201 protein-coding genes, 8 tRNA genes, 1 other RNA gene and 2 pseudogenes (2 of these 212 only partly in view) are annotated in these 230,686 nt (G+C 69.5%); 133 read left to right on the plus strand and 79 right to left on the minus strand.

Going from position 1 to position 230,686, the window contains the following annotated elements; genetic code table 11:
* The 3 genes in view from glgX (B0B14_RS05800) to treZ are tightly spaced (at most 2 nt apart) and all read left to right on the plus strand, a layout consistent with a single transcriptional unit that may run on beyond the window.
* Positions 1 to 1,166 carry the 3' portion of a glycogen debranching protein GlgX gene (glgX, locus tag B0B14_RS05800; RefSeq protein ID WP_076681300.1) on the plus strand. It extends 1,039 nt beyond the left edge of the window, so only the last 1,166 of its 2,205 coding nucleotides appear in the window; its start codon lies beyond the left edge, outside the window; it ends in the stop codon at positions 1,164 to 1,166.
* 2 nt (positions 1,167 to 1,168) lie between these two features.
* Complete coding sequence (treY, locus tag B0B14_RS05805; protein ID WP_076680513.1) at positions 1,169 to 3,505, plus strand: malto-oligosyltrehalose synthase; 2,337 nt, start codon at positions 1,169 to 1,171, stop codon at positions 3,503 to 3,505.
* The gene (gene treZ, locus B0B14_RS05810; RefSeq protein WP_076680514.1) at positions 3,502 to 5,229 is read left to right on the plus strand and encodes a malto-oligosyltrehalose trehalohydrolase; all 1,728 of its coding nucleotides are present in this window, start codon (positions 3,502 to 3,504) and stop codon (positions 5,227 to 5,229) included. Before treY ends, treZ begins: the two co-directional genes overlap by 4 nt.
* Here treZ and map read toward each other — a convergent pair.
* Positions 5,226 to 6,008, minus strand: a complete 783-nt coding sequence (map, locus tag B0B14_RS05815) for a type I methionyl aminopeptidase (protein ID WP_076680515.1) — start codon at positions 6,006 to 6,008, stop codon at positions 5,226 to 5,228. The genes treZ and map overlap by 4 nt on opposite strands.
* A gap of 113 nt (positions 6,009 to 6,121) precedes the next feature.
* Here map and B0B14_RS05820 point away from each other — a divergent pair, with 113 nt between their 5' ends.
* The 4 genes from B0B14_RS05820 to B0B14_RS05835 all read left to right on the plus strand — a co-directional run bounded on the left by B0B14_RS05820 (position 6,122) and on the right by B0B14_RS05835 (position 8,759).
* On the plus strand, positions 6,122 to 6,616 hold the full coding sequence (locus tag B0B14_RS05820; RefSeq protein ID WP_076680516.1) for an MFS transporter permease: 495 nt from the start codon (positions 6,122 to 6,124) through the stop codon (positions 6,614 to 6,616).
* Between the two features lie 165 nt (positions 6,617 to 6,781).
* Positions 6,782 to 7,132, plus strand: coding sequence for a 50S ribosomal protein L19 (gene rplS / locus B0B14_RS05825; RefSeq protein ID WP_076680517.1), 351 nt, complete (start codon positions 6,782 to 6,784; stop codon positions 7,130 to 7,132).
* Between the two features lie 170 nt (positions 7,133 to 7,302).
* Positions 7,303 to 8,103: a signal peptidase I gene (lepB, locus tag B0B14_RS05830; protein WP_076681301.1), complete on the plus strand. Its 801-nt coding sequence runs from the start codon at positions 7,303 to 7,305 to the stop codon at positions 8,101 to 8,103.
* The gene (locus B0B14_RS05835) at positions 8,100 to 8,759 is read left to right on the plus strand and encodes a ribonuclease HII (RefSeq protein ID WP_076680518.1); all 660 of its coding nucleotides are present in this window, start codon (positions 8,100 to 8,102) and stop codon (positions 8,757 to 8,759) included. The genes lepB and B0B14_RS05835 overlap by 4 nt, the downstream gene beginning before the upstream one ends.
* An 11-nt stretch (positions 8,760 to 8,770) precedes the next feature.
* On the opposite strand, the gene B0B14_RS05840 is transcribed toward B0B14_RS05835, so the two are convergent.
* Complete coding sequence (locus tag B0B14_RS05840) at positions 8,771 to 9,094, minus strand: DUF2469 family protein (protein ID WP_076680519.1); 324 nt, start codon at positions 9,092 to 9,094, stop codon at positions 8,771 to 8,773.
* Between the two features lie 118 nt (positions 9,095 to 9,212).
* Between B0B14_RS05840 and B0B14_RS05845 the strand changes: the two genes are divergently transcribed.
* The 4 genes from B0B14_RS05845 to B0B14_RS05860 all read left to right on the plus strand — a co-directional run bounded on the left by B0B14_RS05845 (position 9,213) and on the right by B0B14_RS05860 (position 13,350).
* Complete coding sequence (locus tag B0B14_RS05845) at positions 9,213 to 9,575, plus strand: YraN family protein (protein WP_076680520.1); 363 nt, start codon at positions 9,213 to 9,215, stop codon at positions 9,573 to 9,575.
* Entirely contained in the window at positions 9,572 to 11,101 is a 1,530-nt protein-coding gene (locus B0B14_RS05850; protein ID WP_076680521.1) for a YifB family Mg chelatase-like AAA ATPase, read from the plus strand. Before B0B14_RS05845 ends, B0B14_RS05850 begins: the two co-directional genes overlap by 4 nt.
* Positions 11,098 to 12,294 carry a DNA-processing protein DprA gene (gene dprA, locus B0B14_RS05855; protein WP_083710361.1) on the plus strand — a complete coding sequence of 399 codons (1,197 nt, stop codon included), beginning with the start codon at positions 11,098 to 11,100 and terminating at the stop codon, positions 12,292 to 12,294. Before B0B14_RS05850 ends, dprA begins: the two co-directional genes overlap by 4 nt.
* Before the next feature lie 78 nt (positions 12,295 to 12,372).
* Entirely contained in the window at positions 12,373 to 13,350 is a 978-nt protein-coding gene (locus B0B14_RS05860; protein ID WP_076680522.1) for a tyrosine recombinase XerC, read from the plus strand.
* Here B0B14_RS05860 and B0B14_RS05865 read toward each other — a convergent pair.
* The gene (locus B0B14_RS05865; protein WP_076680523.1) at positions 13,347 to 13,910 is read right to left on the minus strand and encodes a murein hydrolase activator EnvC family protein; all 564 of its coding nucleotides are present in this window, start codon (positions 13,908 to 13,910) and stop codon (positions 13,347 to 13,349) included. The genes B0B14_RS05860 and B0B14_RS05865 overlap by 4 nt on opposite strands.
* A 309-nt stretch (positions 13,911 to 14,219) precedes the next feature.
* Between B0B14_RS05865 and rpsB the strand changes: the two genes are divergently transcribed.
* The 9 genes from rpsB (at position 14,220) to B0B14_RS05910 (ending at position 21,059) form a co-directional block, all read left to right on the plus strand.
* Positions 14,220 to 15,191 carry a 30S ribosomal protein S2 gene (rpsB, locus tag B0B14_RS05870; protein WP_076680524.1) on the plus strand — a complete coding sequence of 324 codons (972 nt, stop codon included), beginning with the start codon at positions 14,220 to 14,222 and terminating at the stop codon, positions 15,189 to 15,191.
* A gap of 103 nt (positions 15,192 to 15,294) precedes the next feature.
* The gene (tsf, locus tag B0B14_RS05875) at positions 15,295 to 16,122 is read left to right on the plus strand and encodes a translation elongation factor Ts (protein ID WP_076680525.1); all 828 of its coding nucleotides are present in this window, start codon (positions 15,295 to 15,297) and stop codon (positions 16,120 to 16,122) included.
* Positions 16,123 to 16,259: 137 nt separating this feature from the next.
* A complete protein-coding gene (gene pyrH / locus B0B14_RS05880; RefSeq protein WP_076680526.1) occupies positions 16,260 to 16,979 on the plus strand; it encodes a UMP kinase in 720 nt (239 codons plus the stop codon).
* 67 nt (positions 16,980 to 17,046) lie between these two features.
* Entirely contained in the window at positions 17,047 to 17,601 is a 555-nt protein-coding gene (gene frr, locus B0B14_RS05885; RefSeq protein WP_076680527.1) for a ribosome recycling factor, read from the plus strand.
* Positions 17,602 to 17,609: 8 nt separating this feature from the next.
* The gene (locus B0B14_RS05890; protein WP_076680528.1) at positions 17,610 to 18,644 is read left to right on the plus strand and encodes a phosphatidate cytidylyltransferase; all 1,035 of its coding nucleotides are present in this window, start codon (positions 17,610 to 17,612) and stop codon (positions 18,642 to 18,644) included.
* Complete coding sequence (locus B0B14_RS05895) at positions 18,641 to 19,222, plus strand: DivIVA domain-containing protein (RefSeq protein WP_256714275.1); 582 nt, start codon at positions 18,641 to 18,643, stop codon at positions 19,220 to 19,222. Before B0B14_RS05890 ends, B0B14_RS05895 begins: the two co-directional genes overlap by 4 nt.
* Positions 19,223 to 19,312: 90 nt before the next feature.
* A complete protein-coding gene (locus tag B0B14_RS16750; protein ID WP_256714276.1) occupies positions 19,313 to 20,029 on the plus strand; it encodes an aggregation-promoting factor C-terminal-like domain-containing protein in 717 nt (238 codons plus the stop codon).
* 9 nt (positions 20,030 to 20,038) lie between these two features.
* Positions 20,039 to 20,323 carry a hypothetical protein gene (locus B0B14_RS05905; RefSeq protein ID WP_076680530.1) on the plus strand — a complete coding sequence of 95 codons (285 nt, stop codon included), beginning with the start codon at positions 20,039 to 20,041 and terminating at the stop codon, positions 20,321 to 20,323.
* A gap of 1 nt (position 20,324) precedes the next feature.
* Positions 20,325 to 21,059, plus strand: coding sequence for an alpha/beta hydrolase (locus tag B0B14_RS05910; protein ID WP_076680531.1), 735 nt, complete (start codon positions 20,325 to 20,327; stop codon positions 21,057 to 21,059).
* A gap of 3 nt (positions 21,060 to 21,062) precedes the next feature.
* Here the strand turns inward: B0B14_RS05910 and B0B14_RS05915 are convergent, their stop codons facing one another.
* Entirely contained in the window at positions 21,063 to 22,121 is a 1,059-nt protein-coding gene (locus B0B14_RS05915) for an AI-2E family transporter (RefSeq protein WP_076680532.1), read from the minus strand.
* Between the two features lie 172 nt (positions 22,122 to 22,293).
* On the opposite strand from B0B14_RS05915, the gene B0B14_RS05920 reads away from it, so the two are divergent.
* On the plus strand, positions 22,294 to 24,153 hold the full coding sequence (locus B0B14_RS05920) for a DUF8094 domain-containing protein (protein WP_076680533.1): 1,860 nt from the start codon (positions 22,294 to 22,296) through the stop codon (positions 24,151 to 24,153).
* A complete protein-coding gene (locus B0B14_RS05925) occupies positions 24,150 to 25,088 on the plus strand; it encodes a tetratricopeptide repeat protein (RefSeq protein WP_076680534.1) in 939 nt (312 codons plus the stop codon). The genes B0B14_RS05920 and B0B14_RS05925 overlap by 4 nt, the downstream gene beginning before the upstream one ends.
* Before the next feature lie 37 nt (positions 25,089 to 25,125).
* Here B0B14_RS05925 and glgB read toward each other — a convergent pair whose 3' ends face one another.
* The 3 genes from glgB to glgX (B0B14_RS05940) all read right to left on the minus strand — a co-directional run bounded on the left by glgB (position 25,126) and on the right by glgX (B0B14_RS05940) (position 31,519).
* On the minus strand, positions 25,126 to 27,306 hold the full coding sequence (gene glgB / locus B0B14_RS05930) for a 1,4-alpha-glucan branching protein GlgB (protein WP_076680535.1): 2,181 nt from the start codon (positions 27,304 to 27,306) through the stop codon (positions 25,126 to 25,128).
* Positions 27,303 to 29,285, minus strand: coding sequence for an alpha-1,4-glucan--maltose-1-phosphate maltosyltransferase (locus tag B0B14_RS05935; RefSeq protein ID WP_083710495.1), 1,983 nt, complete (start codon positions 29,283 to 29,285; stop codon positions 27,303 to 27,305). The genes glgB and B0B14_RS05935 overlap by 4 nt, the downstream gene beginning before the upstream one ends.
* A gap of 146 nt (positions 29,286 to 29,431) precedes the next feature.
* Positions 29,432 to 31,519 carry a glycogen debranching protein GlgX gene (gene glgX, locus B0B14_RS05940; protein WP_076680537.1) on the minus strand — a complete coding sequence of 696 codons (2,088 nt, stop codon included), beginning with the start codon at positions 31,517 to 31,519 and terminating at the stop codon, positions 29,432 to 29,434.
* Between the two features lie 56 nt (positions 31,520 to 31,575).
* Here glgX (B0B14_RS05940) and B0B14_RS05945 point away from each other — a divergent pair, with 56 nt between their 5' ends.
* The 4 genes from B0B14_RS05945 to B0B14_RS05960 are packed head-to-tail and all read left to right on the plus strand — an operon-like array spanning position 31,576 to position 36,565.
* On the plus strand, positions 31,576 to 32,763 hold the full coding sequence (locus B0B14_RS05945; protein WP_076680538.1) for a cysteine desulfurase family protein: 1,188 nt from the start codon (positions 31,576 to 31,578) through the stop codon (positions 32,761 to 32,763).
* Between the two features lie 9 nt (positions 32,764 to 32,772).
* Positions 32,773 to 33,870 (plus strand): tRNA 2-thiouridine(34) synthase MnmA, encoded by a 1,098-nt coding sequence (gene mnmA, locus B0B14_RS05950; protein WP_076680539.1) that lies wholly within the window; start codon positions 32,773 to 32,775, stop codon positions 33,868 to 33,870.
* A 39-nt stretch (positions 33,871 to 33,909) separates the two neighbouring features.
* Complete coding sequence (ligA, locus tag B0B14_RS05955) at positions 33,910 to 36,249, plus strand: NAD-dependent DNA ligase LigA (RefSeq protein ID WP_076680540.1); 2,340 nt, start codon at positions 33,910 to 33,912, stop codon at positions 36,247 to 36,249.
* Positions 36,250 to 36,256: 7 nt separating this feature from the next.
* The gene (locus tag B0B14_RS05960; protein ID WP_076680541.1) at positions 36,257 to 36,565 is read left to right on the plus strand and encodes a YciI family protein; all 309 of its coding nucleotides are present in this window, start codon (positions 36,257 to 36,259) and stop codon (positions 36,563 to 36,565) included.
* Positions 36,566 to 36,568: 3 nt separating this feature from the next.
* Here B0B14_RS05960 and B0B14_RS05965 read toward each other — a convergent pair whose 3' ends face one another.
* Entirely contained in the window at positions 36,569 to 38,272 is a 1,704-nt protein-coding gene (locus B0B14_RS05965; RefSeq protein ID WP_076680542.1) for a long-chain-fatty-acid--CoA ligase, read from the minus strand.
* 58 nt (positions 38,273 to 38,330) lie between these two features.
* Between B0B14_RS05965 and gatC the strand changes: the two genes are divergently transcribed.
* Genes gatC through B0B14_RS05995 form a run of 6 tightly spaced genes read left to right on the plus strand, consistent with a single transcriptional unit; the run spans position 38,331 to position 43,918 of the window.
* Positions 38,331 to 38,630: an Asp-tRNA(Asn)/Glu-tRNA(Gln) amidotransferase subunit GatC gene (gene gatC, locus B0B14_RS05970; protein WP_076680543.1), complete on the plus strand. Its 300-nt coding sequence runs from the start codon at positions 38,331 to 38,333 to the stop codon at positions 38,628 to 38,630.
* Positions 38,627 to 40,150 (plus strand): Asp-tRNA(Asn)/Glu-tRNA(Gln) amidotransferase subunit GatA, encoded by a 1,524-nt coding sequence (gene gatA / locus B0B14_RS05975; protein WP_076680544.1) that lies wholly within the window; start codon positions 38,627 to 38,629, stop codon positions 40,148 to 40,150. The genes gatC and gatA overlap by 4 nt, the downstream gene beginning before the upstream one ends.
* Positions 40,150 to 41,682 carry an Asp-tRNA(Asn)/Glu-tRNA(Gln) amidotransferase subunit GatB gene (gatB, locus tag B0B14_RS05980; RefSeq protein ID WP_076680545.1) on the plus strand — a complete coding sequence of 511 codons (1,533 nt, stop codon included), beginning with the start codon at positions 40,150 to 40,152 and terminating at the stop codon, positions 41,680 to 41,682. The genes gatA and gatB overlap by 1 nt, the downstream gene beginning before the upstream one ends.
* A 48-nt stretch (positions 41,683 to 41,730) precedes the next feature.
* Positions 41,731 to 42,993, plus strand: coding sequence for a DNA polymerase IV (gene dinB, locus B0B14_RS05985; protein ID WP_076680546.1), 1,263 nt, complete (start codon positions 41,731 to 41,733; stop codon positions 42,991 to 42,993).
* 39 nt (positions 42,994 to 43,032) lie between these two features.
* Complete coding sequence (locus B0B14_RS16755) at positions 43,033 to 43,353, plus strand: hypothetical protein (RefSeq protein WP_076680547.1); 321 nt, start codon at positions 43,033 to 43,035, stop codon at positions 43,351 to 43,353.
* The gene (locus B0B14_RS05995; RefSeq protein ID WP_076680548.1) at positions 43,328 to 43,918 is read left to right on the plus strand and encodes a nucleoside/nucleotide kinase family protein; all 591 of its coding nucleotides are present in this window, start codon (positions 43,328 to 43,330) and stop codon (positions 43,916 to 43,918) included. The genes B0B14_RS16755 and B0B14_RS05995 overlap by 26 nt, the downstream gene beginning before the upstream one ends.
* 6 nt (positions 43,919 to 43,924) lie before the next feature.
* Here the strand turns inward: B0B14_RS05995 and B0B14_RS06000 are convergent, their stop codons facing one another.
* The 6 genes from B0B14_RS06000 to B0B14_RS06025 all read right to left on the minus strand — a co-directional run bounded on the left by B0B14_RS06000 (position 43,925) and on the right by B0B14_RS06025 (position 45,966).
* Positions 43,925 to 44,413, minus strand: coding sequence for a DUF2017 family protein (locus B0B14_RS06000; protein ID WP_076680549.1), 489 nt, complete (start codon positions 44,411 to 44,413; stop codon positions 43,925 to 43,927).
* Positions 44,410 to 44,712 (minus strand): ATP-dependent Clp protease adapter ClpS, encoded by a 303-nt coding sequence (gene clpS, locus B0B14_RS06005; RefSeq protein WP_179085273.1) that lies wholly within the window; start codon positions 44,710 to 44,712, stop codon positions 44,410 to 44,412. The genes B0B14_RS06000 and clpS overlap by 4 nt, the downstream gene beginning before the upstream one ends.
* Entirely contained in the window at positions 44,709 to 45,059 is a 351-nt protein-coding gene (locus B0B14_RS06010; RefSeq protein ID WP_076680551.1) for a metallopeptidase family protein, read from the minus strand. Before B0B14_RS06010 ends, clpS begins: the two co-directional genes overlap by 4 nt.
* 31 nt (positions 45,060 to 45,090) lie before the next feature.
* A tRNA-His gene (locus tag B0B14_RS06015) sits at positions 45,091 to 45,166 on the minus strand.
* Between the two features lie 37 nt (positions 45,167 to 45,203).
* Entirely contained in the window at positions 45,204 to 45,830 is a 627-nt protein-coding gene (gene orn / locus B0B14_RS06020) for an oligoribonuclease (RefSeq protein ID WP_076680552.1), read from the minus strand.
* Between the two features lie 63 nt (positions 45,831 to 45,893).
* A tRNA-Arg gene (locus B0B14_RS06025) sits at positions 45,894 to 45,966 on the minus strand.
* 214 nt (positions 45,967 to 46,180) lie between these two features.
* Here B0B14_RS06025 and B0B14_RS06030 point away from each other — a divergent pair.
* The gene (locus tag B0B14_RS06030) at positions 46,181 to 46,390 is read left to right on the plus strand and encodes a methyltransferase (protein ID WP_076680553.1); all 210 of its coding nucleotides are present in this window, start codon (positions 46,181 to 46,183) and stop codon (positions 46,388 to 46,390) included.
* 256 nt (positions 46,391 to 46,646) lie between these two features.
* On the opposite strand, the pseudogene B0B14_RS06035 reads toward B0B14_RS06030, so the two are convergent.
* Positions 46,647 to 47,220, minus strand: a pseudogene (locus tag B0B14_RS06035) (YitT family protein); the annotation flags it as partial.
* A 61-nt stretch (positions 47,221 to 47,281) separates the two neighbouring features.
* Between B0B14_RS06035 and B0B14_RS06040 the strand changes: the two are divergent.
* Positions 47,282 to 48,706 carry a MocR-like transcription factor YczR gene (locus B0B14_RS06040; RefSeq protein ID WP_076680554.1) on the plus strand — a complete coding sequence of 475 codons (1,425 nt, stop codon included), beginning with the start codon at positions 47,282 to 47,284 and terminating at the stop codon, positions 48,704 to 48,706.
* 12 nt (positions 48,707 to 48,718) lie between these two features.
* On the opposite strand, the gene B0B14_RS06045 is transcribed toward B0B14_RS06040, so the two are convergent.
* Positions 48,719 to 48,979, minus strand: coding sequence for a hypothetical protein (locus tag B0B14_RS06045; protein ID WP_076680555.1), 261 nt, complete (start codon positions 48,977 to 48,979; stop codon positions 48,719 to 48,721).
* Between the two features lie 245 nt (positions 48,980 to 49,224).
* Here B0B14_RS06045 and B0B14_RS06050 point away from each other — a divergent pair, with 245 nt between their 5' ends.
* The 4 genes from B0B14_RS06050 to B0B14_RS06065 all read left to right on the plus strand — a co-directional run bounded on the left by B0B14_RS06050 (position 49,225) and on the right by B0B14_RS06065 (position 52,636).
* Positions 49,225 to 49,773: a single-stranded DNA-binding protein gene (locus tag B0B14_RS06050; RefSeq protein ID WP_076680556.1), complete on the plus strand. Its 549-nt coding sequence runs from the start codon at positions 49,225 to 49,227 to the stop codon at positions 49,771 to 49,773.
* 50 nt (positions 49,774 to 49,823) lie between these two features.
* Positions 49,824 to 50,330, plus strand: coding sequence for a DUF6993 domain-containing protein (locus B0B14_RS16335; protein ID WP_076680557.1), 507 nt, complete (start codon positions 49,824 to 49,826; stop codon positions 50,328 to 50,330).
* 127 nt (positions 50,331 to 50,457) lie between these two features.
* Positions 50,458 to 52,137 (plus strand): energy-dependent translational throttle protein EttA, encoded by a 1,680-nt coding sequence (gene ettA / locus B0B14_RS06060; RefSeq protein ID WP_076680558.1) that lies wholly within the window; start codon positions 50,458 to 50,460, stop codon positions 52,135 to 52,137.
* A complete protein-coding gene (locus B0B14_RS06065) occupies positions 52,130 to 52,636 on the plus strand; it encodes an acyl-CoA thioesterase (RefSeq protein ID WP_076680559.1) in 507 nt (168 codons plus the stop codon). Before ettA ends, B0B14_RS06065 begins: the two co-directional genes overlap by 8 nt.
* A 12-nt stretch (positions 52,637 to 52,648) precedes the next feature.
* On the opposite strand, the gene B0B14_RS06070 is transcribed toward B0B14_RS06065, so the two are convergent.
* Positions 52,649 to 53,569: an acyl-CoA thioesterase gene (locus B0B14_RS06070; protein ID WP_256714279.1), complete on the minus strand. Its 921-nt coding sequence runs from the start codon at positions 53,567 to 53,569 to the stop codon at positions 52,649 to 52,651.
* 60 nt (positions 53,570 to 53,629) lie between these two features.
* On the opposite strand from B0B14_RS06070, the gene B0B14_RS06075 reads away from it, so the two are divergent.
* Positions 53,630 to 54,307 (plus strand): DUF8185 domain-containing protein, encoded by a 678-nt coding sequence (locus tag B0B14_RS06075; protein ID WP_076680560.1) that lies wholly within the window; start codon positions 53,630 to 53,632, stop codon positions 54,305 to 54,307.
* Between the two features lie 6 nt (positions 54,308 to 54,313).
* Here the strand turns inward: B0B14_RS06075 and B0B14_RS06080 are convergent, their stop codons facing one another.
* From B0B14_RS06080 to pepN, 4 genes and pseudogenes are all read right to left on the minus strand, one after another.
* Positions 54,314 to 55,984, minus strand: coding sequence for an FAD-binding dehydrogenase (locus B0B14_RS06080; protein ID WP_076681305.1), 1,671 nt, complete (start codon positions 55,982 to 55,984; stop codon positions 54,314 to 54,316).
* 153 nt (positions 55,985 to 56,137) lie between these two features.
* Positions 56,138 to 56,503, minus strand: a pseudogene (locus B0B14_RS16495) (globin); the annotation flags it as partial.
* Complete coding sequence (locus tag B0B14_RS06090; protein ID WP_076680561.1) at positions 56,500 to 57,609, minus strand: mechanosensitive ion channel family protein; 1,110 nt, start codon at positions 57,607 to 57,609, stop codon at positions 56,500 to 56,502. The gene B0B14_RS06090 and the pseudogene B0B14_RS16495, both read right to left, overlap by 4 nt.
* 122 nt (positions 57,610 to 57,731) lie before the next feature.
* On the minus strand, positions 57,732 to 60,278 hold the full coding sequence (pepN, locus tag B0B14_RS06095) for an aminopeptidase N (RefSeq protein ID WP_076680562.1): 2,547 nt from the start codon (positions 60,276 to 60,278) through the stop codon (positions 57,732 to 57,734).
* A gap of 119 nt (positions 60,279 to 60,397) precedes the next feature.
* Here pepN and B0B14_RS06100 point away from each other — a divergent pair, with 119 nt between their 5' ends.
* The 5 genes from B0B14_RS06100 to B0B14_RS06120 are packed head-to-tail and all read left to right on the plus strand — an operon-like array spanning position 60,398 to position 65,342.
* Positions 60,398 to 61,600, plus strand: a complete 1,203-nt coding sequence (locus B0B14_RS06100; protein WP_256714280.1) for a ferrochelatase — start codon at positions 60,398 to 60,400, stop codon at positions 61,598 to 61,600.
* A gap of 38 nt (positions 61,601 to 61,638) precedes the next feature.
* Complete coding sequence (locus B0B14_RS06105; RefSeq protein ID WP_076680563.1) at positions 61,639 to 62,193, plus strand: ribose-5-phosphate isomerase; 555 nt, start codon at positions 61,639 to 61,641, stop codon at positions 62,191 to 62,193.
* On the plus strand, positions 62,193 to 63,194 hold the full coding sequence (locus B0B14_RS06110) for an Fpg/Nei family DNA glycosylase (protein WP_076680564.1): 1,002 nt from the start codon (positions 62,193 to 62,195) through the stop codon (positions 63,192 to 63,194). Before B0B14_RS06105 ends, B0B14_RS06110 begins: the two co-directional genes overlap by 1 nt.
* 22 nt (positions 63,195 to 63,216) lie before the next feature.
* Positions 63,217 to 63,852 (plus strand): FMN-binding negative transcriptional regulator, encoded by a 636-nt coding sequence (locus tag B0B14_RS06115; RefSeq protein WP_076680565.1) that lies wholly within the window; start codon positions 63,217 to 63,219, stop codon positions 63,850 to 63,852.
* Entirely contained in the window at positions 63,849 to 65,342 is a 1,494-nt protein-coding gene (locus B0B14_RS06120) for an amidohydrolase (protein WP_218642062.1), read from the plus strand. Before B0B14_RS06115 ends, B0B14_RS06120 begins: the two co-directional genes overlap by 4 nt.
* 72 nt (positions 65,343 to 65,414) lie before the next feature.
* Here the strand turns inward: B0B14_RS06120 and B0B14_RS06125 are convergent, their stop codons facing one another.
* The gene (locus tag B0B14_RS06125; protein ID WP_076680566.1) at positions 65,415 to 65,897 is read right to left on the minus strand and encodes a Dps family protein; all 483 of its coding nucleotides are present in this window, start codon (positions 65,895 to 65,897) and stop codon (positions 65,415 to 65,417) included.
* Positions 65,898 to 66,019: 122 nt separating this feature from the next.
* Here B0B14_RS06125 and B0B14_RS06130 point away from each other — a divergent pair, with 122 nt between their 5' ends.
* Positions 66,020 to 66,556 (plus strand): gamma carbonic anhydrase family protein, encoded by a 537-nt coding sequence (locus tag B0B14_RS06130; RefSeq protein WP_076680567.1) that lies wholly within the window; start codon positions 66,020 to 66,022, stop codon positions 66,554 to 66,556.
* Between the two features lie 33 nt (positions 66,557 to 66,589).
* Here the strand turns inward: B0B14_RS06130 and B0B14_RS06135 are convergent, their stop codons facing one another.
* Complete coding sequence (locus tag B0B14_RS06135; RefSeq protein WP_076680568.1) at positions 66,590 to 67,771, minus strand: hypothetical protein; 1,182 nt, start codon at positions 67,769 to 67,771, stop codon at positions 66,590 to 66,592.
* Positions 67,772 to 68,214: 443 nt separating this feature from the next.
* Between B0B14_RS06135 and B0B14_RS06145 the strand changes: the two genes are divergently transcribed.
* Positions 68,215 to 69,411 (plus strand): tyrosine-type recombinase/integrase, encoded by a 1,197-nt coding sequence (locus B0B14_RS06145; protein WP_083710369.1) that lies wholly within the window; start codon positions 68,215 to 68,217, stop codon positions 69,409 to 69,411.
* Positions 69,412 to 70,233: 822 nt separating this feature from the next.
* On the opposite strand, the gene B0B14_RS06150 is transcribed toward B0B14_RS06145, so the two are convergent.
* The 8 genes from B0B14_RS06150 to B0B14_RS06185 form a co-directional block, all read right to left on the minus strand.
* Positions 70,234 to 71,286, minus strand: a complete 1,053-nt coding sequence (locus B0B14_RS06150; RefSeq protein ID WP_076680569.1) for a hypothetical protein — start codon at positions 71,284 to 71,286, stop codon at positions 70,234 to 70,236.
* Positions 71,280 to 71,888, minus strand: a complete 609-nt coding sequence (locus tag B0B14_RS06155; RefSeq protein ID WP_076680570.1) for a hypothetical protein — start codon at positions 71,886 to 71,888, stop codon at positions 71,280 to 71,282. Before B0B14_RS06155 ends, B0B14_RS06150 begins: the two co-directional genes overlap by 7 nt.
* Before the next feature lie 72 nt (positions 71,889 to 71,960).
* Positions 71,961 to 73,124 carry a hypothetical protein gene (locus B0B14_RS06160; protein WP_076680571.1) on the minus strand — a complete coding sequence of 388 codons (1,164 nt, stop codon included), beginning with the start codon at positions 73,122 to 73,124 and terminating at the stop codon, positions 71,961 to 71,963.
* A complete protein-coding gene (locus tag B0B14_RS06165; protein WP_076680572.1) occupies positions 73,121 to 73,876 on the minus strand; it encodes a bifunctional DNA primase/polymerase in 756 nt (251 codons plus the stop codon). The genes B0B14_RS06160 and B0B14_RS06165 overlap by 4 nt, the downstream gene beginning before the upstream one ends.
* Complete coding sequence (locus B0B14_RS06170) at positions 73,863 to 74,147, minus strand: hypothetical protein (RefSeq protein WP_076680573.1); 285 nt, start codon at positions 74,145 to 74,147, stop codon at positions 73,863 to 73,865. The genes B0B14_RS06165 and B0B14_RS06170 overlap by 14 nt, the downstream gene beginning before the upstream one ends.
* Positions 74,144 to 74,353, minus strand: a complete 210-nt coding sequence (locus tag B0B14_RS16935; protein ID WP_076680574.1) for a helix-turn-helix domain-containing protein — start codon at positions 74,351 to 74,353, stop codon at positions 74,144 to 74,146. The genes B0B14_RS06170 and B0B14_RS16935 overlap by 4 nt, the downstream gene beginning before the upstream one ends.
* A gap of 342 nt (positions 74,354 to 74,695) precedes the next feature.
* A complete protein-coding gene (locus tag B0B14_RS06180; protein WP_083710370.1) occupies positions 74,696 to 76,024 on the minus strand; it encodes a tyrosine-type recombinase/integrase in 1,329 nt (442 codons plus the stop codon).
* Positions 76,025 to 76,155: 131 nt separating this feature from the next.
* Positions 76,156 to 76,229: transfer RNA gene (locus B0B14_RS06185), tRNA-Gly, on the minus strand.
* 152 nt (positions 76,230 to 76,381) lie between these two features.
* On the opposite strand from B0B14_RS06185, the gene B0B14_RS06190 reads away from it, so the two are divergent.
* The 5 genes from B0B14_RS06190 to clpX all read left to right on the plus strand — a co-directional run bounded on the left by B0B14_RS06190 (position 76,382) and on the right by clpX (position 80,874).
* Positions 76,382 to 76,455: transfer RNA gene (locus tag B0B14_RS06190), tRNA-Pro, on the plus strand.
* 69 nt (positions 76,456 to 76,524) lie between these two features.
* Positions 76,525 to 77,946, plus strand: coding sequence for a trigger factor (gene tig, locus B0B14_RS06195; protein ID WP_076680575.1), 1,422 nt, complete (start codon positions 76,525 to 76,527; stop codon positions 77,944 to 77,946).
* A 175-nt stretch (positions 77,947 to 78,121) separates the two neighbouring features.
* Entirely contained in the window at positions 78,122 to 78,706 is a 585-nt protein-coding gene (locus B0B14_RS06200) for an ATP-dependent Clp protease proteolytic subunit (RefSeq protein WP_076680576.1), read from the plus strand.
* 31 nt (positions 78,707 to 78,737) lie between these two features.
* The gene (locus B0B14_RS06205) at positions 78,738 to 79,409 is read left to right on the plus strand and encodes an ATP-dependent Clp protease proteolytic subunit (protein ID WP_076680577.1); all 672 of its coding nucleotides are present in this window, start codon (positions 78,738 to 78,740) and stop codon (positions 79,407 to 79,409) included.
* Positions 79,410 to 79,605: 196 nt separating this feature from the next.
* A complete protein-coding gene (clpX, locus tag B0B14_RS06210) occupies positions 79,606 to 80,874 on the plus strand; it encodes an ATP-dependent Clp protease ATP-binding subunit ClpX (protein WP_076680578.1) in 1,269 nt (422 codons plus the stop codon).
* 67 nt (positions 80,875 to 80,941) lie between these two features.
* Here the strand turns inward: clpX and B0B14_RS06215 are convergent, their stop codons facing one another.
* Positions 80,942 to 82,996 (minus strand): M3 family metallopeptidase, encoded by a 2,055-nt coding sequence (locus B0B14_RS06215; RefSeq protein WP_076680579.1) that lies wholly within the window; start codon positions 82,994 to 82,996, stop codon positions 80,942 to 80,944.
* 92 nt (positions 82,997 to 83,088) lie between these two features.
* On the opposite strand from B0B14_RS06215, the gene B0B14_RS06220 reads away from it, so the two are divergent.
* The 3 genes from B0B14_RS06220 to B0B14_RS06230 are packed head-to-tail and all read left to right on the plus strand — an operon-like array spanning position 83,089 to position 85,243.
* Entirely contained in the window at positions 83,089 to 83,700 is a 612-nt protein-coding gene (locus tag B0B14_RS06220) for an ArsR/SmtB family transcription factor (RefSeq protein ID WP_076680580.1), read from the plus strand.
* On the plus strand, positions 83,697 to 83,906 hold the full coding sequence (locus B0B14_RS06225) for a hypothetical protein (protein WP_076680581.1): 210 nt from the start codon (positions 83,697 to 83,699) through the stop codon (positions 83,904 to 83,906). The genes B0B14_RS06220 and B0B14_RS06225 overlap by 4 nt, the downstream gene beginning before the upstream one ends.
* Positions 83,903 to 85,243: an MFS transporter gene (locus tag B0B14_RS06230; RefSeq protein ID WP_076680582.1), complete on the plus strand. Its 1,341-nt coding sequence runs from the start codon at positions 83,903 to 83,905 to the stop codon at positions 85,241 to 85,243. The genes B0B14_RS06225 and B0B14_RS06230 overlap by 4 nt, the downstream gene beginning before the upstream one ends.
* Positions 85,244 to 85,259: 16 nt before the next feature.
* Here B0B14_RS06230 and B0B14_RS06235 read toward each other — a convergent pair whose 3' ends face one another.
* Together B0B14_RS06235 and valS are read right to left on the minus strand one after the other, a co-directional pair.
* The gene (locus B0B14_RS06235; RefSeq protein ID WP_076680583.1) at positions 85,260 to 85,526 is read right to left on the minus strand and encodes a hypothetical protein; all 267 of its coding nucleotides are present in this window, start codon (positions 85,524 to 85,526) and stop codon (positions 85,260 to 85,262) included.
* Complete coding sequence (gene valS / locus B0B14_RS06240; protein ID WP_076680584.1) at positions 85,526 to 88,108, minus strand: valine--tRNA ligase; 2,583 nt, start codon at positions 88,106 to 88,108, stop codon at positions 85,526 to 85,528. Before valS ends, B0B14_RS06235 begins: the two co-directional genes overlap by 1 nt.
* Positions 88,109 to 88,440: 332 nt before the next feature.
* Here valS and B0B14_RS06245 point away from each other — a divergent pair, with 332 nt between their 5' ends.
* The gene (locus B0B14_RS06245) at positions 88,441 to 89,289 is read left to right on the plus strand and encodes a DUF559 domain-containing protein (RefSeq protein WP_083710372.1); all 849 of its coding nucleotides are present in this window, start codon (positions 88,441 to 88,443) and stop codon (positions 89,287 to 89,289) included.
* Positions 89,290 to 89,413: 124 nt separating this feature from the next.
* Here B0B14_RS06245 and B0B14_RS06250 read toward each other — a convergent pair whose 3' ends face one another.
* Positions 89,414 to 90,091, minus strand: coding sequence for a pentapeptide repeat-containing protein (locus B0B14_RS06250; RefSeq protein ID WP_076681311.1), 678 nt, complete (start codon positions 90,089 to 90,091; stop codon positions 89,414 to 89,416).
* A 42-nt stretch (positions 90,092 to 90,133) separates the two neighbouring features.
* On the opposite strand from B0B14_RS06250, the gene B0B14_RS16500 reads away from it, so the two are divergent.
* From B0B14_RS16500 to ndk, 5 genes are all read left to right on the plus strand, one after another.
* A complete protein-coding gene (locus B0B14_RS16500) occupies positions 90,134 to 91,354 on the plus strand; it encodes a folylpolyglutamate synthase/dihydrofolate synthase family protein (RefSeq protein WP_083710374.1) in 1,221 nt (406 codons plus the stop codon).
* 238 nt (positions 91,355 to 91,592) lie between these two features.
* Positions 91,593 to 95,012 (plus strand): isoleucine--tRNA ligase, encoded by a 3,420-nt coding sequence (gene ileS, locus B0B14_RS06260; RefSeq protein ID WP_076680585.1) that lies wholly within the window; start codon positions 91,593 to 91,595, stop codon positions 95,010 to 95,012.
* Entirely contained in the window at positions 95,009 to 96,358 is a 1,350-nt protein-coding gene (locus tag B0B14_RS06265; protein WP_076680586.1) for a bifunctional folylpolyglutamate synthase/dihydrofolate synthase, read from the plus strand. The genes ileS and B0B14_RS06265 overlap by 4 nt, the downstream gene beginning before the upstream one ends.
* On the plus strand, positions 96,355 to 96,768 hold the full coding sequence (locus tag B0B14_RS06270; protein WP_076681313.1) for a DUF4233 domain-containing protein: 414 nt from the start codon (positions 96,355 to 96,357) through the stop codon (positions 96,766 to 96,768). Before B0B14_RS06265 ends, B0B14_RS06270 begins: the two co-directional genes overlap by 4 nt.
* Position 96,769: 1 nt before the next feature.
* Entirely contained in the window at positions 96,770 to 97,183 is a 414-nt protein-coding gene (ndk, locus tag B0B14_RS06275; RefSeq protein ID WP_076680587.1) for a nucleoside-diphosphate kinase, read from the plus strand.
* Position 97,184: 1 nt separating this feature from the next.
* On the opposite strand, the gene B0B14_RS06280 is transcribed toward ndk, so the two are convergent.
* Positions 97,185 to 97,787, minus strand: a complete 603-nt coding sequence (locus B0B14_RS06280) for a vitamin K epoxide reductase family protein (protein ID WP_076680588.1) — start codon at positions 97,785 to 97,787, stop codon at positions 97,185 to 97,187.
* Between the two features lie 305 nt (positions 97,788 to 98,092).
* Here B0B14_RS06280 and B0B14_RS06285 point away from each other — a divergent pair, with 305 nt between their 5' ends.
* A complete protein-coding gene (locus B0B14_RS06285) occupies positions 98,093 to 100,498 on the plus strand; it encodes an Rne/Rng family ribonuclease (RefSeq protein ID WP_076680589.1) in 2,406 nt (801 codons plus the stop codon).
* 6 nt (positions 100,499 to 100,504) lie between these two features.
* On the opposite strand, the gene B0B14_RS06290 is transcribed toward B0B14_RS06285, so the two are convergent.
* Positions 100,505 to 100,771 (minus strand): DUF4031 domain-containing protein, encoded by a 267-nt coding sequence (locus tag B0B14_RS06290; protein ID WP_076680590.1) that lies wholly within the window; start codon positions 100,769 to 100,771, stop codon positions 100,505 to 100,507.
* A 207-nt stretch (positions 100,772 to 100,978) separates the two neighbouring features.
* On the opposite strand from B0B14_RS06290, the gene rplU reads away from it, so the two are divergent.
* The 15 genes from rplU (at position 100,979) to B0B14_RS06365 (ending at position 114,391) form a co-directional block, all read left to right on the plus strand.
* On the plus strand, positions 100,979 to 101,287 hold the full coding sequence (gene rplU / locus B0B14_RS06295; RefSeq protein ID WP_076680591.1) for a 50S ribosomal protein L21: 309 nt from the start codon (positions 100,979 to 100,981) through the stop codon (positions 101,285 to 101,287).
* An 18-nt stretch (positions 101,288 to 101,305) separates the two neighbouring features.
* On the plus strand, positions 101,306 to 101,563 hold the full coding sequence (gene rpmA, locus B0B14_RS06300; protein WP_076680592.1) for a 50S ribosomal protein L27: 258 nt from the start codon (positions 101,306 to 101,308) through the stop codon (positions 101,561 to 101,563).
* 102 nt (positions 101,564 to 101,665) lie between these two features.
* Positions 101,666 to 103,174 carry a GTPase ObgE gene (gene obgE, locus B0B14_RS06305; RefSeq protein WP_076680593.1) on the plus strand — a complete coding sequence of 503 codons (1,509 nt, stop codon included), beginning with the start codon at positions 101,666 to 101,668 and terminating at the stop codon, positions 103,172 to 103,174.
* On the plus strand, positions 103,171 to 103,998 hold the full coding sequence (gene proB / locus B0B14_RS06310; protein WP_076680594.1) for a glutamate 5-kinase: 828 nt from the start codon (positions 103,171 to 103,173) through the stop codon (positions 103,996 to 103,998). Before obgE ends, proB begins: the two co-directional genes overlap by 4 nt.
* Positions 103,999 to 104,021: 23 nt before the next feature.
* On the plus strand, positions 104,022 to 105,281 hold the full coding sequence (locus B0B14_RS06315) for a glutamate-5-semialdehyde dehydrogenase (RefSeq protein WP_076680595.1): 1,260 nt from the start codon (positions 104,022 to 104,024) through the stop codon (positions 105,279 to 105,281).
* 50 nt (positions 105,282 to 105,331) lie between these two features.
* Positions 105,332 to 105,562: a hypothetical protein gene (locus B0B14_RS06320; RefSeq protein WP_076680596.1), complete on the plus strand. Its 231-nt coding sequence runs from the start codon at positions 105,332 to 105,334 to the stop codon at positions 105,560 to 105,562.
* Between the two features lie 9 nt (positions 105,563 to 105,571).
* Positions 105,572 to 106,168: a nicotinate-nucleotide adenylyltransferase gene (gene nadD / locus B0B14_RS06325; RefSeq protein WP_076680597.1), complete on the plus strand. Its 597-nt coding sequence runs from the start codon at positions 105,572 to 105,574 to the stop codon at positions 106,166 to 106,168.
* Positions 106,165 to 107,268: a hypothetical protein gene (locus tag B0B14_RS06330; RefSeq protein WP_076680598.1), complete on the plus strand. Its 1,104-nt coding sequence runs from the start codon at positions 106,165 to 106,167 to the stop codon at positions 107,266 to 107,268. Before nadD ends, B0B14_RS06330 begins: the two co-directional genes overlap by 4 nt.
* Positions 107,268 to 107,651 (plus strand): ribosome silencing factor, encoded by a 384-nt coding sequence (gene rsfS / locus B0B14_RS06335; protein WP_076680599.1) that lies wholly within the window; start codon positions 107,268 to 107,270, stop codon positions 107,649 to 107,651. Before B0B14_RS06330 ends, rsfS begins: the two co-directional genes overlap by 1 nt.
* Before the next feature lie 88 nt (positions 107,652 to 107,739).
* A tRNA-Ala gene (locus B0B14_RS06340) sits at positions 107,740 to 107,812 on the plus strand.
* 156 nt (positions 107,813 to 107,968) lie between these two features.
* Positions 107,969 to 109,903, plus strand: a complete 1,935-nt coding sequence (gene nagE / locus B0B14_RS06345; protein ID WP_076680600.1) for an N-acetylglucosamine-specific PTS transporter subunit IIBC — start codon at positions 107,969 to 107,971, stop codon at positions 109,901 to 109,903.
* Between the two features lie 64 nt (positions 109,904 to 109,967).
* Positions 109,968 to 110,444: a VOC family protein gene (locus tag B0B14_RS06350; RefSeq protein ID WP_076680601.1), complete on the plus strand. Its 477-nt coding sequence runs from the start codon at positions 109,968 to 109,970 to the stop codon at positions 110,442 to 110,444.
* Positions 110,441 to 111,586: a PQQ-dependent sugar dehydrogenase gene (locus B0B14_RS06355; protein ID WP_076680602.1), complete on the plus strand. Its 1,146-nt coding sequence runs from the start codon at positions 110,441 to 110,443 to the stop codon at positions 111,584 to 111,586. The genes B0B14_RS06350 and B0B14_RS06355 overlap by 4 nt, the downstream gene beginning before the upstream one ends.
* A 43-nt stretch (positions 111,587 to 111,629) precedes the next feature.
* Positions 111,630 to 112,715 carry a zinc-binding metallopeptidase family protein gene (locus B0B14_RS06360; RefSeq protein ID WP_076680603.1) on the plus strand — a complete coding sequence of 362 codons (1,086 nt, stop codon included), beginning with the start codon at positions 111,630 to 111,632 and terminating at the stop codon, positions 112,713 to 112,715.
* The gene (locus B0B14_RS06365) at positions 112,712 to 114,391 is read left to right on the plus strand and encodes an acyl-CoA dehydrogenase family protein (protein WP_076680604.1); all 1,680 of its coding nucleotides are present in this window, start codon (positions 112,712 to 112,714) and stop codon (positions 114,389 to 114,391) included. The genes B0B14_RS06360 and B0B14_RS06365 overlap by 4 nt, the downstream gene beginning before the upstream one ends.
* An 18-nt stretch (positions 114,392 to 114,409) precedes the next feature.
* On the opposite strand, the gene B0B14_RS16180 is transcribed toward B0B14_RS06365, so the two are convergent.
* On the minus strand, positions 114,410 to 115,036 hold the full coding sequence (locus B0B14_RS16180; protein WP_083710376.1) for a DUF805 domain-containing protein: 627 nt from the start codon (positions 115,034 to 115,036) through the stop codon (positions 114,410 to 114,412).
* A gap of 78 nt (positions 115,037 to 115,114) precedes the next feature.
* Between B0B14_RS16180 and B0B14_RS06380 the strand changes: the two genes are divergently transcribed.
* A complete protein-coding gene (locus tag B0B14_RS06380) occupies positions 115,115 to 116,323 on the plus strand; it encodes a glycoside hydrolase family 3 N-terminal domain-containing protein (protein ID WP_076680605.1) in 1,209 nt (402 codons plus the stop codon).
* Between the two features lie 9 nt (positions 116,324 to 116,332).
* Here B0B14_RS06380 and B0B14_RS06385 read toward each other — a convergent pair whose 3' ends face one another.
* From B0B14_RS06385 to B0B14_RS06400, 4 genes are read right to left on the minus strand one after another with little or no spacing between them, the layout of a single operon-like run.
* Complete coding sequence (locus B0B14_RS06385; RefSeq protein ID WP_076680606.1) at positions 116,333 to 117,208, minus strand: 3-methyladenine DNA glycosylase; 876 nt, start codon at positions 117,206 to 117,208, stop codon at positions 116,333 to 116,335.
* A 28-nt stretch (positions 117,209 to 117,236) separates the two neighbouring features.
* Positions 117,237 to 117,965 (minus strand): SOS response-associated peptidase, encoded by a 729-nt coding sequence (locus B0B14_RS06390; RefSeq protein WP_076680607.1) that lies wholly within the window; start codon positions 117,963 to 117,965, stop codon positions 117,237 to 117,239.
* A 29-nt stretch (positions 117,966 to 117,994) separates the two neighbouring features.
* Positions 117,995 to 119,029, minus strand: a complete 1,035-nt coding sequence (locus B0B14_RS06395; protein WP_076680608.1) for an App1 family protein phosphatidate phosphatase — start codon at positions 119,027 to 119,029, stop codon at positions 117,995 to 117,997.
* A gap of 4 nt (positions 119,030 to 119,033) precedes the next feature.
* Positions 119,034 to 119,720 carry a DedA family protein gene (locus tag B0B14_RS06400; RefSeq protein ID WP_076681315.1) on the minus strand — a complete coding sequence of 229 codons (687 nt, stop codon included), beginning with the start codon at positions 119,718 to 119,720 and terminating at the stop codon, positions 119,034 to 119,036.
* 42 nt (positions 119,721 to 119,762) lie between these two features.
* On the opposite strand from B0B14_RS06400, the gene pabB reads away from it, so the two are divergent.
* The 5 genes from pabB (at position 119,763) to holA (ending at position 127,809) form a co-directional block, all read left to right on the plus strand.
* A complete protein-coding gene (gene pabB / locus B0B14_RS06405; protein WP_076680609.1) occupies positions 119,763 to 121,070 on the plus strand; it encodes an aminodeoxychorismate synthase component I in 1,308 nt (435 codons plus the stop codon).
* A 69-nt stretch (positions 121,071 to 121,139) separates the two neighbouring features.
* Positions 121,140 to 123,719 carry a leucine--tRNA ligase gene (gene leuS / locus B0B14_RS06410; protein WP_076680610.1) on the plus strand — a complete coding sequence of 860 codons (2,580 nt, stop codon included), beginning with the start codon at positions 121,140 to 121,142 and terminating at the stop codon, positions 123,717 to 123,719.
* Between the two features lie 113 nt (positions 123,720 to 123,832).
* Positions 123,833 to 124,447, plus strand: a complete 615-nt coding sequence (locus B0B14_RS06415; protein WP_076680611.1) for a ComEA family DNA-binding protein — start codon at positions 123,833 to 123,835, stop codon at positions 124,445 to 124,447.
* A complete protein-coding gene (locus tag B0B14_RS06420) occupies positions 124,444 to 126,750 on the plus strand; it encodes a ComEC/Rec2 family competence protein (RefSeq protein ID WP_256714283.1) in 2,307 nt (768 codons plus the stop codon). Before B0B14_RS06415 ends, B0B14_RS06420 begins: the two co-directional genes overlap by 4 nt.
* Before the next feature lie 9 nt (positions 126,751 to 126,759).
* Positions 126,760 to 127,809 (plus strand): DNA polymerase III subunit delta, encoded by a 1,050-nt coding sequence (gene holA / locus B0B14_RS06425; protein ID WP_076680612.1) that lies wholly within the window; start codon positions 126,760 to 126,762, stop codon positions 127,807 to 127,809.
* A gap of 149 nt (positions 127,810 to 127,958) precedes the next feature.
* Here the strand turns inward: holA and rpsT are convergent, their stop codons facing one another.
* The 3 genes from rpsT to B0B14_RS06440 all read right to left on the minus strand — a co-directional run bounded on the left by rpsT (position 127,959) and on the right by B0B14_RS06440 (position 131,908).
* Complete coding sequence (gene rpsT, locus B0B14_RS06430) at positions 127,959 to 128,219, minus strand: 30S ribosomal protein S20 (protein ID WP_076681317.1); 261 nt, start codon at positions 128,217 to 128,219, stop codon at positions 127,959 to 127,961.
* Positions 128,220 to 128,332: 113 nt separating this feature from the next.
* Complete coding sequence (locus tag B0B14_RS06435) at positions 128,333 to 129,052, minus strand: alpha/beta hydrolase (protein ID WP_076680613.1); 720 nt, start codon at positions 129,050 to 129,052, stop codon at positions 128,333 to 128,335.
* Between the two features lie 45 nt (positions 129,053 to 129,097).
* Positions 129,098 to 131,908, minus strand: coding sequence for an ExeM/NucH family extracellular endonuclease (locus B0B14_RS06440; protein ID WP_076680614.1), 2,811 nt, complete (start codon positions 131,906 to 131,908; stop codon positions 129,098 to 129,100).
* A gap of 182 nt (positions 131,909 to 132,090) precedes the next feature.
* Between B0B14_RS06440 and lepA the strand changes: the two genes are divergently transcribed.
* From lepA to B0B14_RS06505, 13 genes are all read left to right on the plus strand, one after another.
* A complete protein-coding gene (gene lepA, locus B0B14_RS06445) occupies positions 132,091 to 133,944 on the plus strand; it encodes a translation elongation factor 4 (RefSeq protein WP_076680615.1) in 1,854 nt (617 codons plus the stop codon).
* A gap of 10 nt (positions 133,945 to 133,954) precedes the next feature.
* Complete coding sequence (locus B0B14_RS06450; protein WP_076680616.1) at positions 133,955 to 134,605, plus strand: DUF1990 domain-containing protein; 651 nt, start codon at positions 133,955 to 133,957, stop codon at positions 134,603 to 134,605.
* Positions 134,605 to 135,816: a radical SAM family heme chaperone HemW gene (gene hemW / locus B0B14_RS06455; protein ID WP_076680617.1), complete on the plus strand. Its 1,212-nt coding sequence runs from the start codon at positions 134,605 to 134,607 to the stop codon at positions 135,814 to 135,816. The genes B0B14_RS06450 and hemW overlap by 1 nt, the downstream gene beginning before the upstream one ends.
* Before the next feature lie 88 nt (positions 135,817 to 135,904).
* Positions 135,905 to 136,942, plus strand: coding sequence for a heat-inducible transcriptional repressor HrcA (gene hrcA / locus B0B14_RS06460; RefSeq protein ID WP_076680618.1), 1,038 nt, complete (start codon positions 135,905 to 135,907; stop codon positions 136,940 to 136,942).
* A gap of 45 nt (positions 136,943 to 136,987) precedes the next feature.
* Entirely contained in the window at positions 136,988 to 138,106 is a 1,119-nt protein-coding gene (gene dnaJ / locus B0B14_RS06465; RefSeq protein WP_076680619.1) for a molecular chaperone DnaJ, read from the plus strand.
* Between the two features lie 2 nt (positions 138,107 to 138,108).
* The gene (locus B0B14_RS06470) at positions 138,109 to 138,840 is read left to right on the plus strand and encodes a 16S rRNA (uracil(1498)-N(3))-methyltransferase (protein ID WP_076680620.1); all 732 of its coding nucleotides are present in this window, start codon (positions 138,109 to 138,111) and stop codon (positions 138,838 to 138,840) included.
* 58 nt (positions 138,841 to 138,898) lie between these two features.
* The gene (locus B0B14_RS06475) at positions 138,899 to 139,240 is read left to right on the plus strand and encodes an HIT domain-containing protein (RefSeq protein WP_076680621.1); all 342 of its coding nucleotides are present in this window, start codon (positions 138,899 to 138,901) and stop codon (positions 139,238 to 139,240) included.
* A gap of 53 nt (positions 139,241 to 139,293) precedes the next feature.
* Complete coding sequence (locus tag B0B14_RS06480; RefSeq protein WP_143733683.1) at positions 139,294 to 140,325, plus strand: PhoH family protein; 1,032 nt, start codon at positions 139,294 to 139,296, stop codon at positions 140,323 to 140,325.
* The gene (gene ybeY / locus B0B14_RS06485) at positions 140,322 to 140,792 is read left to right on the plus strand and encodes an rRNA maturation RNase YbeY (protein ID WP_076680623.1); all 471 of its coding nucleotides are present in this window, start codon (positions 140,322 to 140,324) and stop codon (positions 140,790 to 140,792) included. Before B0B14_RS06480 ends, ybeY begins: the two co-directional genes overlap by 4 nt.
* Entirely contained in the window at positions 140,789 to 142,162 is a 1,374-nt protein-coding gene (locus tag B0B14_RS06490) for a hemolysin family protein (protein ID WP_076680624.1), read from the plus strand. The genes ybeY and B0B14_RS06490 overlap by 4 nt, the downstream gene beginning before the upstream one ends.
* Positions 142,155 to 143,057 (plus strand): GTPase Era, encoded by a 903-nt coding sequence (gene era, locus B0B14_RS06495; RefSeq protein ID WP_076680625.1) that lies wholly within the window; start codon positions 142,155 to 142,157, stop codon positions 143,055 to 143,057. Before B0B14_RS06490 ends, era begins: the two co-directional genes overlap by 8 nt.
* Positions 143,058 to 143,136: 79 nt before the next feature.
* On the plus strand, positions 143,137 to 144,675 hold the full coding sequence (locus tag B0B14_RS06500; protein ID WP_076680626.1) for a type I restriction-modification system subunit M: 1,539 nt from the start codon (positions 143,137 to 143,139) through the stop codon (positions 144,673 to 144,675).
* Positions 144,672 to 145,850, plus strand: a complete 1,179-nt coding sequence (locus B0B14_RS06505; RefSeq protein ID WP_076680627.1) for a restriction endonuclease subunit S — start codon at positions 144,672 to 144,674, stop codon at positions 145,848 to 145,850. Before B0B14_RS06500 ends, B0B14_RS06505 begins: the two co-directional genes overlap by 4 nt.
* A 66-nt stretch (positions 145,851 to 145,916) precedes the next feature.
* On the opposite strand, the gene B0B14_RS06510 is transcribed toward B0B14_RS06505, so the two are convergent.
* The 3 genes from B0B14_RS06510 to B0B14_RS06520 form a co-directional block, all read right to left on the minus strand.
* Positions 145,917 to 146,495 carry a hypothetical protein gene (locus B0B14_RS06510; RefSeq protein WP_076680628.1) on the minus strand — a complete coding sequence of 193 codons (579 nt, stop codon included), beginning with the start codon at positions 146,493 to 146,495 and terminating at the stop codon, positions 145,917 to 145,919.
* A 14-nt stretch (positions 146,496 to 146,509) separates the two neighbouring features.
* Positions 146,510 to 147,373, minus strand: coding sequence for an Ltp family lipoprotein (locus B0B14_RS06515; RefSeq protein WP_076680629.1), 864 nt, complete (start codon positions 147,371 to 147,373; stop codon positions 146,510 to 146,512).
* 102 nt (positions 147,374 to 147,475) lie between these two features.
* Positions 147,476 to 148,924 carry an HNH endonuclease signature motif containing protein gene (locus B0B14_RS06520; RefSeq protein WP_143733644.1) on the minus strand — a complete coding sequence of 483 codons (1,449 nt, stop codon included), beginning with the start codon at positions 148,922 to 148,924 and terminating at the stop codon, positions 147,476 to 147,478.
* A gap of 129 nt (positions 148,925 to 149,053) precedes the next feature.
* Here B0B14_RS06520 and B0B14_RS06525 point away from each other — a divergent pair, with 129 nt between their 5' ends.
* Positions 149,054 to 152,428 (plus strand): DEAD/DEAH box helicase family protein, encoded by a 3,375-nt coding sequence (locus tag B0B14_RS06525; protein WP_076680630.1) that lies wholly within the window; start codon positions 149,054 to 149,056, stop codon positions 152,426 to 152,428.
* A gap of 34 nt (positions 152,429 to 152,462) precedes the next feature.
* Here the strand turns inward: B0B14_RS06525 and B0B14_RS06530 are convergent, their stop codons facing one another.
* From B0B14_RS06530 to B0B14_RS06540, 3 genes are all read right to left on the minus strand, one after another.
* A complete protein-coding gene (locus tag B0B14_RS06530; RefSeq protein WP_076680631.1) occupies positions 152,463 to 153,824 on the minus strand; it encodes a hypothetical protein in 1,362 nt (453 codons plus the stop codon).
* A 39-nt stretch (positions 153,825 to 153,863) separates the two neighbouring features.
* Positions 153,864 to 155,849 (minus strand): CHAT domain-containing protein, encoded by a 1,986-nt coding sequence (locus B0B14_RS06535; RefSeq protein ID WP_076680632.1) that lies wholly within the window; start codon positions 155,847 to 155,849, stop codon positions 153,864 to 153,866.
* Between the two features lie 166 nt (positions 155,850 to 156,015).
* The gene (locus B0B14_RS06540; protein ID WP_076680633.1) at positions 156,016 to 156,669 is read right to left on the minus strand and encodes a hypothetical protein; all 654 of its coding nucleotides are present in this window, start codon (positions 156,667 to 156,669) and stop codon (positions 156,016 to 156,018) included.
* A 223-nt stretch (positions 156,670 to 156,892) separates the two neighbouring features.
* On the opposite strand from B0B14_RS06540, the gene leuA reads away from it, so the two are divergent.
* Positions 156,893 to 158,647, plus strand: coding sequence for a 2-isopropylmalate synthase (gene leuA, locus B0B14_RS06545; RefSeq protein WP_076680634.1), 1,755 nt, complete (start codon positions 156,893 to 156,895; stop codon positions 158,645 to 158,647).
* Between the two features lie 9 nt (positions 158,648 to 158,656).
* On the opposite strand, the gene B0B14_RS06550 is transcribed toward leuA, so the two are convergent.
* A complete protein-coding gene (locus tag B0B14_RS06550) occupies positions 158,657 to 159,346 on the minus strand; it encodes a trimeric intracellular cation channel family protein (RefSeq protein ID WP_076680635.1) in 690 nt (229 codons plus the stop codon).
* Between the two features lie 35 nt (positions 159,347 to 159,381).
* Between B0B14_RS06550 and recO the strand changes: the two genes are divergently transcribed.
* Genes recO through B0B14_RS06570 form a run of 4 tightly spaced genes read left to right on the plus strand, consistent with a single transcriptional unit; the run spans position 159,382 to position 164,974 of the window.
* A complete protein-coding gene (gene recO, locus B0B14_RS06555; RefSeq protein WP_076680636.1) occupies positions 159,382 to 160,107 on the plus strand; it encodes a DNA repair protein RecO in 726 nt (241 codons plus the stop codon).
* Entirely contained in the window at positions 160,104 to 160,907 is an 804-nt protein-coding gene (locus B0B14_RS06560; RefSeq protein WP_076680637.1) for an isoprenyl transferase, read from the plus strand. Before recO ends, B0B14_RS06560 begins: the two co-directional genes overlap by 4 nt.
* A gap of 51 nt (positions 160,908 to 160,958) precedes the next feature.
* Positions 160,959 to 164,255 carry a DUF7507 domain-containing protein gene (locus B0B14_RS06565; RefSeq protein ID WP_083710380.1) on the plus strand — a complete coding sequence of 1,099 codons (3,297 nt, stop codon included), beginning with the start codon at positions 160,959 to 160,961 and terminating at the stop codon, positions 164,253 to 164,255.
* A gap of 29 nt (positions 164,256 to 164,284) precedes the next feature.
* Entirely contained in the window at positions 164,285 to 164,974 is a 690-nt protein-coding gene (locus B0B14_RS06570; RefSeq protein WP_076680639.1) for a DsbA family oxidoreductase, read from the plus strand.
* On the opposite strand, the gene B0B14_RS06575 is transcribed toward B0B14_RS06570, so the two are convergent.
* Positions 164,971 to 165,477, minus strand: a complete 507-nt coding sequence (locus tag B0B14_RS06575; protein WP_076680640.1) for a glutathione peroxidase — start codon at positions 165,475 to 165,477, stop codon at positions 164,971 to 164,973. The two genes, B0B14_RS06570 and B0B14_RS06575, sit on opposite strands and share 4 nt — an antisense overlap.
* Positions 165,478 to 165,537: 60 nt before the next feature.
* Between B0B14_RS06575 and dusB the strand changes: the two genes are divergently transcribed.
* From dusB to B0B14_RS06600, 5 genes are all read left to right on the plus strand, one after another.
* Positions 165,538 to 166,704: a tRNA dihydrouridine synthase DusB gene (gene dusB / locus B0B14_RS06580; protein WP_076680641.1), complete on the plus strand. Its 1,167-nt coding sequence runs from the start codon at positions 165,538 to 165,540 to the stop codon at positions 166,702 to 166,704.
* Entirely contained in the window at positions 166,697 to 168,067 is a 1,371-nt protein-coding gene (locus B0B14_RS06585; protein WP_076680642.1) for a deoxyguanosinetriphosphate triphosphohydrolase, read from the plus strand. The genes dusB and B0B14_RS06585 overlap by 8 nt, the downstream gene beginning before the upstream one ends.
* Entirely contained in the window at positions 168,067 to 169,914 is a 1,848-nt protein-coding gene (dnaG, locus tag B0B14_RS06590) for a DNA primase (RefSeq protein WP_076680643.1), read from the plus strand. Before B0B14_RS06585 ends, dnaG begins: the two co-directional genes overlap by 1 nt.
* A gap of 48 nt (positions 169,915 to 169,962) precedes the next feature.
* Positions 169,963 to 170,751, plus strand: a complete 789-nt coding sequence (locus tag B0B14_RS06595) for an ATP-binding cassette domain-containing protein (RefSeq protein WP_076680644.1) — start codon at positions 169,963 to 169,965, stop codon at positions 170,749 to 170,751.
* Between the two features lie 66 nt (positions 170,752 to 170,817).
* Positions 170,818 to 170,890: transfer RNA gene (locus B0B14_RS06600), tRNA-Asn, on the plus strand.
* Positions 170,891 to 170,956: 66 nt separating this feature from the next.
* Here B0B14_RS06600 and def read toward each other — a convergent pair.
* The gene (gene def, locus B0B14_RS06605; RefSeq protein WP_076680645.1) at positions 170,957 to 171,523 is read right to left on the minus strand and encodes a peptide deformylase; all 567 of its coding nucleotides are present in this window, start codon (positions 171,521 to 171,523) and stop codon (positions 170,957 to 170,959) included.
* A 42-nt stretch (positions 171,524 to 171,565) separates the two neighbouring features.
* Here def and B0B14_RS06610 point away from each other — a divergent pair, with 42 nt between their 5' ends.
* Entirely contained in the window at positions 171,566 to 172,669 is a 1,104-nt protein-coding gene (locus tag B0B14_RS06610) for a DMT family transporter (protein WP_076680646.1), read from the plus strand.
* Here the strand turns inward: B0B14_RS06610 and B0B14_RS06615 are convergent.
* The gene (locus B0B14_RS06615; protein ID WP_076680647.1) at positions 172,660 to 172,950 is read right to left on the minus strand and encodes a YtxH domain-containing protein; all 291 of its coding nucleotides are present in this window, start codon (positions 172,948 to 172,950) and stop codon (positions 172,660 to 172,662) included. The two genes, B0B14_RS06610 and B0B14_RS06615, sit on opposite strands and share 10 nt — an antisense overlap.
* Before the next feature lie 46 nt (positions 172,951 to 172,996).
* Here B0B14_RS06615 and B0B14_RS06620 point away from each other — a divergent pair.
* The 3 genes from B0B14_RS06620 (at position 172,997) to B0B14_RS06630 (ending at position 174,635) form a co-directional block, all read left to right on the plus strand.
* Positions 172,997 to 173,070 (plus strand) — tRNA-Ile (locus tag B0B14_RS06620).
* A 19-nt stretch (positions 173,071 to 173,089) separates the two neighbouring features.
* Entirely contained in the window at positions 173,090 to 173,995 is a 906-nt protein-coding gene (locus B0B14_RS06625) for a hypothetical protein (protein ID WP_076680648.1), read from the plus strand.
* 136 nt (positions 173,996 to 174,131) lie between these two features.
* Positions 174,132 to 174,635, plus strand: a complete 504-nt coding sequence (locus tag B0B14_RS06630; protein WP_076680649.1) for a DUF3145 domain-containing protein — start codon at positions 174,132 to 174,134, stop codon at positions 174,633 to 174,635.
* Between the two features lie 199 nt (positions 174,636 to 174,834).
* Here the strand turns inward: B0B14_RS06630 and B0B14_RS06635 are convergent, their stop codons facing one another.
* From B0B14_RS06635 to B0B14_RS06665, 7 genes are all read right to left on the minus strand, one after another.
* Positions 174,835 to 176,073 (minus strand): beta-ketoacyl-[acyl-carrier-protein] synthase family protein, encoded by a 1,239-nt coding sequence (locus B0B14_RS06635; RefSeq protein ID WP_076680650.1) that lies wholly within the window; start codon positions 176,071 to 176,073, stop codon positions 174,835 to 174,837.
* 63 nt (positions 176,074 to 176,136) lie between these two features.
* Positions 176,137 to 176,385 (minus strand): acyl carrier protein, encoded by a 249-nt coding sequence (locus tag B0B14_RS06640; RefSeq protein WP_076680651.1) that lies wholly within the window; start codon positions 176,383 to 176,385, stop codon positions 176,137 to 176,139.
* A gap of 74 nt (positions 176,386 to 176,459) precedes the next feature.
* Positions 176,460 to 177,461: a beta-ketoacyl-ACP synthase III gene (locus B0B14_RS06645; RefSeq protein WP_076680652.1), complete on the minus strand. Its 1,002-nt coding sequence runs from the start codon at positions 177,459 to 177,461 to the stop codon at positions 176,460 to 176,462.
* The gene (locus B0B14_RS06650) at positions 177,458 to 178,369 is read right to left on the minus strand and encodes an ACP S-malonyltransferase (RefSeq protein WP_076680653.1); all 912 of its coding nucleotides are present in this window, start codon (positions 178,367 to 178,369) and stop codon (positions 177,458 to 177,460) included. The genes B0B14_RS06645 and B0B14_RS06650 overlap by 4 nt, the downstream gene beginning before the upstream one ends.
* An 85-nt stretch (positions 178,370 to 178,454) precedes the next feature.
* Entirely contained in the window at positions 178,455 to 179,678 is a 1,224-nt protein-coding gene (locus B0B14_RS06655; RefSeq protein WP_076680654.1) for a PucR family transcriptional regulator, read from the minus strand.
* An 8-nt stretch (positions 179,679 to 179,686) separates the two neighbouring features.
* Positions 179,687 to 182,416, minus strand: a complete 2,730-nt coding sequence (aceE, locus tag B0B14_RS06660) for a pyruvate dehydrogenase (acetyl-transferring), homodimeric type (RefSeq protein ID WP_076680655.1) — start codon at positions 182,414 to 182,416, stop codon at positions 179,687 to 179,689.
* 130 nt (positions 182,417 to 182,546) lie between these two features.
* Positions 182,547 to 182,619, minus strand: a tRNA-Val gene (locus B0B14_RS06665).
* Between the two features lie 71 nt (positions 182,620 to 182,690).
* Here B0B14_RS06665 and mgtE point away from each other — a divergent pair.
* Genes mgtE through B0B14_RS06680 form a run of 3 tightly spaced genes read left to right on the plus strand, consistent with a single transcriptional unit; the run spans position 182,691 to position 186,552 of the window.
* Entirely contained in the window at positions 182,691 to 184,037 is a 1,347-nt protein-coding gene (mgtE, locus tag B0B14_RS06670) for a magnesium transporter (RefSeq protein ID WP_076680656.1), read from the plus strand.
* Between the two features lie 28 nt (positions 184,038 to 184,065).
* Complete coding sequence (locus B0B14_RS06675; protein ID WP_076680657.1) at positions 184,066 to 184,797, plus strand: zinc ribbon domain-containing protein; 732 nt, start codon at positions 184,066 to 184,068, stop codon at positions 184,795 to 184,797.
* 15 nt (positions 184,798 to 184,812) lie between these two features.
* A complete protein-coding gene (locus B0B14_RS06680) occupies positions 184,813 to 186,552 on the plus strand; it encodes a bifunctional 3'-5' exonuclease/DNA polymerase (protein ID WP_143733645.1) in 1,740 nt (579 codons plus the stop codon).
* Between the two features lie 2 nt (positions 186,553 to 186,554).
* On the opposite strand, the gene B0B14_RS06685 is transcribed toward B0B14_RS06680, so the two are convergent.
* Positions 186,555 to 188,327, minus strand: a complete 1,773-nt coding sequence (locus B0B14_RS06685) for a DUF4012 domain-containing protein (RefSeq protein WP_179085274.1) — start codon at positions 188,325 to 188,327, stop codon at positions 186,555 to 186,557.
* A gap of 16 nt (positions 188,328 to 188,343) precedes the next feature.
* Positions 188,344 to 189,024, minus strand: a complete 681-nt coding sequence (locus tag B0B14_RS06690; RefSeq protein WP_076680659.1) for an LPXTG cell wall anchor domain-containing protein — start codon at positions 189,022 to 189,024, stop codon at positions 188,344 to 188,346.
* 152 nt (positions 189,025 to 189,176) lie between these two features.
* On the opposite strand from B0B14_RS06690, the gene rnpB reads away from it, so the two are divergent.
* Positions 189,177 to 189,552, plus strand: an RNA gene (gene rnpB / locus B0B14_RS06695) — RNase P RNA component class A.
* A 40-nt stretch (positions 189,553 to 189,592) separates the two neighbouring features.
* Here the strand turns inward: rnpB and ppgK are convergent.
* Positions 189,593 to 190,369 (minus strand): polyphosphate--glucose phosphotransferase, encoded by a 777-nt coding sequence (ppgK, locus tag B0B14_RS06700; RefSeq protein WP_076680660.1) that lies wholly within the window; start codon positions 190,367 to 190,369, stop codon positions 189,593 to 189,595.
* A gap of 83 nt (positions 190,370 to 190,452) precedes the next feature.
* Between ppgK and B0B14_RS06705 the strand changes: the two genes are divergently transcribed.
* Genes B0B14_RS06705 through B0B14_RS06720 form a run of 4 tightly spaced genes read left to right on the plus strand, consistent with a single transcriptional unit; the run spans position 190,453 to position 195,434 of the window.
* Entirely contained in the window at positions 190,453 to 190,674 is a 222-nt protein-coding gene (locus B0B14_RS06705) for a hypothetical protein (protein ID WP_076680661.1), read from the plus strand.
* Between the two features lie 35 nt (positions 190,675 to 190,709).
* Positions 190,710 to 192,047: a type I glutamate--ammonia ligase gene (gene glnA / locus B0B14_RS06710; protein ID WP_076680662.1), complete on the plus strand. Its 1,338-nt coding sequence runs from the start codon at positions 190,710 to 190,712 to the stop codon at positions 192,045 to 192,047.
* An 18-nt stretch (positions 192,048 to 192,065) separates the two neighbouring features.
* A complete protein-coding gene (locus tag B0B14_RS06715; RefSeq protein WP_076680663.1) occupies positions 192,066 to 195,071 on the plus strand; it encodes a bifunctional [glutamine synthetase] adenylyltransferase/[glutamine synthetase]-adenylyl-L-tyrosine phosphorylase in 3,006 nt (1,001 codons plus the stop codon).
* A gap of 57 nt (positions 195,072 to 195,128) precedes the next feature.
* The gene (locus B0B14_RS06720) at positions 195,129 to 195,434 is read left to right on the plus strand and encodes a hypothetical protein (protein WP_076680664.1); all 306 of its coding nucleotides are present in this window, start codon (positions 195,129 to 195,131) and stop codon (positions 195,432 to 195,434) included.
* A gap of 87 nt (positions 195,435 to 195,521) precedes the next feature.
* Here the strand turns inward: B0B14_RS06720 and glnA (B0B14_RS06725) are convergent, their stop codons facing one another.
* Positions 195,522 to 196,946, minus strand: a complete 1,425-nt coding sequence (glnA, locus tag B0B14_RS06725) for a type I glutamate--ammonia ligase (RefSeq protein ID WP_076680665.1) — start codon at positions 196,944 to 196,946, stop codon at positions 195,522 to 195,524.
* Positions 196,947 to 197,079: 133 nt separating this feature from the next.
* Here glnA (B0B14_RS06725) and B0B14_RS06730 point away from each other — a divergent pair, with 133 nt between their 5' ends.
* On the plus strand, positions 197,080 to 197,511 hold the full coding sequence (locus B0B14_RS06730; protein ID WP_076680666.1) for an RDD family protein: 432 nt from the start codon (positions 197,080 to 197,082) through the stop codon (positions 197,509 to 197,511).
* A 34-nt stretch (positions 197,512 to 197,545) separates the two neighbouring features.
* Here B0B14_RS06730 and B0B14_RS06735 read toward each other — a convergent pair whose 3' ends face one another.
* Positions 197,546 to 198,256 carry a DUF4191 family protein gene (locus B0B14_RS06735; protein ID WP_076680667.1) on the minus strand — a complete coding sequence of 237 codons (711 nt, stop codon included), beginning with the start codon at positions 198,254 to 198,256 and terminating at the stop codon, positions 197,546 to 197,548.
* Between the two features lie 122 nt (positions 198,257 to 198,378).
* On the opposite strand from B0B14_RS06735, the gene B0B14_RS06740 reads away from it, so the two are divergent.
* A complete protein-coding gene (locus B0B14_RS06740) occupies positions 198,379 to 199,665 on the plus strand; it encodes a hypothetical protein (protein WP_143733646.1) in 1,287 nt (428 codons plus the stop codon).
* 10 nt (positions 199,666 to 199,675) lie between these two features.
* Here B0B14_RS06740 and sucB read toward each other — a convergent pair whose 3' ends face one another.
* From sucB to B0B14_RS06755, 3 genes are all read right to left on the minus strand, one after another.
* Positions 199,676 to 201,445: a 2-oxoglutarate dehydrogenase, E2 component, dihydrolipoamide succinyltransferase gene (gene sucB, locus B0B14_RS06745; protein WP_076680669.1), complete on the minus strand. Its 1,770-nt coding sequence runs from the start codon at positions 201,443 to 201,445 to the stop codon at positions 199,676 to 199,678.
* Positions 201,446 to 201,509: 64 nt separating this feature from the next.
* Positions 201,510 to 202,883 (minus strand): dihydrolipoyl dehydrogenase, encoded by a 1,374-nt coding sequence (gene lpdA / locus B0B14_RS06750; protein ID WP_076680670.1) that lies wholly within the window; start codon positions 202,881 to 202,883, stop codon positions 201,510 to 201,512.
* Positions 202,883 to 204,358: a leucyl aminopeptidase gene (locus B0B14_RS06755; protein ID WP_076680671.1), complete on the minus strand. Its 1,476-nt coding sequence runs from the start codon at positions 204,356 to 204,358 to the stop codon at positions 202,883 to 202,885. Before B0B14_RS06755 ends, lpdA begins: the two co-directional genes overlap by 1 nt.
* A gap of 113 nt (positions 204,359 to 204,471) precedes the next feature.
* Between B0B14_RS06755 and B0B14_RS06760 the strand changes: the two genes are divergently transcribed.
* The 5 genes from B0B14_RS06760 to B0B14_RS06780 all read left to right on the plus strand — a co-directional run bounded on the left by B0B14_RS06760 (position 204,472) and on the right by B0B14_RS06780 (position 210,407).
* Positions 204,472 to 205,395, plus strand: a complete 924-nt coding sequence (locus B0B14_RS06760; protein WP_076680672.1) for a proteasome assembly chaperone family protein — start codon at positions 204,472 to 204,474, stop codon at positions 205,393 to 205,395.
* A gap of 225 nt (positions 205,396 to 205,620) precedes the next feature.
* Complete coding sequence (locus B0B14_RS06765) at positions 205,621 to 207,015, plus strand: RNA polymerase sigma factor (protein WP_076680673.1); 1,395 nt, start codon at positions 205,621 to 205,623, stop codon at positions 207,013 to 207,015.
* 101 nt (positions 207,016 to 207,116) lie between these two features.
* Entirely contained in the window at positions 207,117 to 208,376 is a 1,260-nt protein-coding gene (gene ectB / locus B0B14_RS06770) for a diaminobutyrate--2-oxoglutarate transaminase (RefSeq protein WP_076680674.1), read from the plus strand.
* A 7-nt stretch (positions 208,377 to 208,383) separates the two neighbouring features.
* On the plus strand, positions 208,384 to 209,664 hold the full coding sequence (locus B0B14_RS06775) for a Mur ligase family protein (protein ID WP_076680675.1): 1,281 nt from the start codon (positions 208,384 to 208,386) through the stop codon (positions 209,662 to 209,664).
* Positions 209,661 to 210,407, plus strand: a complete 747-nt coding sequence (locus tag B0B14_RS06780; protein ID WP_076680676.1) for a type 1 glutamine amidotransferase — start codon at positions 209,661 to 209,663, stop codon at positions 210,405 to 210,407. Before B0B14_RS06775 ends, B0B14_RS06780 begins: the two co-directional genes overlap by 4 nt.
* On the opposite strand, the gene B0B14_RS06785 is transcribed toward B0B14_RS06780, so the two are convergent.
* From B0B14_RS06785 to B0B14_RS06795, 3 genes are read right to left on the minus strand one after another with little or no spacing between them, the layout of a single operon-like run.
* On the minus strand, positions 210,395 to 211,447 hold the full coding sequence (locus B0B14_RS06785; protein ID WP_076680677.1) for an alanine racemase: 1,053 nt from the start codon (positions 211,445 to 211,447) through the stop codon (positions 210,395 to 210,397). The two genes, B0B14_RS06780 and B0B14_RS06785, sit on opposite strands and share 13 nt — an antisense overlap.
* Positions 211,444 to 212,121 carry an alanine racemase C-terminal domain-containing protein gene (locus B0B14_RS16645; RefSeq protein WP_076680678.1) on the minus strand — a complete coding sequence of 226 codons (678 nt, stop codon included), beginning with the start codon at positions 212,119 to 212,121 and terminating at the stop codon, positions 211,444 to 211,446. The genes B0B14_RS06785 and B0B14_RS16645 overlap by 4 nt, the downstream gene beginning before the upstream one ends.
* A gap of 39 nt (positions 212,122 to 212,160) precedes the next feature.
* Entirely contained in the window at positions 212,161 to 212,379 is a 219-nt protein-coding gene (locus tag B0B14_RS06795) for a DUF7455 domain-containing protein (protein ID WP_076680679.1), read from the minus strand.
* A gap of 171 nt (positions 212,380 to 212,550) precedes the next feature.
* Here B0B14_RS06795 and B0B14_RS06800 point away from each other — a divergent pair, with 171 nt between their 5' ends.
* The gene (locus B0B14_RS06800) at positions 212,551 to 214,638 is read left to right on the plus strand and encodes a DNA gyrase/topoisomerase IV subunit B (protein ID WP_076680680.1); all 2,088 of its coding nucleotides are present in this window, start codon (positions 212,551 to 212,553) and stop codon (positions 214,636 to 214,638) included.
* Positions 214,639 to 214,674: 36 nt separating this feature from the next.
* Here the strand turns inward: B0B14_RS06800 and B0B14_RS06805 are convergent, their stop codons facing one another.
* Complete coding sequence (locus B0B14_RS06805; protein WP_076680681.1) at positions 214,675 to 217,128, minus strand: DNA gyrase/topoisomerase IV subunit A; 2,454 nt, start codon at positions 217,126 to 217,128, stop codon at positions 214,675 to 214,677.
* 74 nt (positions 217,129 to 217,202) lie between these two features.
* Here B0B14_RS06805 and B0B14_RS06810 point away from each other — a divergent pair, with 74 nt between their 5' ends.
* Positions 217,203 to 218,330: an alkaline phosphatase family protein gene (locus tag B0B14_RS06810; RefSeq protein ID WP_076680682.1), complete on the plus strand. Its 1,128-nt coding sequence runs from the start codon at positions 217,203 to 217,205 to the stop codon at positions 218,328 to 218,330.
* A gap of 7 nt (positions 218,331 to 218,337) precedes the next feature.
* Here B0B14_RS06810 and sepH read toward each other — a convergent pair whose 3' ends face one another.
* Positions 218,338 to 219,378 (minus strand): septation protein SepH, encoded by a 1,041-nt coding sequence (gene sepH / locus B0B14_RS06815; RefSeq protein ID WP_076681319.1) that lies wholly within the window; start codon positions 219,376 to 219,378, stop codon positions 218,338 to 218,340.
* 228 nt (positions 219,379 to 219,606) lie between these two features.
* Here sepH and B0B14_RS06820 point away from each other — a divergent pair, with 228 nt between their 5' ends.
* The gene (locus B0B14_RS06820) at positions 219,607 to 219,900 is read left to right on the plus strand and encodes a DUF4193 domain-containing protein (RefSeq protein ID WP_076680683.1); all 294 of its coding nucleotides are present in this window, start codon (positions 219,607 to 219,609) and stop codon (positions 219,898 to 219,900) included.
* 8 nt (positions 219,901 to 219,908) lie between these two features.
* On the opposite strand, the gene B0B14_RS06825 is transcribed toward B0B14_RS06820, so the two are convergent.
* Positions 219,909 to 220,409 carry a DUF3093 domain-containing protein gene (locus tag B0B14_RS06825; protein WP_076680684.1) on the minus strand — a complete coding sequence of 167 codons (501 nt, stop codon included), beginning with the start codon at positions 220,407 to 220,409 and terminating at the stop codon, positions 219,909 to 219,911.
* A gap of 12 nt (positions 220,410 to 220,421) precedes the next feature.
* Between B0B14_RS06825 and dut the strand changes: the two genes are divergently transcribed.
* The 5 genes from dut (at position 220,422) to dxs (ending at position 227,349) form a co-directional block, all read left to right on the plus strand.
* Positions 220,422 to 220,868 carry a dUTP diphosphatase gene (dut, locus tag B0B14_RS06830; RefSeq protein ID WP_076680685.1) on the plus strand — a complete coding sequence of 149 codons (447 nt, stop codon included), beginning with the start codon at positions 220,422 to 220,424 and terminating at the stop codon, positions 220,866 to 220,868.
* Positions 220,869 to 220,941: 73 nt separating this feature from the next.
* Complete coding sequence (locus B0B14_RS06835; protein ID WP_076680686.1) at positions 220,942 to 221,541, plus strand: DUF3710 domain-containing protein; 600 nt, start codon at positions 220,942 to 220,944, stop codon at positions 221,539 to 221,541.
* Positions 221,538 to 222,296 (plus strand): DUF3159 domain-containing protein, encoded by a 759-nt coding sequence (locus B0B14_RS06840; protein ID WP_076680687.1) that lies wholly within the window; start codon positions 221,538 to 221,540, stop codon positions 222,294 to 222,296. The genes B0B14_RS06835 and B0B14_RS06840 overlap by 4 nt, the downstream gene beginning before the upstream one ends.
* A 151-nt stretch (positions 222,297 to 222,447) precedes the next feature.
* Positions 222,448 to 225,282 carry an aconitate hydratase gene (locus B0B14_RS06845; RefSeq protein WP_076680688.1) on the plus strand — a complete coding sequence of 945 codons (2,835 nt, stop codon included), beginning with the start codon at positions 222,448 to 222,450 and terminating at the stop codon, positions 225,280 to 225,282.
* Positions 225,283 to 225,399: 117 nt separating this feature from the next.
* Positions 225,400 to 227,349: a 1-deoxy-D-xylulose-5-phosphate synthase gene (dxs, locus tag B0B14_RS06850; protein WP_076680689.1), complete on the plus strand. Its 1,950-nt coding sequence runs from the start codon at positions 225,400 to 225,402 to the stop codon at positions 227,347 to 227,349.
* A gap of 4 nt (positions 227,350 to 227,353) precedes the next feature.
* Here the strand turns inward: dxs and B0B14_RS06855 are convergent, their stop codons facing one another.
* From B0B14_RS06855 to B0B14_RS06865, 3 genes are all read right to left on the minus strand, one after another.
* The gene (locus B0B14_RS06855) at positions 227,354 to 228,037 is read right to left on the minus strand and encodes a TetR/AcrR family transcriptional regulator (RefSeq protein WP_076681320.1); all 684 of its coding nucleotides are present in this window, start codon (positions 228,035 to 228,037) and stop codon (positions 227,354 to 227,356) included.
* 29 nt (positions 228,038 to 228,066) lie between these two features.
* Entirely contained in the window at positions 228,067 to 228,780 is a 714-nt protein-coding gene (locus B0B14_RS06860; RefSeq protein ID WP_076680690.1) for an SPFH domain-containing protein, read from the minus strand.
* A 199-nt stretch (positions 228,781 to 228,979) separates the two neighbouring features.
* Positions 228,980 to 230,686 carry the 3' portion of a 3-hydroxyacyl-CoA dehydrogenase NAD-binding domain-containing protein gene (locus tag B0B14_RS06865; protein WP_076680691.1) on the minus strand. It continues 441 nt past the right edge of the window, so 1,707 of the gene's 2,148 nt are visible here — the last part of the coding sequence; its start codon lies off the right edge, out of view — the gene reads right to left on this strand; it ends in the stop codon at positions 228,980 to 228,982.

A 230,686-nucleotide genomic window follows, 5' to 3' on the forward strand; every position in this document is an offset into this window, starting at 1 on the left:
CGCTCGCGCGCGAGTTCTACGACGTCGACCGGCTGTCGACGTTCTTCGAGCTCGTGCAGCAGGATCCGGTGGTCTCGCAGGTCAAGCTCATCGCCGAGCCGTGGGACATCGGGCCCGGCGGCTACCAGGTCGGCAACTTCCCGCCGCAGTGGACGGAGTGGAACGGCAAGTACCGCGACACCGTCCGCGACTTCTGGCGGGGCGAGCCGCAGGCACTGGCCGAGTTCGCGTCGCGTCTCACCGGCTCGGCCGATCTGTACGAGCACTCCGGCCGCCGTCCGGTGGCATCCATCAACTTCGTGACGGCCCACGACGGCTTCACGCTGCGCGATCTCGTGTCGTACAACGAGAAGCACAACGCGGCCAACGGCGAGGACAACAACGACGGGGAGTCCCACAACCGCTCCTCGAACTACGGTGTCGAAGGGCCGACCGACGACCCCGCGGTGAACGCGCTGCGTTCGCGCCAGCAGCGCAACTTCCTCGCGACGCTGCTGCTCAGCCAGGGCGTGCCGATGATCGCGCACGGCGACGAGCTGGGCCGCACGCAGGGCGGCAACAACAACGGCTACGCGCAGGACAATGAGATCACCTGGGTGGCGTGGGACTCCGTGGACCAGTCGCTCGTGGAGTTCACGGCCGCACTGACCCGTCTGCGCCACTCCCACCCGTCGTTCCGTCGGAGCCGGTTCTTCAACGGCCGCCCGGTGCGTCGAGAAGAGGGCCAGCCGATCCCCGACATCGTCTGGCTGCGTCCCGACGGCAGTCAGATGCAGCCGGAGGACTGGGACTCCGGCTTCGGACGTGCCGTCGGCGTGTTCCTCAACGGCGACGGCATCCGCGAACGCGACCGTCGCGGCCAGCCGATCAGCGATCTGCACTTCATCCTGCTGTTCAACGCCGGCGACGAACCCGTCGACTTCTCGCTTCCCGACAACGAGTTCAGCCCGCACTGGGATGTGCTCGTCGACACGGGGAGCGGCCAGATCAGCACCGGAATCGCCGAGCCCGGGGCGATCGTGCCCGTTGACGCGAAGGCGATGGTCGTGCTCGGCGAGCACCGCGACGCCGTCAGCGAGCCCGACCATTCGGTCGCCGCGTCGCTGACCGTGATGACCGGAGCGATCGAGGTCTCACCGGCGCCGAAGCCCGAGCTCGGGAGCTGAGGATGCGTCCGAGTTCGACGTACCGCCTGCAGATCCGGTCGTCGTTCGACCTGAACGCCGCCGCCGACGTCACCGGCTACCTTCGCGACCTCGGGGTCGGGTGGGCCTACCTCTCGCCGCTGCTGGAGGCGACGGAAGGCTCCGACCACGGCTACGACGTCGTCGACCCGACGCGGATCGACCCCGCCCGAGGCGGTCCGGAAGGGCTCGCCGCCTTCGCTGCGGCCGCTCATGCGGCGGGGCTCGGCATCCTGGTCGACACCGTGCCGAACCACATGGGCATCTCCCTGCCGGCGCAGAACCGCCTGTGGTGGGACGTGCTCACCCACGGCAGCGCGTCCCGCTATGCCGAGGCGTTCGACATCGACTGGGCGCACGGCGGCGGGCGCGTCCGCGTCCCGATCCTCGGCGCGGAGCTCGACGAGGTGATCGGCGACTTCGCGGTGGATGCCGAGGCGGGCGTCGTGCGGTACTTCGACCATGAGCTGCCGCTCGCTCCCGGATCGCTGGACGGCGATCCCGACATCCGCGCTCTGCTCGACCGTCAGAACTGGGAGCCGATCTTCTGGCGGCGCGAGGCCGACGATCTCACGCATCGGCGGTTCTTCGCGGTGTCGACGCTCGCCGGAGTGCGCGTCGAGGTGCCGTGGGTGTTCGACGAGACGCACGCCGAGATCCTCCGCTGGATCGAGTCGGGACTCATCGACGGCCTGCGCATCGACCACCCCGACGGGCTCCTCGATCCCGGTGCGTACCTCGATCGACTCGCCGACGCCGTCGGCGACCGCTACGTGCTCGTCGAGAAGATCCTCGAGCACAGCGCGACCGACCACGCCGAGCCCCTGCCCTCGTGGTGGAGGACCGACGGCACGACGGGGTACGACGCGATGGCGGAGATCGACCGCATCCTGATCGATCCCGCAGGGGAGGCGCCGCTGGACGCACTCGATGCTTCGCTGCGCGCCGACACCGGGCTCGCTCCCGCGCAGTCCTGGCCCGACCTCATCCACGACACGAAGCGCATGATCGCCGACACGATCCAGGGCTCCGAGGTGGCGCGGCTGGTCCGCACCCTGCCGTCCGGCGTACGCGAGGCGGTTCCGACGGCGTCCGACGCCCTCGCCGAACTGCTCGCGTGCTTCCCGACGTACCGCTCGTACCTTCCGGCGGGTCGCGAATGGCTCGACGACGCGGCCGCCGAGGCATCCGTCCGGCGTCCCGACCTGGCCGAGGCGATCGCGATCCTCGTGCCCGTCCTCGCCGATCCGCAGCGCGAGGTCGCACAGCGCTTCCAGCAGACGACCGGCCCGGTGATGGCCAAGGGCGTCGAGGACACCGCGTTCTATCGCGCGACCCGGCTCGGCACGCTCACCGAGGTGGGCGGCGATCCGAGCGTCTTCTCGCTGTCGGTCGACGGCTTCCATCGCGCGCAAGAGCGCCGACAGGCCGCGTGGCCGCACGCGATGACCTCGCTGTCCACGCACGACACGAAGCGCGGCGAAGACGTCCGCGCTCGGCTCTCGGTCCTGGCTGAGGTCCCCGGCCGGTGGAGCGAGGTGCTCGGCGAGCTCCGTGCGATCGCGTCGACCGGTCACGGACCGTTCGACTCCCTTCTGTGGCAGGCGATCATCGGCTCCTGGCCGGCGAGCCCGGAGCGCCTCCACGCGTACGCGGAGAAGGCCGCGCGCGAAGCGGCGGAGGCCACCGGCTGGTGGGATCCGGATGCCGCGTTCGAGGAGCGCATGCACGCGGTGGTGGATGCCGCGCACGGCGCCGCGCGCCCGATCGTCGAGTCGTTCGTCGCGGAGATCTCCGCCGCGGGATGGTCGAACTCGCTGTCGGCGAAGCTGCTGCAGATCGCAGGTCCCGGCGTCCCCGACGTCTATCAGGGCTCCGAGCTCTGGGAGACCTCCCTCGTCGATCCCGACAACCGCCGAGCGGTCGACTTCGGCGTCCGGCGGCGGCTCCTGGCCGACCTCGACGCCGGATCGCTTCCACCCGTCGACGCAGAGGGCGCTGCGAAACTCCTCGTGACCTCCCGCGCGCTGCGACTCCGCCGCGACCGACCGGAGCTGTTCACGAGGTACACGCCACTCACGACCACCGGATCCGCGGCGGCGCACGCCGTGGCGTTCGATCGCGGAGGAGCGGTCGCGATCGCGACGCGACTTCCCGTCGCGCTCGCGCGGCACGGCTGGGGCGACACCGAGGTGCTCGTGCGGAGCGGCTCGTGGACGGATGCGGTCACCGGCCGGCGCTTCGCGGGCGGGCGGATCCCGCTCGCCGAACTGCTGGACACCTACCCCGCCGCACTGCTGGTCGAGGAGGAGGACGCATGATCGGGGTCTGGGCACCACGGGCCGCGAAGATCGCCCTGCGGCGGCCGGGTCACGACGATCTGCCCCTCACGGCGGGCGCCGGCGGGCACTGGTCCGCCGACATCGACCTGGCCGCCGGCGAGGAGTACGGGTTCGTGATCGGCGATGCCGACGTCGCGCGCCCCGATCCCCGCTCGCGCCGCCAGCCGTCGGGCGTGCACGGCCTGTCGGCGGCATTCGACGCCTCGGCGTTCGCGTGGACCGATTCGCTGTGGACCGGACGCCAGCTCGCCGGCGGCCTGATCTACGAGCTGCACATCGGCACCTTCTCGCCCGAGGGCACCCTCGACGGCGCGATCGCTCGCCTCGATCACCTCGTGGCCCTCGGCGTCACGCACGTCGAGCTGCTGCCCGTGAACGGGTTCAACGGAGAGTGGAACTGGGGCTACGACGGCGTGCTGTGGTACACCGTCCACGAGGCGTACGGAGGGCCTGCGGCCTACCAGCGGTTCGTCGACGCCGCGCACGGGCGTGGCCTCGCCGTCATCCAGGACGTCGTGCACAACCACCTCGGGCCGAGCGGCAACTACCTGCCCGAGTTCGGTCCGTACCTGCGGGATGCCGAGAGGAACACCTGGGGATCGTCGATCGATCTCGATCAGGCGGAGGTGCGTCGCTACATCGTCGACAACGCCGTGATGTGGCTCGAGGAGTACCACGTCGACGGTCTGCGGCTCGATGCCGTGCATGCGCTGCGCGACGAGTCGTCGCTGCACATCCTGCGCGAACTGGCCGAGACGGTCGACGCACTGTCGGCCCACGTCGGGCGCCCGCTCACCCTCATCGCCGAGTCCGACCTCAACGACCCGCGGCTCATCCTGCCGCGGGAGGCCGCCGGATACGGCCTCGCCGCCCAGTGGAGCGATGACTGGCACCACTGCGTCCACGTCGCCCTCACCGGCGAGACCGAAGGCTACTACGCCGACTTCGCCGACCCGGGGGCGCTTCCCAAGACCTGGACGGGCGGCTTCTTCCACGACGGCACGCTGTCGACGTTCCGCGGCCGCGAGCACGGATTCCCCGTGCCCGCGGAGGTGCCGACCTGGCGCCTCGTCACGTTCGCCCAGGATCACGACCAGATCGGCAATCGCGCCGCAGGAGACCGTCTCTCGCAGAGTCTCAGCCCCCGCCGTCTCGCGGTGGCCGCTGTGCTGACCCTGACCGCACCGGGAACCCCGATGCTGTTCCAGGGCGAGGAATGGGGCGCCTCGACGCCGTGGCAGTTCTTCACGTCGCATCCGGAGCCCGAGCTCGGAGAAGCGACCGCGAAGGGCCGTCTCGCCGAGTTCGTGAAGATGGGATGGGACGAGTCCGTCGTCCCCGATCCGCAGGATCCGGAGACGTTCCGGCGGTCGCACCTGGACTGGAGCGAGCTGCTCGAGGAGCCGCACGCCGACCTCCTCGCGCTCTATCGGCGCCTCGCACGTCTGCGCCGCACCCATCCCGAGCTCACCGACCCCGCCGCGGCGACGCTGGCGGGGGTCTGTCTGACACCGGATGCCGCGCCCGGCGCGCGCGCGTTCCGCCTCGCGCGGGGCCGCCTCGACGTCCTCGTGAACCTCACCGGCGACCCGGTCGAGTTCGCGGACGTCGCCGAGGTGCTGCTGTCCACCGACACGTCGGAGCCCACCGGCGGGACGCTCGTGCTGGCCGCGGAGACGGCGGCCGTCGTCGTGCGCTCCTAAGCGACGCCGAGCCAGGAACGATCGGTCAGAACGATCGGACCGTCGTCGGTGATGGCGACGGTGTGCTCGGCGTGCGCACCGCGTGATCCGTCGACGCTGCGCAGCGTCCACCCGTCGGGATCGGTGACCAGTCGATCCGTCGTGCCCAGGAACCAGGGCTCGAGTGCGATCACGAGGCCGGCCCGCAGCGGGAAGCCGCGGTTCGGCTTGCCGTCGTTGGGGACGTGCGGGTCGCCGTGCATGACGCGGCCGACGCCGTGACCGCCGAAGTCCGTGTTGATCGAATAGCCCTCGCTCCGCGCCACCTCGGCGATCGCGTGGGAGATGTCGCCGATGCGGTTTCCCACGGTGGCGGCGGCGATCGCGGCATCCAGGGCTCGCTCCGCGGTGTCGATGAGCCAGAGGTCCTCATCGCGCGGTGTGCCGACGACGAACGACACCGCCGAGTCGGCCACCCAGCCGTCGATCGAGACGGCGAAGTCGAGCGACACGAGGTCGCCGTCCTTGACGGCGTAGTCATGGGGGAGTCCGTGCAGCACGGCATCGTTCACCGAGGTGCAGATGACCTTCCCGAAGGGGCTCGCGCCGAACGAGGGGTGGTAGTCGATGTAGCACGACTCGGCTCCGGCGCGGCGGATCATCTCGTGCGCCCGCCGGTCGATCGCGAGGAGGTTCGTGCCCACCTTCGTCTCGTCGCGCAGCGTCGCCAGGGTCTCGGCGACGAACCGGCCCGCGGGGCGCATGGCCTCGATCTCGGCGGGAGTGCGCAGTTCGATCATGGACTTCCTCTCGTCGTCTCCATTCTGCCGGATACTTCCGTGCGGACTGTGAGGATGCCGCGTCCTGCGCCGAAGGGAGTGCCGCGTCGACGCCACCGGCGTAGCATCGAGGGATGACGCTGCGACGCGGGTTCTTCCGATGGCTTCTTCCGGCCGCGTTCCTCCTGCCCCTGTGGCTGTTCGTGGGCTGGATCATCTTCGGCCAGAGCCCGTGGGGATTCCTCTGGGTGCTCGTCTCGGTGCCGATAGTCTTCGTCGGTCAGCTCATCCTTTCGCTCCTCGTGCGTGCCCGCGGGACCGTGCGGGCCACCCGCGCGGTGTCGTGGTGGGATGTCGCCGGGTTCACGAGCTGGCACCTGCTGATCATCGCGCTCGGCACCTTCAACGCCGACTGGTGGTGGCCGGTCTTCGCCGCCACCGTGGTGGTGGGGATCGCCCTGCTGTGGCTCGAGCTCTGGCAGCTCTGGCGCGAGGCGCGACCGTCCAACTTCGTGCTGCGCACGACCGACGGTGTCGCGTACATCCCGCCCACCGCCCAGAGCACTCCGGATGCGGTGACCCCCGAGGTCATCGTGGTCACGGAGAAGGATCGGCCCTTCGCCTCCTGACGTTTTGGCCGGGTCGCGCATCCGTGGCAGAATGGACAGCTGTGCCCTGACAAGGCTCTGCCTCAGGGGAGCTCGTCGATCGGCGTCCTGCCGTCGGCCTCGGGCACAGCATCCATTCCCTTCATATTCGCGGTCGACCTGTGGCGGCCGCAGAGAGACACGATCATGCAGATCCTCGACGCTGTCGATGCGGCTTCGCTCCGCTCCGACATCCCCGCCTTCGCCCCCGGCGACAACGTGAAGGTGCACGTCAACATCACGGAGGGCAACCGCTCCCGTATCCAGGTCTTCCAGGGCATCGTCATCGGCCGCTCGGGCGACGGCGTGCGCGAGACCTTCACGGTCCGCAAGATCAGCTTCCAGGTCGGCGTCGAGCGCACCTTCCCGGTGCACAGCCCGGTCATCGACCACATCGAGGTCGTGACCCGCGGTGACGTCCGTCGCGCGAAGCTCTACTACCTCCGTGCCCTCCGCGGCAAGAAGGCCAAGATCAAGGAGAAGCGCGACCACTCCTGATCGCGCAGTTCTCCGAACGACGCCCCGCCGGCTCCGCCGCGGGGCGTCGTTCTTTTCCGTGCCGCGATTCCGCCGTGAAACAGAGCGCCGACAGCGCGGCCCGCCGCAGGAATGTGCGACCCTTGATCTACCGGCCGACCGATTCGCGGCGAGCCTGACGAAAGTGCATGATGACGACCGAGCAGACCGCGCCCGCCGACCCGGCGCCCACGGGCGGATCGCTCACACCGGCCACCCCCGTCGAGGCACCTCCTGTCGCTCCTCGGCGCCGCAACCGCACGCTGCTCTTCCTCCGCGACGTCGTCGTGATCGTCCTCGTCGCCGTCCTCGTCTCCCTCGTCATCAAGACGTTCTTCGTGCGCTCGTTCTACATCCCGTCGGCGTCGATGGAGGACACGCTCGTGGTGAACGACCGCATCCTCGTCGACGAGATCACGCCGCGTTTCGGCGACTACAGCCGCGGCGACATCGTCGTGTTCCGAGACCCGGGCGGATGGCTCCCCCCGACGATCGCCGAGCCGCGCCCGCCGATCGTCGAGGCGTGGGATTGGGTGCTGTCGCTCGTCGGCCTCGCCGCACCCGACAGCGAAGACCATCTCATCAAGCGCATCATCGGCCTCCCCGGTGACCACGTCGTATGCTGCGATGCGATCGGGCAGGTCGAGGTCAACGGCGTGCCGATCGACGAGTCGCCCTACGTCAAGCTCCAGCCCGGCAAGCCGGCGCCCGAGGTCAAGGAGTACGACGTCACCGTCCCCGAGGGATCCCTGTGGGTGCTCGGCGACAATCGCGACCGCTCGCAGGACTCCCGGTTCCACCCCGACCAACCCGGGAAGGGCTTCGTGCCGATCGACAATGTGGTCGGGCGCGCCTTCCTCATCACCTGGCCGATGTCGCATCTGGGCACGCTCGACTTCCACCACGAGGTCTTCTCCGGAGTCCCCGACCCCGTCGGCACCCCCGCTCCATGACGGTCGCCGAGCCTCGTCTGACGCTCGAGAGGAGGCTCCTGCGGGAGCATCCGATCCTGATCGCATGCGACGAGGTGGGCAGAGGCGCGCTCGCTGGCCCGGTCGCCGTCGGCGCGGTCGTCGTCGATGCTCCGCGTGCGCGCAAGCGCGTCCCTCAGGGCCTCCGCGACTCGAAGCTCGTCCCCGAGATGCGACGGGCCGAGGTCGCCGCCCGCGCGGCCTCCTGGGTCTCGGGCAGCTCGGTGGGGTGGGCGAGCGCGGCGGAGATCGACGAGATCGGCATCATGCGCGCGCTCGGTCTGGCGACGATCCGCGCGCTGGGCGAGCTGCGGATGCAGGGCTTCGTCCCCGAGGAGGGCATCGTCATCCTCGACGGGAACTACGACTACATCACAGCGGCGGGTGCGCGCGATCTGCAGGTGAGGCCGGTCATCAAGGCCGATCGCGACTGCGCGAGCGCCGCCGCGGCATCCGTCATCGCGAAGGTCGCGCGGGATGCGCACATGACGGCGCTCCACGACGAGCTTCCGGCCTACAACTGGGCCCGGAACAAGGGCTACGCGAGCCCCGATCACCGTGAGGCGATCCGTACGCACGGCATCAGCGCCCACCACCGCGCGTCGTGGTCGATCGCCGACGCGCCGACGCTGTTCTGAGCAGGAGCCGCTCAGGTGTCGAGCGACAGCTCCTCGGGCAGGTGGAAGTCGCGGCGCTGCAGCTCCTCCACGTTGACGTCCTTGAACGTGAGGACGCGCACCGACTTCACGAATCGGTCCGCGCGGTAGATGTCCCAGACCCACACATCGGTCATCGAGATCTCGAAGTAGAAGTCGTGCTCCGTGTCGCGGCGCACGACGTTCACCTCGTTGGCGAGGTAGAACCGGCGCTCGGTCTCGATCACGTACTGGAACTGCGATACGACGTCGCGGTACTCCTTGTAGAGCGCCAGCTCCAGCTCGCGGTCGTAGTCCTCGAAGACGTCGTCATCCATGGTGAGTCCATTCTAGGCGTGCCGCAGAGGCTCCTCCCCAAGCGGCGATCGTGAGGCGGAGTGCACCGTGCGCGCCGGACCGGGTCGCGCCGCGATCCGGGGGTCCGAACATGTCTGAATGGCCGACAAAGACACGCTCGGACGCGCGGGAGAAGACCGTGCGGCTCGTCATCTGCAGCGACTCGGATACCGGGTGCTCGATCGCAACTGGCGCACGCGCACGGGTGAGATAGACCTCGTGGTCGCCGCCGGCGACGTCGTGGTCGTCGTCGAGGTGAAGACACGCCGGAGCGACGGCTTCGGCGACCCGTTCGAAGCCGTCGACGCCCGCAAGCAGGCCCGGCTCTGGCGTCTCGCGATGGAGTGGATCGCGGCGCATCCCGATCACGTGCAGGGCAGGCGTCTGCGCATCGACGCGATCGGCATCGTCGGAGCGGATCCCGCCACCGGTCGCCTCGAGCACTGGGAGGACGTCGCGTGACCGTCGCCCGGACGTGGTCGGTCGCGCTGTCGGGAGTGGCCGGACGCCTCGTCGAGATCGAAGCCGATCTGACGAACCAGCTGCCCGATTTCAAGATCATCGGCCTGCCCGACAAAGCCCTCGGCGAGGCATCCCAGCGGGTGCGCAACGCCTGCGCCAACAGTGGCCTGCCCTTTCCGCGCCGGCGCCTCACCGTGAACCTGTCACCCGCGAGTCTGCCCAAGCACGGGTCGGGATTCGATGTGGCGATCGCCGTCGCGGCCCTCGCGACCGAAGTGCCGATGGATGCCGCTTCGGTCGCATCGTCGGTGCATCTGGGCGAGCTCGGGCTCGACGGGAGGCTGCGGCCGGTGCCCGGCGTGCTCCCCGCCGTCGTCGCGGCTGCGGCTGCGGGAGTCCGGCGGGTCGTCGTGCCGCAGGCCAACCGTGCGGAGGCGGAGCTCGTGTCCGGGGTCGAGGTGTTCGGAGCCGTCGATCTGGCAGACGTGGCGCGGTGGCACGGAGCCGCGATCGAGACCGCGGATCGCGACCCGGTCGTCGCGCCGGACGCCCCTGCCCTCGTCGATGACGCGCTCGATCTCGTCGATGTCATCGGACAGCGCGAAGCCGTGGATGCCCTGATCGTGGCCGCCGCGGGCGGCCATCACCTGCTCATGTGCGGGCCTCCCGGAGCAGGCAAGACCATGCTCGCGCGCCGCCTGCCGGGGATCCTCCCCGAGCTCGACGACCGAGCAGCCCTCTCCGTGGCGTCGATCCGCTCGCTGTCGGGTGAGAGCGTGACCTCCCTCACGCGCGTGCCCCCTTTCGAGGCGCCGCACCACAGCGCCAGCATCGCCGCCCTGGTCGGCGGCGGATCACGCGCGATCCGCCCCGGCGCCATCGCCCGAGCCACCGAGGGTGTGCTCTTCCTCGATGAGGCAGGTGAGTTCGCCGCGTCGGCTCTCGATGCCCTGCGTCAGCCCCTCGAGAGCGGCACGATAGAGATCCACCGCGCGGGAGCGACGGCCGCCTACCCGGCGAGGTTCCAGCTCGTGCTCGCGACGAACCCGTGTCCGTGCGGCGACTACGCGGTCGCGGGGGGATCGTGCACGTGTCCGCCCGCGGCGATCCGGCGATACCTCGCGAAGCTCTCCGGACCGCTGCTCGACCGGATCGACATCGAGCTGTCCCTCGCGCGCGTCTCGGTCGCCCAGCATGCGAACTCGCCGGGCCGAGGCACCTCGTCTGCCGACGCGAAGGCACAGGTGGCCGACGCACGGTCGCGTTCGGCCGCGCGCCTGCGCGACACCCCCTGGCACCGCAACGCCGATGTGCCCGGCACCTGGCTGCGCCAGGGTCCGCTCAGTCCTCCGCCGGTCGTCCGCCGGCCGCTGGATGCCGCGCTCGCCCGCGGCGCCATCACTCTTCGCGGCTACGACCGCGTCCTGCGGGTCGCATGGTCGGTCGCAGATCTCGAGGGATCCGCGCAGCTCACCGTGGGACACATCGGCCGGGCACTGTTCTTGAAGAAGGGAATCACCGCATGAGCGGGTTCGATCTGTCTCCGCGGGCCGCACGCCGCGCGCTGTCCGCCGTCTCCGACACGGTCGATGTGGCGGACGCGGTCGTCGCCGAACGCTACGCGCGCGTCGTGTGGAACTCCCTCGCCGAGCCGGGCGACGGCGTCGCAGGACGTGTCATCGCCGAACTCGGTGCGACCGCGGCTCTGCGGCTCCTGATGGACGGCGATCTGACGTCGACGTCGGTGACGTCGGAGCGCGAGCTGACAGACGGTCGGAAGCGATGGATGCCGCGCCTCAGCGCCGCGCCGATCGCGCACGCACTCGAGATCGCCTCAGTGCGCCGCGTGCGACTCCTCGTCCCCGGCGACGTCGAGTGGCCCGCGCAGGTCGACGATCTCGGTGAGAACGCGCCCCTTGCCCTGTGGGCACGCGGCGACGCCTCGCTCCCGGCGCGTGCGGGCGCGTCGGTCGCGATCGTGGGAGCCCGCGCGGCGACGTCGTACGGCGAGCACGTGGCGATGGAGCTGTCTGCCGACCTCGCCGCGAGCGGAGTCCCGATCGTCTCCGGCGCCGCGTACGGCATCGACGGCGCAGCGCACCGCGCCGCCCTCGCCGTCGGGGGTGCGACGATCGCGTTGCTCGCCGGGGGAGTGGACCGCCCCTATCCCGCCGGTCACTCATCGCTCATCGACAGGATCGCCACCGCGGGAGCGGTCGTGAGCGAGGTCCCCTGCGGAGCGAGCCCCACGAAGTGGCGGTTTCTCGCGCGGAACCGGCTGATCGCGGCCGTCAGCGCCGCGACCGTTGTGGTCGAGGCGGGTTGGCGGAGCGGGTCGCTGAACACCGCGGGGCACGCCGCAGCGCTCGGACGCTCCATCGGTGCCGTTCCCGGTCCGGTCACGAGCGGGGCGTCGGCGGGATGTCACCGTCTGCTGCGGGAGTTCGGCGCCCAGTGCATCACGTCGGCCGCTGACGTGCGGGAGCTGCTCGGTTTCGTCGAGCATCCGGCCGCTCCGCCGCCCGACGGACGCCCACCGACCGATGAGCGGATGCGCGTGCGCGATGCCCTCAGCGGCCGGTCGTGGCGCGACGTCGACGATCTGGCAGCGCGCAGCGGCATGTCACCTTCCGATGTCGAGATGCACCTCGGTCTCCTGCTCATCGAGGGGCGGGTGGAGCGGGAAGGTCGGAGATGGCGTCACCTCGCCGAGCGCTGATCGCAGGCGAGCGGCCCGGATGTCGGTGGGCGCGGAGCGCCGCAGCACGCGGGCGCCGAGGCGCGGCATCCTGGGAGTATGCGCCTGGAGGAAGCCGTCGAGTTATACGCGACGCACCTGCGCGACGTGCGGCGGCTGTCGCCTGCCACCGTACGGGCGTATCGATCCGATCTCGCCGACCTCGCGGCATGCGTCTCTCCTCCTGCAGCCGACGAGATCGACCTGACCGGCATCGATCTCGAGCACCTCCGAGAGTGGACCTGGCGGGCGACGCAGCGGGGCGATGCCCGTTCGACGATCGCACGACGCACCGCCGCCGTCCGCGGGTTCTTCGCGTGGGCGCTCGACGAAGGACTCGTCGACGCAGATCCCAGTGCGCGCCTGGTCGCCCCCAAGCGCGGGCGCTCGCTCCCGAGGGTCGCCACGGCCGAGGCGCTCTCTCGCGCGTTCGACGAACTCGCCGCCGCCGGAGGTGCCGGCGATCCCCTCGCTCTGCGCGATCTCGCGGTCCTCGAGCTCCTCTACGGCTCCGGCATGCGCGTCTCGGAGCTCTGCGGCCTCGATCTCGACGACCTCGACCGCGAACGCCGGACGGCGCGCGTCCTCGGCAAGGGGGCCAAGGAGCGCGTGGTGCCGTACGGGGCCCCCGCAGGCCGTGCCCTGGATGCGTATCTCGTGCGCGGGCGACCGGTGCTGCGCTCTCGGGCGGATGCCGCGCGGGCGGACGCGTCGCAACCCTCGCGCGAGCAGGGTGCGGGCGAAATGGCGATCATCGACCAGGTCCGCGCCGTGTTCCTCGGAGCGCGCGGACGCCGGCTCGGCGCCCGCACCGTGTACGACCTGGTCGCCCGCACCCTCGGGCCGATCGTCGGAGGCGCGGTCGGCCCCCACGCGCTGCGCCATTCGGCTGCCACCCATCTGCTCGACGGCGGAGCCGATCTGCGCACGGTCCAGGAGATCCTCGGCCACGCGAGTCTCGGCACCACGCAGATCTACACGCACGTCTCGAGCGAGCGCCTCGCCGCGAGCTACCGGCTCGCTCACCCTCGCGCCTAGCCGACCGCCCCGCAGCACGGGAGGAGCACGGCGCGGGGGACGCCGCCCAGGAGCAGGAGCGGGTTGATGTACTCGCCGTCGCGCCGCACACCGAAGTGCAGCTCGCCTGGTCGGGAATGGCCGCCCACGGTGATCGTGGCGACGACATCGCCGCGCTCGACGGGATCGCCGGGCCCGAGCTCGCTCGTCACCGGCTCGAGGGTCGTCACGAGACCGTCGCCGTGATCGATGGTCAGGATGCCGCGTCCCGCAACCTGACCGGAGAAGGCGACGACGCCCGAGGCCGGAGTCATCACCGTGGCAGCTCCCACGGGCGACAGATCGATTCCGCGGTGGCCCGTGCCGTAGGGATGCGCGGGCTGCACGTAGTGCTCGGTGATGCGGAACCCGTCGAGCGGCCACCGCCAGTCGCGCTGACCCGCTTCGATGCCCTGCGCATCCGGTTTCGGAGGCACGGCACCCGTTGCCGCGCCTGGAAGCCCGACCACGAGCACGGCGATCGACAGGAGCGCCGTGGGCGAGCGCCACCGGCTGACGGGGGCGCGGCGAGGTGACGGCATCCGCCCACTCTCGCGTCCCACGTGTCAACCCGGTCGACCGTGCCCGACGACGTGGACCCTTCCCGCGCCAGGACGGCATGGGGAGGAGGCGCGGCTGATACACTGGTGGCGCACCTCGCTTGTCGGGGTGACTCCGCGTGCCCATTGCGCGGTGGTGATCTCCGGATCGCCCCGCGTGGCATCCCACACCCAACGGTCCCCGTGACACCTGTCCCGGGGTGGGCGTGTGCCGGGCACCAGGCTCGCCGGCCATATCGGTCAGGCGCGAACAACCGCAGGGCGCGCACGCGCCAGAACAGGAGAACGGCCATGGCCGTCGTCACCATCCGCCAGCTGCTCGACAGCGGCGTCCACTTCGGACACCGCACCCAGCGCTGGAACCCGAAGATGAAGCGCTTCATCCTCACGGAGCGCTCGGGCAACCACATCATCGACCTGCAGCAGTCGCTGGTCTACATCGACCAGGCGTACGAGTTCGTCAAGGAGACCGTCGCCCACGGTGGCACGATCCTCTTCGTCGGAACGAAGAAGCAGGCTCAGGAGATCCTCGCCGAGCAGGCGACCCGCGTGGGCCAGCCCTACGTCAACCAGCGGTGGCTGGGTGGACTCCTCACCAACTTCCAGACGATCTCCAAGCGCCTCGCGCGCATGAAGGAGCTCGAGGAGCTCGACTACGAGGTCCCCGCGAACTCCGGCTTCACCAAGAAGGAGCTCCTCCTCAAGAAGCGCGAGCTCGACAAGCTCCACAAGTCGCTCGGCGGAATCCGCAACATGACCAAGACGCCCTCGGCGATCTGGGTCGTGGACGCGAAGCGCGAGCACCTCGCGGTCAACGAGGCGACCAAGCTCGGCATCCCCGTGATCGGCATCCTCGACACGAACGCCGACCCGGATGAGTTCCAGTACCCGATCCCCGGCAACGACGACGCGATCCGCTCGGTGGGCCTGCTCACTCGCATCATCGCCGACGCCGCGGCCGAGGGTCTCATCCAGCGCCACAACCCGACCGACGAGACGGCTGAGGCCGCCGAGCCGCTCGCGGACTGGGAGCGCGAACTGCTCGAGACGCCCGTCGTGACCGACGTCGCCGAGGTCGAGACGATCGCGACCGAGTCCGACGCCGATCGCGCGGGTGCTGCAGCCCGTGAGGTCGCGCCCGCGACTGCCGAGGCCGAGGCCGCGGACGACGCCGCCGAGGCCGTCGAGTCGCCGGTCGAGGACGAGGCCGCCGACAAGGACGCGGCCGACGAGGCCGAGGCCGTCAAGGAAGCCGCGGAGTAACTCTCCGCCCATCGACACCGTCCCGGTCGGATCGCGCGCTCGCACGCCGCGTTCCGGCCGGGACATCCACGACTACCCACCACAATCTAGGAGCCGCCACATCATGGCAAACTTCACGATCGCCGACATCAAGACCCTTCGCGATCAGCTCGGCACCGGCATGGTCGACACCAAGAAGGCACTCGAGGAGGCCGACGGCGACCTCGAGAAGGCCGTCGAGATCCTGCGCCTCAAGGGTGCCAAGGGCAACGCCAAGCGCGCCGACCGTTCGACGAGCGAGGGCCTGGTCACCGCGAAGGAGCACGACGGTCAGGTCACGATCCTCGAGCTGAACACCGAGACCGACTTCGTCGCGAAGAACGATCGCTTCATCGCGCTGGCCGACAAGGTCCTCGAGGCGGCATCCGCCGTCTCCGCCGACTCGGTCGAGGCGGCTCTCGCAGCCCCCGCCGGTTCGCAGACCGTCGCGGAGCTCATCTCCGACGAGGCCGCCATCATCGGCGAGAAGGTCGAGCTGCGTCGCGTGCGCACGCTCTCGGGCGACTCGTTCGAGGTCTACCTGCACCGCACCAGCAAGGACCTGCCTCCGCAGGTCGGCGTCGTGCTGGCGTACACGGGCGACGACGCGGAGACGGCTCGCAGCATCGCGCAGCACATCTCCTTCGCGAACCCGACGTACCTTTCGCGCGACGAGGTCCCCGAGGCCGACGTCGACAAGGAGCGCGAGATCGTCACGGAGATCTCGCGCAACGAGGGCAAGCCCGAGGCGGCGCTCCCGAAGATCGTCGAGGGACGCGTCAACGCGTTCTTCAAGCAGGTCTCGCTGCTCGACCAGGACTACGCGAAGGACAACAAGCAGTCCGTCGCGCAGATCGCGAAGGATGCCGGTCTCACGCTGACCGACTTCGCGCGTTACAAGGTCGGCGCGTAACACGTCGAGAAGGCCCGCATCGGATTCGATGCGGGCCTTCTTCACGCCCCCGGCCCGGCACGTGACATCCGTGCACCCGCACCCGTGCCCTCGGGCACCAGCTTCGATAGTCTGCAGACGCGACGAGAGGATCCCCTGTGATCGATGAGAACACCGGACGCCGGCGCGTCCTCCTGAAGCTGTCCGGCGAGGCGTTCGGCGCCGGCCAGCTCGGCGTGAACCCCGACGTCGTCAGCCAGATCGCCCAGGAGATCGCCGCGGCGGTCGACCGGGTCGAGATCGCGATCGTCGTCGGCGGCGGCAACTTCTTCCGCGGCGCGGAGCTCAGCCAGCGCGGGATGGACCGCGGCCGCGCGGACTACATGGGCATGCTCGGCACGGTGATGAACGCGCTGGCCCTTCAGGACTTCCTCGAGCAGGCCGGCGCGGCGACGCGGGTGCAGTCGGCCATCGCCATGACCCAGGTCGCCGAGCCCTACATCCCGCGCCGCGCGGAGCGGCACCTCGAGAAGGGCCGCGTCGTGATCTTCGGCGCGGGCGCCGGTCTCCCGTACTTCTCCACCGACACCGTCGCCGCGCAGCGCGCGCTGGAGATCGGTGCCATCGAGGTCCTCGTCGCCAAGAACGGCGTCGACGGCGTCTACACCGCCGACCCCAAGGTCGATCCCTCGGCGACGCGGATCGACCGCCTCACCTACGCCGATGCGCTCCAGCGCGGACTGAAGGTCGTGGACTCCACGGCGTTCAGCCTCTGCATGGACAACAAGATGGACATGCGCGTCTTCGGCATGGAGCCCGCGGGCAATGTCACGAAGGCCCTGCTCGGGGAGCAGATGGGCACTCTCGTCACCGCCTGAGTGGGCACCGGTCGGTCGTGCCCGGCACGACTAGACTGAGAGGCCGGATCTACCGAATGGAGACACTGTGATCGCCGACGTCATGGCAGATGCCGGAACCCGCATGACGCGGGCCGTCGAAGCCGCCAAGGAGGACTTCGCGACCGTGCGCACGGGGCGCGCGAACCCGCAGCTCTTCCAGAAGGTGCTCGTCGACTACTACGGCTCGCCGACGCCGCTCGCGCAGCTCGCGTCGATCAACAGCCCCGAGGCTCGCACCCTGATCGTCACGCCGTACGACAAGTCGGCGCTCAAGTCGATCGAGCAGGCGATCCGCGACATCCCGAACCTGGGCGTCAACCCCACCAACGACGGCAACATCGTGCGCATCACCCTGCCGGAGCTCACGGAGGAGCGTCGCAAGGAGTACGTCAAGCTCGTGCGCGGCAAGGGCGAAGACCACAAGGTGCATCTGCGCGGCATCCGCCGCAAGGCGAAGGACGACCTCGACGCGCTCAAGAGCGACGTGGGGGAGGACGACCTCGTCCGCGCGGAGAAGGAGCTGGATGCGCTCACGCGTTCACACGTCGACGCGATCGACGATGCGCTGAAGCGCAAAGAGGCCGAACTGCTCGAGGTCTGAGACCGCATATGACCGATGCATCCGGAGGAGCGCCGGGCGGCGACATCCCGGTCGATCCGGATGCCCCGTCCCTCGCCCCGAGGCGCGCGAACGCCGATCCCGCACGGCAGGATCCGCTCGCTCACGTCCGCGCCGCGCGGTCGGAGTTCGAGCACCAGGTGGCGCACGCGCGCGCGGAGTTCGAAGAGGCCAACGAGCGCATCAAGCAGCGCACGGGCCGCGACCTGATCCTCGCGATCCTCATCTCGCTGGCGATCGGCGCGATCCTGCTCGCCTCGCTGCTGTTCTTCAAGGAGGCGTTCATCGTCTTCGCCCTGGCAGCGAGCACGCTCGGGGTGGTCGAACTGCACCGCGCGCTGACCGGCGCCGGGCGCCGGGTCGACCTGGTGCCGCAGCTCATCGCCGGGTCGGCGCTCGTGCTGTCGGGCTTCTTCCTGGAGCCGTGGCTGCTGTGGGTCACGATCTTCGTGTCGGTCGCCTTCGTCGCGATCTGGCGGATGATCGGCCAGATGGCCGCGGACGACGGACGCACGTACGGCGATGTCCTCGGCGATGTGCTCGTCGCGGGTCTGGTGCAGCTGTACGTCCCCTTCTTCGCCGCCGTGTGCCTCGTGCTGCTGCGCCAAGAGGGCGGACAATGGTGGGTCCTCGGCTTCATCATCGTCGCCGTCGCGTCCGACACCGGCGCCTACGTGGCGGGTCTGTCGTTCGGCAAGCATCCGATGGCGCCGCGCATCAGCCCGAAGAAGACGTGGGAGGGCTTCGCGGGCGCCGTGGTGGCGGCCGTCGTGGCCGGAATCCTGCTCGCGATGTTCATGCTCGACGTGCCCATCTGGGCCGGCGTGCTGTTCGGGCTGCTGATCCTCACGACCGCGACTCTCGGCGACCTGGGCGAGTCGATGATCAAGCGCGACATCGGCATCAAGGACATGAGCTCCTGGCTGCCCGGACACGGGGGAGTCCTCGATCGCCTGGACTCCATCCTCCCCTCCACGACCGCCGCTCTCGCGCTGTACTACCTGCTCACCCCCCTGGCTGGATGATGACCACCGACACCCCCGCAGAGACCGATTCCGCGCCGCGCCCGGCCGCCTTCCCCCTCACCTCGGGTCGCACGAAGGGCTACGAGCGTCGAGCCGTCGACGCGTTCCTCGAGCACGCCCGGGTGGCGTTCGAGGAGGGCGGACCGATGGCCTCGGTCGACGTCCGTCGCGCCGCGTTCCCGCTCGTGCGCCGCGGCTACGCCATCGCGGCGGTCGACACTGCCCTCGGGCGGATCGAGGATGCGTTCGCCGCGCGTGAGCGACAGCTCGCCGTGCGTGCCGCCGGCGCGCACAGCTGGGTCGGGCAGACGCGCGAGACGGCGCAGGTCGTGCTCGATCGGCTCTCCCGCCCGCGCGGCAAGCGCTTCTCCCGCGTCGGGGCGCTGCGGTACGGCTACCGGATCGATGAGGTCGACCTCGTCGCCGACAAGATCGCCCGCTACCTCGAGACCGGCCAGTCGGTCACGGTGGAGCAGGTGCGCTCGGTGGCGTTCCGGATGCAGCGGGGCGGCTATCGGGAGACGCAGGTCGACGCCGTGCTGGACGCCGTCGTCGAGGTCATGCTCGCCGTCACCTGACTCTCTGCGCGTTCCGTGGCAAGTGAGAGATCGCTCATCCGCGTCGCTCAAATGGCATGCTCAGGAACGGGCGGCTAGACTCGGCTCACTGTGACTTCCGGCAACGAGTTGATTCCCGCAGCATCCTCCCGGGTGCGCCGCCGCGAGACCGCGAACACAGCGACCCCCGATGTCGCCCCTGTCGCGTCGCGTACGGCCGCTTCGGCGACGCCGCGCTGGTCGCGCCGCCGGGGAGTCCTGGGCGTGTTCGCCGCCTTCTGCGCCCTCGGTTTCGTCGCCGCGTACGTCGGCCCGACCGGTGCCGCCCTCGCCGAAGCCGGCGACGACGCGGCCGTCGCGTCGGTGTCGATCTACGGCTCCTCGATCGACGAGGCGCAGTCCTTCGTCGCCGCCTCCGACGAGCCCGATGCGGCCGCCGACACGCTCGACCGCGGCGGCTACACCGTCTACGTGACACCCAAGCCCAAGCCCGTCGTCGTCGCGCCCAAGGCCGCAGCGGCGTCCGCATCGCGTCCGATGTACACCGGCGGCGGATCGAAGACCGAGTGGCTCCTCGCCTCGGGCATCGCCGAGAGCGACTGGGCCTACGTCGACTACATCGTGAGCAAGGAATCCGGCTGGAACCCCAACGCCACGAACAAGAGTTCGGGCGCGTGCGGTCTGGTGCAGGCGCTGCCGTGCAGCAAGGTCCCGGGGAACGGCTACGACCCGGTCGACAACCTGCGCTGGGCGAACGGCTACGCCGTGGGCCGGTACGGAAGCTGGGCCGGAGCGTACGCGTTCTGGACCGCGAAGCACTGGTGGTAGGACGGGCGGATGCCTCGTTCCCGACGACCGCGGCGTGAGCCTGCCCGCGACGACTCGATCGAACGGCTCATCGCCGGCTGGAAGCGCACCGAGACGCGCCGTGGTGCGGAGTGGACCGTGCAGCCCGTGTCGGCGGCACAGGCGCAGAAATCGTACAGATGCCCCGGATGCGGGCGCGACGTCGAACCCGGCGTCGCGCACGTCGTCGCGTGGCGCGCGGACGGCGTGCTCGGCGATCAAGCCGACCTCGCCGCGCGCAGACACTGGCACCAGGCGTGCTGGAAGATCGGCTGACATGGAGATCCGCGGCCCCCTGCTGCTGCCCGCACGACGCGAGGACATCGAACTCGAGACCCTCGACGGTCTCACGCTGGTCGGCGAACTGGCCCTGCCCGCCGACCGCGACCCCGTCGCGACGCTCGTGACCCTGCATCCGCTGCCCACGGCCGGCGGATTCATGGACTCGCACATCTTCCGAAAGGCCGCGGGACGACTCCCCGCTCTCGCCGACCTCGCCGTGCTGCGCTTCAACACGCGCGGCACCACGTCGCCACGCGGAACCAGCGACGGCGCGTTCGACGGCGGACTCGCGGAGTCGTTCGACGTCGCGGCGGCCGTGGACTTCGTGCGCGAACGCGGACTTCCCCGTCCGTGGCTCGTGGGATGGTCGTTCGGCACCGAGCTGGCGCTCAAGTACGGTCGCGACCACGACATCGAAGGCATCATCCTCCTGTCGCCGCCGCTGCACCGTGCCACCGCAGACGAGGTCGCGGCCTGGGCGCAGCATCCCGATCGACGCGTCGTCGTCCTGGTGCCCGAGCTCGACGACTATCTGCGACCGGCGGAGGCCGCCCAGCGGTTCGCGTCGATCCCGCACGCCGTGCTGATCCCCGTCGACGGCGGCAAGCACCTCTGGGTCGGCGAGACGCAGACGCGGCGCGTGCTGACCGAGATCGTCGCCGCGGTCAACCCCGATGCCCTCCCGCTCGCCACGGAGTGGCACGGCGAGACCGAGGCATCCGGGGCCTGAGCGTCAGCGCTCGTTCTGCCGCGGGATGATCACCTGGCGGTAGATGATCAGGATGCTCGCCGCCACCGGGATCGCGATGAGCGCGCCCAGGAGGCCGAGCAGCGAGCCGCCCGCGAGAGCGGCGATCACGACGACGGCGCCCGGCACCGAGACCGCACGGTTCATGACGCGCGGCGAGATCACGTACGCCTCGATCTGCATGTAGATCAGGTAGTAGATCGCCGCGATGAGCGCAGTCGTGGGGGAGCCGATCACGAGGCAGGTCAGCACGATGAGCGTCGAGCCCGTGAGCGTTCCGACGAGGGGGATCAGGGAGAAGAAGAACGCGATGACCGCGAGCACGGCGGGGAACGGGGCGCCGATGATCGAGAGGAAGATCGCGCTCAGGATGCCGTTGATGACGCCCATCGTGACCTGGCCCATGACGTAATAGCCGACGGACCTTGTGATCTGCTCGGCGATGTCGATGAACCGGGGGCGCTTCGAGGCTGGCACCAGCTGGTAGACGGCGGCCTTCAGCGAAGGGGTGGATGCCGTGAAGTAGATCGTCAGGATCAGAACGATGAACGCGCCCGTGAGGCCGGCGATGATCGTGCCACCGACGACGACGACACCCTCCCCGATTGCCCCGACGTCGAGATTCTGACTTACCTCGGTCAGCCAGTTTTCGGCATACGCGAAGACAGCGGCGACGTCGAGATTGGGAAACACCCCGACGAGCCAGTTCTGTAGGGTCTCAAGATCGGCGCCGGCCTCTACCCACTTCGTGATCGCGGCGACGAGCTGACTCACCTGCTGCGTGATGATCGGAACAACCATGAGGATGATGCCGGCGAAGATCGCCAGCACACCGAGGATCGTCACGAGCACGGCGGCCCAGCGCGGCAGCTTGCGCCGCTCGAGGAACGACACCGCCGGCTCGAGACCGAGCGAGAGGAACAGTGCGGTCCCGACGTAGAGGAGGATCGTCGACAGGGTCTGGATGCTGCCGATGAACAGCAGTCCCAGCCCCACGCCGAGCGTCGCCACGAATGCGACGCGGAACGGGTTGTGGATCTTCACTGACAGCTCCTCGATTGCGGCGGAGACGGATGCCGTGCAGTCAGGATATGCACACCCGGAGCCCGGCGCGCGGATTGGACCCTCTCTGGGGATCTTCAGGTGTGTCCCGCTAGTCTGAAATGTCGAGTCATCGGTCGCGCGCGCGTGCGCGGACCCGGGAAGGTGTGGATTCGTGCGTTTCGTGTGGGCTGTCGTGGCATTCGTGCTCGCCGCCGTGATGATCGGTGCGGGCCTGGCCCAGCGGACGATCTTCCAAGGGCCGAAGACCGAGACGACGCAGCTGCAGGTGGAGCAGGACGCGCCGTTCACGATGATCGACGGAGCGGTGCTCAACCGACTCCCCGGCTCCCAGACACTGCGCGCGCAGTCCGACGGCACGATCTTCGTCTCGTACGGCCGCACCGCCGACCTCCAGGCCTGGCTGTCCGACACGCCCTACAACGAGATCTCCCTCGACTCCGCCGGTCTCCCGGTCGCCACCTTGGTCGAGCCGGAGGTCGAAGCCGTCGAGGAGACTCCGGCGGATGCCGAGGCCGGCGCCGCGACCGAGGCCCCCGCTGAGGGCGAGACCGACGCCGCGGCCGAAGACGCCGGCGCAGCCGTGCGGAGCCCCGTCGGATCGGACCTGTGGCTCGACGAGTTCCAGGAGGACGACCTCCTGATCGCCCCGCTGCAGCTTCCCGACACCATGAGCGTGCTCGTCGCGTCCGACGGCGCGGAGCCCGCGCCCGCTCAGCTCTCGGTGTCGTGGCCGATCCAGAACTCCACCCCCTGGGCCGGCCCGCTCATCGTGCTGGGCGGCATCGTCATGCTCGTCGGCGCATTCCTGTACTTCCTCGGCATCCGCAACGCCCGCCGATCCCGTGGCCCCCGCCGCAAGGGCCTCCCGATGCCGGTCACCGAGCCGATCGACCTCGCCGTCGAGGGCGCCGACAAGGGCGTCATCACGGCAGGCAAGCCGACGCGTCGGGGAATCGCCGGGCGCAAGGCGTTCGTGGCGCTTCCCATCATCGCCATCACCGGCCTGCTCGTCAGCGGATGCTCCGCCGAGTCGTGGCCGACCTTCGGTCCGTCGCCGACGCCGTCGCCGACGCAGACCGTGATCGCGCCCGAGGACCAGCAAGACCCCGCGATCACGGCGACGCAGGCCGAACGGATCATCACGCGGATCTCCGAGACGATGGCGGACGCCGATTCGACGATGGATGCCGCGCTGGCAGCCACGCGCATGGGCGGTGCCGCTCTCGCCGAGCGCACGACCAACTACAAGCTGCGCGCGGCGATCGCCGACTACGCGCTTCCCTCGTCGGTCCCGACCAAGCCGCTCGAGATCGTGCTGCCGCAGGCCACGAACGAATGGCCCCGAGTCGTCATGGCGGTTGCGACCGACGCCGACGACAAGACCGCGAGCATCATGTACCTGACCCAGGAAGACCCCTGGTCGGCGTACAAGCTCACGTACCTGGCGGCGCTCGAGGCGGCCACGGAGATGCCGAATCTCGCCCCCGACTACATCGGCGCGACCCGCGTCGCGCCGGATTCCCCGTTCCTGCTCATGGCTCCCGACCAGATCGCGGCCGCCTATGCCGACATCCTCGACAAGGGTGAAGAGAGCGAGTTCTACGCCGACTTCGAGGCGGAAGGCGACCAGTTCCGCACGATCGTCTCGGAAGACCGTGCGCGCCGGATCCAGGAGTTCAACGCCACCGGCGCGACCACAGGCAGCCTCGCGTTCGGATCGACGCCCGGCACGGAGACCCCCATCGCCCTCGCGACCGTGGAGAGCGGCGCGATCGTCGCTGTCAACCTCAACGAGACGGACACGGTCAAGCCGGTCAGCGCCGAGGCGGTCATCAAGCTGACGAACAACGCGACGGTGCGCACGCTCACCGGCGTGGAGCAGTCGGCGACCGGCTTCACGTCGACCTTCGGCGACCAGCTGTTCTTCTACGTCCCCGCGCAGGGTTCCACCGAGAAGATCCGTCTTCTCGGATACTCGTCCTCCATCCTCGACGCTCAGGTGATCAAGTGACCGATGCCTCCCTCGGAGCCGCGCTGCGCGGCGCCGTCGACCTCTCCTCGCTGCGGAACCGCCCGGCGGCTCCCGGACCCGACCAGACGTCGGCGCCGGCCGGCGCCGCGTCGTCCCTCGTCTTCGATGCGACCGACGAGTCGTTCGGGCAGGTGCTCGAGCTGTCGCGGACCGTTCCGGTGGTCGTCGACCTCTGGGCGGAGTGGTGCGGCCCCTGCAAGCAGCTGAGCCCGATCATCGAGCGCGTCGTGAAAGAGCTGGCCGGACGCGTCGTGCTGGCGAAGGTGGATGTCGACGCCAACCCCCAGCTCGCTCAGGGCTTCCGCGCCCAGTCGATCCCGATGGTGGTCGCCCTCATCGCCGGCCAGCCGGTCCCGCTGTTCACGGGCGCTGTTCCCGAGGCCCAGGTGCGCGAGGTCTTCGCCCAGCTCCTCCAGCTGGCGGCGCAGCACGGCGTCACAGGCACCGTTCCTGTGGACGCCGAAGAGTCCGCGTCCGATTCCGAGCCTACCGAGCCCGCGCTCCCGCCGCTCCACGCCGAGGCGTTCGACGCGATCGAAGCGGGCGACTACCCGCGCGCGATCGCCGCGTACGAGCAGGCTCTGGCGGAGAACCCGCGGGATGCCGAAGCCCGCGCCGGACTGGGCCAGGTGCGCCTTCTCGCCCGCGTGCAGGGCGCAGATCTGCAGGCTGCACGCGCAGCCGCGGCATCCGCTCCTCTCGACATCGACGCACAGCTCGCCGTCGCCGATCTCGACCTCGCGGGCGGGCACATCGAGGACGCCTTCGAACGCCTGCTCGATCTGTTCGCCGCGCTGCCGTCGGACGAGCGACCTGCTGTGCGTGAGCGCCTGCTCGAACTGTTCGGGCTCGTGGGAGACGCGGATCCGCGCGTCGTCCAGGCGCGCGGTCGGCTCTCGTCGCTGCTGTTCTGAGCGGTGACGGATGCCGAGGCATCCGTCACCGTCGTCGTCACCCCTGAGTGGGTGAGGGGATGTGCGCCTGCGGGTCGTGCCGCAGCCACAGCACGCCCAGGGGCGGCAGGATCATCGAGGCGCGCTTCGCATCGTTCGCGTGGACGACGCCCATGTTGCCCACTCCGGAGCCCCCGTAGATCTGCGCGTCGGTGTTGAGGACCTCGTGCCACACGCCCGACTCGGGCAGGTCGAGTTCGAAGCCGTGCACCGGGACACCGGAGAAGTTGCAGATCACCGCGACCGTGTTCCCGTGCCAGTCCCGCCGCGCGAAGGCGACCACGTTCGGGTTCCAGGCGGGTCCGCCGAGCCGCGTGAAGGCTGCGCCGTCGCTGTCGCGTGCCCACAGGGCGGAGTGATCGCGGTAGGCACGGTTCAGGGCCGCGACGAACCCGAGGAGCTCCCGGTGCGACGGCTGGTCGAGCAGCCACCAATCCAGGCTGCGTCCCTCGGACCACTCCGAGATCTGCGCGAACTCCTGACCCATGAACAGCAGCTGCTTGCCGGGGTGACCCCACATGTACGCCAGGTAGGCCCGCATGTTGGCGAGCTTCTGCCAGTGGTCGCCCGGCATCCGGCTGAAGAGCGAGCCCTTGCCGTGCACGACCTCGTCATGGCTGATCGGGAGCACGTAGTTCTCGCTGAACGCGTAGACGAACGAGAACGACAGTTCGCCCTCGTGGTGCGAGCGGTACATCGGGTCGCGCTTGATGTACTCGAGCGAGTCGTTCATCCAGCCCATGTTCCACTTGAAGCCGAAGCCCAGGCCGGCGCGGCTCGTCGGCGCGGTGACGCCCGGGAAGCTCGTGGACTCCTCGGCGATCATCGCGATGCCGGGGTAGCGCTTGTACGACGTCGCGTTCACCTCCTGCAGGAAGGCGATGGCCTCGAGGTTCTCGCGCCCGCCGTGCACGTTCGGCGCCCACTCGCCCTCTTCGCGCGAGTAGTCGAGGTAGAGCATCGAGGCGACGGCGTCCACGCGGAGTCCGTCGACGTGGAACTCCTCGAACCAGTACAGGGCGTTGGCCACGAGGAAGTTGCGCACTTCGCTGCGACCGTAGTCGAAGATGAGCGTGCCCCAGTCCTTGTGCTCTCCGCGGCGGGGGTCGGCGTGCTCGTAGAGCGGTTCTCCGTCGAAGCGTGCAAGCGCGAAGGAGTCCTTGGGGAAGTGCCCGGGGACCCAGTCCATGATCACGCCGATGCCGGCCTGGTGGAGCCGGTCGATGAGGTAGCGCAGGTCGTCGGGGTGGCCGAACCGGCTGGTCGGGGCGTAGTACCCGGTGACCTGGTAGCCCCACGATCCGCCGAACGGGTGCTCGGCGAGCGGCATGAACTCGATGTGCGTGAAGCCCTGCTCGGTGACGTATTCGATCAGCGGCTCGACGGCGTCGCGGTACGACAGCCCGGGGCGCCATGACCCGAAGTGCAGCTCGTACACCGACATCGGCCTGGAGACGGGCTGGCTCGCAGAGCGCTCGGTCATCCAGGCGCCGTCGCTCCAGGTGTAGGAGGACTCCGTGACGACGGATGCCGTCGCCGGCGGCACTTCGGCGAAGCGCGCCATCGGGTCGGCCTTCTGGATCCAGTCTCCGCGCCGGGTGAGGATCTCGAACTTGTAGGCCGTGCCGGCGCCGAGACCGGGGACGAACAGCTCCCAGATGCCGCTGGAGCCCATCGAGCGCATCGAGTGGCTCTGGCCGTCCCAGTTGTTGAAGCCGCCGACGATGCGGACGGCCTGGGCGTCGGGGGCCCACACGGCGAACGACGTGCCCGCCGAGCCGCCGTGCTCGACGACGTGGGCTCCGAGGACGCGCCACAGCTCCTCGTGGCGTCCCTCGCGGATCAGGTGCATGTCGAGCTCGCCGAGCACGGGGGTGTGGCGGTACGGATCATCCGTGACGTAGTCGGGCGCGCCGTCGTAGGTGGTGACGAGCTCGTACGAGCCGAACGATCCGCTCTTCGCGCCCTCCCAGACTCCGTACTTCACGTGCTCGAGCGGAACGCGGGTGCCGTCCGCGAAGACGGCCGTGACGCTCTCGGCGAGCGGTCGACGGGCGCGGACGATCCACTCGGTGGCGCCCTCGGCATCCGTCGACTCGTGGATGCCGAGCACGTCGTGCGGCGCGAAATGCGAACCGGACGACACGGCGTTCAGAATGCGATCATCGACGGTGGTCATCGCTGCTCCTTGACGTGAAGGATGTGGACGGGTTCGGTGAACGCGTCGAGACGGACGAAGTTGTGGTCGGACCAGGTCCAGGTCTCGCCCGAGAGCAGGTCCTCGACCTCGAACGGCTCCCCGGGCGCGACGCCCCACAGCCGGGTGTCGAGGTGCACCATCGTCTGGCGCACCGAGTGCGGATCGACGTTGGCGACCACGATGATCGTGTCAGAGACACCGGAGTCGGTGAATGCTCCGTCGAGGTGCTTCGAGTAGACCAGGATCGCGTCGTCGTCGCTCCAGTGCGCGGACCAGTTGCGCAGCTGTCGCAGGGCGGGATGCGCGGCGCGGATCTCGTTCAGGCGACGCAGGTACGGGGCGAGCGAATCGCCGCGCTGCTCGGAGCCCGCCCAGTCGCGGAACTTGAACTCGTACTTCTCGTTGTCGATGTTCTCTTCGGAGCCGGGTCGCGCGACGTTCTCGTACAGCTCGTAGCCGGCGTACACGCCGTACGTCGGAGAGGACGTCGCGGCGATCGCGGCGCGGATCTTGTACGCCGGACGCCCGCCGTACTGCAGGTACTCCGTGAGGATGTCGTGCGTGTTCACGAACAGGTTCGGGCGCATGTAGTCGCTCGTCTCGTGCGAGATCGAGCCGAGGAACTCCTCGAGCTCCTCCTTCGTGTTGCGCCACGTGAAGTACGTGTAGCTCTGCTGAAACCCGACGGCGGCGAGCGAGCGCATCACCGACGGACGCGTGAAGGCCTCCGACAGGAAGATGACGCCCGGATCCTGGGCGTTCACCTCGGCGATGAGCCACTCCCAGAACTGCAGCGGCTTGGTGTGCGGGTTGTCGACGCGGAAGATCCGCACGCCCTGCGCCACCCAGTGGCGCACGATCCGCAGCACCTCCGCGTAGATGCCCGCGGGGTCGTTGTCGAAGTTGACCGGGTAGATGTCCTGGTACTTCTTCGGGGGGTTCTCCGCGAAAGCGATCGAGCCGTCGGGCAGCGTGGTGAACCATTCCGGATGCTCGTGCACCCACGGATGATCAGGGGAGGCCTGCAGCGCGAGGTCGAGGGCGACCTCGAGGCCCTCGGCCCGGGCGGCGCGCACGAAGAAGCGGAAATCGGCGAGCGTGCCCAGCTCGGGGTGGACGGCGTCGTGGCCGCCGTCGGGCGAGCCGATGGCGTAGGGCGATCCCGGGTCGCCGGGCAGTGCCTCCAGGGTGTTGTTTCGGCCCTTGCGATTCGTCGTGCCGATCGGGTGCACCGGCACCAGGTAGAGCACGTCGAAGCCCATCGCCGCGACCTCGGGAAGGCGCTTCGCGGACGAGCGGAACGTGCCGCTCTTGACGGTGCCGTCCTTCAGGCGACGTGCGCCTTCGGAGCGGGTGAAGAACTCGTACCACGCGCCGACGCCGGCGCGTTCGCGCTCCACCAGGAGCTCGAGCTCCTCGCCGCGCGTGGAGAGCGAGGCGAGCGGCCGCGCGGAGAAGAACGCGGCGATGGCAGGATCCCGGACGATCTCGAGCGCGACCTCGTCGGACACCTCGGCCTCGCGCAGGCGCGCGGCCGCGTTCTCGAGGGTACGGCGCTCGGCGAGCGGCCGTGCCTTCTCCGCGACGGCGCGCTCGAACAGACGCGCGCCCATCTCGCGCATGAGCGGCGCGTCGACGCCGGCGGCGATCTTCAGCTCGGCGGCGTGCTCCCACGTCGCGAAGTCGTCGGCGAACCCTTCGAACCGGAATCGCCAGACGCCTTCTTCGAGAGGCGCGACGTGCGTCGCCCAGGTGTCGAAGCCGTCCAGGACGGGGGAGAGGCGATGCAGGGACTCTTCGCCGGACGGCGCGAACAGCCGCACGTGCACGCCGATGATGTCGTGCCCCTCGCGGAACGCCGTGACCCGGAACGGCACCGTCTCCCCGACGTAGGCCTTGGGCCGGTACGACCCGTAGGGCACCGAAGGACTCGGCTTCACCAGGGGTATCCGCCCCATGACGGTGGAGGGTTCAGGCTGCCCTTCGGCGGCGGGACGGACAGGGATCGATGTGGCGCTCCGGACGGAACCGGAGCGCGCGGCGCGCGACGTCGTGACCACGGTTCGAACCTACCGCGCGGTCTGCTCTGCGCACAGGGACGCGCTCACTCCATCCGGAACAGGTGCATCGATGTCGACACGATCGGCACCACGTCTCCGGGTGCGAACACCTCGTGGTCGTCGCTCGGAGTCTCATCGGCACTCGACCACAGCGACACGAAGCGCTCGACGCCCTCGATCCGGGGGAGAGTCACGTCGATCGGCCGCTCGTTGCCGTGCACGATGAGCAGGATGCGGTTGGGCGCCTCGTTCTCCGGCGTCGATGCGGCGTCGTACTGGAGCGTGCGGTGGGCGGGGTTCGTCCACCGGTCGATCGACATCGTCTCGCCGTTCTCGTCGTACCAGTCGATGACGGAGGCGCTGGGCACCACTTCGTCGTCGTGTGCGAACCGGCTCGGGCGGAGGGCGGGATTCGCCTGGCGCAGGGCGATGAGACGCTGCACGTGGGCGTGGATGTCCTTCTGCCACGGCGCGTACTCCCACGACATCCAGTTCAGCGGAGAGTCGTGGCAGTAGGTGTTGTTGTTGCCGCGCTGCGAACGGGCGAACTCGTCGCCCGCGGTGAGCATCGGGATGCCCGACGACAGCAGGAGCGTTCCCAGCAGATTGCGCATCGCCTTACGGCGGGTCGCGAGGATCGTCTCGTCGTCGGTGGGCCCTTCGGCGCCGTGGTTGAACGAGCGGTTCGTGTCGGCGCCGTCGCGGTTCTGCTCGCCGTTGCCCATGTTGTGCTTCACGTCGTACGAGACGAGGTCGCGCAGGGTGAAGCCGTCGTGCGCCGTGACGAAATTGATGCTCGCCAGCGGACCGCGCTCATTGCTGAAGGTGTTCGACGATCCCGCGAGGCGCGTGGCGAATCCGCCGATGCCCACGGGAGCGGTCGATGCGCGCCGGGCGTAGTCGACGTCGCTGAGCCAGAAGTTGCGCACGCGGTCGCGGTAGCGGTCGTTCCATTCGTGCCAGCCGGCGCCGAAGTTGCCCGTCTGCCACCCGCCGAGGCCGACGTCCCACGGCTCGGCGATCTTCTTGACGCCCGCCAGGGCGGGATCGTGGAGGATGGCCTGGAGCAGGGGATGCTCCGGCGTGAACTCGTGCTGCGCGTCGCGCCCGAGCGTCGCGGCCAGATCGAAGCGGAACCCGTCGATCTGCACCTCGTTCGCCCAGTACCGCAGCGAATCCAGCACGAGGCGGGAGGCGGCATCCGTCGAGGTGTCGATCGAATTGCCGCACCCGGTGACGTCGATGTACGCGCCGTCGGCGCTCTGACGGTAGTACGCGCGATTGTCGATTCCGCGGAAGCTGGTGCGGGGTCCGCCGATGCCGAGCTCGGAGGTGTGGTTGTACACGACGTCGAGGATGACTTCGAGGCCTGCTTCGTGGAGGAGCTTCACCATGCCCTTGAACTCGCGCAGGACCGCCTCCGGGCCCTCCTTGCGGCTGGCCTCGGTGGCGTAGGGCGCATGCGGGGAGAAGAAGTTGAGGGTGTTGTAGCCCCAGTAGTTGACGAGTCCGTGCTGGAGGAGGCGCGGCTCCGTCTCGAACGCGTGCACCGGCAGCAGCTCGATGCTCGTCACGCCGAGCGAGCGGAAGTGCTCGATCATGGCGGGATGCGCCAGACCCGCGTACGTTCCGTGCAGGGCGGGCGGAACGTCGGGATGCCGCTTGGTCATGCCCTTCAGGTGCCCCTCGTACAGCACCGTGCGGTCCAGCGGCACGTTCGGCTTGCCGACGCCGCCCCAGTCGAATCCGCCGTCGACGACGACCGATCGCCAGTCCTCGAAGTGCGGATTCACGAGCCCTTTGGAGTAGGGGTCGAGGAGGAGCGATCCGGGATTGAACGTGTTGCCGGGACCGTGCGGTCCGTCCACGCGGATCGCGTAGCGCGTGCCCGGGCGCAGCAGCGGCGTTGTCACCGACCACACGCCGCTCGCGCCGGCCTCCAGTGCGATCGCATCCGTGATCCAGTCGAGGTCCGTGTCGTCGAAGACCACCAGTTCCACCGATGTCGCAGCCCTCGACCAGACGCGGAGCGTGCCGCCCGCCGGGGTGAGCGTCACACCGAGATCGTCGAAGTCCGAGCTCAGCAGGCCGGGCGTCTCGGCGACGGCGGCGAGGGTCTGCGCGCGAGTCATGCGCTCTACAGTAGTAAGGCCGCAGGGCGGATCCGGAACGGGGGACGGGGGAGCACATGGTCGTCTACCTCGATCACGCCGCCACCACCCCGCTTCGGACCGAGTCCCGCGAGGCGTGGATCGCGGTGTCGGAGCAGGTCGGCAACCCCTCATCCATCCACACCGCGGGCCAGTACGCTCGCCGTGTGCTCGAGGAGTCGCGCGAGCGACTTGCCGCGGTCGTCGAATGCGACCCGATCGAGGTCGTGTTCACCTCGGGCGGGACCGAGTCGGTCAACCTCGCGCTCCAGGGGCTGTGGTCCGCACGGCCGAGCGGAACCGAGGCGATCGTCCTGCCCGACGGCGAGCACCACGCGACGCTCGACACCGTCGCCTGGCTCCACCGGCACGGATCGGCCTCGGTCCGGACGGTTCCGCTGGATCGGGAGGGCCGCATCGAGGCCGCCTCCTTCGCGGCCGCACTGCCCGGCGCCGCGCTGGCCACGGCCCTCGTCGCGAACAACGAGGTCGGCACGCGGAACGACGCCGCCGCGCTGGCGGAGGCAGCGGCCCGCGCCGATGTTCCCCTCCACCTCGATGCGATCGGCGCGTTCGGCCATGTGGCGGTCTCGTTCCGCGACTGGCGTGCCGGCGCGCGGGGCCCGGCGGGACTCGTGGCGCTGAGCCTGTCGGCGCACAAGCTCGGCGGACCGGTGGGGGTCGGCGCGCTCATCGTCGCGCGCGAGGCCCGCATGCATCCGCTCGTGCACGGCGGCGGTCAGCAGCGCGCGCTCCGCTCGGGCACCCAGGATGCCGCCGGCGCGGCGGCGTTCGCGGTCGCGGCGGAGCTCGCGGTCGCAGAGCTGGCCGGCGAGTCGCGGCGGCTCGCGGCTCTTCGGGAGCGGCTCGTCGCCGGCATCCTCCTGTCCGTGCCGGGTTCCGAGCTCCTCGGCGACGCGTCCGACCGGCTTCCGGGAAACGTCAACGTCCTCTTCCCCGGCGCGTGGGGGGAGACGCTGCTGTTCCTGCTCGATCAGGCCGGCATCTCGGTGTCGACCGGGTCGGCGTGTCAGGCGGGGGTCCCCGAGCCGTCGCACGTCGTGCTGGCACTCGGACGCACGGAGGTCGAAGCGCGCCAGGTGCTGCGCCTCACCCTCGGACGCACCTCCACCGACGTCGACGTCGACGCGCTCCTGGCCTCCCTTCCCGGGGCCGTCGAACGGGCGCGGGCGGCATCCGGCGCCCGCTCAGCACCCCGCTCGTAGACTGGACGCATGCGGATCCTTGCGGCCATGAGCGGTGGCGTCGATTCCGCCGTCGCGGCCGCACGGGCCGTGGAGGCCGGACACGACGTCGTCGGCGTGCATCTCGCGCTCTCCCGCGCCGGCGGGACCCTCCGCACGGGAAGCCGCGGATGCTGCACGATCGAGGACGCGATGGATGCCCGTCGGGCGGCTGACCGCCTCGGCATCCCGTTCTACGTGTGGGACTTCTCCGAGCGCTTCCGCGACGACGTGATCGCCGACTTCGTGGCGGAGTACCAGGCCGGTCGCACCCCGAACCCCTGCATGCGCTGCAACGAGAAGATCAAGTTCGCGGCCCTGCTCGAGCGGGCACTCGAGCTCGGCTTCGACGCGGTGTGCACGGGTCACTACGCGACGCTCGTCGACGGTGCGGACGGGCTCGAGCTGCACCGCGCGTCGGATGCAGCGAAGGATCAGTCGTACGTGCTCGGCGTGCTGACGGCGGACCAGCTGGCGCACACTTACTTCCCGCTGGGCGCGACGCCGTCGAAGACTCTCGTGCGCGCAGAGGCGGAGGCGCGCGGCCTGTCGGTCGCCCAGAAGCCCGACAGCCACGACATCTGCTTCATCCCCGATGGCGACACCCGCGGGTGGCTCGCCGACCGCGTGGGCGCCGAGGCCGGCGACATCCTGGATCGCTCCGGAGCCGTGATCGGCTCGCACGAAGGCGCGCACGCGTTCACCGTCGGACAGCGGCGCGGACTCAAGATCGGCACGCCGGCGTCCGACGGCAAGCCGCGATTCGTGCTCGAGGTGCGTCCCGTGTCGAACACCGTCGTCGTGGGCCCGAAGGAGGCCCTCGCGACCGCGGAGATCTCGGGGGAGCGGTTCACCTGGGCCGGTCGCGCTCCCGAGGAGGCGGAGTTCGACTGCCACGCCCAGATCCGCGCCCACTCCGACCCCGTCCCCGCGCGTGCCTCGATCGGCGACGGCGTGCTGACGGTGGTCCCCGAGACTCCCTTCGACGGCGTGGCGCCGGGCCAGACGGCGGTCCTCTATGTCGGCACGCGCGTGCTCGGGCAGTTCACGATCGACCGCACCGTGTCGGCCGTGCCCGTCGACGCCTGACGCCTGCCGCGTGTCCGGACCCGCTTCTAGACTGACGGGGTGACCGATGCCTCAGCCCTCGAACTCCCTGAGCTGACGCTCGACGACGCGCGCGACGAGGCTCGCAGTCTCACGGAGCGCATCCTCGGAGCGCGCGACGCGTACTACGGGCGCGATGCCGAGCTCGTCGACGACGAGACGTACGACGGTTGGATGCGTCGCCTCGAAGCCGTCGAGCGGCTGTACCCCGAACTGCAGGGCCAGGATTCGCCGACCCTCACGGTGGGTGCCGCGCAGAACTCGCAGTTCGCGCCCGTGGAGCATGCCGAGCGCATGCTGAGTCTCGACAACGTCTTCTCCCTCGACGAGCTGCGCGAGTGGTGCGCGAAGGCGCAGGCCGGCGCGGGTCGGCCCGTCCGCTGGCTCACGGAGCTCAAGATCGACGGACTCGCGATCAGCCTGCGTTACGAGAACGGCGTCCTCACGTCCGCGGCCACCCGCGGCGACGGGCGCGTCGGCGAAGACGTCACAGTGAACGCCGTGCGGGTCGCCGGCATCCCGCAGCGACTGGCGGGCACGGGGCATCCGCCGCTCGTCGAGGTGCGTGGCGAGGTCTTTATCCCGGTCGCCTCTTTCGCGGCGCTGAATGAGCTGCAGGCCGACATGCGCGAACGGGCCGTCGAAGAGACGCGCGTGCGCTCGCGCAGCTTCGATGAGGAGAAGGCCCGGGTCAGCGCGGAGCGCCGATTCCCCTCCTTCGCCAATCCGCGCAACGCGGCCAGTGGAGGATTGCGGCAGCAGCTCGACAAGAAGGAGGGCCTGGAGTACGAGGCGGGTCACGCGCGTCTCGATTCGCTCCGGCTGTTCGTGCACGGAATCGGCGCCTGGGAGCGCCCGCCGGTCGACTCGCAGAGCGAGATCTACGCGCTCCTCGCCCAGTGGGGCCTTCCGACCAGCCCGTACTTCCGCACCTCCGAGTCGATCGACGGGGTGATCGACTTCGTCGCGCACTACGGCGAGCACCGCCACGACGTCGAGCACGAGATCGACGGCATCGTGGTGAAGGTCGATGAGCTCGCGCTCCACGACGAGCTGGGCGCCACGAGTCGCGCGCCGCGGTGGGCGATCGCCTACAAGTACCCGCCCGAGCAGGTGAACACGAAGCTGCTCGACATCGTGGTCTCCGTCGGACGCACCGGACGCGCCACCCCGTTCGCCGTCATGGCTCCGGCACGCGTCTCGGGGTCGGTCGTGCGGCAGGCGACTCTGCACAATCAAGACGTCGTCCGAGCGAAGGGCGTGCTGATCGGCGACACCGTCGTGCTGCGCAAAGCGGGCGACGTGATCCCGGAGGTGCTCGGACCCGTCGTCGAGCTCCGAGACGGCACAGAGCGCGCGTTCGTGATGCCCACGACATGCCCCGAGTGCGGTTCCCCCCTCGCTCCCGCGAAGGAGGGCGACATCGATCTGCGCTGCCCGAACACGCGGGCGTGCCCCGCCCAGGTGCGGGGCCGCGTCGAGCACATCGGCTCCCGCGGCGCGCTCGACATCGAGGCGCTCGGCGAGGTCACCGCCGCCGCGCTCACGCAGCCGTCGACCCCGGCCGTACCGCCGCTGGAGACCGAAGCCGGACTGTTCGAGCTCACGCTCGACCAGCTCGTACCGATCGAGGTCGTGGTCCGCGACGCCGAGACGGGCGAGCCGCGCATCGACGAGAAGACCGGTGAGGTCGTGCGCCGCGCGCCCTTCCGCCGCAATCCGTCGCCCGCGGAGAAGAAGGAGGGCCTCATCGGCGCGCAGCCGTCGGTGCAGGCGATCCGTCTGCTGGAAGAGCTCGAGAAGGCGAAGACGAAAGACCTCTGGCGCTTCCTCGTTTCGCTCAACGTGCGTCACGTGGGTCCGGTCGCCGCCCGAGCGCTCGCGCAGTGGTTCGGCTCCGTGGCCGCGATCCGTGCGGCGTCCCGCGACGAGCTCGCAGCCGTCGACGGCGTCGGCGGCATCATCGCCGATTCGCTCATCGAGTGGTTCGAAGTCGACTGGCACCGCGAGATCGTCGAGCGGTGGGATGCCGCAGGCGCCCGGCTCGCGACTCCCGGCCACCCGGGTCCCGGCGCCGCTGTCGTCGTGGGCGGCGTGCTGGATGGGCTCACGGTGGTCGCCACCGGCTCGCTCGAGGGGTACTCCCGCGAGGGTGCGCAGGAAGCCATCATCGCGGCCGGCGGCAAGGCCGCATCGAGCGTGTCGAAGAAGACCGACTTCGTGGCGGCGGGTCCGGGCGCGGGATCCAAGCTCGCGAAGGCCGAAGAGCTCGGAGTGCGCATCCTCGACGCCGCGCAGTTCAGGATCCTCGTCGAGCAGGGTCCCGCGGCTCTCGGCGTCCTCGATCCGGACGAGGGGTGACAACACCATGGCGCAGTGGATCTACCGCATCGTCCCCACCCGGCCCGGCATGGTCGCCGACCCCACCGATGCCGAGTCGGCCGTCGTCGACGAGCATTTCGGCTACCTGCAGGCGCTGAAGTCCGCCGGCATCCTGATCCTCGCCGGACGCACCCAGGTCGAGGAGGGGACATGGGGCATCACGATCTTCGAGGCGCCCGACGAGGCATCCGCTCGCGCTGTGATGCACACCGACCCCGCCGTCGCCGCGGGCGTGATGAGTGCGACGCTGTACCCCTACGCCGTCGCGGTCGCCCGTGACGGCATCTCCGAGTGACCCTCAGCCGCCGGTGGTGAGGTTCAGCAGGGAATCGCGCACCTGGCGGCGGAGGACCTTGCCGATCAGCGACTTCGGCAGCTCGTCGACGACGAACACGCGACGCGGCACCTTGTAGGGCGTCAGGATGCCGCGGGCGAACTCGCGGATGCCCTCGATGTCGGGCTCCGCGACGCCGGGGGTGAGCACGACGGCGGCGACGACCTCTTCGCCGGAGTGATCGCTCGGGAGCCCCACGACGGCCGCGTCCTCGACCTGCGGATGCTGCCGCAGAGCATTCTCCACTTCGGTCGGGGCGACGTTGAATCCGCCCGTGATGATGAGCTCCTTGATGCGGTCGACGATGCGGACGAATCCGCCGTCGTCGATCTGCACGATGTCGCCGGTGCGGAACCACCCGTCGACGAAGACCGCCTGCGTCTCCTCGGGCTTGCCGTAGTAGCCCTGGAAGACCTGCGGTCCGCGCACGAGCAGCTCGCCCCGCTCGCCGAACGGCACGTCCTTCGTGGGTTCGTCGGGGTCGACGACGCGGCACTCGGTGCCCGGGATCGGAAGGCCGACCGTGCCCGGAACCCGGTTCGGCGCGACCGGATTCGCCATCAGCACCGGCGAGCACTCCGACAGGCCGTAGCCCTCGACGAGGTAGCCTCCGGTGGCCGCTTCGAATGGAACCACGAGTTCGTGCGGCAGCGCCATCGCACCGGAGATCGCCACCTCGGTGCCCTTCAGCGAGACGCCCTGCTCGTTCGCGGCGCGCAGCAGACGGTCCGCGATCGGAGGAACAAGCGGGAGGAAGGTCGCCGGATGCTTCTTCATCACCTCGAGCACCATGTCGGGCTCGAAGCGGGGGAAGAGCACGAGTCGCGCCCCCATCGACATCGCGAACGTCAGACACAGGGTGAGTCCGTAGGCGTGGAACATCGGCAGCACCGCGTACACGACGCATCCGTCGCCCCGGGTGATCGACGGCACCCAGGCCTGCGACTGCTTCGCATTGGAGAGCAGGTTGCGATGCGTCAGCACGGCTCCCTTGGGGGTGCCGGTGGTGCCGCTCGTGTACTGGATGATCGCCACGTCGTCGGTGGCGGGCTTCGGATGCGACTTCGGCAGCGGTGCGTTCGCGAGCAGGGACTCCCACGAGATGGCTCCGCTCACCCTCTCGGTGAGGGCCGCGCGCGACTCGCGGGCCTTCGCGATCGGGAGCCGAAGAGCGAGCCGGAGGCGGAACGGCATCGCCTGGGTGATGTCGATCGAGATCAGATCGCGCACCGCGATGTCGGCAGGGAGATCTTGCACCGACGCGACGACCTTGCTCCACACGATGGCGACCTTCGCTCCGTGATCCTCGAACTGCTTGCGCAGCTCGCGGGGCGTGTAGAGGGGATTGTGCTCGACCGCGATGGCGCCGATCCGGAGGATCGCATAGAAGGCGACGATGTGCTGCGGGCAGTTCGGCAGCACGATCGCCACCGTGTCGCCCGCGCGCACACCGAGCGCCTTGAGGCCGGCTGCGGCGCGTTCGATGGCGTCGAGCATGTGGCTGTAGGTGGTCTCCCTGCCGAAGAACTGCAGGGCGGGAGCATCCGGGTAGTCGCGCACGGATGCCTCGACGATGTCGATCAGAGACCCGGAGACCGGGGCGAGATCCTCGGGCACACCGTCGGCGTAGCTGGCGATCCAGGGGCGGGGCGGGTCGAACGTGGTCACGCGCTCAGCCTAGCCATGAGCGCAAGGCGGGCACAGGAGCCCCAACTAGACTGTCGGAGTGTCTGAAATCACACCGGATCTCGTGCGCCATCTCGGCGTTCTCGCCCGCATCCAGCTGAGCGAAGAGGAGGTCGAGCGACTCACCGGTCAGCTCGACGCCATCGTCGACAACATCGCGAAGGTGTCGGAGGTGGCAACTCCCGACATCGTGGCGACCAGCCACCCGATTCCTCTCCAGAACGTCTTCCGCGCCGACGAGGTGGGCGACATGCTCACGCTCGAGCAGGCGCTGCAGAACGCTCCGGATGCCGCCGACGGCCGCTTCCGCGTCACCGCGATCCTGGGAGAAGAGCAGTGAGCGACCTCACTCGTCTGACCGCCGCCGACCTCGCCGACAAGCTGAGCTCGGGCGAGGTGTCCAGTGTCGAGGCGACGCAGGCCCACCTCGACCGGATCGCGGCCGTCGACGGCGACATCCACGCCTTCCTGCACGTGAGCGATCACGCGCTCGAGGTGGCCGCCGACATCGACCGCCGTCGCGCCGCCGGAGAGCGCCTCGGGCCGATCGCCGGAGTGCCGCTGGCCATCAAGGACGTGCTGGTCACGACCGACATGCCCTCCACGAGCGGTTCGCGGATCCTCGAGGGCTACCTCTCGCCGTTCGATGCGACGGTCGTCGCGCGTTCGCGCGCCGCCGGTCTCGTCCCGCTCGGCAAGACCAACATGGACGAGTTCGCGATGGGCTCGTCCACCGAGCACTCCGCGTACGGTCCGACCCACAACCCGTGGGACCTCGATCGGATCCCGGGCGGATCCGGCGGAGGCTCCGCCGCCGCCGTCGCCGCTTTCGAGGCGCCGCTCGCCCTCGGCTCCGACACCGGCGGCTCGATCCGTCAGCCCGCTCACGTCACGGGCACGGTCGGGCTCAAGCCCACCTATGGCGCGGTGAGCCGGTACGGAGCGATCGCCCTCGCGTCGTCGCTCGACCAGGTCGGCCCGGTGACCCGCACCGTGCTCGACGCGGGTCTCCTCCACGATGTCATCGGAGGGCACGACCCGCACGATTCGACGTCGCTCGTCGATGCATGGCCGTCGTTCGCGGAGGCGGCGCGCGACGGAGCCCGCGGCGACGTCCTGAAGGGCCTCAAGGTCGGCGTGATCGCCGAGCTGCCCGATTCGGGCTTCCAGTCCGGGGTCTCCGCGTCGTTCCGATCCGCGCTGGCCGCCATGGAGGCCCAGGGCGCCGAGATCGTCGAGATCAGCGCTCCGCACTTCGAGTACGGGGTCGCCGCGTATTACCTGATCCTGCCGGCCGAGGCATCCAGCAACCTCGCGAAGTTCGACTCGGTGCGCTTCGGCATGCGCGTCACTCCGCACGCGTCGGCGACGGTCGAAGACGTCATGGCCGCGACGCGGGATGCCGGATTCGGCGACGAGGTCAAGCGCCGCATCATCCTCGGCACGTACGCGCTGTCGGCCGGCTACTACGACGCCTATTACGGATCGGCGCAGAAGGTGCGAACCCTCATCCAGCGCGACTTCGACGCGGCCTTCGCGAAGGTCGACGTCATCGCGACTCCTTCTGCCCCGACGACGGCGTTCCGCCTCGGCGAGAAGATCGACGATCCGCTGCAGATGTATCTGAACGACGTCACCACGATCCCCGCGAACCTCGCCGGAGTGCCCGGGATCTCCATCCCGTCGGGACTCGCGGAGGAGGACGGATTGCCTGTCGGCATCCAGTTCCTCGCTCCCGCGCGTGAAGACGCCCGTCTCTACCGGGTCGGTGCGGCGCTCGAAGCGCTGCTCGTGGACTCGTGGGGCGGTCCGCTGCTCGACAGGGCGCCGGTGCGCGGCGCGAACGGAGGGGCCCGCTGATGGCCAAGGCAAAGCTCATGGACTTCGACAAGGCGCTCGAGCTGTTCGAGCCCGTCCTCGGCTTCGAGGTGCACGTCGAGCTCAACACCAAGACGAAGATGTTCTCCTCCGCGGCCAACCCCGCCCACTCCGACAACCACGGCGCAGCGCCGAACACGCTGGTCGCCCCCGTCGACCTCGGGCTCCCGGGCTCGCTGCCGGTCGTGAACGAGACGGCGGTGCGCTCCTCGATCAGTCTCGGGCTCGCGCTCGGCTGCTCGATCGCGCCGTCGAGCCGGTTCGCGCGGAAGAACTACTTCTACCCCGACCTCGGCAAGAACTACCAGATCTCGCAGTACGACGAGCCGATCGCGTTCGAGGGTTCGGTCGAGATCGAGCTCTTCGACGGCACGCTGGTCACCGTGCCGATCGAGCGCGCCCACATGGAGGAGGATGCCGGCAAGCTCACCCACGTGGGCGGGGCGACCGGTCGCATCCAGGGCGCCGAGTACTCGCTCGTCGACTACAACCGCGCAGGTGTGCCGCTCGTCGAGATCGTCACGAAGCCGATCTACGACACCGAGCATCGGGCGCCGGAGATCGCGAAGGCCTACGTCGCCGCCATCCGTGACATCGTGATCGCGCTCGGCATCTCGGAGGCGCGTCTCGAACGCGGGAACCTGCGCTGCGACGCGAACGTCTCTCTGCGCCCGCGTGCCGCCGACGGTCAGCCAAAGGCGCCGCTCGGCACCCGCACGGAGACGAAGAACGTCAACTCGATGCGGTCGGTGGAACGTGCCGTCCGATACGAGATCCAGCGCCAGGCCGCGATCCTCGCGGACGGGGGCAGCATCACGCAGGAGACGCGCCACTGGCACGAAGACTCCGGCACGACGTCTCCCGGGCGGCCGAAGTCCGACGCCGACGACTACCGCTACTTCCCCGAGCCCGACCTGCTCCCGGTGGCGCCGTCGATCGAGCTGATCGAGGAGCTCCGTGCCGCGCTGCCCGAGCCTCCGGCCGAGCGTCGGCGTCGCCTCAAGGCGGACTGGGGCTTCACCGACCTCGAGTTCCAGGACGTCGTGAACGGCGGCCTGCTCGCCGAGGTCGAGGCCACCGTCGCCGCCGGTGCGGCACCCGCCGCGGCGCGCAAGTGGTGGACGGGCGAGCTCACCCGCGTCGCGAACTCCGAAGGACGAGAGCCGGCCGAGCTCGTCGAGCCCACCGCGGTCGCAGAGCTTCAGAAGCTCGTCGATTCCGGCACCCTCACCGACAAGCTCGCGCGGCAGGTGCTGGAGGGCATGATCGCGGGGGAGGGCACGCCGCAGGAGATCGTGGATGCCCGCGGACTCGCGGTCGTCTCCGACGACGGCGCCCTCATCGCCGCCATCGACGACGCGCTCGTGGCCCAGCCCGATGTGCTCGCCAAGATCCGCGACGGCAAGGTCCAGGCCGCCGGCGCGGTGATCGGGGCGGTCATGAAGGCGATGAAGGGTCAGGCGGACGCCGCCCGCGTGCGCGAGCTCGTCCTCGAGCGCGCCGCCGCCCTGTAGTCGAGGGGCGCGCAGCCGCATGTCGGCGGTGCGCGCGAGAATGGATGCATGGGACGCGGTGACGGCACAGGACGCCTCGTCTCGGCGATCGGCGCCGACGACACCGGGACGGGAATCCTGCACGTCGACATGGACGCGTTCTTCGCGGCGGTGGCGATCCTCGATGACCCGTCGCTGAAGGGCAAGCCGATCATCGTCGGCGGTCCGGCCGACGGACGCGGTGTGGTCTCCAGCGCATCGTACGAAGCACGCAGGTTCGGAGTCCGCTCGGCGATGCCGGTGAGTCAGGCCCTGCGGCTGTGCCCCACGGCGATCATTGTGACCTCCTCGTACGACCGCTACATCGAGGAGTCGGAGAAGGTCATGGCGATCTTCCGCGAGTACACGCCGCTGGTCGAGCCCTTGTCGATCGACGAGGCCTTCCTCGACGTCCGCGGAGCGCGACGGCTCTGGGGGACCCCCGGTCAGATCGCGGTGCAGCTGCGGGAACGCGTGCTGGAGCAGACCGGACTCACGTGCTCGATCGGTGTGGCTGCCACGAAGCACGTGGCGAAGATGGCGTCCACGATCAGCAAACCGGATGGGCTCCTCATCGTGTCCGAGGCCGCCACGGCCGCGTTCCTGCGCGACCGCCCGGTGCGCGCGCTGTGGGGCGTGGGACCGAAGACGGCCGAATCCCTCGAAGGGCGCGGCATCCACAGCGTCGCCGACATCCTCGACACACCGCGGCCCGTGCTCGATCGCGTCCTGGGTCCCGCGATGAGCGAGCGGCTCTGGCATCTCGCGCGAGGGCTCGACGCCCGAGAAGTGCACACCGAGCGCATCGAGAAGAGCATCGGTCACGAAGAGACCTTCCACACCGACATCAGTGATGTCGCGGTCCTGCGCAGCGAACTCCGACGGCTCTCGGACCGTGTCGGCGCACGCCTGCGCAGACACGGCTGGGAGGCCTCGACCATCGCGATCAAGGTGCGCTTCTCCGACTTCTCCACCATCTCCCGCTCGCAGACGCTCCCCGAACCCACCGGAGTGAGCCAGCGCATCGGCGATGCTGCGCACGATCTGTTCGAGTCGATCGACCGACACCTTCCGATCCGACTGGTCGGGGTGCGGGGCGAGAAGCTGCGCCCGGCGGGCGATGCTCCGCCGTCGCTGTGGGACGACGACGAGGAGTGGCGCCGCGTCGAGGGTGCGCTCGACGACGCCACCGCGCGATTCGGCAAAGGCGCGGTCACCCGGGCGACGCTGCTCGGCCCGAGCCGGGGCGGAGGAACGCTCCCCTCGAATCCGCGACCCTCCCACCGGGAATGACCGCTGGGCAGGGTGCGCCACGGCGGGTAGCGTGGACTCATGGCCAATCTCGCGCTCGAACTCGCCCAGCAGTCCGCCTCGATCGGCGTCACCTCCGTCTACGGTGAGCAGCAGGATGTCGACGGCATCCGTCTCATCCCCGTCGCCCTCGCCGGCCACGGCTTCGGCGGCGGCTCCGACGAAGCGGGCAACGGCGGAGGCGGCGGCGGCGGCTGGTCGATTCCGGTCGGCGCCTACATCCGCAAGGGCGACGATCTCCGCTTCGAACCGAACCTCGTGTCGCTCCTCGCCGTCGCCATCCCTTTCGTCTGGGTCGCCGGCCGCGCGCTGTCCCGTGTCATCCGCGCCCTCAAGAAGTAGCGATCCGCTGGCGGCCGCCCTCGACGCCGCCACGGCACACGTTCTCACGGCGGTGAAGGCGGTCGGCGCGTCCAATCCCGTCATCCTCATCGACGGTCGCAGCGGTGCAGGCAAGTCGAGCCTCGCTGCCCGGATCGTGGCTGCCTGGCCACTCAGAGGCCGCGTCCAGCTCGTGGGGCTCGATTCGATCTATCCCGGCTGGGACGGTCTCGCCGACGGCGTCGAGACGGCACGCGAGCTCATCCTCAATCCGCATGCCCGAGGCCTCGTGGGCGTGTGGCAGCGGTGGGATTGGGAGGCATCCGCGTACGCCGAGGCGCACGCGGTCGATCCTTCGTTGCCGCTCGTCATCGAAGGATCCGGCATTCTGACGCCTGTCACGGCCCGCCTGAGCGATGTGCGCGTCTGGCTCGACTCACCGGCCGCGTCGCGCAAACGGCGCGCGCTCGACCGCGACGGCGAGACCTACCGCCCGCACTGGACCCGCTGGGCGGAGCAGGAGGAACGTCACCTCACTCGTGACGAGCCCGCGACTCACGCGACGCACGTGCTCGCGGTGCCGTAGCGCTGCTCAGTCCTCCAGCGCCCTGACGAGGCCGTCGAGGCGGTAGCCGAGCCAGTCGTAGATGCCGAAGCGCGGATCGTCCGCGTCGTGGTCGTCGTGGGTGTCGACGCCCAGACGCGAGGCCATGACGAGGCGGATCGCCGCGAGGGTGCGCAGCCACGATTGGACAGTGGCGGGATCGAGCAGAACCGTGACGGCCTCCGTCTGCTGATCCTGCGTCGCGTCGTCCGCGAGCACGGCGACGTCGCTGAGCGACGCCATGACGACGGCCGCGTCGTCGCGCCGGCGGTCGAGGAGGTCGTCCTGGGTGAGTTCGCGGAACTCGGTCGCTGCGTCGGCGTCATCGGTATAGGCATCCGGAGCGAGCCGCGCGACTGCGGGGTCGTGTACGGACTCCTCGGTGTCGGCCAGGAGCTCGGAGAACTGCGTCACGAGGCCGGCGAGGTGTGCGGCTTCGATGCGGGCGAGTTCGACGACGACGGTGCGGTCGGTCACTGAGGTGCCTTTCGAACGGTGGCCCAGAGGCCGTAGTCGTGCATCGCCTGCGCGTGGAGCTCCATCTGCTCGCGGGCGCCCTCGGCCACGACGGCTGAGCCCTCGTGGTGCACCATCAGCATGAGGCGCTCGGCGACGTCGCGAGGGAACGAGAAGTACTGCCGGAAGACATAGGTCACGTAGCTCATGAGGTTCACCGGGTCGTCCCAGACGACCGTCTGCCATGTCGCATCGGGGGCAGGAGACTCATCGAGTCGGACATCCTCGTCGATCCGCGGAGTGGCGACGCCTGCCATCATGCCCACCCCAATTCGTGCAGCCGCTCGTCGTCGATGCCGTAGAAGTGCGCGATCTCGTGTACGAGTGTCGTGTGCACCTCATCGCGGAGCTCTTCCTCCGTGTCGCACGCGGCCAGATGGGCAGCACGGTAGACGATGATCCGGTCGGGGAGCTCTCCCACCCCGTACCGGTCGCGTTCGGTGAGCGCCCATCCGTCGTAGAGACCGAACAGGTCGATGCCGCCGTCCTCCGAAAGCTCCTCGACCACGAAGATGACGTTGTCGAGACCATCGACCATGTCGTCGGGCAGACGATCGAGTTCATCGATCACCAGGGCTTCGAAGGCCTCGGCATCCATCTCGATCATGTCGTCCTCACGCCGCGAGAGGCGTTCGTATTGGGGTGAGTAACGGGGCTCGAACCCGCGACATCGGCCACCACAAGGCCGCGCTCTACCAACTGAGCTATACCCACCATGTCTCCCGCTCGCGCGGGCAACCAGAAGATTATCTCACACCACGGGGCCGAACGACGACACGACGGAGGCGGCGACGGCGCGTGCCCCATCGCTCGTCGGACCGGGCTGGGGCACGAACACGGCTTGACGGTAGTAGCCGAGTTCGCGGATCGACTCGAGGATGTCGGCGAGGGCGCGGTGGCCGCCTCCCTTGGCGGGCGCATGAATGTAGGCGCGGGGATACCAGCGTCGCGAGAGCTCCTTGACGCTGGAGACGTCGACGTTGCGGTAGTGCAGCCAGCGATCGATGCGCGGCATGTACTTGGCCAGGAACATGCGGTCGGTGCCGATGGTGTTGCCCGCCAGTGGAGCCTTGCCCTCCTGGGGCACGAAGCGCTGGATGTACTCCAGAGCGAGGAACTCGGCCTCGGCGGCGCTCACGCCGTGGGGGATCTCCTCGATGAGTCCCGAGGCCGTGTGCATCTCCCGGACGAAGTCGTTCATGTGCTCGAGGGCGGAGTCATCCGGCTTGATCACGACCTGGAAGCCCGGATCGAGGAGCCGCAGCTCGAAGTCCGTCACGACGACCGCGATCTCGACCAGTTCGTCGGCGTCGAGGTCGAGGCCCGTCATCTCGCAGTCGATCCACACGAGCCGGTCGTTCTCAGAAGCGCCCACCATGAGTTCATCCTATAGACGGGGTCCGACGGCCCGGCCGGTGGTCGTGGCATCCATCGCGCACAGCCCCCCCGGGAGGATTCGAACCCCCGACCAAGCGGGTAGAAACCGCTTGCTCTGTCCCCTGAGCTACGGAGGGAAGGTCGTTCCAGTCTATCGATCCACGAGAGCCGGACACGGCGCGGATGCGCCCGTGGAATGCGGAAGCGCCACAGACACTCGTGTCGTGCACGACGGAGCGCCGAGTAGTCGACCGCGACCGGACGCAGCCACGACGTCTGCCCTGGCGGATGCGTCGGAGCGGGCGTAACGTCGCACACGAGTCACCGGGGGAGTCTGGAAGGAGTCTCACCATGTCGAACACGACGACACGCCGCCTCTGGGTCGCGTACGGGCCGTCCGGGGCCGTCGGAACGATCGAGAAGCACGGCGAGGACTATTCGGTGAAGATGGCGGGGGCGGATGCCGCTCTCGGCGCCTACCCGTCCATGGAGATCGCGAAGAACGCGTTGTTCTCGCACCTCAAGCCGGGCACCGACTGGCCGGAGTTCCGCGAGCACTGAGCGACGGCGAGTCGAAGCGCGGATGACCTGATCGTCCCGCGTTGTCGGCGGAGCGCTCAGGATGCTGGCGCGGCCGAGTCCCGAGCCCTCGGTCGCCGCGCGGCGCGCGGGGGGCGGAGTGTGGATCTGGCGGACTCTTCGCACTCGTCGGTTGCGTCGGGTTCGTCGGCGAGCCGCGGGTCGGCGGGGCGTGCGTCAGCGGGGTGAGCCTCCGGGGCATCCGCGTCCGAGGTCGGACGTGTCGAGCGCTTCCCGTCCCGCTGGGTGTCGAGGAGGGGGAGCGCGACATGCACGAGCGGACCGATGAGCACGGCGAAGAGCACCGTGCCGATCCCCACGGTGCCGCCCAGGATCCAGCCGATGATCAGCACGGAGATCTCGACGAGGGCACGGCACGTCCAGATGGGCCACCCGAGCCGTGCGTGCATGCCGGTCATGAGCCCATCTCGCGGACCAGGACCGAAGCGCGCACCGATGTAGAGTCCGGAGGCGATCGCCACGAGGAGGATCCCACTCAGAAGAACGGCGACCTGAGCGAAAGGTCCGGTGACGGGGGGAACCACCGTGAGCGTGGCCTGCAGGCTGGTGCCGACGAGCAGGATGTTCGCAATCGTGCCGACGCCCGGTCGCTGGTGCAGCGGGATCCACAGCAGGAGCACGAGGAACCCGAGAACATTGGTCACCCATCCGATGCCGATCCCGGTGCGGACCGAGACACCCTGTGCGAGCACGGTCCACGGATCGACCCCGAGTCCGGCCTCGATCGTCAGCGCGCACCCCGTGCCGTAGAGCACGAGACCGATCAGCAGTTGAAGGACGCGGCGAGTCATGTCGATATCCAATCGCATGATTGGCTAGGTCGTTCCGGTCCAATCTGCGTATTCTGGCTGGATGGACTCGCGAATCTCCGCACGCGCGCTCACTCTGGCGCTGGGTGGCTGGCGTACCCGGGAGCCGGCGTACGAAGCGCTGGCCGACGGCATCCGTCTGCTGTGCCTCGACAATCGGCTTGCGCCGCGGACCGCTCTGCCCGCCGAGCGCGAGCTCGCCGCGGCTCTCCACGTGAGTCGCAGCACCGTCGCCGCGGCGTACCGCAGCCTGCGCGACACCGAGCACATCTCGAGCCTGCGCGGTTCGGGGAGCGTCACCCTTCCCCTCCGGGGCCGCGAACTGGGTCGCGTCCTGGAGGGCGATGGTGCGATCGACCTGCAGCAGGCCAGTCCGCCTGCGTGGCCGGGACTGGCGGGTGTCATCGCCGATGTCGCCGGCTCGTCGGCCGCGCTGGTGTCGCGGTCGGGATACGACATCCTGGGCAGGCGCGAACTGCGCGAGGCGATCGCTGCGCACTACGAGGACCGAGGGATCCCGACGTCGCCGTCGGAGATCCTCGTGACGACGGGCGCCCAGTCCGCGATCCATCTGCTGGCCTCGGTGCTCCTCGGCAGGGGGGACCGTGCGCTGATCGAGACGCCCACGTATCCGCACGCCGCGGAGGCTCTGCGGCGCGCCGGCGCGCGGCTGGTGGGGGTTCCGGTAACGACGGCAGACGGGTGGGATCTGGATCGTGCCGAGCAGGCGTTCGCCCGCACCCTCCCCGTTGTCGCGTACCTGATGCCCGACTTCCAGAACCCGACGGGCAGATCAATGACTCCCGAGGAGCGCAGCTCGATACGGCGCGCGGCTGATCGCGCCGGGACCATCCTCGTGCTCGACGAGACGACCGCCGATCTCGACATCGATCGCGGACGCGTGGACCGCGGCTTCGCGGACGCGGATCCCCGCAGCATGGTGCGGATCGGCTCGCTAGGCAAGACGGTGTGGGGCGGCCTGCGCATCGGATGGATCCGGGCCGAGGCCGATCTCGTGCGGCGGCTGATCGCGGCCCGATCGGTGCAGGATCTCGGCACCCCCGAGTTCGAGCAGGCTGTGGCGACGCAGCTCTTCTCGCGATTCGACGAGATCGCGGCACAGCGCTCCCACGTGCTCCGTTCGGGGCGCGACGCGGCGGCGTCCGCGCTCGCACTCCGGCTGCCCGAATGGCGCGTCCCGCACGTCCACGGCGGTGTGTCGCTCTGGATCGAGCTCGACGCGCCACTGAGCTCGGCCCTCGTGATGGAAGCGCGATCGCGTGGAGTGCTCCTGTCGGCCGGACCCCGGTTCGCGGTGGACGGGGGGCATGAACGCCACCTCCGCATGCCCTTCACATCACCCCCCGACGATCTCGTGCGCGCGGTAGACGTGCTCGCGGAGGCATGGCCGCGGGTGCGGAGCGGGGCGCCCGTCTCCCTCGTCTCCGCCTTCGAAGCGGTGGTGTGACCACGACGCGCCTCAGCGAGCGAATCTGAGGCAGTCGACGGCGTCGTCCGCCGACCAGAAGTCGCCGAGATCGCGGAACGTGCGTGATGCGGCATGGAAGCGCCGCGCTCGGTAGCGCACACCCTGAGCGTGCGCGACGCTCTGGAGATGGCCGATGACCCGACCGCCGGGATCGACGACGCGCCAGAGCGCAGGCCCGGCTCCGGCGAGGCGCAGAGGTGCTGCGCGGTGCAGCTGCGGTGTGGTGGACGTGTGGGCGGCGAGAAGTGTCATGACTGCTCCCTTCTGATTCGAAGATATGTGCGACCTCCGACATCGCCCATGCGGAGTCTGCCCTGGTCACGTCGGCGATTCCTCCCCAGAAGCCTCGTCGCGCGCGATGTCCACCACACGATCCGTGCGGGCAGAGCACGTGCGCTTCCGCCCGCACTCTGAGAACGCGTCGGTGCCCGCCGGGCACGCGGGCACCGACGCAACCACGGGAGCGACTTCCCGCACACACAGAGAGAGGATGCGCAATGAGCGACACCATCACGGTCATCGGCAACATCGCAGGCGACCCCGAGCACAGGCAGACCGCGGCAGGCATCGCCGTCACGACGTTCCGCGTGGCGAGCAGCCAACGGCGCTTCGACAGAGCCACCGGCCAGTGGGTCGAGGCGCACACGAACTGGTACTCCGTCTCCGCGTTCCGAAGTCTCGCGCAGCACGCCTTCCGATCGCTCCGCAAGGGAGACCGGGTCGTGCTCACGGGCAAGCTGAGGGTGCGCAACTGGGACAACGGAACGGCCCGCGGCACAGCCGTCGAGATCGATGCGGACGCGATCGGCCATGACCTGCTCTGGGGGACGACGACGTTCGAGAAGCACACGGGGCCCGTGCGCACCCAGGCGGCTGAGTCCTGGTCCGCCGGGGAGACTCCTGCACCCGCGTGGAACACCGCCGAGGGGGGTCCGTCGCCATGGGAAGCTCCCGACGGCGGGCAGGACGATGGCGGCGATGACGTGGCCGATAGCGACGAGGCGCACCGGCCGCTGGTCCTCGTCGGAGCGGACACCCCCTACTGACGGCGCGCGCTCTCGGCGTCCGCTCGGGGCGTCGGCAATAGACTCGACCCGTGAGTCGTCGTCCCGAGCTGTCGCCGTCCGCGCGATCCGTCGTCGTCGGAGGACTCGCCGCTCTCGCGCTGACCCTCGCAGCGTGCACAGGCACTGCCCCCGAGACCTCGACTTCGCCGACGACCGCAACGTCGCCCGAGCCGTCCGCGTCGTCGACCACCACGGCATCGGGCCCGGCTCTGATGCCCGAGGGCACCGCTGAAGAGAACCTGCCGTTCTTCACGAGCATCGTGGAGGCCGTGTGGGCGACGCCCGAGCAGGCGCAGGGCCGGGCGTACGTCGATGCTCTGACCGCAGCGGGGTTCGACAAGAGCGCGATGCAGGTCACTCAAGACCTGTCGACGGTCGGCAATCCGGCCGAGAGCATCCAGTTCTCCGTGCGGTGGGGCGACGAGTGCCTCATCGGACAGGTCGGTCCCGCCACCGGCGCGCCGTTCACGACCACGGCCGCCGTGCTGGAGCCCGACCTGTGCCTCATCGGGCAGACGCGGCCCATCGACTGGTGACCGCCGGCTCCGTCCCGACGCTCCGACGTCGTCCGGCGGGCGCGGCGAAGGAAGGACGCGCGAACGCCTGGCCCGCGGTGGGTAGGCTTGGCCGTTGGGTTTCGACACCGAGGAGTGGTTCAGAACAGTGGCCGAATACATCTATTCCATGGTCCGCGCGCGCAAAGCCGTGGGCGAGAAGCTGATCCTCGACGACGTCACGATGTCGTTCCTGCCCGGCGCGAAGATCGGCATGGTCGGTCCCAACGGGGCGGGCAAGTCGACGATCATCAAGATCATGGCGGGTCTCGACGTGCCCTCCAACGGCGAGGCGAAGCTCTCGCCGGGCTTCACGGTCGGCATCCTGATGCAGGAGCCCGAGCTGGACGACTCGAAGACCGTTCTGGAGAACATCCAGGACGGTGTCGCGATCAAGGCAAAGCTGGATCGCTTCAACGAGATCTCCGCCCTGATGGCCGAGCCCGATGCCGACTTCGACGCCCTCCTGGCCGAGATGGGCGTGCTTCAGGAGGAGATCGACGCCGCCGATGCGTGGGACCTCGACTCACAGCTCGAGCAGGCCATGGACGCCCTCCGCACCCCGCCGGCCGACGCTGCCGTCTCCAACCTGTCCGGTGGTGAGCGTCGCCGCGTCGCCCTCGCCAAGCTCCTTCTCCAGAAGCCCGACCTGCTCCTCCTCGACGAGCCGACCAACCACCTCGACGCGGAGAGCGTTCTGTGGCTCGAGCAGCATCTGCAGAAGTACACCGGTGCCGTCATCGCGATCACCCACGACCGGTACTTCCTCGACAACGTCGCGGAATGGATCGCCGAGGTCGACCGCGGACGGCTCATCCCCTATGAGGGCAACTACTCGACCTACCTCGAGAAGAAGGCCGAGCGCCTCGCGGTCCAGGGCAAGAAGGACGCCAAGCTCGCGAAGCGTCTCGCCGAGGAGCTGGACTGGGTGCGGTCCAACCAGAAGGGTCGCCAGGCCAAGTCGAAGGCCCGTCTTGCTCGCTACGAGGAGATGGCCTCCGAGGCGGATCGCACGCGCAAGCTCGACTTCGAGGAGATCCAGATTCCGCCGGGCCCGCGCCTGGGCGGCATCGTGATCGAGGCCAAGAAGCTGCAGAAGGGGTTCGACGGTCGTTCGTTGATCGACGGCCTCACCTTCAGCCTTCCGCCGAACGGGATCGTCGGGGTCATCGGCCCCAACGGTGTCGGAAAGACGACGCTGTTCAAGACGATCGTCGGTCTCGAGCCGCTCGACGGCGGCGATCTCAAGATCGGCGAGACGGTCAAGATCAGCTACGTCGATCAGTCGCGCGCGAACATCGACCCAAACAAGACTCTGTGGGAAGTGGTGTCCGACGGGCTCGACATCATCACGGTGGGGAAGGTCGAGATCCCGTCCCGCGCCTATGTCTCGAAGTTCGGCTTCAAGGGGCCGGACCAGCAGAAGAAGGCGGGAGTGCTGTCCGGCGGTGAGCGGAACCGCCTCAACCTCGCCCTGACGCTGAAGGAGGGCGGCAACCTGCTGCTCCTCGACGAGCCCACGAACGATCTCGACGTCGAGACCCTGCAGTCGCTCGAGAACGCGCTGCTCGAGTTCCCGGGCTGCGCCGTGGTCATCACGCACGACCGGTGGTTCCTCGACCGCATCGCGACCCACATCCTGGCGTACGAAGGCACCGACGAGAACCCCGACCACTGGCACTGGTTCGAGGGCAACTTCGAGGCCTACGAGGAGAACAAGATCGTCCGCCTCGGTGCGGATGCGGCGAAGCCGCACCGCTCGACGTACCGCAAGCTCACACGTGACTGACGAGACCCCGCACGACCGACGCCTGCACGTGCCGATTCCGCTCCGCTGGGGCGATCTCGATGCGTACAACCACGTCAACAACACCTCGATGCTGAAGCTCCTCGAAGAGGCGCGCGTGCGCGTGTTCTGGGAGCCGCAGGAGGGCGAGACGGCGCCGGCGACGGCGGTCCTCGATGCCAGCATCGAGAGCGGCGTGCTCACGCTCATCGCCCGCCAGGAGATCGAGTACCTCGCTCCCGTGCCGTACCAGCGGCATCCGCTCGACGTGCAGCTGTGGTTCGGCTCGCTCGGGGGCTCCAGCGTCGAGGTCTGCTACGAGGTCTGCAGTCCGCTCGAAACCGCCGCGGCCGCGGGCGGGCAGACCGTCTACGCGCGTGCGACGACCATCATCGTGAAGGTGGATGCGCGCACGGGTCGTCCGCTCCGGCTGAGCTCCGAGGAGCGGGCCGTGTGGGAGCCGTACATCGGCGATCCGATCGTCTACGGCCACCGGCGCTGAGGCGTCGGCGGGTCAGCCCCTCGCCTCGTCCGGTCGGTCCGCCGACACCGGGTCGGGCACCCGCACCATGATCTCCTGCGCGACGGTCGCGAGAAGCGCGCCCTCGCGCGAGTAGATGCGCCCCGTAGCCAGACCGCGACCGCCGAGAGCGTTCGGCGATTCCTGCACGTAGAGCATCCAGTCATCCACCCGGCCCGGTCGATGCCACCACATGGCGTGGTCGAGGCTCGCGACCTTGAGTCCCGGCGTCGCCCACGGCACGCCGTGCGCGCGCAGGACGGACTCCTGGATCGTCAGGTCGCTGAGGTACGCCAGGGCGGCGCGGTGCGTGAGGGGATCGTCGGGCAGCCGGCGACGGGTGCGCATCCAGACCGCCTGATGCGGCACGTGCTCGCCCTCGACCGTGAGGTAGATCGGCTTGGTGACGTGGCGCACATCGACCGGTCGCTCGGCGAACAGGCGCTTCGACATCGGGTGCAGACCGCTGAGGTGGTCCTCATCGTCCGAGAGGTCCTCGGGACCGGGGATGTCGGCCGGCATGGGCGTCTGATGCTCCATCCCCGGGTCTTCGTCCTGGAACGACGCGATCATCGAGAAGATCGGCACGCCCTCCTGGAAGGCCTGGGTCCGCCGGGTCGAGAACGAGCGGCCGTCGTGGATGCGGTCGACCGAGAAGGTGAGTCCCGTTGACGAATCGCCCGGCCGGAGGAAGTAGCCGTGCATCGAGTGGACGGAGCGACCCTCGGGGAGCGTGCGAGAAGCGGCAACGATGGACTGGGCCAGCACCTGGCCGCCGTAGACGCGTCCGAGCGGCATCGACTGCGACACGCCCGTGAAGATGTCCTCGGTCGTGCGCGCGTCGTTGTCGGCGAGGTCGAGAACCGCCAGCAGGGCGGCGATGGGGTCGTATTCGCCGCTCGCGTCGTCGGTCACCGGGTCTCCTCATCTGGCGCCACGGGGGAAGTCGCGCCGCCCCTTGGTAGTTTAGAGCGGATGTCGGAGCGCCTCCTTTTCCCAGACCCCCACGCCGCCGCCGATGCGCTCACCTTCGCCAGCCGTTCGCGTCACCTCGGTGACGGCGCCGTGCGCCTGCGCGCCGCCGAGGGCATCCTCGTCATGACCTCGGCACCGCTCGCTCCTCGCGGCCTGCTCGACGCGACGCCGACCGTGCTGGGCATGCGGATGCTTCCGGTGGACCCCGAGCTCGTGTGCGACGTCGTGGTCGATGCGTCGCTGCTCTCGCTCGACGCGGATGACGCGCGCGCTCTCGTCCTCCCGGACACCGGCCTCGCGCCGGCGTGGGCGGGCATCTCGCCTCCGCGCGGCGGTTGGAGCGGAGTCGGCGGGATCCTCGCGTCCGTCCTCGCGTCGCGGGCGCAGTGGGGGATCGCCGCCGTCGCCGAATCGATGCCCCAGAACCCCGGCGAAGACGTCGTGCGCAGCGTGCGGGCGTCGGTCTGGGGCGTTCCGGATGCCGCGCTCGACGACCTTCCGCTGGGCGCCGCCTTCGCCGCGTTCGGGCTGGGATTCATCGTCGGCGAAGAGGAGGCGCAGGTGCGCTCCGCCGGAGCGTGGACGCGACTGTCGTTCGCCCGCGGTCACGTGCTCGTGCGCGGTCCGCAGCGCTCGGGGCTCACCGAGGTGCGAACCACGGGTCGCGCTCGCTCCTAGGCCACCTCACACCGCCGCGGCGGCGGCCCGCCCGGCGACACGGCCGGAGAACAGGCATCCGCCCAGGAACGTGCCCTCCAGCGCACGGTATCCGTGCACGCCGCCGCCGCCGAATCCGCTGGCTTCACCCGCGGCGTAGAGCCCTGGAACGGCCGTCCCGCCCGCACCGAGCGCACGGCCGGACAGATCGGTCTCGATTCCGCCGAGCGACTTGCGGGTCAGCACGTGCAGCTTGACGGCGATGAGGGGACCGGAATCCCGGCTGAGGATGCGGTGCGGAGTCGCGGTGCGGATGAGCTTGTCGCCGCGATACGACCGTGCCGAGCGCAGCATCGCGATCTGCGCGTCCTTCGTGAAGTCGTTGTCGATCTCGCGATCCCGCGCCTCGACTTCGCGGCGCACGCGGTCTCCGTCGAGGACGTCGCCGCCGGGGAGTGCCTTCATCCCGGCGATGAGACTCTCGAGATCATCGCGCACGACGAAGTCCGCTCCGTTGTCCATGAACGCCTGGACGGGTCCGGCGGCCCCCTTGCCGAGCCGCGACTTCACCAGGAGCGGAAGGTCCTTGCCGGTCAGGTCGGGATTCTGCTCCGACCCGGACAGGGTGAACTCCTTCTCGATGATCTGCTGCGACAGGACGAACCAGGAATGGTCGTGCCCGGTCTGCCGCAGGTGCGCGAGAGTGCCGAGAGTGTCGAAGCCCGGGAACAGCGGGACCGGGAGTCGCGCGCCGGTCGCGTCGAGCCACACGGACGACGGCCCCGGGAGGATCCGGATGCCGTGGTCCGGCCAGATCGGATCCCAGTTCTGGATGCCCTCGACGTAATGCCACATCCGGTCGCCGTTGATGAGCCGTGCACCGGCCTGCTCGGTGAGGGCGAGCATCGAGCCGTCGACGAACGCGGGAACGCCCGTCAGCATGGTCTGCGGGGGCGTGCCGAGGCGCTCCGGCCAGTGCGCGCGGACGAGGTCGTGGCTTCCGCCGATGCCGCCGGAGGAGACGATGGTCGCCGCGGCGGTGATCTCGAACGATCCCACCACCTCCCGCGACGTCGCGGAGCCCCGCGGTGAGCCGGACGGCGCGAGGATGTCGCCCACCGCGCCGGCGACCGTGCCGTCCACCGTCGTCAGGCCCGTCACGCGATGGCGAGGGAGGATCGTGATGCGACCGCTCGCCTCGGCCTCTTCGACGGCGGCCTGGAACGGGGCGACGATCCCCGGCCCCGTGCCCCACGTGATGTGGAACCGCGGGACGGAGTTGCCGGGGCCGATCGCGGTATAGCCGCCGCGCTCCGCCCAGCCCACCACCGGGAAGAATCCCATGCCCTTCTCCCGGAGCCACGCGCGCTTCTCGCCGTTCGCGAAGTCCAGGTACGCCTCGGCCCACTGCTTCGGCCAGGCATCCTCGTCGCGGTCGAAGCCGGCCGAGCCGAACCAGTCCTGACGCGCGAGCTCGAGCGAATCCTTGATGCCGAAGCGGCGCTGCTCCGGGGAGTCGATGAAGAAGAGGCCGCCGAACGACCACCACGCCTGTCCGCCCAGGTTGGTGCGCGGCTCCTGATCGACGATCACGACGCGCTTGCCGACGGCGGCGGCCTCGGAGGCGGCGACCAGGCCGGCGAGGCCCCAGCCGATCACGAGGACGTCGGCCGCGTGGGTCGAGGGTGCGGGAGGCATGGACGACTCCTTCGTCGCTTCGGGGGGGGGGGGGGGGGGGGGGGGTGAGGGGAGGGTGTCGGCCCGCGGCTGCGCGGTGACGGGGAGGGATGTCGTACCGCGGCCGGCCGCGGCCGGACCGATTCCGGTGGGCTCGAACGTGTTGACCATCGCGTGCGCGGCGCGCTGCAGGTAGTCCCACAGCGTCGCCTCGTGCAGCGGAGACAGGTCGAGCTCGTCGACCGCCGCGCGCATGTGCGCGAGCCAGCGGTCGCGTGCGTCGGGGTTCACAGCGAACGGCGCGTGCCGCATCCGCAGTCTGGGGTGTCCGCGCTGCTCGCTGTAGGTCGTCGGTCCGCCCCAGTACTGCTCGAGGAACATCAGCAGACGCACCTCGGCGGGCCCGAGATCCTCTTCGGGGTACATCGGCTTCAGGACCTCGTCCTGGGCCACACCGCGATAGAAGGAGGCGACGAGTCGTGCGAACGTCTCGTGCCCGCCGACCTCGTCGTAGAAGCTCACGGGGGTCGCGTCGGTCACGGCGTGCTCTCGTCGGGAGGGGGAGTGCGGGTGGTCGCGTCATCCGTCTTCTTGAAGCCCCGCTTCGGCTTCCACACCGGGTTGGACGGCACGACGGTGGTCACGGGCTGCGGTTTGGTGCGCGGCGGGTTCGCACCGCGGACGCGCTGCGCGCCCTCGAGACCCGAGAGTGTGATCGAGTTGAGCTGGGGGAGCGTGAGGCCGAGTTCGTCGATCGCGTGCTTGAGACGCATCCGGAGTTCGCGCGCCACGTCGTCCTTCGCGTTCGCGCGGGTCTTCATCACGAGGCGGATGACGAGCGCGTCGCCCGACACCGACTCGAGTCCCCAGACCTCGGGCTTCTCGATGACGCGCGTGCGCCACTTCGGATCCTTCTGAAGTCCCTTGGCCGCCTCGAGCATCGCGGTCTCGACCTCCTCGATGTCGGCGTCGACGGGCACCGCGAGGTCGATGATGACGCGCGACCAGCCCTGCGACATGTTGCCGATACGCAGGACCTCGCCGTTGCGCACGTACCACAGGGTGCCGTTGACGTCGCGGACGTGCGTGACGCGCACGCTCACGTACTCGACGACGCCGGTGGCGAGGCCGAGGTCGACCACATCGCCGATGCCGACCTGGTCCTCGGCGACGATGAAGATGCCGTTGAGCACGTCCTTGACGATGTTCTGCGCGCCGAAGCCGAGCCCCGCGCCGATCGCCGCCGTCAGCAGCGTGAAGGATCCGATGATGTCGGAGTTGATCCGGTACACGATGAGGATGATGGCGACGATCACGATCGTCACGTTGGAGACGTTCGTGAGGATCGAGCCCAGCGTGCGCGTGCGCTGCACGAGACGCACCTGCGCGAGCGGCGATCGCTCCAGCGCCTGCGTGTCGTCGACGTTGGCCTTGTCCTTCGCACCCGACACGATGCGATTGACGACGCGCGCGATCAGGCGCCGCAGGATCCAGGAGAGGAGCACCGCCCCGATGATGATCAGGAACACGGCGAGAATCGTGAACCCGGTCTCGGTGAGGAACCCCAGGACGTTCGCCCACACGACGTTCCAGTCGATCGGCGTGGTCGACGTGGCGTCTGTTCCCGTTCCGTCTGTGAATCGCATCGTCACGATCCTAACGACGGATGCCTCCGCAGTCGCTGTGCGCCGAGCTCCCACCCGGTGCCGGCGAAACGGCGACCGGCCCGCCACCCTGGTCGGGTGGCGGGCCGGTCGGAGCTCAGCGCCTACTCGGCGTCGCGCTCCTGCACCGCCAGGGCGCGCTCCACGCCGGCGAGGTTCTCGCTGACGAGGCGGCGCAGCGCAGCAGGAGCATCGCCGTGCGCGGCGAGCCAGCCGCGCGTCGCGTCGCGCAGCGGCAGGTCGGCCAGCGCCGCGGGGTACAGACCCACGATGAGGTACTGCGCGATCTGGTACGAGCGCGATTCCCACACGGGCAGCAGCATGTCGAAGTAGGGCTGGACGAACTCGTTCAGCGCGGCGCGGCCCGAAGGGTGCACCAGGCCGGCAGCCGCCGCGCGGACGATCGTGTTCGGCAGATCGTCGTTCTCGATGAGCGAGTCCCACGCCGTGCGCTTCGCCTCGACGGTCGGCAGTGCGGCCTTCGCCTGCGCGGCGAACTCGCCGCCCTTCGCGGTGTTGTCTGCGTCGAGTGCCGCATCGATGTCGGCGACCGTGACGACGCCGCCGGCGGCGAGGGAGACGAGAAGCGCCCACGACAGGTCGGTGTCGATCTCGAGGCCCTCGAGAGTCGTCTCGCCGTCGCGCAGAGCGCGGACGGTCTGCCACTGTGCGGGGGTGGAGGCCACACTCGCGAACGACGTCGCGAACTGCAGCTGGCTGTCACTGCCCGCCTCGGCGGCCAGGGCGAGCGCCCACAGCGCGTCGGCGACCTTCTCGCGGCTCGCGTCGCGCGTGTCGGGCGCGACGTAGGAGTTCGCGGCGAGCAGCAGCTGGGCCAGCGTCGTGCGGACGGTGGTCGACTCGCTCTCGGCGCCGATGTTGCGCAGTACGAGGTCGATGTAGTCCGAGGCGGACGCCTCGGCATCGCGAGTCTGATCCCATGCCGCGCCCCACACCAGCGACCGGGCCAACGGGTCGCTGATCTTCGCGAGGTGGGCGATCGCCGTCTTCAGCGAACGCTCGTCGAGGCGGATCTTGGCGTAGGCGAGATCTTCGTCGTTGAGGAGCACGAGGTCGGGTCGAGCGATGCCCTTGAGCTCGGGAACCTCCGTCAGGTCGCCGTCGACGTCGATCTCGATGCGGTGCACACGCACGAGCTCGCCCTCGGTGAGGCTGTAGAAGCCGACTCCGAGGCGGTGCGGCCGGATCGTGGGGTAGTCGGCCGGGGCCGTCTGGACGATCGCGAAGCGCTGGATGACGCCGGCGTCGTCGACGCGGATCTCGGGGGCGAGGGTGTTGACGCCCGCCGTCTCGAGCCACTTCTTCGACCACGACGCGAGTTCACGGCCGCTGGTCGACTCGAGCTCGGCGAGAAGGTCGCCGACCTCCGTGTTGGACCACTCGTGCTTCTTGAAGTACGCCGCCACACCGGCGAAGAACTCCTCGATGCCGACCCAGGCCGCGAGCTGCTTGAGGACCGAGCCGCCCTTCGCGTACGTGATGCCGTCGAAGTTCACCTGCACGTCTTCGAGGTCGTTGATCTGGGCGACGACCGGATGCGTCGAGGGGAGCTGGTCCTGGCGGTACGCCCAGGTCTTCTCCATCGCGTTGAAGGTCGTCCAGGCCTCGGTCCACTCCGTGGCCTCCGCCGTCGCGATCGTCGACGCCCACTCCGCGAAGGACTCGTTGAGCCAGAGATCGTTCCACCACTTCATCGTCACCAGATCGCCGAACCACATGTGGGCCAGCTCGTGGAGGATCGTGACGACGCGGCGCTCCTTGACGGCATCCGTCACCTTGCTGCGGAAAACGTACGTCTCGGTGAACGTGACCGCTCCGGCGTTCTCCATCGCGCCCGCGTTGAACTCGGGGACGAAGAGCTGGTCGTACTTCGCGAAGGGGTACGGGTAGTCGAACTTCTCCTCGAAGTACGCGAAGCCCTTCCGCGTCTTGTCGAAGATGTAGTCGCTGTCGAGGAACTGCCACAGGCTCTTGCGCGCGTACACGCCCAGCGGGATGACCCGGCCGGAGGCGCTGGTGAGCTCGGAGAACACGGACTCGTACGGGCCCGCGACGAGGGCCGTGATGTAGGACGAGATGCGCGGGGTCGCCTCGAAGGTCCAGGTCGCGGATCCGTCTCCGTGCGCCTTCGGCTGCGGGGTGGAGGAGTTCGAGACCACCTTCCACGGCTCGGGCGCCGTGATCGTGAACTGGAACGTCGCCTTGAGGTCGGGCTGCTCGAAGACCGCGTACACGCGACGCGAGTCGGGCACCTCGAACTGCGAGTACAGGTAGACCTCGTCGTCGACGGGGTCGACGAACCGGTGCAGTCCTTCTCCCGTGTTCGTGTAGAGGCAGTCGGCGTCGACGATCAGCTCGTTGTCGGCGGCGAGACCGTCCAGCGCGATCCGCGAATCCGCGAACGCGGTGGCGGGGTCGATCTCGCGGCCGTTCAGCACGATCGAGCGGACGTCGCGCGCGATGAGGTCAATGAAGGTCGATGACTCTTCGGTCGCGGTGAAGCGCACCACGGAGCGGGAGCCGAACACCTCGGCGCCCTTCGTGAGGTCGAGCGCGATCTCGTACGACTGCGTGTCGACGATCGCGCGGCGCTCCTGCGCTTCGATGCGGGTGAGGTTCTCTCCAGGCACTTCTGAGCTCCCGTGGGTTCTGGTTCGGGTGGCGCGGCCGTGCGCGGATGGCGACGACGGCAACCCGCCCAGCCTACGCGGTCGCCCTGCGTGGGCGTCGACGGTGCGAGGATGAGTACGTGTGCCCCGCCGAACAGATTCCCTCCACTCCGTCCGCCCAGGTCTTGTTCGCCTCCGCCGCCGCGGCAGCCGGACCCGCCCACGTCGAGGTCCCGGTGGCCTACGACGCACTCCTGCTCGCGGGCTTCGGCGGACCCGAGGGCCAGGACGACGTCATCCCGTTCCTCCGCAACGTCACCCGCGGCCGCGGCATCCCCGACGAGCGTCTGGAGGAGGTCGCCCACCACTACCGCCACTTCGGCGGCGTGAGCCCGATCAATGACCACAATCGCGCGCTGAAGGCCGCCCTCGAAGACGAGCTGGCCCGCCGCGACATCCGACTGCCGGTGTATTGGGGCAATCGCAACTGGGCGCCGTACCTCGATGAAGCGGTGCAGGATGCCGCGTCCGCCGGCCACACGACGCTCCTCGCGATCGCGACCAGCGCGTACAGCTCGTTCTCCAGCTGCCGGCAGTACCGCGAGGACTTCGCCCGTGTGCTGATCGACACCGGACTCGGCGAGACCGTCACGATCGACAAGGTGCGTCAGTTCTTCGACCACCCCGGCTTCGTCGCCCCGTTCGCGGCGGGCGTCCTGGAGGCGGTCTCCGCGTTCCTCGACGACGGCGTCCCGGCCGACGGCATCCGGGTCCTCTTCTCCACCCACAGCGTCCCGATGCAGGATGCCGAGCGCTCCGGCCCGCGCGACGTCGACTGGGGCGAGGAGGGCGCCTATGCGGCGCAGCACCGCGCCGTCGGCGAGGTCATCATGGCCGACGTGACGGCCGAGCGCGCGGACGCCGGGTCGATCGCCTGGGACCTCGTGTACCAGTCGCGCTCGGGCCCGCCGTCGCAGCCCTGGCTCGAGCCCGACATCTGCGACGTCATCGAGACGCTTCCCGAGCAGGGTGTCCAGGCCGTCGTAATCGTGCCGCTCGGGTTCGTCAGCGACCACATGGAAGTCATGTGGGACCTCGACACCGAGGCCATCGAAGCCGCGGAGACCGCCGGGCTCCGCGCCGTCCGCACCCCCACGCCCGGGGTCGATCCCGCCTACGTCTCCGGTCTGATCGATCTCGTCGTCGAGCGGCTCGACGGCACTCCCGCTTCCGAGCGGCCGCACCGCACCGACCTCGGACCCTGGTTCGACGTGTGCCGACCCGCGTGCTGCGAGAACGTGCGCGCGGGCTTCAAGCCGGCCGCGTCGGGCATCGCGCCGTGAGCGATCGGTCGATCGCCGCACGATTCTAGGATTGAGCCATGCGCATCCACATCGCGACCGACCACGCGGGCCTCGAGTTCTCCACCCAGCTGCAGCATCACCTCGCCGGAGCGGGTCACGACGTGATCGACCACGGTCCGCTCGAGTACGACGCCCTCGATGACTACCCCGCGTTCTGCATCCGCGCGGCGCAGGCCGTCGTGCGCGACCAGGACTCCGGCATCGACGCGCTGGGCGTCGTCTTCGGCGGGTCCGGCAACGGGGAGCAGATCGCGGCGAACAAGGTGCACGGCGTCCGCGCCGCGCTCGTGTGGAGCATCGCGACGGCCGAGCTCGCCCGCGAGCACAACGACGCCAATGTGATCGCGATCGGGGCCCGGCAGCACACGTTCGACGAGGTGACCACCTTCATCGACCGCTTCATCGCGACGCCGTTCTCCGACGAGGAGCGACACGTCCGCCGCATCGGTCAGATCGCCGCCTACGAGCGCGACGGCTCGCTCGAGCCCGATCCCCGCGCGGTCCGGGCCGACGACGGCGGTGCACCCGTCGGGGGCGAGTCGATCGACGCGATCGACCCCGAAGCAGGCTGATGCCCGAGGGTCATTCCGTCCACCGCATCGCCCGGCAGTTCGACCGCAACTTCGTCGGTCGCCGGGTCGCGGCGTCCAGCCCGCAGGGCCGGTTCGCCGACGGCGCCGCGATGATCGACGGACGGCTCGCGACATCCGTCCGCGCCGTCGGCAAGCAGATGTTCCTCGAGTTCGACGACGACATCTGGCTGCGTGTGCATCTGGGCATGTACGGAGCATGGGACTTCGCCGGGGAGATCGTCGCCGATCCGACGATCGCCTCCGCCAACGGTCGCATGGGCCAGACGAACCAGCGGGGCACGATCCTCGATGGTCCGCCCGTGATGGACGACGCAGGGGAGAACTCGCTTACGTCGATCGGCGCACCGCGTCGCACGCGTGTGAGTGTGCGGATGTCGGAGCAGACGAAGGGCCTCGCGTCGGACGACGGCGAATGGCCGCCCGTGCCCGTGGGTCAAGTGCGTCTCCGGCTGCTCACCGACATCACCTGTGCCGATCTGAGGGGTCCGACCGCGTGCGCGCTGCAGACGCCGGACGAGGTGCTCGCGACGATCGCGAAGCTCGGGCCCGACCCCCTCGTGGACGATCCGGCCGAGGGGGAGGAGCGGTTCACCTCCGTGGTTCGGCGCAAGCCGACCTCGATCGCGCTCCTGCTCATGGACCAGAGCGTCGTGAGCGGCATCGGCAACGTCTACCGGGCCGAGATGCTCTACCGGGCGCGGCTCAACCCCCACACGCCCGGGCGCGACGTACCGGAGGAGATCGTCCGCGAGCTGTGGCGCGACTGGACGCGGCTGCTCTCGATCGGCGTCGAGACCGGCCAGATGATGACGATGGACGATCTCGAGCCGGATGCCTGGCGTGCCGCCATGGCCAGTCGCGACGACCGGCACTGGGTGTACCACCGCACCGGCCTGCCGTGCCGGGTGTGCGGCACCGCGATCGTCATGGAGGAGCTCGCCACCCGCAAGCTGTACTGGTGCCCGAGCTGCCAGGCCTGAGGTTCCTCGTAGGCTGATCCGCATGCGCCAGAATCCGAGCTTCGCGATGACCGACGTCGCCGAACTCCGTCGCCTGATCGACGCGAATCCCTGGATGACGCTCGTCAGCCACACGGAGGACGGTCTCGTCGCGTCCCACTACGCGGTGCTCCTGGACGACGACCGCGACGACCTCACGATCGTCGGCCATGTCGGCAAGCCGGACGACCTCATCCACGGCCTGGGCGGGCGCGAGCTCCTCGTGGTCGTGCAGGGGCCGCATGGCTACGTCTCTCCCGGCTGGTACGGCGACGTCACGGCCGTGCCGACGTGGAACTTCGTGTCGGCCCACCTCACCGGCATCCCCGAGCTCCTGACGCCGCAGGAGAACCTGCGGGTGCTGGATCGGCTCGTGGAGCGATTCGAATCGCGGATGCCGGCACCCCGCCTCATGTGGGAACCCCCCAACGACCCCGAGTACATCGACCGGCTCGAGAAGGGCACGGTCGGCTTCCGTCTCACCCCCACCAAGGTGGTCGCCAAGCGCAAACTCAGCCAGAACAAGCCCGTGGAGGTGGTCGAGACCGTGATCGCGGAGTTGTCGGGCGACGGCCCGTATGCGAACCGCGCCCTCGCCGACGAGATGCGCCGCGCCGCGGATGCGCGGGTGCGCCCGTGATCGGGGCATCCATCGGCACGATCCTGCGTGCCCGCATCACCGGTCCCTCCGCGGCCTTCCTCCCCGACGAGGGACTGTTCGACGTGTTCCTCGCGGACGGAGCGATCGCCGACATCGCCCCGACGGGCGCGATGCCCGCCCACAGCGAGGTGATCGACGCCGATGGCGCGTGGCTCGTCCCGGGGCTCTGGGACCACCACGTCCACACGGTGCAGTGGGCTCTCGTCGCGCAGCGCGCGGCACTCGGCCACGCCGAGTCCGCCGCGCACGCGGCCCGCCTCATGGGGGACGCGCCGGTGCTGTCGGACGGCCGCCGGGTGGGCACGGGGTTCCGCGATGCGTTCTGGCGCGACATCCCATCGCTGGAGGCACTGGATGCCGCGACCGGCGACGTTCCGACCTACCTCATCAACGCCGACGTGCACAGCGTCTGGCTCAACTCGGCAGCGCTCCGCCGCGAGGGCTTCACCTCACCGGACGGATTCCTCCGCGAGGCTCCGGCCTTCGAGATCTCCCGGCGCCTGAATGCCGTCGACCCGCTCGTGGGCGATGCCCTCGTCGCCGCAATGGCACGCGATGCCGCGTCCCGCGGCGTCGTCGGGGTGGTCGACCTCGACATGGCGTGGAACGAGGAGTCGTGGGCGCGGCGCCTCGACGCAGGATTCGACATCCTCCGCGTCGAGTTCGGCATCTATCCCGACCACCTCGAGCGCGCCGTCGCCGAGGGCCTGCGCACGGGAGACCCGGTGCGGGGAGCATCGTCCGATCTCGTCCGGGTGGGAGCGCTCAAGGTCATCACCGACGGATCCCTCGGCACGCGGACGGCGTCCACTTCGCACGCCTACCCCGATGACCCGCACAATCACGGCATGCTGACCTACGCGCCGGAGCGTCTGGTGGAGCTCATGACCACCGCGACCGGCGCCGGTCTCGCCTGCGCCATCCACGCGATCGGCGACGTCGCCAACAGTCATGCGCTCGACGCGTTCACGGTGACCGGCGCGACCGGAACGATCGAGCACGCGCAGCTGGTCGCGCACGCCGACATCCCTCGTTTCGCGCGCCTGGGCGTCGGTGCCAGCGTGCAGCCAGAGCATGCGGTGGACGATCGCGATCTCACGGATTCGATCTGGGCGACCCAGACGGCGCTGCCGTACCCGCTCCGCTCGCTCGCGGATTCGGGCGCCAATCTGCTGTTCGGCTCGGACGCCCCGGTCAGTCCGCTCGACCCCTGGGCGGCGATGGCGGCGGCGGTGTTCCGCACGCGAGACGGGCGAGTCGCCTGGCAGCCCGCCCAGGGCGTCGATGCGTCCACGGCCCTGGACGCCTCGACCCACGGCGGCTCGACGGCGGCGGCGACCATCGAACCGGGCGCCCGCGCCGACCTCGTCCTCGTCGACCGCGACCCCCTCACGGCATCCGAGCCGGACCTTCGCGCAACGGTCGTCCTGGCGACGCTCCTGGGCGGACGTGTGACCCACAGCGCCTGATCGCCCTCACCTCGTTCGCGACGACGGCGCCCCCCGGTCGTGAGACCGAGGGGCGTCGTCGTTGCAGTCCGGTTACGCGGCGAGGTGCGCGAAGAGGAACCAGCGGTCCTTCTCGAGCTGCGCCTTGATCGCGATGGCGATGTCCTGGCTCGTGAGGTCGACCTCGTCGAGGCCGTCGATCGCAGCCTGCGTGTCGGCGATCACGGTGTCCATGTCGGCGATCACGGAGCGGATCATGTCCTCCCACTGCGTGAAGCCCGCGGGCACCGCAGTGGACGTCTTCTCGGCGATCGCGCCGACGCGGGCGTCGACGGGGAGTCCGAGGGCCACGATGCGCTCCGCGGCGAGGTCGGCGCCGCCCTGAGCGTTGGTCACGAGGGTGTCGAGGAGCTCGTGAATCGCGATGAAGTTCGCGCCCCGGACGTTCCAGTGAGCCTGCTTGCCGTTCACGGCGAGGGCCTGGAGTCCGAGCACCAGCGGGCTCAGGAACTGTGCGGTTCCCGAGGCGGCCTCGGCGCCTGTCGCGGTCGCGGGTACTGTCTGCGTCTTGGTCATGTTCGCTCGCCTCCGTATCGGCAGATGATGTCTGCTGGTGTCAACGCTACTCAGCACGGAGCATTCCGCAAGCAAGCGAAGGCTCGGCTCACTCGGCCGTTTCGCAGGCATAAAGTGAGGAGATGACGATCGCCGAAGACGCCTCGATCCTGTCCGTCGCGGGGAAGACGCCCGCCATCGCACCGAGCGCATTCGTGGCGTCCGGAGCCCGGGTGATCGGCGCCGTGACCCTGCACGACGGGGCCTCCGTCTGGTACAACGCCGTCCTGCGCGGCGACGGCGACTCCATCACGGTGGGTGCCGGCAGCAACCTCCAGGACAACGTGTCGGTGCACGTCGACGCGGGCCACCCGGTCGTCATCGGAGAGAACGTGTCGGTCGGCCACAACGCCGTCGTGCACGGATGCTCGATCGGCGACGGATCGCTCATCGGGATGGGGTCCGTCGTGCTCTCGGGTGCGGTCATCGGGACGGGATGCCTCGTGGCCGGCGGAGCGGTCGTGCTCGAGGGAACAGTCGTCCCCGACGGGTCGCTCGTCGCAGGCGTCCCCGCGAAGGTGCGGCGCGCCCTGAGCGACGACGAGCGGGCGGGGATCATCCGCAATGCGCAGGCCTACCGCGCTCACCTGGTGGTCCACGAGGACGCGGTCGAGGCCTGACCCGGTCTGGATCAGGCCTCGACGGAGCGCAGCTCAGTCCTGCGTGCGACGGCGCCGCAGCAGCAGAGCCGCGAGTCCACCGGCGACGAGAACGCCGGCGCCGACCGGGACGAGCGGTGAGACGCCCCCACCGGTCAGAGCGAGAGCTGCGGGCATGGCCCCCGAACCGGCCCCCTGAGCGGTGTCGGTGAGCGGCAGTGCCGTCGGGACCGTGGCGTCTGCGAGCGGGAGCGCCGTCGGCACCTCGACGTCGACGACCTCCGCGCAGTTCTCGACCTCCGTGTACACCGCGGCGACGGCGGGCACGGCCTCCGTGATGAGTTCGCGCTCGCCGTAGACAGCGTCCTCGGCAGGGTGCAGGACGTCTTCGTATACGGCGTCGCGCGCCTCGACGTCGATCACGGTCTCCTCGTACGCCTCGCTGACGAGATCGCGCTCGACGTGGCTGATCTCGGGCTGGGCGGGCGTGCCCGGACGGGCCGCGACATCGATGACCTTCTCGTCCCAGGCCGGGGTCACGACCGTCTCGTCCCACGCGGGCGAGACGGTGACGGTCTCGTGCCACGCCGGCGAGACGGTCACGGTCTCGTCCCACGCCGGACTCGAGACGACCTCCGAGGCCGCCCAGTAGAAGTAGGAGCCGTTGCCGTTGCCCTGGTGGACGACGCCGGTGGCAGAGCCGTCGTACTTCTTGCCGTTGGCCTGCCAGTTGCGCGGCGTGGTGAAGGGAGTCTCACCGGACTGCGGGCCGCGCTTGCCTCCGATCCAGGAGTAGCGCGTGTAGTCGGTCGTCGTGACCGCCGGGTGGTGCACGGTCGAGGTGACGGCGTCATGGTGCACCACCGCGGTGACAGCCGCATGGTGGACGACCGTCGAGACGGCGGGGTGACGCACAATGTGCGAGACCTCGTCGACCGCCGGCACGGCGGGAACCGCAGCGGTGTCGACGACCACCCGCTCGGTGTACTGGGCGGGGTGCGCGATGACGTGGGACACCTCCGCGACCGCAGCGGAGACGAGCACGCGCTCGATCCACGGGGCACGCGCGGGGATGAGGACGGATGCCTCACCGTAGACGGCCGGTGCACCCTCGCTGGCGGCGCTGACGAGCACCCGGTCGATGGTGCAGGCGGCGTCCGCCGCCTGGGCCGGAGCGGCGATGCCGAACGCCAGCCCGCCGACGAGAGCCGCGGTGATGAAGATCTTCGTGCGCATGATGTGGACCCCCCAAGGTCTGTGCCCGAGTGGACACATCTGCGAGGTTAGGGAGCGCTTCTCAGGGTCGACTCAGCCGCGGCTCAGCCCGACCGCAGACTTTCCGCATTGAGGAGAAGCTGAGGGTGGTCGGCCGCACGGGGGAGCCGTCGCCAACGACGAAGCCCCTCCCGCGGAAGACGCGGGAGGGGCTTCGGTGACTCTGTTCGGAGGGGCTGACGAGAATCGAACTCGCATCATCTGTTTGGAAGTCTTGCCGACCCTCTCAGCGAGGGGCGCGTCTTTCCGCGGAAAACCGAGGTCCGGCGCGGAAACACATTAACACGGCGTGACACCGATTGGCACCGAATGACACTCCCGGAGTCCACGCGAGTCCACGCGAGTCCACGCGTCCGCAGGTCGTGTTAACGTCTGCGCACGCTCTAGGGGATCGGGGACCACAAATGGAATCACTCGCCGCGACGAAGGCCCACGGGGGACGGCCAAGCTATCCCTTGGATGACCGATGGTCAGATGCCGTCGCAGGGTTCGAGCGCGCGCAACGCGCGCGGGGGATAGCTGAGGCGACCGTGCGCCGGAGAGTCCAGCACGTCAAGCGATTTGCCGCGACGTGCGGAGGGCTCGCCCCGTGGCACGTCGAGCAGGACGACTATCAGCTGTGGATTCAGCGGCAAGTGAGCAGTTCGACGGTGGCGGCGTTGAGGGACTCGCTGCGGGCGTTCTATCGCTGGGCCGTGGCGGCAGGTCGCATCGCAGATGATCCGACCGTCGAGCCGATCCGACGCGGCACGATTGGGAAGACAGGACCCGGGCGCGCGCTCGGGGTTCCCGAATTGTGGCGCGCACCCTTGGCAGCATGGCGGCGCTACCTGATCGGCAGTGGCGCGGCGGCAACGACCGTACAGGCACGCCTCGCAACTATGGAGACATTCGCGCGCGCTCACGCGTCCCTGCCACCGTTCGACGTGACGCAGGACGATATCCACGACTACATGGCCGCACATGCGCGATGGGCTCGCGAGACTCGCCGCGTCCAACGCGCCTCACTCCGTGCATTCTTCACGTGGGCCGCGACGACTGGCCGGATGGACGCCGATCCCACAGAGGTCATGCCCAAGGTCAAAGCAGGCGACCCCGTGGCACGTCCTGCTACCGACGACGAATACCGCGCCGCGCTGCGAGCCACCAACGATCCACGATGGAAGCTCGCGCTTCGGATGGGCTGCGAACTCGGTATGCGCCGCTCGGAGGTCGCGCAAGTACACGCCTCCGACCTGCGGCGCGAGGGCGCGGGATGGTGGCTCACTGTCCACGGCAAGGGCGGGAAGGTGCGCCGCATCCCCGTCCCCGATTCGCTGGCAGCGCTAATGCATCCGGACGACGGCGGCTACCTCTTCCCCTCCAGCGAGGGCAGGCACATGACACCGCGGCACGTCGGCAAGCAAGTCGGGAGGCTACTCCCTGAGGGAGTCACGATGCACGCGTTGCGGCACTCGTTCGCGACGCGTGCGTACAGCATGAACCGGGACGTGTTTACGCTGCAACGGTTGCTCGGCCATGCGTCCGCATCCACTACCCAGAGGTACGTCCAGATATCAGATGAACGCCTCCGCGAGATGGTCGAGGCGGTCGCGCTATGACTATCAACGCGGGTTGGACGGGACGCGCTTTCTCGTGCCCTGTGGACTGGTGCGCAGGCGACTGGCACGAGCACGGTGGCAACGGCGCGGCCCCGGATGAGTGGGTGCACGCAGGGGGCGCGCTGATCGAGTTGAACGACGGTGCGGCTCTCAGCCGATGGAGCGTAGGCAGTGCGTCGGTTACATGGACTCTGCTGGTCCAGCATGAGGGCCAAACCGTCGCGGTAGCCGACTCTGACTCTCTGCGCGACATCGCTATCCAGCTGCGAGCCATAGCCGACGGATGCGAGGGAGTGGCAGACGGCAGAGCCCCAGACTGGCTGAGCCTCTAGGGGGAATCGCACGGTCTGACCGCTCGGGCTGGCTTGCATCCGCCCTACCCCAGGGGGGGGATTCTGCTGCCGGAGGCGGGAGTTGTGACGGATCGACTCAAAGAAGGAGACTCATCGGCCCCGCGTGGTCGTGTGACGGCTCGACCATGCGACCATGCGACCATGCGGTGAGATAAACCCCAGGTCAAGAGGTACTAAGTTGGCATGGCCTGGCTGTCCGGTTGACCATGCCGAAGTTTCCTGCCGGGCGGTCCCGCGTGACATGCTCACATGCAGTTAGGCGAGCAAGGTCTACCTCCCCTGTAGACACAGCGCCCCCCTTCCCCCCTATAAGGAACTCTTGGTGTTGCGTCCACCGTGACACGGTGGACGTCGTCGTGTCAATTCGTGAGCCCGCCCGCCCCCGGATCACAGAGGCGGGCGGGCCCGCGACATCCTCGTCAGGTCGCGCCTGACAACGAACGTCGTCGTTGTCAGGCGCACGGCAATGTCATTGCCAGCGAGGCTGGTTCCCCCTGACAGTCGCGCTCAGCCCGCGCCGCTGGGCGTCCCTGAGTGCGTTCTCAGCGCTTCGGATGCCGTCTTGATTGACACCGATACGAACATTCAATCCTCGCGCGGCTGTCTCCCTCAGCTGCGCCACGGCATCATGCGCGGGCGCGAGCGCGTCAGTGGTCGACTTGTACAGTGCGGCGTCGATGGTCTGCCACGCGGCGCGTGCTTCGTCAGCATCGCGCGAGACGCCGTGAATCCACGCGCCCAGATTGACCTCGCCTTGCCCCGCCGCGCCGTATCCGTCGTTGATTGCGGAGAAGGCGTGTCCGCTCTCGGACTCGGCTTGATGCGCCCTGGACTGCACCTCTCGGTACGCGTCATACATCTGGGAGATGGCTTCCCGATCCCCGGCCATCGCGCGGAGGGCTATCGCTTCATCGACTCTCGCCTGCCCTGCGTAGCGGCGTGCCTCTTCGAGCTTTGCCGTGTCCCGCCCCAGCTCGATAACTGCGGCGTTGATGTAGTCGGCGTCAAGCTCGCCCGCTCCCGCATCGAGCATTGATCTGTACATGCTCACAACACGTTCGCGGCGAGCTTCAGCGGCCTCCACAGTGGCGTTTAGGAGCCCTCCCGCCATCGCCCCAAGAATCGCCAGAGGGACGCCGACGCCCGGAGTGAGAGCCGTTGCCATACCCGCCGCTAGCCCCTGCGCACCGTCTGCCATCTGTGTGATGTCTCCGGTGAACGATGAGGCAACCTCGGAAAGGTTCTGCACGGCTTCGTCTTTCAGCACTGCCGTCGATTCAGCGGCCCGCTTGAAGCCCTCACGAGCCGACCTATCAACGGTGCGCTCGTTCTCGCGCGCGGTATCCACAAGTGCCAGCATGTCGCGCTCGATCTGACGGCCAGCGGTCGCCCCCGTTGCCGCGAGTCGATCCAGTGAGTCGGCAGCGCGCGCGTCGGACTTCGCGAGGGCTTCCGCGCTTCGCGCGAGCGCGTCGCCGTCGCCGTCGCCGTCGAGATCGAATGTCAGCGGCGCGTTCACCATCCCGCCTGTTCCGCAAGCGGGTTCCACGAGGCGAGCGTCTCTTGTGCGTGTGCTGCGCACCCCGCGCAGGTGCTCAGGGCATCTAGTTCGACGTATCCCGTGCTTGTCTGCCGCAGGCGCGCCTCTTCTGCGTAGCGCGAACGGCAGAGCTTGCAGAACGTCACGTGTGTGCGTTCGGCGGCGGACTGAACGGCGCGCGCGTCATTGAGTGCTTGCTCTGCCGCCTCTCTTGCCTTTGCCGCGAGCCCCTGCATCTCCTCCAACGCACGGACGTGCGCGGTGTCTGCACGCAGGCCCGCGACGCCACCGGGGTATCGCTCGGGGTCGGCAATGTGCGCTCGGAGCGCTGCGCGTTGGGTGTCGCTCTGTGTCGTCGCTCCCGCAACGCTGTCTGCCCAGCGCCTGAAGTGATACTTCATGATCGCGCGTTCACTGTCGGCGGCTAGTGCTCGTTCGACAATCGCCCGCGCCTGAACGTAGAGCGGGCGGAGCCGCTCGTGAACTTCATTCAGGCGCGCCCGCTCGCCCGGATCAGCTGCGGCAGTGAGGCTCTCCCAGGTGATCGGGGCCGGGGGGTCGGTGATGGTTGTGTCAGTGGTCATGGGTCGGCTTCTCTCTGTTGCTCTTTGATTCGTTCCGCGATGCCGTCGCGGGGCGGTTGTCTTGGTGGCGAGTCACCATCGTTCGATCCGACCCGCCGCGAGTAGTGACTTGAAGGTGTCCCGCTTGCTCTTGGCTATCTGGCTCTCCACCTGACGCCACGGAAGCCCACGAGCGCGAAGGTCTGCCACGCGGTCGATGACGTAGCTCTCCGCGAGTCGATCGGCGGCAAGCTCCTGGGGGTCGGGTTCCGCCAGCGCTCGGAGGATGGCGGCACGTGTGTGCTCTGAGTGGGCGAGGACAGCGCCCGCTAGCCGCCAGTCTTCGGAGTCGAGGCTCGCCCTCCCGTTCATGTTCGCGAGCGCGATACTCACCACGGAGCGGATGAGTAGGGCACGTGAGTTGATCGGGTCACGTTCCCCGCGGTGAGCTGCGCGCGTGTCGGCGTCGTGCGCGGCATCCATGACGGGGAGCGCGTCGACGTAGCGCACGCCGTCCCAGTGCGTCAGGTCGACCGATACGTGTTCGGTCGGTAGGCGCGGGCGCGGCACGCTTGCCGCTGCGGGATCCTCTGCGAGTGTCCACAGGAACCGCCCCGATAGTCCGCCTGACACTGCTGCATCGTTCAGGAGGGGCGCGGAGAGTCGCGGTTGGACTGCCACGGTTACGACGGCCCGATAGCTCCCCGTCGGGATAGTGAGCCCGTCCCCGCGTGAGTTTTGCCCGCCGATCCGTTCGCCGGATGTCACGGACTTGATGGCGTCGAGCATCGTTGATCCGGTGCGCGCGCCCTGCGCGGCGAGCATTCCCACTTCCTCCCAATGCGCCCATATGGCGTGGTCTGCCCGCCTCCATTTCAGTTCCGGTTCGGCGTCTTTCGACGCGGTGTGCATGAAAGCGAGGGCGGTAGGGATGGCCTCACCGCTGCGCACGGCGATTGCTTCGGGTAGTGCGTCTGCGCCCAGGTATCGCACGGCGTGCGCGGCGGCGTTCGTGGCGGTCGACTTGCCCGCGCCGGATCGCCCGACGATGGCTATTGCGAGGTTCAACGGGGTTCCTTCCGGGTGGAGTTCGCTTCGGTAGCGCACTGTGTACGGGATGGTCAGGAGCGAGTGCGTAAGGGCGATGGATAGGACGGCCCACGGCGACGCGATGCGCCGTGCGGCCTCCCATCGGATGGCGACGAGTTCGGGGCGGTCGCTGTCCCAGAGGTCTGCCGGCGTCGCCTCCCCGGTCACGTCCGCCCGTTCTGCCGGCGTGCGGAAGCGATGGTGCGTTGCGCCTCCGCGTCAGACAGGCCTGCGGCGACCGCGGCCCCTTCGAGGAGGTCAAAGGTGTCGTCTGGGTGTCCGTCGCGGATCGCCTGGCATGCCGCCCAGAACAGGCATGCATTGCGGTTTCCGTCTTGCGCGTTCTGGACGTGCTGAGCGAGGTAGAGCGCGCGTCGCGCCATAGTTGCGGGCCGCTTCGCAGGGGCCGGTGTTGTCCGCTGCCGTTCTGCGGGCCGGATGAGGACGGCGAGGCTCGCGGGCAGGGCGACGGGGTGCCGCCCCTCCCACAGGTACGGCGCACCGGTCGCGGGGTGCAGGCTCGGCGGCATCACGCAGTAGCCGCGGGAGGTCTTCACATCGATGCCAGCCGGGAGCCGAGTGGAGGTCAACTGTCCACCGGGGTGCAGGTAGTACAAGTGCCGCCCTCCCGTGCCGCGCCCGGAGTGCACCGTGAGCGTTTCGGGGAGTGCGACGCCCGCTGCTTCCTCGATCGCTTGGATGCTGCCGCCGTTCTGCGGGTCGATGTCGATAACGACGAGCGTGGACGGGACGCGAGCGCCGACGTTGTGGCGAGCGTTTCCGGGCCACCACGCCGCGATCTGCGCGGGGTCTGTGGTGGCGTCCTTCACTCCGTGCGCAGTCGTCGGAATCTTGCCGCGGAGGGGGAGGACTGCCCAGCCATTGCGGGCGAGGGCGAGGGCGTCGTCACGAGTGGGCATTTCCCCACACCTCCCGTTCGAGCCAGCGCACGCCCGACTCGACCTCACGCCGCGAGGGGAGGAGGCCCACCGGCAGCGCTTCGGCCAGCTGCGCGAATGCGAGCCGTGCGCGGCGGCTGTTTGCTCGCCCGTTGCGGATGTCTCCGCGGATGACCGGCGCGAGTCGCGGGAGCGCGTTGTGGATGTACTGCGCGGGGAGCGGTGCCCGCGTGGGGAGCGGGTCGGGGAGGTCGGCGGCGTGATCAGGCAGGACGTACCAGGGCAGGCTCACCGGGCACCGCCTGTCTCGGCGGGGCGCGTATTGGCGTCAAGCCATTCCGAGAGGTCGCTCTGACGGAAGTACACACGCCGCCCCAGCCGGGTTACAGGGACGCGGCGTGAGGAGTACAGGTGACGGAGGGCGCGAGTTGTGAGGCCGGTTGCCTCTGCAGCCTGCTCCAACGTAAGGAGCCGGATGGGGGTGGGATCAGTGGACACGGATGAACCTCCACGGTGGGGGCCGAGGCCGCGCGGCGTCCCGTGCGGGGACGCGTCGCGGCCTCATTTCATCCGAGTCGGATTCGACTCGGGCAACCCTCATTCCGTGGAGGTGGAACACTTGCGCGAACACCTTGCCTACGGTGTCGCTAACCCCCAGCGCGCCCTTTCCCAGGAGCACGGCGTCAGGGCGAGCCCTGACGTTTGTTCGTTAGGTCAGACCCGGAGAATCTGCCTGCGCTGTGTGTACATCCATCATGCACACGGCCACCCACATTCTGTCAACTCGCGCCCCTGAGTGACACGGCGAGCACAGGTCAATGCCCCGATCAAGGGGCGAAACTAGGCACGGATAACCAAAGCATCCAGGCGGTCGGCTATATGCCTGTCAGAGTCGTCCACGGCGTGAGCGTAGACCTGCGCGGCGCGCATCGTCGTGTGCCCGAGTCGCCGCTGAACTTCGGGGACAGATGCCCCGGCGCGATAGGCGAGCGTCGCGCCTGTGTGGCGGAGATCGTGCCAGGTGAGGTCCGGGCGGTCGACAGCGGCGCGCGCTTTGCGGAACACGGCAGACAACCGCGATGAGGATACGGGCGAGCCGCACGCGAGCGAGAAGACGAGCGCGTCGGGGTTGTCGGCCACGTGGTCGGCTAGGTGCGCTGCGAGGGCGTCGCGGACGGTGCGCGGCAGGTGTACGACGCGGCGGCTCTTGGCCGTCTTGGGGCGGGAGAAACCGCCCTTGCTGTCTAGCGCCCGCTCGACACGCAGAGTGCCGGTGTCGAGGTCGACATGTCTGCGCGCGAGGGCGAACAGTTCCCCGTACCGCAGACCCGACCAGGCGGCGACGGTGACGGCGGCGGACAGGTGCGCGGGCATGTGCTCAGCTAGGGCCACGACTTCGGCGGGGGACGCAACGCCGCGTTCCCGCGGATGGGTAGTGCCCGCGCTCTTGATCTGGCACGGGTTCGCGGTGAGCAGGTCGTCTATCACTGCCGTCGCGAGGATGACGCGGAGAACGCGGTACGCGTTCGCGGCGGCGGCTTCGCCCGCCCCGTCAGGGACAGCCCGCGGGGGAGTGATGCGGGGCTCGCCAGCTGCGCGCCAGGCGGCGACGGTGGCGGGGCTGAGTGCCCCCGTCGGGGCGATGTCGTGCCCCTTGGCCAGAGCCCAGACGCGCGCCGGATGCGCGCCGCGGGTGGGCGTCTTCGCCGCGCGTGCGGCTGCGTCCTCGCGCGCCGATGTCAGAACGGCGGCGTACCATGCGCGCACCTTGGCCGGGGTGAGGTCTGCGACGTAGACGCTTCCGAGGTCGATGCCGCGCGAGCCCGCAGGGGCGATGCGGGGGAGTACCCATTTCTCCAAGCCGTGCGTGTAGATGGCGCGGGTGCGCGGTTGCAGGTCGGCGCGCGTGGCGAGCCAGTCGCGCGCGTAGGCGGCGAGCGTGACGCGCCCCGCGTGCGGGTCGCGCCACAGGCCGCGGGCACGGTCGGCGTGCTCGGTGGACAGCCAGGTGTCGGCGTCTGCGGCGGTGTCGAACGTGTGCGGGGCAGTGAACTTGCGCCCGTCGCGACGGTAGAACGCGCGCCATCTGCCGGAGGGTAGTTGCTCGACGGTTCCGTTGCGGGCGGGCGTGCGACGGGTGGTGGATGTGGTGCGGCGGTTGGGAGCCATGAGCGGCGTTCCTACTCATTTCGGCCCGTGAGTCCACGGGAGTCCATGAGAGGGTCTAAACGCGCTCCCAGTTACAGCCATATCCTGCCCAGAATCCCGCGGTTTCCCGCGGGTTTACTGAGGTGTGTCTATGGAGGGGCTGACGAGAATCGAACTCGCATCATCTGTTTGGAAGACAGAGGCTTTACCACTAAGCTACAGCCCCGAATAACGCGGCGAACCGCGGCATCCACCAGTGTACTGGACTCGCACCGCGAGTCGTGACGCCGCCACGTGGAACCGTCGTTCAGGCGCTACGCGGGAGTGTCGGCTAGACTCTCCAAGGCCGTTCGGCGCACGCGCGCGTGTGCTCTCGCCCGGGGCGTAGCTCAGCTTGGTAGAGCGCCCGCTTTGGGAGCGGGAGGCCGCAGGTTCAAATCCTGTCGCCCCGACTCATCGGCCCCGAAAGCCCCACACCTGACCGCCGCGGATTCGTGCGGTCTGAACGAGGAGAACGACGAATGGTCACCAGCACCGTCGAGACGCTCAGCCCCACCCGGGTGAAGCTGAACATCACGGTCACGCCCGAGGAGCTGAAGCCCAGCATCTCGCACGCCTACGAGCACATCGCGCAGGATGTCCAGATCCCTGGCTTCCGCAAGGGCAAGGTCCCGGCGCCCATCATCGACCAGCGCGTCGGTCGACTGGTCGTGCTGGAGCACGCCGTCAGCGAAGGCCTCGACACCTTCTACCGCGCCGCCGTCGCGGAGCACAGCCTGCGCGTGCTCGGTCGTCCCAGCGCCGACGTCAAGGAGTGGCCCGCCGAGAAGGACTTCTCCGGCGACCTCCTGGTCGAGGTCGAGGTCGACGTGCGTCCCGAGTTCGAGGTACCCGAGCTGGAGGGCACGACCGTCGAGGTCGACGCCGTCGAGGTCGACCAGGCCGCGATCGACACCGAGCTCGACAACCTGCGTGCCCGCTTCGGCACGCTCGTGACGGTCGACCGTCCCGCAGCGAAGGGCGACTTCGTCGAGCTCGACCTGGTCGCCACGATCGACGGCGCCGAGATCGACCGCGCCGAGGGCGTGTCGTACGAGGTCGGCTCCGGCGAGCTGCTCGAGGGCATCGACGAGGCCATCGACTCGCTGACCGCCGGCGAAGACACGACGTTCCGCTCGAAGCTCGTCGGCGGCGACAACGCCGGTGAGGAGGCGGAGGTCTCCGTCACCGTCAAGGCCGTCAAGGAGCGCGAGCTTCCCGAGGCGGACGACGACTTCGCGCAGATCGCCAGCGAGTTCGACACGATCGCAGAGCTTCGTGAGAGCCTCACCGAGCGCGTCTCGCAGCAGTCGGTCTTCACGCAGGGCGCGGCCGCGCGCGACAAGCTCATCGAGCTGCTGCTCGCCAAGGTCGACATCGCGGTCCCCGCGAGCGTCATCGAGGAAGAGGTGCACAACCACCTCGAGGGCGAAGGCCGCCTCGAAGACGACGTCCACCGCGCCGAGGTCACCGAGGCGAGCGAGAAGCAGTTCCGCACGCAGCTGCTCCTCGACGCGATCGCGGAGAAGCTCGAGGTCCAGGTCTCGCAGGACGAGCTCACGCAGTACCTGATCCAGTCCGCCGCGCAGTACGGCATGGCGCCGCAGGACTTCGTCAACGCCCTGCAGGAGAACAACCAGCTGCCCGTCCTCGTCGGAGAGGTCGCCCGCAACAAGGCGCTCGCCATCGCGCTGGGCAAGGCCACGGTCGTCGACACCAACGGCAAGACGGTCGACCTGACCGGCTTCGTCGCCGTCGATGACGAGGCCGAGGCCGAGGAAGAGGTCGTCGAGGAGGCGCAGGAGATCGCGGATGCCGCGGCCGACGCCGACGAGGTCGCCCCGGCGGAGGAGAAGCCCAAGAAGAAGGCTCCCGCCAAGAAGAAGGCCGCGCCCAAGGAGTAAGTCGCCCACGGCGACGAGAAGGGGGTGGATGCCGCGGCATCCGCCCCCTTCGTCCGTCCGGCTTCGATCCGGCAGACGTCGCGCGCGACGCCTGATCTGCCCAGGGCGAACACGGGCGGGTCGCCCGCGAGGCGCCGGTAGATTCGAAGCCACGCCCACTGAAACAGGAGTGAACATGGCTGAACCCCTTGTCGCGACAAGCGTCTTCGACAGGCTGCTGAAGGACCGCATCATCTGGCTCGGGTCAGAGGTGCGCGACGACAACGCGAACGAGATCTGCGCCAAGATCCTGCTGCTCGCGGCGGAGGATTCCGAGAAGGACATCTTCCTCTACGTGAACTCGCCCGGTGGCTCGATCACGGCGGGCATGGCGATCTACGACACGATGCAGTTCGTGCCCAACGACATCGTCACGGTCGGCATCGGAATGGCCGCATCGATGGGCCAGCTGCTGCTCACCGCCGGCACGAAGGGCAAGCGCTACATCACGCCGAACGCCCGCGTCCTGCTGCACCAGCCGCACGGCGGCTTCGGCGGCACGTCGAGCGACATCCAGACGCAGGCGCAGCTCATCGTCTCGATGAAGAACCGCCTGGCCGAGATCACGTCCGCTCAGACCGGGAAGTCCGTCGAGCAGATCAACGCCGACGGTGATCGCGACCGCTGGTTCACCGCCCAGGAGGCGCTCGAGTACGGCTTCGTCGACCACATCCGCGAGTCCGCATCCGACGTCATCGGCGGCGGCGGAACCGCCAGCTGAGGCATCCGAAGGCGAAAGAGAGAGATACCGAATGAACGTCAACACCTTCGGCGGCCTGGCCAATCAGGGTCTGCAGATGCCCGGCAGCCGCTACGTGCTTCCCCAGTTCGAGGAGCGCACGGCGTACGGCTACAAGCGCCAGGACCCCTACAACAAGCTCTTCGAGGACCGTGTCATCTTCCTCGGCGTGCAGGTCGACGACGCGTCGGCCGACGACGTCATGGCGCAGCTGCTCGTCCTCGAGTCGCAGGACCCCGACCGCGACATCGTCATGTACATCAACTCGCCCGGCGGCTCGTTCACGGCCATGACCGCGATCTACGACACGATGCAGTACGTGTCGCCCGAGATCTCCACCGTGGTGCTCGGTCAGGCGGCATCCGCCGCCTCCGTGCTGCTCGCGGCCGGAGCGCCCGGAAAGCGTCTCGCCCTGCCGAACGCGCGCATCCTCATGCACCAGCCCGCGATGGGTGAGGCCGGTCACGGTCAGGCATCCGACATCGAGATCCAGGCGCAGGAGATCCTCCGCATGCGCACGTGGCTCGAGGAGACGATGGCGCACCACACCGGCCAGGACGTGGCGAAGGTCAACAAGGACATCGACCGCGACAAGATCCTGTCGGCGCAGGATGCCCTGACGTACGGCATCGTCGACCAGGTGCTCACGACGCGCAAGCGCACCCCGGCTGCCCTCACCAAGTAGCGGATGCTCCCGAGCCCCCGTCGTCTGCGACCGAGCGGACGGCGGGGGCTCCGTCGTGCCGGCGGCTCCGCCCTGAGCGGACGCGGTGACCCGCACCATCCACATGCCGTCGCAATCCCGCTCAGTGTCGCCCCCAGAGGTTAGGCTCGTAGCACTCCGGGGGCACCCTCGGCCGTGACAACGAGGAGCCGCACGCATGGCACGCATCGGTGAGAGCGCCGACCTCTTCAAATGCTCTTTCTGCGGAAAGAGCCAGAAGCAGGTCCAGCAGCTCATCGCGGGTCCCGGGGTCTACATCTGCGACGAGTGCGTCGAGCTCTGCAACGAGATCATCGAGGAGCGCGCCGCCGAGCAGGGTGCGGGTGTCGTCTCCGACTTCGACCTGCCCAAGCCTCGCGAGATCTACGCGTTCCTCGAGGAGTACGTCGTCGGCCAGAACGACGCGAAGCGCGCGCTGTCGGTCGCCGTCTACAACCACTACAAGCGCGTGCGCGCCCACGGCACGATCCAGTCGGCCGAGCAGCGCGCCGACGAAGTCGAGATCGCGAAGAGCAACATCCTCCTCCTCGGCCCCACGGGCTGCGGCAAGACCTACCTCGCTCAGACGCTGGCGAAGCGGCTGAACGTCCCGTTCGCGGTCGCCGACGCGACGGCGCTCACCGAGGCGGGTTACGTCGGCGAAGACGTCGAGAACATCCTCCTCAAGCTCCTGCAGGCCGCCGACTTCGACACCAAGCGCGCCGAGACGGGCATCATCTACATCGACGAGGTCGACAAGATCGCCCGCAAGGCCGAGAACCCCTCGATCACGCGCGATGTGTCGGGGGAGGGCGTGCAGCAGGCGCTCCTGAAGATCCTCGAGGGCACGGTCGCCTCCGTCCCGCCGCAGGGCGGGCGCAAGCATCCGCATCAGGAGTTCATCCAGATCGACACGACGAATGTGCTCTTCATCGTCGCGGGCGCTTTCGCGGGACTGGAAGAGATCATCTCCTCGCGAGTGGGCAAGCACGGCGTCGGATTCGGTGCCCCGCTGCACAACAAGGGCGACGACCTCAACCTCTTCAGCGAGGTGAAGCCCGAAGACCTCCACAAGTTCGGCCTCATCCCCGAGTTCATCGGGCGCCTTCCGGTGGTCGCGTCGGTCACCCCGCTCGACCAGGCGGCGCTGATGGAGATCTTGACCGGCCCCAAGAACGCGCTCGTCAAGCAGTACCAGCGCATGTTCCAGCTCGACGACGTCGAGCTCGAGTTCGACGACGAAGCGCTCGGGGCGATCGCCGATCTCGCCGTCGGCCGCAAGACCGGCGCCCGCGGTCTGCGCGCCATCCTCGAAGAGGTGCTCGGCCCGATCATGTTCGAGATCCCCTCCGCCGACGATGTCGACAAGGTGATCATCACGCGCGCAGCGGTCGAAGAGGGCGCCGCCCCGACGCTCGTCCTGCGTCAGAAGCGCAAGAGCGCCTGAAGTCTCCGCGAAAGGGCCCCGATCACGCTGGTGATCGGGGCCCTTTCTCGCGACGGACGCGCGCGGCTCAGGCGAGCCCGCGCCGCTTGAGCAGCGGCTCGATCTCAGCATCCCGTCCGCGGAAGTCGCGATAGGCGGCCAGGGGATCCGTCGACCCGCCGACGCCGAGGAGGCGATCGCGGAACCGGTCGCCGTTCGCGCGGGTAAGCCCGCCGTTCTCGCGGAACCACTCCACGGTGTCGGCGTCGAGCACCTCGCTCCAGATGTACGAGTAGTAGCCGGCGCTGTAGCCCCCCGAGAAGACGTGCGCGAAGTACGTCGACGAGTAGCGCGTCGGCACGGCGGGGTTGTCGAGACCGATGTCGGCCAGGGCGGCGGCTTCGAAGGCCGCTACGTCGATGTCTTCGCTCGCCTCCGCGGCGGTGAGCGAGTGCCACGCCTGGTCGATCCAGGATGCGGCGAGGTACTCGCTCGTCCCGAAGCCCTGGTTGAACGCGCCCGTGCTGAGGAGCTTGTCCACGATGTCCTGGGGGAGCGGTTCGCCGGTCTCGTGGTGCTTGGCGTAGTTCGCCAGGATCTCGGGCCAGTAGATCCACATCTCGTTGACCTGGCTCGGGAACTCCACGAAGTCGCGGAACACGTTGGTGCCGGCGAAGTGAGGGTAGGTCACGACGGCGAACAGACCGTGCAGGGCGTGCCCGAACTCGTGGAAGAGCGTCGTGACCTCGTCCAGCGTGAGCAGCGTCGGCTGACCCGGGGCCGGCTTGGGCACGTTCAGGTTGTTCACCACGATCGGCTTCGTGCCGCGCAGGTGCGATTGCGACACGATCGAGTTCATCCACGCACCGCCCCGCTTGGAGTCGCGGGTGTAGACGTCGAGGAGGAAGAGACCGAGCTCCGAGCCGTCGGCGTTGTGGATCTCGAAGACGCGCACGTCGGGGTGGTAGCCGTGCAGATCACCGCGTTCGGTGAAGCGGATGCCGTACAGCTCGGACGCCGCGCGGAACACCCCGTCCTGCAGAACGCGCTCGGCATCGAACCACGGACGCAGGGCCGCCGTGTCGAGGTCGTACTCCGCCTGGCGCACCTTCTCGGTGTAGAACGCCCAATCGTGCGCCTCGAGGGGGAACGGCTCGTCCTCGGCATCGATGATGGCCTGGAGCGCCGCCAGCTCGCGCACGGCGTTGGCGGCGGCAGGGACGGCGAGCTTGCGCAGGAGCGCGTGGACGGCTTCGGGGGAGCCCGCGGTCTGGTCCGACGTGACGTATCCGGCGTGCGTGTCGAATCCGAGGAGCGCCGCCCGCTCGGCACGGAGCCGCACGATCTCCCGCAGCACCTCGCGGTTGTCGTGGGCGTTGCCTCGCGATCCTCGGGCGCGGGATGCCTCCAGGATGCGGCGACGGCTCTCGCGGTTCGTCAGGCTCGAGAGGTACGGATGTCCGGTGAACAGCGTCAGGGTCACGACGTACGAGCCGTCGAGCCCGCGGTCCGCGGCGTTCTGGGCCGCGGCGGACAGCTCCCCGTCGGTGAGCCCCGCCAGATCGTCGGCGTGATCGAAGACGACCGCGAGATCGTTCGTGTCGGCGAGCAGGTTCTTCTCGAAGGTCGTCGTCAGCGTCGACAGGCGCTGGTTGAGCTCGGTCAGGCGGGACTTCGCCTCGTCGTCGAGCCCGGCGCCGGCCTGCGTCATCTCGCGATAATGCCGCTCGACGAGGTAGCGCTGCTCCGGCTCGAGCTGGAGCTCGTCGAGCTGGTCGTGAAGCGTCTTGATGCGCCAGTAGAGCGCGGCGTCGAGCTCGATCGAGTCGTTGTGCGCCGACATGAGGGGCGCGAGCTGCTCCTCGATGGCCTGGATGTCGTCGGTCGCGTCGGCCGAGCTGACGGTGTAGAAGGTGCGGGCCACATCTCCCAGGAGTCTGCCGCTCTGCTCCAGACGCACCATCGTGTTCTCGAAGGTCGGCATGGACCGCACGAAGGTGATCGCGTTGATCTCACGGGTATGCTCCGCGAAGGCCGCCTCGAAGGCGGGGAGGTAGTGCGCAGGCTCGATGAGCGAGTAATCGGGCAGCCCGTACGGAAGCGATGACGGGTGGAGCAGCGGGTTGGATGCATCGGAAAGCATGGCGTCAGCCTATCGACCCGTTCGAGGGATGCAAACAGAGTGTTGCAAAGAAACACTTGCAAAGGGAGCTTTGCATCGATATCGTGAGACCCATGAGCGAGAACGGCGATCAGACGGCGACAGGCAAACCGGTCCGCGTACTGGACTCGGGGGCGCTCAAGGCGCTCGCCCATCCGCTCCGTGTGCAGATCTACGACCTGCTCAGCCAGTTCGGACCCCAGACCGCGAGTTCGCTCGCAGAGCGACTGGGGGAGTCCAGCGGTGCGACCAGCTACCATCTCCGCGCCCTCGCCAAGCACCAGCTCATCCGTGAAGTGGAGGGCCGCGGCACCGCACGCGAACGGTGGTGGGAGCGCCCCCGCGGAGCCGTCTCCATGACCAATCCCGAGACGGTCAAGACGCCTGCGGGTCGCGCCGTCACCGAGGTCGTGATCTCCGAGTTCTACCGACGTCGCGACGACCAGCTGCAGGACTATCTGCGCAAGGCCCTGCGCGGCAATCCCGACGACTGGGAGGCGATGCTGACGACGTCGACCATCGCCTTGACGAAGGAGCAGTTCGAGACGCTCTCCGAGTCGATCCAGACCCTCATCGACGAGGCCTCGGAGCGCTACCGGGACCAGACCGGTCCCGATGTGCGCCGCTTCACCGTCCGAACCGACATCTTCCCCCTCGAAGCCCTCCCGGAAGGAGCATCATCATGACCGTCGTCGAGCTCCACTCACCCTCCGTCCGTCATACCCTGCTCGAGGACCTCCTGCTGGGCGCAGCCGCGACCGCCGCCGCCCTCGTGGAGGGGCGCGTCGCGCGTCGATCCGCGCGCATCGCGGCCTCGGCGGCCGATCCGTCGACAGACCCGCGCCGTGCCGCGCTCGCCGGCGCCCACGCGCTCGGCCTGCTCCCGAGATGACCGCGACCGACATCCCTCCGGCGGCGGCCGCGGGACGGCCTGTACGGCGTCCTCTCGGCCGCGATTTCCGGAGCCTGTGGACCGCCGCCGCGTTCAGCAATCTCGCCGACGGCATCGGCCGCACGGCGGTTCCCCTCATCGCGACGACACTCACCCGCGATCCCTTCGCGATCTCGGTGATCGCCGCCCTCGCTTTCCTGCCCTGGCTCGTGTTCGGCATCCCGGCCGGCATGATCGTCGACCGCTTCGATCGGCGCATCATCATGGCGCTGGCGAACGCGATCCGCGGAGGTGTCGCGCTCTGGCTCGCGGTCCTCACGGTGACCGGCTCGCTCAGCCTGTGGTGGCTCTTCGTGGGCACGCTGGTGTTCGGACTGGGCGAGACGCTGTTCGACAATGCGACCAACGCCGTCATCCCGGGGGTCGTCGAGAGAGAGCAGCTGGACCGCGCCAACGGGTGGATGCAGGCCGCGCAGGTCACGATCGACAGCTTCATCGCCACCCCCATCGCCGGAGTGCTGTTCGCCGTGTCGCTCGCGCTCCCACTGTGGACGGGCGCGGCGGGATACCTCGTGCCGATCGCGCTCGCGCTCATGCTCCCCGTCTCGGCGGCACGACCGCTGCGCAGGGCACGGGTGTCCGATCCGGATGCTCCGGAGGTCGCGACCGGCGTCGTGCCCGAGCCCGTCGCTGCTCCGGTCGGGCGCGAGCGGGTCACGGCATCCGAAGGCATCCGCTACCTGTGGGGCAACCGGTTCCTCCGCACCATGGTCGCGTTCACGGCGACCGTCGGCTCGGCGCTGGCGTTCGCGCAGGCGGCGACCATCCTGTACTTCCTCGACACGATGGGCGTCGCGCCCGTGGCGATCGGATTCGTGACGGCGGGGATCGGTGTCGGTGCTCTCGCCGGCTCGATCGTCGCCTCGCGACTCGTCTCGCGGTTCGGCCGAGGACCGGTCATGCTCGTCGCCAACGCCATCGCGGGCATCGCCGCGATCCTCGTGGGTGTCGCACCCGAGGTCTGGAGCGCCGTCCTCTCGTACGCCGTCATGGCGTTCGCCGTCTCGACGTGGAACGTGCCGTGGGGAGCTCTGCGCCAGCAGATCATCCCGCCGCATCTCTTCGGACGCGTGCTCGGCATCACCCGCACGCTCACGTGGGGGATCTTCCCGCTCGCGACGCTGCTGGGCGGCTGGGTCGCGGCCCAGACCGACCTGCGGCTGCCATTCCTGATCGGCGGCGGCGTCATCCTCGTCGCCGCCGTCCTCGCGATCCGACTGCTGATCGTCGGTGTGCGGGAGGCGGGCGCGGAGGCCGACGAGCACGCGGCGCGCTAACGCGTCGCGTAGGAGGTCAGACGATCTCGTCGTCGTCGGCGAAGCCCGTGTCGTCGTCATGACGCACGACGGCCGTACCGTCGGCCCGGAGCGCGACGATGACCCTCGTGTCGAGCTCGGCGATCGGGCGACCCTCGAGGAAGGTCAGCGTCCAGCGCGGACGCGGCTGACCGAGTTCGTCACCGGGGATGCTGCGATCCACGGCCGCGATCTGAGCGTGCAGTGCGGCAGGGACGGCGGCAGGCGGCTCGTCACCCGAGGTCCAGCGAGTACCCAGCTGCATCAGGACTCCTCTGCCGGCGCAAACTCGATGGAGGTCACGCTCGTCGTGTCCGCGTCCTCGTAGGAGATCTCCGCGATCCGGCCGACGGCCTTCACGTCGCCCTCGGCGAGCCGCAGCGAAGCGACGACCCCGACCGGTGCGGCAATCGTGACGCGGGCGACGTCGGTCTTCTGCGACGCCTTGGCCTCGGTCTTCGCGCGCCGGATGCCGATCAGCGCCGCTCCGACGTTGGCGAGCACGGCCGGGTCACCCGTCGTGCCGTGCGGCACCGGCCAGTTCGCGGTGTGGATCGATCCCTCGTTGAACCACGACCAGGATTCCTCGGCGGCGAACACCAGCACCGGAGCGAGCAGGCGGAGCACCGTCGACAGAGCGAGGCGCAGCGCGAGCGCGGCGGATGCCTGTCCGACATCCGTCCTGTTGTAGGCGCGCTCCTTGACGAGCTCGAGGTAGTCGTCGCAGAACGTCCAGAAGAACGACTCCGTGATCTCCAGGGCCCGCGCGTGGTCGTAGGCCTCGTACGCCTTGGTCGCATCGCGGATGACGCCGTCCAGCGTGGCGAGCATCGAGGCGTCCAGCGCATGCGTCACCGCCGCGCCCTCGGGCACGGGGAACGACAGCACGAACTTCGCGGCGTTGAGCACCTTGATCGCGAGCCGGCGGCCGATCTTCACCTGGGTCGGGTTCTGCGGATCGAACGCCGCGTCGGCCCCCAGCCGGCTCGAGGCCGCCCAGTAGCGCACCGCGTCGGTGCCGTGACCGGCGAGGATGTCCGCCGGCGTCACGACGTTGCCCTTGGACTTCGACATCTTCTTTCGGTCGGGGTCGACGATGAAGCCCGAGATCGCGGCATCCGTCCACGGCGCGCGGCCGTCTTCGAGCACGCTGCGCAGCATCGTCGAGAACAGCCACGTGCGGATGATGTCCTGCCCCTGAGGGCGTACATCGAACGGCGCGACGAGGTCCCAGAGCTCGGGATCGCGCTCCCAGCCTCCGGCGAGCTGCGGCGTCAGCGACGACGTCGCCCAGGTGTCGAAGATGTCCTTCTCGCCGTCGAATCCGCCCGGAACGCCGCGCTGATCGGCCGTGTAGCCCGTCGGCACGTCGACGGTCGGGTCGACGGGGAGCTGACTCTCGTCGGGAACGAGCACGAGGTCGTAATCGCGCTCCCCGTTCTCGTCGAGCGCGTACCAGACCGGGATCGGCACGCCGAAGAACCTCTGGCGCGACACGAGCCAGTCTCCCGTGAGACCGTTCGTCCAGTTCTCGTAGCGCACGCGCATGAAGTCCGGATGCCACGACATCTCCTGGCCGAGGGCGATCAGCCGGTCGCGGAGTTCGGCGTCGCGCGCGCCGTTGCGCAGGTACCACTGGCGCGTGGACACGATCTCGAGCGGGCGGTCGCCCTTCTCGAAGAACTTCACGGCGTGCGTGAACGGCTTCGGCTCGCCCTCGAGCTCGCCCGACGCGCGCAGCAGGTCGACGACGGCCTTCTTGGCGCTGAACACCGTCTTTCCGGCGATCTCGGCGTACGCCGACTTCGCCGCATCCGTCACGATCACATCCGGCGCATCGGACAGCACGCGCCCGTCCTTGCCCAGGATCGTGCGGTTGGGGAGCTGAAGCTCACGCCACCAGATGATGTCGGTCACGTCGCCGAACGTGCAGATCATCGCGATGCCCGACCCCTTGTCCTTCTGCGCGAGCGGGTGCGCGAGGATCGGCACCTCCACGTCGAACAGCGGGGTCTTCACGGTCGTGCCGAACAGCGGCTGGTAGCGCTCGTCGTCGGGGTGTGCCACCAGGCCCACGCACGCGGCGAGGAGCTCGGGGCGGGTGGTCTCGATGTGCACGTCGCCCGAGCCGTCGGTCTTGTGGAACGCCACACGGTGGTACGCGGCCGGCTGGTCGCGGTCCTCGAGCTCGGCCTGGGCGATGGCGGAGCGGAAGTCGATGTCCCACAGCGTCGGCGCGAGCGCCTGATAGGCCTCGCCCCGGTCGAGGTTGCGCAGGAATGCGCGCTGGCTCGTGCGGATCGTGTCGTCGGAGATCGTGCGGTAGGTCTGCGTCCAGTCGACGCTCAGACCGAGCTGACGGAACAGCGCCTCGAAGTGCTTCTCGTCTTCCACGGTGAGCTGCTCGCACAGCTCGATGAAGTTGCGACGACTGATGGGCACCTGATCGGCCGCCCGGCTCGACTTGTTGTCGCCTCCCTCGAACGGGGGAGTGAAGTCGGCGTCGTATGGCAGCGTGGGATCGCAGCGCACGCCGTAGTAGTTCTGCACACGGCGCTCGGTGGGGAGGCCGTTGTCATCCCAGCCCATCGGGTAGAACACCGTCTTGCCCCGCATGCGCTCGAAGCGCACCTTGAGGTCGGTGTGCGTGAACGAGAACACGTGACCGATGTGAAGGGATCCGGATGCCGTCGGCGGCGGCGTGTCGACGGAGTACACACCGGCGCGACCGACCTCGGCGGCGCGGATGCGGTCGAACAGGTACGTGCCCTGCTCCGCCCACGCGGCATCCCATTTCGTCTCGAGACCTTCGAGGGCGGGCTTGTCGGGAATGCGGGCGTCGGCCATGAGGATCTCCTGAGGCGATATGTGCGGCACTGTGTGAGCGTGCCTGAGTGTGGGATGTCCTGAGATTCTACCCGGCACCGGCAGCGGCGGCCGAGCGCACGCGTCCACCGGCGGCGACAGCCGAGCGCACGCGTCCACCGGCGCGCACGACGGAGGAGATGATGCGGAGGGAGGAGAGTCTGCGCGAATCCGTCCTCCGTTCGCGCCATCTCCTCCGTTCGCCGAGACGGGGCGCGATCGGCGCCCCCTCCCCAGGTCGCATCGAGTCGGCCCCCATCCCGAGCTGCGGGCGGGCGCGGGACAGGGCCGTGGACGAACCGCATGCTGACCGGATGTCTCTCACCGAAGCAATCCGCTCGAAGGGCGGGATCGTCCGCACGCTGACGCTGCGCGATGCGGGCTGGAGCAGCCGCTCGCTGTCCCAGGCCCGCGCGTCGGGGGCTGTCATCCGTCCGCGGAACGGATGGCTCGCACTGCCCGACGCCGACCCGGAGCTGGTCCAGGCCTCTGCGGCCGGCGTCGTGCTCACCTGCGTCACACAGGCGAGACGAGCAGGGCTGTGGGTGCTGCGAGAAGACAGGCCTCACGTCGCCGCCGATGGGCACTCCGGGCGAGTGCGCATCTCACGCGATCCGCGGACGAACGAGTCTCTGGCTCGCATTCACTGGGCGAAGCCGCTCGTCGCCCGTGAGCCCGAAGCGCTCGTCGACCCGATCGAGAACGTGCTCGCCACCGTCGCAACCTGTCTTCCCTTCGAAGAAGCGCTGATCATCTGGGAATCAGCGCTCCGAAAGCGACTCGTTCACCTGCCGGCGTTGCGTCGGATGCCGCTTCCTCAGCGGGCGCGACGTGTGGCTGACGCGGCCAGCCCGTTCTCCGACTCCGGTCTCGAGACGCTCGTCCCCGTCCGGCTACGTTGGATGGGCGTCCGGATCGTCGCCCAGGCCTGGATCGCCGGACATCGCGTCGACTTCCTGATCGGAGAGCGCCTCGTGCTGCAGATCGACGGGGCGACGCACGTGGGCCCGCAACGGGAAGAGGACATCCGTCATGATGCGGCGTTGATGCTCCTCGGGTTCCACGTGATCCGAGTCGGGTATCGCGACGTGGTCGATGGGTGGCCGGCCGTGCAGGACCTGATCATGCGCGCTGTCGCGCAAGGACTGCACCTCGCCGGATGACGTGGCGGATTCGGAGGAACGGGTGTGAGGGGAGGGCATTTCGCGCCGACGGTTCCTCCCATCGCTCCATCTCCTCCTTTTCGACCGACTGCCGTCGGAAAGGAGACGATGGCCGAGCGCAGCATCAGTCGCGGACGTCGATGCCGAGGGCCGACGCGAAGGCGGAGGAGAGCAGCTCGACCTGCCGCGGCGACAGCGTCATCCCGCGCATCGATGTCGGATCGGTGTACCGGAGGGCGTCGAGCCCGCGCAGATCCGTGTTCTCGGCCCGCACGCCGCGCGTGTCGACTTCGTCGGCCCGCGTCGCGTCGAAGCGCACGCGGGAGAGCTTCGCCAGCGGGACGTCGACGGATCCGATCGCGCAGTCGACGATGAGGAGGTCGGAGACGTCCGCCGAGCCCAGGGAGAGATAGTCGATGCGGATGCCGCGCAGCTCGACGCCGACGAGTTCCGCGCTCGTGAGGTCGAGGGTGCCGATGCGCCCGCCGTGCACGAGGACGTTGCGCCAGCGGGCATCCCGTGCCCGCACCTCTGTCGCGCGTCCCATCGCGATCTCGACGTCGGTGAGCGTCGCGCCGCTCAGATCGAGGGTGTCGAGCGGCGCCTCGACGACGACGCACTCCGCGAGGTGGGCGTGAGCGGCGTCGACGCTCCCGGTGAGCCCGGTGATGCGGGCCTGCAGGACGTCGTCATGCCGCTCGATCTTGCCGACCTCCTCGAACCGGGCGGGCAGATCGGGCGCGGATATCCGCGGGGGAAGAGGACGTTTCACGGCGGCACCCACGGTGACCGAGTCTGCCATGTGCACCCGACACCCCGCCGAGCCGGCGCATAGACTTCGGCGGTGGCCCCGTTCGATCTCCCGCACGAGAGCACGGCGGACGTCGAGGCCCGCACGGTGTTCGCGGAGTGGTCCGCCCGCGGGCCGGACGACACCCGCAGCCTGTCGCGGGCGCGTGACGTGATCCGCGCCGTCGGGCTCGACCTCACCGCGCTCCCGCCGGTCCTGGCCGTCGTGGGCTCGAAGGGCAAGGGCACGACCGTGGCCCACGCATCGGCCGCCCTCGCCGCTGCCGGGTTGCGCGTCGGGACGATCCAGAGTCCCGGCGCGACCTCGAATCTCGACCGCATCCGCGTCGACGGCATCCGCACGTCCGAGACGGAGTACTCGGCTCTCCTCGAGCGCGTGGACGCCGCCCGCCGCACCCTGCCGGCACCGACCGACGGGTACCTCTCGCCCACCGGCTTCTTCACGATCTCCGGCTTCCGCCACCTCGTCGATGCGGAATGCGACGTGATCGTGGCCGAAGCAGGGCTCGGCGGCCGGAGCGACGAGCTGTCGCTCTTCCCCAGCACCGTGGTGGCGGTCGCGGAGATCTTCCTCGAGCATCGCGCTCAGCTGGGCGACACGATCGCGGAGATCGCCCGCGACAAGGCGGGCGTCGCCGGGCCGACGACGCGGGTGATCGCGCACCTCGCCCAGAGTCCGGAGGCCGAGCGCGAGATCGCGTCCCGCGCAGCCGCGACCGGTGCACGCCTGCATCGCGTCGACCGCGCGGAGCCGCTGACGGCGATGAACAAGCGGCTGGGTCAGGAAGCGGCATCCGACCTCCTGCACGAACTCGGCCGACCGGTGCCGGATGACGCGGCCCTTGCCGCCGCAGCATCCCGCGTGAACTATCCCGGGCGGCTCTCGACACATGAGACCTCCCGGGGCCGGGTCATCGTCGACTCCGCGATCTCGCGAACCGGGCTCCGCGGCGCCCTCGACGCGGCGCGGAGCGCATTCGGCGCCGAACCCGATGCGGTGCTCGTGTCGGTCGGCAGCGAGAAGGATCTCGCCGGCTTCGTCGCCGAGCTCGCTCCGCTGCGAGACCGAGCCGTGTTCGTCGACATCCCCGGCATCTACCTGACCTATCCGGCGCGGAGCGAATGGCCCTACCGCTGGGTCGACGCCGCCGCGCTGCCCGACCTCCTCACCGGCGACGTACTCGCGGTCGGAACCGTGTCCTTCACCTCACATCTGCTCCGGATGCTCGGGGTCGACGCCGAGCGTCTGTTCTGAGCGCGGGGCGGGCGGCGCGCGGTACGATTGACGCAGCAGCATCGATCCGGCCATCACCGGGGAGCTCTCGGAAGAACACGACGATCCTCGGATCGGCGCCAGTAGAACCGAGCGGGGCAGGCCCGTCACAGCCGCAGTGAGAGTGGCCGTACCCGACCAGGGCCGGCACGCGGGGTGGTACCGCGGTTCTCCTCGGAGAGTCGTCCTCGCAGGAAGCATCGCGACCTGCTGGAGAGACATGACCTACCCTCGCCCTTCGACGAATCCCGACGCCGGCGCGTTCGGCCCGGCTGCCGACGTGGTGCCGAGCCCGCGGTTCCCCGAGATCGAGGCGGAGACCCTCGCCTTCTGGAAGAGCGACGACACGTTCCGCGCCTCGATCGAGAATCGTGAGGGCGCCCCCGAGTGGGTCTTCTACGACGGTCCGCCGTTCGCCAACGGACTGCCCCATTACGGCCACCTCCTCACCGGGTACGCGAAGGATCTCTTCCCGCGCTTCCAGACCATGCGCGGCAAGAAGGTCGACCGCGTGTTCGGCTGGGACACGCACGGGCTCCCCGCCGAGCTCGAGGCGATGAAGCAGCTGGGCATCACCGAGAAGGCGGAGATCGAGAGCATGGGCATCGCGTCGTTCAACGCGAAGGCCCGCGAGTCGGTGCTCGCCTACACGCGCGAATGGGAGGACTACGTCACCCGTCAGGCGCGCTGGGTCGACTTCGAGCGCGGCTACAAGACGCTCGACGTGTCGTACATGGAATCGGTGCTGTGGGCCTTCAAGAGCCTGCACGACAAGGGCTATGCGTACGAGGGGCATCGCGTGCTGCCGTACTGCTGGCGCGACGAGACGCCGCTGTCGAGCCACGAGCTGCGCATGGACGACGACGTCTACAAGATGCGCCAGGACCCGTCGGTCACCGTGACCTTCCCGCTCGTCGGCGCGAAGGCCGAGGCCCTCGGCCTCACCGGCGTGCGCGCCCTCGCCTGGACCACGACGCCCTGGACGCTGCCGACGAACCTCGCCCTCGCGGTCGGTCCCGGCATCCGGTACGCCGTCGTTCCCGGGGGCCCGCTCGGTGCCGCCGACATCCACGCCGGCGATGACCCGCTCGAAGCCACGGCGCACCGCTACCTCCTCGCCGAGGACCTGCTGGCCGGCTACGCGAAGGACCTCGGGTACGAGACCCCGGATGCCGCGCGCGACGCCGTCGTGCAGACCGTGATGGGCGCCGAGCTCGAGAACGTCGCCTACGACCGCCTGTTCGACTACTACGCCGACGCCGAGGTGTGGGGCACGCAGTCCGCCTGGCGCGTCCTCGTCGACGACTACGTCACGACCAGCGACGGAACCGGCATCGTCCACCAGGCGCCGGCCTTCGGTGAGGACGACCAGCGGGTGACGGAGGCCGCCGGCATCCCGCTCATCATGAGCCTCGACGACGGCGGACGCTTCCTGTCGCACGTGACGGATGTCGCCGGCAAGCTGTGGATGGACGCCAACACGCCCCTCGTGCGGCTCCTGCGCCAGAACGGCCGGCTGCTGCGCCTCGCGTCGTACGAGCACTCCTACCCGCACTGCTGGCGCTGCCGCAATCCCCTCATCTACCGGGCTGTCTCGAGCTGGTTCATCCGCGTCACCGACTTCAAGGACCGGATGCTCGAGGGCAACGACCAGATCACGTGGGTGCCGGAGAACGTGAAGCACGGCCAGTTCGGCAAGTGGCTCGAGGGCGCCCGCGACTGGTCGATCAGCCGCAACCGCTACTGGGGCTCGCCGATCCCGGTGTGGAAGAGCGACGACCCCGAGTATCCGCGCGTCGACGTGTACGGCTCGCTGGCCGACCTGGAGCGCGACTTCGGTCGACTGCCTCTGAACGACGCGGGGGAGCCCGACCTGCACCGTCCGTTCATCGACGACCTCACGCGCCCGAACCCCGACGACCCGACCGGCCGCTCCACGATGCGCCGCATCGAAGACGTCTTCGACGTGTGGTTCGACTCGGGTTCGATGCCCTACGCGCAGGTGCACTACCCGTTCGAGAACCACGAATGGTTCGACTCCCACTCGCCCGCCGACTTCATCGTCGAGTACATCGGGCAGACGCGCGGCTGGTTCTACGTCATGCACGCGCTCTCCACGGCGCTGTTCGACCGTCCCGCCTTCACGGGCGTGTCGTGCCACGGCATCGTGCTGGGCTCCGACGGGCAGAAGATGTCGAAGTCGCTGCGGAACTACCCCGACGTGTCGGAGGTGTTCGACCGCGACGGGTCCGACGCGATGCGCTGGTTCCTGATGTCGTCGTCCGTGCTCCGCGGCGGCAATCTCGTCGTCACCGAGGAGGGCATCCGCGCGGGCGTGCGCGAATTCCTCCTGCCGGTGTGGAACGCGTGGTACTTCTTCGCGACGTACGCGAACGCCTCCGACGGATACGTCGCGCAGTGGCGCACCGACTCGACCGACGTGCTGGATCGCTACATCCTCGCGCTGACCGGCGACCTCGTGCGCGACGTCGCGGCAGACCTGGAGGGTCTCGACTCCACGACGGCGGCAGCACGCCTCCGCGACTTCGCCGAAGCGCTGACCAACTGGTACATCCGCAGATCGCGCGACCGCTTCTGGGTGGGGGTCGATCCCTCGGACCCCAGCACCACCGAGGCGTTCGACACGCTCTACACCGTGCTGGAGACCCTGACGCGCGTCGCCGCCCCGCTGATCCCGCTCGTCTCCGAGCGCATCTGGCAGGGTCTGACCGGTGGGCGCAGCGTCCACCTGCAGGACTGGCCGGATGCCGCGGCCTTCCCCGCCGCCGATGACATCCGCACGGCGATGGACGCCGTGCGCGAGGTCTCCAGCGTCGCCAACGCGCTGCGCAAGCGCGAGGGGAAGCGCGTGCGCCTTCCGCTCGCGCGGCTGACGGTCGTGGTGCGGGATGCCGGGACCCTGGCGCAGTTCGACGACATCCTGCGCGACGAGCTGAACGTGAAGTCCGTCGAACTGGTCGACTTCCGACCGGAGTCGTACGACGAGTACGGCCTCGCCCAGCGACTGGTCGTGAACGCGCGCGTTGCCGGTCCCCGGCTCGGCAAGCGCGTGCAGCAGGTCATCCAGGCCGCGAAGGCCGGCGACTGGGTCGAGGACGAACGCGGCATCGTGGTGCGCACCGCGGACGGCGAGGTCGTGATGGCCGACGGCGAGGCATCCCTCGACAGCGATGCGTCGGTCCGCCCGGAGGGCGAAGCCGTGGGGCTGCTCAGCGGAGTGGACGGATTCGTGGTGCTCGACACGACCACGACCCCGGAGCTCGAGGCCGAGGGGCTCGCCCGCGACGTGATCCGCGCCGTGCAGGACACCCGCAAGGCAGCCGGCTTCGACGTGAGCGACCGCATCCGGCTGCAGCTGCTGTTCTCGAGCGACTCCGACGGCGACGCCGTCGCGTCGGCGTTCGAGATCGCCGGCGTCGCCGCGGAGACGCTCGCGCTCGAGTACGACCTGAGGGTCGAGGGCCGCGATGTGCAGCTTCCCGCCGATGCGCCCGGTGAGGTCTGGCACCCGCTCGCGTTCGGCGCGGTGCCCGAGCACGTCGCGTTCCAGCGCGCGGGCCTCTACGCGAACGAAGGCGGCTTCTGGGTCGCCGTGACGAGGATCGAGGCATCCGCATGAGCGACAAGCGCGCAGAGGCAGTGGAGCAGGCTCTCGAGGCCCGCAAGGGCGAGGCCTGGGTCGAGCCGCGGCTCGAGCGCACGCGCCGCGTGCTCGAACTGCTCGACGATCCGCAGCGCACCTTCCGCGTCGTGCACGTCACCGGCACGAACGGCAAGACGTCCACGAGCCGCATGATCGAGAGCATCGTGCGGGCTCACGGACTTCGCACGGGGCTGTTCACCAGTCCCCAGCTGCGCAGCTTCACCGAGCGGATGCTCGTCGACGGCGAGCCCATCGACGGCGCGATGGTGGCCGACATCTGGGAGGAGATCGAGCCGATCGTCGACCTCGTCGACGCGGAGCTGACGGGGGCCGGCGAGGCGCCGCTGACGTTCTTCGAGCTGCTCACGGTGCTCGCGTTCGCGGCGTTCGCCGACGCGCCCGTGGACGTCGCGATCATCGAAGTGGGGATGGGCGGGTCGTGGGACTCGACCAACACCGCCGACGGCGATGTCGCGGTCTTCGGGCCGATCGACATCGACCACACCGATCGGCTCGGAGAGACCATCGCCGACATCGCCGCGGTCAAGGCCGGGATCATCAAGCAGGACGCCGCCGTCGTCTCGGCCCGACAGGAGTCCGCGGCCGATGCCGTGCTGCGCGCCGCCGCCACCCGGAACGGCGCGTCGATCGCGTTCGAGGGCCAGGGCTTCGCGCTCCTGAGCCAGCGCCTCGCCGTCGGGGGCCAGCAGATCTCCGTGCAGGGCCTCGCCGCGACCTACGACGACCTGTACCTGCCGATGTACGGCACGCACCAGGGCTTCAACGCCGCCCTCGCGATCGCGGCCGTGGAGTCGCTCATCGGAGCCGGCACGCTGCCGATCGCCCCCGACGTCCTCGCCGAGGGACTCGCGCAGTCCACGTCGCCCGGTCGCCTGCAGCTCGTCGGCGCCGCGCCCACGGTCCTGGTGGACGCGGCGCACAATCCGCACGGCGCCCGCGCGCTCGTGACAGCGCTCCAGGAGTCGTTCGACTTCGACGAATGGGGCATCGTGCTCGGCATCCTGTCGGAGAAGGATGCCGCGGGCATCATCGGCGCCCTCGCGCCCGTCGCGACCCACGTGTTCGCGACGGCGGTCTCCAGCGACCGCACCGCCGACGCCGACGCGATCGCCGATGTGGCCGAGGACGCCGGATTGAACGTCACGGTCCACCACGATCTCGCCGACGCCGCCGACGCCGCCCGCGCGTGGGCCGCCTCCTCGGATCGCCGCGCGGTCGTGATCGCGGGATCGGTTGTCCTCGCAGGGGAGGCGCTCACCCTCGCGGAGAACGAGGACTGGAAGTCGGGGTGGTCGTCGTGACCGCCGTCTCCGGCCGCGCCCCGCGCCCGCGCCGTGCGCGCGGGGCCGCCGAGTCCCTCGGATCGGTCGTGCTCGTGTTCGAGTCGGTCGTCGTCTTCCTCGCCGGACTCGCGGTGTTCGGGCTGAACGCGCTCCCCGAGAGCATCCCGGACTGGTGGGGCATCGTCGGGGGAGCCGTGGCCGCGCTCGTGATGATCGTCCTGGCCGGTCTGCTGCGCCACCGCTGGGCGATCGTCGCCGGATGGGTTCTGCAGGTCGTCCTGCTGGCCGCCGGATTCCTCGTCCCCGCCATCGCCGTGGTCGCGCTCATTTTCGGAGCCATGTGGGGATATGCCACCATCAAGGGGGCCTCGCTCGACCGCCGGAACGCCCGGCTGGCGGCGGAGGCCGACCTCTCGAACGGAGACTGACATGCCCACGGAAGAGACACTCGTCCTCGTCAAGCCGGACGGCGTGGCCCGCGGCCTCACCGGCGCGATCCTGGCGCGCATCGAGGCGAAGGGCTACGCGCTCGTCGACATCCGCCTCGTCGAACCCGACCGCGAGACGCTCGAGAAGCACTACGCGGAGCACGAGGGGAAGCCGTTCTACGAGCCGCTCCTCGACTTCATGATGTCGGGCCCGTCGGTCGCCATCCGACTGGCGGGGAATCGCGTGATCGAGGGATTCCGCTCGCTCGCCGGCACGACCGACCCCACCACCGCAGCGCCCGGCACGATCCGCGGCGACCTCGGACGCGACTGGGGCCTCAAGGTCCAGCAGAACCTCGTGCACGGCTCGGACAGCCCCGAGTCGGCCGCCCGCGAGCTCGCGATCTGGTTCTGAGTCAGAACAGCGCGCCGAGGACGTCGAGTCGCAGCTGCGCGATCACCGCGACGATCGCGTAGCTGACGACGGCGAGCACGGGCACCCAGCCCATGAGCCGGTCGGCGCCTCGGCGGATCGAGGCGGGCGCCGGCAGGATGCCCGTGCGCAGCACGTGCAGGGTGACGACGTAGAAGGTCGGGATCGTGACGATCCAGGTCACCATGCACCACGGGCACAGGGTGCCGAGCACGAAGATGCTCTGCCCGATCAGCCAGATGACGAACACGAGCGCCAGGGTCAGTCCGAGCTCGAACAGAAGCCAGAACCAGCGCTGGAACCTCGCTCCGGCCAGGATCGCCATGCCGACCACGATCGGTGCGACCCAGGCGCCGAGTCCGAGCACGGGGTTGGGGAAGCCGAACACGCTGCCCTGCCACGACGCGAGGTTGGCCGTGCACTGCACGAGCGGGTTGAAGTCGCAGGATGCCGCCGAGCCCGGGTTGGCGAGCTGGTGGAACCGCTCCATCGTGAGGGAGAACGCCGCCCACCATCCGATGGCTCCGGCGATCACGAGCCAGACGGCGATCGCGGTCGGACGCGTGCGGGGGGAGGGCTGGGACATGCTCGGATTATCCCAGTCCACGCTGGACGGATGCCGCGCGCGGAGGCGATCCGAGAGTCCCGCGTGTCGGAGTCTGGGCAATGCGCCCGAGAAAGTGCGATAATGAACCTCGATGCGTCACGGCCGCGCCGTGGCGAGCATCACCAGAAGACTTCAGGGCAACGAATGCCCTTCGCAGCACGAGCCACAGGCCTGCTGCAGACCGAGTGAGTTCGCGGCACCGCCTCCCGACATGAGACGGAGGCAGCGCCGCACGAGATTTCGCCGGGCGACGCGCGGTGTCGCCCGCAGGGAGTACGCCAGTCATGGCCGATGAGCACGATGACAACCTCGAACCCCACAACGACCAGGAAGCGCCCGTAGACCAGGCCCCCGCAGAGACCCCGTTCTCCGTGGACGTGCCCGTCGACGGCGCCGATCCGGTCGACGGGACTCCGGTCTCCGAGTCCGCCGAGGACGCGGGATCCGACGAGACCGCGCCGACCGACACGGTCGCCGACGCCGAGCCGACGGCCGAGTCCGTTCCGGATGCCGAGTCCGCCTCGGAGCCCGCGGATACCGTGGCGGCCCAGGCAGAGCCGGAGCCCGAGCCGGCGCCGGAGCCCGAGCCGACGCCGGAGCCCCTCACCGCCGTGAGCTTGGGACTGCTGCCCGAGGTGTTCGTCTCGGCGGTCACGACGCAGCTGCACTTCTACGCGCCGGCCGTGACGTTCCTCCCGGCTCTGCCGGAGGAGGACGAGGCTCCCCAGCCGTCCGGACCCGCTGCGGGATCCAGCTCGCGCCGCCGCAGCCGCGGCCGCCGCAGCAGCGACGACTCCTCCGACTCGTCGGGCGAGGCCGAGCCGCGCGGAGGGTCGCGTCCGTCGGGCGAGCAGCACCCGCGCCACCAGCGCGCCGTCGAGCTCATCACCGAGCCGCAGCGCATCAAGGGTTCGACCCGCCTCGAGGCCAAGAAGCAGCGCCGCCGCGACGGGCGCGAAGCCGGCCGCCGTCGTGCCGTGGTGACCGAGGCCGAGTTCCTCGCCCGCCGCGAGTCCGTCGACCGCGTCATGGTCGTGCGCTCGAAGAACGGTCGCGTCCAGATCGCGGTGCTCGAAGACAAGGTGCTCGTCGAGCACTACGTCGCCCGCAACCAGGACGCGTCGCTCATCGGCAACGTCTACCTCGGACGCGTCCAGAACGTCCTTCCGAGCATGGAAGCCGCCTTCGTCGACATCGGCCGCGGCCGCAACGCCGTGCTGTACTCCGGCGAGGTCGACTGGGACGCCGTCGAGACCGGCAATCAGCCGCGCAGGATCGAGCTCGCACTCAAGTCGGGCGACCGCGTTCTCGTGCAGGTCACGAAGGATCCCGTCGGGCACAAGGGCGCCCGTCTGACGAGCCAGATCTCGCTGCCCGGCCGCTACCTCGTGTACGTGCCCGGCGGCGCGATGAACGGCATCTCCCGCAAGCTCCCCGACACCGAGCGCGCCCGCCTCAAGCGCATCCTCAAGGAAGTCCTTCCCGAGTCTGCGGGCGTCATCGTGCGCACGGCGGCCGAGGGGGCGACCGAAGACCAGCTGACGCGCGACGTGCAGCGACTCACGAGCCAGTGGGAGCACGTCTCGAAGCAGCTCGAGACCATCCAGGCGCCTGCACTCCTGCACTCCGAGCCCGACCTGCTCGTCAAGATCGTCCGTGACGTCTTCAACGAGGACTTCACCAAGATGCTCATCCAGGGCGAGGACGCGCACCAGACCATCACGCAGTACCTCGAGGGAGTCGCTCCCGATCTGCTCGAGCGGGTCGAGAAGTACGAGGGCGAGCAGGATCCGTTCGACGAGTTCCGCGTCACGGAGCAGATCGAGAAGGCTCTGGACCGCAAGGTGTGGCTGCCCTCCGGCGGTTCGCTCGTGATCGACCGCACCGAGGCCATGACGGTGGTCGACGTCAACACGGGGAAGTTCGTCGGCACCGGCGGCAACCTCGAGGAGACGGTCACGAAGAACAACCTCGAGGCCGCTGAGGAGATCGTCCGCCAGCTCCGCCTGCGCGACATCGGCGGCATCATCGTGGTCGACTTCATCGACATGGTGCTCGAATCCAACCGCGACCTCGTGCTGCGGCGGCTCATCGAGTGCCTGAGCCGCGACCGCACCAAGCACCAGGTCGCCGAGGTCACCTCGCTCGGCCTCGTCCAGATGACGCGCAAGAAGCTCGGACTCGGACTGCTGGAGACCTTCAGCGAGGCGTGCGAGGTCTGCGCGGGCCGCGGCGTGGTCGTGCACCACGATCCCGTCGTGAAGCACCGCACCTCGGGGTCGAGCGCTCCGTCGGGCAACCGTCGCCCCCGCTCCGGCGGCTCGGGCAACGGAGCGGCTCCGGCTGCGAACGGCGCGTCGGGCACCCACACGATCACCGAGGGCGTCAAGACCGCGCTCGCCCAGATCGCGGCCTCCACGATCCATCACGCCGATGAGGCGCCCGTCGAGGTCGTCGTCGAGGCTCCGCCCGTCGAGGCCGACGCCCCCGCGGAGGAGCGTCCGAAGAAGCCGCGCAAGAAGCGTCCCGAGCGGGCGAAGGCGCCGCGCACGGAGAAGGACCTCATGCTCGACTCGGTCCTCAACGCCCTTCCCGAGCCCAAGGCCCCGGGTCAGGGCCGCGGACGACGACGGGTCACCACGGCGGCGCTGACGGGCACGCCCGTGCAGCACGAGCCCTCGGGGGAGTGACCGCGCTCAGCGCCGGTCGCGACCACGCACGCGCAGTCCGGAGGCGATGAGCCTCCGGACGAGCGTGTGTCCGTCGACGTGCTCGGCGCCGGCCGCGACGAGTCGTGCGTGGGCCTCGTCGGGCACGTCGTAGTGATCCAGATCGAAGCCGCGGCGGGGGATTCCGTTCGCGGCGGCGAAGGCGTGCAGCTCTTCCAGGTCGCTGTCGCTGACGAGGTGCGCCCACAGTCGCCCGTGCGCCGGCCAGCGCGGATCGTCGATCAGGATCGCCACGGTCCCGATGATACGCAGACGGATGCCGCGACACGGCAGGCGTGCTTTTGCCGATGTCCGCGGCATCCGGTAAAGTAGTCCTTTGGTGCGCCCGTGTCGCTAGACCTCATGGCGACATGTCGACTGCTCGGTCCTTTCGCACCACGACTTTCCAGTCTCACAAAGACAGCCGGAGCCCCGCGCTCCCAAACGAAAACAAGGTGTGAAGTGGTTTACGCAGTTGTGCGCGCCGGTGGCCGCCAGGAGAAGGTTTCGGTCGGCACCATCGTCGTCCTCGACCGCCAGGCCGCCAAGATCGGTGACACCCTCGAGCTTCCCGCGGTTCTGCTGGTCGACGGCGACGCCGTCACGACCGACGCCGACAAGCTCGCGAAGGTCACCGTGACCGCCGAGGTCCTCGGCGAGGAGCGCGGCCCGAAGATCGTGATCCAGAAGTTCAAGAACAAGACCGGCTACAAGAAGCGCCAGGGCCACCGTCAGGACCTCACGCGCGTCAAGATCACCGGCATCAAGTAAAGCCAGGGAGACGCAGAGATGGCACACAAAAAGGGCGCAAGCTCCACCCGCAACGGTCGTGACTCCAACGCACAGCGCCTCGGCGTGAAGCGCTTCGGCGGCCAGACCGTCAGCGCCGGCGAGATCCTCGTCCGCCAGCGCGGCACGCACTTCCACCCGGGCGCCAACGTCGGCCGCGGTGGCGACGACACGCTGTTCGCCCTCGCGGCGGGCTCGGTCGAGTTCGGCGCCAAGGGCGGCCGCAAGGTCGTCAACATCGTCGCGGCAGCGGAGTAATCCTCCCGCGCACAGCGTTTCGCGAGGGGCGGGCTTCGGCTCGCCCCTCGTTCTTTTCCCAGGCATTCTGAAACCGGCATCCGCCGCCGAAAGGGGTTCGACATGGTCACCTTCGTCGATCGCGTCACCCTCCACCTGCGGGCGGGCAAGGGCGGAAACGGCTGCGTCTCCGTGCGCCGGGAGAAGTTCAAGCCGCTCGCCGGCCCCGACGGCGGCAACGGCGGTCACGGCGGCGACGTCACGCTGGTGGCCGACCCCCAGGTGACGACACTCCTGTCGTACCACCACTCGCCGCACCGCCATGCCGGCAACGGCGGGTTCGGCATGGGGGACCACCGCTCCGGTGCGCTCGGCGAGCCGCTCGAGCTGCCCGTGCCCGTCGGCACCGTCGTCAAGGATCCCGACGGAGAGGTGATCGCCGATCTGCTCGAGCCCGGAATGCGTCTCGTGGTCGCTCCCGGCGGCATCGGCGGTCTCGGCAACGCATCGCTGGCCAACCCCAAGCGCAAGGCGCCCGGCTTCGCCCTTCTCGGCACCCCCGGCTGGGAGGGCGATGTCGTCCTCGAGCTGAAGACCGTCGCCGATGTCGCCCTCGTCGGCTTCCCGTCGGCCGGCAAGTCGAGCCTCATCGCGGCCGTCTCGGCCGCGCGACCGAAGATCGCCGACTACCCGTTCACGACGCTGCACCCGAACCTCGGCGTCGTCCAGGCGGGAGAGGTCCGCTACACGGTGGCCGATGTCCCCGGGCTCATCGAAGGCGCCAGCGAGGGCAAGGGGCTCGGGCTCGAGTTCCTCCGCCACGTCGAGCGCTGCACGGCTCTCGTGCACGTGCTCGACTGCGCGACACTCGAGCCGGGCCGCGATCCGCTCACCGATCTCGATGTCATCCTGGCCGAGCTGGCCGCGTATCCGGTACCCGACGGGCAGCTCCCGCTGCTCGAGCGGCCGCAGATCGTCGCGCTCAACAAGATCGATGTCCCAGAGGCGAAGGACCTCGCCGACCTCGTGCGTCCCGAGCTCGAAGCACGCGGATTCCGCGTCTTCGAGATCTCGACGGTCTCGCACGCCGGACTCCGCCAGCTCACGTTCGCTCTGGGCGAAATCGTCGCGGAGCACCGCCTCGTCGCGGCGTCCCAGCCGGCGCCCGAGCGCATCATCATCCGCCCGCGCGGGTCGCAGAAGGAATTCGCCATCCGCGTCGAGGGCGGCAGCTACGGCGACGTGTACCGGATCGTGGGCGAGAAGCCCGAGCGCTGGGTCCAGCAGACCGACTTCACCAACGAGGAGGCCGTGGGCTTCCTTGCCGACCGCCTGCAGAAGCTCGGCGTCGAGGCCGGCCTCTTCCGCGCGGGCGCGACGCCCGGCGCGACCGTCGTCATCGGCGAAGGCGACGGCGTGATCTTCGACTGGGACCCCTCGCTCACCTCGACCGCCGAGCTCGCCACGGCGCCGCGCGGCACCGACCCGCGCGTCAACTCGTCGTCGCGTCGCACATCGTCCGAGCGCCGCGAGAAGTACTACGAGCGCATGGATGCCAAGGCCGAGGCCCGCGCCGACCTCGAAGCCGAGCGCCTCGCGGAGAAGTCGCTGAACGTCGTGGACGACGAGTGAGCGCACGGGAACGCGCCGAGCTCGCGACCGTACGCCGGGTCGTCGTCAAGATCGGGTCCTCATCGATCAGCGGCGAGAACTCGGGCACGATCCAGCCTCTCGTCGAGGCCCTCGCCGCCGCGCACGCGCGCGGAACCGAGGTCGTCCTCGTGTCGTCGGGCGCGATCGCGACGGGGATGCCGTACCTCCGGCTCGACGAGCGCCCCAACGACCTCGCGACGCAGCAGGCCGCGGCCGCTGTGGGTCAGAACGTCCTCATCTACCGCTATCAGGCGGCGCTGCGCGCGTTCGAGATCGTCGCAGGGCAAGTGCTGCTCACCGCCGGCGACCTCGAGAACCCGACGCACCGCTCGAACGCGCGCCGGGCGATGGAGCGACTCCTCGGCCTGCGGATCCTCCCGATCGTGAACGAGAACGACACCGTCGCGACCCACGAGATCCGCTTCGGAGACAACGACCGGCTCGCCGCTCTCGTCGCGCAGCTGATCGGCGCCGATGCGCTCGTGCTGCTGAGCGACATCGAGTGCCTCTACACGCGACCCCCCGACCAGCCGGGCGCCCAGCCCATCCGACGGGTCGGCTTCGGCGACGACCTCGACGGATTCGAGTTCGGCTCGGTCGTGGTCAACAGCGTCGGCACCGGGGGAGCGGCCACGAAGGTGTCCGCCGCGCGGCTGGCCGCGGCATCCGGTGTCGGAGTGCTCGTCACGAGCGCCGAGCTCGTCGACGACGCCCTGAACGGACGCGACGTCGGCACGTGGTTCGACCCCAACCCCGAGCCCGGCGACGCCGTGACCACCGGGGCCGTGCACACCTCCGTCTGAAGGCCGCTCGTTAGACTGGGCGGATGACCACGACCCTGGCGACGGCCCGCGACCGCATGCTCCTCGCGAAGGATGCCTCGCGCTCGATCGGGCTGCTGACGGATGCCGAGAAGCGCGACGCGCTGCGTGCGATCGCCGACGCCGTCGAGGCCGCCACGCCCGAGATCGTGGCGGCGAACGCGGAAGACCTCGAACGAGGCCGCGCGAGCGGACTGTCGGACGGGCTGCAGGACCGCCTCCGGCTCGACGAGGCCCGCGTCGCCGCCCTCGCCGCCGCGGTGCGCGACGTCGCCCTGCTTCCCGACCCCGTCGGACGGATCCTCGACGAGCGCGCGCTCCCGAGCGGTGTCCGTCTGCAGAAGGTGTCGGTGCCGTTCGGCGTCGTCGGCTCGATCTACGAAGCGCGCCCGAACGTCACGGTCGACATCGCCGCCCTCGCGCTCCGCTCGGGTAACGCCGTGGTGCTGCGCGGCGGCACGGCCGCGGAGCTCACGAACGCCGCACTGGTCGACGCGATGCGCGGCGCCCTGTCGTCTCGGGGTCTGGACCCCGAAGCGATCCAGACCGTCGACTCCTTCGGCCGCGAGGGTGCGCGCGACCTCATGAACGCGCGGGGACTCATCGACGTCCTCGTGCCGCGGGGCAGCGCCCAGCTCATCGAGACCGTCGTGACGGAGTCCTCCGTCCCCGTCATCGAGACCGGAGCCGGCGTCGTGCACATCGTGCTCGACGCGACCGCACCTCTGGAGTGGGCGACCGACATCGTGGTCAACGCGAAGGTGCAGCGCCCGAGTGTCTGCAACGCCGTGGAGACCGTGCTCGTCCACCGCGACGCCGCCGAGCGCCTCATTCCGCCGGTCGTCGCCGCGCTCCAGGCCCAGGGCGTCACGGTTCACGGCGACCCGACCGTCGGTCGTCTCGCGGACGGCGTCGTCGCGGCGACCGAGGCCGACTGGGCCAGCGAGTACATGAGCCTCGACCTCGCGATGCGCGTCGTCGACGATCTCGACGATGCGCTCGACCACATCCGCCGCTACTCGACCCACCACACGGAGTCGATCGTGACGGATGACGCGGCCAACGCCGAGCGGTTCCTCGCAGAGGTCGACTCCGCCGTCGTGATGGCGAACGCGTCCACCCGCTTCACCGACGGCGGCGAGTTCGGCTTCGGCGCCGAGGTCGGCATCTCGACGCAGAAGCTCCACGCCCGTGGCCCGATGGGCCTTGCGGAGCTGACGAGCACGAAGTGGCTGGCGCGGGGCGCCGGGCAGGTCCGCGCCTGACGCCCTAGACTGGAACCCGCGCCTACGGCCGAACCCCGATCGGAGCTCGAATGACCCTCGCCACGCTCGTCGCTTTCGCGGCTGAAGAAGCGGAGCACCACGACACCGCTGCCATCATGCTGGAGACCTTCCCCTACGGGGTCGTCGCGCTCGTGGCGTTCACGCTCCTGGCATTCGTCACGCTGTCGTACCGCAACGTCGCCAACCGCCACGCGCACAAGGGCGAGGCGTACGCCAAGGCCCACGCGAACGACATCCAGCAGGCAGGGCACGGCCACTAGGCCCACCGAATGACGGTGACGCGCGCCCCGAGGATCGGGGTCATGGGTGGGACGTTCGATCCCATCCACCACGGTCACCTCGTCGCCGCCAGCGAAGTCGCCGAGTCGTTCGACCTCGACGAGGTCGTCTTCGTCCCCACGGGCGAGCCCTGGCAGAAGACGCGCGTGTCCGCCGGCGAGGACCGCTATCTGATGACCGTCATCGCGACGGCCTCCAATCCGCGATTCACCGTGAGCAGGGTCGACCTCGACCGCGACGGGCCGACGTACACGATCGACACCCTGCGCGATCTCAAGGCGCAGCGACCGGATGCCGAGCTGTTCTTCATCACCGGCGCAGACGCGATAGCGCAGATTCTCAGCTGGAGGGACCATGATGAACTGTGGGAGCTTGCCCACTTCGTCGCGGTCTCCCGTCCAGGTCACGTCCTGAACACGGCGGATCTTCCCAGCGAGGACGTCAGCAAGCTCGAAGTCCCCGCACTTTCGATCTCGTCCACCGACTGCCGAGACCGAGTTCGTCGCGGAAAGCCCGTGTGGTACCTCGTTCCCGACGGGGTCGTCCAATACATTGCGAAGCATCACCTCTACCGGAGCAAGGAATGAGCACACCCGAGCAACCCGGATCCCCGCCCCTGACCAGACGCCGGATCCGTGAGATCCGCAACACGGGCGCGACCCCCATCATCACCGCCGACGGCCTTCTCGAGGGCGCCCCGAGCGAACCCTCCGCCGACGCCGCCGAGCCTTCGGCCCGCCAGACCGACGCCGCACCGGCGACCCCGGCCCCGGCAGCCGCCGCGCCGCTGGCACGCGCGGCCGAACCCGTCGTCGTCCACGAGGCCCCGGCCCCCGACGCCACGGTCGACCTCGGTGTGTCGCCCCTGACCCGCCGCCAGGCCCGCCAGCAGGAGCGCATCCGCACGGCATCCGTGCCGGTGATCACTCCGGAGCTGCTCGCCGCGAACGCCGTCCACGACGCGCCGATCGACTCCGTCCCCGCCGCCACCGCGCCGCTCGAGGTCGACGAGACAGCGGATACCGACGATCAGGCCCCGGATGACGTCGTCGACGCCGAGATCGTCGCCGACGCCACACCCGAGGAGGCGCATGACGAGGCCGCGCCCACCGACGAGGCCGAGGATGAGGCCGCCCCGCCGGCCGCCGTCGAAGACGTGGCGGCGTTCGCCTCCGAGGAGCTCGACGGCCGGGCCGTCGTCAGCCCGCAGCTCGGCGCCGACCTGCTCGAGAGCGAGCCCGTCGAGGTCACGCTTCCGCCGACGTTCGACCAGCTGCTCTCCCGGTCGACCTCCGGCTCGTCGTCCGCGCCGAATGCGCTCATCGTGTCCCAGACCACCGGGTCGTCGCCTCTCATCGCCCCCGTCGCCGCCACGGGCGAGGTGCTCATCACGGGCACGTTCAATCTCCCCGAAGGCCTCGGATCGCTCGGGCACACGCCCGGCACGGCGGACGGCAAAGACATCGACTCGGTGCTGGTCGACGGTGAGCTGCCGGCTCATTCGTCGCCGACGCCGATCGCCGCCAGCGCCGCGATCAGCACGATCAAGAGCAGCGGCGAGATCATCAAGCCCCCAGCGCCCGAGAAGGGCAACAAACTGATGGTCTCGTTGGCGATCACCGCAGGCATCCTCGCCGCGGCGCTCCTCGGCGTGCTGGCCGTCGCCATGATCAGCGGAGTCTTCTGATGCCTGCCACCGAATCGTCTCGCACGATGCTCAACCTCGCGGCCGCGGCCGCCGACTCGAAGGGCGGCGAGGACTTCGTCGCACTCGATGTGTCGGGACCCCTGCCGCTGGTCGACATCTTCCTCCTGGTCACGGGGCGCAGCGAACGCAACGTCGCCGCGATCGCGGACGAGATCGAGGACAAGCTTCTCGAGCACGGCCATAAGCGGCTGCGACGCGAAGGACGCCAGGAGTCGCGCTGGATCCTGCTCGACTTCGGCGACCTCGTGGTGCACGTGTTCCACGAAGAGGAGCGGCAGTACTACGGTCTCGAACGGCTCTGGAAGGACTGCCCCGTGGTCCCGATCGAGACGGTCGAGACGGTGCCCGCCACCGACGGCTGACGCGTCGAACGCGTGTCCCGTGGTTCGAGGCATCCGCTCGCATGTAGTAGTCTTGTGGGGTTGCCTCGCCGGTACGGGAGCAGCGAACGGGCCTGTGGCGCAGCTGGTAGCGCACCTGCATGGCATGCAGGGGGTCAGGGGTTCGAGTCCCCTCAGGTCCACCGGAGAAACCCCCGAGAAATCGGGGGTTTCGTGCATTCCAGACCCCTCGTGGTCGTGGCGTCCCGCGCCGGGGAGCAGCTGAGGCGAGCCTTGTCGAGCGTGGATCTATAGCGATACCGTCGAGCCGTTCAGGAAATTCTCAGGATGGAGTCGTCATGAAATTCTTCCAGAGACTCGGCAGATCGATCATGCTGCCGGTCGCCGTGCTCCCCGTCGCCGCGATCCTGTCGGGCATCAGCTACTGGATCGCCTCCGCCGCCGGCGGCTCGAACGTAGTGTCGGCCTTCCTCGGCGCTGCCGGTGGGGCGCTGCTCGACAACATGGCGATCCTGTTCGCCATCGGCATCTCGATCGGAATGGCGAACAAGACAGACGGCACGTCCGCGCTCGCCGGCCTCGTGTCGTGGCTGACGATCACAACCCTCCTCGCGCCCGGGACGATCCAGAACCTGTTCGGGCTGGAGGCGATCGAAGACGTCAACCCTGCATTCGGCAAGATCAACAACGTCTTCATCGGCATCATCTGCGGTCTGATCGGCGCCTGGACGTACAACAAGTTCAAGGACACCAAGCTCCCGGACGCCCTGTCGTTCTTCTCCGGCCGTCGCTCGGTCGCGATCGTCACGGCGGGCATCTCGCTGGCCGTGGCCCTGGTGCTGATGTTCGTCTGGCCGGTGGTCTACGGGGGACTCGTCACCTTCGGCGAGTGGATCGTGACGCTCGGCCCCGTCGGCGCCGGCATCTACGGCATGATGAACCGCCTCCTCATCCCGCTCGGGCTGCACCACGCGCTGAACTCGGTGTTCTGGTTCGACGTCGCCGGCATCAACGACCTGAACAACTTCCTCAACAACACCGGAACCTACGGGGTGACGGGTCAGTACATGGCCGGGTTCTTCCCGATCATGATGTTCGGTCTGCCGGGTGCGGCCCTCGCGATCTGGATGACCGCCAAGACCACCCGCAAGAAGGTCACCTACGGCATCATGCTGTCGGCTGCGATCGCGTCGTTCTTCGTCGGAGTCACGGAGCCGCTGGAGTTCTCGTTCATGTTCGTCGCCCCGTGGCTCTACCTGATCCACGCGGTCTTCACCGGCATCTCGATGTTCGTCGCCGCGATACTCCCGACCCGGCTCGGCTTCGGTTTCTCGGGCGGATTCATCGACATGGTGCTGCAGTGGATGAATCCGCTCGCGCAGAACCCGTGGATCCTCATCCTGATGGGCATCGCCTGGTTCTTCATCTACTTCCTCGTCTTCCGGTTCGTGATCACGCGATTCAAGCTCAAGACGCCGGGTCGGGAGGACGACGAGGAGCTCATCGCCTCGGAGTCGCCGGCACCCGGTTCGACCAAGGGCGGCTTCGTGCCCACGGCATCCGCCTTCATCACGGCACTGGGCGGCGCGGCCAACATCGTCGAACTCGACAACTGCGCCACCCGGCTGCGCATGGAGATCGCCGACACCTCGAAGGTCGATGAGGCCGCTCTCAAGCGCGCGGGTGCCGCGGGCACGATCAAGCCCGGCGGGCATTCGGTGCAGGTCATCTACGGCCTGAACGTGCAGTTCGTGAAGGATGCGATGGAGGGCATCATCTCGGGCGACATCCCTGCAGTCGACAACGAGGTCGAGGCGATGGCTCCGGCTTCGGCCGGTGGAGGCACGACGACGGCCGTCGCGACCGAGACGATCATCCAGCTCCGCCAGCCCGTGCCGGGTCGCGTCGTGCCGCTCTCGGAGGTGCCCGACCCGACGTTCGCGCAGGGGATCATGGGGCCCGGCCTTGCGATCATCCCGGCGGGAGACACCGTCATCGCGCCCGCCGACTGCACCATCGGTGCGACCTTCGACTCGGGTCATGCCGTCGCCGTGGTGCTCGGCGACGGCACCGAGATCCTGATCCACGTGGGCATCGACACCGTCCACATGGCCGGGAACGGGTTCGAGACACTCGTCGCGAAGGGGGACTCGGTGCACGCCGGCACCCCGCTCCTGCGCTTCGAGCTCGACAAGATCGAGGCGGCGGGCCATCCCACCATCACGCCCGTGATCATCCTCAACAACGAGGACGCGCGGATCGAGCTGATCTAGCGGGATACCCGCACGAGGGCCGTCGTCCATTGCAGGGCGGCGGCCCTCGTGCGAGTCTGGGCAGATGAGCACCGTGACCCCGTTCCTCTGGTTCGACGACGACGCCGAGGCTGCCATCACGTTCTACACGACGCTCATCCCCGACTCGGAGATCGTCAGCATCGGCACGTATCCGGAGGGCGTTCCGGGCATGGGCGGGAAGGTCATGCACGCCCACTTCCGCCTCGCAGGGCGGGATTACCACGCGATGGATGCCGGCCCGCAGTTCCCGTTCACCGAAGCCATCTCCCTCTACGTGTCCTGCGCCGATCAGGCCGACATCGACCGCTACTGGGATGCGCTGGTCGCCGACGGCGGCCAGGAGCAGCCGTGCGGCTGGCTCAAGGATCGGTGGGGACTGTCGTGGCAGATCATCCCCGATCGGCTCATCGACCTCATCCGCGATCCCGATCCCGAGCGGTCGCACCGGGCCGTGCAGGCGATGCTCGCGATGACCAAGATCGACATCGCCGCGATCGAGGCGGCTGCGGCGGGCGCATGAGACCGGGCCGAGCGATCGTCGCCGCGGCGTGCGCCGTCCTGCTCCTGGCGGCGATCGGATGCGCGCCCCCGCGGCAGCCCGTTCCTCCCGCCGCGACGCCGCGTTCGGCGCCGAGCGACACGCCGAGCGCCAGCGCGACGCCGGAACCCACCTCGTGGCGTGTCGACGGAGCGCCGGAGACGCTCGCGTCAGGTCTCGACGCGCCGTGGTCGGTCGTACCCCTCGCCGGCGGAGGAGCTCTCGTCAGCCAACGCGACGACGGCGCCGTCATCGAGCTCACAGCCGCGGGCGAGCAGCGCGTCGCCGGCGTGGTCCCCGGCGTCGGCTCCGGGGGAGAGGCGGGACTTCACGGCCTCGCGATCCTCCAGGACGAGGGCACGTGGCTGTACGCCTATCTCGGCGCCGAGAACGACAACCGGGTGATCCGGATGCCGCTCACCGGCGAGCCGGGCGCGCTCGGCCTGGGCGCCGCCGAGGAGATCGTGACGGGCATCGCCCGCGGGCGCACGCACAACGGCGGGCGCATCGCCTTCGGCCCCGACCGCCGGCTCTACATCGCCACCGGCGACGCCGGATCGCCCGATGACGCGCAGGACGCGGCATCCCTCAATGGCAAGATCCTGCGGGTGACACCGGACGGCCGTCCGGCGCCGGGCAATCCCTTCGGAACCGCAGTCTGGAGCCTCGGACACCGCAACGTGCAGGGACTCGCCTGGACCGCCGACGGCGAGATGTGGGCGAGCGAGTTCGGTCAGAACACGTGGGACGAGCTGAATCGCATCGAGCCCGGCGCGAACTACGGCTGGCCGCTGCACGAAGGCGTCACCGGAGCAGAGGGATTCACCGACCCCGTGGCGGTCTGGTCTCCCGCCGATGCCAGTCCCAGCGGCATCGCGGCGGTCGGCCTGACCGTCTTCGTGACGGGGCTCCGCGGCGAGAGGCTCTGGGTCGTGGACACGGACGCCGGGGTCGTGGCGGCGGAGGCGGTGGCGGTGCTGACGGGCGAACAGGGCCGCCTCCGCGACGCCGTCCTGGCCCCCGACGGAGCACTGTGGGTGCTCACGAACAACACCGACGGCCGCGGATCGCCTCGCGCCGAAGACGATCTCCTGCTGCGCCTGCCGCTGACTCCCACCGGCTGAGTCCGTCGCCCGCCGCGCGGCCCCAGGGCGTTACGGTGAACACGTGAGCTCCCAACCGCGTTGTCCGCACTGCCGCCACTTCGTGTATCTCGATCGACTGACGTGCCCGAACTGCGAGGCGGAGCTGGCGTACCACATCCTGTCGCGACAGTTCGTCGGCATCCGCAACGGCCAGGCCGTCGTCGACGGCCAGACGTGGTACGCCTGCTCCAACCGCGAGTGGGAGTGCAATTGGCTCGTCTGGGAGGGGGCGCCCGCCGGCCGCTGCTTCTCGTGCCGGCTGACGCGCACCAGACCCGACGGCGACGACACCGTCGCGCTCGAGAAGCTCGCCAAGGTCGAAGAGGGCAAGCGGCGACTGCTCCTCCAGCTCGGCGAACTCGGGCTGCCGATCGTCCCGTGGGACGTCGCTCCCGGCGGGCTGGGATTCGACCTGATCTCGAGCCTGTCCCTCGGCCGGCCCGTCATCATCGGCCACGCGAACGGCATCATCACGATCGACCTCGCCGAAAGCCTCGACGACCGCCGCGAAGCGCTCCGGGTGCGCCTCGGCGAGCCGTACCGCACGATCCTGGGTCATCTGCGGCACGAGGTGGGCCACTACTTCCAGAACGTGCTCCTCACCGACGACGCGCTGTGGGCCCGCTGCCGCGATCTGTTCGGCGACGAGCGGACGAGCTACCAGGACGCCATCAAGCGGCACTACGCGATGGGTGCACCCGACGGCTGGCAGCAGGGATTCATCTCGGAGTACGCGACGATGCATCCGTGGGAGGACTTCGCCGAGACATTCGCCCACTACCTGCACATCACGGGCACACTCCAGACGGCCGCCGCGATCGGCATCCATCTCGACGCCGCCGTCACCAACCTGCGCGACACCGACGTCGTGCCGCGGGAGTCGTATCGCGACGAGCAGGTGCAGCAGCTCCTCACCGATTGGGAATGGATGTCGCAGGCCTTCAACCGCATCAACCGGTCGATGGGATTCGGCGACCTGTACCCGTTCGACCTGACGCCCGCCGTCAAGCGCAAGCTCGGCTTCATCCACGACATCGTCACGCGGGCGCCGCTCACCACCGACGAGCAGCGCGCGCTCGCCCTGCCCGCGGAGGCCGAGAGCGCATGACCACGTTCGCACGCGGCCAGCGGGTCGTCGGACCCGCGACGCACTATGTCGAGAATCAGCCTCCCTCGCGGACCGACGTCAACGAGTACAGCCTCAACGCCCCGCTCGCGGCGGCCGTCGAGTCCTTCGGCGGAGGATGGTCGGGCGAGGCCCTGCACGAGGCCGGGGCGCTGGTCGGCTCGGAGACGTTCCAGCGCGACGCGTATCTGGCCGATGCGCACGCGCCCGTCGCGTACGCGCACGACCGGTGGGGCTACCGGCTCGACGAGGTCGAGTACGACCCGTCCTACCATCGCGTCCTCGGGGCGGCCGTCGCCCGCGGTGCGCACACGTCGGCCTGGGCCGAGCCGCGTGCCGGAGCATCGGTCGCCCGCGCGGCGATGTTCATGCTCTTCGCGCAGGTCGAACCCGGGCACGCCTGCCCGGTCTCCATGACGCACGCGGCGGTGGCCTCGCTGCAGGACTCCCCGTGGGTGGCCGACGAATGGATGCCGCGCCTCCTGTCGCGCGAGTACGAGCCGCGCCTGCTGCCCAGCGAGCAGAAGCGCAGCGCGCTCGTGGGCATGGCCATGACCGAGAAGCAGGGCGGGTCCGATGTGCGTGCGGGCACGACGGTCGGCTCTCACCTCAGCGGCCACGCCTATCAGATCACCGGTCACAAGTGGTTCTGCTCGGCACCGATGTCGGACGGCTTCCTCGTCCTCGCCCAGACGCGACGGGGGGCGCAGGAGGAAGGCCTGACGTGCCTGTTCGTGCCGCGCATCCTGTCCAAAGGTCAGCGCAACGTGTTCCGCATCCAGCGACTCAAGGACAAGCTGGGCAACCGCTCGAACGCGTCGGCCGAGATCGAGTTCGACGGCTCGATCGGATACATCGTCGGCGAGCCCGGCCGCGGGGTGAAGACCATCATCGAGATGGTGCAGCGCACCCGGCTGGACTGCGTTCTGGGCTCCGCGGCCGGAATGCGCCAATCGCTCGCCGAAGCGCTCTGGCACGCGAGAGGCCGCCAGGCCTTCGGCTCACTCCTGATCGCGCAGCCCGCGATGACGTCGGTGCTCGCCGACCTCGCTCTGGAGTCCGAAGCCGCGATGCTGACGGGACTGCGCCTGTCGCAGATGTTCGAGGCGGATGCCTCCGCGGCCGACGTGGCGCTGCGGCGCCTGGCGACACCTGTCTCGAAGTACCACGTGGCCAAGCGCGGACCGCACCACGCCTACGAGGCGATGGAGTGCCTCGGCGGCAACGGGTACACCGAGTCGTTCCCGCTGGCCCGCCGCTACCGCGAGCAGCCGGTCATGGCGATCTGGGAGGGCTCGGGCAACGTCATCGCCCTCGATGTGCTGCGCGCACTCACCCGCGATCCGGAATCCGGCGATGCGTTGGCCGACGAGCTCGGCTCGACCACGGGCGCGTCCACGCTGCTCGACGCTCACGTCGAACGCTCGCTCGCGCTCATGGCCGAACTCGCGGGGAGCGATCCCCGAGACGCGCAGACCGACGCGCGCCGCCTGAGCGAGAACCTCGCCCTCGCCTTCCAGGCATCCCTCATGCTGCGTCATGCTCCCACGACGGATGCCGAGGCGTTCATCGCGTCGCGCCTCGGCCCCGACCGCGGGTGGCAGTACGGCTCGCTCCCGCGCGGCACGGATGCCGCGGCCATCGTGGCGCGGCACTGACGCGGCGGATCCGCCCGGCTAGGGGTGCTTGCTCGGCAGCGCGCACATCACGATGAGCGCGATGCTGCCCAGCGGCACGAACGACAGGAACAACCACGCCCAGTGGAAGCCTCCGTCGCGGAGGCGCCGCACGGTCACCGCGAGATTCGGCACGATGACGCCGATCGCCCACACGATGAGCGCCAGGTAGATCACGATTCCCACGACCGGGATGAGGAGTGCGACGAGCGCGCCCACGACGATGATCGCGTTGACCAGCGTCCAGTACCAGTACTCCGGCCGACCCGCGCGGCCGTCGAAAGCGGCGTACTTCGCGAAGACGACCTTGATCGCATCTCCCATTCCGCGCACCCAGGGACGGTTGTCGACGGGGGACCGCCACACGCCGACCGGGCGGGGTGAGTAGGCCGCGCCGTAGCCGGATGTCGCGACCGGCGCGGATGCGTAGGGCGACACCGCGGCAGGGATCACGACCTGCGCCGGAACAGCCGGGAGCACCGGGGCGGGCGCGAAGTCGCGGGCACCGGCGACGCCGAAGGGGCGCGATGCGCCCGACCATTCGGCGCCGTTCCACCAGCGCTCGAACGGGCCTCCTGCGGGGTCGGGATACCAGCCGGCGGACGCGGCTGACGACGGGTGGGACATCTGTCTCCTCGAGTTCGGGTTCTCGTCCAGCCATTCAACCGCATCCACCCTCCGCCGTCCGCGACGTAGGCTGGGCGCGTGCCCTCCGTCCGTCGCGCCCTCCCGGTCTTCGCGGTCTCCGCGGTGCTGACCGGCGCAGTCCTGGCCGGTGCCGCGGCCGGCGCGACGACGACGCCCGCGCCGCCCGACGAAGCGGGAGGCGTGCGCGTGCAGGCGGCCGCGGCGGAGGGTCTCGCGGCGGAGGCGTCCGCGCGCGTGGCGGCCATGACGCTGCGCGAGAGGGCCGCCTCGATCGTGATGGGTCACATCCCCACGACCGATCCGGCGACTCTGCGCGACTACATGGCGGGCACCGGAATCGGCGGGTTCATCCTGATGGGCGGCAACATCCCGCCCACCGAGGCCGAGCTCCGCGCACAGACCGCCGCGCTCACGATCGACCCCGCCCTGCCCCCGCTGATCGGCATCGACCAGGAGGGCGGCGACGTCTCGCGGCTCCCGTGGGACGACTTCCCGTCGTCGGTCACGCTCAAGGCCTCGGACGCGGCCGCCGTGCAGTCGGCCTTCGCCGGACGCGGGGCGCTCGTGCAGCGCGCGGGCATCGGCGTCAACTTCGGCATCGTCGCCGACGTCACCGACGATCGCTCGATGTTCATCTACCGCAGGGCGCTCGGCACGACGCCCGATGCCGGTGCGGTCAACGTCGCAGCCGCCGTGACCGGAGAAGGCGCGCAGACCGGCTCGACCCTCAAGCACTTCCCCGGGCACGGCGCCGCACCGGGCGATTCACACCGCGGCATCCCGTCGACCGGCATGACGAAGGACGAATGGGCGGCCGGGGATGCCCTCCCGTTCGCGGCCGGGATCGACGCGGGCGCTCCGCTGCTGATGTTCGGCCACCTCTCGTACACGTCGGTGGATGCCGCACCCGCGTCGCTGTCGGCGGCGTGGCATGCGATCGCCCGCGACGAGCTGGGGTTCGACGGCATCTCGATCACCGACGACCTCGGCATGCTGGAGGCATCCGGAATCGACGCGTACGCCGACCCCGTCGCCAATGCCGTCGCCGCCCTCGCCGCCGGCAACGACGTGCTGCTGGCGATCATGTTCACCGACGCCGGCTCGGCGGGCCGCATCGTCGACGGTGTCGTCGCCGCGGTCGAGTCCGGTGCCGTGCCCGCCGCACGACTCGACGAGGCGGCCGTCCGCGTCACGCAGCTGCGTCTCGATCTGGCCGCACAGGGTCGCGGGCTCGTCCCCTGCGGCGACTGCGTCCCCGCGGGCTGATCGGGTCGCTCAGCCGAGGATGTCGAGGAGCCTCCGCCGGAGGACCTGCCCGCGGTCGGTGAACCCGCGCTGCCGGCGCACGTACTCGGCCTTGCCCTCGGGAGTCTCGATCCCGACGGGCGGATAGCCCCACGACGCGAGGTCGTAGGGCGAGGCCTGCATGTCGAGCGTGCGGATGTCGCGCGCCAGCTCGAAGGCGTCGAGCAGCAGATCGCCGGGCACGAGCGGGCCGAGCTTGACCGCCCACTTGTACAGGTCCATGCCGGCGTGCAGACACCCGGGCTGCTCTCGGGCGGGCTGATCGTCGCGCGTCAGCGGGGAGCGGTTGCGGGGCACCGCCTCCGGGGTGAAGAAGCGGAACGCGTCGAAGTGCGTGCAGCGCAGGTCGTGGGCCTCGACCACGGCGTCCGTCACGTGCTGCGCCAGCCGCAGCGGGACCGGATGCCGGTGCTCGGGCTGACGGTAGACCATCGCCCATTCGTGCAGACCGAAGCAGCCGAACTGCGCCGGGCGCGCAGCGGTGAATCGGAGGATCCGCGTGATTCCCTCGACCATGAGCGACTTCTCCGCGCGGAAGAGGGCGGTGTCGACGACGAGCGAGCCGGCGCTCTCGCCCGGTGCGTACCACCGCCACCCGGCGCGCGGAGTGTCTGCGGCATCCGCCAGCTCGACACCCCCGCCGGGGTGCCAACGACGCAGGATCGCGGGCTTGTAGGAGTAGTAGGTGAAGAGGAAGTCCTCAACGGGATGCTTCTCGCCCCGCGAGGAGCGGGCACGGTGGCCCGCCGTGAGAGCGTCGGCCCGGGCATGATGCGCTGCCTCGCGCGCGCGCCACTCGTCTGCGTCCAGACGCGCGAGGGCGGATGCGGGGGCGAGCAGGGTCACCCCTCCAGGGTACGCGGGCCCCGTCGGGCTACTCCTCGACCGGGTCGATGAGGGCGGGGGAGTTGTTGCGCACATTGCCGACGGCCGCCGAGACGACGTGGTCTTCGAGCGTCGCAGCCACGTCGGGGGCGGCGTCGACGGCGGCGTCGAGGATATCGCCCACGTTCTCGACGGTCGGGTCGAGCCAGGCGTCGGCGAAGTCGGGGTCGAGGAACAGGGGCATCCGGTCGTGGATGGAACCGAGGTGGCCGATCGCGTCACGCGTGAGGATCGTGAAGCTGAGCACCCAACGGTCGGGATCGTCCTCGGCCTTGGCGGGGTCCTTCCACCACTCGTAGAGCCCGGCGAAGAACAGAGGATCGTCGCCGGCGGGGTGGATGTAGTGCGGGACCTTCTGGATCTTGCCGTCGGCCCCCGGCACCTGCTTCCACTCGTAGTAGCCGGATGCCGGCACCACCGCGCGGCGCTTCTCGAGCGCCTTGCGGAACATCGGCTTGTCTTCGAGCTCCTCGGAGCGGGCGTTGAACGCCTTCACCCCGATCGACAGGTCTTTCGCCCACGAGGGGACGAGCCCCCAGCGCGCGGGCTCGAGACGCCGCGTGGGCGGCTCGGTCTTGATCGAGTCGAGCACGATGGCCACCTTCGCCGTCGGCGCGATGTTGAAGGAGGGCTCGGGAAGGTCGTCGCCCACGAGGTCGACCCGGAGGACCCCCACGAGCTCGGATCCGACATCAGCCACGACGAAGCGTCCGCACATGCCGACGAGCCTACGCGCCGCCTCCGACGTCAGTTCGGGATGACTCCGGCATCCGCGAGTCTGTCGAGCAGGCCCGCACCGTCGGAGTCTGTCACCCACGGCACATCCGCGGCCGAATGGTCATCGACCGTGCGACCGCCGGCGAGCACGGCTTCGGCGGGGGACAGGCGGCGGATGGCGACGGCCACGACGTTGTCGGGATGCGTCGCCGCGAAGCGCGTGTAGATCTCCTCGTCGCGCTGGCCGTCGTCGCCGATCAGCAGCCACTTCACCTGCGGGAACTCGCGCGCGAGGCGGTCGAGGTTCGTGAGCTTGTGGTCCTTGCCGCTGCGGAACCAGCGATCGTGGGTCGGCCCCCAGTCCGTGAGCAGCATCGACCCCGGCGGGAAGACGTGCCTGCGCAGGAACCGGATGAGAGTCGGCGCGATGTTCCACGCGCCGGTCGACAGGTACACGACGGGCGAGCCCGGGTTGTCGCGCACGAGCCGCTCGAGGAGCACGGCCATTCCCGGCACGGGGAGCCGTGCGTGCTCGTCGACCACGAAGGAGTTCCACGCCGCGACGAAGGGGCGAGGGAGCGCGGTGACCATGACGGTGTCGTCGACGTCGGACAGGACTCCGAAGCGGATCTCGGGACCCACGACGAACACGCGCGTCTCGATGGGCTCGCCGCCCTCGACCGACATCTCGAGCGTCTGCCAGCCGGGCTCGAGGCGCGCGGCGATCACCGTGTCGATGACGCCGCCGCGATCCGAGACCACGTCGTGCACGGCATCCCCGATGCGGATCGTCACCTGCGCGTACCCGACCGGCACCGAGACGAAGCTGCGCCATCCGCGCACCGTGGCGTACTCGCCGCTCTCGGTCGTCTTCACCGGGGGCACGATGAGCACGCGGCCGAGCACCCGCACCCAGTCCACCCCCGCATAGCCGGGGAAGGGCGTGACCGTCGGCTTCTGCCCGCGCTTGCGCGCCCGGCGCTCGCGCCAGGCATGGAGGCGGTACTCGAGCCGCGCGAACCACAGCATCTTCGTGCGGGCGGGGGCGGCGGCGTGCTCGGGCATCGCCTCAGTCTTTCACGTCCTCCTCGGACGCGTGGGTGATCTCGGCCTCGTCCCCGTCTTCCATGTGCCGTCGCTCGACCTTCTGGATGACCTTCTTGGCCACGAACACGAGCAGGAAGAACGCCACGACGACACCGACGAAGATGTAGCCGGCGAAGTGGATGCGCTCGGAGAGCTCGCGATAGGTGCCGGCGGCGATCGAGGCGAACGAGATGTACAGCGCCGCCCAGAGGATGCACGCGGGGATCGTCCACGCGAGGAAGCGGCGGAACGGGTAGCGTGCCATGCCGACCGTGAGCGGAACGAGCGAATGCAGCACCGGCAGGAAGCGCGACACGAAGATCGCCGGCCCTCCCCGGCGCCGGAAGTACCGCTCGGAGCGCCGCCAATTGTCCTCTCCGATACGTCGACCGAGTCGGGCGGCCCGGATCTTGGGTCCGAGCCAGTAGCCCAGCCCGTAGCCGATGCTCTCGCCGATCAGCGCACCGAGCACGACCGCGATCCCCAGCAGGACGGCTTCGAGGGGACTCGCCACGGCCGTTCCCGCCACGATGACGACCGTGTCTCCGGGCACCACGAGACCGATCAGCACGCTCGTCTCGAGCATGATGGCGAGGCCTGCCAGCAGCGTCCTCAGCACGGGGTCGACGCTCTGCACGGCGTCGAGGAGCCACGTGAGGATCTCGTTCACGTCCACGAGCCTAGAGGCGCGTCCCGCCTCTAGCCTGGGAACATGACCGACCCGCTCGTCGCCGTGCGCCTGGAGGCATGGATCGATCCCGAGCGGGCGTTCCTCAGCGGCCCGGCGAGGCATCCGCACGCCTTCTGGCTGGATGCCGGGCCGGCGGCCGTCGAAGGGTGGTCGTGGGTGGGAACCGGCGAGCCGGAGCTCCGACCCGAGCGGGTGCGGGAGGTCGTCTGCGATGGGGCCCGCGACGCGGCGTGGCCCGCGGGGCGCTTCCGCGGCGGGTGGATCGGCTGGCTCGGATACGAGGATGCCGCGTCCCGCGTGGGCGCGCCGGTCGCCGCGGACGACGGGACGGTGCCGCAGGCGATGTGGCTGCGGGTCGAGCGGTTCCTCGCGTTCGACCACCGCACCGCAGCCGTCTGGGCCGTCGCTCGGGCGGCGGAGGTCGAAGAGCTCGTGCGCGACACGCAGGCTTCCGCGCTGGCCGGCGTCGGGCCGGTCGCACCGCCCGATCCGCGCGTAGCCCGCTCGCGCGACACCCCCGAGGAGTACGCGCAGCTCATCGAGCGGTGCCGTGGGGCGATCCGGGAGGGCGACGCGTACCAGCTGTGTCTGACGACGCGGTTCGCCGTCGACGGCGATGTCGATCCGGTGGCGACCTACCGGCGCCTGCGCACAGCCACGCCCGCCCACCACGGCGGATTCATCTCGTCGGGCGCCGTCGCCCTCGCCAGCGCCAGCCCCGAGCGGTTCCTCGAAGTGACCGACGGCGTCGTGCGCACGCGACCCATCAAGGGCACGCGACCGCGCGGCACCACGATCGAGGCCGACACCGCCCTCGCCGCCGAGCTGCTCGCGAGCGAGAAGGAGCGCGCCGAGAACGTCATGATCGTGGACCTCATGCGCAACGACCTCTCGCGGGTCTGCGTGCCCGGGTCGGTCGCCGCCGAGCGGCTCCTGGAGGTCGAGTCGTACGCGGCGGTGCACCAGCTCGTCTCGACAGTCGCGGGTCGACTGGACGACGCCACCACGTTCGGCGACCTGCTGGGTGCCGCGTTCCCGGCGGGGAGCATGACGGGTGCGCCGAAGCTGTCGGCCATGACGATCCTGCACTCCCTCGAGCGCGCGCCGCGTGGAGTGTTCGCGGGATGCTTCGGATGGGTCGGCGACGACGGTGCGCTCGACCTCGCGATGGTCATCCGCTCGATCGTCACGCACCCCGGCGGCGCCTACGTCGGAGCCGGCGGAGGGATCACCTGGAGGTCGGATGCCGCGGCCGAGGTGGCAGAAGTCGGCGTCAAGGCGCGCGGTCCGCTGGCGGCGCTCGGCGCCGATCCGCCCCCCGGTTGGTGAGGCGTCCGGTCCGGTAACCTGGATGGATGCCCTCGGGCAGTCCCGACATCCTGTGATTGGTGCTTTTCCGTGAGCCAGACGCCTCCCCCCGACACTTCCGCGCCCGCCGAGGGCGGCGGCTACGACCCGTACGCGATCCAGCAGAAGTGGCAGGCGCGGTGGGCGGAGGCCGACCCGTTCCGCGCGGGCGGTGATGACGACAAGCGCCCTCGCAAGTACGTGCTCGGCATGTTCCCCTATCCCTCGGGCGACATGCACATGGGCCACGCCGAGAACTACGCCTACGTCGACAGCGTCGCCCGGTTCTGGCGTCACCGCGGCTACAACGTCCTCAACCCCATGGGCTGGGACTCGTTCGGCCTCCCGGCCGAGAACGCCGCCATCCAGCGCGGCGCCGACCCGCGCGCCTGGACCTACGAGAACATCGCGCAGCAGAAGGCGAGCCTGAAGAACTTCGGCACGTCGTACGACTGGAGCCGTGTGCTCCACACGAGCGACCCCGACTACTACCGCTGGAACCAGTGGCTGTTCCAGAAGCTCCACGAGCGGGGTCTCGCGTATCGCAAGGAGAGCCCCGTCAACTGGTGTCCGAACGACCAGACGGTGCTCGCCAACGAGCAGGTCGTCGACGGCCGGTGCGAGCGGTGCGGCCACGAGGTCGTCAAGAAGAAGCTGACGCAGTGGTACTTCCGCATCACGGAGTACGCCGATCGCCTCCTCGACGACCTCAACCAGCTCGAGGGCTCGTGGCCGTCGAAGGTGATCCGGATGCAGCGAAACTGGATCGGCCGCTCCGTGGGCGCCGACATCGACTTCGAGATCGAGGGTCGCGACGGCGTCGTCACGGTGTTCTCCACGCGTCCCGACACGCTCCACGGCGCGACGTTCTTCGTCGTGGCGCCCGAGAGCGACCTGGCGGCCGAACTGGCCGCAGGCGCGTCCGCGGAGGTGCGGATGCGCTTCCAGGCGTACGTCGACTCCGTGGGCCGCGAGTCCGAGATCGAGCGTCAGGCGACCGATCGCCCCAAGACCGGCGTGTTCCTCGAGCGCTACGCGATCAACCCCATCAACGGCGAACGGCTGCCGATCTGGGCCGCCGACTACGTGCTCGCCGACTACGGCCACGGCGCGGTGATGGCCGTGCCCGCGCACGATCAGCGCGACCTCGACTTCGCCCGCGCCTTCGACCTTCCGGTGCGGGTGGTCGTCGACACGCTCGCGCCGATCACGGGGGCGATCCCCGTGATCGACGTCGACGCCGACGGCATCCCGGTCGGCGACGAGACCCTCGACTCGATCGATCCCGCCAAGACCGGCATCGCCCTGACGGGCGAGGGCCGCATGATCAACTCCGGCACGCTCGACGGTCTGAGCAAGCGCAACGCGATCGCGCGCGTCATCGACGAGCTCTCCGCCCGCGGCCGAGGGCGCGCAGCGAAGTCGTACCGCCTGCGCGACTGGCTCATCTCGCGCCAGCGCTACTGGGGCACGCCGATCCCGATGATCCACACCGCCGATGGCCGGATCGTGCCGGTCCCCGACGAGCAGCTGCCCCTCGTGCTGCCCGACGCCGCGGGCCTGGACCTCACGCCGAAGGGCACGTCGCCGCTCGGCGCCGCGACCGAGTGGATGCAGACCGTCGACCCGGAGACGGGGGAGCCGGCTCTCCGCGACCCCGACACGATGGACACCTTCGTCGACAGCTCCTGGTACTTCCTGCGCTTCCTGAACCCGGGTGACCCCGAGAAGGCGTTCTCCCCGAAGGAAGCCGACAAGTGGGCGCCCGTCGACTCGTACATCGGCGGCGTCGAGCACGCCATCCTGCACCTGCTCTACGCGCGCTTCATCACGAAGGTGCTGTTCGACATGGGTCTGGTGGAGTTCACCGAGCCGTTCTCGAGCCTCATCAACCAGGGCATGGTGCTGCTCGACGGATCCAAGATGTCCAAGAGCAAGGGCAACCTCGTCGAATTCGCCTCGAGCATGGTCGATCCCGGAGCGGATGCCTCGCGCGTCGCGATGGTGTTCGCCGGCCCCGTCGAAGACGACATCAACTGGGAGGACGTCTCCACGACGGGCGCCCAGAAGTTCCTCGCGCGCGCCTGGCGTGTGGCGCAGGACGTCTCCAGCAGCCCCGACGCGGTGTGGGCCGAGGGCGACCCGGCCCTGCGGCGCGTCACCCATCGACTGCTCGCCGACGCGCCTGGTCTGGTGGAGCAGACGAAGTTCAACGTCGTCGTGGCCCGCCTGATGGAGCTCGTCAACGCGACCCGCAAGACCATCGACTCCGGTGCCGGTCCCGCCGATCCCGCCGTGCGCGAGGCCGCCGAGGTCACCGCGATGGTCCTCGACCTGTTCGCGCCGCACACGGCGGAGGAGATGTGGGAGATCCTCGGCTACGAGGGCTTCGTGGGTCTCGTGCCCTGGCGTCAGGCCGACCCCACGCTGCTGGTCGAGGAATCCGTCACCGCCGTCGTGCAGATCGACGGCAAGGTGCGCGCGACGCTCCAGGTGCCGGCGCGCATCGACGCCGACGCCCTCGAGGCACTCGCCCGCGGCGACGAGCGCGTCATCCGCTCGCTGGCGGGTCGCGAGATCACCCGGGCCGTCGTGCGCGCGCCGAAGGTCGTGAGCTTCAGCACGCACTGAGCCGGTCCGCTCTCGCGAAGAGCCGTTCCTCCCCAGGAGGAGCGGCTCTTCGACGTTTCGCACCCTCGGGGCCGGTCGCCGTGGCGTGCGCACGCCCTCCTTAGCCTGTCCACGTGACCGCAGCCGAGCCCTCCGCATCGTCGCGCCGGCGGCTCGGCCTCGGCGCGGCGATCGTGGTCGTGCTCGTCGCCCTCGCGGCGACGGTGGGCATCGGCATCCTGCGCGGCGCGGGAGCGCCGGTCGAGACCGTGAGCGTCGCGGGCGGCCGATCGGATTCCCGTGCCCCCGACGGGGAGACGGATGCCGCCCGCGGCGCCGAGCTCTTCGTGCATGTGTCCGGAGCCGTCGCGGCGCCCGGTCTCTACGTGCTGCGCGACGGCGCACGCGTGGTCGACGCGGTGGCGGCCGCCGGCGGGTTCGTCGACGGCGCAGACGAGAACGCCGTCAACCTCGCGCGTCCGGTCGGCGATGGGGAGCAGCTCGTCGTCCCGCTCGTCGGAGCCGAGCCCGTGGCGGGCGCCGAGCCCGTCGGCGACGGCCGGATCAACCTCAACACGGCCACGCCCGCCGACCTCGACACCCTCCCGCGCATCGGCCCCGCGATGGCGGAGCGGATCATCGCGTGGCGCGACGAGAACGGGCGGTTCACGAACGTCGACGATCTGCTCGCGGTGCCGGGCATCGGCGACAAGATGCTCGAGGCGCTGCGCGATCTGGTCACGGTGTGACGGCGCGCGCGTACCGGCTGCTGCCCGTGGCCGCTGCCACGTGGGTCGCCGCGGCGGTGTGCACGCTCGTGCCGGGCGTCGCGCGCTCCGCCGCCCTCGCTGCGTGGGTGTGCGCCGTCGCGGCACTGTGCCTCGCTGCAGCGCTCCGCGCGCGCCCGGGTGCGGTCGCCCGCACGATCGTGGTCCTCGCCCTCGCCTGTGCGGCGGCGGCGGCATCCTCCGTCGCGTTCGCACAGCCGACGCGCTCGGCTGCGGCGGAGCTCGGAGTGGGCGGCGGACGCGCGATCGAGGTCGCCGCGGTCGTCACGGGCAAGGCCGAGGAGTGGAGCACCGGGATCGTCGCCTTCGATGCGGTCGCGTCGACGATCACCGTCGGCGACGACATCCACTCCGTCATCGCCGAGGTGCAGGTGCGCGCTCAGCCGGGCTCCGCCCGTCCGCCGATCGGAGCGGAGGTCGTCGTCCACGGCACGGCTCGGGCTGCGGATGCCGGAGAGCGGGCGGTGCTCGTCGTGAGCGCGCGCCGTCTCGAGGTCATCCGCGGACCGGACGGCATCCTCGCCGGAGCGGCCGCGCTGCGCGACGGTCTCGTGGCTGCGACGTCAGGGCTGCCCGAGCCCGGTGCGGGCCTGATCCCCGGACTCGCCGTGGGCGACACCTCCGCCGTGGGCGACGAGCTCGACGCGGCGATGACGCAGGCGTCGCTGTCGCACCTGACGGCGGTCTCGGGGGCGAACTGCGCGATCGTCGTCGGACTCGCCTTCGCCGCTGCGGCGGGGCTGGGAGCCAGGCGTTCCGTCCGCGTCGCGGCGTCGGTGATCGCGCTGGCGGGGTTCGTGCTGCTCGTCACGCCCGAGCCCTCGGTCGTCCGGGCCGCCGCCATGGCCGGTGCCGCGATGCTCGGCGTGCTGCTCGGCCGAGCGGCGGCGGGCACGTCCGTTCTCGCGCTCGCGGTGTCGCTGCTGCTCGTGGCCGATCCCTGGCTCTCGACGTCGCTCGGGTTCGCCCTCTCGGTCGCGGCCACCGGAGCCCTGCTGGTGTGGGCACGGCCGCTCGCCGCGGGAATGGCGCGGTGGATGCCGCGCGCCCTCGCCCTCGCGCTCTCCGTGCCGCTCGCCGCGCAGCTCGCCTGCGGGCCGCCGCTCGTCCTGATCGCCCCGACCGTGCCGGTGTACGGCGTGGTCGCGAATCTCCTCGCCGGTCCGGCGGCCCCTGCGGGGACGATCATCGGATTGACCGCGTGCCTGGCCGCGCCGCTGCCGTGGCTGCGATCCGGGCTGACGGCGATCGCGTGGCTCCCGTCGTCGTGGATCGCGGGGACGGCCACGACGTTCGCGGCGCTGCCGGGCGCGCAGCTGCCCTGGAGGGAGGGGGCAGCGGGGATGATCCTCCTCGCGGCCGTCGGCGCGGCCGCCGGTCTGCTCATCGCCGGACGGGGACGGAAGGGCCTCCGCATCGCGTCTGGAGGAGTGCTCGCACTCGTCGTCGGCGTCGTGACCGGCACCGCCGCGCTCTCAGGAGTCGCCGGGCGGCTCACGCTGCCCGGGGAGTGGGCCATCCTCGCGTGCGATGTGGGTCAAGGCGACGCGGTGCTCGTCCGATCGGCGGGTCGCGTCGCGCTGATCGACACCGGTCCCGACCCGCGGGCACTCGACGCCTGCCTGGAGCGGGTCGGCATCGAGCGGATCGACCTGCTCGTGCTCACGCACTTCGATCTGGATCACGTCGGGGGAGTCTCGGCCGTGACCGGTCGGGTCGGAACCGTGCTCCACGGGCCCCCGGCATCCGCAGTCGACGGGTCGGTCATCGCGTCGCTCCAAGAGGAGGGAGCCGAGATCTCCGCTGCGACCGCCGGAATGCAGGGGGATCTCGGTGACGCCGCATGGCGCATCGTGTGGCCGGTCCGCGAGAGTCGAGCCTTCCCCTCGGGAAACGAGGCGAGCGTCGTGATGGAGGTCGAGGGCGGCGGCGTGCCGTCCGCGCTCTTCCTCGGCGACCTCGACGCCTCGGCCCAGCGCGCACTCGCCGCATCCGGCGCCCTCAGGCCGCCCTACGCCGTCGTCAAGGTGGCCCATCACGGCAGCGCGGACCAGGATGCGTCGCTCTACGCGCTGCTGGCGCCGTCGGTCGCACTCATCCCCGTCGGCGCCGACAACGACTACGGACATCCCCGGGAGGAGACGCTCGCCCTGCTGACGGCATCGCCGGTGGGCCGCACCGACACCGACGGAGTGGTCGCCGTCTGGGAGACGACGGGCGGTGTCGCCCTCTGGCGCGAGCGCGACGTCGGGACCGATCGGTAGGCTGGACCCATGGCAGGCACCGCTCGACGAGCACCCGCGCGTTCGGGGTCCGCGAGCACCAAGAACGTCATCCCGCAGCTGTCGTGGCGCGCGCCGCAGCCCGCGCCGATCGTGCTGATCTCCGGGCCCGAAGAGGTCTGCGCCGAGCGGGCCACGGCCACGCTGCGCGACTACCTCCGTGCCGAAGACCCGAGCCTCGAAGTCTCCGATGTGCGCGCCGACGACTACGTGCAGGGAACGCTCCTGTCGGTCACCTCACCGTCGCTGTTCGGCGAACCTCGACTCGTGCGTGTCTCCGGAGTCGAGAAGTGCTCGGACTCCTTCCTCAGCGAGGCACTGTCGTACCTCGACAATCCCCAGGAGGGTGCCACTGTGCTGCTGCGGCACACCGGTGCCAGCGTCCGCGGGAAGAAGCTTCTCGACGCGATCCGCGCCGGCACGGGTGGCGGCGTCGAGGTGCCGTGCGCCGCGGTCAAGCGCGACTCCGACCGCTTCGACTTCGCAGCGGGGGAGTTCCAGACGGCGAAGAAGCGCATCGAGCCGCTCGCGCTGCGCACGCTGGTCTCGGCGTTCGCCGACGACCTTACCGAGCTGGCGGCGGCGTGCCAGCAGCTGATCTCCGACGTGCCCGGAGACATCACGGCGCAGGTCGTCGAGCGCTACTACGGCGGCCGCGTCGAGACATCCGCCTTCACCGTCGCCGACACGGCCATCGCCGGGCGCTACGGCGATGCCCTGCTGTCGCTGCGGCACGCCCTGGCATCGGGAGCCGATCCCGTGCCGCTCGTCGCGGCGATCGCCTCGAAGCTGCGCACCATGGCGCGCGTCGCGGGCAGCCGCGAAGGCTCAGGCGCCCTCGCCGCACGCCTCGGCTTGAAGGACTGGCAGGTCGACCGTGCCCGCCGTGATCTCACCGGATGGAACGAGACCTCGCTCGGCACGGCGATCCAGGCCGCGGCGCGAGCGGATGCCGAGGTGAAGGGCGCGTCGCGCGACCCCGTGTTCGCGCTCGAGCGTCTGGTCACCGTCATCGCGACGCGTGCACCGTTCGGCGCCTGACGACCCGCCCCGCGACGCCGGAACAGGGGTTCGCGTCGAAGCGACGGGCACCGTCTCCTGCCCCGGCCAGGATCCCCGGTCTCGGCAGCGGAGAAGAGAACAGAAAAGCCCGCCCCCGGAGCGGGGACGGGCTGATCAGAAGAGAAAGGTCAGAGCGCGGCGACCTGCTTGGCGATGGCCGACTTGCGGTTCGCCGCCTGGTTCTCGTGGATGACGCCCTTGCTGACGGCCTTGTCGAGCTTCTTCGACGCCGTGGCGAGTGCCTTCTCGGCGGCCGCCTTGTCGCCGGCCGCGATGGCCTCGCGGGTGCGGCGCACCTCGGTCTTCAGGCCGCTCTTCACGGCCTTGTTGCGCTCGTGCGCCTTTTCGTTGGTCTTGTTGCGCTTGATCTGCGACTTGATGTTCGCCACGTCGACGTATCTTTCGTTCGGAGTGAATCGGATGAGTGCCGGGCGAGGGGAGAGGGCCTTCGCGACGGCGGTCGTGAGGGATGAACCCACACGCAAGCCAATCACCGAGTCTATCAGGTCTGATGGAGCGTCGAGATCGCGACGTCGAGGAGGGCGTTGAACACCCGCGGGCGCATCGCGGTGACGAGGTGGGTCGTGCGGGGGACGACGATGAGCTCGGCATCCGGAGCCACCCGCGTGAACAGACGCTCGTTGATGCGCAGCTGATCCCACTGACCGTTGATGAACCACAGCGGAACGCGGATGCGGGTGAGAGAGGCGAGGAGGTCGAGCACCGAGAGGCTCCGCAGCGCCATGTCCTGCGCGTCGTACGCATACCCGCCCGCGCCGAAGTCGGCGCGGGTCTCCGCGGGGAGGGTGCGATCGAGCACCAGATCGGTGATCGACTGACCGCGCTGCGGCAGCCGGTTGAAGCCGCCGGCGAGCACCCGGTACGTCGTCAGGCCGAGGCCGCGGGGGATGGCGGTGCACGATGCCGCGATGAATCCGGCGACCGGGGGCGGATCCGCCTGCCCGGCGTACTCGATGCAGAGGAGGCCTCCCATCGAGTGGCCCGCCAGCAGCACGGGCCCGCGCGTGGCGGCATCCCGGACCGCACGGTCGATGGTCGCGAACGCCTCGTCGAGGGCGAAGACCTCGCCGCGACGGGTGCCGTGACCGGGCAGATCCACGGCGTGCGCACCGATCCCGCGCTCGTCGAGGTGCGCGAGCTGGGCGCGCCACATCGAGGCGGACGTCCGGATGCCGTGCACGAAGACGACCTGGACGACCATGCCCCCAGGCTAAGCCAGGGGCATGATCGTCCAGGTCGATGCGGACTACAGGATCGCGATGACCCGCACGGTCTTCGACGTCGAGCCGATGACCGATTCGGGATCGGTCGGCACGAACGTCGCCGTGTAGGAGTGCGTTCCGCGCGAGATCACGCGGGGCAGCTGCAGCGTCGCGACGCCGCGCGACACCGTCGCGGTCCCGATCACGGTCGACCCCTCGCGGAACTCCACCGTGCCCGCGACCGTTGTGCCCCTCGGAGCCGTCACGGCGGCGACGAGCGTCGCCGGCAGGATCCGGTTGATGTGCACGGGCGGGAGGGCCAGCAGCGTCGTCTTCGCCACCGCACGCTCGTCCACGCCCGCCTCGAGCCCGACCTTGACCGGGTCGTGGTCGGAGGAGCGGAACGGGGTCGCCTCGTGGAACAGCGCGCCGTGGTAGTTGTAGCGGCTGTACTCGAGCGCCAGCGATTCGCCGGAGTTGATCTGCCAGATGTCCCCGCCGGTCGCACGCTCGGCCGCAGCCCCGCTCAGGAGGATGTGATCGAGCGAACCGGAGAGCCCGGAGAACGAGTACGACGCCTTGTCGATGTCGAGCTCGGTTTCCGCGTTGACGTATCCCGCGTCGTAGAGCACCTGGAGCGGGTCCTCTGCGCCGTAGGAGTTGAAGTCGCCCGCGAGGGCCACCGAATCGACACCGCCCTGGATCGAGCCGACCCAGTCGCGCAGCGCGGTCGCCTGGCGGATGCGGGACTCGTTGGACGCTCCCTGCCCGTCGCCCGTGTCGGCGTCACCGGGCCACGGACCCGGCGAGCCCTTCGACTTGAAGTGGTTGACGACGAAGAGGAGCTTCTCTCCACCGGCGGCCGGACGGAACACCTGTGCGAGCGGCTCGCGCGCATTGCCGAAGGCACCGGCATCCGTGCTCTCCGTGCCGAGCGCGCGCGAGGCCCCGACCGGTGTGACCGCGGCGGGCTGGTAGATGATCGCGTTCGTGATGACGTCCATCTCGGCGGCCGGCGGGAGGTCGGTCGACGAGGGGATATAGGCCCAGCGCGTCTCGCCGGCGGCGGCGTTGAGAGCGGCCACCAGCGTCGCCGTGGCCTCGTCGGCCACGCCGTCGACGACGAGCGAGTTCTCGATCTCCATGAGGCCCACGACGTCGGCATCCAGCGTGTTGATCGCCGCCACGATCTTCTCCTGCTGGCGTGCGAGATCATCCGGATCCCATGCTCCGCGCGCGCTGCAGCCGGTGTCGACCGTGACGGGGTCCCCCGTCCGGTCGCGGAACGGCACACAGCCCGGCGTGTCGGCGCCGATCGTCGTGAAGTAGTTCAAGACGTTGAACGACGCGATGCTGATGTCGCCGCCGACCTCCGCGGGAGCCGCCGTCCGGGTGTTCTCGAACGTGACACCGTCGACGGCGCTGGCCGCACCCACGAGCGGTGCCGTCGGCTGCAGCTTCCAGGTGCTGTTGCGCCAGTCCACGATCATCGGCGTCGAGATCGACACGGATGCCCCGACCCGGATGGGCTCGTCGAGCGACACGAACGTCGGCACGAGGCTCTGGTTCGCGGCCGACAGGAAGTTGATCGACGCGCCGTCGTCGAGCGCGACGCGGCGGGCGGCGTTGTCGGCCGCCACGGCCGCAGCCTCCGGCGTGCCCGGCCGCGCGACGTCGGTCGGCTGAATCAGCGGCGTCGAGCCCGCGGCGAGTCCCACCTCGCCGAACTGATTCGCGGAGAACGTGTTCGACACCGTGAAGGCGTTCTGAGGGCTGATCAGCATCGACTCGAGCGACTCGCGCTGCGCGTCGGTGGTGGGCCACGCCACCAGGGCGGGAAGGGGCGGAACGAAGGGCTCCGTCAGCGCCGTCACCGCCGACGCGGTCACCTGAGTGAGGGTCGAAGGGCTGCTTGCCGTCCCACCGAACTCGCTCACGATCCCCGTGACCTCGACGTAGGCGCCGACGGTCGGGATGGGCGTGCCGGGGGAGTACACGAAGAGACCGTCCGACGTCACATGGGTTGAGAGATCGACCGCTCCACCGGTGCCCGGCGTCTGGATCACATACCCCTGGAAGCCGCCCGTCGGGTAGCTCGCGGTCACGACGCCGCGCGTCTTCACGTTCGCACCGAGGAGCGGGGAGGCCGTGCCCGAACCCTGGATCTGCGCGATCGTGGCGTCGGTGGCCGGTTCGGGCTCCGGGTCGGGGTCGGGGGTCACGACGGCCGAGCCGCCGGTGTACCGCGGGTTCGGCGCGCCCACGGTGAAGTCGGCCGCGTTGCTCGCGGTGTTGGCCGTGCGCGACGCGGAGGTCGAGTTCGACAGCACCGGAGTCGTGGTGCCGCCGGCGCCCTCGTTCGCCGATCCGTAGCCGACGAAGTCGACCACGGGATCGGCGGTGCTGCAGGCCGCTCCGCAGGAGAGGGGCGTCGTAGCGGAGACGAGGGCCACCTTGCCGTTCGTGCCCGACATCGCGATCGATCCGCTGGCGTCGACGTTGAGGTCGAGCGTGCCCCCCGAGCCCGCGGCCTGTCCGACCAGGTACGAGCCTCCTGCGGGGATCGATCCGGTGAGCGGCGTCACGGCCCAGGACGTGCCCGATGCCGAGGCGTACTGCACCGACCATCCGTCGAGCGCGACAGCCGAAGGTCCGGAGTTGGTCAGCTCGATGAAGTCCCGCTCGATGGTCGCGCCGGAGTTGCCGCCGCCGCCGTACACCTCCGAGATGACCAGCGGCGCGTTCGGCGCAACGGCCGCCTGAGCGGGTGCAGCTGCCACGAGTCCGGAGCCGACGAGGGCTCCCACGGCGATGGCGGATGCCGCGAGTCTGCGGCGTCGGGAGGGTGGAATCACGGTCGGATGCTCCTTCGTTTCTCGCCGCCTCGTGGGCCGACGTCCTCTTGTTGATCCCCAGTGGTTCCCCGCGCCCCACTCTGCACAGGAAACGCGCAGGCGGCAAGCATCCCGGGAGAACAGCTCGTGAACTTCGGCGTCTGCGACGGCTGCGCGGCCGGGCACCGTAGAATCGAGCGGATATGTCACCCCGCGCCCTGAAGCCCCTCGAGCCGGCCGCCACGCCGCCCGAGCTCCTTCGCAACTTCTGCATCATCGCCCACATCGATCACGGCAAGTCGACGCTGGCCGACCGGATGCTCCAGATCACGGGCGTCGTCTCCGACCGCGACATGCGCGCGCAGTACCTCGACCGCATGGACATCGAACGCGAGCGCGGCATCACGATCAAGTCGCAGGCCGTGCGCATGCCGTGGCAGGTCGACGGCCAGACCTTCGCGCTCAACATGATCGACACTCCCGGTCACGTCGACTTCACGTACGAAGTGAGCCGCTCGCTCGCCGCGTGCGAGGGCGCGATCCTCCTCGTCGACGCCGCACAGGGCATCGAGGCGCAGACGCTCGCGAACCTCTATCTCGCCCTCGAGAACGATCTGCAGATCATCCCGGTCCTCAACAAGATCGATCTGCCGGCGGCCGACCCCGAGAAGTACGCCAAGGAGCTCGCGAGCCTCATCGGCGGCAAGCCGGAGGACGTGCTGCGCGTGAGCGGCAAGACGGGCCTCGGCGTCGAGGAGCTGCTCGATCACGTCGTGAAGCTCATCCCGTCGCCGCAGGGCGATCCGGATGCCCCGTCTCGCGCCATGATCTTCGACTCGGTGTACGACTCGTACCGCGGCGTCATCACCTACGTCCGCATGATCGACGGCTCGCTCACCCCGCGCGAGCGCATCCAGATGATGTCGACGCGCGCGACCCACGAGCTGCTCGAGATCGGCGTGTCCTCGCCGGAGCCGAACCCGACGAAGGGTCTCGGCGTGGGTGAGGTGGGCTACCTCATCACGGGTGTGAAGGACGTGCGCCAGTCGAAGGTCGGCGACACCGTCACCAACGCTCAGCGTCCGTCGAAGGACCCGCTGCCCGGCTACACCGACCCCAAGCCCATGGTCTTCTCGGGCCTCTACCCGATCGAGGGCAGCGACTACCCGGTGCTGCGTGAAGCCCTCGACAAGCTGAAGCTGTCGGATGCCTCCCTCAATTACGAGCCCGAGACCTCGGTGGCGCTCGGCTTCGGCTTCCGCTGCGGATTCCTCGGCCTCCTGCACCTCGAGATCATCACCGAGCGCCTCGAACGCGAGTTCGGCCTCGATCTGATCGCCACGGCGCCGTCGGTGACGTACGAGGTGCGCACCGACGACAACAAGCAGTACACCGTGACCAACCCCAGCGAGTTCCCGTCGGGGACGAAGATCGCGAGCGTCACCGAGCCGATGGTGAAGGCGGCGATCCTCGCGCCGAAGGACTATGTCGGCACGATCATGGAGCTCTGCCAGTCGCGTCGCGGCACCCTGCTGGGCATGGAGTTCCTCGGCGAGGACCGCGTCGAGATCCGCTACACGATGCCGCTCGGCGAGATCGTCTTCGACTTCTTCGATCACCTGAAGTCGAAGACCGCCGGGTACGCCTCCCTCGACTACGAGCCGAGCGGCGACCAGGAGGCCGACCTCGTGAAGGTCGACATCCTGCTCCAGGGCGAGCCGGTCGACGCGTTCAGCGCGATCGTGCACCGCGACAAGGCCTACGCGTACGGCGTGCTGATGACCGAGCGCCTGAAGAAGCTCATCCCGCGCCAGCAGTTCGAGGTGCCGATCCAGGCGGCGATCGGCGCGCGCATCATCGCGCGCGAGTCGATCAGGGCCATGCGCAAGGACGTGCTCGCGAAGTGCTACGGCGGAGACATCTCCCGCAAGCGCAAGCTGCTCGAGAAGCAGAAAGAGGGCAAGAAGCGCATGAAGATGGTCGGCCGGGTCGAAGTGCCCCAGGAGGCGTTCATCGCGGCGCTCTCCGGGGATGTCGAAGGAAAAGCAGCCAAGTAGGCTGTTCGTCATGCGTCGCGGGACCTTCAGAGACGAGACGGTGGACTATGCCGCCGTCGGGGCGACGCAGGCGCCCGACCTCATGCACTACCCGCCGGAGCGGAGCCTCCCCGCGGAGGAGTCCTGGCGGATCGGCAGCGGCGAATCGCGCTTCCAGACCGCCGGCGAGTCACTGCTGTCGTGGGCGGCGCAGCGCGGCGCAGGGCTGACGCTGTCCGATGTGCGCCCGGCGGCCGGACCGATGTACTCGGGGGTCAGCTTCGACGCCGAGGGCAACGCCATCGCCCCGAGCCGCACCGTCGCCGATCAGCGCTTCGACGCCGACGGCACGCCGTTCGTGGGGGCGGGCACCACCATCCGCCTGGCCGGTCGCATCAAGGGCATGCGCGCCGACGGCGAGTACCGCGTGATCTTCGCCGTCGAGGAATCCCGCCGGGTCGGTTTCGCCCTCGGCACCGTGAGCGACGCGGTCGTGAGCGGCGAGGAGTCGTTCATGCTCGACTGGTACGACAACGACGAGGTCTGGTTCACGGTCCGCGCGTTCGACGCCCCCAACAGCATCTTCTATCGGATGATCCCGGCCCTCACGCGCCGCCGGCGTCGCGAGCTCTTCCAGGGCTACCTCCGGGCGATCTCTCCGCTGTACCAGACGCCCGCCTGATGGGCTCCGCGCTCCCGCTCGGCGATCCCGCTCCCGCCGACGGTGCGCTCGGCGTGGAGCTCGACCCCGCGACGCCGTTCAGCGTGTACCTGCACGTCCCGTTCTGCCGCGTGCGCTGCGGATACTGCGACTTCAACACCTACACCTCGAGCGAACTGCAGGGCGCGCGGCAGGACGAGTACGCCGACACCCTTCTGCGCGAAGTCGCGTTCGCCCGCAGGGTTCTCTCCGACGCCGGGCCGCTGCGACCCGCATCCACCGTGTTCTTCGGCGGGGGCACGCCCACGCTCCTCCCGGCGGGCGACCTCGGTCGCATGCTCGACGGCGTGCGCGACGCGTTCGGGCTCGACGCGGACGCTGAGATCACGGTAGAGGCGAACCCCGACACCGTGACGGATGCCGTGGCCGCCGAGCTCGCGGCATCCGGCGTCACCCGCCTGTCGATCGGCATGCAGTCCGCCGTTCCGCACGTGCTGGCCGCCCTCGATCGCACGCACGATCCGCTGAACGTCGCGACGGCGGTGGCCGCGGCGCGGCGCGCCGGGCTCGCCGTGAGCCTCGACCTCATCTACGGCGCACCGGGGGAGTCGCTCGACGACTGGCGTCTGTCGCTCGAGACGGCCCTGAGCCACGCGCCCGATCACATCAGCGCGTACGCGCTCATCATCGAGGAGGGCACGAAGCTGCACCGGCAGATCCGTCGCGGCGACGTGCCCGCGCCCGACGACGATCTCCAGGCCGACATGTACGAGACGGCCGACGCCCTTCTGGCGGCCGGGGGCTACGACTGGTACGAGATCTCGAACTGGGCGACCGATCCCGCGCAGCGTTCGCGCCACAATCTCGCGTACTGGCAGGGGGCGGACTGGTGGGGATTCGGTCCGGGTGCGCACAGCCACGTGGCGGGTCTGCGCTTCTGGAACGTCAAGCATCCCGCCGCGTACGCCCAGCGGCTCGCCCTCGGGGAGTCGCCCGCGGCCGGACGCGAGACACCGGATGCCGCGGCCACGGCGCTCGAACGGGTGCTCCTGACCTCGCGCATCCGCGAAGGCCTTCCCGTCGCCGAACTCCTCGGCGAGGGGAGACACGCCGTCGCCGCGCTCATCGCGGACGGACTCATCGAGGGACACGAAGCCCTCCGCGGGCGCGTCGTCCTGACCCTGCGGGGTCGCCTCCTCGCGGACGCCGTCGTCCGAGCCCTCACGGACTGACCGCTCCGACGCGGTGCACCCGGCCGTGTCCCGGCCGATCCGGTAGAATTGGCACTCGAAGTCGGCGAGTGCCAGGTGGGAGGCGAGCATGGTCAGCGAACGTGGGCTCGAAGTGCTCCGCGCGATCGTCCAGGACTACGTCGACACGCGTGAACCCGTGGGCAGCAAGTCGATCGTCGACCGCCACCATTTCGGGGTCTCGGCCGCGACGATCCGCAACGACATGGCGCTCCTCGAGGACGAAGAGCTCATCGTCGCCCCGCACACGTCGTCGGGCCGCATCCCGACCGACAAGGGCTACCGTGTCTTCGTCGACCACCTGGCGGAGCTGCGCCCGCTCTCGCCGGCCCAGCGCACGGCGATCTCGTCCTTCCTCGACGGACCGGGAGATCTCGACGATCTCCTGATGCGGACCGTGCGCGCCCTCACCCGGCTCACCGGTCAGGTCGCGATCGTGCAGTACCCCTCGTTCGCCCGCGCGAACGTCACCCACGTCGAGCTCGTCGACCTCGGCGGAGGACGCGTCATCGTGATCCTCGTGACCGACACCGGCCGTGTCTCCCAGCGCGTCGCGCTCCTGCGCGACCCGCTCGGGGCAGACGTCGTCGGCCGGCTGCGCACGACCGTGGCCGACCTCATCGTCGGCCGATCCGTGCGCGAGGGCGCGCAGCGCGTCGACGAGTTCGTGACGGCGCAGCAGGAGGCCGACGCCCCCGACATCGCCGCACAGGCCCTCGCCCGCGTCGTCGGAGAAGAACTCGAGGAGTTCCGGCAGGACCGTCTCGTGATGGCGGGCACGGCGAACCTCGCCCGCCGCGAGGCCGACTTCCGCGGCAGCATCTTCCCGGTCCTCGAGGCGATCGAGGAGCAGGTGACGCTCCTCAACCTCATGAGCGAGATGGTCGCCGACGAGCAGGGCCTCGCCGCCAGCATCGGCCGCGAGAACGACGCGTTCGGGCTGGGGGAGGCATCCGTCGTCGCGAGCGACTACGACGCGACGAGCGGACTCGCGCGCGTCGGCGTGCTCGGCCCCACGCGCATGGACTACCCCACGAATCTCGCGACGGTCCGTGCCGTCGCGCGCTATCTCAGCCGGTTGCTCGAAGACGACGAGAGCTCCCGCTGACGACATCGACGATCCCGCGGCGGTGCTGCGGGCAGGAAGGCGAAAGTGGCTGACCACTACGAGGTTCTCGGAGTGTCGCGCGATGCGACGCTCGACGAGATCAAGAAGGCGTACCGACGCCTCGCGCGGGAACTGCACCCCGACGTGAACCCCGGTGAAGAGGCATCCGAGCGGTTCAAGCTCGTGACCCACGCGTACGACGTCCTGAGCGACCCCGAGCAGCGCCAGCGCTACGACATGGGCGGCGACTCGCCCTTCGGCGGAGCAGGCGCGGGGGGCTTCGGAGGGTTCGGCGACATCTTCGAGACGTTCTTCGGCGCTGCAGCGGGCGGCGGCGGCCGGGCCGGGAGGCCGCGTTCGCGGCGCGAGCGCGGACAGGACGCGCTCGTGCGCGTCACGCTCGACCTCAAGGACGTCGTGTTCGGCGCGCACCGCGACCTCGACGTCGACACCGCCGTGCTTTGCGAGACCTGTCAGGGGTCGTGCTGCCAGCAGGGCACGCAGCCCGTGACGTGCGACATCTGCCACGGCTCAGGTCACGTGCAGCAGACCGTGCGGAGTCTCCTCGGCAACGTCATGACGACCCACCCGTGCGGGTCGTGCCAGGGGTACGGCACGACGATCCCGTACCCCTGCGCCACGTGCCAGGGCCAGGGGCGCGTGCGCGCGCGCCGCACGGTCTCGATCGACATCCCCGCCGGCGTCGAAACGGGCCTGCGCCTCCAGCTCCCCGGATCGGGCGAAGTCGGCCAGGCCGGCGGCCCGAACGGCGACCTCTACCTCGAAGTCACGGTCGCGAGCCACGACGTGTTCAGCCGCGACGGCGACGACCTCCTCGCCACGCTCGAAGTGTCGATGCCCGACGCGATCCTCGGCACGACGACGACGATCGAGTCGCTCGACGGTCCGGTCGAGCTCGAGATCCGCCCCGGCGTGCAGGGCGGCGACGTCCTGACGATCAAGGGACGCGGCATCACGCCGCTGCGCGGCACCCAGCGCGGCGATCTCCGGGTCGGCGTGCACGTGGTGACCCCCACGCGTCTGGATTCGAAGGAACGCGCCCTCATCGAGGACTTCGCGAAGAAGACGAAGGCGCCCGCGCCCCACCTCTCCGAGTTCCATCAGGGACTGTTCGCCAAGCTGCGCGACCGCTTCCGAGGCTGATCGTGGCCCTGCACTTCCTCGTGGAGGCCGCGACGGATGCCGCTCCCGGCGCCGCCGTGACCCTCACCGGAGCCGAGGCGCACCATGCGGCCGCCGTGCGCCGCGTGCGCGTGGGAGAAGAGGTGACCGTCGGAGACGGCCGCGGCGTCTGGCTCACGGGCGTCGTGGAGGCTGCGACCCCGAAGGAGGTCGTGGTGCGTGTCACGGCGCGATCCGACATCCCGGCCCCCTCGCCGCGCGTGACGCTCGTGCAGGCGCTGGCGAAAGGCGATCGCGACGAGCTGGCCGTGCAGGCGGCGACGGAGCTCGGCGTCGACGAGATCGTGCCCTGGCAGGCGGCCCGCAGCGTGTCGCGCTGGGATGCCGCCAAGGCCGCCAAGGGACGCGCCCGGTGGGAGACCATCTCGCGGGAGGCCGCCAAGCAGGCGCATCGCGCGTGGATCCCCGACGTGACCGAGATCGTCACGACGTCGCGGCTCACGGCTCGGGCGTCGGCGTCCGTCGTCCTCGTGCTCGAACCGACCGCCGACGCCGCGCTCACCGCGGTGGAGTTCGAGGCCGATCGCGACATCGTGCTGGTGGTCGGACCCGAGGGCGGCATCGCACCCGAGGAGCTCGACGCCCTCCTCGACGCCGGGGCGACGCTCGTGCGCCTCGGCGACACGGTGCTGCGCACGTCGACCGCGGGTCCTGCGGCCCTGGCCGTCGTCAGCGCCGCGCTCGGCCGCTGGTGACGTCTCCTCGGAGTGCGTCCCCGACCCGCGCGAAGACGCCGTCGATAGACTGGAGCGCATGAGCGAGCCCTCGATCTTCACCCGCATCCTCGACGGAGACATCCCGTCGGAGATCATCGCCGAGACCGAGAACGTGTTCGCGATCCGCGACATCGCGCCGCAGGCGCCCGTGCACCTTCTCGTCATCCCCAAATCCGCGGACTACCGCAACGTCGTGGAGCTCGCCGCCGGCGACCCCGCGCTGCTCGCCGAAATGGTGGGCCTGGCGAACACGCTGGCCGCCGAGCACACCGACGGCGACTTCCGCCTCATCTTCAACACCGGCCCGAACGCGGGCCAGACGGTCTTCCACGTGCACGCGCATGTGCTCGGCGGAGGGCTCGAGGAGCACACCCTGTGACCGATCCGACCGAACCGAACGTCGTCGAACACGTCTACGCCGACGGCATCGCGATGGTGCAGCTGCTCGGCCCGCAGGATCGCCTCCTGCGCGTCGTCGAGCGCGAGCACCCCGGCGTCGACGTGCACGTGCGCGGCAACGAGATCACGCTGACGGGGGATGCCGCCTCCGTCTTGGCGGCGAAGGCCCTCGTCGACGAGCTCATCGCCATGACGCGCGCGGGCCACGGCCTCGACCCCGCCGACATCGCCGCGTCGCACCGGATGCTGAGCGAGGAGGGGGGTCCCCGCCCGTCCGAAGTGCTCGGCGAGACGATCCTGACGTCCCGCGGCAAGATCATCCGGCCCAAGACCGCGGGCCAGAAGGCCTACGTCGACGCGATCGACGAGAACACGATCGTGTTCGGCATCGGGCCGGCCGGCACGGGCAAGACCTACCTCGCGATGGCGAAAGCCGTGCAGGCCCTCCAGCGCAAGGAGGTCAGCCGCATCATCCTGACCCGTCCCGCCGTGGAAGCGGGGGAGCGGCTGGGGTTCCTCCCCGGCACCCTCACCGACAAGATCGACCCCTATCTGCGTCCGCTGTACGACGCGCTGAACGAGATGCTCGACCCCGAGCTCGTTCCCAAGCTCATGGCGTCGGGCACGATCGAGGTGGCGCCCCTCGCCTACATGCGCGGGCGCACGCTGAACGATTCGTTCGTCGTGCTCGACGAGGCGCAGAACACGACGCCCGAGCAGATGAAGATGTTCCTCACCCGCCTGGGCTTCGGGACGCGCATGGTCGTCACCGGTGACATCACGCAGGTCGACCTGCCCATGGGGGCCTCGGGCCTCCGCCTGGTCACCAAGGTGCTGAGCGAGATCGACGACATCCACTTCTCGTACTTCACGAGCGCCGACGTCGTTCGTCACTCGCTCGTGGGCCGCATCGTCGACGCGTACAGCGAGTACGACGAGCGGCGCCTCCTCGCCCGACGCGAGCGCGACGAGGCGTCCGAGTTCGCCAACCGCGCAGAGCGCCGCGCCGCCACCCCCCGAAGCTCCGGTCCGCGCGACCACATCCCCAAGCGAGGACGATCATGACGATCGAGATCAACAACGAATCCGGCATCCCGGTCGACGAGGGGGTGCTGCTGCGCCTCACGGAGCACAACCTCGCCGAGCTGCACGTCAGCGCCGACGCCGAGGTCGCGATCGTGCTCGTCGACGAAGGCGCGATGGAGGCCCTCCACGTGCAGTGGATGGACGAACCCGGGCCCACCGACGTGCTGAGCTTCCCGATGGACGAGCTGCGCCCGGGCACCGAAGACCAGCCGACGCCTCCCGGTCTGCTCGGCGACATCGTGCTGTGCCCGCAGGTCGCCGAGACGCAGGCCGTCGCCGCGAAGCACTCGACGATCGAAGAGCTCATCCTCCTCACGACGCACGGCCTGCTCCACCTCCTCGGCTTCGACCACGCGGAGCCGGAGGACGAGCGCGAGATGTTCGGCCTCCAGAAGGAGCTCATCATGAGCTTCCACGTCGCCGAGCGTCGACGAAGTCGTTCATGACCGCCGCGCTCCTGCTTCTCGCGGCCGGTCTGCTCGTCGCCTTCGGAAGCCTGATGGCGGCCCTCGACGCCGCCCTCGGCGTCACGTCGCGGGCAGATCTCGCCGACCTCGGCAGCTCCGGCCGCAACGCCGAGTCGTTGCGCAAGATCTCCGACGATCCGGAGGCGCACGCGACCGCGGTGGTGTTCATCCGCATCCTCTCCGAGACGACGGCGGCTGTGCTCGTCACGGTCGCGTTCGTCGACCTCTTCGACAGCATCTGGTGGGCCATGCTCGCCGCGGCGGTGCTCATGACGGGGATCTCGTTCGTGATGGTGGGCGCGAGCCCGCGCACGTGGGGTCGTCAGCACGCGAAGGGCCTCCTCCGCGGAGCCGCGCCCGTGACGCGGTCCGTGCGCATCCTCCTCGGACCTCTCGCCCACGGTCTGGTGGTGCTCGGCAACCGGGTGACCCCGGGCGTCGCCCGCAGCGCGTCGTTCGCGTCGGAGGAGCAGCTGCTCAGCATGGTCGACGAAGCGGCATCCCAGGATCTGATCGAGGAAGACGACCGCGAGCTGATCCACTCGGTCTTCGACTTCACCGACACGTTCGTGCGGGAAGTCATGGTGCCTCGCACCGACATGGTGACGGTGGATTCCTCGGCCTCGACGCGCGACGCCATGAAGGTGTTCCTCGATACGGGCATCTCGCGGGCACCGCTCGTCGACGATGACAAGGACGACGTCATCGGCATCGTGTACCTCAAGGACCTCGTGCAGTTCGGCTTCCGCGACGAGGCCGGGTGGCGCGACGCGCCGATCCGGGTGATCGCCCGGCCGCCGGTGTTCGTCCCCGAGTCGATGAAGGCCGAGACGCTGCTGCAGCAGATGAAGCGGGATGCCGTGCACGTGTGCATGGTCGTCGACGAATACGGCGGCGTCTCGGGACTCGTGACGCTGGAAGATCTGCTCGAAGAGCTCGTGGGCGAGATCGCGGACGAGTACGACGCGAAGCCCGACGAGGTCGCCGAGCTCGCACCCGGCAGCTACCGTGTGAGCGCCCGCCTCGGTCTCGACGAGGTCGGCGACCTGTTCGGCATCGAGCTCGACGACGAGGACGTCGACTCCGTCGGCGGACTCCTCGGCAAGGCGCTCGGTCGCGTGCCGCAACCCGGTCTGACGGCCGAGTACGAGGGACTCGTCCTCACCGGCGGCGCCTCGCGCGGGCGCGGTCGCGGCATCGCGACGGTGTTCGTCGAGCGCTCCGAGGCGCTCGCGTCCGCCGAGGACGCCTTCTCCGCCCACCCGCGCACCGGAGAGATCCGCGTCGTGCAGCCCGTGACGGGCGAGATCACCATCGCGAAGTCGAAGAAGGGTCAGAAGCATGACTGACACGGAGAACTTCCGGTCCGGGTTCGTGACGTTCGTGGGCCGCCCCAACGTCGGCAAGTCCACGCTCACGAACGCCCTCGTGGGGGAGAAGGTCGCCATCACGAGCGACAAGCCCCAGACGACACGTCGGGCGATCCGCGGCATCCTGAACCGTCCGAGCGGTCAGCTCGTGATCGTCGACACGCCGGGACTCCACAAGCCCCGCACGCTCCTCGGCGAGCGGCTCAACAACCTCGTCGAGCAGGTGCTGGGCGACGTCGACGTGATCGGCTTCTGCGTGCCGGCGACCGAGAAGGTCGGGCCCGGCGATCGCCGCATCGCCGAGTCGCTGAGCGGCTACGGACGTGCGAAGAAGGTCGCGATCGTCACGAAGACGGATGCCGCGTCGCGCGATCAGATCGCCGAGCGCCTCATGGAGGTCGACGCCCTGCGCGAGGACTGGGCCGCGGTCATCCCGCTGTCGGCTCTCACCGATGATCAACTCGATGTCCTGACCGACGAGCTTCTGGTGCTCATGCCGAAGGGTCCCGCGCTGTACCCCGCGGGCGTCGTCACCGACGAGTCCACGGAGGATCGCATCGCCGAGATCATCCGCGAGTGCGCGCTCGAGGGCGTGCGCGACGAGCTGCCGCACTCGATCGCGGTCGTGATCGACGACATCGCCGAACGCGACACCGGCTCGATGACCGACATCTTCGCCAGCATCGTGCTCGAGCGAGACAGCCAGAAGCCGATCATCCTCGGCAAGGGCGGCGGGCGCCTGCGGGATGTCGGAGCCCGCGCGCGCGAGCAGATCGAGCCGCTCATCGGCACGAACGTCTTCCTGAAGCTGCACGTGAAGGTCGCCAAGGAGTGGCAGCGCGACCCGAAGCAGCTGGGTCGCCTCGGTTTCTGACTCCCGGTCCCCGAGCCCCTACCCCGGTCCCTGAGCTTGTCGAAGGGCCGCCCACAGCAGAGAACGTCAAGGAGAGTCCGTGGTCACGGGTGAGTTGCGCGCGCAGGTCGACAAGGTCTGGGATGCGTTCTGGTCAGGCGGAATCGCGAACCCGGTCGAGGTGATCGAGCAGATCACCTATCTGCTGTTCATCAAGCGACTCGACGAACTGCAGACTCTGGCCGAGGCCAAGGCAGCGCGCACGGGACGGCCTGTCGAGAGTCCGGTCTTCCCCGACGGCGACGATGACACGGGACGCACAACGCGCCCGTACAGAGACCTTCGGTGGCAGTACTTCGTCAACTACGCACCGGCAGAGCGTTACGAGATCGTGGCCGAGCACGTGTTCCCGTTCCTGCGCCGCCTCGGTGCCCAGGGGTCGAGCTACGCCCGCAACATGCGCGATGCGCGTTTCACGGTACCCACTCCGGCGCTGCTGACGAAGGTCGTCGACCTGCTGAGCGACATCCCGATGGACGATCGCGACACCAAGGGCGACATCTACGAGTACATGCTCAAGAAGCTCGCGACGAGCGGCACGAACGGGCAGTTCCGCACGGCGCGGCACGTCATCCAGCTCATGGTCGACCTAGTGGAGCCGCGCACCGACGACATGATCATCGACCCCGCCGTCGGCACGGCGGGCTTCCTCGTCGCCGCCGAAGAGTATCTGCGCGAGCATCACGCCGACGCGTGGACGGATGCCGCCTTCCGCACGCACTTCAGCACGAAGATGTTCACGGGTTTCGATTCGGATGCCGCGATGGCCCGCATCGCGAGCATGAACATGCTGCTGCACGGCGTGGAGAACCCGACGATCGAGCGGGCCGATTCTCTGTCGGAGGGGCACCCGTCGGAGGGGATCTACTCGCTCGTGCTGGCGAACCCGCCGTTCGCGGGCTCGCTCGACGACGAGACGGTCGCAAAGGATCTGCAGAAGGCCGTCAAGACCCGCAAGACCGAGCTGCTGTTCTTGGTCTTGATGATCAAGCTGCTGCGCAACGGCGGCCGGGCCGCCGTGATCGTGCCGGAGGGCGTGCTGTTCGGATCGTCGAACGCGCACAAGGCCGTGCGCCGGATGCTCGTCGAGGATCAGAAGCTGGATGCCGTCATCAAGCTCCCGTCCGGGACGTTCAAGCCGTACACGGGCGTGTCGACCGCGATCCTCCTGTTCACGAAGACGTCGTCGGGCGGCACCGACGACGTGTGGTTCTACGACGTGCGCGCCGACGGATTCACGCTCGACGACAAGCGCACCCCGATCGCTGCGAACGACTTCCCCGATCTGGTGACCCGCTGGCGTTCGCTGACCCCGGTCCCTGAGCTGCAACCGGTCCCTGAGCTTGTCGAAGGGTCGCCGACACCCGACGAGCGATCGCGTCCGCGCACCGCCCAGTCGTTCCTCGTGCCGAAGCAGGAGATCGTCGACAACGGCTACGACCTCTCGCTCAACCGCTATAAGGAGCTCGAGGTCGAGGAGGTCGAGCACCGCTCGCCGGTCGAGATTCTCGACGAGCTTGATGCCTTGGAGGTCGAGATCCAGGCCGGCTTGGCGAAGCTGCGGGAGATGCTCGCGTGACCTGGGGGACCGTCCGCGTCGGCGATATCGCGCAGCAGATCCGAGGAGTCACTTACATTAAGGACGAAGCGTCATCCACGCCGCTTCACGGTCACGTTGCGATCCTGCGGGCGGGGAATATTGGGGACGCGGGCCTGGTGCTGGACGATCTCGTACATGTTCCGGCCGCCCGTGTCAGCGACAGTCAACTTCTTCGGCCAAACGACGTCGTTATCGCCACATCGAGTGGGAGTCTCAGCGTCGTCGGCAAAGCCGCGCGCGTTCTCGATCCGATGGATGCTTCATTCGGCGCTTTCTGCAAAGTCCTTCGGCCCGTGAGACGTATCGACCCGGCGTACTTTGCGCACTTCTTCCGCACGCCGAGCTACCGCCGCCACATCTCCTCCGTTGCGGCCGGTGCCAACATCAACAACCTTCGTAGCGACGACCTTGATCGCATCGAAATTCCCCTCCCACCGCTCGCCGAGCAGCGCCGAATCGCCGCAATCCTCGACGAGGCAGACTCGCTGAGAATCTCCGCTCGACATCGACTGGCGCTTGTGAATGAATCATCCCGCGATGCGGTTGAACGGATTCTTCGGAGAGCACCCGTGTCAAAGCCGCTCGCTGAGCTCGTCGGGGAGCCGTTACGAAATGGCATCTCACCGTCCAAGACCGGCTCTGTCGTCGCCGATGTATTGACACTCTCGGCCATCACGCGGGGTAGGTTCGATCCAAGGGCACGCAAAACCGATACCTTCACCTCAAGCCACGGGGCCGACAAACTTGTGAGGGAAGGCCTTCACCTCATCTGCCGAGGCAACGGCAATGCCGATCTGGTGGGAGCGATGGCTGTCGCGAACGAAGATCTCGTCGGTGTCGCTTTCCCCGACACGATGATTGCGATGCGTCCGTCTGTCGAGATTTCGTCCGCCGCGCTGGAAGCCGCATGGCGCACTGAAGGCGTCCGTGAGCAGATCAGACGGGGCGCACGCACGACCAACGGAACATACAAGGTCAACCAGCAGGTGCTCGCGGCAGTCAGGGTCCCTGTGAACACGACTGATCAGCAACAATCGATCGGCCGCATCGAACTCGAACGCTCTCAGTCCGCTCACCGATTGACTCAGTCGATCACCCTTCTCGACGAACTCTTCGCGTCCCTCCAACACCGCGCCTTCCGCGGCGAGCTCTGACCCTGCGGTCTGCCCCGGCCCTTCGACGAGCTCAGGGACCGGGACAGACTGGCTCAGCACTCCTCGTCAGTCGACGAGCTCGAAGATAATGTCCAGCCCGTCATCCGGGTGGTAGCTCCAGCTCACCTCGACGTCGTCCCAGTCGGCGGACTGGCGACCATCGAGCGCGCGCGTGTCGTACATCTTCGTCTGCACCGACGACGGCACCCCGATGCGGGCGAAGAGACAGTCGAGCTTCGACAGCGACACATCGCCCGATCCGGCATCCTCTCCCTCGACGTCGACGACGAACGTGCGGCCGTCGTCGAGCACGTCGCCCGCACCGCACGTGCGTGCAGCATCCGCGAAGAGCGTCGACCGTGCGTCCTCCGCCGCGACGACCGCGGCATCCGCTGCCGCTTCGTGCGAAGCGGTCACCACCGCCGCCGTGATGAGCGATGCGACCAGCCCACCGATCACCAGCCCCGCGACCCCCGCTGCCGCCGGCAGGATCCATCGCGGAGCGCGCGATGCCTCGGACACCGGCAGGGGCGGGCGCGGGGGTGCGGGGTGCGGCACGATCTCCGGCTCGCCGGGAGCGAGGTGGGTCGCACGACGTGTGACCGCGCGTACCCCGGTCTTCTCTGACGGAGTGTTCTCAGACATGCACTCGCCCCGTCTCAGTAGCCCACGGCCGCGAGGGCGTGGTTCGCCTGATCGGGCGTGAACTGGCCGCCGTACGCGCTGGTCAGCTGGTCGTAGAGGCCCTGACGGGAGAACGACGTGAACTCGAGGTACGACTGCGCGGACTCGACCGCTTCAGCGTTCCAGTCGGCTCCGACGGTGTCGGCCGCCCAGGTGGCCACGTCGACGGGATAGCCCGAGCCGTACTGGCTCGACAGCTGATCGATGAGACCCTGGCGCGAGAAGCCGGTGAAGTCGAGGTACGACTGCGCCGCCCGCAGCGCGTTCTCCTGCTCGAGCGTGTAGACGGGCATCGGTGCCTCGGCGATCACCGACACCGCCGTCCCCGGCTCCGCCTTCTGGCCGCCGACGGGACCCTGCGTGAGGATGAGCCAGTCCTCGCCGGCACCCGCGTTGACGGTCAGAGTGAAGCCCGCGGCCTCGATCAGCTCCCGCGCTTCGCTCACAGCCTTGCCCACCACCTCGGGAACGGCCACGGTGGTGTCGACCTCCTCCTCTTCGATGGGATCGGCGGTGCGCTCGGCCGCCGCGACCCGCTCGCCTGCGGAGGCGTCCTCCTCCGAGGATCCACCGCCGCCGACAGCGCCGCCGATGATCCCGATCAGCACGAGGGCGCCGAGCGCGATCAGCGCCCACTGCCACCAGGTGAGCTTCTTCGTGGCGCGGGTTGCCGCAGGTGCTGCGTCGAGCGCGACGTCCGCCGACGCGGCGGGTGCGACATCGTGCGCGAGCCAGCGCGCGCCGTCCCAGTAGCGCTGCGCGGCCGGATTCTGCGGATCGGGGTACCAGCCGGCGGGCGGCAGGGACGTCGGGATGTGGGTGCTGTTGTTGTCGGACATGACAGAGCCTTCTGCTCGTGCGAGGCGCGTTCCCCCAGGAATCGCACCACCGGCCGTTGGCCAGTCGAACAGTTGACACCAGACCTCCGACATCGGGTCGTATCAGGTGCGCAGAACTCCGTGGAGGAGTCGTGTGGGCGAGATCGTGGCGGGTCGCCAGCGACCGTACGGATCGATCCAGTTCGGGGCGCGGAGCTCGGGCACGCCGAGATTCATCCGGATCTTCCACCCGCCGTGATCGATGAAGCGATGGTGGAACCAGCACAGCAGCACACCGTTGTCGGTGTGGGTCGGTCCGCCGTTCGCGTGCTCTACGACATGGTGGATCTCGCACCAGGCGGCGGGGACGCCGCACCCGGGAATGAGGCATCCGCCGTCACGGGCGGCGATCGCACGTCGCTGGTGCCGGTTGAAGACGCGTTCTTCGGTGCCGAGGGAGCGGATGCGGCCGCGGGCGTCGAGCGCGACGCGCTGCACGACACCCGCGCACCCCGCATGGGTCGCGGCGGTGACGGCGACGGGCTCGGAGCATCCGTCGAGGTGCGCGTAGCCGCGACCGCCGAGAAGATCCTCTTCGCGCACCGTGACGACGAGAGTCGGTGCGGCGCCGCCGATGGTGGGGAGGAGCTCGCTGGATGCCGCGACGCCCAGCGCCGTCGCCAACACGTCGTGCTGCTTCTGCGCCCGCGTACGCGGGTCGGCCGGGACGTGCGGCGCATCGGCCGAGTCGTCGACGAAGCGTACGCCCGACACGCGGTCGGAATCGACGCGCGGGTTCATCACGGCATCCGCGATGCGCTGGAACTGAGCCGCGACCTCGTGCAGGAGCATGCCGCGCACCGGCACACCGTACTCCGTGGCGGTGCCCAGAGTGAACGCCCGCGCGTGCATCGCTCGCCGCTCGCGAGGCTCGGCTCCATCGGGGTCGAGCGCCATCGCCCACACCTGCGCCTGCACGCGGAGCAGATCCGCACACGCGGGTGGCGCGGCATCCGGACCCTCACCGCGCGCCTCGGCGGCGAGGATGCCGTCGGCGGTGAGCAGCGCGTCGCGCGCCGCTCGGGACCCGGTCGCCATCAACGGCCCCGCGATCGCCAGGGCACCATCGAGCCCGACAACGCCGTCGCGCACGGCCTCCCGCAGGGCGGGCAGCATCGGGGGGAGCACCTCGCCGGTCGTAACCGACACCGGCTGACGGATCGCCGTGGCGGCTCTCGCGAGCCTGCCGGCGGTGGCGGGGGACACCCTGGTCGCGCGCTGCACGAGTTCGGACACGTTGTGGCACCCGAGGCGATCGACCAGGCGCCCTTCGCCCACGGGCGACGTATTGCGCTGATCGATCTCGCCAACGAGCTCGATCTGCACCGCTTCGACGAGCCGTTGAACGCGCCCCGTCGCCGCCAGGACGGCGACCAGCGCACGCTCGTCGAGCGGCCTCGAAGCCCCCTCGCCGAGCACTTCCGACGCCACACGACGGGCGAGCTGTTCGAGCTCTCCGAGCTGCGTCTCGAGGTCTTCCATACCCACCATCTTGCCGAGGGCCACCGACATTCTGAGTGCTTTTTTCCCCGGTCACAGGTGATATATCGGTTGCCGATCGTGATTGCGTCTCCCCGGTTCGCTAGCATCGGGACCAGGCAGGGGCCGGCCTTGCCGACGGGTGGAGAGACGGCGTCACGGGTGGGGAACTTCGACTTCGCGAAGGAGCACTGGCCACAGCTCTGGGATGCCGCACGACGCGCCGAGGAGTACATCAAGGGCGACCCGCGCACCGCGGCCGCTCAGTCCCGCCGCGCGGCCGAGCTCTTCACCCAGCACATCTTCGACATCGAACGGCTGACGCGACCGTACGACGCGAACTTCGCGCAGCTCATGGACGACCCGTCGTTCATCGCCGTCGTCACTCCGGCCGTGAAGGGCCGACTCGACATCGTGCGTCGTATCGGGAACCGCGCCATGCATCGTGATGAGGAGGTCTCGCACGCCACAGCGCGCACCGCGCTCGAAGGCCTGCACGTCGCCTATCTCTGGCTCGTCTACACGTACGGCGACCCGTCGACCCCCGTACCGGCATCCTTCGACTGGGCTCTCGTGCCGCCGGCACCCTCGGTCGTCATCGCGCGCACCCGGGAGCAGCTCGAGCAGGTGCAGGCGCAGCTCGAGCAGCGGGATCGCGAACTCGTCGCGGCACGCGAAGCGGATGCCGCTCTGCGCACCGAGCTGGACGTACTCCGTGCCGAGCTCGCAGCTAACAAGGCGGTCAACGCCGTCACTCGCGTCGATGAGATCGACCCCGCCACAGCGACGGAAGCCGAGACGCGTGCGCAGCTCATCGACCTCCTCCTCGCCGAAGCCGGCTGGCCGCTGTCCGATCCGCGCGATCGGGAGTGGCCTGTCACCGGAATCCCGAGTCCGTCGGGTGCGGGCAAGGTCGACTACGTGCTCTGGGGAGATGACGGAAAGCCTCTCGCCGTCATCGAGGCCAAGCGCACGCGGGCCGGCGCGGCTGAGGGGCGCGAACAGGCACGGCTGTACGCCGATGCCCTCGAGCGCGACACCGGACAGCGGCCGATCATCTTCTACACCAACGGCTACGAACACTGGATCTGGGACGACGCACGTTCTGCGCCGCGTCGGATCTCGGGCTTCCTCACGAAGGACCAGCTGGCGCTCGCGATCCAGCGACGCACGTCCGTCAAGCCCTTCTCCGCCGTGGAGATCGATCGCCGCATCGCAGAGCGGCCCTATCAGCTGCGCGCCATCCGCGCGGTGACCGACGCGATCGAGGCGCAGCGGCGCAGAGCCCTCCTCGTCATGGCCACCGGCACAGGGAAGACGCGGACCGTCATCTCTCTCGTCGACGTGCTCCAGCGGGCCAACCGCGTGAAGCGCGTCCTCTTCCTCGCCGACCGCACGGCCCTCGTGCGCCAGGCCGTCGGAGCGTTCAAGACTCATCTGCCTGACAGCGCACCGGTCAACCTGATCGACGATCGCGAGTCCGAGGGTCGCGTGTACGTGTCGACGTATCAGACCGTCATGGGGCTGATCGATGCGGGGGAGGATGATCGGCGCCGCTTCGGTCCCGGATACTTCGACCTCATCGTCGTGGATGAAGCGCACCGATCGATCTACCACCGCTACGGCGAGATCTTCGACTACTTCGACGCGCTTCTCGTCGGCCTGACAGCGACGCCGCGCGCCGAGGTCGACCACAACACGTACCGCCTCTTCGACCTCGACGACGGCGTGCCCACCGAGGCGTTCGAACTCGACGACGCGATCGAGCGCGGGTATCTCGTTCCGCCGGTCGCCCGTCCGATCGATCTCGGCTTCATCCGCCGCGGCATCCGATATGACCAGCTCAGCGCGCAGGAGCAAGAGGAGTGGGACGCCCTCGAGTGGGAGGGCGGTGACATCCCCGATGAGGTGGATGCCGCGGCGATGAACCGCTGGCTGTTCAACGCAGACACCGTCGACAAGGTGCTCGAGGTGCTGATGACCGAGGGCCTCCGGGTCGCGGGAGGCGATCGGCTGGGAAAGACGATCCTCTTCGCGAAGAGCCAGGCGCACGCCGAGTACATCGAGGAGCGCTTCGATGCGAACTATCCCGAGCTGAAAGGCTCGTTCGCCCGAGTCATCACGCACCACTCCGGCCCCTACGCCCAGCACCTCATCGACGAGTTCTCGAACCCCGAGACCTCGCCGCATCTCGCGATCTCCGTCGACATGCTCGACACCGGCATCGACATCCCCGAGATCGTCAACCTCGTGTTCTTCAAGCCTGTGCACTCACCGACCAAGTACTGGCAGATGATCGGCCGCGGCACCCGTCTGCGTCCCGATCTCTTCGGCCCCGGACAGCACAAGACCGAGTTCCTGCTGTTCGACGTCTGCGGCAACATCGAGTTCTTCAACCAGGACATCCCCGACGCGGCCACGGTGCGTCCGCCGAGCCTCGGCGAGCGCCTCTTCAGCCAGCGCTTCGCTCTCCTCGAGCGGCTCGCGCACGCCGATGAGCCCGATCTGCGGGAGTCACTCGCGACCTGGCTCCACGCCCGTGTCGCAGGGATGAACCGAGACAACTTCCTGGTGCGCCGTCATCTCCGTGCCGTCGACAGGTTTCCGGATGCCGCGGCCTGGCGCCGGACGTTCACCACGGAGGATGCCGCGGCGGTTGCCGAGCTCGCGGCGCTTCCGTCGGCAGCGGACGTCGACCCGGACGAGCGGGCGAAGCGCTTCGATCTGCTGGTGCTGACCGCGCAGACCTCGGTGGCAGACGGAGGAGCCGTGCCTTCCTCGCTCGCGGCACGCATCCAGCAGATCGCCGCCCTGGTCGCCGAGCAGCGCGGCGTCCCCTCGGTCGAGAAGCAGCGCTGGCTGCTCGACGCCGTAGCGGATCCCGACTGGTGGTCGGGCGTCTCGCTCGCCCAGCTCGAAGATCTGCGGCTGCGCGTGCGCGGCCTCGTGTCGCTCATCGATCCTCGGCGGCAGGCCCCCGTCTACACCGACTTCGAAGACACTCTCGCGGAGAAGCGCGACCTCGCGATCACCCGGGTCGCCGTCGGCCTCGACCGGCAGGCGTTCCGCGCGAAGCTCCTCGGCTTCCTCGCCTCCCACGACCACGTCGTCGCTCTGCACAAGCTGCGTACGGGCCGCCAGCTCACCGCCGCCGATCTGGAGGAGCTCGAGCGGATCCTCGTGGAGACGGGGGGAGTGGATGCCGCGCGTCTGGCCGAGCAGGCTCGAGAAGCGCACGGGCTCGGGCGCTTCATCCGTTCCCTCGTGGGAATCGAGCGGAGCGCCGCCGAAGAGCTCGTCGGCGACTTCGTGGCCGGCCCCGCGTTCACGCGCAGCCAGCAGGTCTTCGTCGACCTCATCGTCTCCGAGCTGACGGTCGGCGGCCACCTCGATGCGGGGCGCCTCTACGAGGATCCGTTCAGCGGGATCGCGCCCGAAGGGCCGGAGACACTGTTCACCGAAGCGCAGATCACCGACCTGCTCGCGCGGCTCCAGCACCTCGACCGCACCGCAGATCCGGCCTCCGCCTCGGCCTGATCACCGCCTTGCGCTCGTCCCACGAGCAGCCGCCCTACCGGCTCTCCACGCCTGACAGTGCCGCCTCCCACGCGAGGCGCACGAGCTCCGGGTGAGCGAGGTCGTTGTGCGCCCCCGATGCGCCCTCGAGCGTCGCGATGACGTTCTGCGCATCGATGTTGTAGACGACGCCGGGCGCGAAGGCGTCGCGCTCCCGCGCGCCCTTCTGCAGGGGCGGCAGTTCGATCGTGCCGGCGACTCCCTGCACGCCGAACGCCCCGATCCCGCCGTACTTGGGCAGGTCGTCGCCGAGCAGGTACTCGCCCGCGATGCCGACGGCCAGCGGGTAGAACCGCCCCACCGCGTAGTCCCACTTCGACCTGGTCACCACGATGGGCCCGGCGACGAAGTCGTCGCGCACGACGTCGGACAGGTAGCCGCGCCCGCCGCCGATCGCCGACGGCACGGCGTTCGAGAACGCCCACAGCGACACCGCGCCCTGCACCAGGAACAGCGAATCCACCGGCCGGCTCGGCGGCGTCGGCGACGACCCCGGTCCACGCACGGCGCTGGAGACCACGATCGTGCCGAAGCTGTGTCCGAGGAGGTGCACGCGCGCGGGAGTGGCGGCCTGGATCTCGCGCAGCAGCCGGGCCGCTCCGTTCTCGCCGAACTCCCTCGCCTGGTTCTTCCCGTGCCAGAACGTCAGCTGACGCAGCGGAGTGAGCACCGCTTCGCGGAGCTTGCGGAACCAGCCGCCGCCGAGGAGCGCCTGCGTCCCGGCCTCGGGCTCCTGCTCGGCGGTGGCCGTGGCGAAGGCATCCGTCGGGTCCCATCCGCTGCTGAGCAGCGGGTCGTCGCCGTCGGCTCCGATGTGCTCGGCGAGCGTCGCGTAGGCCTTCCGGACGTCACGGGGAAGGTCGTCCGAACCCGACGCGTCGTCGTCGGGATCGACGTCGGCGGCGTGCTCGAAGACCGTGCGCAGCGCCTCCCGGATCTCCGGATCGTCGCCGAGCCTCTCCGCGTACTCGTCGACGGCCTCGTCGACGGTCTGGGGATCCGGGTCGTCGTCGCCCGCCGACAGGAGCCCCCGCGAGCCGCTCTTCAGGCCACGGTCGCTCCACGCCTTGCTCGGCCAGTGCAGCCCGATGACGAAGGGGCGGATGCCGTCACCGGCCTCGTCCGGATTCACCGCGCCGACCCACCGGTCGTACTGCCGGATCGCGTCCTGGTAGTCGCCCTGCCAGCCGTGGCTGATGACGAAGACGTCGGTGATGCCGGCCGCGGGGCTCGCGAGCTCGGCCAGGGCCGCCTCGCGGGCACTCGACCCGTCGGCGTCGGCGATCTCGTCGCCGCGCTTGTCGTAGGCGATGAGGTGGTACTGCTGATCCGTTCCGGGGATGCGGCGCAGGGCCATGGTGTTCCTTCTGTCGGGGCCGGCGAGGCCGGCGAGGGGTCACGTGAGGGCGGGCGCGACGACCGTGTCGGCGTCGCAGTGCACGACGTAGAGAAGACCGAGCGGGTTGTTGTGCTCGGCGAGGAACCGACGACGCACGTCGAGCACGACGCGGCCGAGCGCCGCGCCGGAGAAGAGCCCGTCGAAGAACGCCTTCGCCCACTCGCTGGCGAACAGACCGGGCACGCGGCACTCGGTGCCGATCACTCCGCGCGCCCCTCGATTGAGGAAGTACGGCACGAAGCCCGAATAGAACAGCGGCGAGAGCTCTCCGGACTCGCAGGCGTTCAGGAAGACGAGCGGATGTCCCGCGAACGGGACCTTCACCTGCGCGATGGCCCGGATCTCGCCGAGCGTGATGGTGTCCTTGCCCGTCATGATGAGCTCAGACGCATCCGGATCGTCGTCGTCGGACTCGGCGTGGCAGAAGAAGTAGAGCACGTCGGTCGCGGCATCCGCCGTGAGTGCGCTCTCGAGGTCTGCGCGCGTGGTCCCCTCCACCAGGCCCACGCCCCGTCCGCGCCAGTACTCGCGCTGAGCGGTGATGGGGCGGGACGGCATCTCCGTGTCGATCGACTCGTTCAGCAGCGCCCGGACCGCGACCTCGGGCTGAGAGGCAATCGTGGTGTCCGGCGGGGCGGTCAGCTGCGTGAACGGCACCTGTTCGATGACGCACTGCATCCCGAGGAAGCCGTCCCAGCTGAGCGCGTCCGGATCCCACGAGTCGGCGAGGTACATGAGCGGCCACGGCACCGGGAAGCCGTCGGTCACGAGCTGCACGGTCGTGACGTCGTCCTGCACCGCCAGTCCGCGCAGCCACTCGCCGGTCCGGATCAGATCGGGATCGCCGCCGTCCTCGAACACCGCCTGATAAAGCCGGAACCCGGCGAACGCGAGCTTCGCGAGGAGCGGTTCGGTGTGCTCGGGCGCGATCGTCATCTCGAGGGCGACCGGATCCTTCCGCACGGCATCCAGGAGCGCTTTGCGCACGCCCGCGATCCGCGGCGCGAGGTCGAGTGCCGTCGCCTGCAGCCGGATCGGCGCAGCATTCGGCCGGTCGGGGAACGCCGCGGGGGCGAACACCTCGTACGCATCGTCTTCGTGCGTGATGTGGATCGATGCACTGCGCGGCCCCAGCACAGCGGCCGCGGCGAGAGGACGACCGCGTTCGCGGACGAGGTCGTCTGCGGTGCCGCCGACGTCGTACGTGATGTCGATGCGCTGGACGAAGTTCGCCCCGACTGTCACCACGACCGTCAGGCGCCCGAGCCCGGTGCGCAGCGGCACGATGCCGAAGTCCGCCGGTGCGGGCGATGTGCCGTCCCGCCGGAGGGTGAGCGCCTGGACGGGCTCGGCGATCCGGAAGTCGGAGCTCGCAACCGTGACGTCGAGTTCGACCTCGTCGGCGTCGTGCGGGATCGCCACGAACGTCATCACGGAGGCGGTGCTCCCCGGGTCGCGCTCCCCGAAGAAGATCGACAGCACCGCCTGAACTCCCACGGCCAGCTCGTGCGACGGGCGGTCGAGTGCGGCGTTGAGCCAGCTGCGGACGGTCTCGACCTCCTCGGGCGCCGCGGATCCGCTTCCCGTCTCCGGCGGCGGATGCGCCTCCGGCCCCGCGGACTCCGAGAGGAAGAGGTCGGTGTCCAGAGGCATCGTCGGGGGAGCCAGGGCGCCGGTGACGGCGCGCACCGCGGCATCCATCTCCTCGTCCTCACCCGCGCCGAAGCCGAGGTGACCGGCATCGACGTCGGCCTGGTAGCGCGCGGCGAGCTCGGCGTCCTCCTCGAGCACGCGCGCGACGATGAGACCCGCCTGCGTCAGATCGCCGGCAGCGGCCGGCCAGTCGGGCTGAGCCAGAACGGCGTCGAAGAGGTCGACGACCGACGCCGGGAAGTTCTCGACGATCCACGGCCGACCGCGCGCATCGCGGAAGGATGCCGCGAGCACGACGACCTCGAACGCCCGCTCCTGTGGAGACCCCATCGCACCCCGCCCGTCCGAAGCCCGCGGCGCTCGCCCGAGCGCTCCTGAGCACACAGTAGTGAGCGCACCGGGCCGCCGACAGATACATCTCGGCCGAGCCGGATGAAGGAAGGAGCCGCCCGTGCTCCGGAAGCCATCGGAGCACGGGCGGCGGGTCGTGGCCAGGTCAGGGGTTCACGGGTCGAAGCGCCGACCGGATGACCACGACATCCTGGCCGTAGTCCTCATCGGCCGCCTTCTGCCACGTGCCGTCGTCCCAGACGACGTCCACCACGAGGCGTCCCTCCTGCGCCATCGACGTCAGGATGCTCCCGCCCAGCCGATCCGGCAGCTCCTGCTGGATCGCCAGCAGCACGTCCTCATCGGTCACGCCGGGCTCCTGCGGCTCGGACGGGATGGGCATGGGGTCGTACAGCGCGAGCATGATCGGCGGCTGGGTCACGGTGAACGCTTCTCCGTCGTACTCGCCCTGCAGCGCGTAGGCGCCCCAGCGCACGTCGCCGGAGGTCTCGGAGCCGTCGACGCCGTTCCACGACCAGCCCGCGAGCGGGATGCCGTCGCACTGCGGAGGGAACGACTCCCGGATGGCACCGAGGCACAGCTCGACATCGCCGGCGACATCCATCACGGTGCCCTGCGCCATGACCTCGCCCTCGGGGGGAGCCGGGCGGAGCGATCCGAGCGAGTCGCCGGGTGCCGCATCCGACGCCGGGGGATCGGGCAGCGGAGCGGACGAGGGCGGCGTGGCGCACGCGCTCAGCGCGAGTCCTGCAGCGGCGCACAGCGCGAGGATCACGGGAAGTCGGCGATGACGGCTCATACCCGGAGAGTGTCGCGGCGACGCCGTTCGTCTCACCTCGATCCGCGACATCCTGCTACCATCGACGCATGCGCGCTGGCACGCTTCTTCTTAGCCGCCGCGACGAGTCCTCGTTCTAGGGCCTTCCTCGTCGCGGAGCTTGTGGTCGGCCCGCATTCCTCTGGCGCTGAGTCATTCAGACCGCGCCGTCCCCGATCCGGGGAGATAGCAGAAGCGACGAATCATGCAGAACACCCAGAAGCCCTCCGACATGCCGACCCAGAAGTACCGGTCGTACCACGAGCAGATCAAGGTGAATCTGCCCGACCGCACGTGGCCGGACGCCCGCATCACGAAGGCTCCGCGCTGGTGCGCGGTCGACCTCCGCGACGGCAACCAGGCCCTCATCGATCCCATGAGCCCCGAGCGCAAGCGGATCATGTTCGACCTCCTCGTGCAGATGGGCTACAAGGAGATCGAAGTCGGCTTCCCGAGCGCGAGCCAGACCGACTTCGACTTCGTGCGCCAGCTCATCGAAGACGACCTGATCCCCGACGACGTCACGATCCAGGTGCTGACGCAGGCCCGTGAGCACCTCATCGAGCGCACGTACGAGTCGATCGCCGGCGCGAAGCAGGCGATCGTGCACCTCTACAACTCCACGAGCGTCCTGCAGCGCGAGGTCGTGTTCCGCACCGACCGCCAGGGCATCATCGACATCGCCCTCGAGGGCGCCCGGCTGTGCCGCGAGTTCGAGAAGCGCATCCCCGAGACCCAGGTCTTCTACGAGTACTCGCCGGAGTCCTACACGGGCACCGAGCTCGAGTTCGCGCTCGACATCTGCAACCAGGTGATCGAGGTCTTCGAGCCCACCCCTGAGCGCAAGGTCATCATCAACCTGCCCGCCACCGTCGAGATGGCCACGCCCAACGTGTACGCCGACTCGATCGAGTGGATGAGCCGCCACCTGGCGCACCGCGAGAACGTCATCCTGTCGCTGCATCCGCACAACGACCGCGGCACGGCGATCGCCGCCGCGGAGCTGGGCTACATGGCCGGCGCGGACCGCATCGAGGGATGCCTGTTCGGCAACGGAGAGCGCACGGGCAACGTCGACATCGTCGCCCTCGGCATCAACCTCTTCACGCAGGGCATCGACCCGCAGATCGACTTCAGCGACATCGACCACGTCAAGCGGACGGTCGAGTACTGCAACCAGCTCCCGGTCCACGAGCGCAGCCCGTGGGCGGGCGACCTGGTCTTCACGGCGTTCAGCGGCTCGCACCAAGACGCGATCAAGAAGGGCTTCGAGGCGATGGAGGCCAGCGCGCAGGCCGCCGGGCTCACCGTCGACGAGATCGAGTGGGCCGTTCCGTACCTGCCGATCGATCCGAAGGATCTCGGCCGCTCCTACGAAGCGGTCATCCGCGTCAACTCGCAGTCGGGCAAGGGCGGCGTCGCCTACCTGCTGAAGTCCGACCACGCCCTCGATCTGCCGCGCAAGCTCCAGATCGAATTCTCCGGGGTCGTGCAGGCGAAGACGGATGCCGAGGGCGGCGAGGTGACGAGCGAGCAGATCTGGTCGATCTTCAACGACGAGTACCTGCCGTCGTCGGTCGCCGAGGAACGGTGGGGGCGCTTCGAGCTCCTCTCCACCAAGACGCAGAGCGACATGTCGGGAGACGTGGCGCTGGATGTCGTGCTGCGCGACGACGACACCGAGTACGCGGCATCCGGAACCGGCAACGGCCCCGTCGCGGCGTTCCTCGAGATCGTGCGGGCGCAGGGCTTCTCGGTCACGCTCTACGACTACGTCGAGCACGCGCTCAGCGCGGGCGGCGACGCGCAGGCGGCCGCCTACATCGAGCTGCAGGTCGACGACGAGCGTCTGTGGGGCGTCGGGATCGACGGCGACATCTCCACCGCGAGCCTCAAGGCGATCGTGTCGGGCGTCAACCGCGCGATCCGCACGCGCGAGCGCGAACTCACCTCGGTCTAGCCCGCGCGGCTACTCCGGCTTGACGATCGGGATCGCCGAGGTCTCCACCGCGACCTTGCGCCGATAGAGTCTGCGCTGCTCCGGCAGCGACACGTCGAAGATCACGGCCAGAAGCCGGATCACGAAGGTCACCACGATGCACACGATCGCGGCCACGACCAGACTCAGCCCGAACGCGTGGCCGACGGCCAGCGTGAGGCATCCTGCACCTGCGGCGACGGCGTACAGCGACCCCACGTGCATGATCGACACCGGGACGCCCATGATGACGTCGCGCAGGATGCCTCCGCCCACCGCCGAGCACACGCCGATGAAGACCGCGGGGGCGATCGGGATGCCGAAGGCCAGCGCCTTCGACGTGCCGAACGCGCCGAAGAGGCCGATCACGAGCGCATCCAGACCCACGATGAGGCCGTTCAGGCGCTGGAAGACGCCCGCGAGCAGCATCCCGACCAGTGCTGCGACCGTCGCGGTGATGAGGTACCAGTTCGTCTGCAGCGTCGCGAGCGTCGTGTTGAGCAGGAGATCGCGGATGAGACCGCCGCCCATGCCCATCACGATACCGATGATGCCGACGCCGAGCAGGTCGAGGCGCCGCTGGCCCTGGAAGCCCGACGCGAACAGGGCCCCCTGCACCCCGCCGAGCGCGACGGCGGTCAGGTCGGCCCACAACGGGATCATGAAGAGCGGCTCGTCCACGCCTCCATTGTCGTCCACGCCCGCGATAATCGACTGTGCCCACAATTCGCGACGAAGTCGTGATCCTGCGCACCCACAAGCTGGGTGAAGCCGACAGGATCGTGACGATGCTGAGCCGACGCCACGGCAAGCTCCGCGCCGTCGCGAAGGGCGTCCGCCGCACGTCGTCGCGTCTGGGCTCGCGGCTCGAGCCGTTCATGGTCGCCGACGTGCAGCTGTACAAGGGCAGATCGCTCGACATCGTGCAGCAGGCGGAGTCGCTCGGCACCTACGGCGCCGACATCGTCGTGCACTACGACCGCTACACGTCGGCCAATGCGATGGTCGAGACCGCCGACCGGCTCAACGAGGCCGAGGCCACCCCGCAGCAGTACCTTCTCCTCGTGGGCGGTCTGCGCGCGCTCGCGCAGGGCGATCACACGGCACGGAGCGTGCTGGACTCCTACCTGCTGCGCGCGATGGCGCTGTCGGGCTGGGCGCCGTCCCTGTCCGAGTGCGCACGCTGCGGCCGCGGAGGCAGTCACGACCACTTCGTCGCGCAGCTCGGCGGCATCGTCTGCCACGACTGCGCGCCGACGGGCGCCGCGCGCATCGCACCGACCACGATCGCCCTCCTGCACTCGCTCATGGCGGGGGAGTGGGACGTCGTGGACGCCGCCTCCTCCGGCGCCACCGCGGCGGCATCCGGACTCGTCGCCGCGTACACGCAGTTCCACCTGGAGCGCGGCATCCGTTCGCTCGAGCACGTGGAGAGCCCGTGACGCCCCAGCCCTACACCCACCGCGACGCGGTGCCCTACCGGCCGATCGACTGGACCGGCGTGTACCCGCCCGCATTCCCGAAGGGCGGAGTGCCGAACCACGTCGCAATCGTCATGGACGGCAACGGCCGCTGGGCGAACCGCCGCGGCCTCACGCGCGTCGAGGGTCACAAGGCGGGCGAGGCCGCTCTCCTGGATGTCGTCGCGGGCGCCATCCAGGCGGGCGTCAAGCATCTGTCGGTGTACGCGTTCTCGACCGAGAACTGGTCGCGCTCTCCCGACGAGGTGCGCTTCCTGATGGGGTTCAACCGGGATGTGCTGCACCGCCGGCGCGACCAGCTCAACGAGTGGGGCGTGCGCGTTCGATGGGCCGGTCGCAAGCCGCGCCTGTGGGGATCGGTCATCAAGGAGCTGCAGTACGCGGAGCAGCTCACCCGCGGCAATGACGTCCTGACCCTCACGATGTGCGTCAACTACGGCGGCCGGGTCGAGCTCGTCGACGCGGTCCGCTCGATCGTCGACGACGTGCAGGCCGGGCGCCTGAAGCCCAGCGCGGTCAGCGAGAAGCTCATCCAGCGGCGTCTCTACATCCCCGACATGCCCGACGTCGATCTCTTCGTGCGCTCGAGCGGCGAGCAGCGCACGTCCAATTTCCTCCTGTGGGAATCGGCGTACGCGGAGATGGTCTTCCTGAACCAGCTGTGGCCGGATTTCTCGCGCGCCGACCTGTGGCAGGCGATCGAGCTGTACCTCGACCGCGACCGCCGATTCGGGGGAGCGGTGGACACGCCGAACGCGTGATCCGGTCACGGAAGTGCAGCCGAGTGCATCGATGTGGTTAGGTGAACCACCATGTTCCCTCGGCCTGCTGGGCGGTCGAGACGGGCGCCGGCAGTTGCAGCGACCGTCTTCCTCGCCATCCTCGCACTGCTGACGTCCGGCGCGCCCGCGCAGGCCGCGGTGCCCACCGGCTACGTGACCGTGTCGGGCTGGTCGACATCGGGCACGAACGCGACCGCCACGACGATCGGCGGCACGACGGCCTGGGGTCCGGTGACCACAGCCGGGACGAACCAGACCGTGGGGATGGATGCCGCGTGGACGGTCGACGGCGTGCAGGTTCCCCGCCGCCAGTTCACCGCGGCGACCGTGACGGCGTCGACGACGAACTGTCTCAACGGCGCCCCGGTCGACACCCTGCGCGAGTGCAACGGCGCGACGTCGAAGATCACGACGATCACTTTCCCGCATGCCGTGGTCAACCCGATCATCGGCATCGCGTCCCGGGGCGCGGTGGCCACGTTCCCGACCGGCAACCCCAAGACCTACTGCTCCACGTCGTGGACCGATCACACCGTCACCGCCGTGAGCGGCTCCTCGGCCTTCGCCCGCTCGCAGGTCGTCCCGATCACCATTCCGACGGGGCAGCGGTACAACGCCGCGACCACGGAGGTCTACTTCGATCCGTCCGTGATGTCGCAGACCGCCAACGAGTGCGTCGCCCCTGCGGCGGGCACCGGGACGGTCGCCTACATCCAGATCACGGGTGTCGTGGAGTCCGTCCAGTTCCAGACGCGGTGGCGCTCGATGGTGACGCGCAACTCCGCGCCCGTTCAGAGCACCCGGACGTCCGCGACCCCTCCCGGCTGGCAGTTCCAGCCCTATGTCATGCAGCCCGCCGACCTCGCCGTGACCAAGACCGCACCCGCGGCGGCGGTGGGGGGCAGCGAGGTCGAGTGGCGTCTGAACGTCACGAACAAGGGCCCGGGCGCATCCCACGGCTTCGAGATCGAAGACGTCGTCCCGCTCGGAATGACGAACGTGTCGATCGCCAGTTCGCCGATTCCGTGCACGATCGGCACCGAGACGATCGGAGGGGTGTCGCGCCAGGTGATCCGCTGCTCCGTCACCCCTCCGACCTGCATCGTGTGGACCGACGGCGCCACCTTCCCCGCCGCCGATCTCTTCTGCGACCCCGCCGACACGACCGGGGCTGTGGCGCTCGCCTCCGGCGCGTCGCTCGGTCCCGTGGTCGTGCGCGGCAATGCTCCGACGGCGGCGGAAACGCTGGCCAACACCGCGCGACTGTGGGTCGTCGACCACGATCCCGTCGCGGCGGACAACACCGCCACAGCATCCACGTCCATCGCCGCGGCGGCACCCGGCCTCACGATCACGGGATCGGCCACTCCGGCCGGGCCCGCGGCGCTCACCGCCGGCACGCCCATCCAGTACTCGTTCGTCCTGACGAACACCGGCAACGTCGCCCTCACCTCGCCGATCGTCGTCGACGACACCTGGAGCGGAGGCGGAAGCGCGCCGGTCATCACGTGCCCGGCCGGGCCGATCGCTCCCGCGGGCACGCTCACCTGCACGGCGTCGTACGCTCTGACCCAGGCCGACGTCGACAGGGGAGAGGTCGCCCTCACGGCGTCGGCTCTCGCGGAGTCCGTCGGGGGCGACGTCGAGGCCGGCCCCGCGACCGCCGCAACGACGGTCGTTCGCACGGCGGCCCTCACCCTCGCCCACACGGCGACACCCGCCACGATCACGACCGCGGGCCAGACCGTCTCCTACTCGTTCCTCGTCACGAACACGGGCAACGTCACACTGACCGGCCTCGCCGTGACCGAGGATGCCTTCACCGGATCGGGGACGCCTCCCACCATCTCGTGTCCCGTCACCGAGCTGGCGCCGACGGCGAGCACGACGTGCACCTCCAGCTACACGGTGACGGAGGCCGACATCTCGCGGACCGAGCTGTCCAGCACGGCGACCGCGCGGGCGACCGCGCCGGCGGGTGTCGGCACGGCGGAGTCCGCATCGTCGACGGCCCTCGTCGCGCTGCGCATCGCCGCGCTCACGCTGAGCAAGACGTCCGATCCGCCCGATGGCACTCTCCTGGAGGAGGGGCAGACCCTCACGTACACGCTCACCGCCACGAACACCGGCGGCGCCGCTCTCGACCCCGTGACCGTGGTCGACGATCTGACGGACGTCCTCGACGGCGCGACGCTCGACGGGGGCGCGTCAGCCCTCATCGACGGCGCGACGGCGGGCACGCTGTCCACGACCGCGACCGCTCTGACGTGGGTCGGCTCCCTGCCTGCGGGGGAGCAGGTCGTCATCACCTACTCCGTGACGCCGCTCCTCGGCCCCTCCACGCTGCGCAACGGCGCCTCCGCGTCAGGGACCTCGTCCGAAGGCACGGAGGTCGTCACACCCGTGCAGTCGACGACGCACTCCGTCGCGGGCCCTGTTCCCGTCGCCGGTGTCGCGCTGACGGGATCCGTCGACCCGGCCGGTCCGGTCACCGCGATGGCCGGCGACATCCTCACGTACACGTACACGGCTGCCAACACCGGGAACGTCCCGCTCACCGACGTGTCCGTCGGTCCGCCCCTGGTGGGCAGGGCCGTCTCGCCCCCCATCACGTGCCCCGCGGGAGATGTGCCGGTGGGCGGCCTGCTGACGTGCACCGGCACCTACGCGCTCACCCAGGCCGACATCGATTCCGGCTCCGCCGAGGTCTCGGTGCAGGCGACGGCGCAGTCCGCGGCCGGCGAGGCGACGTCGGCCATCGTCCCGCTCACGACGATCCTCGTCCGGGATGCGGCTCTGACGCTGTCGCACTCCGCCACACCCGCGGTCATCACCGCGGTCGGCCAGACCGTCTCCCTCTCCTATCTGGTGGGCAACACGGGCAACGTGACGCTCACCGACCTGATGATCGCGGAGACCGCCTTCTCGGGGTCCGGTGCGCCGCCGACGATCTCGTGCCCCTCGACCGAACTCGCGCCCGGCGAGACGACGACCTGCACCGCGAGCTACGTGGTCTCGGCCGGCGATGCGTCGAGCAGCGTCCTGTCGAGCACGGCGACGGCACGCGCGACCGCTCCAGTCGACGTCCCGGTCGCGACCTCGAATGCCTCCCTCGCCCTCGTCGACCTTCGCATCCCGGGGCCGGGTCCCGCTCCGACCGAGCCGCCGGTGACCGGCGGAGAGGCATCCGGCAGCCTCTCCGCGACGGGTCTTCACGGCGATGGACTGCTGCCCTGGACGCTTCTCGCCGCCGTCGCCGTGGTGATCGGCTCCCTGGCGCTGTCCGCGTCCCGGCGGCGCAGCGCATCCATGCCCCGCGGGGAATAGAACGCCCGCCACCGGACGTTGTGCGTGACATGACGGATGCGATCAAGATCGACGTGTGGAGTGACATCGCGTGCCCCTGGTGCTACATCGGGAAGCGCAATCTCGAGAACGGGCTCGCCGCGGCATCCGCCGACGCCGATGCGCCCGTTGTAGAGGTCGAGTTCCACTCGTTCGAGCTCTCGCCCGACACGCCCGTCGACTTCGAGGGCGACGAGCTCGACTTCCTGTCGCAGCACAAGGGCATGCCGCGCGAGCAGGTGCAGCAGATGCTCGCGCGCGTCACCGGCGTCGCGTCCGACGCGGGCCTCGCCTACCGGTTCGACCTGCTGAAGCACACGAACACCGTCAAGGCCCACGAGCTGCTGCACTTCGCGAAGGAGCAGGGCAAGCAGGCCGAGCTCGCCGAGCGCCTGATGTCGGCCTACTTCACCGAGGGCCGTCACCTCGGGCGCGAAGAGGAGCTCGTCGCTCTGGCGACGGATGTCGGGCTCGACGCCGACGCCGCGCGCGACGCTCTGCAGTCCAGCCGCTACCTCGCCGCCGTCCGCGCCGACCAGCAGCAGGCGCAGGAGTACGGCATCAACGGCGTGCCGTTCTTCGTCATCGACGGGAAGTACGGCGTCTCGGGCGCTCAGCCCGCCGAGGCGTTCACCCAGATCGCGCGCCAGGTGTGGGCGGAGCGGCAGACCGCCGAGGAGTCGGTGACCGAGCCCGCCTAGGCGGGCAGATTCCGCTCGATGACCGAAATGATGGCCGGGTCGTCGGGCTTGGTCGTCGGGCGGAAGCGGTGAACCGCGCCGTCGGGGGTGAGGAGGAACTTCTCGAAGTTCCAGATCACCGGACCCTTCTTCCCCTCCTCGTCGCGCGCCTTCTTCAGAGCCTTGTAGAGGGGAGCGGCGCTGCCGCCGTTGACCTTGACCTTGTCGAGCACGGGGAACGTGATGCCCCAGTTGACGGCGCAGTAGTCGAGGATCTCCTCCATCGACCCGGGCTCCTGACCCATGAACTGGTTGCACGGGAACCCGAGAACGGTGAAGCCCCGGTCGGCATAAGCCTTCTGGAGCTCCTCCAGCTGCTCGTACTGGGGAGCCAGCCCGCATTTGGAAGCGACGTTGACGACGAGGACGACGCCCGCGTCGCTGAAGTCGGAGATCGTCTTGGTCTCGCCTTCGGCGGTGGCGAAGGGGATGGCTCGGAGGTCGGTGATCACGGCATCGCTCATACGCCCAGGGTATGCCCGATGGCCGAGGTCCCGGCCCGCCAGGTCTGAGAGAATGGACGAATGACCACTGTGACGGCACCGGCGGAGACGCTGCGCATCGGACCCATCGCGCTCGACGCGCCGGTCGTGCTCGCGCCGATGGCGGGCATCACGAACACGGCGTTCCGCCGTCTCTGCCGGGAGTACGGCGCCGGTCTGTACGTGAGCGAGATGATCACGTCGCGCGCCCTCGTGGAGCGCAACGCCACGACGATGCGCCTCATCACCCACCACGAGTCCGAGACGCCCCGATCGATCCAGTTGTACGGCGTCGACCCCGTCACGATCTCCGAGGCCATTCGCATCCTCGTCGCCGAGGACCGCGCCGACCACATCGACCTCAACTTCGGATGCCCCGTCCCCAAGGTCACCCGCAAGGGCGGCGGGTCCGCGCTGCCCTGGAAGCTCGGGCTGTTCAGCGACATCGTGCACGGCGCGGTCGAGGCGGCCGGTGGCATTCCGCTGACCGTGAAGATGCGCAAGGGCATCGACTCGAACCACCTCACGTACCTCGAGGCCGGTCGGATCGCCGAGGGGGCCGGCGTCGCCGCCGTGGCCCTGCACGCGCGCACGGCCGCCGAGTTCTACTCCGGACACGCCGACTGGTCGGCCATCGCGAAGCTCAAGGAGGCCGTCACGAGCGTGCCGGTGCTCGGCAACGGCGACATCTGGTCTGCCGACGACGCCGTGCGCATGATGGCCGAGACGGGCTGCGACGGCGTCGTCGTGGGTCGAGGATGCCTCGGCCGCCCATGGCTGTTCGGCGACCTGGCCCGCGCGCTCGGCGGTCCGGATGCGGCGATCGGAGAGCCCGTCGATGCGACGCTCGGGTTCGTGGCGGCGGCCTTCCGCCGACACGCCGAGCTGCTGATCGACTTCTTCGACGACGAGGACCACGGATGCCGGGACATCCGCAAGCACGCCTCGTGGTACTTCAAGGGCTACCCCGTGGGCGGCGACCTGCGCACCCGTTTCGCCACCGTCGCGAGCCTCGCCGAGATCGACGAGCTCATCGGCGCCCTCGACCTGGACGCACCGTATCCCGGGGCAGCCGCCGAGGGGCAGCGCGGACGTGCCGGCACGCCCAAGCGACCCGCCCTTCCGGACGGGTGGCTCGATTCGCGCGAACTCGGCGCCGCGGCATCCGCCACCCTGGCCGAAGCAGAACTCGACAACAGCGGTGGCTGATCCGTCCGCGGTCGGTGCGGTCGCGCTGTCGGGGCGACCGGGCGGGTACGACGATTCCGACGCGGCGCGACTGCATCCCGAGCGCCATCGTTCGCAGCGCGACGACTTCGCCCGCGACCGCGCGCGGGTCCTGCACTCCGCGGCCCTGCGTCGCCTCGCCGCCAAGACGCAGGTGCTGAGCCCGGCGAGCCCCGCCGACTTCGCGCGCAACCGTCTCACGCACTCCCTCGAGGTCGCCCAGGTCGGCCGTGAGCTCGCGACGGCGCTCCGCCTCTCGCCGGATGTCGTCGACACCGCCTGTCTCAGTCATGACCTCGGGCATCCGCCGTTCGGCCACAACGGCGAGCGTGCCCTCAACGAGTGGGCCGAAGACATCGGCGGCTTCGAGGGCAACGCGCAGACGCTGCGCATCCTGACGCGTCTGGAGCCCAAGGTGGTCGGCGACGACGGCGGGAGCTTCGGCCTCAACCTCACACGCGCGAGCCTCGACGCGACGTGCAAGTACCCGTGGACCGCAGCCCACCCGCTGCCCGACCCCGGTGGACGACTGAAGTTCGGCGTGTACCCCGACGACGAGCCCGTCTTCCACTGGATGCGCGACGGCGCACCCGGGCGGGTCCGCTGCATCGAGGCCGAGGTCATGGACCTCTCCGATGACATCGCGTACTCGGTGCACGACTTCGAGGACGCGATCGTCAACGGGTACCTCGATCCCGCGCGCCTCGACGGAGGAGCCGAGCACTCGGCGCTCGTCACGGCCATCCAGTCGTGGGTGGGCTACGACTTCGCGCGGGACGAACTCGAAGACGCGCTCTACCGTCTGATGCGTCTCCCGGAGTGGATCGGGTCGTTCGACGGCACCCGCGCCGCCCACGCCCGCCTGAAGAACCTCACATCCGACCTCATCGGCCGGTTCGCCCGCGCAGCGACCACCGCGACGCGGGAGTCCTACGACGCTCCCGCCCTGACCCGTTATCGGGCCCATGTCGTCGTGCCGCGCGTCATCGAGGCCGAGATGGCCGTGCTCAAGGGCATCATCGGCGCGTACGTCGTCTCGATCGACGGCCGCAAGGAGCTCTACAAGGAGCAGCGCAAGGTCCTCAAGCGCCTGGCGAGCGCCCTGTGGGAGAACCCGGGCGAGCTCGACGCGATGTCTTCCGCGGACTTCGCGTCGGCACAGACCGACGAGCAGCGTCGACGCGTCGTGGTCGACCAGGTCGCGAGCCTGACCGACCAGATCGCGATCTCCTGGCACGGGCGCCTCGTCGGAGACGTCGACGCCGCGTCGCTCGGGATCTGGGCCCCCGGCGCGCAGCCCCCCGCCCGGCCCCGCAGCGTCGCGCGCTCGCTCGAGGGACGCTGATGGCGGGACGCATCCGGCAGGCCGACGTCGACGAGGTGAAGGCGCGGACCAACATCGCCGACATCATCGGCGAGCGGGTCGCGCTGAAGCCCGCCGGGGTCGGTGCGATGAAGGGTCTGTGCCCGTTCCACGATGAGCGCAGCCCGAGCTTCAACGTGCGCCCGCAGGCGGGCTTCTACCACTGCTTCGGATGCGGCGAGTCCGGCGACGTCTACTCCTTCCTGCGCAATATGGACCACGTGTCGTTCACGGAGGCCGTCGAGCGTCTCGCCGGCAAGATCGGCTACACCCTGCACTACGAAGACGGGGGAGCGGCGCCGGAGAACACCGGGCGCACGCGCCTCTACGCCGCGAACGCCGCGGCCGCCGAGTACTTCCGGGCGCAGCTGATGACGCCCGAGGCCGACGCTGCACGCCGCTTCCTCGGCGACCGGGGGTTCGACGCGGGCGCCGCGGCCCACTTCGGCGTCGGATACGCACCGAAGGGCTGGTCGCACCTTCTCGACCACCTCACGGCGCAGAAGTTCTCCCGCGAAGAGCTCACGACCGCCGGCCTCGTCTCGCAGGGTCAGCGCGGCGTCTACGACCGTTTCCGCGGCCGCGCCGTCTGGCCGATCCGCGACGTCACCGGGCAGGTGATCGGCTTCGGTGCGCGCAAGCTCTACGACGACGATCAGGGGCCCAAGTACCTCAACACCCCCGAGACGCCGCTGTACAAGAAGGCGCAGGTGCTCTACGGCCTCGACCTGTCCAAGCGCGACATCTCCCGCGAGCACCGGGTCATCGTCGTCGAGGGCTACACCGACGTCATGGCGTGCCACCTCGCGGGGGTCACGACGGCCGTCGCCACGTGCGGCACGGCGTTCGGCTCCGACCACATCACGGTGCTGCGACGCGTGATGGGCGACGACACGACGGCGGGAGAGGTGGTCTTCACGTTCGACCCGGATGCCGCGGGTCAGAAGGCGGCGCTGCGCGCCTTCGCCGAGGCCAAGCGGTTCAACGCCCAGACCTACGTCGCGAAGGGCCCGGAAGGGCTCGACCCCTGCGACCTCCGTCTCGAGCGGGGGGACGCCGCTGTGCGCTCCCTCGTGCAGAACAAGGTGCCGATGGTCGAGTTCGTCATCGACCAGCGCATCTCCGGCTTCGACCTCGCCTCCGTCGAGGGCCGCATCGGCGCTCTGCGCGCGGCCGCCCCGGTCGTGGCGGAGCTGCGCGACCCGCTCCTTCAGCCCGAGTACGTCCGCGTGCTCGCGCGGCGGCTCGGGCTCGACACGGAGGACGTGCGTCGCGAGGTCGAACGGGCGGCGCGGGGGGAGCGGGCTCCGCAGCGCACTCCGCAGCGTGCCGAACCCGATGCGCCCGAACCCGTCGTCCGCGTGACGGTCTCCTCCCTCCCGAAGACCCCGGACGTCGCGCTCGAGCGCGACGCGCTGATGGGCTTCCTCCAGTTCGGGCATCGGCTCGACCCAGAACTCCGCGCCGCCGCGCTGGGCATCCCGCTGCGCCATCCTGCCCTGGAGGCCGTGCGGCAGGCGGTGGCCGCGACCCCCGACCTCACCAGGGTGGGCTGGGCCGCCGATGCCGTGAACTCCGTGCGCGAGCCCTATCGCTCCCTCGCCGCCGAACTGCTCACGGCCGACTTCCCGGCGCGCGACGACGATCATGCCGTGGCATCCGCCACCGGTCTCGCTCGACGCCTCGTCGTCCGCTCCCTCGACGGGGAGAAGAACGAGCTGCTCGGCGCCATCCAGCGCGTTCCCGCGGACTCGGAACAGGGGCGCAGCATCCGGGTGCGATTGCGTGAGATCGACCTCCAACGCCAGCGACTCGTCATCGAGCAGTGATCCGTGCGCGCAGTGGCGTCATCCGCTCGCGCCAGGCAGGATGAAGACATGCCCCACCGCCGAGACGCCGACGTCGCCATCCGCGCCACCGACCTCTCGATCGCCCGCGCGACGCGCGGAGGAGGTGACGGCCGGGTCGTCGACGGCGTGACGTTCGTCCTTCCCCACGCGGCCGCCCTCGCGATCATGGGGCCCACGGGGGCCGGCAAGTCCAGCCTCGCGGCGGTGCTGGCAGGCTCGGAGGAGCTCGGACTCTCGATCGTCGGCGGAAGCGCCGAGGTCGAAGGGGTCTCGCTGCGTCGACCCGGACGCGCCCGCCGCGTGCACACGTACGTCACCGGGTACCTGTCCCAGAGCGCGGGGAAGACCCTCCCCGCCCGCCTCACCGTCGGCGACGTGATCGGCGAGCCCATCCTCAGCCGCGATCGCCATGTGAATCAGCGGGCGCTCGCCGTGCGGGTGGCGACGCTCCTCGACGAGCTGATGCTCCCGCTCGGCACCGCCGCCAAGTATCCGTACGAACTGAGCGCAGGGATGCGCCAGCGCGTCGCGTTCGCGCGCGCCCTCGTGCTCGATCCCAAGCTCCTCGTCGCCGACGATCCGTACGCCAACATGGACGTCGACGTCCGTCGCGCGGCGCGATCCGCGATCCTGCGTCGCCGCGACGGCTACGGCATGTCGACGGTCATCGTCACGAACGAGACCGATGTCGCGCGCGACCTCGGCGCCGCCGTCCTCGTGCTGCGGGCCGGGCACACGATCGCGTTCGGCCGACACGCCGACGACCTGCTGTGGACGCCCAGCGGTGACGCGGATCGCCGCCTCGTGGGGGCGTGAGTGTTCGCGAGCATGCCGAAAGCTTTGCTAGGATAGTCGGGTTGCCTCCGCACAGCGGGGGCGCATTCCTCGGTAGCTCAATTGGCAGAGCAGCCGGCTGTTAACCGGCAGGTTCTTGGTTCGAGTCCAAGCCGGGGAGCGGAACGGCCCCGGACTCCACTCTGGGGCCGTTCTTCATTTCCCCGCAGGGTCGGCGCGCGCCGCGTCAGGCGTCGAGATCGTCGATTCCGGGCGTCCATGCGCTGCCCGGCCGCCCCCACCCGCGCTTGCGGGCGATCTTCTGCGTCGTCTTCCAGTCGGCGTCGTCCAGCCGGTCGAGGTACAGGATGCCGTCGAGGTGATCGAACTCGTGCTGCATGATGCGGGCACGCCATCCGGCCACCTGGATGCGCACCGGCTGCCCATCGAGATCGGTTCCGGTGACGAGGACCTCCTCCGACCGACGCAGGGGGAATCGCTCACCGGGGAAGGACAGGCAGCCCTCCGACTCCTCGTCGGGATCGGGCGCGCCCGGTTCGAGCGGACGCATCCACAGGTCGGGATTGATCAGCACGCCACGCCAGGGCTCGCCGTCGTCGTCCTGGTACGAGTACGTGTAGATCCGCAGCCCCACGCCGACCTGAGGTGCCGCGAGGCCCACGCCGGGCGCGGCATCCATCGTCTCGAACATGTCGGCCACGAGCGTACGGACCTCGTCCGTGATCTCATCCACCCGAGCGGCGGGGGCGTGGAGGACGGGATCGCCCATGATGCGAATCGGTAGAACAGCCACGCCTTGAGCCTATCGAGGCGTGCCCGCGGTTAGTGTCGACGTGTGGTTTGGCTCAGTTCGGGAATCGAAGACATCGGGGATGTCGGAGACGCGCTCATCGGCGTCTTCGAGAATCCGTCGCTGCTGATCGGCATCCCCCTCGCGCTCCTCGGCGCGATCTTCATGTCGTTCGGCGCGCAGTACCAGCACCGCGGTGTGACGAAGGTCGAAGCGCTGAGCGGGGGAGCGGCGTCGGGCGGACTCTCGCTCGCCCAGTTGGGGCGCCTCCTGACGCGGCCGTCGTGGGTCGCGGGCACTGTCATGCTCGCCCTCGCGATCGGATGCCAGCTCGGCGCCCTGTCGTTCGCGCCGCTCATCGTCGTGCAGCCGCTCGGGGCGATCGCACTCGTGATCACGACCCTGCTCAACGCCCGGATCAGCGGTCACAAGCCCACGAAGCGCTCGATCAGGGCCATCATCCTGTGCGTCGGCGGCATCTTCATCTTCGTCACGATCGCCGCACTCGTGGCGACCGACGAACCGGTCTCCGACCAGCAGCTCATCACGATCCTCCTGATCCTCGCCGCCGTCACGATCGCCTTCGCGGGCCTGTGGATCTGGCTGCGCCAGCGGATGAGCGCCCTCTTCTACATCCTCGGCGCGGGCGTCATGTACGGCTTCGTCGCGACGCTCGCGAAGGTCGTCATCAGCCGCATCCAATCGGGCGACTTCGAGTGGCTCACCGTGGTCTGCATCGTCGCGCTCCTGGCCGTGACCGGCATCGGCGCGTACTTCGTGCAGTCCGCGTACTCGTCCGGTCCGCCCGACCTCGTGATCGCCGGCCTCACCGTCATCGATCCGATCGTCGCCATCGTCATCGGTCTCACCGTTCTCGGCGAGGCGGCGTCCGCCCCGCTGTGGGCCTACATCGGCTTCGGCGTCGCCGGGATCATCGCCGTGCTCGGCGTCTTCGACCTCGCACGGAATCACCCGCAGGTGGTCAGCCACAGCCAGGAGCTTCCGATCCAGCGGGGGAGCGGCGGACCCGTCGACCCGGCCCACCCCAAGACCGGGTCGGTGCGCATCACGGAGGCCGTCGCGAAGGTCTGGCCCAACCCGCCCGTCGACGACGAGCCGCGCACTCGGAAGAATCCGCCTCAGTCCTGAGGATCGACCCGGATGACGATCCGGCAGTCCTCGAGGCGGCCGACGCCACCGGCGACCGGCGCAGGAGCAGGGAGCTCCACCTGCGCCTCCCAGTGCGCGTGCGCGTCTTCGGCGGAGGGCCGCCAGACCGAGTCGAACCCGGCGCCGATCCCTCCCAGCGCACCGCCACCGCCCTCGAGCCGACGCCGCAGCTCGTGGCGCTTCAGCCGCGGAGCGATGAGGATGCCGACGATGCCGGCGCCGACCGCCGCGGCGAGCACGATCCACGCGAAGACGTCCACGCCTCGATGGTGCCACGCGAGCCTGACGGTAGGCTCGGATCCGATGGGGGCGGTGGCCAAGCTGGTCAAGGCAGCGGGCTCATAACCCGACGATCGTGGGTTCAAGTCCCACCCGCCCTACACAACGAGGAGATGGCAGATGACCGATTCGCAGCAGGGGGCGGGGCTCAGTCGCGGCAAGCGCGCACTGCTCTTCATCATCGTCGGGGGCCTCGCGGCCGCCGCGCTGGTGAGTGCGGGCTTCGTGGTGTTCGGCGAACAGGGCGACATCGTCGCCCGCGCGCTGTGGACGGTGCTGATCCTCACGGCCTTCGCGCTGATCGTGCTGGCCGAGACACGGGTGCAGTACCGCGAGAGCTGGGTGCTTCCGCTGAGGGTGGGTGGATGGGTCGCCTCGGCCTTCATCGCCCTCTTCAATTCGTGGGACTATCGCACCGACATCGGCGACACGATCTTCCTCGTGCCGCTGACGATCGTCTCGATCGTCGTGATCCAGCTCGCCGTCCTGCACATCACGCTGATGGGCCGCGCGTTCTGGCGTGATCCGTCGCCTGCCATCGCGATGTCGGCGGTCGTGGCGACCGTGTGCGCCGCGGCCGTGGCCGTGATGATCGTGATCCCGCTGCTCGTGCGGCCCGACGATCTGTTCGGCGACACCTATTGGCGCATCGTCGTGGCTCTCGCCATCATCGGGACCGTGGCTACGGTCATCAGCCCGCTCGTGCGGGCGATCGTCCGACCGCGCAGGCCGGAGGCATCCGCCACGGGCCATGCCGGCGAGTCGACGGCTCCCGCCGCCTACCCGGGCCAGGGCGCACCGCACACCGCGCAGCAGATGCCGTCGTCGCCGCCCGCACAGGCCCCCGCGTCGTATCCGCCTCAGCCGGGCTACGCGCCCACGGGGTACGCACCCCAGGCTCCGGCCTGGCCGACCTACTACGGCACCCCGGTGCCGCTGCCGATCCTGCCCGACGGCACGCCCGATTGGCAGGCCTACCACACGGGCCAGCCCACTCCCGGGAGTCGCGCATACCCGCAGGGGTGACTCCGGCCCGGAATGACACGCTTGTGATTCCGGACCTCTCTGGGCGATAATGGCCGGAGCACAACAGAACAGCACGCCACGTACTCCGTGTGACAGGTCGTTGGGGAAGACGCACCTGAAACGAACGGAGAGACGAATGGCGACACCATCAGCGCGCGGGGTGATCTACATTCACTCGGCGCCGCGGGCATTGTGCCCCCACCTCGAGTGGGCGGTCGGTCGCGCCCTCGGGCGTGCCGTCAACTTCGACTGGGACGACCAGCCCGTGCTCGCCGGCAGCCGCCGCGCCGAGTTCTACTGGGAAGGTCCGGCCGGCACCGGCGCCGCCCTCACGACATCGATCCGCGGGTGGGAGCACCTGCGGTTCGAAGTGACCGAAGACCCGACTCCGCGCAGCGACGGCGGACGCTGGCTGCACACCCCGGGCCTCGGCATCCACTACGCGCAGACCGACACCGCCGGCAACGTCGTGATCGGCGAAGACCGCATCCGATACGCCATGGAGGTCGCCGCCGGCGACACGTTCGAGCTCCAGCGCGAACTGCAGATCGCCCTCGGCGCAGCCTGGGACGAAGAACTGGAGCCTTTCCGGCACGCGAGTGACGACGCGTCCGTCGTCTGGCTGCACAAGGTCGGCTGACCCTTCGACAGGCTCAGCGGCCGGAGCCGATGGTCGGTCGCACAACTCCACACACGCAGCGGCACGAGGCGCGACTACCGGACGTCGGAGACGATCGTCCCGGAAGCCGGGAAAGCGAATCCCCGTCTGCGAAGCGAAGACGCCCCCGGGTCTCCCCGGGGGCGTCTTCGGTGATGGCGTCTTCGGTGATGGCGGAGGGTCAGACCGACGCGAACGCGACGACGGCGTTGTGCCCGCCGAAGCCGAACGAGTTGCTGATCGCGAGCTGCTGCCCCGCGCCCAGGTCCTGCGTCTCGCCCGAGAGCCGGAAGGGAACCTCGGGGTCCTGCGTCGTGATGTTGATCGTCGGCGGAGCGATGCGGTCGCGGATCGCGTAGATCGTGAAGATCGCCTCGAGCGCACCCGTGCCGCCCAGGAGGTGACCCGTCGACGCCTTCGTGGCGGAGACCGGGATGTCGTCGATCCGGTCGCCGAAGACGCTGTGCAGTGCGGTGTACTCGTTGGGGTCGCCGACCGGGGTCGACGTCGCGTGCGCGTTGACGTGCGTGACGTCGTCGGGCGAGGCATCCGCCATCTGCAGGGCCATGCGCACGGCGCGTGCGGCACCGGTGCCCTCGGGATCGTTGGCGGTGATGTGGTACGAATCGGCCGTGACGCCGCCACCGAGGACCTCGGCGTAGATCTTCGCTCCGCGCGCCTTCGCGTGCTCCTCGGTCTCGAGGATCAGCACGCCGGCGCCTTCGCCCATGACGAAGCCGTCACGGTCGATACTGCCGGGGCGCGACGCGTGCGCGGGATCGTCGTTGCGGCGGGAAAGGGCCTGCATCGACGCGAACGACGCGATCGTGATGGGGTGGATGGCCGCTTCGGTGCCGCCGGCGATGACGATGTCGGCGAGGCCGGAGCGCAGGTGCTCCACCGCGTTGACGATCGACTCCGTGCTCGACGCGCACGCGCTGGCCACGGTGCGGGCGAAAGCGCGCGCACCGAAGTGGAGGGAGAGGTTGCCGGCTGCGGCATTCGGCATGAGCATGGGCACCGTCATCGGCATGACGCGACGCGGTCCCTTCTCGCGAAGCGTGTCCCAGGCATCGAGCAGCGTCCAGACGCCGCCGATGCCGGTGGCGAAGTCGACACCGAGGCGCTCGGGGTCGACCTCGGGGCTGCCGGCGTCGGTCCAGGCCTCCTGTGCCGCCACGAGGGCGAGCTGCGACGACGGGTCGAGCCGCTTCGCGATCGGGCGCTCGAGGACCGTCTCCGGACGCACCAGGGCTTCGGCGGCGAAGGTGACGGGAAGCTGGTACTTCTCGACCCAGTCGTGCTCGAGCGTGCGGGCGCCGGACGTCCCGGCGAGGAGAGCGGTCCAGCTGTCGGGGGCGGTGCCGCCGATGGGCGACGTCGCGCCGATGCCGGTGACGACGATGCGGGGCGTTGACATGTGGTGGATCCTCTGTTGACCCGGCAGGGACGTCCTGGCGGCGCGTCCCTGCCGGAGCGGGTACTACGCCTGGTTCGACGTGATGAACGTGACGGCGTCGCCGACGAGCTTGAGGTTCTTGACCTCGTCGTCGGGGATCGTGACGCCGAACTTCTCTTCCGCGTTCACGACGATCGTCATCATCGAGATCGAGTCGATGTCGAGGTCGTCGGTGAAGGACTTCTCCATCGCGACCTCGTCGGCCGAGATGCCCGTCTCGTCGGTGATGAGTTCGGCGAGTCCTGCGAGGACCTCGTCGTTCGTGAATGCCATGGGTTTCTCCTGTCTTTCGGGGTATCCCGCGACCCGGCCGGGTCGCGATAAGTCTAGAACCGGGGTGGTGCGCGTCAGGGGAGGACGACGACCTGTGCCGCGTACACGAGGCCCGCGCCGAAGCCGATCTGGAGCGCGAGTCCGCCGCTGAGCTCGGGGTGCTCCTCGAGCAGGCGGTGGGCGGCGAGGGGCACCGACGCCGCCGACGTGTTGCCGGTGGTCTCGATGTCGCGCCCGATCACGACGGTGTCGGGGAGCCCCAGCTGCTTGGCGAACTCGTCGATGATGCGCATGTTGGCCTGGTGGGGGATGAACGCGGCGAGATCGGATGCCTCGACCCCCGCGGCCTCCAGCGCCTGCCGCGCGACCTTCACCATCTCCCAGACGGCCCACCGGAACACGGTGGGTCCCTCCTGGCGGAGCGTCGGCCACGGCGCTTCGCCGTCGCGGAACTGGGTGAGGGTGGCGTTCATGCCCACGGCGTCGGCCTTCGAGCCGTCGGAGCCCCACACGGTGGGTCCGATGCCGGGCGTGTCGCTCGGGCCGACGACGACCGCGCCCGCCCCGTCGCCGAGCAGGAACGAGATGCTGCGATCGGTGGGGTCGACGACGTCGCTGAGCTTCTCCGCACCGACGACGACGACGTGCGTCGCGGCGCCGCTGCGGATGAGCGCATCGGCCTGCGCGACGCCGTAGGCGAATCCGGCGCACGCGGCGTTCATGTCGTAGGCGGCAGCGGGATTGGCGCCCACCCGGTCGGCCACGATGGCGGCGACCGAGGGGGTCTGCTTCGGGTTGGAGATCGTCGCGACGATGACCGTGTCGATCTGATCGGCGGGGACGCCGGAGCGCTCGATCGCCTCGCGTGCGGCATCCGTCGCCAGATCGATCGCGCTCGTGTCCTTGTTCGCCCGCACGCGCGTGACGATGCCGGTGCGCTGGCGGATCCACTCGTCGCTCGAGTCGATCGGGCCGACGAGATCGTCGTTGGGCACGAAGTTCTCGCCTCGCGCCGCGCCGTACGAGTAGATGCGTGCGTGCGCGGCACCGGTGCGCTGCGTCAGGGGGGCGGTCATGCGGATGCTCCGATCAGGTCGGCGGCAGGCACGAGGTCTGCAGGGGTTTTGACGGCGACCGACGGGATGCCGCGCAGCGCGCGCTTGGCGAGCCCCACGAGCGTGCCGGCGGGCGCGAGTTCGACGATGCCCGTCGCACCGGCCTCGGCGAAGGAGGCCATGCACAGGTCCCATCGCACGGGTGAGGCGACCTGGTCGACGAGGAGGTCGCGGAACGCGGCGCCCGAATCGACCGGCGAGCCGTCGCGGTTGGACCAGAGCGAGACGCCGGGGTCCGAAACGTCGACGGCTGCCGCGGCGGCACGCAGCTCCTCGACGGCGGGTGCCATGTAGCGCGTGTGGAACGCGCCCGCGACCTGCAGCGGGATGACGCGGGTGCCTGGGACGGGCTCGGCGGCGAGAGCAGCCAGGGCGTCGAGTGAGCCGGCCGCCACGAGCTGGCCTCCGCCGTTGTAGTTGGCGGGAGTGAGGTCGAGCTCGGCGAGCCGCGCCACGACGGCGGCTTCGTCACCGCCGATGACGGCGCTCATTCCGGTCTTCTCGACGGCGGCCGCCTCGGCCATCGCGCGCCCGCGGATTCCGACGAGGCGCAGGGCATCCTCCTCGGAGAGGACGCCCGCCGCCGCAGCGGCCGCGAACTCGCCCACGGAGTGACCCGCGACGCCCGCCACTGCGGAGCGGTCGGTCAGGGCATTCCACGACAGCAGCGACGCCGCGACGATGAGCGGCTGAGCGACCTGCGTGTCACGGATGCGGTCGGCGTCCCACTCCGTCCCCGCGGCGACGAGATCGACACCAGACCACTCCGAGTAGGCGGCGAGTCGATCGGCCGCGCCGTCGAGCTCCAGCCACGGAACGAGGAACCCGGGGGACTGCGAGCCCTGTCCGGGGAAGACCGAAATGATCATCTGACCATCCTCCCAAGGATTGCGTGCATCGATCTGGCGATCACGGCACAAGAATGCGCGGATGCTTTGTGCGCGGCGTACAGACTCACGGCCCGCCGCGGCGGGACCCGGCGGCAGGACGGCGTCGAGTGGCCTCCGTGCCGATGGATCCGAGGATGAGCGCCGTCTGCAGGATCAGCGCTTCCCGAGGGCCGGTGGCATCCCATCCGATGACCTCCGACACGCGCTTCAGGCGGTAGCGCACAGTATTGGGATGCACGAACAGCTCACGGGCCGTCGCCTCGAGCGACCGCCCGTTGTCGAGGTAGCTCCACAGCGTCGCCACGAGATCGGTGCTGTGAGCCTGGAGCGGCCGGAAGATGCGCTCCACGAGCGTGACCTTCGCCAGCGGATCGCCCGCCAGTGCGCGCTCGGGAAGCAGATCGTCGGCTTCCACGGGTCGGGGGGCATGGCGCCAGGCCTTGGCCACCGCGAAGCCCGCCAGAGCCGCGCGGGCGCTCTGACCGGCGTCCACGAGCGCCGGGACGGGCGGTCCGAGGACGAGATACCCCTGGCCGAAGCCGGGCTCGAGCCGCCGCGCGATCTCGATGAAGGGGATCTCGGTGAGCGGCTCCTCGGTGCGCGAAGACAGATCGGCCCGACCGATCACCAGCACGAGTCGTGAGCCCTGGACGCCGATCAGCACGTCGACGCCGAGCTTGCGCGCCGTGCGGCGCAGCTGATCGACGTCGAACTGGGGCGGAGTGGTGCCCACGAGCACGGCGACCTCGCCGTGGCCGTGCCAGCCGAGCGCGGCGATGCGGCTGGGGAGCTCGTCATCCGCCTCGCCCGTGAGGATCGAGTCGACCACGAGCGCCTCGAGCCGAGCATCCCAGAGTCCTCGCGCCTCAGCGGCGCGGGCGTACACGTCAGCGGCGGCGAAGGCGACCTCGCGCGAGTACAGCAGGATCGCCTCACGCAGGTCTTCGCCCTTGCCGGCGAGCCGCTCCTCCGTCACCTCCACGGTGGCGCGGATCAACTGCAGCGTCTGCTGCAGACTCACGCTGCGCAGCAGTTCGCGCGGCGCGGCGAGGAAGACGTCTGCGGCGATCCACGGCGTCGACTGCGGGTCGTCGTACCACTGGATGAACGACGAGATGCCCGCCTGCGCGACCAGCCCCACAGCGGAGCGGCGCGCAGGCGGCATGTCGGCGTACCAGGGGAGCGACTCCTCGAGCCGGTTGATCGTGGCCGTCGCGAGATCGCCCGAGATGCGTCGCAGCCACGCGAGCTTCTCGGCCTTGTCGCTCGGCGTCGAGCTGTCCGCCATCCGCTGGATCAGCTCTCGCCGCCCGCGTTGCCGCTGGTGCCGGCCGACACATCGTGCAGACGGTACTTGTCGATCGCCTGCTGCGAGAGGCCGCGGTCGACCGCGCCCTCGTCGGCGAGCGACTGCAGCGTGCGCACGACCACCGACGGACCGTCGATCTTGAAGAAGCGACGTGCCGCGGCCCGCGTGTCGGAGAAGCCGAACCCGTCGGCGCCGAGCGCCGCGAAGCGCTGCGGGACCCACGGCCGGATCTGATCCTGCACGGCGTGCATGAAGTCGCTGACGGCGATCACCGGACCCTGCGCATCGCGCAGCTTCTCGGTGAGGTACGCCGTGCGCGGCTCTTCGCTCGGGTGCAGGAAGTTGTGCTCGTCGGCGGCGAGGCCGTCGCGGCGCAGCTCCGTCCACGACGTGACCGACCACACGTCGGCGATCACGCCCCAGTCGTTCTTGAGCAGCGTCTGGGCCTCGAGCGCCCACTGCACGCCGACACCCGAGGCGAGGAGCTGGACGCGGGGTCCGTCTCCCTCGCCCACGGAGATGCGATGGATGCCGCGGACGATGCCGTCCACGTCCACGTTCTCGGGCTCGGCCGGCTGCACGTAGGGCTCGTTGTACACCGTGACGTAGTACATGACGTCGGGGTCGGGGTGGTTTCCGCCGTACATGCGCTCCAGGCCCGAGCGCACGATGTGGGCGATCTCGTAGCCGAAAGCGGGGTCGTACGACACCGTGGCGGGGTTGGTCGAGGCGAGCAGGTGCGAGTGGCCGTCGGCGTGCTGGAGGCCCTCACCCGTCAGGGTGGTGCGGCCCGCCGTCGCGCCGATGATGAAGCCGCGCGCCATCTGGTCGCCGGCAGCCCACTGCGCGTCGCCCGTGCGCTGGAACCCGAACATCGAGTAGAAGACGTAGATCGGGATCAGCGGCTCGCCGTGCGTCGCGTACGACGTGCCGGTGCCGGTGAACGCCGCCACGGCACCCGCCTCGTTGATGCCGACGTGCATGATCTGGCCCTGCGGGCTCTCCTTGTAGGCCAGGAGGAGCTCACGGTCGACCGAGGTGTAGTTCTGGCCGTTCGGGTTGTAGATCTTCGCGGTCGGGAAGAACGCGTCGATGCCGAACGTGCGGGCCTCGTCGGGGATGATCGGCACGATGCGGTGGCCGAAGTCCTTCGCGCGCAGGAGGTCCTTCAGCAGACGCACGAAGGCCATCGTTGTGGCGACCTCCTGCGTGCCGGAGCCCTTCTTCGGCAGTGCGTACACGCTGTCGTCGGGGAGGGTGATCGGCACGTTCGTGACGCGGCGCTCGGGGAGGAATCCGCCGAGTGCGCGGCGACGCTCGAGCATGTACTGGATCGTCTCGTCCTGCGCGCCGGGGTTGTAGTACGGCGGCAGGTACGGGTTCTCCTCGAGCTGGGCGTCGGAGACCGGGATGCGCATCGAGTCGCGGAAGTGCTTGAGATCCTCGAGGGTCATCTTCTTCATCTGGTGGGTCGCGTTGCGGCCCTCGAAGTGGTGGCCCAGGCCGTAGCCCTTGATCGTCTTGGCCAGGATGACGGTGGGCTGGCCCTTGTGCTCCGTAGCCGTCTTGTAGGCCGCGTAGACCTTCTGGTAGTCGAGCCCGCCGCGGCGGAGCTTCCCCCAGATGTCGTCGTCGGACCAGTCCTTCACCATGGCGGCCGTGCGCTCGTCACGGGCGAAGAAGTGATCGCGGATGAACTTGCCGTCCTCCGCGCGGTACGTCTGGAAGTCGCCGTCGGGGGTCGAGTTCATGAGGCGCACGAGGGCGCCGTCGTCGTCCTTCTCGAGCAGCTCGTCCCAGCCACGGCCCCAGACGACCTTGATGACGTTCCAGCCGGCACCGCGGAAGAAGCTCTCCAGCTCCTGGATGATCTTGCCGTTGCCGCGCACCGGGCCGTCGAGGCGCTGGAGGTTGCAGTTGACGACGAAGGTCAGGTTGTCGAGGCCCTCGTTCGCTGCGACCTGCAGCTGGCCGCGGCTCTCCACCTCGTCCATCTCGCCGTCGCCGAGGAAGGCCCAGACGCGCGATTCGGAACGGTCGAGGATGCCCCGGTTGGTGAGGTACTTGTTCGTCATCGCCTGGTACACGGCGTTGATCGGACCGAGACCCATCGACACGGTCGGGAACTGCCAGTAGTCCGGCATGAGGCGCGGGTGCGGGTACGACGAGATGCCCTCGGGCGCCCGCGACTTCTCCTGACGGAACCCGTCGAGCTGCGCTTCGCTGAGGCGGCCCTCGAGGAACGAGCGGGCGTAGATGCCGGGGGAGGCGTGGCCCTGGATGAAGATCTGGTCGCCGCCGGTGGGATCGTCGAGGCCGCGGAAGAAGTGGTTGAAGCCCACTTCGTACAGCGAGGCCGACGACGCGTAGGTCGAGATGTGACCGCCGACGCCGATGCCGGGGCGCTGCGCGCGGTGAACCGTCATCGCGGCGTTCCAGCGGAGCCAGCGGCGATAGCGGCGCTCGACCTCTTCGTCACCGGGGAACTCGGGTTCGTTCTCCGGCGCGATCGTGTTGATGTAGTCGGTCGTCGGAACCTGCGGCACGTTGAGCTGCAGCTCGTGCGACGTGTGCAGGAGGCTCAGCATGATCTCGCGGCCGCGGCCGGAGCCCTTGGCGTCGACGAGCTGCTGGAGCGACTCCTGCCACTCCGCCGTCTCGTCGGGATCGCTGTCGAGGGGGCCCTGGGAGTACGGATCCTGGTCGTTGACAGTCACAAGAGACCTTTCGTCATCTGGCAGGTCATGCCAGGGAATGGGGCTTCTGATGCGCGTGGCTTTGTTCAGCACGCACAACGCATCGGTAATCAGCCTAGCGACTCCCGGAGGTCGCGGAACGGATATGCGGTGGGCCCTGCCGGGATCGAACCGACGACATCCACGGTGTAAACGTGGCGCTCTACCAGCTGAGCTAAAGGCCCGCGCCCCGATTCTAGGGCCGTCGCGTCGCGAGGCATCCCGCTGCGTCATCCGGATCTGACAGGATGCGCGCATGGACGAAGAATTCGACGCGTTCTCCGCATCCCTCGCCGCTCCTCTCCGGCGGCGCGATCTCGCCGCCCTCTCGGAGCTCATCGCCGAGCACGATGCCGTCATGCTCGTGCGCCAGCTCGAGCGCGAGGACGCCGCGGATCGTGCGGTGATCTACCGGCTGCTGCCGCGGGATCGCGCGCTCGAGGTCTTCGAGCTGCTCGAGCCGGGGCTGCGTGCCGAACTGTTCAGCGGTCTCCGCGACGACGACGTCACACGGCTCTTCGAGGAACTCGACCCCGACGACCGGGCACAGCTCGTCGACGAGCTTCCCGCGGGGGTCGCGCAGAAGCTCATGCGCGGGCTGTCCCCGGCGGAGCGCGACCTCACGGCGCCGATCCTCGGGTATCCGAAGGGATCGATCGGTCGCTACATGAGCACGGAGTACGTCCGTCTGCAGCCGCAGCTGACGGTGGGTGACGCGTTGACGCACGTGCGGCACCGCGGCACCGACGCCGAGACCGTCTACACGTTGCCCGTGACCGACACCGAACGGCGCGTGCTCGGCGTCGTCGGGCTCCGCGACCTCGTCATGCGACCGGGCGACACGCTCGTGTCCGATGTCATGACCGAGGCCATCCACGTGCACGCCCACGACGGCGCCGAGCCCGCGGCACGCAGCCTCGTCGACGCGCAGGTGCTCGCCGCCCCCGTGGTCGACACCGAGGATCGGCTCCTCGGCATCCTGACGATCGACGACGCTTCGCGCATCCTCGAGACGGCGGAGGACGAGGATGCGGCACGACAGGGCGCGTCCGAACCCCTCGGACGCCCGTACCTGACCACTCCGGTGCTCGGGATCGTGCGCTCGCGGGTCGTCTGGCTCCTCGTCCTGGCGATCTCGGCGCTACTCACCGTCCAGGTGCTCGGCGTGTTCGAAGCGACCCTGGAGGAGGTCGTGACACTCGCCCTCTTCATCCCCCTCCTGACGGGCACCGCGGGCAACACGGGCTCTCAGGCGGCGACGACGGTCACCCGTGCCCTCGCGATGGGGGAAGTGCATCAGCGCGACGTCCTGTCGGTGGCCTGGCGCGAAGTGCGCGTGGGCCTCACGCTCGGCGGGCTGCTCGGCATCCTGGGCTTCGGACTGGGGAGCATCGTCTTCGGCTGGGAGCTCGGCCTCGTGCTCGGAGTCACCCTCGTCGCGATCTGCACGCTGGCCGCGACGGTCGGCGGTGCGATGCCGATGCTGGCCCGCGCGGTGCGCGCCGACCCCGCTGTGTTCAGCACGCCGTTCATCTCGACGTTCTGCGATGCGACGAGCCTGATCATCTACTTCGCGGTGGCCACCTGGATCCTGGGCCTCTGACGTCGGCTGCGGGCGGTAGTTTGGACACGTGAATGCCAGCCCCGCCGATCAGCGCCGTCTCCTCGACCTCGCCGACCTCGATGTCCGCATCCGGCAGGCCGACCAGATGCGCAAGAGCCCGCCACAGGGCGCCCGCGTTCAGGAGCTCCTCGCCCGTCGTCAGCAGCTGTCGCAGGAGCTGACCGTGCGGCTCGGTGCCCGCGACGACCTGCGTACCGAGATCTCGCGCCTCGAATCCGACGTCTCCGTGGTCGATGCCCGGATCGCCCGCGACCAGCAGCGTCTCGCCGGATCGTCCAACACGAAGGAGGTCGCCGGCTTCGAGTCCGAGCTCACGTCGCTCGCCAAGCGCAAGAGCGACCTCGAAGACGTCGAGCTCGAGCTCATGGACCGTCTCGAGCAGGCGGATACCGCTGTCGCCGAGCAGGAGGCGCTCATCGCCGCGACGAACGCCGAGGGCGCCGAGCTGAGCGCCGAGGCGAAGCGCGTCGTCGCCGAGGCGACCGCGTCGTTCGAACAGGCCACCCGCGACCGCGGTGCGGTCGCGGCCGGGATCGATGCCGCGCTCCTCGCGATGTACGACCGCGTCGCCGCCCGCGGAGTCGGTGCGGGACTCCTGCAGCGCAACACGTGCGAAGGCTGCCGCATGGTGCTCTCGGGCACCGACATGAATGCGATCCGCCAGGCCAAGCCCGACGCGGTGGTGACGTGCCCCGAATGCGGCTGCATCCTCGTGCGCACGGAGGAGTCGGGCCTGTGATGCCGTCGACCGGTCGTGGACAGGGCTGACGCCGCATCCTGGATCGTCCTCGGCCGGACGGGCGACGGGGTCACGGCTGCGGTCCTCGACGCGACCGGCGTCGAACTCGAGCGCGCGTCGTTCGAGGAATCGGCCTGGATCGACGAGGTCGCCCGCATCGAGACCGGCCACGCTCCACGGTGGGTGTGGAACGACGCGCCCGCCTGGTGCGCGCCGCTGCTCGATGCCGGCGTGCGGATCGCGCGGTGTCACGACCTCCGGCTCGCGCACGCCATCCTCCGCGACTCCGCGCTCGTCGTCGACGACGCCGGGCTGCGCGCCGCATCCGCGTGGGATGCTCCGTCGCTCGCCGAGCAGGCGGCGGGTGCCGGCGCCCCGGCCCTGTTCGAGTGGGTCGAGACCGACGACTCCGCGGCGGGCCTGCCGACCACGATCGACGACGCGATCGCGGAGTTCTCGCGGCAGCGCGCAGCCCTGGCTGCATCGGCCGAGTCCGGCCGCCTCAGGCTGCTCGTCGCCGCCGAGTCCGCCGGCGCACTCGTGGCGGCCGAGCTGCGGGCCGCGGGACTGCCGTGGGACGCGCAGGCGCACGACCGCATCCTCACCGAGATCCTGGGGGAGCGTCCCGTCGGTGGCGGTCCGCCTGCGCGCGTCGAGCAGCTCGCCGCCCGGGTCCGCGCGGAGCTCGGCGATCCCGCCGCGAGTCTGGACTCCCAGCCCAAGCTTCTTCGGGCGCTGCACCGCGTCGGCGTCCTGGTCGAGTCCACATCGAAGTGGGAGCTGGCCGAGCAACGGCATCCGGTGATCGAACCGCTCCTCCGGTACAAGCAGCTCGTGCGCCTGCAGTCCGCGAACGGGTGGACATGGCTCGCCGAGTGGGTGCGCGACGGCAGATTCCGCCCCGTCTACGTTCCGGGAGGTGTCGTGACGGGCCGATGGGCGTCGTCGGGCGGAGGAGCGCTGCAGCTTCCGCGCAGCCTCCGCGACGTCGTCCGCGCCGACCCGGGGTGGCGGCTGGTCGTCGCCGACGTCGCTCAGCTCGAGCCCCGCGTCCTGGCCGCGATGTCGCGCGACACGGGACTGGCGGATGCCGCACGCGGCCGCGATCTGTACGAGGGCATCGTCTCGACGGGCGCGGTGGGCACGCGCGCGGAGGCGAAGATCGCGATGCTGGGCGCGATGTACGGAGCCACCACGGGCGACAGCGGGAGACTCGTCCCGCGGCTGCGCAAGACCTTCCCACGCGCGATGGCGCTCGTCGACGACGCGGCGCGCATCGGCGAGGACGGGGGAGTCGTGACGACGTGGCTCGGCCGCACGTCTCCGCCCCCGTCCGCCGAGTGGACCGCGGTGCAGTCCCGCGCGACCGAGTCCTCGGCATCCGTCGTCGAGGAGAACCGCGCGCGGCGCTGGGCACGCGATCGCGGCCGGTTCACCCGCAATTTCGTGGTGCAGGGAACGGCGGCCGAGTGGGCGCTCGCCTGGCTCGCCGACCTGCGCATGCGCCTGAACGCGCTTCCTCCCGTGGAGGCTCCGGATGCTGCGCCGCGCTCAGGGCCGGTCTTCCTGGCGCGTCCGCACCTCGCCCTCTTCCTGCACGACGAGGTCATCATCCACACCCCGGCTGTCCACGCCGAGGCCGCGGCAGCGGCCGCCCGGGAGGCCGCGGATGCCGCAACGCGACTGCTGTTCGGAGAGATCCCGCTCGACTTCCCGCTCGACCTGCGGATCGCGGCCAGCGCAGCGAAGTCGTAGGGTCAGCCGCAGGGGATGGAGGTGACCTCTCCGACGGCAGGCTTCTCGATGAGCGGTGTGTGCAGGATGGTGGGCTCGACGGTGGCGGCCGTCGGCGATGTGAAGCGGAAGTCGACCGTTCGGGTCTGACCCGGTGCGAGCACCACGTTCACGAGACTCGTGGGGAATCCGCGGTCGTCGGCCTCGACAGTGAGCAGTCGTTCCGCTCCCGCGGTCACTCCTCCGGAGAGGAATCCCTTGGGAGCGGCCACGCTGACATTGGTGCCGATGTCGCCGGGGGAGACACCGAAGAAACCACCACCGGTCACACTGTCGGGCAGCGAGGCTGCATCCGCGGGCGCCGTGTTGGTGAGCGTTACCGAGATGGTCACGTCGGTCAGTCCGTCCGCCCGACAGACCGAGATCTGAGGCTGGATGGCGGTGGTCAGAAAGGTCCCCATCTTCCCCCCACCGGTATCGTTGAGCCACACGGCGAACGCGTCTCCGGGAGCCGCCGCGTGTCGCGCGCCTGAGCCGCCCAGAACGGGGTCGGAGACAAGCGCGCCGGCGGTCGGATCGGACAGCGACAACGACAATCTGCCCTCTTGAACCGGCTCGGTGAGCGCCCCGATCCAGTCGAGCGGCGAGATGCCTCCTTGTAGGACGTGCTCGAAAGTCGCCGCGGTCACGGCCTCTTGAAGTTCGGTCTGTTGCCTCTCGTCGAGGGTACGGTACGGATCGACGAAGAGGGTCTCCACAAAGTCGTCGGCGGTGAGCACGGTACCGTCAGGGAGCGGAACGCCTCCGGTCACGGCGATGACAGACCGGATGACGAGCGGATCGATGGCCACGACCGCATCCGGTGTCACACCCGTGCGCTGCTGCCACCAGGCGACGGCGAGATCGGCTGAGTACGCGAAGTCCGTGGTCATCGTGATGTTCTGGACGAACGTGCCGACTTCATCGCCGAAGAACCCGACGTCCGCTGCCGGCGTCTCGATGATCGGATCGGCAAGCCGCGGGAAGTCACTGGACGATGCCTGAGCGACGAGGGAGACCGCGCCGTCCACCGCATCGAACTGCGTGAACGAACCTGTGATGCCGCCGCCCGTACGCAGTTCGGCGTTGTTCTGGAACATCAGAAGGATCGTGCGCGGGCCGTCGGCGCCCAGGAGGGACGGGAGGAGGTCGGCGGCGTCGCGCGCAGAAGCGGTCGCGTCGGCGGCGGTGTGGACGGCTCCCTGGAGCATGACCACCGCCTCGCGCACATCGGCGATCACGTTCGCGGTCTCGAGCGCGTCGAGTTCGGACGCCGCCGTCGAAAACGTACCGGCGGCGCGCTGGAGCGGGGCCTGCGCCTGCTCGATCAGCGCGAGATCGACCTTGCCCGCGTCTAGGAGCGATGCCCCGTCGAAGACACCGAGCACGTCGAGCAGCGGCTGCACGCCAGCATCAGACATCTCGGCGAGCTGCCGCGAGACGACGCGCACGGCCGTCAGGTTCGGCCCTGCGAACGGAACGATCTCCGCGGCGCGCCAGACAGGATCGCCCGTAAGGTCTGCTGCCCGCGAGGCGCGCGTGCCGACTTCATCGGCGATCTGCTCGATTGTCGCGAAGTTGCGGTCGACGGCCGCGTCGCGGAGATCGTCCACCAGTGGGGCGAGAGCCTTCAGCTCGGCCTGCGCCTGCACGGCGCGCACGCCCAGCCAGATCCCTGCGCCGAGCAGAACGAGCAGGAGCCCGCCGGCGATCGACCACAGCACGATGCGACGCCTACGCGGCGGACGCGCAGTCATCGCGGTCGTCATCGAATCAAGCCCGCGTGCGCCGGCGGGCGACGAGCAGCACGACACCGGCGATCGCGGCGACGCCGCCGGCCACGCCGAGCGGCACGACGTAGGCGCTCATGCCGGTCGCGGGAAGTGCACCCGCACCGCTGCCCTGCTTGCCCGGAGGGTTGGCGCAGACGACGGTCGCGGGCGGGTACTCGAGCGCGACCGAGATCGTCGGGTTCACCTCGATGGTGGCCGAGATATTCCCGCGCGTCCAGGCGAAGTTGCCGGTGGTTTCGACGAACTCGCCGTTGGCGTCGGTCGTCCACCCCGGCCAGCCGTTGCCGCGCCCGTCGGGTCCGACGGACGCACCCGGCCACAGGACCGTGCCCGAGAGCCGGTTGTTGACCAGGGTGCCGAGAGGAATCGACTCGGTGTTGGTGCCGTCCGTCAGGACGAGCGTGGCCGTGTTGCCGGTGGACAGGTTGTTCGGGTCGGTCAGGACGACCTCGTAGCTGATCCACGGCACGTCCTGCTCGCAGGCGGGCACGACGCTCGAGCCCGCCAGTGACGGCCGAGTCGGCTTGTCCGGCGGATACTGGCTCGCCGACAGCGACGGCGACGGGGAGTCCCCGGTCTGCGCACTGGCCGCGGTGGCGGCGAACGGTGCGGCGATGAACAGTGCAGCGACTACAGCTGCGGAAAGCATGAACTTGCGCATTCGACAGCCTCCCCAAAGGCTCTCAGTGCGGATCCTCCCCAAAAGGACCCGTCGGTGATGAGAGTACCACTCGGGCCGGATGAATACCTCCGTTTCGCGGCGTCGTGTTTCGGATTCGTGACCTGGGCTCCGCGTAGACTCGCTCGAGCGAATGGGTCGGTTGGATGATCGCGTCGCGCACGGTCCGCCGTGTCGCGCCGAGGAACGTCCGGGCTCCACAGGGCAGGGCGGTGGGTAACACCCACCCGGAGCGATCCGCGAGACAGTGCCACAGAGAGAAGACCGCCGCCGGGCCGAGAGGCCGGGCGGTAAGGGTGAAAGGGTGGTGTAAGAGACCACCGGGGTCGCGGTGACGCGATCCGCAGGGTAAACCTCGCCCGGAGCAAGGCCAGACAGGGGATGTTGACGCGGCTCGCCGAGTCCCCGGGTAGGCCGCTGGAGCGGCACGGCAACGTGTCGCCGAGAGAGATGATCATCGAAGGGGCTTCGGCCCCGGAACAGAACCCGGCGTACAGACCGGCCCATTCGCCCCATACTCCGGATGCCTCGCCGGAGGCATCCTGGATCGTCAGGCCACGTCGCCCGTCCGCGCGAGGGCGGCGGCTCCGATGATCCCCGCGTTGTTGCGGTGCACAGCCGGGACGATCGGCGTGCCGAGCTCCAGCAGGGGCAGGAAGTTCTGCGCATGCTTGGAGACTCCGCCGCCGACGATGAACAGGTCCGGGCTGAACAGGAACTCGATGTGGCTGTAGTACCACTGCAGGCGCGCAGCCCACTTCTCCCACGTCAGACCTTCGCGCTCGAACGCGGAGTACGCCGCGTAGGCCTCGGCATCCTTCCCGTGCTTCGCGCGCTGCACGTGACCGAGCTCGGAGTTGGGCACGAGCACTCCGTCGTAGATGAGAGCGGAGCCGATCCCCGTGCCGAGGGTCGTGAGGATGACGAGACCGTCGACGCCCTTCGCGGCGCCGTACCGCACCTCCGCGACGCCGGCGACATCCGCGTCGTTCGCGAAGTGGATCTCGCGACCGAGGCCGTCCTCGAAGAACTTCTCCGCTTCGAATCCGATCCACTTGTCCGAGACGTTCGCCGCCGACAGCGTGCGCCCGCGCTTGACGATCGCGGGGAAGGCCACCCCGAGCGCGACGCTCGCGTCGTCGGCGACACCCAGGGTGTCCAGCACCTGACGCACCGCCCGCAGCACGTCGTCGGGCTCCGCGCCCGCGGGTGTCGCGACCTTCACGCGGTCGCTCGCGAGCTGTCCGGCGTCGAGATCGACGATGCCCGCCTTGATGCCCGTGCCGCCGATGTCCACGCCGACCGCGTGCGTCGTCTTCGCTGCCATGCGCTCAGCCTATCCAGGCGCGGGCGATCAGTAGGATCGACAGGAGAGCACCCACCGACGGGTACAAGCCGACTGGAGTAGACGTGGCGAGCGACAGCGAGAAGTACTGGTTCAACCTCAAGACGGGCGAGGTCGAGAAGGGCTTCGAGTCGCCCTCGGTCGACCGCGCCGGCCCGTTCGACACCGCCGAAGAGGCTGCCAAGGCCCCCGAGGTCATCCGGGAGCGCTCGAAGGCATGGGCGGACGACGAGGCCCGTGACGATCAGTGGGGCTCGGCGCCCGGCGAACCCGGCGCCGACGACTAGTCTGAGCACGGCGACCCGGCACCGGAGAGGATTCGATGGACAAGCAGCGTGACTTCGTTCTGCGGACGATCGAGGAGCGGGGTGTCAAGTTCGTCCGGCTCTGGTTCACCGACGTCATCGGCACCCTCAAGTCGGTCGCCATCGCACCGGCGGAGGTGGAGGGCGCCTTCGCGGAGGGACTCGGCTTCGACGGCTCCGCGATCGAGGGCCTGACCCGCTCGTACGAGTCGGACCTGCTCGCCCACCCCGACCCCACGACGTTCCAGACCCTTCCGTGGCGCGGTGAGATCGACCCGACGGCGCGCATGTTCTGCGACATCACGACGCCCGACGGACAGCCGGCCGTCGCCGATCCGCGGCACGTCCTCAAGCGCGCCCTCGCGAAGGCGGCCGACGCGGGGTTTACGTTCTACACGCACCCCGAGATCGAGTTCTACCTGCTGAAGTCGTCGCAGTTCGGCGCCGACGGCCCCGAGCCGGTGGATTCCGCGGGGTACTTCGACAACGTGCCGGGCGGAACGGCCCACGACTTCCGTCGGCGGTCGGTCCGGATGCTGGAAGACCTCGGCATCTCGGTGGAGTACAGCCACCACGAGGGCGGCCCCGGACAGAACGAGATCGACCTGCGGTACGCCGACGCGCTCGCCACAGCCGACAACATCATGACGTTCCGCACCGTGATCAAGGAGGTCGCGATCGAGCAGGGCGTCTATGCGACCTTCATGCCGAAGCCGCTCGGCGGCAAGCCGGGCAGCGGCATGCACACGCACATGTCGCTGTTCGAGGGCGACATGAACGCGTTCTACGAGGAGGGTGCGCAGTACCAGCTCTCCAAGACCGGCCGTCAGTTCATCGCCGGGCTCCTCCGCCACGCGAACGAGATCTCGGCCGTCACGAACCAGTTCGTCAACTCGTACAAGCGCCTCTGGGGCGGCGACGAGGCCCCGAGCTTCATCACGTGGGGCCACAACAACCGCTCCGCTCTCGTGCGCGTGCCGATGTACAAGCCCAGCAAGGGCCAGTCGTCGCGCGTGGAGTACCGCGCCCTCGACTCCGCCGCGAATCCGTACCTGGCCTACGCCCTGCTGCTCGCGGCGGGCCTCAAGGGCATCGAGGAGGGCTACGAGCTGCCTCCGGAGGCGGAAGACAACGTCTGGTCGCTGACGGACTCCGAGCGCCGCGCGCTCGGGTACGCGCCGCTGCCGGCGAGCCTGGACCACGCGCTGGAGTACATGGAGGAGTCCGAGCTCGTCGCAGAGACCCTCGGCGAGCAGGTGTTCAACTACGTGCTGCTCAACAAGCGCAAGGAGTGGCAGGAGTACCGCTCGCAGGTGACGCCCTTCGAACTGAAGAGCAACCTCGAGATGCTCTAGGCCTCGGCCTGCGCGACGATGTCCACGAGCGAACGGCGGTCCTCGGCTCTCACCGGGCTCGCACGGCGCGGCTTCGGCCGCCTCGAAGACGCCGAATCCCTCCTCCTCGAGCTCGAGCGCGATCTCGGCATGGATCGCGAGGCACTTCTCGACGCGTCGACGGATGCGGCCGATCCGGATGCCGCACTCTCGGCGCTGGCGCGCGTCGCGCGTCGCGACGCGCCGGCGGTCGGCGCCGTCCTGCGCGACCCCCAGGGTCGGCGGGCGCTCTGGGCGCTGCTGGGCGCCTCGACGGGCTTCGCCGACTTCTTCCTGCGACAGCCGCGCGAGCTCGCCCATCTGAAGGATGCCGGCAGCGAACTGCCGTCACCCGACGAGCTTCTCGCGACCCTGCTCGAATCCGTCGGCGCCGACGACGGATTCTCGGAGTCCGGGGGAGAGGACGCCTGGGTCGCCCTGCGCGTCCGCTATCGGCGCGTCCTCGCGCGCATCGCTGCCTTCGACCTGTTGAGCAACGCCCCCGTCGACGAGATCGACGTCGTCGCCGCACGTCTCGCGGATGCCGCCGGCGCGGCGCTGGAAGCCTCGCTCTGCGTCGCGCGCACCCGCGTCTCGGGAGGGAGCGCCGGTGCCGGCCTCTTCCCCCGCGACCAGGTCGCCGCCGCGAAGCTCGCGATCATCGGCATGGGCAAGACCGGGGCACGCGAGCTCAACTACGTCAGCGACGTCGACGTGATCTTCGTGGGCGGCGCCGACGACGACGCGCTCGAGTCGATCGGGGAGAGCCGGATCGTCGACATCGCCACGCGGCTCGCCGTGCAGACGATGCGCGGGATCTCGAGCATCGAGATCGAGCCTCCCCTGTGGGAGGTCGACGCCAACCTGCGCCCCGAGGGCAAGCAGGGAGCGCTCGTGCGCACGCTGGACTCCCATCTGTCGTACTACGACCGATGGGCCAAGAGCTGGGAGTTCCAGGCGCTGCTGAAGGCACGTCCGATCGCCGGCGACCCCGGCCTCGGCGCCGAGTACGTGCGCGCGGTTCAGCCCAAGATCTGGACGAGCGCCGCGCGCGAGAACTTCGTCGACAGCGTGCAGCGCATGCGCGAGCGGGTCATGGAGCACATCCCCGCCGCCGACGTCCCCTTCCAGATCAAGCTCGGCCCGGGTGGCATCCGCGACATCGAGTTCACGGTCCAGCTCCTCCAGCTCGTCCACGGACTCGCCGATGACCGCATCCGACAGCGGGGCACGCTCGAAGCCCTCGACGCGCTCGTCGCCGAGGGATACATCGGGCGACCGGAAGCAGCCGCGTTCTCGCGCGACTACCGCATCCTCCGGCTGCTCGAGCACCGGATGCAGCTCAAGCACCTGAGCCGCACGCACCTCATGCCCGAGCGACCCGAGGATCTCCGCGTGCTCGCGCGCGCCACGAAGCTCGCCGACAGCGGGCCGGATGTCTGGGAGCGGTGGGAGTCGGTCAAGCGCGAAGTCCGCGACATCCATGTGCGGCTCTTCTACCGGCCGCTGCTCTCCGCCGTCGCGTCGCTCTCGCCCGACGAACGCGCGCTGTCGGCGGCGCAGGCGCACGACCGCCTCGCCGCCATCGGATTCACCGATCCGGTCGGCGCCCTGCGGCACATCGCCGCCCTCACGAGCGGTCTGAGCCGCAAGGCGACGATCCAGCGGCACCTCATGCCGATCATGCTCCGCTGGTTCGCCGACGGGGTCGATCCCGACTACGGGCTCCTCTCCTTCCGGCGACTCAGCGAACGACTCGGCAGCACGCCGTGGTTCCTGCGGATGCTCCGCGATTCGTCGGGGGCTGCCGAGAACCTGACCCGCGTCCTGTCGGGGTCGCGCTACGTGGGGGAGCTGATCGAATGGATCCCCGAGTCGGCCGCCTGGCTGGACGATCCCGAACTCCTCCGGCCGCGGACGGGCGTCGCGATGCAGGAGGAGGCGCGAGCGATCCAGACGCGGCACGAGACGATCGGCGACGCCATGCGGGCCGTTCGCGCCCTGCGCCGCCGCGAGCTGCTGCGCACCGCCATGGGAGCCGTCCTGGGCGTCATCACCGTCGAGGAGATGGCGAAGTCGCTCACGACCGTCACCGAGGTCACGATCCAGGCGACGCTGCGGGCCGTCTGGCGCGACGTCGTCCCCGAGGAGGATCGCGCACTCGACTTCTCGGTGATCGCGATGGGCCGATTCGGCGGGGGAGAGCTCGGGTTCGGCTCCGACGCCGACGTCATGTACGTCTACGACGCGAACGGCCTCGAGCCTCAGCGCGCGCATGAGCTCGCTCTCAAGGTCGTGACGGCGCTGCGCCAGCACTCCGAGGATCAGCGCGTGCCCCTCGACCTCGACGCCGATCTGCGACCCGAAGGCCGCAACGGACCCCTCGCCCGCTCACTCGATGCGTACGCCGAGTACTACCGTCGGTGGTCGCTCTCGTGGGAGGCGCAGGCGCTCCTGCGTGCCCGGGGAGTCGCCGGCAGCGTCAAGCTCCTTCGCCGCTTCGCAGCCCTCGCCGACGACGTGCGGTATCCGGCATCCGTCGACCCTCAGGCTCTCCGTGAGATCAAACGCATCAAGGCGCGTGTCGAGAACGAGCGACTGCCGCAGGGCGCCGACCCCCGGCTGCACCTCAAGCTCGGACCCGGCGGCCTGAGTGACGTCGAGTGGCTCGTGCAGCTCCTGCAACTGGAGCACGCGCATGCCGTGAAGGGCATGCGTACGACCTCGACCCTCGGTGCGCTGCGCTCGGCTCAGGAGGCCGGTCTGATCACGGATGCCGCGACAGACCGTCTCGCCGACGCCTGGCGCCTCGCCAGCCGTCTGAGGTCGGCGAACACCCTGCTGTCGGGGCAGACGAGCGACGTGCTGCCGACCGACCGCAAGCGACTGGATGGGATCGGGCGGCTGCTGGAGTACGCCCCTCGCTCGGCGACCCAGGTCGAGGAGGACTGGATGGGCGTATCGCGGCGTGCCCGTCGGGTCTTCGAGAAGCTCTTCTACGGCTGAGCCGTCGCCCCGTCGATCGCTCTGTCGTCCTCGGCATCCGACCGATACGGTCGGTCCATGAAGACAGGCGCCGACCCTGAGGCTGAGGACCGCGCGACGGCGATCATGTGGATCTTCGCGGGCCTGTTCGTCATCCCGTTCATGATCGGCTCCGGATTCGGCGCCTCGTGGGTGGCGGGCATGACATACGGATACGTCGTCGCGATCGTCCCGGCCGCGATCGTCGTCATCGGCATCATCCTGGGAATACTTGCCATCGCGCGTCGCGCGAGATCCGCGCGATTCCCCCGGACCGGGCTCGTCATCGCCCTCGGGGTCTGCATCGTACTCATCGTCGTCGCGAGCATGATCAGCAGCTCATGACGAGACACCCGCGTGACGACTGAGGCAGCCACCGCGCCGAAAGGGCCCCCACCGCGTCCGCGGTGAGGGCCCTTTCGAATGGCGGGATCAGACGCCGAAGTACAGCTCGTACTCGAACGGGTGGGGACGAGCGGCGATCGGCTTGATCTCGTTCTCGATCTTGTACTCGATCCACGTCTCGATGAGCTCGGGCGTGAACACGTTGCCGCGCGTGAGGAACTCGTTGTCGGCGCGGAGCGCCTCGAGCGAGTCGAGCAGCGAGTTCGGAACCTGCGGGATGTTCTTCGCCTCCTCGGGGGGAAGCTCGTACAGGTCCTTGTCGACCGGCTCGTGCGGCTCGATGCGGTTCAGGATGCCGTCGAGGCCGGCCATCATCTGCGCCGCGAAGGCGAGGTACGGGTTGCCCGAGGCATCCGGCGCCCGGAACTCGATGCGCTTGGCCTTGGGGTTGGAGCCCGTGATCGGGATGCGGATCGCCGCCGAGCGGTTGCCGGCCGAGTAGACCAGGTTGACCGGAGCCTCGTAGCCCTTGACGAGTCGCTTGTACGAGTTGATCGTCGGGTTGGTGAACGCGAGCACGGCCGGAGCGTGGGCGAGCAGACCGCCGATGTACCAGCGCGCGGTGTCGGAGAGTCCGCCGTAGCCCTTCTCGTCGTAGAAGAGGGGCTTGCCGTCGAGCCACAGCGACTGGTGCGTGTGCATACCCGAGCCGTTGTCGCCGAAGAGCGGCTTGGGCATGAAGGTCGCGACCTTGCCCCACTGCTCGGCGGTGTTCTTGACGATGTACTTGAACTTCAGGATGTCGTCCGCCGAGTGCACCATGGTGTCGAAGCGGTAGTTGATCTCCTGCTGACCGCCGGTGCCCACCTCGTGGTGCGAGCGCTCGAGCGTGAACCCGGCCTCGATGAGCTTCAGGGTGATGTCGTCGCGGAGGTCGGCCGTCTTGTCGACCGGGCTGACGGGGAAGTAGCCGCCCTTGTAGGGGGTCTTGTTGGCGAGGTTGCCGCCCTCTTCGACCCGGCCCGTGTTCCAGGCGCCTTCCTCGGAGTCGACGCTGTAGAAGCTCGAGTTCTGCGTGACCTCGTAGCGGACGTCGTCGAAGATGTAGAACTCGGCCTCGGGGGCGAAGAACGCCGTGTCGGCGATGCCGGTCGAGGCGAGGTACTTCTCGGCCTTCTTGGCGACCTGACGCGGGTCCTTGTGATAGATCTCGCCGTTGCGCGGGTTGTAGATGTCGAAGATCATGACCAGCGTCTTCGCCTCGCGGAACTGGTCGAGGTACGCCGTCGTGACGTCCGGGATCAGCTGCATGTCCGACTCGTGGATGTTCGCGAAGCCTCGGATCGAGGAGCCGTCGAACAGCTGGCCGACGGTGAAGAACTCCTCGTCGACGGTCGAAGCGGGAATGTTGAAGTGCTGCTGAACACCGGGAAGATCCGTGAAACGGATGTCGAGGAACTTGACGTCCTCTTCCTTGATGAACTTCAGAACCTCGGACGAGTCTTTGAACATGAAAGCTCCATGAGGTAGGGCATCGGGAACTGCGAACCGCCGAGCGGGTCTTTCCGACCGTAGCGAGAAGGCGTTGCTCCCCAGTATCTCCCGTGTTTCAGGGATGTTACGCCTCCCCGATTAGGCTGGATGGATGTCTGATGCCCTCCCTGCAAGCTCGTTTCCGGGTGAGCGGCTCGGACTTCCCCGCGACGGCGCGGGCAGCATCGCGAAACTGGGTCGTCGCGTCCTCGCCCTGCTGATCGATCTCGCCGCTGCGGCGCTGATCGCCTATGCGTTCTTCTCGTACGTCGATCCCGCGACGGGCGTGCGATTCCCCGAGCCGTTGGCGTCGAACATCGTGTTCTTCGTCATCCAGATCATCTTCATCCCGACGCTCGGCGGGAGCCCCGGACACCGCATCCTCGGCATGCGCCTGATGCGCGTGACGGGAGGCTGGACGGGCGTCTGGCGCCCGGTCGTGCGCACCGTGCTCCTGATGCTCGTCCTGCCCGCGGTGATCTGGAACTCGGATCACCGAGGGCTGCACGATCAGCTGGCGGGAACGGTCCTCGTCCGCACCTGAGACCCGTCCGGATCACCGGACAACGCAGGTCCGCTCAGCGAGGACGGGGAGCGCGGACCTTCGTGGGATCGATGCCCTTGGGGATCGGCAGCGACGACAGACCCTGAGACACCGAGTCGATGCGCTTGATGACCGCGGCCATCGTGGAGCGGTCGATCTTCTTGGGAAGCGACTTGATCGTGGACGACAGCTTCGCGATCGTGACCTCGTCGTCGCCGTGTCCGACGTAGAAGACGTGCACGGGGACACCCGTCGCGACGCGCTGCACCCTCGAGCGCTCCTCGTTCACGAGACGCGTGAGGCGACCGCGCGCGCCCTCGCCGACGATGACGACGCCGCCGCGGCCCACGGCACGGTAGACCGCCTCCTGCGTCTTGGGGTTGACCCCGACAGGCATCTCACTGGACTGCCACTTGCGACCGAGAGAGGTGGAGAGCACGTGACCGGCGGCGCCGGGCATGCCGTCGAGCTTCTTGTACATCGCACTCGTCGACAGGCGGGTCATGGTCATCATCGAGCCGAGCACACCGAGCATGAGACCCGTGACGGCCCAGAGGATGATGCTCCAGATCGCGAACGGCGGGATCAGGAATCCGATGCCGATGCCGATGACGACGCCCAGGGCCAGGATGCCCGCAAGCAGGAACGGCAGCCAGGTGTACTCCTTCTGCGTGAAGGAGTAGAGGGTGCCGATCTGACGGAAGAACCCCGGACGCTTCTCCGGGGCCGTGGTGCGCGCTGCCATGCGCCCAGCCTACCTTTTCCGGCTCTCTCACTCGATCCTCCTCAGGGGCCGCACAGTCGAGGTTCTCCACAGGCGGACAGCGCCGGATGGTCTCCGCGCCGGTGAGCATCGAGGCTCGGAGCATGACGAACGCCGATGATGGACTCCTGCGCGATGTGCGCACGATCCGTCGCCTGGCGGGCCCGCCCGAGTCCCCGTGGAGCGGAGACCTCGCCGTGCTGCCCACCGATCGGTCGTGCCTCCTCGTCGATGCCGAAGATCTCGGGGTGGGGTGGGCCGGGTGGAGCGCTCCCGGTGACGGACACGTGATCGGACCGCTCGACGTCCTGCGCACAGCGCAGGGCCACCTCGTCGCCCTTCCGGTCTGCCGCGAGAGGCTCGACGACGTCATCTCGCGTCGGGAGGCCTCCGGAGCGGCACTCACCGACGGCGAGCGTCTCACGATCGCGGTCAGCCTCCTTCGCGGCTGCAGCGCACTGGAGCCGGCGACCTCGGGCGAGTGGTGGATGACGGACGACGCTCGGCCCGTGTACGCCGCTCTCCCGCGGGGGGATTCCGCCGAGCTGAGCGCATCGCGCACACTCGATGCGCTGTCGCGCGACACGGCGCGTCTCGCCGGGCCGCTCGCGGACGCGGCCGCGCTCGTCCTCGACAGAGAGCGGCTCCTGCGCGAGGCGGAGCGACTCGAGGAGCGTCTGTTCGGTCTGGCCGCAGCAGAGCCCGTCGCGCTGACGGCGTTCGCCCCGCGGCATGCCCGCACACTCTCGGCGCACCGCGACGGCGAACCCGCGGCGAGCGACGCCGTCGAGTCCCGCGGCCTCTGGGGCACGCTCGTGCGGCATGTGGATGCAGACCTCGCAGACGCCGTCTCGCAGGTGACGACGGGGGTGTGGCGCCGCTTCCGCCGTCCGCGCCCCACGACCCGGCGCCGAACAGGTCCGTGGCTGGCTGCCGGGGCCATCGCCGTCGCGATCGTCGGGGGAGCTGCCCTCGTGCCGTCGGCCGCCGATGAGCCCGTGCCGTCCGTCTCCCGCACGGCCGACCCGATGCCGCCAGACTCACCGGCTCCGCCGTCACCGAACACCTCCGGGGCCGTCGACGGGGTGGCGGCGCCCGAGGCGGCGCTGACGGACATCGTGACCGACCTGCTCGACCGTCGCGCGGCGTGCGCAGGAGCCGAGGAGTGCCTCGTCGAGGTCGTGGCGGATGCCGCGACGGTCTTCCCCTCGGGTGCGATCGATCTGGCGTCCGACGAGCGCAGCGCGGCGTTGATCGACGACTTCGGGGGAGTCGCTGTGCTGCGCGTCATGCCGGCCGCAGGGACATCCGCGGGTCAGCTGGTGGTGATGGTGCTCACCGACGGAAAATGGCTGCTCCGCGACGTGCACGACGTCGCGGAGCAGCCATGATCGGTTCGGTTCAGATCCCGAGGTCGGGCGTGAAGTCCGCGGTCTCGAGGCGGGACTTCAGCGCACCGAGGAAGCGGGCCGCGTCGGCGCCGTCGATGATGCGGTGGTCGTACGAGATCGCGAGGTACACGTACGACCGGATGCCGATCGCATCCACTCCGTCGACCTTCACGACACCGGGCTCCTTGACGACGGCTCCCGTGCCGAGGATCGCCGACTGGGGCAGGAACACCACGGGGGTGTCGAACAGCGCGCCGCGCGAACCCGTGTTCGTGACGGTGAACGTACCGCCGGCCAGCTCGTCCGGCTTCAGCTTGTTGTCGCGGGTGCGGGCGGCCAGGTCGGCGATCTCCTTCGAGATCTCGGCGAGGTTCTTGCCGGCGGCGTCGCGGAGGACCGGCGTCAGCAGGCCTCGCTCGGTGTCGACGGCGATGGCGATGTTCTCGGACGCCGGGTAGACGATGTCGGTGCCGTCGACCGTCGCGTTGACGATCGGGTAGGCCTGGAGCGCCTCCGCGGCCGCGAGGACGAAGAACGGCAGGAACGACAGCTTGCCGCCGGTCTTGGCAACGAAGTCGGACTGCACGGCGGTGCGGAAGTTCGCGACCTTCGTGACGTCGACCTTCACGACCGTGGTCAGCTGGGCCGTCTGCTGCATCGACGCGACGGCGCGCTCCGAGAGCACCTTGCGCAGACGCGACATCGGGGCCTTCGTGCCGCGCAACGGCGACACTTCGAGCTTCTCGCGGGCGGCGGGAGCCGGTGCGGCCGCAGCGGCGGCGGGGGCTGCCTTGGCCGCTTCGGCGGCGTTGAGCACGTCCTCCTTGCGGATGCGCCCTCCGACGCCGGTGCCCTTGACGGTCGAGAGATCGACGTTCTGCTGCTGGGCGAGGCGACGCACGAGCGGCGTGACATAGGCGACGGTGTCGTCGTCGACGGGCGCCGAGACCGGAGCCGCGGCGGGCGCGGGTGCCTCCGCGGCGGGCGTCGGCGCAGGGGCGGCGGGCGCGGGAGCGGCAGGAGCCGCGGCGGCGGGTGCCTCGGCGGCGGGTGCAGGAGCTGCGGGGGCGGCAGGCGCCTCCGCAGCAGGCGCCTCCGCCGCGGGGGCCTCCGATGCCGGCGCCTCAGCGGCCGGGGCAGCGGCTCCGTCGCCGATCCGCGCCAGGACGGCGCCGACCTCGACGGTCTCGTCCTCCTGCGCGAGGATCTCCTGCAGCGTGCCCGCGACGGGCGAAGGGATCTCGGTGTCGACCTTGTCGGTGGAGATCTCGAGCAGCGGCTCGTCGACCTCGACCTGATCGCCGACCTGCTTGAGCCAGCGCGTGACGGTTCCCTCGGTCACGCTCTCGCCCAGTTCGGGGAGAACGACGTCCTTGCCGCCGGATGCCGGCGCGGCAGGCGCCTGCTCGGCGGGCGCGGCCTCAGCCGGCGCTGCCTCAGCGGCGGGAGCCGGCTCGGCGGGAGCCTCAGCGGCGGGAGCCGACTCGGCGGGAGCCTCGGCCGCAGGGGCCTCTTCCGCCGGCGCATCGGAGGCCGAGCCGGAGCCGTCGCCGATCTTCGCGAGGACCGCGCCGACCTCGACGGTGTCGTCCTCCTGCGCGAAGATCTCTTCGAGGACGCCCGAGACGGGCGAAGGGATCTCGGTGTCGACCTTGTCGGTCGAGATCTCGAGGAGACCCTCGTCGGCCTGAACGGTGTCTCCCACCTGCTTCAGCCAACGGGTGACCGTTCCTTCTGTAACGCTCTCGCCGAGCGCGGGAAGGACCACGGAAGTGCTCATGGGCTTGTCTCCTTCAAGGTGCAGATGTCGTGACTAGCTTAGTGATGCCGTCGGGGTCGGGGTGTCAGAGCGTGTGCAGCGGCTTGCCCGCGAGGGCCAGGAACGCCTCGCCGAGCGCTTCGCTCTGCGTGGGGTGAGCATGGAGGAACGGGGCGATGTCTTCGGGGTGCGCCTCCCAGACCACGGCGAGCTGACCCTCGGTGATGAGTTCGCCGACGCGGTCCCCGATCAGGTGCACGCCGACGACCGGGCCGTCCTTCTGCCGCACGACCTTCACGATGCCGCTCGTGCCGATGATCTCGCTCTTGCCGTTCCCGGCGAGGTTGTACTCGTAGGAGACCACGGCATCCGCCCCGTGCTTCTCGACGGCGCCGGCCTCGCTGAGACCCACCGAGGCGACCTCGGGGTGGCTGTACGTGATCTTCGGGATCTGCAGGTCGGGGACGAGAACCGGCTTCAGGCCCGCGATCTCCTCGGCGACGAAGATGCCGTGCTGGAAACCGCGGTGCGCGAGCTGGAGCCCGGGCACGATGTCGCCGACGGCCCAGACGTGCTCGACTCCGGTGCGGAGCCGCTCGTCGGTGATCACGAAGCCGCGGTCGACCGTCACACCGGCCTCCTCGAAGCCGAGGCCGGCCGTCGCCGGCCCGCGGCCGACGGCGACCAGGAGGTAGTCGGCGTCGAAGGTCTTGCCATCCTCGAGGCTCACCGTGACGCCGCTGTCGGATTGCGTCACGGAGGCGAACCGCACACCGAGGGAGAAGGCGATGCCGCGCTTGCGGAACGCGCGCTCGAGGCCCTTGCTCATCGCCGCATCCTCGTTCGGAACGAGGTGATCGAGCGCCTCGACGATCGTGACGTCGACGCCGAACGACTTCCACACGCTGGCGAACTCGACGCCGATCACTCCACCGCCGAGGATGACGACGCTGCTCGGGATCTCCGCGAGCTCGAGCGCATGCTCGCTCGTCAGCACGCGGCCGCCGATCTCGAGACCCGGCAGCGAGCGGCTGTACGACCCCGTCGCGAGCACGACGTCGGCACCGCGATAGAGGTCGTCGCCGACCCGGACGGCGGGTCCGGTCTCCAGGCGGCCTTCACCCGCGACGACCGTGATGCCGCGAGCCTTCACGAGCCCTTCGAGTCCCTTGAACTTCTTCGCGACGATCCCCTCCCGGTAGGCGCGCACGCCGTCGGGGTCGATGCCGTCGAGCGTCGCCCGCACGCCGTACGACGACGCCTCCCGCGCGGAGTCCGCGACCTCGGCGGAGTGCAGGAGAGCCTTGGTGGGGATGCAGCCGCGATGCAGGCACGTCCCGCCGAGCTTGTCCTTCTCGATGAGGGCGACCGTCTTGCCGAGTTCGGCGGCACGAAGGGCCGCCGCGTACCCGCCGCTGCCGCCACCCAGGACGACCAGATCGAACGTGTGCTCCGTCATCATGCCTCCTCGCCTGCGATCAGCCGGATCAGCGACCGCACCGTGGCGCCGGTCGGCCCCTTCTCGGTGAAACCATACGGGGCGCCCTTGTTCCACCCGACGTTCGCGATGTCGAGGTGCACCCAGGGGATGCGGGGTGCGTCGGCGTCGTCGGAGGTGCGACCGACGAACCGCTGCAGGAAGAGCCCGGCGAAGAGCGAACCGCCGTTGGGATCGCCGATCTTCGCGTTCTGCATGTCGGCGATCGGGGAATCGAGCTCGTCGGTCATATGGACGGGGAGGGGAAGCGGCCAGGCGAGCTCGCCCACTGCGGCCGCCGCCGCGAGGTAGTCCGCGACCGCGTCGTCCTCACCCATGACTCCGGCGTGGCGGGTGCCCAGCGCGATCGAGATCGCACCGGTGAGGGTCGCCACATCGACGATCAGGTCGGGGTGCTCACGGCTGGCTGCGACGAGACCGTCCGCGAGGACGAGACGGCCCTCGGCATCCGTGTTCAGCACCTCGACCGTCGTGCCGTCGAGCATCCGCAGCACGTCACCGGGGCGTGTGGCCCGGCCCGACGGCATGTTGTCGGCGATGCACAGCCATCCGGACACGTGCACCGGCAGGCCCAGCGTCGCGATGGCCCGGACCACGGCCAGCACCGTCGCTGCGCCGCACATGTCGTACTTCATGCCCACCATGGATGCCGGCGGCTTGAGCGAGAGACCGCCCGTGTCGAACGTGATCCCCTTTCCGACGAGCGCCACGTGACGGGTGGCCCCGGCCGGCGAGTAGTCGAGGTGCACCATCCTCGGCGGACGGTCCGATCCCTGGCCGACGCCGAGGATTCCGCCGTAGCCACCCGCCTTCAGCGCCTCCTCGTCGAGCACCTCGACCGTCACGGCCAGATCGGCCAGCGACTCCTGTGCGCGTGCGGCGAAGTCGGCCGGGCCGAGCCATTCCGCGGGGGTGGAGACGAGATCCTTCACGAGGGCGACGGCGGATGCCGCGGCCGTCGCAGCGGCGAGGGCGTCGGCGTCGAGCTCGACGTCTCCGTGGACGACGACCTTCGACGCACGCGCCTTCGGCGCGTCGGTCTTGTAGGCGGCGAAGCGGTAGCCGCCGAGAGCGGCTCCTTCCGCAGCGGCGCGCAGGCCGTCCGCGCCGGCGCCGGGCACCGCGACGGCCACCGTGTCGTATCCGGTCAGGGCGCGGATCCCGGCGCCCACGGCCTCCCGGACGGCTGCGGCATCCGGAGCGGACCCCGTGCCGACGACCGCGAGGGGCTTGTCTGTCGAGGCGGGCGCGTAGGCGCGCTGGAAGGAGGCTGCGGCGCCCGTGAAGCCGGTGGCCACCAGCGCGTCGCGCAGGCCGGGCCAGTCATCCAGCGCGGGGGAACCTTCGGCATCGAGCGGCGGCAGTGCCAGCAGGAGCGCGTCGGCTTCGGACTCTCGGAGGGGAACGGTACGGGACTCGAGGTCGGGGAACGACATGACGTCCATCCTAGGTTTGGATGCGGACCGCGCGCGGAGGAGGGGTCTCGCGTGTTCGCTCTGAGCGGGATGCCGTCGACCCTCGTGTTCGAGCCGCCTCGTAGCATGGAGGAATGCCGCTGTCCGCTCCCCTCTACGAGCGCGCCGTGTCCGCTCCGCCGGTCCGCGCCGGGCTCCCGCTCGTCATCGCGCTCACCGGCTTCACCGACGCGGGGACCGCGATCGGCGGCCTCATCGACTATGTGCGCGACGAGCTCGAGCCGACCCCGCTGGCCGTCTTCTCGAATGACGTGCTGCTCGACTACCGCGCACGCCGTCCGCTCATCTCATTCGATCAGGACCATCTCACCGGATACCGGCCGCCGCGGCTCGAGCTGTCGCTGGCCCATGACACGCTCGGCCAGCCGTTCCTCGTGCTCGCAGGCTACGAGCCCGACTTCGCCTGGGAGGCGTTCACCCGGGCCGTGCTCGACCTCGCCGAGCAGTACTCGGTCTCCTCCGTCACGTGGGTGCACGCGATCCCGATGCCGGTGCCGCACACGCGGCCGCTCGGCACGACCGTCAGCGGCACGCGCTCCGACCTCACCGCCGCTCACTCGGTATGGCAGCCCCACACGCAGGTGCCCGCGACCGTCGGCCACCTTCTGGAGCTGCGCTTCAGCGAGGCCGGACAGAGCATCGCGGGCTTCGTGCTCCTCGTGCCGCACTACCTGGGAGACACCGAGTACCCGGCGGCCACCCTGGCGGCGCTCGACAGCCTCACCGTCGCCACGGGCCTCGTGTTCGCCGGCGACGACCTGCGCGAGCAGAACCGCGAGTACCTCGAGAAGGTCGACGACCAGGTCTCGGCCAGCGACGAGCTCCAGCGGATGCTCCAGGGCCTCGAGGAGCGCTACGACTCCTATATGGCGGGGTCGACCCGCGCGACGGCCATGATCCACACGGGCGATCTGCCGAGCGCGGACGAGCTCGCGGCGGAGCTCGAGAGGTTCCTCGCCAACCGTCCGTCGGGCGACGACGAGAAGCTCGGACTCTGAGCGATTCCCGCCTCGCGGGGAATCCTCGCAGGCGTGGCGACGTTGTCTAGAGGGAGTCGCCGCGCGTGTCAAGCATTCGCGGCAAGTATGAGACAATAGATGACCTGACCCGTTGTCGGACCGCGTGTGGTGCTTTCTGCATCTCTCCGGACTTGACAAGGGTCTTACTAGTGTCCGAAATCTACCGGGGGCGTACGACACGCGCCGATCGGTGAAAGGCGAACCGTGACCCCAGCCACGAAGACACCCCGTTCACCCGCTGCGAAGGACACCGAGGCCGTCGAGACCACGACGACCACGACCGCTCGGAAGAGCACCGCAGCCAAAGCCGCACCCAAGACCGCCGCGAAGACGGCCGCCGAGCCCGCGAAGGCTCCGCGCAAGACGACGGCGAAGGCGACGACCAAGAGCAAGGCGAAGGATGCCGACGCCGATGACGAGGAGATCGACGACGAGGTCGATCTGGAAGACGTCGTGATCGACGACGACGCCGACGACGCCGACGACGCTCCCGCCGCTGCGCGCGGCAAGAAGGCTGCACCCGCAGGTGACGCCGACGCGGCATCCGGAGCGTCCGAGGAGTCCGAAGAGGACGACGAGGAGACCACTAAGCCGGTCTTCACGGAGCCGCTCCCGACCGGCGCGATCGTCATCTCGTCGTCCGACGACGAGGACGTGCCCGTCTACTCGACGATGATCACCGGCGCCACCGCCGACCCGGTCAAGGACTACCTGAAGCAGATCGGCAAGGTCCCGCTCCTCAACGCGGCCGAAGAGGTCGAGCTGGCGATGCGCATCGAGGCGGGCCTGTTCGCCGAAGAGAAGCTCTCGCACATGACGGCGGCCGAGAAGTCGAACCAGCTGGGTCTCGACCTGCAGTGGATCGCCCGTGACGGTCAGCGGGCGAAGTCGCACCTCCTCGGCGCGAACCTCCGACTCGTGGTCTCCCTCGCCAAGCGCTACACCGGCCGCGGGATGCAGTTCCTGGACCTCATCCAGGAGGGCAACCTGGGTCTCATCCGCGCCGTCGAGAAGTTCGACTACACCAAGGGCTTCAAGTTCTCGACCTACGCCACCTGGTGGATCCGTCAGGCGATCACCCGCGCGATGGCCGACCAGGCCCGCACGATCCGCATCCCGGTGCACATGGTCGAGGTCATCAACAAGCTCGCCCGCGTGCAGCGCCAGATGCTCCAGGACCTGGGCCGCGAGCCCACGCCGGAAGAGCTCAGCCGCGAACTCGACATGACGCCCGAGAAGGTCGTCGAGGTGCAGAAGTACGGCCGCGAGCCCATTTCGCTGCACACGCCCCTCGGCGAGGACGGCGACAGCGAGTTCGGCGACCTCATCGAAGACACCGAGGCGGTCGTGCCCGCCGACGCGGTCGGATTCACGATGCTCCAGCGTCAGCTCGAGTCGCTCCTGGACTCGCTGTCCGAACGCGAGGCCGGCGTGATCCGCATGCGCTTCGGACTCGGCGACGGCCAGCCGAAGACCCTCGACCAGATCGGCGACACGTTCGGCGTCACGCGCGAGCGCATCCGCCAGATCGAGTCGAAGACGATGGCCAAGCTCCGTCATCCCTCGCGTTCGCAGTCGCTGCGAGACTACCTGGAGTGATCCGCGCGCCTGGGCTCCGGCCCAGGCCGCACGGATATCATCAACGAGCCGAACAGGCACCCGCATGGCGCTGAGCGGGAAACTCTAAGAAAGGCCAAACCGTGGATCTCTCTGTCTTCTCCTCGATGGAATCGGAAGTGCGGAGTTACATCCGCTCGTTCCCCACCGTCTTCGACACCGCTCGCGGGTCGATCCTGACCGATGAGGACGGTCGCGACTACATCGACTTCTTCTGCGGTGCGGGCACCCTGAACTACGGGCACAACAACCCGCTGATCAAGGCACCCGTCGTGGAGTACCTGATGGGCGACAAGATCCAGCACGCCCTCGACATGGCCACCGGCGCCAAGCGTCACTTCCTCGAGGTCTTCCGCGATGTGATCCTCGCTCCGCGCGGTCTCGAGTACAAGCTGCAGTTCCCGGGGCCCACGGGTGCCAACGCCGTCGAGGCCGCGATGAAGCTCGCGCGCATCAAGACCGGTCGCAGCACGATCGTGGCTTTCACCCACGGCTACCACGGCCTCTCCCTGGGCGCCCTCGCAGCGACCGCGAACAGCTGGTTCCGCGATGGCGCGGGCGTGGGGCTCAACGATGTCGTCTTCCACCCCTTCGACGGGTACTACGGCCCCGACATCGACACCGTGGCGATGCTGCGGAAGCTGGTCGAAGACCCCTCGAGCGGCCTCGACCTGCCGGCGGCCGTCATCGTCGAGACCGTCCAGGGCGAAGGCGGTGTCAACGTCGCGCGTCCCGAATGGCTCCGCGCGCTGCGGGCCCTGTGCGACGACCACGGCATCGTGCTCATCGTCGACGACATCCAGATCGGCATCGGCCGCTCGGGCGACTTCTTCAGCTTCGAGCAGTCGGGCATCGTGCCCGACGTCGTGACTCTCTCCAAGTCGCTCTCCGGCTACGGCTTCCCGATGTCGCTCGTGCTCATCAAGCCCGAGTTCGACGTGTGGAAGCCCGCCATGCACACGGGCACGTTCCGCGGCAACTCGATCGCCTTCGTCGGTGCGGCCGCCGCGATCGAGAACTACTGGGCGGATGCCTCGTTCCCCGCGTCGATCGCGCACCGGGGCGACCTCGTCGCGAGCCGCCTCGCGGCCATCGCCGACCGTCACGCCGGCGCCTTCACGACGCGCGGGCGCGGGCTCCTGCAGGGCCTCGCCGGCAACGACCTGGGTCTGGCCGGACGCATCTCGAAGGAGTCGTTCGCGCGCGGACTCATCGTGGAGACGAGCGGCGCCCACGACGAGGTGCTCAAGGTCATGCCGACGCTCGTGGGCGACGACGAGACGCTGCTGAAGGGTCTCGACATCATCGACGAGGCCACCGACGCGGCGATCGCCGCGGCCTGACGCCGTCATGGGGCTGCGCACCACAGCGGCGATCCTCGCGGGCCGCGCGACGCGCGTGGTCACCCGGCTGCGCGGGGGCGGTGCCGCTCTCCCCGGCCGCATCGCGCTGGCGATCGACCCCGGCCTGATCGAGCGCGCCGTCTCGCGACTCCCGGCGGGGGTCGTGTTCGTCAGCGGGTCGAACGGGAAGTCGACGACGACCCACTTCCTGACGCGGATCGTGCGTGCGCACGGGCTCCGCGTGTTCACCAACGGCTCCGGAGGCAACCTGCCCCAGGGCATCGCGTCGTCTGTCCTTCCCGACGTCGACAGCGGTGGGCACCTCAAGGCCGACATCGCGATCCTCGAGGTCGACGAGGCCTACGGGCCGCAGCTCGTTCCGCTCCTGCATCCGCGCGGCGCCCTCCTCCTCAACATCCAGGTCGATCAGCTGAACCGTTTCTACGATCCCGCCCGTGTGGCGGGATTCCTCCGCACGATCGCGCAGGCGTGCGGCGACTTCGTCGTCCTCAACGCCGACGACGTGTCGCTGCGTGCCCTCGCACCGGATGTCGTGGCGCCCGTCAGCTGGTTCGGGGTGGACGCCGCCACGGCCGCTTCCTCGGCCCGCAACGGGCTGGCGAACTACGACGACCTCTCCGCACGCCCGGTGGATGTCGCCGACGACGCGCGCGCCGTGCAGGTCACGCGCGTCGCCGGCCGTGACATCTCGCTGCGGATCGCGGGGGAGGAGCATGCGGTGCGGCTCCCCGTCCGGGGTCTGCACTACGCGGTCGATGCCGCCGGGGCGGTGGAGACGGCGCGCCGCATCCTCGGCGACCGCTTCGACGCGCGTATCGCCACCGAGGCGCTGACCAGCACACCGACGGTCTACGGCCGCGGCGAGGTCATGCACGTCGGCGGAGAAGACATCGAGATCGTCATGATGAAGAACGCGCCGAGCCTGCAGGTCAATCTCGATGCGCTCGACGGCGTCCCCGAGCAGCTGTTCGTCGCCGTCGACGAGGGCACGCCCGATCCCTCGTGGATCTACGGCACCGATCTGAGCGCGATCGACCATGTCGACGTGCTGACCGGCACCAAGGCCTGGCAGCTGGCGACGCGCTTCGGATACGGCGGCGTCGCCGTCGGTGCGGTCGAGCCCGACCTCGGCCCTGCGCTCGAGCGGTTCCTCGCGCTCCCGCGGCCGTCGACGGGCATCAAGACGATGATCGTGAACTACGAGCAGATGATGGAGATCCGTCGTCGACTCGGTCAGAGCGGCATCGAGGGGAAGAGCAACACGTGAAGCTGCGCATCGGCCACCTCTATCCCGCAGAGCTCGGCATCAACGGCGACGTCGGCAACGTGCTCGTCCTGGAGCGGCGTGCCCGCGCGCGAGGCCACGAGGTCGAGATCATCGACGTGGGCGTCGGAGACGACCTGCCGGGCGACATCGACATCGTGCACATCGGCTCCGGACCGTTCGCCGCGGTCCGTGCCGTGCAGCCCGACGCGATCCGACTCGCCGCAGTGCTGCGGGAGCTCCGCGATTCGGGCGTCCCGATCCTGGCGGTCGGCGGCGGTTGGGAGCTCCTGGGTCGGCGGATCGTCCATGACGACGGCGTGCTCGACGGCCTCGACGTCTTCCCGACCGAAGTCACGCGCGAGACGGCGCAGAGCGTCGGCGAGACCGTCATCGAGACGCGCTCGGGCATCGCCACGGGCTTCGCGAACCACAGCGGGCGCACGACGCTCGACGCGGATGCCGAGCCGCTCGGCCGGGTGCGGCGCGGCTTCGGCAACGACGGCAGCGCGGCGAAGGATGACGGCGCCGAGGGCGTGCGGATCGGCGCGTCGATCGGCACGCACCTGCACGGGTGCGTGCTCGGGATGAACCCCGACCTGGCCGACGAGATCCTCTCCGCCGCGCTGGCCCGGCGGGAGCCTGGCGCAGTCCTGGCGCCCGTGACCGGCGAACTGACGCAGATCGACGAGTGGGCACGACGCTCCCGCGCCGCGCTCGCCCAGCGGGTCGGCTACAGCGCCTGACGCCCGGACCAGCTGCGCGCCACGCGCCGCGTGAGCCCGGTCACGATCTCGTCACCGACGGTGCCGCCCCAGATGGCCCACTGCTCGGCATCCGCCTCGCCGTCGTCTCCCGGCCCGAAGACGACCGCGGTGTCGCCGACCTGCGCGTCGAGCCCTGAGGCGTCCACCGTCGTCACATCGGGACCCACGTCGAGCACGCGGGCCCGGCCGCCGGCGAGGGCGACGAATGCCTCGTCGGAGGGCTCGGACTGGATGCCGTCGCCGTAGCCGACCGCCAGCAGGGCGGTCGCGCCGACGCTCTCGAGCACCGGAGCGGTGAGCCGCAGGGCCGGTCGCAGTCCGAGCTCGCGCGCAGACTCGTGGACCGGCGAGATGCCGTAGGCGGCGATCCCGACGCGCACGAGGTCGAGATGAGCCTCGGGCAGCTCGATGAGCGCCGTGCTCGCCCCCAGGTGCAGCAGCTCGAACTCGGCGCCGAGCGCACGGGCGTGGGCGACCGCCGCGAGGAAGTCGACCGCGGAGGAGCGGTCGACCTCGATCGACGTGTCGGAGAGATGGCTCCACGCCGCGACGACCTGAAGGCGACCGGCGGCCTGGAGTTCGAGCGCCCGGCGCACGAAGGCGTCCCACTGCGGCACGTCGATCCCGCCGCGGTGCAGGCCCGTGTCGATCTTGAGATGCACGCGCGGCGTCGTGCGGGCGGCCGAGGCTCCGACGGCCTCCAGCTGAGCCATCGTCTGGATGCCGAGGTCGATCTGCGCCTCGGCCGCGGCTGCGAAGTCGGTCGCGCGGCCGTGCACCCACGCGAAGAGCGGTTCGCGCACACCGGCTTCACGCAGCGCGAAGCCCGTGTCGGTGTCGAGTGTGCCGAACCACGAGGCGCCGGCTTCGCGTGCGACCTCGACCACCGGGAGCATCCCGTGTCCGTACGCATCGGACTTGACCGCCAGCAGGAACGCGCTGTGCGGTGCGCGGGCCGCAAGGGATGAGATGTTGTCGCCGATCGCGGCCAGGTCGACGTGCGCGGTCGGGCCGGTCATGCGATGCTCCGGGCGAATCCGGCCGAGAGCCGCGATGTGATGGCCAGGGCGCGGATGCCCGTCGCCTCCTGCCACTGTGCGAGAGTCGGCTCGCCGCGATCGGGATCGCCGAAGAAGACGGCGTCGTCACCCTCGACGACCTCGGCTCCGTCGAGGTGCACGGTGAGCTGATCCATCGAGATGACCCCGACAATCGTGCGCGGGGCGCCGCCGACGAGCACCGGAGCCGTGTTGGATGCCCGACGCACGATGCCGTGCGCGTATCCCGCCCCGACCAGAGCAAGCGTCGTGTCGTGCGGCGCCACCCAGGTGTGGCCGTACGACACGCCTTCACCGGCGGCCACCGCCTTCACGGCGAGGATCTCGGCGCCGGCGCGCAGCACGGGTCGCCATCCCGCCGCCGCACCGAAGAGCTCGGGCCCCGTCATGTCGTGCGGATCAGCGGATGCGACGACGGGCGTGCGCACGTCTCCCGGGTCTTCACCAGGAGACACGACGAACGCCTCGAACCCGTGACGGTCGAGGCGCTCGGCGACGAGTGCGAGACCGTGCCCGTAGGCATCCGCCCTCAGATCGGCGACCCGTGCGGTGGAACGGACGCGCTCCGCGTTCTCGTCGAGAGCGCGGAGCGAGAACTCGATCCAGCGACGCACGGAGGGAAGATGAGCGGTCACCCGTTCACCCTAACCGCGGGGCGCGATGCGTCCGGTCGGTCACGCCTCGATCAGGCGCGCCGTCTCGTCGTGCCAGCTCGTGGCGATGGCGCGGAGCTTCTCTTCGTACTTGCGACCGTGGTGGGCGCAGAAGAGGAGTTCGCTGCCGTTGACCTCGGCGGCGATGTAGGCCTGTGCTCCGCAGGAGTCGCAGCGGTCTGCGGCAGTGAGGCGGTGCTCGAGGACGGCAGTCTCGGCGGGTGTCGTGAGCGTGGTCATCTCGGTTCCTCCTCGTTACGTGACAGAGCTTCTCGTTCAGTCCTGAAATACAACCACGGGGATGTTTCGAGAATGCCGCGAACAGGTCACATTTCGCTCACCGCGTACGGCGGGAATGCCCACCGTGTGTCACCTCACCGGTGTCGTGCCCCGCGGATACGCTTGAGGATTGTGACATCCGAGTATTCTGCACACCACCTCCAGGTGCTGGAAGGGCTCGAAGCGGTCCGCAAGCGGCCCGGCATGTACATCGGCTCGACCGACTCCCGCGGTCTGATGCACTGCCTGTGGGAGATCATCGACAACTCCGTCGACGAGGCCCTCGCAGGTCACGGCTCGCGGATCGACATCGTCCTGCACGCCGACGGCAGCGTCGAGGTGCGCGACCGCGCCCGCGGCATCCCCGTCGACATCGAGCCGCGCACGGGTCTCACGGGCGTCGAGGTCGTCTTCACGAAGCTCCACGCCGGCGGCAAGTTCGGCGGCGGATCGTATGCGGCGTCCGGAGGCCTCCACGGCGTCGGCGCCTCGGTGGTCAACGCGCTCTCCGAACGCCTCGACGTCGAGGTCGACCGCGGCGGGAAGACGTGGGCGATGTCGTTCCACCGGGGCGAGCCGGGTCTGTTCGCCGGCGACACCCCCGACTCCGCCTTCACGCCGTTCGAGAAGAGCTCCGAGCTGCGGGTCGTGGGCCGCGCGCCCAAGGGCGTCACGGGGTCGCGCATCCGCTACTGGGCCGACCGCCAGATCTTCACGAAGGATGCGGCGTTCCACCTCGATGAGCTCGTCCAGCGCGCGCGTCAGACGGCGTTCCTCGTGCCGGGTCTCGAGCTCGTCATCCGCGACGAGCGCCCTTCGGCGGCATCCGGCACCGACGGTGTGCAGGAGACCAGCTACCGCTTCGACGGCGGCATCTCCGAGTTCGCCGAGTTCCTGGCCCCCGATGCCGCCATCACCGACACCTGGCGGCTGACGGGGGAAGGAACCTTCACCGAGACGGTTCCCGTGCTCCAGCCCACGGGCGCCATGGTGCCCACCGAGGTGGAGCGCACCTGCGCGGTCGACGTCGCGGTGCGATGGGGGACCGGCTATGAGACGGTCAGCCGGTCGTTCGTCAACATCATCGCGACACCCAAGGGCGGAACGCACCAGCAGGGTTTCGAAGCGGGCCTGATGAAGGTGCTGCGCACGCAGATCGAGCAGAACGCCCGCCGCCTGAAGGTCGGCAACGACAAGATCGAGAAGGACGACATCCTCGCCGGCATGACGGTGGTCCTCACCGTGCGCGTGCCCGAGCCGCAGTTCGAGGGCCAGACGAAGGAAGTGCTCGGCACGCCCGCCGTGCGTCAGATCGTGTCGAACGTCGTCGCGCGCGAGCTGACCGCCAAGTTCACCTCGACCAAGCGCGACGACAAGTCGCAGACCGCCCTCGTCCTCGACAAGGTCGTCTCCGAGATGAAGGCGCGCATCTCGGCGCGCACGCACAAAGAGACCCAGCGCCGCAAGAACGCGCTGGAGTCGTCGTCGCTGCCCGCCAAGCTGGCCGACTGCCGCACGAACGACGTGGCGCAGTCCGAGCTCTTCATCGTGGAGGGGGACTCTGCGCTCGGGACCGCGAAGAACGCGCGCAACAGCGAGTATCAGGCCCTGCTGCCGATCCGCGGCAAGATCCTCAACGTGCAGAAGGCGTCGATCAGCGACATGCTCTCCAACGCGGAGTGCGCGTCGATCATCCAGGTGATCGGGGCCGGTTCGGGCCGCTCGTTCGACATCGACACCGCGCGCTACGGCAAGGTCATCCTGATGAGCGACGCCGACGTCGACGGCGCGCACATCCGCACACTGCTGCTGACGCTGTTCTTCCGCTACATGCGACCCCTCATCGAAGACGGCCGGGTCTACGCCGCCGTGCCGCCGCTGCACCGCGTCATCGCCGTCAATCCGGGGTCCAAGCCGAACGAGACGATCTACACGTACTCCGAGCAGGAGCTGCACACCCTGCTCTCGCGGCTGTCGAAGTCGGGCCGCAAGTGGCACGAGCCCGTCCAGCGGTACAAGGGCCTGGGCGAGATGGATGCCGAGCAGCTCGCGACCACCACAATGGACCGTGCGGGGCGCACCCTGCGCCGCGTCCGGCTGCCGGATGCCGAGGCCGCCAACAGCGTGTTCGAGCTGCTCATGGGCAACGAGGTGGCCCCCCGGCGCGACTTCATCATCGACTCCTCCGCGCGGCTCGATCGCGAGCGCATCGACGTCTGACCTTCGACGTCTCTGCGCCGCATCCGCCCGCGGGCTTCAGCGGACGCCGGTGCCGATCGAGCCGATGACGCCGTCGAGCGGCGTGCCCGAGGCATCCCGCTTGGCGCCCGCCGGGGGAAGGGTGCGCGTGCCCCCGTCGGTGCCGACCGCACGCGGATCATCGCCCACCCAGGCGAGCGTGAGGGTGTCTTCGCCCTTCAGGAAGCGCTGTGCGCGCACGCCGCCGGTCGCACGACCCTTCGGCGGGAACTCGCCGAGCATCGAGACCTTGCCCGATCCGGCATCCGCCCCCAGGAGCGCCTGCGTCGACCCGGCGACCGTCACGACGACGGTGTCGGGGGAGTCGGCCGGGATCGCGCCGAAGTACACGACGCGCTCGCCTGCCGTCACGCGGACGCCTGCCATTCCACCGGCGGCGCGGCCCTGAGGGCGGACGGCGTCGGCGTCGAAGCGGAGGAGCTGGGCATCCGAGGTGATGAACACGACCTCGGTGCCGTCGGGAGCGGGAGCCGCTCCGACGACGCGGTCGCCGTCCTTGAGCGCGATGATCTCGACATCGTGCTTGCCGGCGATCTCGGATGCCGCGACGCGCTTGACGACGCCCTGGGCGGTGCCGAGGGCGACCGGGGGATCCTCCGTGAGCGGCACGATCGCCACGACGTGCTCCTGACCGGAGAGCCCGAGGTACTGGTCGGCCCGGGTTCCGGCGGCGAGCTGCACGGAGTTGCCCGGCACGGAGGGCAGGTCGACCGGCGTGAAGCGCACGAGGCGTCCGGCCGACGTGATCGCGCCGATGTCGCCCCGGGTGGTCGTGTCGACGGCTGAGCGGATCGCGTCGTGCTTGGAGCGTCGCGCAGGCGGCACGATTCCTCCACCCGGGACGTCCGCGGTCAGCTCGGCGCGCACCATGCGTCCCGTCGCCGACAGGAACACACGGCAGGGGGCGTCGGCGATCTGCAGGTCCGCCGCCGCGGCGGCCGCGCGCGAGCGGGGCTGCACGGGACCGCCGTTGAGCAGGAGGGTGCGGCGCGGCGTGCCGAACTTCTCGGCCGCGGCGTCCATCTCCGACGCGACCGTCCCCCGCAGGAGCACATCGCTGGCGAGGAGCTCGAGGAGCTGGGCGATCTCGGCCTTCAGGGTGTCGCGCTCCGCTTCCAGCTCGATGCGCGAGAACTTCGTCAGCCGGCGCAGGCGCAGTTCGAGGATGTACTCCGCCTGCGGGACCGAGAGGTCGAAGACGTCCTGGAGACGCGTACGCGCCTGCTCGCCGTCGTCGGAGGTGCGGATGACCTGGATGACCTCGTCGATGTCGAGGATCGCGATGAGAAGGCCCTCGACGAGGTGCAGGCGCTCCTGGCGTCGAGCGAGTCGGTAGCGGCTGCGCCGCGTGACGACCTCGAGGCGGTGGTCGAGATAGACGCGGAGGAGCTCCTTGAGTCCGAGCGTCTGCGGCTGGCCTTTGACGAGGGCGACGTTGTTGATGCTGAACGAGTCCTCGAGCGGCGTGAGCCGATAGAGGTGCTCGAGGACGGCCTGCGGGTCGAACCCGGTCTTGATGCCGATCACGAGCTGCAGCCCGTGATGACGGTCGGTCAGATCCGTGACGTCGGAGATGCCTTGCAGCTTCTTGGACTGGACGGCATCCTTGATCTTCTCGATGATGCGCTCGGGGCCGACGAGGTAGGGGAGCTCGGTGACGACGAGGCCCATGCGACGCGGACCGAGCGATTCGATCGAGACCTTGGCACGCGTGCGGAAGCTGCCGCGACCCCCCGTGTACGCGTCCTTGATGCCGTCGACGCCGACGATGATGCCCCCCGATGGCAGATCCGGACCGGGCACGAACTCCATGAGCTCCTCGACGGTCGCGTCGGGGTTCTCGAGCAGGTGGATCGCGGCGGACACGACCTCGATGAGGTTGTGCGGGGCCATGTTGGTCGCCATGCCGACGGCGATGCCGGTCGTGCCGTTGACGAGCAGATTCGGGAAGGCCGCGGGCAGGACCTCGGGCTGCTGGAACTGACCGTCGTAGTTCGGGATGAAGTCGACGACGTCTTCGTCGAGGTTCTCGGTGAGGGCGAGCGAGGCCGGAGCGAGACGGGCCTCGGTGTACCGCGGGGCGGCAGGGCCGTCGTCGAGCGAGCCGAAGTTGCCGTGCCCGTCGACCAGCGGCACGCGCAGGGAGAACGGCTGGGCGAGGCGCACGAGCGCGTCGTAGATCGGGGCGTCGCCGTGGGGGTGGAGCTTTCCCATGACTTCGCCGACCACGCGCGCGCTCTTCACATGGCCGCGGTCGGGGCGCAGGCCCATGTCGGCCATCTGATACAGGATGCGGCGCTGCACCGGCTTCAGGCCGTCGCGCGCGTCCGGGAGCGCGCGGGAGTAGATCACGGAGTAGGCGTACTCGAGGAACGAGCCCTGCATCTCGGTCGTCACGTCGACGTCTTCGATGCGCTCTTCGATCGGCGGCTGTGGTGGTCGTGCGGGCATGCGTATCCGTGTCTCGGGTGGACGGGGGAGCCGACGTTCCCCCGCCGGAATCGGCGTGTGGGAGACTGGCCCCGATGTCCCTCAGCCTACCGGCGGACCCGCCACGAGCCCGGCGGCTCACCGGTGTCGTCCCTCAGCTCCTGCGCTCCCTCACGGGCGCGGGCGACTGGTTCGCCCCCGCGACCAGCGCCGTCGTGTTCGTCGTCGACGGGCTGGGCTCAGCGCAGCTCGCCGCCCGATCGGGCCACGCGCGATTCCTGTCCGCGAGCGGCACGAAGAAGGATGTCGCGCGCACCGTCTTCCCCTCCACCACGACAGCCGCCCTCACGTCGCTGCTCACCGGCGAGGAACCGGGCACCCACGGCATCGTCGGGTACCGCGCGCGCGTCCCGGGCACCGACCTCGTCGCCGATCAGCTGCACGGCTGGGAGACGCACGGCCTCGACCCGCACTCGTGGCAGCGGGCGCAGCCGCTCCTCGAGCGCGAATCGGACGCCGGGCGGCCGGTGTTCGTCGTCTCCAAGGCGGAGTATCTCGGCACCGGGTTCACGCGGGCCACGCTGCGCGGTGCCGAGTTCGTCTCCGCGGCGACGGTCGGGGAGCGCGCCGGGCTGGCCGCCGACCTGGCCGCACGGCATCCGGGTGCGCTCGTGTACCTGTACGCGAATGACCTGGACGCCGTCGGGCACAAGCGCGGGTGGGAGAGCGACGCCTGGATCGCGGCGCTGGAACGCGTCGACGCCGCGGCACGCACGCTGTCGGAGGGACTGGCGCCCGGAACGGGCGCCGTCGTGACCGCCGACCACGGCATGGTCGACGTGCCGCGGCACAAGCACATCCTCGTGACGGCCGACTCGGACCTCGCGGCGGACGTGCGGCTCATCGGGGGAGAGCCCCGGATGCTGCACCTCTACGTCGAGCCCGGGCAGGAGCGGCACGTTCTCGAGCGCTGGCGCTCATCCGAATCGGGGCGGTCGTGGGTCATGTCGCGCGACGACGCGATCGACTCCGGCCTGTTCGGACCGGTGGCCGCCGAGGTACGGCCGCGCATCGGCGATGTGCTCGTCGCAGCGCGCGCCGGAGTGGCCTACTACGACGATCGCGTCGCGGACACGTCGTCGCAGAAGATGGTCGGCCAGCACGGCTCGCTCACCAACGAGGAGCGCGTCGTGCCGCTCATCCGCCTCGGCGCCTTCGCGTGAGCCGCGGTCACTCGTCGGTGCGGGCGCCGAAGACGATCTCGTCCCATGACGGCAGCGAGGCGCGGCCCTTGGCCCGGCGCGCCGATCCCTCGGCGGCGACCGCAGGCTCGCGGTAGTCCACCGGGGCCGGCTCTTCCGTCTCGGCGGAGGCGCCGTCGTAGCCCGGCTCCAGCGCGTCGAACAGAGCCACCGGCGCGTGAGCGCGCTCGGCCGCCAGGTCGTCGACACCGGGCAGGGGCTCACGCTGTCCGCGACGACGGCGGAGCGCTTCGAGGAGGTCCGCAGTCTCGGCGGAGGTCACGGATGTCTCGGCGGCGCGCTTGATCGCGGCCTGCTGGACGGCCGGCGACGTCGGCTCGGGAACCTCGGGGGATTCGAGATCGGCCACAGGCTCCGGCATCCGGCGCGGACCGAAGGAGCCGCTGTCGAAGCGCGACTCGTCCTTGACGGGGGCGACGTCGAGCGCGCGCAGTCGCGGGATGAGGCCCTCGGGGAGCGATCCCTGACGAGAGAGCTGCACGGCGTCGGCGTTCAGCGGAGCGAGGGTCGAGCGGCGCGGCTCGAACGCCCAGCGCGCATCGTGGTCGATGTCGGACGCCGCGAACTCGAGCTTGACGACCCAGCCGGTCGGCTCCTTCCAGCTCGTCCAGCGTTCGCCCACCGCCCCGGCGTCGGCCAGCTTGGCGCGCACGGCGCTGCCGAACGTCGCGTGGGCGTCGGCCTCGAGATCGGTGGCGAGGAGCACCGGCACGGCGAGTGCCTGGCTGACCACGTGCTCGCGCTCGGCGAGGACGGGGCCCTCGAACCGGATGACGTCCTCCGGACGGGCTCCGAGAAGATCGGCGACCTCCTGCGTCGACAGACCGGCGCGGATGTGCGCCTGGATCTCACGGGGTCCGGGTCGTGCGACGCGGGTGTCGGGCTCGCGGCGCGACTTGCGCAGCTCGTTGCGCAGCACGTCGTCCACGGCGAGCGAGAATCGCTCGCCCGATTCGGTCGCGAGAACCAGGCGGTCGTCCTCGGTTCCGATGACTTTGAGCTGTTCCATGCGAAACGCCTCTCCGATCCAGCACTCGTCCATCCAGTGGCGTGCGCCCATGGTCGCACGCACATCCGCGTGCACAGGGAATATCGCGGGCGCGCCGTGAGTTTCACGGCCGTGGAGGGCACACCCGGCGCCCGACCCCCGCATTTGCGAAAAGCCCCGCGGTCGTGCAAACTATCGCCGCCCGCAGGGGCACGAGCATCGAAACACGGAAGAAGAGACTTTTACGCAATGGCCACCGACTACGACGCCCCCCGCAAGACCGAAGACGACAGCGAATCGATCGAGGCGCTCAAGGAGCGCGTCCCCGACAAGCTCTCGGGGTCTGTGGATGTCGAGGATTCCGACAACCCCTCGGGGTTCGAACTCCCGGGCGCCGATCTCTCCGACCTGGAGCTCGACGTCGTCGTGCTGCCTCCCCAGGAAGACGAGTTCACGTGCGTGAACTGCTTCCTCGTGAAGCACCGCTCGCAGGTCGACCACGACGAGGCCGGCGGCGCGATCTGCAAGGAGTGCGCGGCCTGATCCGCGCGCTACGCGCCGTCTGACACCGCGCCGGGCCGCCCGCTCTGTGCTCTTCGGAGTGCGGCGGCGAGGCGGTCGGGAGTGCGGGACGACACCACCCACACGGGCGTCGGGTCATCCGGATCCTGAACAGCCGCCATGACCACGCCGTCGATCCCTCCTCTGATGACGTGCCACGCGCGCGGGTCGAGCTGCGGACCCCGGGCGAGCCGCGCCTCTTCGCCTGTCCTCACGACGGGCTCGCCGAGGAGCCGCACGTCGATGTGGGCGCGGCCGGCACGCAGTTCGCCGTCGCGCACCTCCACGCGCGGCGAGCCGGCGACGAGCAGGGCGACGAAGGCTACGCCCGCGAGCGCACCGATCACGAGCGCGACCGTCGTGTCGATCGGCGTGAAGACGAGTGCGGCCATCGGCGCCACGACGGCGGCGCTCACCAGCACCCAGAGCGACGGGCTGAGTCTTTCGCGGTAGGCGACCTCGGCCGCGACACCGCCAGTTGTGTTCTGCATTACCCTCGATGCGTGACCGAATCCGTGGACGTTCCCATCATCGCATCCGAGGTTCCGGTCTACGCCCACCCCGGTGATGCGGGTGCCGATCTCGTCGCCGCAGAGGCCGTTCGTCTGGAGCCCGGTGAGCGCGCGCTCGTCGCTACGGGCGTGCGCATCGCCCTGCCCGACGGGTTCGTCGCCTTCGTCGTGCCCCGCAGCGGCCTGGCCGCCAAGCACGGCATCACGATCGTCAACGCCCCCGGCACCGTCGACGCGGGGTATCGGGGCGAGATCAAGGTCTCCCTGCTGAACACCGACAGCACGAGCGCATACGATGTCGCGGTCGGCGACCGCATCGCACAGCTGATCGTCATGCCCGTGCCGCGCGTGCGCTTCCTCCCCGTGGACGAACTGCCCGACAGCGCACGCGGCGAGGGCGGTTTCGGCTCGACCGGCTACCAGAAAGGCACGGCATAGCCGTCGCCGATCACCCGCAGGTCCTCGTGGGGAGCTTCTCCGCGACCGAAGACAACGAAGGACGGAGTCAGGCATGAGCGATGACAGCACGCAGGACACGACGGGCGCGGCCCCCGCGCAGAATCGAGCGGATGTCGGTCCGTTCGACGAGTCCGAGGCGGCAGCGGTCCGTCCGTACATCGATCTCGGCGGGATCAAGATTCTCCCGCGCGAAGGGCTGAACCTGCGCCTCGAGGTGGAGGAGCAGACGAAGCGGATCGTCGCCGTCGGCCTCGACTACGCGGATTCCACGCTGCAGGTCCAGCCGTTCGCGGCGCCCCGCACGACCGGGCTCTGGGAGGAGACGCGCGAGCAGATCCGTCAGCAGATCCGCCAGCAGGGCGGCCGCGTCGAAGAGCGCGAGGGCCCGCTCGGACCCGAGCTCCTCGCCGAAGTGCCCGTCGTCGCCGGTGCCGACGGAGCGGCGGGCAAGCGCCTCGCGCGATTCGTCGGCGTCGACGGACCCCGCTGGTTCCTCCGCGGAGTGATCGGGGGAGCGGCCACGAGCGACGTCGCCGCGGCCGCGCAGATCGAGGATCTGTTCCGCTCGATCGTCGTCGTGCGCGGCGGCACGCCGATGCCCCCTCGAGACCTCATCCCGCTGCGGATGCCGGCGACTCCGGGCACCGCGTGACCGACTCGAACTCCGACCTGACGCCGCCCGAACGGGAGGCCTCGGCATCCGACATCCTCGGGCAGGCGCTCGGGGGAGCGGCGCGTCGTGCCGGCCTCGACCCGAACGCCAACGCGTCGACGGGCCACGTCGTGTGGCACGCGATGGGCGGCTGGCGCGGCGTGCTCGAATCGGTGCTGCCGGGGCTCGTGTTCATCGTCGTGTTCACGGTCACGATGGACCCCGAGGCCGGGCAGGGCAACCTCTGGCTCGCCCTCGGCCTGTCGGTCGGCATCGCCGCGGTGTTCACGGTGGTGCGGCTCGCGCAGCGCTCGCCGGTCAGTGCGGCGCTCGGGGGACTCATCGCGACCGCGGTGGCCGCCGCGCTCGCCCTGTTCACGGGACGCGGTGAGGACAACTTCATCCCCGGCTTCATCACGAACGCCGTGTACGGGAGCGCCCTGCTCGTCTCGGCCCTGATCGGCTGGTCGCTGATCGGCCTCGCCGCCGGGTGGCTCATGGGCGAGGGGACGGCGTGGCGAGGCGACAAGCGCAAGCGCCGCACGTTCTTCTGGCTCGCGATCGCGTGGGCAGGACTGTTCTTCCTCCGGCTCGGCGTGCAGCTCCCGCTGTACTTCGCGGGTGACGTCGCGGCCCTCGGAACACTGAAGCTCGTGATGGGTCTTCCGCTGTTCGCACCGCTCGTGGCGGTCACCTGGCTGGCGGTCCGGGCTCTGTATCCCCGCGCGCCGATGGAGGCGTCCGCCGACGCGTGATCCGCGGCGGCGGTGGTATATTTATCTTGACATCAAGATAAATTCCTCCCCGTGGAGAGTTAGGGCCACCTCACTAGCCGAGGCCTGCCGACCGGGGGAAGATGGAGACGCGGGCCCCGCCCCGCCTCCGCCGCCGACGAAGGAGACACACGTGTCCACGGTTGACAGCTTCGGTGCCAAGAGCACCCTGACGGTCGGCAGCACCGACTACGAGATCTTCCGCATCGACACCGTCGCCGGGTACGAGAAGCTCCCGTTCAGCCTCAAGGTCCTCCTCGAGAACCTTCTGCGCACGGAAGACGGCGCCAACGTCACGAAGGCGCAGATCGAGGCCCTCGGCTCGTGGGACCCCGCGGCTGAGCCTGACACCGAGATCCAGTTCACGCCCGCGCGCGTAGTGATGCAGGACTTCACCGGCGTTCCCTGCATCGTCGACCTCGCCACGATGCGCGAGGCCGTCGGCGCGCTGGGCGGCGACCCCGACAAGATCAACCCGCTCTCGCCCGCCGAGATGGTCATCGACCACTCCGTGATCGCCGACCTGTTCGGCACGGAGAACGCCCTCGAGCGCAACGTCGAGATCGAGTACGAGCGCAACGGCGAGCGGTACCAGTTCCTCCGCTGGGGCCAGACGGCGTTCGACGACTTCAAGGTCGTTCCGCCGGGCACCGGCATCGTGCACCAGGTGAACATCGAGCACCTCGCGAAGGTCATCTACGACCGCACGGTCGACGGCGTCCTGCGCGCCTACCCCGACACGTGCGTCGGCACCGACTCGCACACCACGATGGTCAACGGCCTCGGCGTGCTCGGCTGGGGCGTGGGCGGCATCGAGGCCGAGGCCGCGATGCTCGGCCAGCCCGTGTCGATGCTCATCCCGCGCGTCGTCGGCTTCAAGCTCACCGGCGAGATCCCCGCCGGCGTCACCGCCACCGACGTCGTGCTCACGATCACCGACATGCTGCGCAAGCACGGTGTCGTCGGCAAGTTCGTCGAGTTCTACGGAGCCGGCGTCGCCTCCGTGCCGCTGGCCAACCGCGCCACGATCGGCAACATGAGCCCCGAGTTCGGCTCGACGGCCGCCATATTCCCGATCGACGACGTCACGCTCGACTACCTGCGCCTCACCGGCCGGAGCGACCAGGCCGTCTCGCTCGTCGAGGCGTACGCGAAGACCCAGAAGCTGTGGCACGACGCGTCGCACGAGCCGTCCTTCAGCGAGTACATGGAGCTCGACCTGTCGACCGTGGTCCCCAGCATCGCGGGTCCGAAGCGTCCGCAGGACCGCATCCTGCTGTCGGAGGCGAAGTCGCAGTTCGAGATCGACATCCTGAACTACGCCGACGCCACGACCTCCGACGACATCGTCGACCTCGAGTCGAAGCACTCGTTCCCCGCCTCCGACCCGGGCGCCGCTCCCGGCGACGAGCACGAGGAGACGCGCGTCGTGCACATCTCCAGCGGCGGTCCGGCCGCGGCATCCAAGCCGGTCAAGGTCACCGCCCCCGACGGCACGTCGTACATCCTCGACAACGGCGCCGTGACGCTCGCAGCGATCACGTCGTGCACCAACACGTCGAACCCGTCGGTCATGCTCGCAGCCGGGCTGCTGGCCCGCAACGCGCTGGAGAAGGGCCTCAAGCAGAAGCCGTGGGTCAAGACCACGCTCGGCCCGGGCTCCAAGGTCGTGACCGACTACTACGAGAAGTCGGGCCTCGACAAGGCGCTCGAAGGCCTCGGCTTCTACACCGTCGGCTACGGCTGCACGATCTGCATCGGCAACTCGGGACCGCTCATCGAAGAGGTCTCCGCGGCCATCAACGATCACGATCTGGCCGTCACCGCGGTGCTGTCCGGAAACCGCAACTTCGAGGGCCGCATCAGCCCCGACGTGAAGATGAACTACCTCGCATCGCCGCCGCTGGTGGTCGCCTACGCTCTCGCCGGATCGATGCACTTCGACTTCGAGACCGACCCGCTCGGCAAGGACCGCGACGGCAACGACGTGTTCCTGAAGGACATCTGGCCCTCGCCCGAAGAGGTGCAGGCCACGATCGACACGTCGATCTCACGCGAGCAGTTCATCAAGCAGTACGCCACGGTGTTCGAGGGCGACGAGCGCTGGAAGAGCCTTCCGACTCCGGATGACTCGGTCTTCCAGTGGGACGAGAACTCGACGTACGTGCGCAAGGCCCCGTACTTCGACGGCATGACGATGGAGCTCACTCCGGTCGCCGACATCCACGGCGCCCGCGTCATGGCCACGCTCGGCGACTCGGTCACGACCGACCACATCAGCCCGGCCGGCAACATCAAGATCGGCACCCCGGCGGCGAAGTACCTCGAGGAGCACGGCGTCCGCCAGAAGGACTTCAACTCCTTCGGCTCGCGTCGCGGCAACCACGAGGTCATGATCCGCGGCACGTTCGCCAACATCCGCCTGAAGAACCTCCTCGTGAGCGCCGTCAACGACGGAGCGGTCGTCGAGGGAGGCTTCACGCGCGACTTCACGCAGGAGGGCGGCCCGCAGTCGTTCATCTACGACGCGTCGCAGAACTACCAGGCGCAGGGCATCCCGCTCGTGATCTTCGGCGGCAAGGAGTACGGCTCCGGCTCGTCGCGCGACTGGGCGGCCAAGGGCACGAGCCTGCTCGGCGTCAAGGCGGTCATCACCGAGAGCTTCGAGCGCATCCACCGCTCGAACCTGATCGGCATGGGTGTCGTCCCCCTCCAGTTCCCGGCCGGCGAGAGCTGGGAGTCGCTCGGACTCGACGGCACCGAGATCGTCTCGATCACGGGCCTCGAGCAGCTCAACGAGGGTGTCACGCCGAAGACCGTCACGGTCACGGCGACCCCCAGCGAGTTCTCCGCCGAGGGCAAGCAGCCGGTGACGTTCGAGGCCGTCGTGCGCATCGACACGCCCGGTGAGGCCGATTACTACCGCAACGGCGGCATCCTGCAGTACGTTCTGCGGTCGCTCGTCTGACGCATCGAAGCCCCGGGCCTGAAAAGGGCCCGGGGCTTCGGCGTGTGCGCAGACTCCACGCGTAGACTCGGAGGATGCTGCGGCATCCCGCATTCAGGTGACGAAAGGGCAGACCGGATGGGCCTTCTGGAGAACATCGGCGGTCCACGCGACCTCGACGCCCTCTCCCCGGCGCAGCTCGAAGAGCTCGCCGCCGAGATCCGCGCATTCCTCGTCGAGAATGTCTCCCGCACGGGCGGGCACCTCGGGCCGAATCTCGGAGTCGTCGAGCTCACGATCGCGCTCCACAAGGTCTTCGATTCGCCCAACGACCCCGTCATCTTCGACACCGGGCACCAGTCGTACGTCCACAAGCTGCTGACCGGCCGTCAGGACTTCTCCGATCTGCGCTCGCGCGGCGGCCTCGCCGGCTACCCGCAGCGATCGGAGAGTCCTCACGACGTCGTCGAGTCCTCCCACGCGTCGAGCTCGCTCAGCTGGGCCGACGGACTCTCGCGCGCGCTCACCCGCACGGGTCGCACCGATCGTCACGTCGTCGCCGTCGTGGGAGACGGCGCGCTCACCGGTGGCATGACGTGGGAGGCGCTCAACAACATCTCCGACGACAACGACCGCAACCTCGTCATCATCGTCAACGACAACGGACGCTCCTACGCGCCGACGATCGGCGGCATGGCCCGCTATCTGAACCGTGTACGGACCGCGGAGACGTATCGCACGCTCCACGAGGGCTCCGCGACGGTGTTCCGCAAGCTCGGCCCGGCGGCGCGCGCCGTCTACCGCGGTGTCCGCGGCGGAACGCACGGCTTCCTGTCGCGGTTCGCGAACAACACCGACCTGTACTCGAACCTCGACATCAAGTACCTGGGTCCCGTCGACGGCCACGACCTCGAGACGCTCGTCGAGACGCTCGAGCTCGCGAAGTCGTACGGTGCCCCCGTGATCGTGCACGCGATCACCGACAAGGGACGCGGCTACCAGCCTGCGCGCGACGACGAAGCCGACCAGTTCCATGCCGTCGGTCGCATCGACCCCGTCTCGGGCCTTCCGGTCGGCGGGTCGTCGAGTCTCGGGTGGACGGATGTCTTCGCGGAGGAGCTCGTCTCCATCGGCGAGGAGACGCCCGAAGTCATCGGGATCACCGCGGCGATGCTGCGCCCCACGGGCCTCCTGCCGTTCGCGCAGCGGTTCCCCGACCGCGTGTACGACGTGGGAATCGCCGAGCAGCACGCCGTGGCATCCTCGGCCGGCATGGCCTACGGAGGACTCCACCCGGTCGTGGCGATCTACGCGACGTTCATGAACCGCGCGTTCGACCAGGTGCTGATGGATGTCGCCCTGCACAAGGCGGGCGTCACGTTCGTGCTCGACCGCGCCGGCGTGACCGGCCCCGACGGTCCCAGCCACCACGGCATCTGGGATCTCGCGATGCTGCAGATCGTCCCGAACATCCGCATCGCCGTACCGCGCGACGAGATCCGTCTGCGCGAGGAGCTGCGCGAGGCCGTCGCGGTCGACGACGCCCCCACCGTCATCCGCTACCCGAAGGGGTCGGTGAGCCCCGAGCTTCCCGCGATCGAACGGCTCGACGACGGCGTCGACGTGCTGGTGCGCGGCGATGCCGAAGACGTTCTGATCGTCGGCATCGGCCCCATGGCGCATCTGGCCGTCGACGTGGCCGAGCGCCTGCGCGCACAGGGGATCGGCGCCACCGTCGTCGATCCGCGGTGGGCTGTTCCGGTTCAGCCGTCGATCGTGGAGCTCGCCGCCTCGCACCGCCTCGTCATCACCATCGAGGACGGCATCCGCGTCGGCGGCGTCGGAACCCGCGTGCGCCAGGTGCTGCGTGAAGCGGGTGTCGACACGGCCGTCGACGAGCTCGGGCTTCCCGACGAGTTCATAGATCACGCCAGCCGCGAGCAGATCCTCGAGGATGCCGGACTCACGGCGTCGAAGATCGCGCAGGATGTCGTCTCCCAGGTGCTGGGCACCCGGATCCCCGTGGCGCGAGCGTCGGCCGACGCGCCCCTCGTGGGGGACTGGGCGCGCTCGAACGCCGACGGCTGAGCAGTCAGGCCCGAACCTCTCCCACGAGATCCAGGAGCTCGCTGAGGGGCGCGCGCAGCACCGGAACCCGCGCCAGCGGGAGGGCGGACTTCAGCAGCTTCAGTCCGCCGTCCAGAAGGGTCTGCGTGCGGCGCTGACCGGGGGAGCGGTCGTAGACCCAGAACAGCGCGAGAAGCAGATGGCCGAGCACGAAGGCCTTCGGCAGGGCGCCGGCGAGGTCGGCGGGGAGCTTGTGCGACGAGCCGTCCACGGCCTCCCGGAAGAGTCCTTCCACGATCTCGAGTGCGGGCGCGGACTCGGGTGACAGCGGGTTGATCGGGGAGCGGGGTGAGACGGCGGCGGAGAGGAACTCGGGGGCGTGCGGGTGGTACGGCGCCAGCTGCTCCAGTCCCGTGCGGTAGACGCTCCCGAGACGCTGGATGAGATCGGTGGATGTCGCAAGCTCGGGCTGCGCGGCATCCCGATGCCGTTCCTGCACGTCGAGATAGAGCTCCTGCACGAGATGGTTCTTGCTCGCGAAGTGGTAGTTCGTCGTGCCGACGGAGACACCCGCCTCGTCGGCGATCAGTCGGATGGTCGTGGCGTCGTAGCCGCGCTCGCGGAAGGATCGGAGAGCGACGTCGCGGATCAGCGCGCGCGTTCGCTCGCTCTTGGTAGTGGTGGCGGCAGGGCTGGATGAACTGAACACGTTCAGATCATTCCACACCGGCTCCGAGGTCACCCGACCGACGTGAGACGATTCGCGAAGATCGTGGGCGCGGGGTCCCATCCGGATGTCGACGGATGCGGCGTCCCGCCGGTCATCGCCTGCGACAGCAGATAACCGTCGGTGAGGGCGTCGCCGGTCACCATGACGCTGAGCAGCTCGATGCCGCACTCGGTGCGCACCCGCTCCGCGCTGGCGGCCACGACACGCGGCGAGAGCAGCTCGTTCGGCGGGAGGATCGCTCCGTCGAGGCCGTGCACGAGGTCGCGCAGCGCCGCGCCGACGATGTTCCCCGCCCGCTCCTTCACGTTGACGACGTCGAGCTCGAGCACGCGCAGATCGTGGCCCGAGACGATCGGCCGCCAGTCGTACGACGCGTGGACGAGGTGCTGGTGACCGCCGGCTCCCGTGAGGCTGCGCGCTGGGAGGTCCGTCGAGCGGGCGCGCACGTCGACCATCCGGTACCAGTTGAAGATCGGGAACGCCCCGTGCGTACCCGGCCGCAGCACCACGACCTCACCGCGCGCATCGCCCGAACCGCGGACCCGGCGGATGATCGGCTTCCCATTGCGGGTGCGGATCGCGGCAGAGCCCTCGTCCACCGTCACGAGGAAGAGCTTCATGAGCGCCGGCACGACGACGAGCATCGTCAGCGCGGCGCCGCTCGTCTTGACCAGCACGCTGAGCGCGTTGCCGCTGAACAACCCGGAGATCATCTCGAACATGGTGCCAGGATGCCTCGCGCGCGGGAGTCGATCGGCCCACCGACGCGGTCGCGCGCGAGAGTTCACGCGCTCGACGGCCTCCGTTGTCCTGCGCGAGCGCAATGCTTTGCCCGAAAACAGGCGATGCGCCGAGATCAGGCTGATCTGCGAGAGAACAGCCTGTCTTCGGCGCATCGCCTGTCTGGGGCGGGCGCGCCGCCTATGCCGACGCGATCCCGCGGATCGCGGGGTGGTGGAACGTGTCGCCGAAGGCGCGCTCGGATGCCCCCTCGCGGTCGAGGTAGGGCGATGCTCCGCCGTCGATGAAGGGCCATCCGGCACCGAGGATCAGGCACAGGTCGATGTCTTCGACCTCGGGCACGACGCCCTCGTCGAGCATGATCTTGATCTCCTGCGCGAGCCCGTCCTGGACGCGACCCAGGATCGTCGCCGCAGATGCGGGCGTCGATCCCGTGTGGCCCTTGAGCACCTTGTCGGCCACCTTCGTGAATCCGGTGACGCGACCGCCCTTGTCCTTCTCCACGACGGCGTCGAGCTCGGCCAGCGCGTGGAAGTTCTCGTTGGCGTAGAACCGGTCGGGGAATGCGCGCACCATCGTGTCCTGCACGTGCGCGGCCACCTTCCAGCCGACCAGGTCGATCAGCTGGAACGGCCCCATCGGCAGCCCGAGTGGGGCGAATGCCTTCTCGACATCGGCGACGGGAGTGCCCTCGTAGACGGCGCGGGCCGCCTCGCCCATGACCTTGGCCAGGAGGCGGTTCACCACGAATCCGGGTGCGTCCGCCGTGAGCACCGCATTCTTGCCGAGGCCCTTGGCCACCACGAACGCGGTCGAGAGCGCGGCATCCGCCGTCTGGGGCGTCTTGACGATCTCGATGAGCGGCATGACGGCGACCGGGTTGAAGAAGTGGAAGCCCACCAGGCGCTCGGGGTGCTCGAGCTTCGACCCGATCTCCTCCACCGACAGCGACGAGGTGTTGGTGGCGAGGATCGCATCGGGAGCGATGATCTTCTCGATCTCTCCGAAGACGGTCTGCTTGACGCCGACCTCCTCAAAGACGGCCTCGATGACGAAATCGCAGTCCGCGAACAGGCTCTTGTCGGTCGTGCCGGTGACGAGAGCACGGAGCTGGTTGGCCGCATCGGCGTCGAGACGCCGCTTGGCCTGAAGCTTGCCGATCTCGTCGTGGATGTACGCCACACCCTTGTCGACGCGTGCCTGGTCGAGGTCGGTGATCAGCACGGGCACCTTGAGCTTGCGCACGAACAGCAGCGCGAACTGGCTGGCCATCAGACCCGCACCGATGATGCCGACCTTGGCGACCTTCTTCGCGAGCTCCTTGTCGGGAGCACCCACCGGACGCTTCGCGCGCTTCTGCACGAGATCGAAGGCGTACATGGATGCCGCGAACTGGTCGCCCGTGACGAGCTCCGCGAGGGCGTCGTCTTCGCGGGCGAAGCCCTCGGCCTTCGTGCCGCTCTTCGCTTTCTCGAGCAGCTCGAGCGCGACGTAGGGCGACTTCGGCACCGTGCCGATCTTCGACTCGAGCATGCCACGGGCCATCTTGATGGCGACGGGCCACTTGACAGCGCGCTCGATCTTGCCGGGCTCGTTCTTGCGGTCGACCTTGATCTTTCCGTTCAGCACGCCGTCGGCCCACGCGAGCGAGCTCTCCAGGTATGTCGCCGGCGAGAAGATCGCGTCGACGATGCCGTAGTCGAACGCCTGCTGGGGCTTCAGCATCCGGTTCTGCTTGAGCGGGTTGGAGATCACGACCTCGAGCGCGTTCTCGATGCCGATCAGGTTGGGCAGCAAGTACGCCCCGCCCCATCCGGGGATGATGCCGAGGAACACCTCGGGCAGCGCGATCGCGGCGGCGGAGGAATCCACGGTGCGGTAGGTCGA

The sequence above is a fragment of the Microbacterium sp. RU33B genome (assembly GCF_900155915.1).
Lineage (GTDB): Bacteria > Actinomycetota > Actinomycetes > Actinomycetales > Microbacteriaceae > Microbacterium.

Coding starts and splice junctions, on each gene's coding strand:
- treY (WP_076680513.1), top strand. CDS start 1,169: ATGCGTCCGAGTTCGACGTACCGCCTGCAGATCCGGTCGTCGTTCGAC.
- treZ (WP_076680514.1), top strand. CDS start 3,502: ATGATCGGGGTCTGGGCACCACGGGCCGCGAAGATCGCCCTGCGGCGG.
- map (WP_076680515.1), bottom strand. CDS start 6,008: ATGATCGAACTGCGCACTCCCGCCGAGATCGAGGCCATGCGCCCCGCG.
- B0B14_RS05820 (WP_076680516.1), top strand. CDS start 6,122: ATGACGCTGCGACGCGGGTTCTTCCGATGGCTTCTTCCGGCCGCGTTC.
- rplS (WP_076680517.1), top strand. CDS start 6,782: ATGCAGATCCTCGACGCTGTCGATGCGGCTTCGCTCCGCTCCGACATC.
- lepB (WP_076681301.1), top strand. CDS start 7,303: ATGACGACCGAGCAGACCGCGCCCGCCGACCCGGCGCCCACGGGCGGA.
- B0B14_RS05835 (WP_076680518.1), top strand. CDS start 8,100: ATGACGGTCGCCGAGCCTCGTCTGACGCTCGAGAGGAGGCTCCTGCGG.
- B0B14_RS05840 (WP_076680519.1), bottom strand. CDS start 9,094: ATGGATGACGACGTCTTCGAGGACTACGACCGCGAGCTGGAGCTGGCG.
- B0B14_RS05845 (WP_076680520.1), top strand. CDS start 9,213: ATGGCCGACAAAGACACGCTCGGACGCGCGGGAGAAGACCGTGCGGCT.
- dprA (WP_083710361.1), top strand. CDS start 11,098: ATGAGCGGGTTCGATCTGTCTCCGCGGGCCGCACGCCGCGCGCTGTCC.
- B0B14_RS05860 (WP_076680522.1), top strand. CDS start 12,373: ATGCGCCTGGAGGAAGCCGTCGAGTTATACGCGACGCACCTGCGCGAC.
- B0B14_RS05865 (WP_076680523.1), bottom strand. CDS start 13,910: ATGCCGTCACCTCGCCGCGCCCCCGTCAGCCGGTGGCGCTCGCCCACG.
- rpsB (WP_076680524.1), top strand. CDS start 14,220: ATGGCCGTCGTCACCATCCGCCAGCTGCTCGACAGCGGCGTCCACTTC.
- tsf (WP_076680525.1), top strand. CDS start 15,295: ATGGCAAACTTCACGATCGCCGACATCAAGACCCTTCGCGATCAGCTC.
- B0B14_RS05890 (WP_076680528.1), top strand. CDS start 17,610: ATGACCGATGCATCCGGAGGAGCGCCGGGCGGCGACATCCCGGTCGAT.
- B0B14_RS05895 (WP_256714275.1), top strand. CDS start 18,641: ATGATGACCACCGACACCCCCGCAGAGACCGATTCCGCGCCGCGCCCG.
- B0B14_RS05905 (WP_076680530.1), top strand. CDS start 20,039: ATGCCTCGTTCCCGACGACCGCGGCGTGAGCCTGCCCGCGACGACTCG.
- B0B14_RS05910 (WP_076680531.1), top strand. CDS start 20,325: ATGGAGATCCGCGGCCCCCTGCTGCTGCCCGCACGACGCGAGGACATC.
- glgB (WP_076680535.1), bottom strand. CDS start 27,306: ATGACCACCGTCGATGATCGCATTCTGAACGCCGTGTCGTCCGGTTCG.
- B0B14_RS05935 (WP_083710495.1), bottom strand. CDS start 29,285: ATGGGGCGGATACCCCTGGTGAAGCCGAGTCCTTCGGTGCCCTACGGG.
- glgX (WP_076680537.1), bottom strand. CDS start 31,519: ATGACTCGCGCGCAGACCCTCGCCGCCGTCGCCGAGACGCCCGGCCTG.
- B0B14_RS05945 (WP_076680538.1), top strand. CDS start 31,576: ATGGTCGTCTACCTCGATCACGCCGCCACCACCCCGCTTCGGACCGAG.
- mnmA (WP_076680539.1), top strand. CDS start 32,773: ATGCGGATCCTTGCGGCCATGAGCGGTGGCGTCGATTCCGCCGTCGCG.
- B0B14_RS05960 (WP_076680541.1), top strand. CDS start 36,257: ATGGCGCAGTGGATCTACCGCATCGTCCCCACCCGGCCCGGCATGGTC.
- gatB (WP_076680545.1), top strand. CDS start 40,150: ATGGCCAAGGCAAAGCTCATGGACTTCGACAAGGCGCTCGAGCTGTTC.
- dinB (WP_076680546.1), top strand. CDS start 41,731: ATGGGACGCGGTGACGGCACAGGACGCCTCGTCTCGGCGATCGGCGCC.
- B0B14_RS16755 (WP_076680547.1), top strand. CDS start 43,033: ATGGCCAATCTCGCGCTCGAACTCGCCCAGCAGTCCGCCTCGATCGGC.
- clpS (WP_179085273.1), bottom strand. CDS start 44,712: ATGATGGCAGGCGTCGCCACTCCGCGGATCGACGAGGATGTCCGACTC.
- B0B14_RS06010 (WP_076680551.1), bottom strand. CDS start 45,059: ATGATCGAGATGGATGCCGAGGCCTTCGAAGCCCTGGTGATCGATGAA.
- orn (WP_076680552.1), bottom strand. CDS start 45,830: ATGGTGGGCGCTTCTGAGAACGACCGGCTCGTGTGGATCGACTGCGAG.
- B0B14_RS06030 (WP_076680553.1), top strand. CDS start 46,181: ATGTCGAACACGACGACACGCCGCCTCTGGGTCGCGTACGGGCCGTCC.
- B0B14_RS06040 (WP_076680554.1), top strand. CDS start 47,282: ATGGACTCGCGAATCTCCGCACGCGCGCTCACTCTGGCGCTGGGTGGC.
- B0B14_RS06045 (WP_076680555.1), bottom strand. CDS start 48,979: ATGACACTTCTCGCCGCCCACACGTCCACCACACCGCAGCTGCACCGC.
- B0B14_RS06050 (WP_076680556.1), top strand. CDS start 49,225: ATGAGCGACACCATCACGGTCATCGGCAACATCGCAGGCGACCCCGAG.
- B0B14_RS06075 (WP_076680560.1), top strand. CDS start 53,630: ATGTCGGAGCGCCTCCTTTTCCCAGACCCCCACGCCGCCGCCGATGCG.
- B0B14_RS06080 (WP_076681305.1), bottom strand. CDS start 55,984: ATGCCTCCCGCACCCTCGACCCACGCGGCCGACGTCCTCGTGATCGGC.
- B0B14_RS06090 (WP_076680561.1), bottom strand. CDS start 57,609: ATGCGATTCACAGACGGAACGGGAACAGACGCCACGTCGACCACGCCG.
- B0B14_RS06105 (WP_076680563.1), top strand. CDS start 61,639: ATGCGCATCCACATCGCGACCGACCACGCGGGCCTCGAGTTCTCCACC.
- B0B14_RS06110 (WP_076680564.1), top strand. CDS start 62,193: ATGCCCGAGGGTCATTCCGTCCACCGCATCGCCCGGCAGTTCGACCGC.
- B0B14_RS06115 (WP_076680565.1), top strand. CDS start 63,217: ATGCGCCAGAATCCGAGCTTCGCGATGACCGACGTCGCCGAACTCCGT.
- B0B14_RS06125 (WP_076680566.1), bottom strand. CDS start 65,897: ATGACCAAGACGCAGACAGTACCCGCGACCGCGACAGGCGCCGAGGCC.
- B0B14_RS06130 (WP_076680567.1), top strand. CDS start 66,020: ATGACGATCGCCGAAGACGCCTCGATCCTGTCCGTCGCGGGGAAGACG.
- B0B14_RS06135 (WP_076680568.1), bottom strand. CDS start 67,771: ATGCGCACGAAGATCTTCATCACCGCGGCTCTCGTCGGCGGGCTGGCG.
- B0B14_RS06145 (WP_083710369.1), top strand. CDS start 68,215: ATGGAATCACTCGCCGCGACGAAGGCCCACGGGGGACGGCCAAGCTAT.
- B0B14_RS06150 (WP_076680569.1), bottom strand. CDS start 71,286: ATGGTGAACGCGCCGCTGACATTCGATCTCGACGGCGACGGCGACGGC.
- B0B14_RS06155 (WP_076680570.1), bottom strand. CDS start 71,888: ATGACCACTGACACAACCATCACCGACCCCCCGGCCCCGATCACCTGG.
- B0B14_RS06165 (WP_076680572.1), bottom strand. CDS start 73,876: ATGCCCACTCGTGACGACGCCCTCGCCCTCGCCCGCAATGGCTGGGCA.
- B0B14_RS06180 (WP_083710370.1), bottom strand. CDS start 76,024: ATGGCTCCCAACCGCCGCACCACATCCACCACCCGTCGCACGCCCGCC.
- tig (WP_076680575.1), top strand. CDS start 76,525: ATGGTCACCAGCACCGTCGAGACGCTCAGCCCCACCCGGGTGAAGCTG.
- B0B14_RS06200 (WP_076680576.1), top strand. CDS start 78,122: ATGGCTGAACCCCTTGTCGCGACAAGCGTCTTCGACAGGCTGCTGAAG.
- B0B14_RS06205 (WP_076680577.1), top strand. CDS start 78,738: ATGAACGTCAACACCTTCGGCGGCCTGGCCAATCAGGGTCTGCAGATG.
- clpX (WP_076680578.1), top strand. CDS start 79,606: ATGGCACGCATCGGTGAGAGCGCCGACCTCTTCAAATGCTCTTTCTGC.
- B0B14_RS06215 (WP_076680579.1), bottom strand. CDS start 82,996: ATGCTTTCCGATGCATCCAACCCGCTGCTCCACCCGTCATCGCTTCCG.
- B0B14_RS06220 (WP_076680580.1), top strand. CDS start 83,089: ATGAGCGAGAACGGCGATCAGACGGCGACAGGCAAACCGGTCCGCGTA.
- B0B14_RS06225 (WP_076680581.1), top strand. CDS start 83,697: ATGACCGTCGTCGAGCTCCACTCACCCTCCGTCCGTCATACCCTGCTC.
- B0B14_RS06230 (WP_076680582.1), top strand. CDS start 83,903: ATGACCGCGACCGACATCCCTCCGGCGGCGGCCGCGGGACGGCCTGTA.
- B0B14_RS06235 (WP_076680583.1), bottom strand. CDS start 85,526: ATGCAGCTGGGTACTCGCTGGACCTCGGGTGACGAGCCGCCTGCCGCC.
- valS (WP_076680584.1), bottom strand. CDS start 88,108: ATGGCCGACGCCCGCATTCCCGACAAGCCCGCCCTCGAAGGTCTCGAG.
- B0B14_RS06245 (WP_083710372.1), top strand. CDS start 88,441: ATGTCTCTCACCGAAGCAATCCGCTCGAAGGGCGGGATCGTCCGCACG.
- B0B14_RS06250 (WP_076681311.1), bottom strand. CDS start 90,091: ATGGCAGACTCGGTCACCGTGGGTGCCGCCGTGAAACGTCCTCTTCCC.
- ileS (WP_076680585.1), top strand. CDS start 91,593: ATGACCTACCCTCGCCCTTCGACGAATCCCGACGCCGGCGCGTTCGGC.
- B0B14_RS06265 (WP_076680586.1), top strand. CDS start 95,009: ATGAGCGACAAGCGCGCAGAGGCAGTGGAGCAGGCTCTCGAGGCCCGC.
- ndk (WP_076680587.1), top strand. CDS start 96,770: ATGCCCACGGAAGAGACACTCGTCCTCGTCAAGCCGGACGGCGTGGCC.
- B0B14_RS06280 (WP_076680588.1), bottom strand. CDS start 97,787: ATGTCCCAGCCCTCCCCCCGCACGCGTCCGACCGCGATCGCCGTCTGG.
- B0B14_RS06285 (WP_076680589.1), top strand. CDS start 98,093: ATGGCCGATGAGCACGATGACAACCTCGAACCCCACAACGACCAGGAA.
- rpmA (WP_076680592.1), top strand. CDS start 101,306: ATGGCACACAAAAAGGGCGCAAGCTCCACCCGCAACGGTCGTGACTCC.
- obgE (WP_076680593.1), top strand. CDS start 101,666: ATGGTCACCTTCGTCGATCGCGTCACCCTCCACCTGCGGGCGGGCAAG.
- B0B14_RS06315 (WP_076680595.1), top strand. CDS start 104,022: ATGACCACGACCCTGGCGACGGCCCGCGACCGCATGCTCCTCGCGAAG.
- B0B14_RS06320 (WP_076680596.1), top strand. CDS start 105,332: ATGACCCTCGCCACGCTCGTCGCTTTCGCGGCTGAAGAAGCGGAGCAC.
- nadD (WP_076680597.1), top strand. CDS start 105,572: ATGACGGTGACGCGCGCCCCGAGGATCGGGGTCATGGGTGGGACGTTC.
- B0B14_RS06330 (WP_076680598.1), top strand. CDS start 106,165: ATGAGCACACCCGAGCAACCCGGATCCCCGCCCCTGACCAGACGCCGG.
- rsfS (WP_076680599.1), top strand. CDS start 107,268: ATGCCTGCCACCGAATCGTCTCGCACGATGCTCAACCTCGCGGCCGCG.
- nagE (WP_076680600.1), top strand. CDS start 107,969: ATGAAATTCTTCCAGAGACTCGGCAGATCGATCATGCTGCCGGTCGCC.
- B0B14_RS06350 (WP_076680601.1), top strand. CDS start 109,968: ATGAGCACCGTGACCCCGTTCCTCTGGTTCGACGACGACGCCGAGGCT.
- B0B14_RS06355 (WP_076680602.1), top strand. CDS start 110,441: ATGAGACCGGGCCGAGCGATCGTCGCCGCGGCGTGCGCCGTCCTGCTC.
- B0B14_RS06365 (WP_076680604.1), top strand. CDS start 112,712: ATGACCACGTTCGCACGCGGCCAGCGGGTCGTCGGACCCGCGACGCAC.
- B0B14_RS16180 (WP_083710376.1), bottom strand. CDS start 115,036: ATGTCCCACCCGTCGTCAGCCGCGTCCGCCGGCTGGTATCCCGACCCC.
- B0B14_RS06390 (WP_076680607.1), bottom strand. CDS start 117,965: ATGTGCGGACGCTTCGTCGTGGCTGATGTCGGATCCGAGCTCGTGGGG.
- B0B14_RS06395 (WP_076680608.1), bottom strand. CDS start 119,029: ATGCCCGAGCACGCCGCCGCCCCCGCCCGCACGAAGATGCTGTGGTTC.
- pabB (WP_076680609.1), top strand. CDS start 119,763: ATGACCGACCCGCTCGTCGCCGTGCGCCTGGAGGCATGGATCGATCCC.
- holA (WP_076680612.1), top strand. CDS start 126,760: ATGGCAGGCACCGCTCGACGAGCACCCGCGCGTTCGGGGTCCGCGAGC.
- B0B14_RS06435 (WP_076680613.1), bottom strand. CDS start 129,052: ATGGTCGTCCAGGTCGTCTTCGTGCACGGCATCCGGACGTCCGCCTCG.
- lepA (WP_076680615.1), top strand. CDS start 132,091: ATGTCACCCCGCGCCCTGAAGCCCCTCGAGCCGGCCGCCACGCCGCCC.
- B0B14_RS06450 (WP_076680616.1), top strand. CDS start 133,955: ATGCGTCGCGGGACCTTCAGAGACGAGACGGTGGACTATGCCGCCGTC.
- hemW (WP_076680617.1), top strand. CDS start 134,605: ATGGGCTCCGCGCTCCCGCTCGGCGATCCCGCTCCCGCCGACGGTGCG.
- hrcA (WP_076680618.1), top strand. CDS start 135,905: ATGGTCAGCGAACGTGGGCTCGAAGTGCTCCGCGCGATCGTCCAGGAC.
- B0B14_RS06475 (WP_076680621.1), top strand. CDS start 138,899: ATGAGCGAGCCCTCGATCTTCACCCGCATCCTCGACGGAGACATCCCG.
- B0B14_RS06480 (WP_143733683.1), top strand. CDS start 139,294: ATGGTGCAGCTGCTCGGCCCGCAGGATCGCCTCCTGCGCGTCGTCGAG.
- ybeY (WP_076680623.1), top strand. CDS start 140,322: ATGACGATCGAGATCAACAACGAATCCGGCATCCCGGTCGACGAGGGG.
- B0B14_RS06490 (WP_076680624.1), top strand. CDS start 140,789: ATGACCGCCGCGCTCCTGCTTCTCGCGGCCGGTCTGCTCGTCGCCTTC.
- era (WP_076680625.1), top strand. CDS start 142,155: ATGACTGACACGGAGAACTTCCGGTCCGGGTTCGTGACGTTCGTGGGC.
- B0B14_RS06510 (WP_076680628.1), bottom strand. CDS start 146,495: ATGTCTGAGAACACTCCGTCAGAGAAGACCGGGGTACGCGCGGTCACA.
- B0B14_RS06515 (WP_076680629.1), bottom strand. CDS start 147,373: ATGTCCGACAACAACAGCACCCACATCCCGACGTCCCTGCCGCCCGCC.
- B0B14_RS06520 (WP_143733644.1), bottom strand. CDS start 148,924: ATGTCGGTGGCCCTCGGCAAGATGGTGGGTATGGAAGACCTCGAGACG.
- B0B14_RS06530 (WP_076680631.1), bottom strand. CDS start 153,824: ATGGCCCTGCGCCGCATCCCCGGAACGGATCAGCAGTACCACCTCATC.
- B0B14_RS06535 (WP_076680632.1), bottom strand. CDS start 155,849: ATGGGGTCTCCACAGGAGCGGGCGTTCGAGGTCGTCGTGCTCGCGGCA.
- B0B14_RS06540 (WP_076680633.1), bottom strand. CDS start 156,669: ATGAGCCGTCATCGCCGACTTCCCGTGATCCTCGCGCTGTGCGCCGCT.
- leuA (WP_076680634.1), top strand. CDS start 156,893: ATGCAGAACACCCAGAAGCCCTCCGACATGCCGACCCAGAAGTACCGG.
- B0B14_RS06565 (WP_083710380.1), top strand. CDS start 160,959: ATGTTCCCTCGGCCTGCTGGGCGGTCGAGACGGGCGCCGGCAGTTGCA.
- B0B14_RS06570 (WP_076680639.1), top strand. CDS start 164,285: ATGACGGATGCGATCAAGATCGACGTGTGGAGTGACATCGCGTGCCCC.
- B0B14_RS06575 (WP_076680640.1), bottom strand. CDS start 165,477: ATGAGCGATGCCGTGATCACCGACCTCCGAGCCATCCCCTTCGCCACC.
- dusB (WP_076680641.1), top strand. CDS start 165,538: ATGACCACTGTGACGGCACCGGCGGAGACGCTGCGCATCGGACCCATC.
- dnaG (WP_076680643.1), top strand. CDS start 168,067: ATGGCGGGACGCATCCGGCAGGCCGACGTCGACGAGGTGAAGGCGCGG.
- B0B14_RS06595 (WP_076680644.1), top strand. CDS start 169,963: ATGCCCCACCGCCGAGACGCCGACGTCGCCATCCGCGCCACCGACCTC.
- B0B14_RS06625 (WP_076680648.1), top strand. CDS start 173,090: ATGACCGATTCGCAGCAGGGGGCGGGGCTCAGTCGCGGCAAGCGCGCA.
- B0B14_RS06630 (WP_076680649.1), top strand. CDS start 174,132: ATGGCGACACCATCAGCGCGCGGGGTGATCTACATTCACTCGGCGCCG.
- B0B14_RS06635 (WP_076680650.1), bottom strand. CDS start 176,073: ATGTCAACGCCCCGCATCGTCGTCACCGGCATCGGCGCGACGTCGCCC.
- B0B14_RS06640 (WP_076680651.1), bottom strand. CDS start 176,385: ATGGCATTCACGAACGACGAGGTCCTCGCAGGACTCGCCGAACTCATC.
- B0B14_RS06645 (WP_076680652.1), bottom strand. CDS start 177,461: ATGACCGCCCCCCTGACGCAGCGCACCGGTGCCGCGCACGCACGCATC.
- B0B14_RS06650 (WP_076680653.1), bottom strand. CDS start 178,369: ATGATCATTTCGGTCTTCCCCGGACAGGGCTCGCAGTCCCCCGGGTTC.
- B0B14_RS06655 (WP_076680654.1), bottom strand. CDS start 179,678: ATGGCGGACAGCTCGACGCCGAGCGACAAGGCCGAGAAGCTCGCGTGG.
- mgtE (WP_076680656.1), top strand. CDS start 182,691: ATGGACGAAGAATTCGACGCGTTCTCCGCATCCCTCGCCGCTCCTCTC.
- B0B14_RS06685 (WP_179085274.1), bottom strand. CDS start 188,327: ATGACTGCGCGTCCGCCGCGTAGGCGTCGCATCGTGCTGTGGTCGATC.
- B0B14_RS06690 (WP_076680659.1), bottom strand. CDS start 189,024: ATGCGCAAGTTCATGCTTTCCGCAGCTGTAGTCGCTGCACTGTTCATC.
- ppgK (WP_076680660.1), bottom strand. CDS start 190,369: ATGGCAGCGAAGACGACGCACGCGGTCGGCGTGGACATCGGCGGCACG.
- glnA (WP_076680662.1), top strand. CDS start 190,710: ATGGACAAGCAGCGTGACTTCGTTCTGCGGACGATCGAGGAGCGGGGT.
- B0B14_RS06715 (WP_076680663.1), top strand. CDS start 192,066: ATGTCCACGAGCGAACGGCGGTCCTCGGCTCTCACCGGGCTCGCACGG.
- B0B14_RS06720 (WP_076680664.1), top strand. CDS start 195,129: ATGAAGACAGGCGCCGACCCTGAGGCTGAGGACCGCGCGACGGCGATC.
- glnA (WP_076680665.1), bottom strand. CDS start 196,946: ATGTTCAAAGACTCGTCCGAGGTTCTGAAGTTCATCAAGGAAGAGGAC.
- B0B14_RS06730 (WP_076680666.1), top strand. CDS start 197,080: ATGTCTGATGCCCTCCCTGCAAGCTCGTTTCCGGGTGAGCGGCTCGGA.
- B0B14_RS06735 (WP_076680667.1), bottom strand. CDS start 198,256: ATGGCAGCGCGCACCACGGCCCCGGAGAAGCGTCCGGGGTTCTTCCGT.
- B0B14_RS06740 (WP_143733646.1), top strand. CDS start 198,379: ATGACGAACGCCGATGATGGACTCCTGCGCGATGTGCGCACGATCCGT.
- sucB (WP_076680669.1), bottom strand. CDS start 201,445: ATGAGCACTTCCGTGGTCCTTCCCGCGCTCGGCGAGAGCGTTACAGAA.
- lpdA (WP_076680670.1), bottom strand. CDS start 202,883: ATGACGGAGCACACGTTCGATCTGGTCGTCCTGGGTGGCGGCAGCGGC.
- B0B14_RS06755 (WP_076680671.1), bottom strand. CDS start 204,358: ATGTCGTTCCCCGACCTCGAGTCCCGTACCGTTCCCCTCCGAGAGTCC.
- B0B14_RS06760 (WP_076680672.1), top strand. CDS start 204,472: ATGCCGCTGTCCGCTCCCCTCTACGAGCGCGCCGTGTCCGCTCCGCCG.
- B0B14_RS06775 (WP_076680675.1), top strand. CDS start 208,384: ATGGGGCTGCGCACCACAGCGGCGATCCTCGCGGGCCGCGCGACGCGC.
- B0B14_RS06785 (WP_076680677.1), bottom strand. CDS start 211,447: ATGACCGGCCCGACCGCGCACGTCGACCTGGCCGCGATCGGCGACAAC.
- B0B14_RS06795 (WP_076680679.1), bottom strand. CDS start 212,379: ATGACCACGCTCACGACACCCGCCGAGACTGCCGTCCTCGAGCACCGC.
- B0B14_RS06805 (WP_076680681.1), bottom strand. CDS start 217,128: ATGCCCGCACGACCACCACAGCCGCCGATCGAAGAGCGCATCGAAGAC.
- B0B14_RS06810 (WP_076680682.1), top strand. CDS start 217,203: ATGTCCCTCAGCCTACCGGCGGACCCGCCACGAGCCCGGCGGCTCACC.
- sepH (WP_076681319.1), bottom strand. CDS start 219,378: ATGGAACAGCTCAAAGTCATCGGAACCGAGGACGACCGCCTGGTTCTC.
- B0B14_RS06820 (WP_076680683.1), top strand. CDS start 219,607: ATGGCCACCGACTACGACGCCCCCCGCAAGACCGAAGACGACAGCGAA.
- B0B14_RS06825 (WP_076680684.1), bottom strand. CDS start 220,409: ATGCAGAACACAACTGGCGGTGTCGCGGCCGAGGTCGCCTACCGCGAA.
- B0B14_RS06835 (WP_076680686.1), top strand. CDS start 220,942: ATGAGCGATGACAGCACGCAGGACACGACGGGCGCGGCCCCCGCGCAG.
- dxs (WP_076680689.1), top strand. CDS start 225,400: ATGGGCCTTCTGGAGAACATCGGCGGTCCACGCGACCTCGACGCCCTC.
- B0B14_RS06860 (WP_076680690.1), bottom strand. CDS start 228,780: ATGTTCGAGATGATCTCCGGGTTGTTCAGCGGCAACGCGCTCAGCGTG.